This window comes from Pseudomonas sp. FSL W5-0299, from assembly GCF_005930655.1.
Taxonomy (GTDB): domain Bacteria; phylum Pseudomonadota; class Gammaproteobacteria; order Pseudomonadales; family Pseudomonadaceae; genus Aquipseudomonas; species Aquipseudomonas mandelii.
In genome coordinates this window covers 170903-401588 of sequence record NZ_RXHX01000001.1, presented here as the reverse complement: position 1 = coordinate 401588, position 230686 = coordinate 170903, and the positions used below count along the sequence as shown (strand labels likewise).

205 protein-coding genes, 3 pseudogenes and 1 riboswitch (2 of these 209 cut by a window edge) are annotated in these 230686 nt (G+C 60.4%); of the genes and pseudogenes, 104 read left to right on the top strand and 104 right to left on the bottom strand.

Annotated elements, in window-relative coordinates; genetic code table 11:
• From FHL16_RS01945 to rarD, 5 genes are all read left to right on the top strand, one after another.
• Positions 1-699, top strand: the 3' portion of a protein-coding gene (locus tag FHL16_RS01945; protein ID WP_077747294.1) for a ComF family protein. 42 nt of this gene lie to the left of the window's left edge; the window shows 699 of its 741 coding nt (coding positions 43-741); the start codon falls outside the window, past its left edge; its stop codon occupies positions 697-699.
• Positions 700-886: 187 nt separating this feature from the next.
• Positions 887-1651, top strand: a complete 765-nt coding sequence (locus FHL16_RS01940) for a TOBE domain-containing protein (protein ID WP_077747293.1) — start codon at positions 887-889, stop codon at positions 1649-1651.
• A 57-nt stretch (positions 1652-1708) separates the two neighbouring features.
• Positions 1709-3610 carry a PhoX family protein gene (locus tag FHL16_RS01935; RefSeq protein ID WP_077747292.1) on the top strand — a complete coding sequence of 634 codons (1902 nt, stop codon included), beginning with the start codon at positions 1709-1711 and terminating at the stop codon, positions 3608-3610.
• A gap of 182 nt (positions 3611-3792) precedes the next feature.
• Positions 3793-4767, top strand: coding sequence for a serine/threonine protein kinase (locus FHL16_RS01930; protein WP_077747291.1), 975 nt, complete (start codon positions 3793-3795; stop codon positions 4765-4767).
• Between the two features lie 163 nt (positions 4768-4930).
• Positions 4931-5818, top strand: coding sequence for an EamA family transporter RarD (gene rarD / locus FHL16_RS01925; protein ID WP_010467094.1), 888 nt, complete (start codon positions 4931-4933; stop codon positions 5816-5818).
• A 215-nt stretch (positions 5819-6033) separates the two neighbouring features.
• Here the strand turns inward: rarD and FHL16_RS01920 are convergent, their stop codons facing one another.
• Complete coding sequence (locus FHL16_RS01920) at positions 6034-6552, bottom strand: glycine cleavage system protein R (RefSeq protein ID WP_010467092.1); 519 nt, start codon at positions 6550-6552, stop codon at positions 6034-6036.
• 535 nt (positions 6553-7087) lie between these two features.
• Here FHL16_RS01920 and FHL16_RS01915 point away from each other — a divergent pair.
• The gene (locus FHL16_RS01915; RefSeq protein WP_077747290.1) at positions 7088-9265 is read left to right on the top strand and encodes a malate synthase G; all 2178 of its coding nucleotides are present in this window, start codon (positions 7088-7090) and stop codon (positions 9263-9265) included.
• A 58-nt stretch (positions 9266-9323) separates the two neighbouring features.
• On the opposite strand, the gene FHL16_RS01910 is transcribed toward FHL16_RS01915, so the two are convergent.
• Positions 9324-9785: a response regulator gene (locus FHL16_RS01910; protein ID WP_077747289.1), complete on the bottom strand. Its 462-nt coding sequence runs from the start codon at positions 9783-9785 to the stop codon at positions 9324-9326.
• Between the two features lie 252 nt (positions 9786-10037).
• Between FHL16_RS01910 and FHL16_RS01905 the strand changes: the two genes are divergently transcribed.
• From FHL16_RS01905 to FHL16_RS01870, 8 genes are all read left to right on the top strand, one after another.
• Complete coding sequence (locus FHL16_RS01905; RefSeq protein ID WP_077747288.1) at positions 10038-11978, top strand: putative nucleotidyltransferase substrate binding domain-containing protein; 1941 nt, start codon at positions 10038-10040, stop codon at positions 11976-11978.
• A complete protein-coding gene (locus tag FHL16_RS01900; protein WP_010467084.1) occupies positions 11975-12682 on the top strand; it encodes a 3'-5' exonuclease in 708 nt (235 codons plus the stop codon). The genes FHL16_RS01905 and FHL16_RS01900 overlap by 4 nt, the downstream gene beginning before the upstream one ends.
• Before the next feature lie 241 nt (positions 12683-12923).
• Positions 12924-13442: an RNA polymerase sigma factor gene (locus tag FHL16_RS01895; RefSeq protein ID WP_010467082.1), complete on the top strand. Its 519-nt coding sequence runs from the start codon at positions 12924-12926 to the stop codon at positions 13440-13442.
• On the top strand, positions 13439-14410 hold the full coding sequence (locus FHL16_RS01890; protein WP_077747287.1) for a FecR domain-containing protein: 972 nt from the start codon (positions 13439-13441) through the stop codon (positions 14408-14410). The genes FHL16_RS01895 and FHL16_RS01890 overlap by 4 nt, the downstream gene beginning before the upstream one ends.
• Before the next feature lie 247 nt (positions 14411-14657).
• Entirely contained in the window at positions 14658-17084 is a 2427-nt protein-coding gene (locus FHL16_RS01885) for a TonB-dependent siderophore receptor (protein WP_077747286.1), read from the top strand.
• A gap of 71 nt (positions 17085-17155) precedes the next feature.
• Entirely contained in the window at positions 17156-18286 is a 1131-nt protein-coding gene (locus tag FHL16_RS01880) for a PepSY-associated TM helix domain-containing protein (protein WP_077747285.1), read from the top strand.
• Positions 18283-18462 carry a hypothetical protein gene (locus FHL16_RS01875; RefSeq protein ID WP_010467072.1) on the top strand — a complete coding sequence of 60 codons (180 nt, stop codon included), beginning with the start codon at positions 18283-18285 and terminating at the stop codon, positions 18460-18462. Before FHL16_RS01880 ends, FHL16_RS01875 begins: the two co-directional genes overlap by 4 nt.
• A 157-nt stretch (positions 18463-18619) precedes the next feature.
• Positions 18620-19249 (top strand): glutathione S-transferase, encoded by a 630-nt coding sequence (locus tag FHL16_RS01870; RefSeq protein ID WP_077747449.1) that lies wholly within the window; start codon positions 18620-18622, stop codon positions 19247-19249.
• Positions 19250-19459: 210 nt separating this feature from the next.
• Here FHL16_RS01870 and creD read toward each other — a convergent pair whose 3' ends face one another.
• The 4 genes from creD to rloA2 all read right to left on the bottom strand — a co-directional run bounded on the left by creD (position 19460) and on the right by rloA2 (position 23672).
• Positions 19460-20830, bottom strand: a complete 1371-nt coding sequence (gene creD, locus FHL16_RS01860) for a cell envelope integrity protein CreD (RefSeq protein ID WP_077747283.1) — start codon at positions 20828-20830, stop codon at positions 19460-19462.
• A gap of 177 nt (positions 20831-21007) precedes the next feature.
• Complete coding sequence (creC, locus tag FHL16_RS01855; RefSeq protein WP_077747282.1) at positions 21008-22426, bottom strand: two-component system sensor histidine kinase CreC; 1419 nt, start codon at positions 22424-22426, stop codon at positions 21008-21010.
• Complete coding sequence (gene creB / locus FHL16_RS01850; protein ID WP_077747281.1) at positions 22426-23106, bottom strand: two-component system response regulator CreB; 681 nt, start codon at positions 23104-23106, stop codon at positions 22426-22428. The genes creC and creB overlap by 1 nt, the downstream gene beginning before the upstream one ends.
• Positions 23107-23165: 59 nt before the next feature.
• Positions 23166-23672: a retropepsin-like aspartic peptidase RloA2 gene (gene rloA2, locus FHL16_RS01845; protein ID WP_010467060.1), complete on the bottom strand. Its 507-nt coding sequence runs from the start codon at positions 23670-23672 to the stop codon at positions 23166-23168.
• 339 nt (positions 23673-24011) lie between these two features.
• Between rloA2 and FHL16_RS01835 the strand changes: the two genes are divergently transcribed.
• Positions 24012-24899 (top strand): acyltransferase, encoded by an 888-nt coding sequence (locus FHL16_RS01835; protein ID WP_077747280.1) that lies wholly within the window; start codon positions 24012-24014, stop codon positions 24897-24899.
• Position 24900: 1 nt separating this feature from the next.
• On the opposite strand, the gene FHL16_RS01830 is transcribed toward FHL16_RS01835, so the two are convergent.
• Positions 24901-25455 carry a DUF2780 domain-containing protein gene (locus FHL16_RS01830; RefSeq protein WP_077747279.1) on the bottom strand — a complete coding sequence of 185 codons (555 nt, stop codon included), beginning with the start codon at positions 25453-25455 and terminating at the stop codon, positions 24901-24903.
• 321 nt (positions 25456-25776) lie between these two features.
• On the opposite strand from FHL16_RS01830, the gene FHL16_RS01825 reads away from it, so the two are divergent.
• A complete protein-coding gene (locus FHL16_RS01825) occupies positions 25777-25989 on the top strand; it encodes a cold-shock protein (protein WP_010467055.1) in 213 nt (70 codons plus the stop codon).
• A gap of 468 nt (positions 25990-26457) precedes the next feature.
• Positions 26458-26847: a DUF3757 domain-containing protein gene (locus FHL16_RS01815; RefSeq protein WP_077747278.1), complete on the top strand. Its 390-nt coding sequence runs from the start codon at positions 26458-26460 to the stop codon at positions 26845-26847.
• Between the two features lie 65 nt (positions 26848-26912).
• On the opposite strand, the gene fdhA is transcribed toward FHL16_RS01815, so the two are convergent.
• The 8 genes from fdhA to FHL16_RS01775 form a co-directional block, all read right to left on the bottom strand.
• The gene (gene fdhA, locus FHL16_RS01810; RefSeq protein WP_077747277.1) at positions 26913-28112 is read right to left on the bottom strand and encodes a formaldehyde dehydrogenase, glutathione-independent; all 1200 of its coding nucleotides are present in this window, start codon (positions 28110-28112) and stop codon (positions 26913-26915) included.
• Positions 28113-28317: 205 nt separating this feature from the next.
• Positions 28318-29175, bottom strand: a complete 858-nt coding sequence (gene purU / locus FHL16_RS01805; protein WP_010467046.1) for a formyltetrahydrofolate deformylase — start codon at positions 29173-29175, stop codon at positions 28318-28320.
• A gap of 147 nt (positions 29176-29322) precedes the next feature.
• A complete protein-coding gene (locus tag FHL16_RS01800) occupies positions 29323-29955 on the bottom strand; it encodes a sarcosine oxidase subunit gamma (protein WP_077747276.1) in 633 nt (210 codons plus the stop codon).
• Positions 29956-30104: 149 nt separating this feature from the next.
• Positions 30105-33122 (bottom strand): sarcosine oxidase subunit alpha, encoded by a 3018-nt coding sequence (locus FHL16_RS01795; RefSeq protein WP_077747275.1) that lies wholly within the window; start codon positions 33120-33122, stop codon positions 30105-30107.
• Positions 33119-33448 (bottom strand): sarcosine oxidase subunit delta, encoded by a 330-nt coding sequence (locus FHL16_RS01790; RefSeq protein ID WP_010467039.1) that lies wholly within the window; start codon positions 33446-33448, stop codon positions 33119-33121. The genes FHL16_RS01795 and FHL16_RS01790 overlap by 4 nt, the downstream gene beginning before the upstream one ends.
• 14 nt (positions 33449-33462) lie before the next feature.
• Positions 33463-34713, bottom strand: a complete 1251-nt coding sequence (locus FHL16_RS01785) for a sarcosine oxidase subunit beta (protein WP_007947735.1) — start codon at positions 34711-34713, stop codon at positions 33463-33465.
• 23 nt (positions 34714-34736) lie between these two features.
• Positions 34737-35990, bottom strand: coding sequence for a serine hydroxymethyltransferase (gene glyA / locus FHL16_RS01780; protein ID WP_010467035.1), 1254 nt, complete (start codon positions 35988-35990; stop codon positions 34737-34739).
• A gap of 280 nt (positions 35991-36270) precedes the next feature.
• The gene (locus tag FHL16_RS01775) at positions 36271-36987 is read right to left on the bottom strand and encodes a TraX family protein (RefSeq protein WP_077747274.1); all 717 of its coding nucleotides are present in this window, start codon (positions 36985-36987) and stop codon (positions 36271-36273) included.
• A gap of 133 nt (positions 36988-37120) precedes the next feature.
• On the opposite strand from FHL16_RS01775, the gene FHL16_RS01770 reads away from it, so the two are divergent.
• A complete protein-coding gene (locus FHL16_RS01770; RefSeq protein ID WP_077747273.1) occupies positions 37121-38161 on the top strand; it encodes a threonine aldolase family protein in 1041 nt (346 codons plus the stop codon).
• Between the two features lie 255 nt (positions 38162-38416).
• Positions 38417-39241, top strand: coding sequence for an SDR family oxidoreductase (locus FHL16_RS01765; RefSeq protein WP_077747272.1), 825 nt, complete (start codon positions 38417-38419; stop codon positions 39239-39241).
• A 137-nt stretch (positions 39242-39378) separates the two neighbouring features.
• On the opposite strand, the gene gbcB is transcribed toward FHL16_RS01765, so the two are convergent.
• Positions 39379-40479, bottom strand: a complete 1101-nt coding sequence (gbcB, locus tag FHL16_RS01760; protein ID WP_010467027.1) for a glycine-betaine demethylase subunit GbcB — start codon at positions 40477-40479, stop codon at positions 39379-39381.
• A 440-nt stretch (positions 40480-40919) separates the two neighbouring features.
• Here gbcB and gbcA point away from each other — a divergent pair, with 440 nt between their 5' ends.
• Entirely contained in the window at positions 40920-42215 is a 1296-nt protein-coding gene (gene gbcA / locus FHL16_RS01750) for a glycine-betaine demethylase subunit GbcA (RefSeq protein ID WP_010467026.1), read from the top strand.
• A gap of 107 nt (positions 42216-42322) precedes the next feature.
• Here gbcA and FHL16_RS01745 read toward each other — a convergent pair whose 3' ends face one another.
• The 10 genes from FHL16_RS01745 to FHL16_RS01700 all read right to left on the bottom strand — a co-directional run bounded on the left by FHL16_RS01745 (position 42323) and on the right by FHL16_RS01700 (position 58545).
• On the bottom strand, positions 42323-43567 hold the full coding sequence (locus FHL16_RS01745; RefSeq protein ID WP_077747271.1) for a metallophosphoesterase family protein: 1245 nt from the start codon (positions 43565-43567) through the stop codon (positions 42323-42325).
• Positions 43568-43594: 27 nt separating this feature from the next.
• Complete coding sequence (locus FHL16_RS01740; RefSeq protein ID WP_077747270.1) at positions 43595-45463, bottom strand: c-type cytochrome; 1869 nt, start codon at positions 45461-45463, stop codon at positions 43595-43597.
• A 159-nt stretch (positions 45464-45622) separates the two neighbouring features.
• Positions 45623-49075, bottom strand: coding sequence for a GMC family oxidoreductase N-terminal domain-containing protein (locus tag FHL16_RS01735; protein WP_077747269.1), 3453 nt, complete (start codon positions 49073-49075; stop codon positions 45623-45625).
• Positions 49076-50102: 1027 nt separating this feature from the next.
• Positions 50103-50669 carry a GNAT family N-acetyltransferase gene (locus FHL16_RS01730; protein ID WP_077747268.1) on the bottom strand — a complete coding sequence of 189 codons (567 nt, stop codon included), beginning with the start codon at positions 50667-50669 and terminating at the stop codon, positions 50103-50105.
• Between the two features lie 145 nt (positions 50670-50814).
• Complete coding sequence (etfB, locus tag FHL16_RS01725) at positions 50815-51585, bottom strand: electron transfer flavoprotein subunit beta (RefSeq protein WP_010467008.1); 771 nt, start codon at positions 51583-51585, stop codon at positions 50815-50817.
• Positions 51586-51600: 15 nt separating this feature from the next.
• On the bottom strand, positions 51601-52821 hold the full coding sequence (gene etfA / locus FHL16_RS01720) for an electron transfer flavoprotein subunit alpha (protein WP_010467007.1): 1221 nt from the start codon (positions 52819-52821) through the stop codon (positions 51601-51603).
• Positions 52821-54770 (bottom strand): dimethylglycine demethylation protein DgcB, encoded by a 1950-nt coding sequence (gene dgcB, locus FHL16_RS01715; protein WP_010467006.1) that lies wholly within the window; start codon positions 54768-54770, stop codon positions 52821-52823. The genes etfA and dgcB overlap by 1 nt, the downstream gene beginning before the upstream one ends.
• Before the next feature lie 111 nt (positions 54771-54881).
• Positions 54882-56942, bottom strand: coding sequence for a dimethylglycine demethylation protein DgcA (gene dgcA / locus FHL16_RS01710; protein WP_008151900.1), 2061 nt, complete (start codon positions 56940-56942; stop codon positions 54882-54884).
• Between the two features lie 15 nt (positions 56943-56957).
• Complete coding sequence (locus FHL16_RS01705; protein ID WP_008033249.1) at positions 56958-57488, bottom strand: DUF5943 domain-containing protein; 531 nt, start codon at positions 57486-57488, stop codon at positions 56958-56960.
• A 79-nt stretch (positions 57489-57567) separates the two neighbouring features.
• Complete coding sequence (locus FHL16_RS01700; RefSeq protein WP_007907542.1) at positions 57568-58545, bottom strand: dipeptidase; 978 nt, start codon at positions 58543-58545, stop codon at positions 57568-57570.
• A gap of 236 nt (positions 58546-58781) precedes the next feature.
• Here FHL16_RS01700 and FHL16_RS01690 point away from each other — a divergent pair, with 236 nt between their 5' ends.
• The 3 genes and pseudogenes from FHL16_RS01690 to FHL16_RS01680 all read left to right on the top strand — a co-directional run bounded on the left by FHL16_RS01690 (position 58782) and on the right by FHL16_RS01680 (position 59873).
• Complete coding sequence (locus FHL16_RS01690; protein WP_010467005.1) at positions 58782-59183, top strand: lysozyme inhibitor LprI family protein; 402 nt, start codon at positions 58782-58784, stop codon at positions 59181-59183.
• A 10-nt stretch (positions 59184-59193) separates the two neighbouring features.
• Positions 59194-59364, top strand: a pseudogene (locus FHL16_RS01685) (helix-turn-helix domain-containing protein); the annotation flags it as partial.
• A 92-nt stretch (positions 59365-59456) separates the two neighbouring features.
• Positions 59457-59873 carry a DUF3010 family protein gene (locus tag FHL16_RS01680; protein WP_027926650.1) on the top strand — a complete coding sequence of 139 codons (417 nt, stop codon included), beginning with the start codon at positions 59457-59459 and terminating at the stop codon, positions 59871-59873.
• Between the two features lie 139 nt (positions 59874-60012).
• Here the strand turns inward: FHL16_RS01680 and FHL16_RS01670 are convergent, their stop codons facing one another.
• Positions 60013-60972: a GlxA family transcriptional regulator gene (locus FHL16_RS01670; protein ID WP_010467001.1), complete on the bottom strand. Its 960-nt coding sequence runs from the start codon at positions 60970-60972 to the stop codon at positions 60013-60015.
• Positions 60973-61181: 209 nt separating this feature from the next.
• On the opposite strand from FHL16_RS01670, the gene FHL16_RS01665 reads away from it, so the two are divergent.
• The 6 genes from FHL16_RS01665 to FHL16_RS01635 all read left to right on the top strand — a co-directional run bounded on the left by FHL16_RS01665 (position 61182) and on the right by FHL16_RS01635 (position 66617).
• Positions 61182-62126, top strand: a complete 945-nt coding sequence (locus tag FHL16_RS01665) for a choline ABC transporter substrate-binding protein (RefSeq protein WP_010467000.1) — start codon at positions 61182-61184, stop codon at positions 62124-62126.
• A gap of 75 nt (positions 62127-62201) precedes the next feature.
• Positions 62202-63089: a 3-keto-5-aminohexanoate cleavage protein gene (locus FHL16_RS01660; protein WP_008151915.1), complete on the top strand. Its 888-nt coding sequence runs from the start codon at positions 62202-62204 to the stop codon at positions 63087-63089.
• A gap of 141 nt (positions 63090-63230) precedes the next feature.
• Positions 63231-64196, top strand: a complete 966-nt coding sequence (locus tag FHL16_RS01655) for an L-carnitine dehydrogenase (RefSeq protein WP_077747265.1) — start codon at positions 63231-63233, stop codon at positions 64194-64196.
• 134 nt (positions 64197-64330) lie between these two features.
• Positions 64331-64807, top strand: coding sequence for a thioesterase family protein (locus FHL16_RS01650; protein ID WP_010466998.1), 477 nt, complete (start codon positions 64331-64333; stop codon positions 64805-64807).
• Between the two features lie 14 nt (positions 64808-64821).
• Positions 64822-65982, top strand: a complete 1161-nt coding sequence (locus FHL16_RS01645) for a gamma-butyrobetaine dioxygenase (RefSeq protein WP_077747264.1) — start codon at positions 64822-64824, stop codon at positions 65980-65982.
• Positions 65983-66353: 371 nt separating this feature from the next.
• Positions 66354-66617 carry a hypothetical protein gene (locus FHL16_RS01635; protein ID WP_010466994.1) on the top strand — a complete coding sequence of 88 codons (264 nt, stop codon included), beginning with the start codon at positions 66354-66356 and terminating at the stop codon, positions 66615-66617.
• Between the two features lie 131 nt (positions 66618-66748).
• Here FHL16_RS01635 and gbdR read toward each other — a convergent pair whose 3' ends face one another.
• The gene (gene gbdR, locus FHL16_RS01630) at positions 66749-67852 is read right to left on the bottom strand and encodes a choline metabolism transcriptional regulator GbdR (protein ID WP_010466992.1); all 1104 of its coding nucleotides are present in this window, start codon (positions 67850-67852) and stop codon (positions 66749-66751) included.
• A gap of 611 nt (positions 67853-68463) precedes the next feature.
• Positions 68464-69840, bottom strand: a complete 1377-nt coding sequence (locus FHL16_RS01620; RefSeq protein WP_010466990.1) for an L-serine ammonia-lyase — start codon at positions 69838-69840, stop codon at positions 68464-68466.
• A gap of 436 nt (positions 69841-70276) precedes the next feature.
• Between FHL16_RS01620 and FHL16_RS01615 the strand changes: the two genes are divergently transcribed.
• The 3 genes from FHL16_RS01615 (at position 70277) to choV (ending at position 73325) form a co-directional block, all read left to right on the top strand.
• Positions 70277-71227, top strand: a complete 951-nt coding sequence (locus tag FHL16_RS01615; protein WP_010466989.1) for a choline ABC transporter substrate-binding protein — start codon at positions 70277-70279, stop codon at positions 71225-71227.
• Between the two features lie 77 nt (positions 71228-71304).
• Positions 71305-72150 (top strand): choline ABC transporter permease subunit, encoded by an 846-nt coding sequence (choW, locus tag FHL16_RS01610; RefSeq protein WP_010466987.1) that lies wholly within the window; start codon positions 71305-71307, stop codon positions 72148-72150.
• Positions 72147-73325 (top strand): choline ABC transporter ATP-binding protein, encoded by a 1179-nt coding sequence (choV, locus tag FHL16_RS01605; RefSeq protein ID WP_010466986.1) that lies wholly within the window; start codon positions 72147-72149, stop codon positions 73323-73325. Before choW ends, choV begins: the two co-directional genes overlap by 4 nt.
• 254 nt (positions 73326-73579) lie before the next feature.
• Here the strand turns inward: choV and FHL16_RS01600 are convergent, their stop codons facing one another.
• Positions 73580-75529 carry a BCCT family transporter gene (locus FHL16_RS01600; RefSeq protein WP_238706148.1) on the bottom strand — a complete coding sequence of 650 codons (1950 nt, stop codon included), beginning with the start codon at positions 75527-75529 and terminating at the stop codon, positions 73580-73582.
• Between the two features lie 378 nt (positions 75530-75907).
• Between FHL16_RS01600 and betI the strand changes: the two genes are divergently transcribed.
• The 9 genes from betI (at position 75908) to yccS (ending at position 89726) form a co-directional block, all read left to right on the top strand.
• Positions 75908-76501, top strand: coding sequence for a transcriptional regulator BetI (gene betI, locus FHL16_RS01595; RefSeq protein ID WP_010466984.1), 594 nt, complete (start codon positions 75908-75910; stop codon positions 76499-76501).
• A gap of 110 nt (positions 76502-76611) precedes the next feature.
• Positions 76612-78084, top strand: coding sequence for a betaine-aldehyde dehydrogenase (gene betB / locus FHL16_RS01590; RefSeq protein ID WP_010466983.1), 1473 nt, complete (start codon positions 76612-76614; stop codon positions 78082-78084).
• 131 nt (positions 78085-78215) lie between these two features.
• Entirely contained in the window at positions 78216-79919 is a 1704-nt protein-coding gene (gene betA, locus FHL16_RS01585; protein ID WP_077747261.1) for a choline dehydrogenase, read from the top strand.
• Positions 79920-80193: 274 nt separating this feature from the next.
• Positions 80194-81636: a TldD/PmbA family protein gene (locus FHL16_RS01580; RefSeq protein WP_077747260.1), complete on the top strand. Its 1443-nt coding sequence runs from the start codon at positions 80194-80196 to the stop codon at positions 81634-81636.
• On the top strand, positions 81636-82973 hold the full coding sequence (locus FHL16_RS01575) for a TldD/PmbA family protein (protein WP_077747259.1): 1338 nt from the start codon (positions 81636-81638) through the stop codon (positions 82971-82973). Before FHL16_RS01580 ends, FHL16_RS01575 begins: the two co-directional genes overlap by 1 nt.
• A 140-nt stretch (positions 82974-83113) precedes the next feature.
• Entirely contained in the window at positions 83114-84541 is a 1428-nt protein-coding gene (mdtD, locus tag FHL16_RS01570; protein WP_010466979.1) for a multidrug transporter subunit MdtD, read from the top strand.
• 156 nt (positions 84542-84697) lie between these two features.
• A complete protein-coding gene (gene dbpA / locus FHL16_RS01565) occupies positions 84698-86035 on the top strand; it encodes an ATP-dependent RNA helicase DbpA (RefSeq protein WP_229801809.1) in 1338 nt (445 codons plus the stop codon).
• Positions 86036-86194: 159 nt separating this feature from the next.
• Entirely contained in the window at positions 86195-87373 is a 1179-nt protein-coding gene (locus tag FHL16_RS01560; protein WP_077747258.1) for an NAD(P)/FAD-dependent oxidoreductase, read from the top strand.
• Positions 87374-87542: 169 nt separating this feature from the next.
• Entirely contained in the window at positions 87543-89726 is a 2184-nt protein-coding gene (yccS, locus tag FHL16_RS01555; protein ID WP_010466973.1) for a YccS family putative transporter, read from the top strand.
• Positions 89727-89838: 112 nt separating this feature from the next.
• Here the strand turns inward: yccS and FHL16_RS01550 are convergent, their stop codons facing one another.
• Complete coding sequence (locus FHL16_RS01550) at positions 89839-90576, bottom strand: substrate-binding periplasmic protein (RefSeq protein WP_010466971.1); 738 nt, start codon at positions 90574-90576, stop codon at positions 89839-89841.
• Between the two features lie 257 nt (positions 90577-90833).
• Between FHL16_RS01550 and FHL16_RS01545 the strand changes: the two genes are divergently transcribed.
• Positions 90834-91286, top strand: coding sequence for a GNAT family N-acetyltransferase (locus tag FHL16_RS01545; RefSeq protein ID WP_010466969.1), 453 nt, complete (start codon positions 90834-90836; stop codon positions 91284-91286).
• A gap of 96 nt (positions 91287-91382) precedes the next feature.
• Here the strand turns inward: FHL16_RS01545 and FHL16_RS01535 are convergent, their stop codons facing one another.
• From FHL16_RS01535 to FHL16_RS01525, 3 genes are read right to left on the bottom strand one after another with little or no spacing between them, the layout of a single operon-like run.
• Complete coding sequence (locus FHL16_RS01535) at positions 91383-91679, bottom strand: winged helix-turn-helix domain-containing protein (RefSeq protein WP_010466964.1); 297 nt, start codon at positions 91677-91679, stop codon at positions 91383-91385.
• Positions 91680-91692: 13 nt separating this feature from the next.
• Positions 91693-92184: a M48 metallopeptidase family protein gene (locus FHL16_RS01530; protein WP_010466956.1), complete on the bottom strand. Its 492-nt coding sequence runs from the start codon at positions 92182-92184 to the stop codon at positions 91693-91695.
• Positions 92185-92230: 46 nt separating this feature from the next.
• The gene (locus FHL16_RS01525) at positions 92231-94354 is read right to left on the bottom strand and encodes a putative bifunctional diguanylate cyclase/phosphodiesterase (RefSeq protein ID WP_077747257.1); all 2124 of its coding nucleotides are present in this window, start codon (positions 94352-94354) and stop codon (positions 92231-92233) included.
• A 325-nt stretch (positions 94355-94679) separates the two neighbouring features.
• Between FHL16_RS01525 and FHL16_RS01520 the strand changes: the two genes are divergently transcribed.
• Both FHL16_RS01520 and FHL16_RS01515 read left to right on the top strand, forming a co-directional pair.
• Positions 94680-95348, top strand: a complete 669-nt coding sequence (locus tag FHL16_RS01520) for a polysaccharide lyase family 7 protein (protein WP_077747256.1) — start codon at positions 94680-94682, stop codon at positions 95346-95348.
• A gap of 426 nt (positions 95349-95774) precedes the next feature.
• Complete coding sequence (locus FHL16_RS01515; RefSeq protein ID WP_077747255.1) at positions 95775-96068, top strand: fructose-bisphosphate aldolase; 294 nt, start codon at positions 95775-95777, stop codon at positions 96066-96068.
• A gap of 106 nt (positions 96069-96174) precedes the next feature.
• Here FHL16_RS01515 and FHL16_RS01510 read toward each other — a convergent pair whose 3' ends face one another.
• Positions 96175-96420 carry a hypothetical protein gene (locus tag FHL16_RS01510; RefSeq protein ID WP_077747254.1) on the bottom strand — a complete coding sequence of 82 codons (246 nt, stop codon included), beginning with the start codon at positions 96418-96420 and terminating at the stop codon, positions 96175-96177.
• A gap of 293 nt (positions 96421-96713) precedes the next feature.
• Between FHL16_RS01510 and FHL16_RS01505 the strand changes: the two genes are divergently transcribed.
• The gene (locus tag FHL16_RS01505) at positions 96714-97436 is read left to right on the top strand and encodes a transposase (protein ID WP_077747253.1); all 723 of its coding nucleotides are present in this window, start codon (positions 96714-96716) and stop codon (positions 97434-97436) included.
• Positions 97437-97583: 147 nt separating this feature from the next.
• Here the strand turns inward: FHL16_RS01505 and FHL16_RS01500 are convergent, their stop codons facing one another.
• The 7 genes from FHL16_RS01500 to tkt form a co-directional block, all read right to left on the bottom strand.
• Entirely contained in the window at positions 97584-97910 is a 327-nt protein-coding gene (locus FHL16_RS01500) for a hypothetical protein (RefSeq protein WP_077747252.1), read from the bottom strand.
• Between the two features lie 342 nt (positions 97911-98252).
• The gene (fba, locus tag FHL16_RS01495) at positions 98253-99317 is read right to left on the bottom strand and encodes a class II fructose-bisphosphate aldolase (protein ID WP_007913760.1); all 1065 of its coding nucleotides are present in this window, start codon (positions 99315-99317) and stop codon (positions 98253-98255) included.
• A gap of 270 nt (positions 99318-99587) precedes the next feature.
• Positions 99588-99920: an MliC family protein gene (locus tag FHL16_RS01490; RefSeq protein ID WP_077747251.1), complete on the bottom strand. Its 333-nt coding sequence runs from the start codon at positions 99918-99920 to the stop codon at positions 99588-99590.
• A 56-nt stretch (positions 99921-99976) separates the two neighbouring features.
• Positions 99977-100198 (bottom strand): hypothetical protein, encoded by a 222-nt coding sequence (locus FHL16_RS01485; RefSeq protein ID WP_010466937.1) that lies wholly within the window; start codon positions 100196-100198, stop codon positions 99977-99979.
• Between the two features lie 34 nt (positions 100199-100232).
• Positions 100233-101396: a phosphoglycerate kinase gene (locus FHL16_RS01480; RefSeq protein ID WP_077747250.1), complete on the bottom strand. Its 1164-nt coding sequence runs from the start codon at positions 101394-101396 to the stop codon at positions 100233-100235.
• A 17-nt stretch (positions 101397-101413) separates the two neighbouring features.
• A complete protein-coding gene (gene epd, locus FHL16_RS01475; protein ID WP_010466935.1) occupies positions 101414-102466 on the bottom strand; it encodes an erythrose-4-phosphate dehydrogenase in 1053 nt (350 codons plus the stop codon).
• A 160-nt stretch (positions 102467-102626) separates the two neighbouring features.
• Positions 102627-104624 (bottom strand): transketolase, encoded by a 1998-nt coding sequence (gene tkt / locus FHL16_RS01470; protein ID WP_077747249.1) that lies wholly within the window; start codon positions 104622-104624, stop codon positions 102627-102629.
• 273 nt (positions 104625-104897) lie between these two features.
• Here tkt and FHL16_RS01465 point away from each other — a divergent pair, with 273 nt between their 5' ends.
• From FHL16_RS01465 to FHL16_RS01450, 4 genes are all read left to right on the top strand, one after another.
• Positions 104898-105893 carry an ArsR/SmtB family transcription factor gene (locus FHL16_RS01465; RefSeq protein ID WP_010466932.1) on the top strand — a complete coding sequence of 332 codons (996 nt, stop codon included), beginning with the start codon at positions 104898-104900 and terminating at the stop codon, positions 105891-105893.
• Between the two features lie 18 nt (positions 105894-105911).
• Positions 105912-107102, top strand: a complete 1191-nt coding sequence (gene metK / locus FHL16_RS01460; RefSeq protein WP_010466931.1) for a methionine adenosyltransferase — start codon at positions 105912-105914, stop codon at positions 107100-107102.
• A 238-nt stretch (positions 107103-107340) separates the two neighbouring features.
• Positions 107341-109014: an NAD-dependent DNA ligase LigB gene (gene ligB, locus FHL16_RS01455; protein ID WP_077747248.1), complete on the top strand. Its 1674-nt coding sequence runs from the start codon at positions 107341-107343 to the stop codon at positions 109012-109014.
• A 96-nt stretch (positions 109015-109110) separates the two neighbouring features.
• On the top strand, positions 109111-109506 hold the full coding sequence (locus FHL16_RS01450; RefSeq protein ID WP_010466929.1) for a DUF1090 domain-containing protein: 396 nt from the start codon (positions 109111-109113) through the stop codon (positions 109504-109506).
• A gap of 77 nt (positions 109507-109583) precedes the next feature.
• Here FHL16_RS01450 and FHL16_RS01445 read toward each other — a convergent pair whose 3' ends face one another.
• A complete protein-coding gene (locus tag FHL16_RS01445) occupies positions 109584-110033 on the bottom strand; it encodes a c-type cytochrome (RefSeq protein WP_042932506.1) in 450 nt (149 codons plus the stop codon).
• A 128-nt stretch (positions 110034-110161) separates the two neighbouring features.
• Between FHL16_RS01445 and mltA the strand changes: the two genes are divergently transcribed.
• A complete protein-coding gene (gene mltA / locus FHL16_RS01440) occupies positions 110162-111346 on the top strand; it encodes a murein transglycosylase A (RefSeq protein WP_077747247.1) in 1185 nt (394 codons plus the stop codon).
• A 145-nt stretch (positions 111347-111491) separates the two neighbouring features.
• Here mltA and FHL16_RS01435 read toward each other — a convergent pair whose 3' ends face one another.
• Both FHL16_RS01435 and FHL16_RS01430 read right to left on the bottom strand, forming a co-directional pair.
• Positions 111492-111875 carry an MAPEG family protein gene (locus FHL16_RS01435; protein ID WP_010466926.1) on the bottom strand — a complete coding sequence of 128 codons (384 nt, stop codon included), beginning with the start codon at positions 111873-111875 and terminating at the stop codon, positions 111492-111494.
• A 40-nt stretch (positions 111876-111915) separates the two neighbouring features.
• Positions 111916-112749: an EamA family transporter gene (locus FHL16_RS01430; protein WP_077747246.1), complete on the bottom strand. Its 834-nt coding sequence runs from the start codon at positions 112747-112749 to the stop codon at positions 111916-111918.
• A gap of 284 nt (positions 112750-113033) precedes the next feature.
• On the opposite strand from FHL16_RS01430, the gene FHL16_RS01425 reads away from it, so the two are divergent.
• Positions 113034-114203, top strand: coding sequence for an MFS transporter (locus FHL16_RS01425; RefSeq protein WP_077747245.1), 1170 nt, complete (start codon positions 113034-113036; stop codon positions 114201-114203).
• A 173-nt stretch (positions 114204-114376) separates the two neighbouring features.
• Complete coding sequence (locus FHL16_RS01420; protein ID WP_077747244.1) at positions 114377-115642, top strand: cation:proton antiporter; 1266 nt, start codon at positions 114377-114379, stop codon at positions 115640-115642.
• Here FHL16_RS01420 and FHL16_RS01415 read toward each other — a convergent pair whose 3' ends face one another.
• Complete coding sequence (locus FHL16_RS01415; protein WP_077747243.1) at positions 115643-116530, bottom strand: formate/nitrite transporter family protein; 888 nt, start codon at positions 116528-116530, stop codon at positions 115643-115645. It abuts the gene before it with no gap.
• A 182-nt stretch (positions 116531-116712) separates the two neighbouring features.
• Positions 116713-117117 carry an acyl-CoA thioesterase gene (locus FHL16_RS01410; RefSeq protein ID WP_010466921.1) on the bottom strand — a complete coding sequence of 135 codons (405 nt, stop codon included), beginning with the start codon at positions 117115-117117 and terminating at the stop codon, positions 116713-116715.
• 189 nt (positions 117118-117306) lie between these two features.
• Positions 117307-117409, top strand: a riboswitch (S-adenosyl-L-homocysteine riboswitch).
• 23 nt (positions 117410-117432) lie between these two features.
• Here FHL16_RS01410 and ahcY point away from each other — a divergent pair.
• The 4 genes from ahcY to FHL16_RS01390 all read left to right on the top strand — a co-directional run bounded on the left by ahcY (position 117433) and on the right by FHL16_RS01390 (position 122908).
• A complete protein-coding gene (gene ahcY / locus FHL16_RS01405; protein WP_077747242.1) occupies positions 117433-118842 on the top strand; it encodes an adenosylhomocysteinase in 1410 nt (469 codons plus the stop codon).
• 191 nt (positions 118843-119033) lie between these two features.
• Positions 119034-119879 (top strand): methylenetetrahydrofolate reductase [NAD(P)H], encoded by an 846-nt coding sequence (gene metF / locus FHL16_RS01400; protein WP_010466919.1) that lies wholly within the window; start codon positions 119034-119036, stop codon positions 119877-119879.
• Positions 119880-120004: 125 nt separating this feature from the next.
• Positions 120005-120808: a substrate-binding periplasmic protein gene (locus FHL16_RS01395; RefSeq protein WP_010466917.1), complete on the top strand. Its 804-nt coding sequence runs from the start codon at positions 120005-120007 to the stop codon at positions 120806-120808.
• Positions 120809-121030: 222 nt separating this feature from the next.
• Positions 121031-122908 carry a DEAD/DEAH box helicase gene (locus tag FHL16_RS01390; protein WP_010466915.1) on the top strand — a complete coding sequence of 626 codons (1878 nt, stop codon included), beginning with the start codon at positions 121031-121033 and terminating at the stop codon, positions 122906-122908.
• A 246-nt stretch (positions 122909-123154) separates the two neighbouring features.
• Here the strand turns inward: FHL16_RS01390 and FHL16_RS01385 are convergent, their stop codons facing one another.
• From FHL16_RS01385 to FHL16_RS01375, 3 genes are all read right to left on the bottom strand, one after another.
• Positions 123155-123739, bottom strand: coding sequence for a YceI family protein (locus FHL16_RS01385; protein ID WP_077747241.1), 585 nt, complete (start codon positions 123737-123739; stop codon positions 123155-123157).
• Between the two features lie 32 nt (positions 123740-123771).
• The gene (locus FHL16_RS01380) at positions 123772-124323 is read right to left on the bottom strand and encodes a cytochrome b (protein ID WP_010466911.1); all 552 of its coding nucleotides are present in this window, start codon (positions 124321-124323) and stop codon (positions 123772-123774) included.
• Between the two features lie 265 nt (positions 124324-124588).
• Positions 124589-126346 carry a flavin monoamine oxidase family protein gene (locus FHL16_RS01375; RefSeq protein WP_077747240.1) on the bottom strand — a complete coding sequence of 586 codons (1758 nt, stop codon included), beginning with the start codon at positions 126344-126346 and terminating at the stop codon, positions 124589-124591.
• Between the two features lie 222 nt (positions 126347-126568).
• Here FHL16_RS01375 and FHL16_RS01370 point away from each other — a divergent pair, with 222 nt between their 5' ends.
• Positions 126569-127975 (top strand): adenosylmethionine--8-amino-7-oxononanoate transaminase, encoded by a 1407-nt coding sequence (locus FHL16_RS01370; protein ID WP_077747239.1) that lies wholly within the window; start codon positions 126569-126571, stop codon positions 127973-127975.
• Positions 127976-128170: 195 nt separating this feature from the next.
• Positions 128171-128890 carry a 16S rRNA (uracil(1498)-N(3))-methyltransferase gene (locus tag FHL16_RS01365; protein ID WP_010466899.1) on the top strand — a complete coding sequence of 240 codons (720 nt, stop codon included), beginning with the start codon at positions 128171-128173 and terminating at the stop codon, positions 128888-128890.
• A 116-nt stretch (positions 128891-129006) separates the two neighbouring features.
• Here FHL16_RS01365 and FHL16_RS01360 read toward each other — a convergent pair whose 3' ends face one another.
• From FHL16_RS01360 to FHL16_RS01350, 3 genes are read right to left on the bottom strand one after another with little or no spacing between them, the layout of a single operon-like run.
• Positions 129007-129909, bottom strand: a complete 903-nt coding sequence (locus FHL16_RS01360; protein ID WP_017341248.1) for a transporter substrate-binding domain-containing protein — start codon at positions 129907-129909, stop codon at positions 129007-129009.
• A 27-nt stretch (positions 129910-129936) separates the two neighbouring features.
• Positions 129937-130287, bottom strand: a complete 351-nt coding sequence (locus FHL16_RS01355) for a RidA family protein (protein WP_010466895.1) — start codon at positions 130285-130287, stop codon at positions 129937-129939.
• Between the two features lie 18 nt (positions 130288-130305).
• The gene (locus tag FHL16_RS01350; protein WP_077747238.1) at positions 130306-131547 is read right to left on the bottom strand and encodes a D-amino acid dehydrogenase; all 1242 of its coding nucleotides are present in this window, start codon (positions 131545-131547) and stop codon (positions 130306-130308) included.
• A 107-nt stretch (positions 131548-131654) separates the two neighbouring features.
• Here FHL16_RS01350 and FHL16_RS01345 point away from each other — a divergent pair, with 107 nt between their 5' ends.
• Positions 131655-132563: a LysR family transcriptional regulator gene (locus FHL16_RS01345; protein WP_077747237.1), complete on the top strand. Its 909-nt coding sequence runs from the start codon at positions 131655-131657 to the stop codon at positions 132561-132563.
• Between the two features lie 113 nt (positions 132564-132676).
• On the opposite strand, the gene trhA is transcribed toward FHL16_RS01345, so the two are convergent.
• Positions 132677-133294, bottom strand: a complete 618-nt coding sequence (gene trhA, locus FHL16_RS01335) for a PAQR family membrane homeostasis protein TrhA (RefSeq protein ID WP_010466891.1) — start codon at positions 133292-133294, stop codon at positions 132677-132679.
• A gap of 129 nt (positions 133295-133423) precedes the next feature.
• Between trhA and FHL16_RS01330 the strand changes: the two genes are divergently transcribed.
• Positions 133424-134338 (top strand): LysR family transcriptional regulator, encoded by a 915-nt coding sequence (locus FHL16_RS01330; protein ID WP_077747236.1) that lies wholly within the window; start codon positions 133424-133426, stop codon positions 134336-134338.
• 85 nt (positions 134339-134423) lie between these two features.
• Here FHL16_RS01330 and madM read toward each other — a convergent pair whose 3' ends face one another.
• The 10 genes from madM to FHL16_RS01280 form a co-directional block, all read right to left on the bottom strand.
• Complete coding sequence (madM, locus tag FHL16_RS01325; RefSeq protein ID WP_010466889.1) at positions 134424-135188, bottom strand: malonate transporter subunit MadM; 765 nt, start codon at positions 135186-135188, stop codon at positions 134424-134426.
• 5 nt (positions 135189-135193) lie between these two features.
• Positions 135194-135586 carry a malonate transporter subunit MadL gene (gene madL, locus FHL16_RS01320; protein ID WP_010466888.1) on the bottom strand — a complete coding sequence of 131 codons (393 nt, stop codon included), beginning with the start codon at positions 135584-135586 and terminating at the stop codon, positions 135194-135196.
• Between the two features lie 65 nt (positions 135587-135651).
• Positions 135652-136563 carry a malonate decarboxylase subunit epsilon gene (gene mdcH, locus FHL16_RS01315; protein WP_010466887.1) on the bottom strand — a complete coding sequence of 304 codons (912 nt, stop codon included), beginning with the start codon at positions 136561-136563 and terminating at the stop codon, positions 135652-135654.
• Positions 136560-137171 carry a malonate decarboxylase holo-ACP synthase gene (locus FHL16_RS01310; protein ID WP_077747235.1) on the bottom strand — a complete coding sequence of 204 codons (612 nt, stop codon included), beginning with the start codon at positions 137169-137171 and terminating at the stop codon, positions 136560-136562. The genes mdcH and FHL16_RS01310 overlap by 4 nt, the downstream gene beginning before the upstream one ends.
• Complete coding sequence (gene mdcE, locus FHL16_RS01305; RefSeq protein WP_010466885.1) at positions 137165-137968, bottom strand: biotin-independent malonate decarboxylase subunit gamma; 804 nt, start codon at positions 137966-137968, stop codon at positions 137165-137167. Before mdcE ends, FHL16_RS01310 begins: the two co-directional genes overlap by 7 nt.
• Positions 137965-138816, bottom strand: coding sequence for a biotin-independent malonate decarboxylase subunit beta (locus FHL16_RS01300; RefSeq protein ID WP_010466884.1), 852 nt, complete (start codon positions 138814-138816; stop codon positions 137965-137967). The genes mdcE and FHL16_RS01300 overlap by 4 nt, the downstream gene beginning before the upstream one ends.
• Positions 138809-139108 (bottom strand): malonate decarboxylase subunit delta, encoded by a 300-nt coding sequence (locus FHL16_RS01295; RefSeq protein WP_008026217.1) that lies wholly within the window; start codon positions 139106-139108, stop codon positions 138809-138811. Before FHL16_RS01295 ends, FHL16_RS01300 begins: the two co-directional genes overlap by 8 nt.
• Positions 139108-139965 (bottom strand): triphosphoribosyl-dephospho-CoA synthase, encoded by an 858-nt coding sequence (locus tag FHL16_RS01290; RefSeq protein ID WP_010466883.1) that lies wholly within the window; start codon positions 139963-139965, stop codon positions 139108-139110. Before FHL16_RS01290 ends, FHL16_RS01295 begins: the two co-directional genes overlap by 1 nt.
• Complete coding sequence (gene mdcA, locus FHL16_RS01285; protein ID WP_077747234.1) at positions 139965-141635, bottom strand: malonate decarboxylase subunit alpha; 1671 nt, start codon at positions 141633-141635, stop codon at positions 139965-139967. The genes FHL16_RS01290 and mdcA overlap by 1 nt, the downstream gene beginning before the upstream one ends.
• 269 nt (positions 141636-141904) lie before the next feature.
• Positions 141905-142534, bottom strand: coding sequence for a nucleotidyltransferase domain-containing protein (locus FHL16_RS01280; protein ID WP_077747233.1), 630 nt, complete (start codon positions 142532-142534; stop codon positions 141905-141907).
• A 148-nt stretch (positions 142535-142682) separates the two neighbouring features.
• Between FHL16_RS01280 and FHL16_RS34870 the strand changes: the two genes are divergently transcribed.
• Positions 142683-143144, top strand: a complete 462-nt coding sequence (locus tag FHL16_RS34870) for a DUF6124 family protein (protein ID WP_371917138.1) — start codon at positions 142683-142685, stop codon at positions 143142-143144.
• An 82-nt stretch (positions 143145-143226) separates the two neighbouring features.
• On the opposite strand, the gene FHL16_RS01270 is transcribed toward FHL16_RS34870, so the two are convergent.
• From FHL16_RS01270 to pilG, 6 genes are all read right to left on the bottom strand, one after another.
• Positions 143227-143682: a chemotaxis protein CheW gene (locus FHL16_RS01270; protein WP_077747232.1), complete on the bottom strand. Its 456-nt coding sequence runs from the start codon at positions 143680-143682 to the stop codon at positions 143227-143229.
• A complete protein-coding gene (locus tag FHL16_RS01265) occupies positions 143675-149575 on the bottom strand; it encodes an Hpt domain-containing protein (RefSeq protein ID WP_077747231.1) in 5901 nt (1966 codons plus the stop codon). The genes FHL16_RS01270 and FHL16_RS01265 overlap by 8 nt, the downstream gene beginning before the upstream one ends.
• Positions 149576-149628: 53 nt before the next feature.
• Positions 149629-151686: a methyl-accepting chemotaxis protein gene (locus FHL16_RS01260; RefSeq protein WP_010466865.1), complete on the bottom strand. Its 2058-nt coding sequence runs from the start codon at positions 151684-151686 to the stop codon at positions 149629-149631.
• Between the two features lie 147 nt (positions 151687-151833).
• Entirely contained in the window at positions 151834-152373 is a 540-nt protein-coding gene (locus tag FHL16_RS01250; protein WP_010466863.1) for a chemotaxis protein CheW, read from the bottom strand.
• A gap of 10 nt (positions 152374-152383) precedes the next feature.
• Complete coding sequence (pilH, locus tag FHL16_RS01245; protein WP_008068134.1) at positions 152384-152749, bottom strand: twitching motility response regulator PilH; 366 nt, start codon at positions 152747-152749, stop codon at positions 152384-152386.
• 57 nt (positions 152750-152806) lie between these two features.
• Positions 152807-153211 (bottom strand): twitching motility response regulator PilG, encoded by a 405-nt coding sequence (pilG, locus tag FHL16_RS01240; RefSeq protein WP_010466861.1) that lies wholly within the window; start codon positions 153209-153211, stop codon positions 152807-152809.
• A gap of 235 nt (positions 153212-153446) precedes the next feature.
• On the opposite strand from pilG, the gene gshB reads away from it, so the two are divergent.
• The 7 genes from gshB to FHL16_RS01205 all read left to right on the top strand — a co-directional run bounded on the left by gshB (position 153447) and on the right by FHL16_RS01205 (position 159532).
• Positions 153447-154418: a glutathione synthase gene (gene gshB, locus FHL16_RS01235; RefSeq protein ID WP_077747230.1), complete on the top strand. Its 972-nt coding sequence runs from the start codon at positions 153447-153449 to the stop codon at positions 154416-154418.
• 106 nt (positions 154419-154524) lie between these two features.
• Complete coding sequence (locus FHL16_RS01230) at positions 154525-155424, top strand: energy transducer TonB (protein WP_010466858.1); 900 nt, start codon at positions 154525-154527, stop codon at positions 155422-155424.
• Between the two features lie 214 nt (positions 155425-155638).
• Positions 155639-156211 carry a YqgE/AlgH family protein gene (locus FHL16_RS01225; RefSeq protein ID WP_077747229.1) on the top strand — a complete coding sequence of 191 codons (573 nt, stop codon included), beginning with the start codon at positions 155639-155641 and terminating at the stop codon, positions 156209-156211.
• Positions 156211-156648 carry a Holliday junction resolvase RuvX gene (gene ruvX, locus FHL16_RS01220; protein WP_005792259.1) on the top strand — a complete coding sequence of 146 codons (438 nt, stop codon included), beginning with the start codon at positions 156211-156213 and terminating at the stop codon, positions 156646-156648. The genes FHL16_RS01225 and ruvX overlap by 1 nt, the downstream gene beginning before the upstream one ends.
• Before the next feature lie 80 nt (positions 156649-156728).
• Positions 156729-157232 (top strand): bifunctional pyr operon transcriptional regulator/uracil phosphoribosyltransferase PyrR, encoded by a 504-nt coding sequence (gene pyrR, locus FHL16_RS01215; protein WP_077747228.1) that lies wholly within the window; start codon positions 156729-156731, stop codon positions 157230-157232.
• Between the two features lie 27 nt (positions 157233-157259).
• Positions 157260-158264 (top strand): aspartate carbamoyltransferase catalytic subunit, encoded by a 1005-nt coding sequence (locus tag FHL16_RS01210; RefSeq protein WP_007897943.1) that lies wholly within the window; start codon positions 157260-157262, stop codon positions 158262-158264.
• Positions 158261-159532 carry a dihydroorotase gene (locus FHL16_RS01205; RefSeq protein ID WP_010466848.1) on the top strand — a complete coding sequence of 424 codons (1272 nt, stop codon included), beginning with the start codon at positions 158261-158263 and terminating at the stop codon, positions 159530-159532. Before FHL16_RS01210 ends, FHL16_RS01205 begins: the two co-directional genes overlap by 4 nt.
• 94 nt (positions 159533-159626) lie before the next feature.
• Here FHL16_RS01205 and FHL16_RS01200 read toward each other — a convergent pair whose 3' ends face one another.
• Positions 159627-160058 carry an NINE protein gene (locus tag FHL16_RS01200; RefSeq protein WP_077747227.1) on the bottom strand — a complete coding sequence of 144 codons (432 nt, stop codon included), beginning with the start codon at positions 160056-160058 and terminating at the stop codon, positions 159627-159629.
• Between the two features lie 249 nt (positions 160059-160307).
• Here FHL16_RS01200 and FHL16_RS01195 point away from each other — a divergent pair, with 249 nt between their 5' ends.
• On the top strand, positions 160308-160925 hold the full coding sequence (locus FHL16_RS01195) for a C40 family peptidase (protein ID WP_077747226.1): 618 nt from the start codon (positions 160308-160310) through the stop codon (positions 160923-160925).
• Between the two features lie 151 nt (positions 160926-161076).
• Here FHL16_RS01195 and FHL16_RS01190 read toward each other — a convergent pair whose 3' ends face one another.
• Positions 161077-162111: a type IV pilus twitching motility protein PilT gene (locus FHL16_RS01190; RefSeq protein WP_010466841.1), complete on the bottom strand. Its 1035-nt coding sequence runs from the start codon at positions 162109-162111 to the stop codon at positions 161077-161079.
• 57 nt (positions 162112-162168) lie between these two features.
• Here FHL16_RS01190 and FHL16_RS01185 point away from each other — a divergent pair, with 57 nt between their 5' ends.
• The 10 genes from FHL16_RS01185 (at position 162169) to FHL16_RS01140 (ending at position 169168) form a co-directional block, all read left to right on the top strand.
• Entirely contained in the window at positions 162169-162855 is a 687-nt protein-coding gene (locus FHL16_RS01185; RefSeq protein WP_077747225.1) for a YggS family pyridoxal phosphate-dependent enzyme, read from the top strand.
• A 34-nt stretch (positions 162856-162889) separates the two neighbouring features.
• Positions 162890-163708 carry a pyrroline-5-carboxylate reductase gene (proC, locus tag FHL16_RS01180; RefSeq protein ID WP_077747224.1) on the top strand — a complete coding sequence of 273 codons (819 nt, stop codon included), beginning with the start codon at positions 162890-162892 and terminating at the stop codon, positions 163706-163708.
• A 24-nt stretch (positions 163709-163732) separates the two neighbouring features.
• Positions 163733-164320: a YggT family protein gene (locus tag FHL16_RS01175; protein ID WP_010466835.1), complete on the top strand. Its 588-nt coding sequence runs from the start codon at positions 163733-163735 to the stop codon at positions 164318-164320.
• Positions 164320-164616 (top strand): DUF167 domain-containing protein, encoded by a 297-nt coding sequence (locus tag FHL16_RS01170; RefSeq protein WP_008007416.1) that lies wholly within the window; start codon positions 164320-164322, stop codon positions 164614-164616. Before FHL16_RS01175 ends, FHL16_RS01170 begins: the two co-directional genes overlap by 1 nt.
• A 182-nt stretch (positions 164617-164798) precedes the next feature.
• Entirely contained in the window at positions 164799-165938 is a 1140-nt protein-coding gene (gene metX / locus FHL16_RS01165; RefSeq protein WP_010466830.1) for a homoserine O-succinyltransferase MetX, read from the top strand.
• Positions 165939-165945: 7 nt separating this feature from the next.
• Positions 165946-166566 (top strand): methionine biosynthesis protein MetW, encoded by a 621-nt coding sequence (metW, locus tag FHL16_RS01160; protein ID WP_010466828.1) that lies wholly within the window; start codon positions 165946-165948, stop codon positions 166564-166566.
• A 26-nt stretch (positions 166567-166592) separates the two neighbouring features.
• Entirely contained in the window at positions 166593-167027 is a 435-nt protein-coding gene (locus FHL16_RS01155; RefSeq protein ID WP_077747223.1) for a DUF4426 domain-containing protein, read from the top strand.
• Entirely contained in the window at positions 167024-167620 is a 597-nt protein-coding gene (rdgB, locus tag FHL16_RS01150; RefSeq protein ID WP_077747222.1) for an RdgB/HAM1 family non-canonical purine NTP pyrophosphatase, read from the top strand. Before FHL16_RS01155 ends, rdgB begins: the two co-directional genes overlap by 4 nt.
• Positions 167617-168822, top strand: coding sequence for a radical SAM family heme chaperone HemW (gene hemW / locus FHL16_RS01145; RefSeq protein WP_010466823.1), 1206 nt, complete (start codon positions 167617-167619; stop codon positions 168820-168822). Before rdgB ends, hemW begins: the two co-directional genes overlap by 4 nt.
• Positions 168823-168844: 22 nt before the next feature.
• Positions 168845-169168 carry a DUF3392 domain-containing protein gene (locus tag FHL16_RS01140; RefSeq protein ID WP_010466821.1) on the top strand — a complete coding sequence of 108 codons (324 nt, stop codon included), beginning with the start codon at positions 168845-168847 and terminating at the stop codon, positions 169166-169168.
• A 135-nt stretch (positions 169169-169303) separates the two neighbouring features.
• On the opposite strand, the gene FHL16_RS01130 is transcribed toward FHL16_RS01140, so the two are convergent.
• The 5 genes from FHL16_RS01130 to FHL16_RS01105 form a co-directional block, all read right to left on the bottom strand.
• Positions 169304-170095, bottom strand: coding sequence for a hypothetical protein (locus FHL16_RS01130; protein ID WP_010466819.1), 792 nt, complete (start codon positions 170093-170095; stop codon positions 169304-169306).
• A gap of 186 nt (positions 170096-170281) precedes the next feature.
• On the bottom strand, positions 170282-171007 hold the full coding sequence (gene trmB, locus FHL16_RS01120) for a tRNA (guanosine(46)-N7)-methyltransferase TrmB (RefSeq protein ID WP_010466817.1): 726 nt from the start codon (positions 171005-171007) through the stop codon (positions 170282-170284).
• 9 nt (positions 171008-171016) lie between these two features.
• Positions 171017-171811 (bottom strand): thiazole synthase, encoded by a 795-nt coding sequence (locus tag FHL16_RS01115; protein WP_010466815.1) that lies wholly within the window; start codon positions 171809-171811, stop codon positions 171017-171019.
• A 60-nt stretch (positions 171812-171871) separates the two neighbouring features.
• The gene (gene thiS, locus FHL16_RS01110) at positions 171872-172072 is read right to left on the bottom strand and encodes a sulfur carrier protein ThiS (RefSeq protein WP_007897898.1); all 201 of its coding nucleotides are present in this window, start codon (positions 172070-172072) and stop codon (positions 171872-171874) included.
• A 90-nt stretch (positions 172073-172162) separates the two neighbouring features.
• Complete coding sequence (locus tag FHL16_RS01105; protein WP_010466813.1) at positions 172163-172534, bottom strand: DUF423 domain-containing protein; 372 nt, start codon at positions 172532-172534, stop codon at positions 172163-172165.
• A gap of 74 nt (positions 172535-172608) precedes the next feature.
• Here FHL16_RS01105 and mtgA point away from each other — a divergent pair, with 74 nt between their 5' ends.
• The gene (gene mtgA, locus FHL16_RS01100; protein WP_042932499.1) at positions 172609-173331 is read left to right on the top strand and encodes a monofunctional biosynthetic peptidoglycan transglycosylase; all 723 of its coding nucleotides are present in this window, start codon (positions 172609-172611) and stop codon (positions 173329-173331) included.
• A gap of 200 nt (positions 173332-173531) precedes the next feature.
• Here the strand turns inward: mtgA and rpoH are convergent, their stop codons facing one another.
• From rpoH to ftsY, 4 genes are all read right to left on the bottom strand, one after another.
• The gene (rpoH, locus tag FHL16_RS01095) at positions 173532-174386 is read right to left on the bottom strand and encodes an RNA polymerase sigma factor RpoH (RefSeq protein WP_007897890.1); all 855 of its coding nucleotides are present in this window, start codon (positions 174384-174386) and stop codon (positions 173532-173534) included.
• Positions 174387-174499: 113 nt separating this feature from the next.
• Complete coding sequence (gene ftsX / locus FHL16_RS01090) at positions 174500-175522, bottom strand: permease-like cell division protein FtsX (RefSeq protein WP_077747221.1); 1023 nt, start codon at positions 175520-175522, stop codon at positions 174500-174502.
• The gene (gene ftsE, locus FHL16_RS01085) at positions 175519-176190 is read right to left on the bottom strand and encodes a cell division ATP-binding protein FtsE (protein ID WP_010466809.1); all 672 of its coding nucleotides are present in this window, start codon (positions 176188-176190) and stop codon (positions 175519-175521) included. Before ftsE ends, ftsX begins: the two co-directional genes overlap by 4 nt.
• Positions 176187-177692 carry a signal recognition particle-docking protein FtsY gene (gene ftsY / locus FHL16_RS01080; RefSeq protein WP_077747220.1) on the bottom strand — a complete coding sequence of 502 codons (1506 nt, stop codon included), beginning with the start codon at positions 177690-177692 and terminating at the stop codon, positions 176187-176189. The genes ftsE and ftsY overlap by 4 nt, the downstream gene beginning before the upstream one ends.
• A 342-nt stretch (positions 177693-178034) precedes the next feature.
• Here ftsY and FHL16_RS01070 point away from each other — a divergent pair, with 342 nt between their 5' ends.
• The 7 genes and pseudogenes from FHL16_RS01070 (at position 178035) to FHL16_RS01035 (ending at position 186310) form a co-directional block, all read left to right on the top strand.
• On the top strand, positions 178035-179390 hold the full coding sequence (locus FHL16_RS01070) for a M16 family metallopeptidase (RefSeq protein ID WP_010466807.1): 1356 nt from the start codon (positions 178035-178037) through the stop codon (positions 179388-179390).
• Positions 179383-180873: a M16 family metallopeptidase gene (locus FHL16_RS01065; RefSeq protein ID WP_077747219.1), complete on the top strand. Its 1491-nt coding sequence runs from the start codon at positions 179383-179385 to the stop codon at positions 180871-180873. The genes FHL16_RS01070 and FHL16_RS01065 overlap by 8 nt, the downstream gene beginning before the upstream one ends.
• The gene (gene rsmD, locus FHL16_RS01060) at positions 180873-181484 is read left to right on the top strand and encodes a 16S rRNA (guanine(966)-N(2))-methyltransferase RsmD (protein WP_010466805.1); all 612 of its coding nucleotides are present in this window, start codon (positions 180873-180875) and stop codon (positions 181482-181484) included. The genes FHL16_RS01065 and rsmD overlap by 1 nt, the downstream gene beginning before the upstream one ends.
• A 147-nt stretch (positions 181485-181631) precedes the next feature.
• A pseudogene (locus tag FHL16_RS01055) lies at positions 181632-182933 on the top strand (M16 family metallopeptidase); the annotation flags it as partial.
• 33 nt (positions 182934-182966) lie between these two features.
• Positions 182967-184313, top strand: a pseudogene (locus tag FHL16_RS01050) (M16 family metallopeptidase); the annotation flags it as partial.
• 155 nt (positions 184314-184468) lie between these two features.
• Complete coding sequence (locus FHL16_RS01040; RefSeq protein WP_077747218.1) at positions 184469-185467, top strand: hydrolase; 999 nt, start codon at positions 184469-184471, stop codon at positions 185465-185467.
• A gap of 3 nt (positions 185468-185470) precedes the next feature.
• Positions 185471-186310, top strand: coding sequence for an AraC family transcriptional regulator (locus tag FHL16_RS01035; protein ID WP_077747217.1), 840 nt, complete (start codon positions 185471-185473; stop codon positions 186308-186310).
• A gap of 119 nt (positions 186311-186429) precedes the next feature.
• Here the strand turns inward: FHL16_RS01035 and FHL16_RS01030 are convergent, their stop codons facing one another.
• Together FHL16_RS01030 and FHL16_RS01025 are read right to left on the bottom strand one after the other, a co-directional pair.
• Entirely contained in the window at positions 186430-187284 is an 855-nt protein-coding gene (locus tag FHL16_RS01030; protein ID WP_077747216.1) for a sulfurtransferase, read from the bottom strand.
• Positions 187285-187317: 33 nt separating this feature from the next.
• On the bottom strand, positions 187318-187989 hold the full coding sequence (locus FHL16_RS01025; RefSeq protein WP_010466800.1) for a TetR/AcrR family transcriptional regulator: 672 nt from the start codon (positions 187987-187989) through the stop codon (positions 187318-187320).
• A gap of 147 nt (positions 187990-188136) precedes the next feature.
• On the opposite strand from FHL16_RS01025, the gene FHL16_RS01020 reads away from it, so the two are divergent.
• From FHL16_RS01020 to FHL16_RS00995, 5 genes are all read left to right on the top strand, one after another.
• Positions 188137-189567 (top strand): coniferyl aldehyde dehydrogenase, encoded by a 1431-nt coding sequence (locus FHL16_RS01020; RefSeq protein WP_077747215.1) that lies wholly within the window; start codon positions 188137-188139, stop codon positions 189565-189567.
• A gap of 27 nt (positions 189568-189594) precedes the next feature.
• Positions 189595-190140 carry a hypothetical protein gene (locus FHL16_RS01015; RefSeq protein WP_010466797.1) on the top strand — a complete coding sequence of 182 codons (546 nt, stop codon included), beginning with the start codon at positions 189595-189597 and terminating at the stop codon, positions 190138-190140.
• A 136-nt stretch (positions 190141-190276) separates the two neighbouring features.
• Positions 190277-191872, top strand: coding sequence for a GMC family oxidoreductase (locus FHL16_RS01010; RefSeq protein ID WP_077747214.1), 1596 nt, complete (start codon positions 190277-190279; stop codon positions 191870-191872).
• 115 nt (positions 191873-191987) lie between these two features.
• Complete coding sequence (coaD, locus tag FHL16_RS01005; protein WP_007945531.1) at positions 191988-192467, top strand: pantetheine-phosphate adenylyltransferase; 480 nt, start codon at positions 191988-191990, stop codon at positions 192465-192467.
• Between the two features lie 102 nt (positions 192468-192569).
• Positions 192570-192821: a YfhL family 4Fe-4S dicluster ferredoxin gene (locus tag FHL16_RS00995; protein WP_010466792.1), complete on the top strand. Its 252-nt coding sequence runs from the start codon at positions 192570-192572 to the stop codon at positions 192819-192821.
• Positions 192822-192981: 160 nt separating this feature from the next.
• Here FHL16_RS00995 and FHL16_RS00990 read toward each other — a convergent pair whose 3' ends face one another.
• The 3 genes from FHL16_RS00990 to FHL16_RS00980 are packed head-to-tail and all read right to left on the bottom strand — an operon-like array spanning position 192982 to position 195033.
• On the bottom strand, positions 192982-193305 hold the full coding sequence (locus FHL16_RS00990) for a multidrug transporter (protein WP_077747212.1): 324 nt from the start codon (positions 193303-193305) through the stop codon (positions 192982-192984).
• A 54-nt stretch (positions 193306-193359) separates the two neighbouring features.
• The gene (gene mutM, locus FHL16_RS00985) at positions 193360-194172 is read right to left on the bottom strand and encodes a bifunctional DNA-formamidopyrimidine glycosylase/DNA-(apurinic or apyrimidinic site) lyase (protein WP_010466788.1); all 813 of its coding nucleotides are present in this window, start codon (positions 194170-194172) and stop codon (positions 193360-193362) included.
• Positions 194173-194217: 45 nt separating this feature from the next.
• Positions 194218-195033: an HDOD domain-containing protein gene (locus tag FHL16_RS00980; RefSeq protein WP_169857237.1), complete on the bottom strand. Its 816-nt coding sequence runs from the start codon at positions 195031-195033 to the stop codon at positions 194218-194220.
• Between the two features lie 313 nt (positions 195034-195346).
• On the opposite strand from FHL16_RS00980, the gene FHL16_RS00975 reads away from it, so the two are divergent.
• From FHL16_RS00975 to ilvD, 5 genes are all read left to right on the top strand, one after another.
• Positions 195347-196543: a class I SAM-dependent rRNA methyltransferase gene (locus FHL16_RS00975; RefSeq protein WP_003195152.1), complete on the top strand. Its 1197-nt coding sequence runs from the start codon at positions 195347-195349 to the stop codon at positions 196541-196543.
• 426 nt (positions 196544-196969) lie between these two features.
• Positions 196970-198049 (top strand): SagB family peptide dehydrogenase, encoded by a 1080-nt coding sequence (locus FHL16_RS00970; RefSeq protein ID WP_077747210.1) that lies wholly within the window; start codon positions 196970-196972, stop codon positions 198047-198049.
• Positions 198046-199023 (top strand): diiron oxygenase, encoded by a 978-nt coding sequence (locus tag FHL16_RS00965; protein ID WP_077747209.1) that lies wholly within the window; start codon positions 198046-198048, stop codon positions 199021-199023. The genes FHL16_RS00970 and FHL16_RS00965 overlap by 4 nt, the downstream gene beginning before the upstream one ends.
• On the top strand, positions 199016-200221 hold the full coding sequence (locus tag FHL16_RS00960; RefSeq protein WP_077747208.1) for an MFS transporter: 1206 nt from the start codon (positions 199016-199018) through the stop codon (positions 200219-200221). The genes FHL16_RS00965 and FHL16_RS00960 overlap by 8 nt, the downstream gene beginning before the upstream one ends.
• A 258-nt stretch (positions 200222-200479) precedes the next feature.
• Positions 200480-202321, top strand: coding sequence for a dihydroxy-acid dehydratase (gene ilvD, locus FHL16_RS00955; RefSeq protein WP_010466773.1), 1842 nt, complete (start codon positions 200480-200482; stop codon positions 202319-202321).
• A 186-nt stretch (positions 202322-202507) separates the two neighbouring features.
• Here the strand turns inward: ilvD and FHL16_RS00950 are convergent, their stop codons facing one another.
• Positions 202508-203563, bottom strand: a complete 1056-nt coding sequence (locus FHL16_RS00950) for a phosphorylcholine phosphatase (RefSeq protein ID WP_010466771.1) — start codon at positions 203561-203563, stop codon at positions 202508-202510.
• A 242-nt stretch (positions 203564-203805) separates the two neighbouring features.
• Between FHL16_RS00950 and FHL16_RS00945 the strand changes: the two genes are divergently transcribed.
• Entirely contained in the window at positions 203806-205197 is a 1392-nt protein-coding gene (locus tag FHL16_RS00945; protein ID WP_077747207.1) for an L-cystine transporter, read from the top strand.
• 121 nt (positions 205198-205318) lie between these two features.
• Here the strand turns inward: FHL16_RS00945 and FHL16_RS00940 are convergent, their stop codons facing one another.
• Complete coding sequence (locus FHL16_RS00940) at positions 205319-205831, bottom strand: dihydrofolate reductase (RefSeq protein WP_077747206.1); 513 nt, start codon at positions 205829-205831, stop codon at positions 205319-205321.
• 85 nt (positions 205832-205916) lie between these two features.
• On the opposite strand from FHL16_RS00940, the gene FHL16_RS00935 reads away from it, so the two are divergent.
• Positions 205917-207296: a DUF2868 domain-containing protein gene (locus FHL16_RS00935; RefSeq protein ID WP_077747205.1), complete on the top strand. Its 1380-nt coding sequence runs from the start codon at positions 205917-205919 to the stop codon at positions 207294-207296.
• Positions 207289-208665, top strand: coding sequence for a GTPase/DUF3482 domain-containing protein (locus tag FHL16_RS00930; protein ID WP_010466762.1), 1377 nt, complete (start codon positions 207289-207291; stop codon positions 208663-208665). The genes FHL16_RS00935 and FHL16_RS00930 overlap by 8 nt, the downstream gene beginning before the upstream one ends.
• Positions 208666-208784: 119 nt before the next feature.
• Here FHL16_RS00930 and FHL16_RS00925 read toward each other — a convergent pair whose 3' ends face one another.
• From FHL16_RS00925 to FHL16_RS00895, 7 genes are all read right to left on the bottom strand, one after another.
• The gene (locus tag FHL16_RS00925; protein ID WP_077747204.1) at positions 208785-209342 is read right to left on the bottom strand and encodes a phosphonate degradation HD-domain oxygenase; all 558 of its coding nucleotides are present in this window, start codon (positions 209340-209342) and stop codon (positions 208785-208787) included.
• Entirely contained in the window at positions 209342-210475 is a 1134-nt protein-coding gene (locus FHL16_RS00920; protein WP_077747203.1) for a TIGR03364 family FAD-dependent oxidoreductase, read from the bottom strand. Before FHL16_RS00920 ends, FHL16_RS00925 begins: the two co-directional genes overlap by 1 nt.
• Before the next feature lie 134 nt (positions 210476-210609).
• Positions 210610-211635: a putative 2-aminoethylphosphonate ABC transporter substrate-binding protein gene (locus tag FHL16_RS00915; protein ID WP_077747202.1), complete on the bottom strand. Its 1026-nt coding sequence runs from the start codon at positions 211633-211635 to the stop codon at positions 210610-210612.
• 64 nt (positions 211636-211699) lie between these two features.
• Positions 211700-213424, bottom strand: a complete 1725-nt coding sequence (locus FHL16_RS00910; protein ID WP_077747201.1) for a putative 2-aminoethylphosphonate ABC transporter permease subunit — start codon at positions 213422-213424, stop codon at positions 211700-211702.
• Positions 213424-214500, bottom strand: a complete 1077-nt coding sequence (locus FHL16_RS00905; RefSeq protein WP_010466754.1) for a putative 2-aminoethylphosphonate ABC transporter ATP-binding protein — start codon at positions 214498-214500, stop codon at positions 213424-213426. The genes FHL16_RS00910 and FHL16_RS00905 overlap by 1 nt, the downstream gene beginning before the upstream one ends.
• Before the next feature lie 223 nt (positions 214501-214723).
• Positions 214724-215587, bottom strand: a complete 864-nt coding sequence (locus FHL16_RS00900; RefSeq protein ID WP_010466752.1) for a LysR family transcriptional regulator — start codon at positions 215585-215587, stop codon at positions 214724-214726.
• A gap of 16 nt (positions 215588-215603) precedes the next feature.
• Complete coding sequence (locus FHL16_RS00895; RefSeq protein WP_077747200.1) at positions 215604-217883, bottom strand: heavy metal translocating P-type ATPase; 2280 nt, start codon at positions 217881-217883, stop codon at positions 215604-215606.
• An 84-nt stretch (positions 217884-217967) separates the two neighbouring features.
• Here FHL16_RS00895 and cadR point away from each other — a divergent pair, with 84 nt between their 5' ends.
• The gene (cadR, locus tag FHL16_RS00890) at positions 217968-218417 is read left to right on the top strand and encodes a Cd(II)/Pb(II)-responsive transcriptional regulator (protein WP_010466748.1); all 450 of its coding nucleotides are present in this window, start codon (positions 217968-217970) and stop codon (positions 218415-218417) included.
• A gap of 20 nt (positions 218418-218437) precedes the next feature.
• Here cadR and FHL16_RS00885 read toward each other — a convergent pair whose 3' ends face one another.
• The 4 genes from FHL16_RS00885 to FHL16_RS00870 form a co-directional block, all read right to left on the bottom strand.
• Positions 218438-219268, bottom strand: coding sequence for a hypothetical protein (locus FHL16_RS00885; RefSeq protein ID WP_077747199.1), 831 nt, complete (start codon positions 219266-219268; stop codon positions 218438-218440).
• Between the two features lie 150 nt (positions 219269-219418).
• Positions 219419-220390 carry a thymidylate synthase gene (locus tag FHL16_RS00880; protein ID WP_077747198.1) on the bottom strand — a complete coding sequence of 324 codons (972 nt, stop codon included), beginning with the start codon at positions 220388-220390 and terminating at the stop codon, positions 219419-219421.
• Between the two features lie 48 nt (positions 220391-220438).
• Positions 220439-221245, bottom strand: a complete 807-nt coding sequence (lgt, locus tag FHL16_RS00875) for a prolipoprotein diacylglyceryl transferase (protein ID WP_010466741.1) — start codon at positions 221243-221245, stop codon at positions 220439-220441.
• Positions 221246-221321: 76 nt separating this feature from the next.
• Positions 221322-222104: a sulfite exporter TauE/SafE family protein gene (locus tag FHL16_RS00870; RefSeq protein ID WP_077747197.1), complete on the bottom strand. Its 783-nt coding sequence runs from the start codon at positions 222102-222104 to the stop codon at positions 221322-221324.
• A gap of 134 nt (positions 222105-222238) precedes the next feature.
• On the opposite strand from FHL16_RS00870, the gene FHL16_RS00865 reads away from it, so the two are divergent.
• The gene (locus FHL16_RS00865; RefSeq protein ID WP_077747196.1) at positions 222239-222985 is read left to right on the top strand and encodes an NRDE family protein; all 747 of its coding nucleotides are present in this window, start codon (positions 222239-222241) and stop codon (positions 222983-222985) included.
• A gap of 103 nt (positions 222986-223088) precedes the next feature.
• Here the strand turns inward: FHL16_RS00865 and ptsP are convergent, their stop codons facing one another.
• Positions 223089-225368: a phosphoenolpyruvate--protein phosphotransferase gene (gene ptsP, locus FHL16_RS00860; RefSeq protein ID WP_010466735.1), complete on the bottom strand. Its 2280-nt coding sequence runs from the start codon at positions 225366-225368 to the stop codon at positions 223089-223091.
• 22 nt (positions 225369-225390) lie between these two features.
• Positions 225391-225870 carry an RNA pyrophosphohydrolase gene (locus tag FHL16_RS00855; protein ID WP_007945562.1) on the bottom strand — a complete coding sequence of 160 codons (480 nt, stop codon included), beginning with the start codon at positions 225868-225870 and terminating at the stop codon, positions 225391-225393.
• Positions 225871-226013: 143 nt separating this feature from the next.
• On the opposite strand from FHL16_RS00855, the gene FHL16_RS00850 reads away from it, so the two are divergent.
• On the top strand, positions 226014-226670 hold the full coding sequence (locus FHL16_RS00850; RefSeq protein WP_010466731.1) for a histidinol-phosphatase: 657 nt from the start codon (positions 226014-226016) through the stop codon (positions 226668-226670).
• 120 nt (positions 226671-226790) lie between these two features.
• Here the strand turns inward: FHL16_RS00850 and FHL16_RS00845 are convergent, their stop codons facing one another.
• Positions 226791-227216 carry a DUF2269 domain-containing protein gene (locus tag FHL16_RS00845; RefSeq protein ID WP_077747195.1) on the bottom strand — a complete coding sequence of 142 codons (426 nt, stop codon included), beginning with the start codon at positions 227214-227216 and terminating at the stop codon, positions 226791-226793.
• 39 nt (positions 227217-227255) lie between these two features.
• On the bottom strand, positions 227256-228770 hold the full coding sequence (gene ilvA / locus FHL16_RS00840; RefSeq protein WP_010466728.1) for a threonine ammonia-lyase, biosynthetic: 1515 nt from the start codon (positions 228768-228770) through the stop codon (positions 227256-227258).
• 301 nt (positions 228771-229071) lie between these two features.
• Between ilvA and rpiA the strand changes: the two genes are divergently transcribed.
• A complete protein-coding gene (gene rpiA, locus FHL16_RS00835; protein ID WP_010466726.1) occupies positions 229072-229743 on the top strand; it encodes a ribose-5-phosphate isomerase RpiA in 672 nt (223 codons plus the stop codon).
• A 123-nt stretch (positions 229744-229866) separates the two neighbouring features.
• On the opposite strand, the gene FHL16_RS00830 is transcribed toward rpiA, so the two are convergent.
• On the bottom strand, positions 229867-230686 hold the 3' portion of the coding sequence (locus FHL16_RS00830; RefSeq protein WP_010466724.1) for an SdiA-regulated domain-containing protein. 98 nt of this gene lie beyond the right edge of the window; the window shows 820 of its 918 coding nt (coding positions 99-918); its start codon lies beyond the right edge, outside the window; its stop codon occupies positions 229867-229869.

Sequence of the window (230686 nt, the reverse complement as noted above, 5' to 3'; positions counted from 1 at the left end):
TCAAATAACAACCAACACTGTTTGCTCTGCAGTGAAGCCACCGAGGACGTCAGGCCGATCTGCATGGCCTGTGAAACCGACCTGCCCTGGCTGGGCGATCACTGCCAGACCTGCGCGCTGCCCTTGCCTGCGTCAGGCCTGACGTGTGGCCCATGTTTAAAACTGCCGCCGGCTTTCGAGCGGGTCGCCGCGCCCTGGACGTACAGCTTTCCGGTGGACACGTTGATCACGCGCTTCAAGCACAGCGCCAAGTGGCCGTTTGGCCGCCTGCTCGGCGAACTTCTCGCGCAGTTCCTGCAACATCGCTTCGATGAGGACCTTAATCGGCCCGACGTTCTGGTCCCCGTTCCGCTGGCTGCACAACGCCTGCGTCAACGGGGTTTCAACCAGGCTGCGATGCTCGCCCACTGGCTCAGTAGTAGCCTCGACATCCCTTGCGATGAACAGCTGCTGCTGAGGATTAAAGACACCAGCGCGCAACAGGACCTGAATGCCGACGCTCGCAAAAAGAACCTGCGCAATGCGTTTGCCCTGACGGCCGATGCGCCGGTCAAAGGGCGGCACCTGGCAATTGTGGACGACGTGCTGACCACAGGCGCCACGGCTCAGGCCCTGGCTCGCCTGTTGATGGACGCGGGCGCGGCTCGGGTAGATGTTTATTGCCTGGCCCGCACGCCCAAACCCGGCGACGCAGCCTGACGTAACGCCATGCACAAAACCTGTGGGAGAGAGCCTGCTCGCGATGGCGGTGTATCAGACACATCAATGGTGACTGTGATGGCCTCATCGCGAGCAAGCTCGCTCCCACAAGGACGTGGGCTGACTTGACTCCCAGGCTTCCAGCCGCCAACGTCCTCCCCATCGCCACAGCCCAAAGCGCCTTACCATGTCCTTGCCCACCTTGTTGTCCCAGCACATTGTCCGTCGCCCGCAGCGCATCGCGTTGCTGCAACATATTGCCGAACAGGGCTCGATCACCCGCGCCGCGAAAAGCGCGGGACTGAGTTACAAGGCGGCGTGGGACGCTATCGATGAGCTGAACAACCTAGCGCAAAAACCGCTCGTGGAGCGCAGCGTCGGCGGCAAGGGCGGTGGTGGCGCCAAGCTTTCAAGTGAAGGCCAGCGAGTGCTGCGCCTTTATCAAAAACTGCAAGCCTTGCAGGCCCAGGTGTTGGAAGCCGCCGAAGATGCCAGCGACCTGGACCTGCTCGGTCGGCTGATGCTCAGAACCAGCGCGCGCAATCAATTGCACGGCAAGGTCGTGGCGATCGACAACCAGGGGCACAACGATCGGGTCCGTCTTGAACTGGCCGAAGGCTTGACCCTCGATGCGCAGATCACGCACGACAGCACCCTGCGCCTGGAGCTGGAGACCGGCACCGAAGTCGTGGCCCTGATCAAGGCCGGTTGGCTGGAGTTACTGGGCATCGATCAGCAAGCGACACCGGGTAGCAACTTTCTGAATGGCATCATCGAAGAAATACTCGACGCCCCAGACGGCCCCAGCGAAGTGCGCATCGGCCTGCCCAATGGCCAGACACTCTGCGCGCTGGCCGAGCCGCAGCACCTGAGGAGCCAGGGGCTTGCCACCGACAAACCGGTGCGGGTGCACTTCGCGCCGTCCAACGTCTTGCTCGGCACACCGCTCTGAAACAAAAGTTTCATCATTGCTCTTTAAGGTGGCTGCAAAACCAGCAGGGAGCCTGATGTGAGCCTATTAGAAGAAAACCAGTCCACCGACCTCGAGAAAATGGTCGGCCTCAGCCGTCGCGGTTTCATCAGCGCCGGCGCCCTCTGCGGTGCGGCCATGTTCCTCGGTGGCAACCTGCTGAGCCGCAGCGTATTGGCTGCGAGTGTCAGCGCAGGCTCCAGCAAATTGTTGGGTTTTGACAGCATCCCCGCCGCCACCAGCGACGCAATCACCCTGCCGCCGGGCTACAAGTCTTCGGTACTGATCAGCTGGGGCCAGCCATTGCAAAAAAACGGTCCGGCATTTGACCCGAGCGGTAACGGCACCGCCGAGCAACAGGAAGTCCAGTTCGGTGACAACAACGACGGCATGAGCCTGTTCGAATTTCCCGGCGAAAAAGACCGGGCGCTGATGGCAATCAACAACGAATACACCAACTATCGCTACCTCTACCCGCACGGCGGCATGCCGCAATCGGCCGAAGAGGTGCGCAAGGCACTGGCCTGCGAAGGCGTGTCGGTGATCGAAGTGCAACGCAAGAACGGCCAATGGGCGTTCGTCCAGGGCTCGCGCTACAACCGTCGCATTCACGGCAACGCACCGATCAGCCTCAGCGGCCCGGCTGCCGGCCACGCACTGGTGAAAACCAGCGCTGACCCGCAGGGCAAGCATGTCCTCGGCACCTTCCAGAACTGCGCCAACGGCATGACGCCGTGGGGCACATACCTGACCTGCGAAGAGAACTTCACCGATTGCTTCGGCAGCAGCAATGCCGAGCAGAAGTTCGATGCCGCGCAGAAGCGTTATGGCGCAGTGGCGGCCAGCAAAGAGATCAACTGGCATCAACACGATGAGCGGTTCGACCTGGCGAAAAATCCGAACGAGCTCAACCGTCACGGCTGGGTCGTGGAAATCGACCCGTTCGATCCGCAATCGACGCCGGTCAAACGAACTGCGCTGGGCCGCTTCAAACATGAAAACGCTGCGCTGGCTGAAACCCATGACGGTCACGCCGTGGTGTACATGGGCGACGACGAACGCGGCGAGTTCATCTACAAGTTCGTCAGCCGCGACAAAATCAACCACAAGAACCCCAAGGCCAACCGCGACCTGCTGGACCACGGCACCTTGTACGTGGCGCGCTTCGATGCGGGCGACAGCAACGCCGATCATCCGAAAGGCCAGGGCGAATGGATCGAACTGACCCACGGTAAAAACGGGATCGACGCCAGCAGCGGTTTTGCCGATCAGGCCGAAGTGCTCATTCACGCGCGCCTCGCGGCCAGCGTGGTGAAGGCCACGCGCATGGACCGTCCGGAATGGATCGTCGTCAGCCCCAAGGATGGCCAGGTCTATTGCACGTTGACCAACAACGCCAAGCGTGGCGAGGACGGCCAACCGGTGGGCGGGCCGAACCCGCGCGAGAAGAACGTCTACGGGCAGATTCTGCGCTGGCGCACTGATCGTGACGATCACGGTTCCAAAAGCTTTGCCTGGGACCTGTTTGTGGTCGCCGGCAACCCGGGCGTCCACGCTGGCACGCCGAAGGGCGGTTCGTCGAACATCACGCCACAGAACATGTTCAACAGCCCGGATGGCCTGGGCTTCGACAAGGCCGGGCGGTTGTGGATTCTCACCGATGGCGATTCGAGTAATGCAGGCGACTTCGCCGGCATGGGCAACAACCAGATGCTGTGTGCCGATCCGGTGACCGGGGAGATTCGTCGGTTCATGGTCGGGCCGGTTGGTTGCGAGGTCACGGGGATCAGCTTCTCGCCGGATCAGAAGACGCTGTTTGTCGGGATCCAGCACCCTGGAGAGAACGGGGGCTCGACGTTCCCGGAGCATCTGCCGAATGGCAAGCCGCGGTCTTCGGTGATGGCTATCACGCGTGAAGATGGCGGGATCGTCGGCGCCTGATCGGGCCCCATCGCTAGCAGGCTAGCTCCCACACGGGATCTGCGACACACCGCAAATCCCCTGTGGGAGCTAGCCTGCTAGCGATGGCAACACCACTCATCTCAAGCCTTAACACTAAAGACGCCCCGTCTGCGCTACCATGCTTGGCCGGACGCGGCAGCCTGCTGCGCGCAGGAGTCAGCATGGCCCACCCGTTTGCAACCCTCACCCCAGACCTCGTGCTCGATGCCGTCGAAAGCATCGGCTTTCTCAGCGACGCACGCATCCTGGCGCTCAACAGCTACGAGAACCGCGTCTATCAAGTCGGCATCGAAGACTCCGAGCCGCTGATCGCCAAGTTCTACCGCCCACAACGCTGGACCAACGAAGCGATTCTCGAAGAACACCAGTTCACTTTCGAACTCGCCGAGTGCGACGTGCCGGTGGTGGCGCCGATGATTCACAACGGCGTCAGCCTGCATGAACACGCCGGGTTTCGTTTCACCCTGTTCCCCCGCCGTGGTGGCCGTGCGCCGGAGCCGGGCAATCTTGATCAGCTGTATCGACTGGGTCAGTTGCTCGGCAGGCTGCACGCCGTCGGCGCCACCAAGCCGTTCGAACACCGTGAAGCGCTGGGCGTGAAGAACTTTGGTCACGATTCGCTGACCACCCTGCTCGAAGGCAATTTCGTCCCCAAGAGCCTGCTGCCGGCCTACGAGTCCGTGGCCCGCGACCTGCTCAAGCGCGTGGAAGAGGTCTACAAGGCCACCCCGCACAAGAACATCCGCATGCACGGCGATTGCCACCCCGGCAACATGATGTGCCGCGACGAAATGTTCCACATCGTCGACCTCGACGACTGTCGCATGGGCCCGGCGGTACAGGACATCTGGATGATGCTGGCGGGGGATCGCCAGGAATGTCTCGTTCAACTGTCGGAACTGATGGACGGCTACAACGAATTCCACGACTTCGACCCACGGGAACTCGCGCTGATCGAACCGCTGCGCGCCTTGCGCCTGATGCACTACAGCGCCTGGCTCGCCCGCCGCTGGGACGACCCGGCGTTCCCGCACAGTTTTCCGTGGTTTGGCAGCGAGCGGTATTGGGGTGATCAGGTGTTGGCGTTGCGCGAGCAATTATCTGCTCTCAACGAAGAACCGTTGAAGCTCTTCTGACAACCAGATCCCCAGTAGGAGCAAGGCTTGCCCGCGAAGAACGATAACGCGGTATTTCAGGCAGACCGCGATATCGTTCTTCGCGGGCAAGCCTCGCTCCTACAAAAAATACAACACATCTATACAATCCCCTCTTTGTTAGCTGCCTAAGCAAGGATTCTGCATGCAAGCTGCCAACCCGCGTCGCGGGTACATCCTGGGCCTGAGTGCCTACATCATCTGGGGCCTGTTCCCGATCTATTTCAAAGCCATCGCCAGCGTGCCGGCCGTGGAGATCATCATTCACCGTGTACTGTGGTCGGCGCTGTTCGGCGGCTTGTTGCTGATGGTCTGGAAACACCCGGGATGGTGGCAGGAACTGCGGGATAACCCGAAACGCCTGGCGGTCCTGGCCCTGAGCGGCACGCTGATTGCGGCCAACTGGCTGACCTACGTCTGGTCGGTGAACAACGGGCGCATGCTTGAGGCCAGTCTCGGTTACTACATCAACCCTCTGGTCAACGTGCTGCTGGGGATGCTGATCCTCGGCGAGCGGCTGCGGCGGATGCAGTGGATCGCGGTGGGGCTGGCGGCCATCGGCGTGGCGCAGCAGGTGTGGCAAGTCGGCAGCTTGCCGTGGGTGTCGCTGGTGTTGGCGCTGACGTTCGGCTTCTACGGTTTGATCCGCAAGCAGGCACCCGTCAAGGCGCTGCCCGGCCTGGTGGTGGAAACCTGGATGCTGGTGCCGATTGCCATTGCCTGGCTGCTGTTCAATCAGACGGCCACAAGCGCTCAGCCCGAGTTCTGGACCACATCCGAAGCCTGGTGGCTGGTGGCGGCCGGGCCAGTGACGCTGGTGCCGCTGGTGTGTTTCAACGCCGCCGCACGGCATCTGCCCTACACGACGCTGGGTTTCCTCCAGTACCTGGCGCCGACGCTGGTGCTGTTGCAAGCCGTGCTGTTGTTTGGCGAGCATTTGTCTTCCAGCACGCTGGTCGCGTTTATCTTTATCTGGGCAGGTCTGGCGGTTTACAGCGTCGATGCGGTGATCAGTCTTCGCCGCCGCAGCTGATCAAAAAACACACAAACCTCTGCGAGCCACGTCCTTCGTGGCCTGCAGTGATCCTTCCCAAGGTTATCCACAGCGTGATCCCCGCCGTTTGTGCGCAACTTGTTGAAACTGATGGTTTTTTGATCAGATCTAGAAGAAGCCCGGCCGGCGTGGGCTGGCGGGCTGTCTCTACAGGTTATCCACAGGCAGGTGCACGTTTAACTTGGATAACCCGGTCAGGGTTCACTGCGCAGCACCAATTCCACCATCAGATCGTCGGCCAGGGTTTCCAGGCGCGACTGCAAGACATCCAGCGATAAGGTCAGCGGCACCGCCAGGATCGCTTCGGCGTGAAACAACGGCTCGCTGCTCATCGGTGCCGGACGCACTTCGGTCACCAGACGCTCCAGGCTCACCCCTTGCTCACTCAGCAGGCGAGTGATGTCACGGACAATCCCCGGGCGGTCATTGCCCACCAACTCCATGGCAATCGGTTTCCAGGTGCAGGATTGCTCAATGCCGCTTTCGGCGATCAGCACGCGAATACCGTGGGCGGACAACGCCTTCAGGGCATCGACCAGCTCATCGTAAGCCTCGGCCGGCACGCCCACCCGAAGAATCCCGGCGAACTGCCCGGCCATGCGCGACATGCGGCTCTCCAGCCAGTTGCCGCCATGCTCGGCAATGCATTGGGCAATGCGCTCGACCTGCCCTGGCTTGTCCGGAGCGAAAACAGTGAGTACGAGGTGGTCCATGGCGCAGCCCTCTTTTGTTATAGAAAAAGAAGTATAGGCAAGGGTTGTTACGGCGTTGAATCGGCGAATGCCTTCCCGGGCAAGCCTCGCTCCTAGAAGGAGCCGCCCCCTGCAGGAGCGAGGCTTGCCCGCGAAAGGCGCGCCGCGAAGAACATCGCGAACAATAAATCGTGTACAAGTTTTTATATTTAACTGGAACAATCCAATAGTTTTTTGAGAACATCCCGTGCCCCGACGTGACCGCAATGCGTCATGGGGTCGCAGAACGACGTAATTAGTCTAATTTTCACAAGCGCAATTCATCATGTAGTATGCCGCAGCGCGCACTACATAATGTTGGATCGATGTCTGCCACAGGCACACTCGCAGCCCTGATAGCCCTGTCAGCAAGGCCTCAAAGCCGTTGATCGGTTCCATCCCAGCCGCCCGAAATGGCATGTACTGGTGGAAGGGGTTTGTGGTTTAAATAGCCAGAGGCTTCATTGTTAATTTGAAGAGCTGAAAAGCGAAATAGCTGAGCAGAGTGAGGCAAGCAATGACTGAACACGTTCAAGTCGGTGGCCTGCAGGTCGCCAAAGTCCTGTTCGACTTCGTGAACAACGAAGCCATTCCCGGTACCGGCCTCACCGCCGATAAGTTCTGGGCCGGTGCCGACAAGGTCATCCATGACCTGGCGCCGAAGAACAAAGCCCTACTCGCCAAACGCGATGATTTCCAGGCTCGTATCGATGGCTGGCACCAATCCCGTGCCGGTCAACCACACGACGCTGTGGCCTATAAAGCCTTCTTGCAAGACATCGGTTATCTGCTGCCAGAAGCGGCTGATTTCCAGGCAACGACGCAAAACGTCGATGACGAAATCGCCCGCATGGCCGGTCCACAGCTTGTGGTTCCGGTGATGAATGCCCGTTTCGCGCTCAATGCCTCGAACGCCCGTTGGGGTTCGCTGTATGACGCGCTCTACGGCACCGATGCCATCAGCGAAGCTGACGGCGCCGAAAAAGGCAAAGGCTACAACAAGGTTCGCGGCGACAAGGTCATCGCCTTCGCCCGCGCCTTCCTCGACGAAGCCGCGCCCCTGGCGGCCGGCACTCACGTCGATTCCACCGGCTACAAGATCGTTGACGGCAAACTGGTCGTCGCCCTCAAAGGCGGCAGCAACACCGGCCTGCGCAACGATGCACAGCTGATCGGTTTCCACGGCGATACAGCCGCACCGACTGCAATCCTGCTGAAAAACAATGGCCTGCACTTCGAAATCCAGGTCGATGCCAGCACCCCGGTCGGCCAGACCGACGCTGCCGGTATCAAAGACATCCTGATGGAAGCTGCGCTGACCACCATCATGGACTGCGAAGACTCCGTCGCCGCTGTCGATGCCGATGACAAAGTGGTGATCTACCGCAACTGGCTAGGCCTGATGAAGGGCGACCTGTCGGAAGAAGTCTCCAAAGGCGGTCAGACCTTTACCCGCACCATGAACGCTGATCGCACCTACACCGGTGTCGACGGTAAGGAACTGAGCCTGCATGGTCGTTCGCTGTTGTTCGTGCGCAACGTCGGTCACCTGATGACCATCGACGCGATCCTCGACAAGGACGGCAACGAAGTGCCGGAAGGCATTCTCGACGGCCTGATCACCAGCCTGGCAGCGATCCACAGCCTCAACGGCAACAACTCGCGCAAGAACAGCCGCACCGGTTCGGTCTATATCGTGAAGCCGAAAATGCACGGCCCGGAAGAAGCCGCGTTCACCAACGAGCTGTTCGGTCGCATCGAAGATGTCCTCGGTCTGCCGCGCAACACGCTGAAAGTCGGGATCATGGACGAGGAGCGCCGCACAACGGTCAACCTCAAGGCCTGCATCAAAGCTGCGAGCGAGCGCGTGGTGTTCATCAACACCGGTTTCCTCGACCGCACGGGCGACGAAATCCACACCTCCATGGAAGCCGGCCCGATGGTGCGCAAGGCGGACATGAAGGCCGAGAAGTGGATCGGCGCCTACGAAAACTGGAACGTCGATATCGGTTTGAGCACCGGCCTGCAAGGTCGCGCCCAGATCGGTAAAGGCATGTGGGCGATGCCCGACCTGATGGCGGCGATGCTCGAACAGAAAATCGCTCACCCGCTGGCCGGCGCCAACACCGCCTGGGTTCCATCGCCGACTGCCGCTGCGTTGCACGCGCTGCATTACCACAAGGTCGACGTGTTCGCCCGTCAGGCCGAACTGGCCAAACGTGCCCGCGCGTCGGTTGACGACATCCTGACCATCCCGCTGGCGGTGAACCCGCAGTGGACTGCGGAACAGATCAAGAACGAACTGGACAACAACGCCCAGGGCATTCTCGGTTACGTGGTGCGCTGGATCGATCAGGGCGTGGGTTGCTCGAAGGTGCCGGACATCAACGACATCGGCCTGATGGAAGACCGTGCGACGCTGCGGATTTCCAGCCAGCACATCGCCAACTGGCTGCGTCATGGCATCGTCACACATGACCAGGTCATGGAAAGCCTCAAGCGCATGGCGCCGGTGGTTGACCGCCAGAACGCCAACGACGCGCTGTATCGTCCGCTGGCACCGAACTTCGACAGCAACATCGCCTTCCAGGCGGCGGTCGAACTGGTGGTTGAAGGCACGAAGCAGCCAAACGGCTACACCGAGCCGGTCCTGCACCGTCGTCGTCGCGAGTTCAAGGCTGCCAATGGCCTGTAACTGAGCACTGACGCCGGACAAAAAAAGGCCCTGATCGAAAGATCAGGGCCTTTTTTTATCAAGTCGGTGTTTGCTCATCCATTATTCCCAACTCATGTTTGACCAGCTCCAACAACCTGCCGGTATCGACAGGTTTGAGCAGGAAGTCGACCACGCTCAGATGCATTGCGGCGATTGCGTCTTTCACGTCGGCGTCGCCGGAAACGATGATGAACGGCATCGCCGCCCGGACTGACTCTCGCACCTGGCGGATCAGGTCCAGGCCATCGATGTGCCCCATTCGCAAATCAGTGATCACCAGGCCAATCGTTGGTTTTTCGATCACCATTTTGAGTGCAGTTTCTCCACTGGCGGCGGTCATGCAACGAATACCGTCCAACGCAAGAATCTCCGACAACAGCTCACGCGCGTCTTTATCGTCGTCAACGATCAGCACCCGCTGCGCCGGTAAATCGGGTTCGAGCATGACGGCACTCAGCGCCTCGCGCTCGGCATCACTCAAAATATCGTGGTCGGACATGGCTTTCTCTACGTTTTCAATTCAATCCCCTAGCACTTTCGTCAGACATCGCTAAGTAGACCTTCAATGTGCACTTCGTCGGAAACTTTTCCTATAGCCAATGTAGGAGGTTTTTCCTGCATTTGCGTCAGACATTTCCTAACTTCCGAAGCCTGCACGCCCCGACCTAGACTTACGTCCAATGGGCACCCTGCATGTACGAGCCGACCATGGGGGTAGTCATCCGACAACAATTCAAAAAAGACTGCGGTAATGGTTATGAGTAGAGAGGACGCCTTTACACAGGCAGGGAAAACCGCGGTGTTGCAGAACATTCAGGGCACTTTGCAATTCCTTCAGCGATTCCCGCCCTTCAATCAAATGGAACACGCGCACCTGGCGTACCTGGTTGAACAATGTCAGCTGCGTTTTTATGCGCCCGGCGAAAGCATCATCAAACCGGCCGACGGGCCGGTCGAGCATTTCTACATCGTCAAACAAGGACGGGTTGTGGGTGAGCGCCCGCATACGGCCAAGGGCGGCACCGAAACCACCTTCGAAATCACCACCGGCGAGTGTTTCCCCCTCGCCGCGCTGCTGGGCGAACGGGCGACCCGCACCGAACACCTGGCGGCCGAAGACACCTTTTGCCTTCAGCTCAACAAGCTGGCGTTCATCAAGTTGTTCGCCCTTTCCACCACGTTTCGCGACTTCGCCCTGCGCGGTGTCAGCAGCCTGCTGGATCAGGTCAATCAGCAAGTCCAGCAAAAAGCCGTGGAAACCCTCGGTACTCAATATTCGCTGAACACGCGACTGGGCGAATTGGCCATGCGCCATCCGGTGACTTGCAGCCCCGCCACGCCATTGCGTGAAGCCGTGACCCTGATGCATGAGCAACAGGTCGGCAGCATCGTGATTGTCGACGAGCGCAAAGCCCCGCTGGGCATTTTTACCCTGCGCGACCTGCGCCATGTGGTGGCCGACGGCACTGACGACTTCAACGAAGCGATCGAACGCCACATGACCCTGGCGCCGTTTTTCCTGTCGCCGGACCACAGCGCCTTCGATGCGGCGATCGCCATGACCGAACGGCACATCGCCCACGTCTGCCTGGTGAAGGACCATCGTCTGTGCGGCGTGGTGTCCGAGCGCGACCTGTTTTCCCTGCAACGGGTGGACCTCGTCCATTTGGCGCGGACTATTCGCAGCGCCCAGAAAGTGGAAAACCTGGTGGCGCTGCGCGGCGAGATCGGCCAACTGGTCGAACGCATGCTGGCGCACGGTGCCTCCTCGACCCAGATCACCCACATCATCACCTTGCTCAACGATCACACCGTGTGCCGGGTGATCGAACTGACCCTCGCCGAAAAAGGCGACCCTGGGATTCCATTCAGTTGGCTGTGCTTCGGCAGCGAAGGTCGCCGCGAACAGACGCTGCACACCGATCAGGACAACGGCATTCTGTTCGAAGCCCGGGACGCGGCGCATGCCGCCGAAATTCGCGGCAAATTGCTGCCGATTGCCCAGCAGATCAACCAGAGCCTGGCACTCTGCGGCTTCACGCTGTGCAAGGGCAACATCATGGCCGGCAACCCTGAACTGTGTTTGTCCCGGGCCGAATGGGCGCGGCGTTTTGCGGCGTTTATTCGTGAGGCGACGCCGGAGAACCTGCTGGGTTCGAGCATCTATTTCGACCTGCGGGTGGTCTGGGGCGACGAACAAGGTTGCGAGCAGCTGCGTCGGGGGATTCTCGATCAGGTGAATGACAACCGGTTGTTCCAGCGGATGATGGCCGAGAACGCCTTGCGCAACCGCCCTCCGGTCGGGCGTTTCCGTGAGTTCGTGCTGGCGCGCAAGAATGGCGAGAAAGCCACGCTGGATCTGAAGGTCCAGGGGCTGACGCCTTTCGTCGATGGCGCCCGATTGCTGGCCCTGGCCCATGGCATCGAGTCCAACAACACTTTGGAGCGCTTTCGCGAACTGGTGGCCAAAGAGGTCATCGAACGGCTCGACGGCGCTGCGTATGAAGAGGCCTACCACTTCATCCAGCAAACCCGCATGCAGCAACATCAGCTACAGACTCGGGAGAACTTGCCCTACTCCAACCGGGTCGATCCTGACAGCCTCAATCATCTGGACCGACGGATCCTGCGTGAATCCCTGCGCCAGGCTCAACGCCTGCAAAGCAGCCTGGCCCTGCGGTATCAGCTATGAGCCTGTTTTCATGGCTGCGTCCGGCAGGCCCAAGCCTGACCGCTGAACTCCAGCTACGTCTGCAACGCTTACCCTCGGCGGCCGATCTGAGTGAATGCAGTCTGCGCGAGCAGCGCTGGGTGGTGCTCGACCTGGAAACCACCGGGCTGAACCTGAACAAGGACCGGGTGTTGTCCATCGGCGCGGTGGTGATCGAAGACGGAGCGATCGATTTCAGCCAGCAGTTCGAACGCACGCTGCAATGCGCCGATATGAAGGTAGGGCCCAGCGTATTGATTCATGGTCTGGGGCCTAGCGCGATTGCCGCTGGCAGCGATCCGGCTCAGGCACTGGTCGAATTTATGGAGTTCGTCAGAGACAGCCCGGTGCTGGCGTTTCATGCGCCGTTCGATCAACACATGCTGGGGCGTTCGCTGAAAGAGCATCTGGGCTACAAATTGCAGAATACGTTTCTGGATGTGGCGGACATCGCACCGTTGCTGTGTCCTCAGGCTCACATTCGCGATGCCGGGCTCGATGACTGGATCGACTGGTTCAAGCTGGAAGTCTTCGAACGCCACAACGCCAGCGCCGATGCGTTGGCCACCGCGGAGCTGGCGTTGATTCTGTTCAGCCGGGCGCGGCAGCAGCAGATTCATAGCCCGTTGAATTTGCAGCAGCGGGTGAGTCAGTGGAAACGCCGGCAGCGGGCGCCGTCCTTCTAAATCTGCGGCGCCTGTTCTGACGCCTTCGCGGGCAAGCCTCGCGCCTACAGGTATTGTGTCGATCTGTGGAACGACGACATCCTGTAGGAGCGAGGCTTGCCCGCGAAGCACGACAACGCGGTCCACCTGAAGACTCCCCATCAAAAACCACCTGACCAGTGGCCAATTGCTTACCTCCCCCGCCTCTGCCACAATCGCGAACAATTCTCGTTAGTTAACACTTCCCAATCGGTGATGCTGCGTGTCGTCAGTCCAAAGCCCCCAAAGTGAGCTCGTTGGTGCGTTGTATCGCGACCATCGCGGGTGGCTATTGGCCTGGCTGCGACGCAATGTGGCCTGCCCGCAACGAGCCGAAGACCTGAGTCAGGACACCTTCATGCGCCTGCTCGGCCGTGATGAGCTGAAGGAGCCTCGTGAACCACGGGCGTTTCTGGTGGCGATCGCCAAGGGCTTGCTGTTCGATTATTTCCGTCGCGCAGCGCTGGAACAGGCCTACCTCACCGAATTGATGCTGATCCCCGAAGGCGAACAACCGTCGGTGGAAGAACAGCAGCTGATCCTCGAAGACCTGAAAAACATCGACCGCCTGCTTGGCAAGCTTTCCAGCAAGGCCCGGGCGGCGTTTCTCTATAACCGCCTCGACGGCCTCGGCCATGCGCAAATCGCCGAGCGTCTGGGCGTGTCAGTGCCTCGGGTTCGCCAATACCTGGCCCAAGGCATTCGTCAGTGCTACATCGCGCTGTACGGTGAGCCGGTATGAGCCCGGCCAGTTCCAAACCGGTATCAGCCCAAGTGCTGGACGCCGCGATTGCCTGGCAATTGTCCCTGGATTCCGGCAGCCCGGTGGAGCGCGAAGAGTTCACCAAATGGCACGCCGCCCACGAGGAACACGCGCGGGCCTGGCGCCAGCTGGGCATGCTCGACCAGCGTTTCAGCGTCGCCAGCGGCCCGGCGCGCACGGCGTTATTGCAATCGCGCGAAAGCATTCGCCGACGGGTGCGCAAGCTCGGCAGTGGCCTGGCCAGCGTCGTCGCAGTAATCGGCTTGGCGCTGTTCGTCGGTGATCGTCATTTGCCCATCGACTATTGGCTGGCCGACCAGCGCACCGCCACCGGCGAGCAGCGCACCCTGCGCCTGAGCGACGGCACGCTGATCAACCTCAACACCCACAGCGCGGTGGACGTGCGTTTTGACGAGAAGCAGCGGCTGATCATCCTTCAGGAAGGGGAAATTCTCGTCGAAACCGGTCATGGCGACGCTCGACCGTTTATCGTCGAAACCCGTGAAGGCAGCCTGCGCGCGCTGGGTACGCGGTTCCTGGTCAAGCGCGAGGACGACGGCACGCGACTGAGCGTGTTGCAGTCCGCAGTGGCCGCCCATCCGCAGTCGAGCCCTGAAGAGCAGATCCTGTGTGAAGGCCAGCAAGTGCTGATGCGCAGCAATGGCCTGGGCCCAATCGTCGCGCTGAACCTCGGCGCCGATGCCTGGACCCGCGGCATGCTGGTGGTGGACAACACACGACTGGAAGACCTGGTGCACGAACTCGGTCGATATCGACGGGGGCATTTGGGCGTTGCGCCGGAGGTGGCTGACCTGCGGATCACCGGTAGCTTCCCCCTGCACGACACCGACAAGGCGCTGAGCGCGCTGCTGCCGACCTTGCCCGTGCAGATCGAACAGCACACGCCGTGGTGGGTGACGGTGGCGAAGGCCGAAGCCAAGCCCTGAGGGGTGTTGCGTCTAATCGGCCGCCTTCGCGGGCAAGCCTCGCTCCTACAGGATGTCATCGCTCCACAGGTCGACACAAAACCCGTAGGAGCGAGGCTTGCCCGCGAAGAGGCCGTCAACAACAGCACACATCTAGACTCAGCCCCTCACTTACTGAATCGAAATTATTTTCATCCAGCCCTATCACTTTGGGATTCTCATTCGGCACCTAGGCAATTGAGAAATATTTCCATTCAGGAGCCGCTGTATGTCCCGTTCGCTAGACACCTTGTTGCGCCCCAGCTTGCTGGCCATCGCCATTGCCCTTTGCGCCCCGCTGGCCAGCAGTCAGCTGATTGCCGCTGAACAGGCGTCCAGCGTTCGCGCCTACAACCTGCCGGCCGCGCCATTGGCCAGCACGCTGAACCAGATCGCCAGCCAGGCGGGCCTCGCGCTGTCGTTGAACCCTTCGCTGGCCGCGGGCAAGACCTCAGCGCCGGTCAAGGGCCAGTACGACGCCGCCAGCGCCCTGCGTGAAGCCTTGCGCGGCACCGGTCTGCAACTGGAACAAAGCAACGCCGGCACCTACAGCCTGGCCGCCATCCCCGAGGGGACGCTGGCCCTGCCGGAAACCGCCGTCATCGGTGTTCAAAACACTGAAAGCGCCTGGGGCCCGGTGGAAGGCTACGTCGCCACGCGCACCGCCGCCGGCAGCAAGACCGACACCGCGCTGGTCGAAGCGCCGCGCTCGATATCGGTCGCCACTCGCCAGCAAATGGAAGATCGCAATGTGCAGAACCTCGATGACGCCGTGCGCTACATGCCCGGCATCGTCGCCAGCAGCTACGGCAGCGACACCCGTGCCGACTGGCTGCGGGTCCGGGGCTTTGAGCCGACCCAGTTCCTCGATGGCTTGCCTCTGCCGAAAGGCACCTACGCCAACCCGAAACAGGAAACCTGGAACCTCGATCGCCTCGCCCTGCTGCGCGGCCCGGCGTCGTCGGTCTACGGCCAGACCCCGCCGGGTGGCTTGCTGGACATGGTCAGCCGCCGTCCAAGCGCTGAAGACAGCCACGAGATCCAGCTGCAATACGGCAGCGACAACCAGCGCCAGATCAACTTCGCCAGCACCGGCAAAATTGATGACGAAGGCCAGTTCCTCTATAGCCTGAGCGGCGTGGTGCGCGACAGCGGCACGCAGATCGACCACGTCGACAACAAGCGCTACAACATCGCGCCAAGCCTGACCTGGAACATCGACGAAGACACCCGCTTCACCCTGCTCACGCAATTCACCCGCGACGATACCGGCATCACCAGCCAGTTCCTGCCGGTGCAGGGCACCAAGATCGACATGCCGTTCGGCAAGGTTTCCCATCATAAGAATCTCGGCGACCCGGACTGGGAATACTACGACCGCACCTACTACGCTCTGGGCTATGCGTTCGAACATCGCTTGAACGACGTCTGGCAGTTCAAGCAGAACCTGCGTTACACCAAATCCGATCTGTCGTTCCAGGGGCTCACTGTCGGCTCGTATCCGTTCACCCAGGTGGATAACGAAGGCAACGTCGGGCGCACCAGCACCATCGTCGATGAAGACATCAGCCAGTTCGCCGTGGATAACAATTTCCAGGCCGACTTCGCCACCGGTGATGTCCGTCACACCCTGCTGCTGGGTCTCGACCACCAGCGCAGCAACACCAACTACACCTCGATTTTCGGCGACGGGCTGACCACCAACGTCAACAACCCGATCTATGGCCAGCCCATCGTTCGTCCACCGCGCTCCACCGCGTTCTACGACTACAACCAGAAGACCTACCAGACCGGCCTGTACGTGCAGGATCAAATGGCCCTCGACCAATGGCGCCTGACCGTCGGCGGACGTGAGGATTGGGTCCACACCAGCACCGAGTTTTTCAACAAGGGCGATGCCACCAACACCCAGCGCGACAAAGCCTTCAGCGGCAACGCGGCGATCAGCTATGTGTTTGACTCCGGCTTTGTGCCGTATCTGTCTTACGCCGAATCCTTCCAACCCACCACCGGCGCATCAGCCTCCAGCACCGAATCGTTCAAGCCGACCGAAGGCAAGCAGTGGGAATTGGGCATCAAGTACCAGCCACCGGGCAGCAACACCCTGCTCAGCGCAGCGGTGTATGACCTGACCCAGAAAAACGTTTCGGTCACCACCACCGTCGGCGCCACACCGATCACCAGCCAGACTGGCGAAGTGAAGGTCAGGGGCCTGGAGCTGGAAGCGGTGTCCGACGTCACCGAAAACCTGAAAATCATCGCGGCCTACACCTTGGCCAAATCCGAAGTGCAGAAAGGCGACTACAAGGGCAACCGACTGCAACTGATGCCTAATCAACAGGCTTCGCTGTGGGCCGATTACACCTGGCACACCGGCGTGCTGGATGGCTTCGGCATTGGCGCCGGCGCTCGCTACACCGGCAACACCTACGGCGATCAGGGCAACACCTGGCTGGGCAAGGCCGACGCCTACACCGTGTTCGACGCGGCGGTCCATTACGACCTCGGCCGCCTGGACAACAGCCTGAAAGGCGCATCCCTGGCACTGAACGCGACCAACCTGCTGGACAAGGACTACATCTCCACCTGTGACAGTTTCTACTGCTACTACGGCGACCAGCGCAGTGTCGTCGCCAGTGCAACTTACAAGTGGTAAATGCCTGAGCTGAACGCTCCAAGACCAAGCCGTCCTTCGGGGACGGCTTTGGTATTTCTGAAGGCCATCAAATGAAAAGTAAAACAATTCGCCGCTGGTCGTTCATCCACACCTGGACCAGCCTGATCTGCACCGTGTTCCTGCTGATGCTGGCGCTGACCGGCCTGCCGTTGATCTTCCACCACGAGATCGACCACCTGCTGGGCGATGCCGCCGAGTTGAAGCAAATGCCGGCGGACACCCCGCAGCTGAATTTGCAGCAGTTGGTGCAGGCGGCGGAAAAACATCGCCCCGGCGAAGTCATGCAGTATTTCGGCTTCGACGAAGAGGAGCCCAACGCTGCGATCGCCATCATGGCGGCCACCGCCGGTACCGAGCCCAATTCGTCGCACACCTTCATGCTCGACGCCCGCACCGGCGATGCGCTGGAGATGCCGTCGGCCAACGGCGGTTTCATGATGGTGATGCTGCGCCTGCACGTGGACATGTTCGCCGGTCTGCCGGGCAAGTTGTTGCTGGCGTTCATGGGGCTGATGTTTGTCGTGGCCATCATTTCCGGGACGGTGCTGTACCTGCCGTTCATGCGCCGCTTGAAATTCGCCAGCGTGCGCCAGGACAAATCCACTCGCCTGCGCTGGCTCGACCTGCATAACCTGATCGGCGTGGTCACCCTGACCTGGGCACTGGTGGTCGGGGTGACCGGCGTGATCAGTGCCTGCGCCGACCTGCTGATCGCCGCCTGGCGCAACGACGCACTGAGCACGATGATCGCACCCTACCGCGAAGCGCCACCGCTGACGCAATTGGCACCCGCGACCCGTTTGCTCGACATCGCCAAGGAAGTCGCGCCGGGCATGCAACCCGATTTCATCGCCTTCCCCGGCACGCGGTTTTCCAGCGAACACCATTACGCCGTGTTCATGAAAGGCAGCACCCACCTGACTTCGCACCTGCTGACCCCGGTGTTGATTGACGCCAGCACCCTGCAAGTCACGGCAGTGGCGGAACGACCGTGGTACATGGACGCCATGGGCATGTCGCAACCCCTGCACTTTGGTGATTACGGTGGCATGCCGATGAAAATCCTCTGGGCGACTCTGGATGGGCTGACCATCGTCGTGCTGGGCAGCGGGGTTTATCTGTGGGTAGTGCGGCGCAAGGCGGCGAAACCTGCGCTCGAGCAAGCGGAGGCTCAAGCATGAGGCCACGACAGTCGAACTTCTGGAAGGTCTTCGCCACGCCCACCGTGATCGCGCTGCTCAGTGCCGCGGGGTTGTTCGCCGCGTTGCTGGGCGACGGCGTGTGGGATGCCTTGAGCTGGCTTGGCCTGGGCGTCCCTGCCGTCCTGGCCCTGCGCGGCCTGCTGCAACGCCGCTGATCCTTGTGGGAGCGAGCCTGCTCGCGATGGCGGCCTGACATTCAACAGGGGTGCTGAATGTAAACGACCTCTTCGCGAGCAGGCTCGCCCCCACGATCTTGAGCAATCTCTTGAACGCGCTATGCTGCCCAGCACTGCCCAACTCCGAGACGCTGCCATGTCCGCCCCCAGCATGACCCTGTTCCACAATTCGTTATCGCCCTTCGTCCGCAAAGTCATGGTGCTGCTGCACGAAACCGGTCAGACCGACCGCGTGGCGCTGCAAGACTGCGTGCTCACACCGGTAAGCCCGGATCAGGCGCTCAACGAGGACAACCCGCTGGGCAAGATCCCGGCCCTGCGCCTGGCCGACGGCAACGTCATCCATGACAGCCGGGTGATCCTCGATTACCTCGATCATCAACACGTCGGCAACCCGCTGATCCCCCGCGACGGTTCGGCCCGCTGGCGCCGTTTGACCCTGGCCTCGCTGGCCGACGGGATCATGGACGCGTCGGTGGTGGTTCGTTATGAAGTGGTCCTGCGCGCCCCCGAAAAACAGTGGGACGAATGGCTCGATGGCCAGCGCGACAAGATTCGTCGCGCACTGGCGCTGTTGGAGAAGGACGCGATTGCCGAGCTGACCAGCCATTTCGATGTGGCGGCGATCAGCGTGGCGTGTGCGCTGGGTTACCTCGACCTGCGCCATCCGGATCTGCAATGGCGCGAGGCGAATCCCCAGCTGGCGGCCTGGTATTTCGAGGTGAGCCAGCGGCCGTCGATGGTGGCGACGATGCCGAAGGTTTGAATCTTCGCTGACGGTTCCGGCCTCATCGCGAGTAGGCTCGCTCCCACAGTTGATCGGTGGTATGCACGAACCTTGTGTTCACTGCAGATCCCTTGTGGGACCGAGCCTGCTCACGATGGCACCACATCGGGTCAACAGGAAACAAACCGAATATCTGCTTCGCTAACTCTTCCCCCTCCCGCTGATCCTCGCGCAACCCCACCGACCGGCTCATTCCACCGCCCCCAGATCAAACGCCAACGGCTTGGCAGGCTTCTGCCCGATCCCGTACCAATCCAGCTTGCGGGTCAACACCATGAACACGCCGAGCAAGCCGAACAGTAACAACGAGCCCATCAACAGCGCGTAATCCTCGGCACTCAACAAGCCGTAGAGCAAGCCATACAACGCCGCCAACCCCGCCGAAAAGCTCAAGCCGTGACGCACGCTGCGCAGCACATGGCAGACATAGAACCCGATCAGCAACACGCAGCCGCCGGCCGACAACAGATAGGCCAGGGCAAAGCCGATGTGCTCCGACAACGACAGCAGCAACAGGTAGAAGAACGCCAGCGCAACCCCCACCAATGCATATTGCACCGGGTGCACCGCCAGGCTTTTCAGCACTTCGAAGAGGAAGAATCCGGCGAAGGTCAGCACGATGAACAGCAGTGCGTATTTGATCGCCCGATCGCTCTTGAGGTATTGGTCCACCGGATCAATGAAACTCACGCCAAAGCTGCGGCCGCTGTACGCCTCGCACCCACCGCCGGACACACAACTGCTCAGCGCTTCCTGCAGGTTCGTGGAGAAAAACGAGGTCTGCCAGTTGGCGGTAAACCCCTGATCGGTGACTTCACGCTGGGCCGGCAGGTAGTTGCCGATGAAGCTTGGGTGCGGCCAGTTGGCGCTCAGCGACACCTTGCTGGTCTTGCCCACAGGAAGGATCTGCAACTGACCGGTGCCTTGCAGCCGCAGGTCGAAACCGAAGGTCAATTCCGTGGCTTGCCTGGTATCCAGCGCTGGCAATGTCACGTGTACACCTTCGCCTAACCAGCCCACCTGGGTCCCCGGAACAAAGTCCAGCCGCTGGTCATTGAGTTCGAGTTTCAGGGCGTTTTCGATGCCGCGAATGTCGCTGATCCCGACCGCCAGAAACGGCTGGTCGAACTGGTAATCGGCAAAATCTTCCTTGATGCCCAGTTGCGCCGGGACCGAGAAATGCCCGCTGATGCGGTTGTCGGCGTGGAACAGTCGCGCCTCGTAAATGCCTCGGGAGCGCAGTTCGGTCTGCACCTGGCCATCGAGTTCGAAGCGTTCCGGGAGGAAATACAGACGACCGCGCTCCTCACCGACTTCCTGATAACGCTGGTTGGTTTTTTCGTTGAGCTTCCAGGTGCGCACCACTTTGCGATACGGCACCACCATCAGCGGCCCGTTCAGTTGCTGGCTGTAGCTGGAGCTGCGGGCAATGTCTTCAAGCACACCGTCGCGCAATTGCTGGCGGTCCTGGATGACGCCGTTGATCATCAGCAACGGAATCAGCAATAGCAGAATCAGAAGGGCGATTGCCCCGAGTTTTAGGGTCAGGCTGCGGTTCATGGGACTCTCCCTGTTTGGATGGGGAGAGTCTGGAATCGGTGTGTGGGGGATTTATGAGGGGAATATGGAGATTGTGTGGAGTCTGGGCCGGCCCCATCGCGAGCAGGCTCGCTCCCACAGTTGATCTGCGGTCCCCCTGCAGGAGTGAGCCTGCTCGCGATGGGCCGCGACTCGGTCCTAAGCCAGGCGCAACCTGACTTCAACACCACCCTGGACATTGCCGATGCTCAATGCCCCACCATGCAGCTTCACCACTTCTTCCACAAAGTTAAGCCCCAACCCGGTGCTCTTGCGCCCACTGTCCGGGCGCGGCAGCGAGTAGAAACGCTCGCTCAAACGCGGTAACGCATAGTCGGGAATCGCCTCGGCCTGATTGAACAACCTGAACTCGATCTGCTCGCCGACCCTCTCGGCGCTGAACCGCAGCAGCCCCTGAGGCGGGGTGAAATCCAAAGCATTCTCCAGCAGATTCCCCAGCGCCTGCCGCAACAGAAACGGCTCGCCATGCAGGGTCATATCCGGCGCGATACTCTGTTCCACGCGCAACTTTTTCCCTTCGATCCGCGCGGCCTGGGCGTTGAGCAACTCATCCACCAAACCCGCCAACGGCACCGCCACCCGCTCTTCCAGCCCTTGACGCTGTTCGACCTGGGCCAGGTTCAGCAACCGCTCAATCAACTGCTGCATCCGCACACTTTCACTGTCGATGTTGCTGACGAAACGCTGCTGCTGAGCCAACGGCATTTCACCTTGCAGCAACTCAGCTGCACCGCGAATCGCCGCCAATGGGCTTTTCAATTCATGGGTCAGGGTGTGCACATAACGCTCGACGTAGGCTTTGCCTTCCAGCCGGGTTCGCATCTGTTCCACCGCCGTCGCCAGTTGTTCCAGCTCCCCGCCGCGATAATGCGGCACCTCGACGCGCCGGCCCTCACTCACCGCTTGGGCATAGGCGGTCAACCGCCGCAGCGCCGCGCTCAGCCACCATGACAACAGCGCGCCGAACAGCAGGCCCAGGCCGATCAACCCGGCGCCATAAGCGAGCAATCGACGTTCGGTGCGATCCACGTAAGGCTGCAACGAACTGTTGGGCTTGGCCACGGTGACCACGCCGATGATCTGGCCGTTGTCGCGAATTGGCGCGCCGACGTGCATCACCGAAGAGGTCGCATCGTTCGGATCGCTGCGGGTGGAACGTGCGCCGTATTCACCGCGCAACGTCAGGTAGACGTCGTTCCATCGTGAATAGTCCTGCCCCACCGCTGCGCCACTGGAGTCCAGCACCACGAGGCCTTTGGCGTCGGTGACGTAAATCCGGTGGTTGACCTGGTTCTTCGGCAAGCCCCAGATGCTTGCCTTCGGCTGCCGTTCGCCATAGGCCCTGAGCAGCTCGGGCCAGCGGTTCTGGTTGAGGGTGCCGGCCTTGAAATCGTCGCGCAGGATCTCGGCCATCAGGTTGGCGGTGTCGACCAGGGTTTCTTCCGTGGACTGGCGCACCCCTGGGCGGATTTCTTCCATCACGGTGTTGAGCACGAAGTAACCGGTCAGGCCGATAAACAGCACGTAGACCAGGAAAATCCGGATCCCCAACGGCATCAGCTGTGCCCCGGGCTGTAGCTGTAACCGAGGCCGCGATGGGTCTGGATCGGTTCGGCGTCAGCTTTCACCAGACGCAATTTGGCACGCACGCTTTTGATATGGCTGTCGATGCTGCGCTCGTAACCGGCATCGGCGGCCACGCCCAGCGCATCGAGCAATTGCTCGCGACTGAAGACGCGTTCGGGTTGTTCCAGCAGGCATTGCAGCAGACGGAATTCGTGCCGGGTGAGATTCAATGGTTGATTGCGATAGCTGATCTGCACGCGTTGGCAGTCGACCCGAAACAACGCCGATGAGACTTCGGCCACCGGTCGCGGCGCCATGCGCTTGAGAATCGCCCGGACCCGCGCCGCGACTTCCCGGGGGCTGAACGGCTTGACCACGTAGTCGTCGGCGCCGATTTCCAGGCCCACGACGCGGTCGATTTCCGCGTCACGGGCGCTGAGGAAGATTACCGGCACTTCGCTGAAACGCCGCAGTTGCTTGCAGGTCTCGAAGCCGCTGATGTCTGGCAGGCCGATGTCGAGAATGATCAGGTCGGCCGGGGTCTGGCGCTGATGCTCCAGCGCCGCCGCGCCGAGGCTCAACCAGGTCGTGGTGAACCCCTCGCCCTGCAACGCGAATATCAGGGTGTCGGCAATCGCCGCTTCGTCTTCGACAATCAGGATATGAGGCATGGCGTCCGAGCCCGGCAGTTAAGTGGGCGAACGGTGCCCCAAGCCTCTCGTTCCGTCAATCAGCAGTCGGGTTTGTCGGCTGTGAAACGCCGCGCCGGGTTCACCGCCGCACCGAATTCACGCAAGGCCTTGGCACCGATCAACAGCGGATAGTTGAAGCTGCTGCGGTCGGTAAGGTTGACCTCGACGGTGCGCTTGACGTTGCCCAGGCACAGTTCCAGATCGACTACCGGGCGCTTGGTCGGCTCGACGGCTTCCTTGTCATCGTCATCCTCTTCGGAGCGGGTCTTGATCTTGCTGATCCGCGCAACCTTATGCTCGTAGACCTTGTTGCTCGCGTCTTTGGTGGCGAGGCGGAAACGGACCCACTCGTCGCCGTCGCGGGTGAAGGTTTCGATGTCCTTGGCCGACAGCGAGGCCGTCAGGGCGCCGGTGTCCATTTTGGCCTTGAGGACTTCGCCGCCGATTTCCGGCAGCGCAATGTATTCGTAACGCCCGTACAGCGTCGGCTCGGCGGCCAGGACCGGCAGGGCCACGAGAGAAAGCAGTGCAAGGAGGGATTTCACGTAATGGGCATCCTTTGGGAATGGGGGCGCAGTGGCCAAATTCTAGACCGCAAACAACAAAGATAGTTGGACGGCCACCTAGCTTTGTGGCGAGGGAGCTTGCTCCCGTTGGGCGGCGAAGCCGCCGTAAATCCATTCAACTCGGTGTTCCTGACACGCCGCTTCACATTAGCTTTTGGGGCCGCTTCGCAGCCCGGCGGGAGCAAGCTCCCTCGCCACAGGTGATCTCATCAGGCGGCAAGCATAACGATGTAAAGGTGAAACATTCGTCACCGCCGATTTGGCCTGCGGCCCGAAGCTGAATATCATGACGCGCCCAAACGCTTTCAAGAGTTACTTATGCGCCGCCTGCTCACCGGCTGTTTCGTTACCCTGCTGCTGTTGCTCAACACCCTGGTCCTGATCGGGCCGCTGATGGTGTTTGCGCTGCTCAAACTGGTCTTGCCTGGTCGCTATCGCGACTACGCCTCATGGGCGGTGATGTGGATCGCCGAGACCTGGGCCGAGATCGACAAGCTGATCTTCAAGTGGTGCATCCCGACCCAGTGGGACATTCGTGGTGGCGAGGGTCTGCGCGTCGATACCTCATACCTGGTGATCAGCAACCATCAATCCTGGGTCGATATCCCGGCGTTGATCCAGGCCCTGAACCGCCGCACGCCATTCTTCAAGTTCTTCCTCAAGAAGGAACTGATCTGGGTGCCATTCCTGGGGCTGGCGTGGTGGGCCCTGGATTATCCGTTCATGAAGCGCTACACCAAGGCATTCCTGGCCAAGCACCCTGAGCTGGCCGGCAAGGATCTGGAGATCACCAAAGCGGCGTGCGAGTTGTACAAGCGTCAGCCGGTGACCGTGGTCAATTACCTGGAAGGCACCCGATACACCGCAGCGAAAAGCACTCAGCAGCAGTCACCCTTCACTCACCTGCTCAAGCCCAAGGCCGGCGGCGTGGCGTTTGTGCTGGCGGCAATGGGCGAACAGCTGGATGCCGTGCTTGATGTGACGGTGGTGTATCCGCAGCAGCAGATTCCGGGGTTTTGGGACTTGCTCAGCGGCAACGTGCCGAGGGTCATCATTGACATCAAGACCCGAGAGCTCGACCCGGCATTGTGGCAAGGCGATTACGAAAACGATCCGGTGTTTCGCGAAACGGTCCAGAACTGGGTCAACCAGCTCTGGATCGAGAAGGATCAACGCATCGACGCGTTGCGCGCCGAGCGCCGTTGAATCAACTGCCGGTGCCGGCGCCCCAGATCCCGCCCAGGCTTTCCAGCAACGAGCCACCAACGCCCTGCTGACCGAGGTATTGCAACAGCACCGGGGCAAACTGGCCGATCATGCCGCTGTCCATGCCCAACGCGCTAAACGCGTTGTTCAGATCGTTGGTGTTCTTCACGGCACCCAAGGCATTGTCCAGACCGGCCGCCTTGCCGGAAGACCCAAGCAGGCCGGCCAGCGCACCCAGCTCACCGCCGCCGGACAACTTGTCGATGCCCGGAACGCTTTTGGCCAGTTCCGAGTAATCGGTCGAGCTCAACTGATTCTTCGCCAGCCCCAGCATCGCCCCAGTCCCGCCGACGGCCTGTTGAGGTGTCACGTTCAATTCGCTGAGCGCGCTCAACAATCCGGCCGTTTCTGACGTTGGCGCAGCCGCTGCGGCAGCATTACCCCCCTGCATGCTCGAAGCCGCTTTGGTCACATCGTCCAGGCTGAAACCGGCGAAGACCGGGCTGGCCGCGAGGGTCATCAGCGAAGCCAGTGCTAAACCGCGTGAAATCTTCATCCAGACATCCTCTTGCGCCGTGAGAGCCACCCGTGTGTGGGCGGGAAAACTGCCGATTTGACCGGGGTTTGGGGGGTGTTGTTCCTTGCTGGCGCAGGCATTTTTTGCCTTTGGAAGTGCATAGCATGAGATAGACCAGTTAATTGACTGCTATAAGAAACAACCTGACTACATCAAACCGGTATAAAAATCTGTCATATCTGACAGTTGCGACCGTTTCGCAGCACAAACTAAGCTGAGTTTGTAACAACAGCAATCGGGAGTGAGTTATTAAATAGCAGCTCGCACCTCTTCGTTTTCGATCTGGTAGGAAGCATTAATATGGCTGGCAGAGAAACAGGTATAGTTAAATGGTTTAACGATGAAAAGGGCTTTGGATTTATCACTCCAGATAGTGGAGGAGCGGAACTTTTCGTACACTTCAAAGCAATTGAATCAGACGGCTTTAAAACTTTGAAAGAGGGACAAGCAGTATCTTACGTTTCAGAAAAAGGGCAAAAAGGTCAACAGGCTGCGCAGGTACGCACCGAATAAATAAACAATGACCAAAGTCGTTGAAGACTCGACCAGGCCTGCTTCCACCTAGTCGTTAGGGCAGGCCATTCTTATCGGAGACACGGCGATGAGGCGAAAAACAGAAAAGTGCGATACTACAGTCGTTAACGAACCTACTTCGTCGCCATCGAAAAGTTTGGAACATATAGAACTGGAGACTCAGCCAATTATCTTTTGCATCAACCCGGGCGACCGTCATCCAAAGGTCGGCGATAAGGTGACGTATGACCTAGTCCAAGGCGATAACGGACAGTGGTACGCAAAGAACATCATAGTGGTAAGCGACAAAAAGCCTCATTAAATCTATTTGGCTTTGACCGTAAGTCCTGCTTCTCTTGTGCGTACATACCAACTGAAGCTATTGTTTTTCTTCACTTACGGCAATTAGCTGGCAATAGGTATCAACGCGAGTGTTTATTACGGACAAACAAACGGGGGTTAGACACCATGCAGACAAAGATTATTGCCAGCGTTTTAGCAATCCTGACCGTGAGTAACTATACCTACGCAGATACTTGCCCTGAACCCTCATCTATTTACAAAACAAAGAGTGGCTTTGAAGCCAAGGACAAATCCGGCCATATCTGGAAAGGAGAAGATCCGGGACAACCGGTCGATGTTAAGACTCTGGTTTTTGAAGATGCGGCGTATATCACTGAAGACGAAACCGAAAACGGGCCAGTGAAAGTCAGTCAGTTGAGTTGCCGCTACCAAAATCTGGCCTTGTTTCTAGACAATGTAGTCAACTGGAAAGCCGCGGCGCCTGCGAATTGGGACGAATCGAATCGCTGTTATTCTAAACCCCACAATGACTGCTCATTCTCTTTGAGCAATTAGGTGTCACCGGACAGCCATAAAAAAGGGCGACATCACTGTCGCCCTTCTCCCGTCTTGCGTAACGCTTACGCCGCGCTGAACAACTTATGCGGATCAATCACAAACTTCTTCGGCACGCCCGCATCGAACTCGCCATAACCGCGTGGCGCGTCATCAAGGCTGATGACTTCCACGCCAACGATGTCGGCAATGTGAATGCGGTCCCACATGATCGCCTGCATCAGCTGGCGGTTGTACTTCATCACGGGCGTCTGGCCGGTGTGGAAGCTGTGGGATTTGGCCCAGCCCAGGCCGAAGCGGATGCTGAGGCTGCCCATTTTTGCGGCAGCATCGACGGCACCTGGATCTTCGGTCACGTACAGGCCTGGGATACCGATTTTACCCGCCACACGCACCACGCCCATCAGCGAGTTGAGCACGGTGGCCGGGGCCTCGTGTTTCACACCGTCATGGCCGTGGCCGCGCGCTTCGAAGCCTACGGCGTCGACGGCGCAATCCACTTCTGGTTCGCCCAGCAGCGCAGCGATTTGTTCATGCAGCGGGGTGTCCAGGGACAGGTCGGCGATTTCGAAACCCTGGGCCTTGGCGTGTGCCAGGCGGACGGTGTTGACGTCACCAACAATCACCACCGCCGCGCCCAGCAGGCGGGCGGACGCTGCAGCGGCCAGACCGACAGGGCCGGCGCCAGCGATGTACACGGTGCTGCCTGGGCCAACGCCGGCGGTGACTGCACCGTGGTAACCGGTCGGCAGGATGTCGGAGAGGCAGGTCAGGTCGCGGATTTTTTCCATCGCGCGATCACGATCAGGCAGTTTCAGCAGGTTGAAGTCGGCATACGGCACCATCGCGTATTCAGCCTGGCCGCCGGTCCAGTCGCCCATGTCGACATAACCGTAAGCACCGCCCGGACGCGCCGGGTTAACGCTCAGGCAAACACCGGTATGCATTTCCTTGCAGGAACGGCAGCGCCCGCAAGCCACGTTGAACGGTACGGAGACCAGATCGCCGATCTGCAGGTTTTCGACGTCGCTGCCCTTCTCGATCACTTCGCCAGTGATTTCATGGCCCAGCACCAGGCCAGTCTGAGCAGTGGTACGGCCGCGCACCATGTGCTGGTCGGAACCACAGATGTTGGTGGAAACCACACGCAGGATGACGGCGTGGTTAATCTTCCTGCCGCGCGGGTCCTGCATTTTCGGATAGTCGATTTTTTGCACCTCGACCTTGCCATTGCCGAGATACACCACACCACGATTGCCAGACATGCTTTCACCTCGCTGTTGTTTTTATGTAGCGGTCGCGTCGCCATGAAGCGGCGGCGCGTTGATTGCTCTGGTTGTTGCCTGTGTGTCTTGTGTTGCCTGATAGGGCCTCTTCGCGAGCAGGCTCGCTCCCACATTTGATCGGGGGTGTACACACGTCTGTGACCAACACAAAACCGGTGGGAGCGAGCCTGCTCGCGAAAGCGAACTAGAGAACGACCGTGCGATTGGCGTTGAGAAACACTCGTCGTTCAATGTGATACCCGACGGCCCGCGCCAGGGTCAGCCCTTCGATATCCCGACCTTTGGCGATCAAGTCTTCCGGGTAATGACTGTGGTCCACCGCCTCCACGCCCTGGGCGATGATCGGCCCTTCGTCCAGGTCGTTGTTGATGTAGTGCGCCGTGGCGCCGACCAGTTTCACGCCCTTGTTGTAGGCCTGGTGATAAGGCTTGGCGCCCTTGAAACCCGGCAGCAACGAGTGATGGATGTTGATCGCCTTGCCGTCGAGTTTGCGGCACAACTCTGGCGAGAGGACTTGCATGTAGCGGGCAAGAATCACCAGTTCAGCGCCGGACTCTTCGATCACCTGCCACACCTGACGCTCTTGCGACGGCTTGTCGTTCGGGTCCAGCGGGAAGTGGTAGTACGGAATCTGATGCCAGTCGGCCAACGGTTTGAGGTCCGGGTGGTTGGACACCACGGCGGCCACGTCCATCGACAATTGGCCAATGCGTTGGCGGTAGAGCAAATCGTTGAGGCAGTGATCGGCCTTGGAGACCATGATCACCACTTTTGGCCGGTAGTTCGGCGGTGTCAGCTCGAAGACCATGCCGAAGGCTTTGCCACGCTCTTCCAGTCCGGCGCGGAAGGCTTGCTCGTCGAAGCCATCGGGCTGGCGGAATTCCACGCGAATGAAGAAACGGCCCGAGAGCCGATCATCGAAGGAATGGTGCTCGGTGACGTAGCAGCCCTGCTCGAACAGAAAGCGGGTCACCGCGTCCACGGTGCCGAGGACGCTTGGGCAGTCGGCGGTCAGAATCCATGTGTCTGGGGCGCGGCTCATAGTGCGGTGACTCCTGAGAGTTCGGGGAACAAAACATTCTCCTGTGGGAGCGAGCCTGCTCGCGAAGAGGGCGTGTCAGTCGACATCAATGTCGCTGAGATACCGCCTTCGCGAGCAGGCTCGCTCCCACAGGTGATCGCCTCCTGATCAGGCCTGGACGCTCAGGCCGTATTCCGCCGCTGCATCCTGCAACCACAACCACCAGTAATCCGAGAAGCTGCGACGGATCAGCAGTTCCCAGGTGTCTTCGGCGGTGTGGCGGATCACCAGTTGCGACTTGGCAAACACGGTGCCGACAGCCTTGCCCACCGGGAAGCTGTTGGGGTGCACGTCGTAGCTGGTGGATTTCATCAGCACCTGGCGCACGTTCGGGCCGCTCAGTTCGAGGATCTGCTGGCCACCGCTGACGTTGGTGATCGCGATGTGCAGGTCGCCCAGCGCTTCACGCAGTTTTTGCTCGGCGGCGAATTCTTCACCGGTCGGCACAATCAGCAGCCATTCATCCGGCCCCATCCATTGCAGGCTGGTTTCGCCTTTGACGACGACGGTCAGCGCGGCCGGCAGTTCGATCCCGAGGGCCTTGTGCACGCCAGCGGCGAACGCCGCATCGTGGCCATCACCACGAATGGTCAGGTGGCCGAGGAGTTTTTTCTCACGCACGATCACGCCGGCGCTTTTACGGCCCTTGCCCACCAGGCTGGCGAGGCCGGCATGATGCAGCGACGACTCGGCCTTGGCCCCGGTGGTTGGGCGTTGTTGGTACACATTGGCTGCGGTCATAAAGCACCTTTCCTGAATTCTGTTGGTTCCTGTGGTGGCTGCACTGCCGTCATCGCCAGCAGGCTAGCTCCCACATTTGACCGCGATCTCCTGTGGGAGCGAGCCTGCTCGCGAAGGCGGAGGCAGGCACCCCACAGGACCCGAAGCCATTAGATGTTCTGGCGATCACCCTTTGGATCGAAGAACACCGAAGAAACGATTTCCGCCTCGATCACGCTGCCATCGGCCAGCGGTGCGAACACGCGCTCACCGATGCGCTTCAAACCGCCCTTCACCACGCCCATGGCAAACGAATAGCCCAGGGAGTTGTGCAGGTAGCTTGAAGTGACGTGACCGACCATCGTCATCGGGATCGTCTGCTTGGTGTTGAACACCAGTTGCGCACCTTCCGGCAGCCATTTGGTCGGGTCGATCGGCTTCAGGCCCACCAGCTGTTTGCGTTGATCACGCACGCAGTCTTCGCGGTTCATGCCACGCTGGCCAATCCACGAGAACGGTTTGGTGCGACCGACGCACCAGCCCATGTTCAGGTCGTCCGGGGTCATCGAGCCGTCGGTGTCCTGACCGACGATGATGAAGCCTTTCTCGGCCCGCAGGATGTGCATGGTTTCGGTGCCATACGGGGTCAGGTTGTACTGCTTGCCAGCTTCGACGATTTTCTCGAGCACGCCCATCGCATAGTCGGCTTGCACGTTGACTTCGTACGACAGCTCACCGGTAAACGAAATCCGGAAAATCCGCGCCGGCACACCGCCGACCAACGCTTCTTTCCAGGTCATGAACGGGAAGGCTTCGTTGCTCAGATCGGCGTCGGTCACTTCGCTGAGCAGCTTGCGGCTGTTCGGACCGGACAGGGTCATGGTTGCCCAATGATCCGTCACGGACGTGAAGTACACCTTCAGGTCTGGCCATTCGGTCTGGTGGTAGATTTCCAGCCATTGCAGCACGCGTGCAGCGCCGCCGGTGGTGGTGGTCATCACGAAATGGTTGTCGGCCAGGCATGCGGTCACGCCGTCGTCAAACACCATGCCGTCTTCTTTGCACATCAGGCCGTAACGGGCCTTGCCCACGTCGAGCTTGGTCCAGGCGTTGGTGTAGATGCGGTTCAGGAACTCGCGGGTGTCCGGGCCCTGGATGTCGATCTTGCCCAGGGTCGAAGCGTCCAGCAGGCCGACGCTGTCGCGCACGGCTTTGCATTCGCGTTTCACCGCAGCGTGAATGTCTTCACCGTTTTTCGGGAAGTACCAAGGACGCTTCCATTGACCGACGTCTTCAAACTCGGCGCCGTTTTTCACGTGCCAGTGATGCAGCGCGGTGTGACGGACAGGTTCGAAGATGTGCCCACAGTGACGACCGGCCACGGCGCCGAAGGTTACCGGCGTGTAGTTCGGGCGGAACATGGTGGTGCCCATCTGCGGGATGGTCACGTTCAGCGAACGGGCGGCGATGGCCAGGCCGTTGACGTTGCCGAGCTTGCCCTGGTCAGTGCCGAAGCCCAGTGCGGTGTAGCGTTTGACGTGCTCGACCGACTCGAAGCCTTCGCGGGTCGCCAGTTCGATGGCGGCGGCGGTGACGTCGTTTTGCAGGTCGACGAATTGCTTCGGTCCGCGTGAGGTGCCTTTTTCGTGCGGCACCTGGAACAGCGCCAGGGTGGGCTCTTCGAGACGGCTCAGGGCTTTCGGCAACGTGCCTTCGACCACACTGAAACCGGCTTCGCTGGCTGCGCGAGCGCCGCCTTCAAAACCATCGGCCAACGAATCGCCGAGGCCATAGACGCCGTTGATGCCACCGACGCACACGCGTTTCTGCGGTGCTTCGCCCGGTACGAAACCGAGGATGTCTTCACGCCAGATCGGTTTGCCACCCAGGTGAGAAGCCAAGTGAACCACCGGGCTGTAACCACCGGAGCTGGCGATCAAATCGCAATCAAGCCACTCGCCAGGGCTGGTCACAGCGTGTGCTTTGACATCGATCGCGGCAACGCGAGCGGCGGTCACGTGCTTGCTGCCACGGGCCTCGATCACGGCGCTGCCGGTCAGGATGCGAATGCCTTTGGCGCGCGCTTCTTCAACCAATGCACCGCGCGGATTGCTGCGGGCGTCGGCGATGGCCACCACTTGCAGGCTGGCATCGAGCCAATCCAGGGCAACGCGGTAGGCGTGATCGTTGTTGGTCGACAGCACCAGTTTCTTGCCCGGTGCCACGCCGTAACGGCGAACGTAAGTCGAGACAGCGCCGGCCAGCATGTTGCCCGGCACGTCGTTGTTGCCGTAGACCAGTGGGCGCTCGTGAGCGCCGGTCGCCAGCACCACACGTTTGGCGCGAACCCGGTGGATGCGCTGACGCACCTGGCCAATCGGAGCACGGTCGCCGAGGTGATCGGTCAGGCGCTCGTGAATGGTCAGGAAGTTATGGTCGTGGTAACCGTTGACGGTGGCGCGCGGCAACAGCAGCACGTCCGGGGTGTCTTTCAGTTCGGCGATGACGCTGGCGACCCACTCGGCCGCTGGCTTGCCGTCGAGGCTTTCGCGGGAGTCGAGCAGGCTGCCGCCGAACTCTTCCTGTTCATCGGCGAGGATGACACGAGCACCGCTGCGCGCAGCCGCCAGTGCAGCGGCCAGACCTGCGGGGCCACCGCCGACGATCAGCACGTCGCAGTGCTGGTTCATGTAGTCGTAGGTATCCGGATCGTTCTCGGTCGGCGAGCGGCCAAGGCCGGCGGCCTTACGGATGTACTTCTCGTAAGTCATCCAGAACGATTGCGGGTACATGAAGGTTTTGTAGTAGAAGCCCGGCGGCATCAGCTTGCCGCCGACCTTGCCGAGAATCCCCATCATGTCGTTGTTGACGCTTGGCCAGCCGTTGGTGCTGGTGGCGACCAGGCCTTGATACAGCGCTTGTTGCGTGGCACGTACGTTCGGGATCTGCGTGGCTTCGGTCGCGCCGATCTGCAGCACGGCGTTCGGCTCTTCAGCGCCGGCAGCGAAGATGCCGCGCGGACGGGAGTACTTGAAGCTGCGACCGATGATGTCGACACCGTTGGCCAGCAGGGCAGCGGCCAGCGAATCGCCTTCAAAGCCTTTGTAGACCTGACCGTTGAAGGTGAAGCTCAGCACTTTGTTGCGGTCGATCCGTCCGCCGTTGGACAGGCGATTGATCTGGCTCATACCTTCTCTCCCAGAGCCGTCGTGGCCGCTTTCGGGCTATCGGTCTTGTCGGTGAACTGCGGCTTGGCGCCGATCTTGTAGGTCTCGAGAATCTCGTAGGTCACGGTGTCGCGGGTCGCGTTGAAATACTGACGGCAACCGGCGACGTGATCCCACAACTCGTGGTGCAGACCGCGAGGGTTATCGCGGAAGAACATGTAGTCGCCCCACTCCTCGTCGGTGCAGGTGTTCGGATCCAGTGGGCGCGGAATGTGCGCCTGGCCGGATGCGTGGAATTCCTCTTCGGAGCGCAACTCGCCGCAGTGAGGACAGAAGATATGCAACATGGGGATTTCTCCTGTTAGTGGGCAACCGCAGCAGCGCCGTGTTCATCGATCAACGCACCGTTGTGGAAACGGTCGATGGAGAAAGGTGCGGCCAATGGGTGCATTTCACCCTTGGCCAGACTCGCGGCAAACACGTTGCCCGAGCCAGGTGTGGCCTTGAAGCCGCCGGTGCCCCAACCGCAGTTGAAGAACATGTTCGGGACCGGGGTTTTCGAGATGATCGGGCAGGCATCCGGTGTGGTGTCGACGATGCCGCCCCACTGCCGGTTCATGCGCACGCGGGACAACACCGGGAACATCTCGACGATGGCCTGGATGGTGTGCTCGATCACCGGGTAAGAACCACGCTGGCCGTAGCCGTTGTAGCCGTCGATACCGGCGCCGATCACCAGGTCGCCCTTGTCGGACTGGCTGATGTAACCGTGTACGGCGTTGGACATGATCACACTGTCGATAATCGGCTTGATCGGCTCGGACACCAGCGCTTGCAGCGGGTGGGATTCGATCGGCAGGCGGAAACCGGCCAGCTTGGCCATGTGCCCGGAGTTACCGGCGGTCACCACGCCGACGCGCTTGGCGCCGATGAAGCCTTTGTTGGTTTCAACGCCGATGCACACGCCGTTTTCCTTGCGGAAGCCGATCACTTCGGTCTGCTGGATCAGGTCCACGCCCAGTGCGTCAGCGGCACGGGCAAAGCCCCACGCCACGGCATCGTGACGGGCCACGCCGCCGCGGCGCTGAACGGTTGCGCCCATCACCGGGTAGCGGGTGTTCTTGGAGCAGTCGAGGTACGGAATTTCGTCGGCCACTTGCTTGGCATCGAGCAGTTCGCCGTCGACGCCGTTGAGGCGGTTGGCGCTGACCCGACGCTCGGAATCACGGATGTCTTGCAGGGTGTGGCACAGGTTGTAAACGCCGCGCTGGGAGAACATGACGTTGTAGTTCAGATCCTGGGACAGGCCTTCCCACAATTTCATCGCGTGTTCGTACAGGTGCGCCGACTCGTCCCACAGGTAGTTGGAGCGAACGATGGTGGTGTTGCGCGCGGTGTTACCGCCGCCCAGCCAGCCTTTCTCGACCACGGCCACGTTGGTGATGCCGTGCTCTTTGGCCAGGTAGTAAGCCGTGGCGAGACCATGCCCGCCACCGCCGACGATGACCACGTCATAGACCTTTTTAGGGGTCGGCGTGCGCCACATTTTCTGCCAGTTTTCGTGATGGCTGAGGGAGTGTTTGAAGAGGCCGAAGCCCGAGTAGCGTTGCATAGTCATTTACTCCAAAACCGCGCTCAGCGATAAACCGGGAAGTCCGCGCACAGGGCCGACACTTGCTGGGCAACATTCGCTTCCACGTCGGCGTCGCCGAGGTTGTCGAGGATGTCGCAGATCCAGCCGGCCAGTTCCACGCACTGGGTCACCTTGAAGCCGCGCGTGGTCACCGCCGGGGTGCCGATGCGCAGGCCGGAGGTCACGAACGGCGACTGTGGATCGTTCGGGACAGCGTTCTTGTTGACGGTGATGTGGGCGCGACCGAGTGCTGCATCCGCCTCTTTGCCGGTGAGGCCCTGACGGATCAGGCTGACCAGGAACAGGTGGTTATCGGTGCCGCCGGACACTACATCGTAGCCGCGTTTGATAAACACGCCGGCCATGGCCTGGGCGTTATCGATCACTTGTTGCTGGTAAACCTTGAAACCAGGCTCCAGCGCTTCCTTGAAGCACACGGCTTTACCGGCGATGACGTGCATCAGCGGGCCGCCCTGTGCGCCGGGGAATACCGCAGCGTTGAGCTTTTTCTCGATTTCTTCGTTGGACTTGCACAGGATCAGGCCGCCACGCGGACCGCGCAGGGTCTTGTGGGTGGTGGTGGTGACCACGTCGGCGTACGGCAGCGGATTCGGATACAGGCCAGCAGCGACCAGACCGGCCACGTGGGCCATGTCGACGAACAGCAGCGCACCGACCTTGTCGGCGATCTGACGGAAACGTGGGAAGTCGAGGGTCTTGGAGTAAGCCGAGAAGCCGGCAACGATCATCTTCGGTTTGCATTCGACCGCCAGGCGCTCGACTTCGTCGTAGTCGATCAGCCCGGTTTTGGTGTCGATGCCGTACTGCACGGCGTTGTACAGCTTGCCCGAGGACGACACTTTGGCGCCGTGGGTCAGGTGACCACCGTGGGCCAGGCTCATGCCGAGGATGGTGTCGCCCGGCTGGATCAGGGCCAGATACACAGCACTGTTGGCCGAAGAGCCGGAGTGCGGCTGGACGTTGGCATAGTCGGCACCGAACAGTTGCTTGGCGCGTTCGATGGCCAGCGCTTCAACTTTATCGACGTGCTCGCAGCCACCGTAGTAGCGCTTGCCCGGATAGCCTTCGGCGTATTTGTTGGTCAGGCCGCTGCCTTGCGCTTCCATGACGCGTTTGCTGGTGTAGTTCTCTGACGCGATCAGCTCGATGTGATCTTCCTGGCGTTGCTCCTCGGCATTCATCGCCGCCAGCAGTGCATCGTCGTAACCCTGGATCTGGTCTTGCTTGCTGAACATCGCGTCTCTCCCAGCGGCATCTATGCGCCATTCGTCTCGGTAAGGCACCGGTGTTTCGACAGTGCCCTTTGATGCGATGGTATGACCGGCGCAGACAGGCCAAATGCCTACGGACGCCACGCAAAGGTGCGTTTACGACATGGCGGGAAATGGCATGCCGAACACGACCTCCAAACCCCGGTGATCCCTGTGGGAGCGAGCCTGCTCGCGATAGCGGTATATCAGCAACATTGATGTCGTCTGACACTCCGCTATCGCGAGCAGGCTCGCTCCCACAGGGTTATGAGGCGATTTGGCGGACGAGTAACAGAAGCAAAAAATGCAGCGGATACAAGGCATACGCCCAACGCCGCATTGGCGGCGGCTGGAAATGCCGGGTATGTCGCAACAGGAACAACCCGAGCAATGGCGCAATCAGACAAGCGGCAATGCCGAGGAAGGCTGCACGGTTGCCGATCCGCGCGGAGTAAAACAGCACCTCCCATTGATTCGCCGCCAGGCACACCAACCCCGGCAGCAGGCTGAAATACCAGGGCCGGCGGATCACCAGCAACGTCGCCAGCGGCAGCAGCACCCCGAAGAATCCAAACATCAGCCACTGCGGGAACAGCGCCGCCAGCGCCAGCGCGACCACCGCGAGCAGTCGTGATTGCAGGCGTCGATCCTGCCAGCCACGGGCCACCAGCAATCCCAGCGCCAGCGTAGGCAACACGTTCAAGGTGTCGGGATCGGGAATGTACATCCGGTAGGGAATTTCGCTCAGGGCGCTGAACAACAGCAACCAGCCCAGGTAACGCCACTGGCCGTCGGTCGTCGTGGCACCAGTGCGCGCAAGGTTGGCCGCCATCGCCAGGCAGAACCACGGAAACGCCAGCCGTCCCGGCACATACAGCAGATCGACGGAGTAACCGACATATCGCAGGTGATCGAGCACCATGCTCAATAGCGCCAGCCACTTGAGCAGATCCAGTGCCCCATCCCTTTGCGTCATGTGCATAATTGCCCGTCGTCTTTGTAGTGTTCTGTCAGACGCATCCCGTGTGCTCGCCGGATGATCTTCGGTAAAGTGCGCACCATCATTGACCACGAGGCGCTTCACCATAAGCGTCTCGACCACGGAAAGCAGGGCCATGACCGATAAGAGCCAACAATTCGCCAGCGACAACTATTCCGGTATCTGCCCTGAAGCCTGGGCTGCCATGGAACAGGCCAACCACGGCCACCAACGCGCTTACGGCGACGATGAATGGACCGCACGCGCGTCCGATGATTTCCGCAAACTGTTCGAAACCGACTGCGAAGTGTTTTTCGCCTTCAACGGCACCGCGGCCAACTCGCTGGCCCTGTCGTCGCTGTGCCAGAGTTACCACAGCGTGATCTGCTCGGAAACCGCCCACGTCGAAACCGACGAGTGCGGCGCGCCGGAATTCTTCTCCAACGGTTCCAAGTTGCTCATTGCCCGTACTGAAAACGGCAAGCTGACCCCGGAATCGATCCGCGAAGTCGCCCTCAAGCGCCAGGACATCCACTACCCGAAACCCCGCGTCGTGACCCTGACCCAGGCCACCGAAGTCGGCAGCGTCTACACCCCGGAAGAAATCCGCGCCATCAGCGCCACCTGCAAAGAGCTGGGCCTGAACCTGCACATGGACGGCGCGCGCTTCTCCAACGCCTGCGCATTCCTCGGCTGCTCCCCGGCCGACCTGACCTGGAAAGCCGGCGTCGATGTGTTGTGCTTCGGCGGCACGAAAAACGGCATGGCGGTGGGTGAAGCGATTCTGTTCTTCAACCACAAACTGGCCGAAGACTTCGACTACCGCTGCAAACAGGCGGGGCAACTGGCCTCGAAAATGCGTTTCCTGTCGGCACCGTGGGTCGGGATTCTTGAAAACGACGCCTGGCTCAAATACGCCCGCCACGCCAACCATTGCGCGCAGCTTCTTGCAGAACTGGTCAGCGATATTCCCGGCGTGGAACTGATGTTCCCGGTACAGGCCAACGGCGTGTTCCTGCAACTGTCGGAGCCGGCCATCGCTGCACTGACGGCCAAGGGCTGGCGTTTCTACACCTTCATCGGCAACGGCGGCGCACGCTTCATGTGCTCGTGGGATACCGAGGAAGAGCGCGTACTTGAATTGGCGGCGGATATTCGCGAAGTCATGTCCCACTAAGCAGCAACCCGATCCCCTGTGGTGAGGGAGCTTGCTCCCGCTCGACGGCGCAGCCGTCGTAGAACCAGCCAATGCGGTCTGCCTGACAGACCGCATTTTCAGTATTCGGGGCCGCTTCGCAGCCCAGCGGGAGCAAGCTCCCTCGCCACAAAACCCCTTTCCCCCTCCCCTGATCACTCACCCTGAAACTCTTGGTCTACATTGATTGGCGAGCCGCTTCTATCCGCTCAGACAATAATAATCAGGAGCGTACGCATGTCCTTACAAGGCAAAACCCTGTTCATTACCGGTGCCAGCCGTGGGATTGGTCGTGAGATCGCGCTGCGAGCTGCGCGGGATGGGGCCAACATTGTGATTGCCGCCAAAAGCGCCGACCCCCACCCCAAACTGCCCGGCACGATTTTCAGCGTGGCCAAGGAAGTTGAAGACGCGGGTGGCAAGGCGCTGGCCTTGCAGGTGGATGTTCGCGATGAACTCGCGGTACGCGAGGCGCTGGCCCAAGCCCACGAACATTTCGGCGGTATCGATGCATTGATCAACAACGCCGGGGCGATCAAGCTGACCGGCGTTCAACACATCGAGCTCAAGCGCTTCGACCTGATGCACCAGATCAACACCCGCGCCGTGTTGCTGTGCAGCCAGGCTGCGCTGCCGTATCTGAAAAAAACCAAGGGTCATATTCTTAACCTGTCGCCACCGTTGAACCTGGCGACGAAATGGTTCGCCCAATACAGCCCCTACACGGTGACCAAATACGGCATGAGCATGCTGACCCTGGGCATGAGTGAGGAATTTGCCAGTTATGGCATCAGCGTCAATTCGTTGTGGCCGCAGACGATGATTGCGACGGCGGCCATCGAGTTTCAGCTTGGCTCGAGGGAATCCTTCAAACACGCACGAACGCCGGCGATCATGGCCGATGCTGCTTACGCAATTCTGGACAGCAGCGGTCGCAGCATTACCGGGCGGTTGCTGATTGATGAAGAGATTCTGAGTGAGCACGGGGTGACGGATTTTGAACGGTATCGGTTCGCGCCCGACACCACTGACCCGCTGATGCCGGACCTGTTTGTCGACTGAAGAAAACAACCGGTCAGAAAAGATACAAAACCTGTGGGAGCGAGCCTGCTCGCGAAAGCGCCGGATCAGTCAACAACGATGTTGAATGTCCGTATGCCTTCGCGAGCAGGCTCGCTCCCACAAGGGATTGGCGTTGCTTAGAATTCGATGCGCACGTCGCCCTTCGGCACGCTGCAGCACGACAGGATGTAGCCTTCGGCTTCGTCTTCCTCGGTAATCCCGCCGTTGTGGTCCATTTCGACCTCTCCGCCCAGCTTCAATACCTTGCACGTGCCGCAAATGCCCATGCCGCAGGCCTTCGGAATCAGCAAGCCCAGCTTGGCCGCCGCCGCATGCACGGTTTCACCCGGGGCCACGCGAATGCTCTTGCCGGAGGAGATAAATTCGACTTGATGCAGGTCTGCCAGATCAACTTCCGGCGCGTCGGCAGCAATTTCGGCCTGTTCCACCGCATCGGCGCGGGCTTCCGGCGGCGTGGCACCGAAGGATTCCTCGTGGTAACGCGACATGTCGAAACCGGCGGTCTCGAGCATGCGCTTGACCGCGTTCATGTACGGCGTCGGGCCGCAGCAGAACACTTCGCGCTCCATGAAGTCCGGGGCCATCAGTTCGAGCATCTTGTGGTTCAGGTAACCGCGATAACCCGCCCACGGCTCACCCAGACCATGCTTCTCGCAGATCAGGTGAAGGCTGAAGTTATCGATCCGCGACGCCATGTGTTCCAGCTCGCGGTGATAAATGATGTCTTTGGGCGAGCGGGCGCTGTGGATAAACACCATGTCGACGTTGCCGTTGGTGTCGTAGAACCAGCGCGCCATCGACATGACCGGCGTGATGCCGACGCCGCCGCTGAGGTACAACACCTTCGGCGCGGTGAAGTCCATGGCGTTGAACAGCCCGACCGGCCCGTGCACCGCCAGCTCCTGACCTTCATGCAGCGTGTCGTGCAACCAGTTCGAGACTTTGCCGCCCGGTACGCGCTTGATCGTCACCGAAAAGCTGTACGGCACCGATGGCGAGCTGGAAATGGTGTAGGAGCGCATGATCGGCACGCCTTCGATTTCCAGCTCCAGGGTGACGAACTGCCCCGGCTTGAAGAAGAACAGGATCGGCTGGTCGGCCATAAAGCAGAAGGTGCGCACATCCCAGGTTTCCTGGATGACTTTGACGCAACGGACGATGTGTCGACCGTTGGCCCAGGTCTGGGTGGTTACCGGATTCAGGAAGCTGTTGGACATGCTGTTCTCCACCGCCGATGGTCGGCCTTATGTTGGCGATTCTGCGTATAGCGCGAGCCACCCATTTACCTATCTGCGACATTCACATACTTATCGCGACCAGCCCCCAACTACCGGGGGTTGCGCGTCGGGAACAGATTGGGCCATGTCGCCCATGGATAAGGTTCTGCCCAGCGCCGGCCCCACACTCGCTCCATACCAAGACACAATCTTTACACCTTGCGTAGCAAACCGGTGGCCGGTGTAACGGGGTTGGGTGGAGCAGGTCCGGATGCATGAAATTCTGAGCCAAGGCGCCGCGACGACTCATAGCGCGCTATGGGGAGGAGCGGCAACGCAGGATCAGAACTTCATGCGCCGGACCTGCCCGCCCAACCCCGTTACACAGGCCACATAGCCACTTTCGCCGGCCACACAGAATGGCCTTGAGGATCAAATCGATGGACGTCACCGCAAAAATCAGCCTGGGCGATCCGCTGGAACCCGCACGCAAGGCCACCGCGCAGATGCTGCAAGAGCGCGAGCGCACTTTCTCGCTGCCGCAGCCGTTTTACTCTGACGAGCGGCTGTTTGATATCGACATGCAGGAAATCTTCCAGAAAGAGTGGTTGATCGCCGGCATGGCTTGCGAAATCCCGACCAAGGGCAACTACCTGACCCTGCAAGTCGGCAAGAATCCGATCATCGTGATTCGCGGCGCCGAAGGCGTGATCCATGCGTTCCACAACGTCTGTCGTCACCGCGGCTCGCGTCTGTGCACCAGTGAAAAGGGCAAGGTTGCCAAACTGGTCTGCCATTACCACCAGTGGACTTACGAACTGGACGGTCGCCTGCTGTTCGCCGGCACCGAAATGGGCGCCGACTTCGACATGAAGCAGTACGGCCTCAAACCGGTGAACGTGAAGACCGCCGGCGGCTACATCTTCATCAGCCTGTCGGAGAACCCGCCAGCCATTGATGACTTCCTGTCGACGCTGAACCATTACATGGAACCGTATGACATGGAAAACACCAAGGTGGCGATTACCACCACCTTGATGGAAAAGGCCAACTGGAAGCTGGTGCTGGAAAACAACCGCGAGTGCTACCACTGCAACGCGTCGCACCCGGAACTGCTGAAAACCCTGCTGGAATGGGACGACGTCACCGACCCGCGTGCCGACCAGGCCTTCAAGGACCACGTCGCGGCCTCCGCCGCTGCCTGGGAAGCCGAGAAGATCCCTTACGCCCACGCCAGTTTCGGCCTGCGTAACCGCATCGTGCGCATGCCGCTGCTCAAGGGCACCGTGTCGATGACCCTGGACGGCAAACAGGGCTGCGCCAAACTCATGGGCCGCATCAAGAACCCGGACCTGGGCTCGATGCGCATCCTGCACCTGCCGCACTCGTGGAACCACTGCATGGGCGATCACATCATCGTCTTCACCGTGTGGCCGATCAGCGCTCAGGAAACCATGGTCACCACCAAGTGGATCGTCCACAAGGACGCCGTTGAAGGCGTGGACTACGACGTGGAGCGCATGCGCCAGGTCTGGGACGCCACCAACGACCAGGATCGCCGTCTGGCCGAAGAGAACCAGCGCGGGATCAACTCCACGGCGTACCAGCCAGGGCCTTACTCCAAGACCTATGAGTTTGGCGTGGTGAACTTTGTGGACTGGTACAGCGAGCGTCTGTTGAGCAACCTCGGGGCCGAGCCTGCGCCTTACCTCAAGGGCGTTCCGGTTCAGGGCTAACAGCAAAAGCATCGCGAGCTGGCTCGCTCCCACAGGGGATCTTTGGTGCGCTGAAGATCGAATGTGGGAGCGAGCCTGCTCGCGATGACGGCCTCACATTCACCCGATCAACTTGAAGACCACCGCACGCTGCCATCCTCCCCGATAAACGTCTCTTCGATGTGCTCCCCCACCAACCGCACCTTCACATACCCATTCAACACCCGATCCGGGTACGCCTCATCCCGCGCATTCTCGGTTTCCGACCACAACACTCGCGTATGCCCGTCCAGCTCGCTGGCATTGCCATACGGAATCGCCCCATGCCCGGCGCAACGCGCATGCAGTCCTCCCTGGGCCGCATAGCAAATGCCATTGTGCAAATGCCCCCAATACCAGTAATCAGGCTCCCGACCCAACGCATCACAGACCGGCTGATACAACGCCGTCTTGTTGTGCCCGGAAATATCGAACCCCTGATGGTGACTGAGCACCATGATCTTCTTGCGCTGGGGCAGTTCTTTCATCCAGGCGATCTGCTCCTTGTTCAGCGTGCCGTCCATGTACAGATTGATGGCGTCTGACGCATAGGCCGTGTCGAGCCCGACCACCAGCCAATCGTCGTTGTACAACGCGAAATAACTGGTGCCCTGCTGCGCCGGAAAACGCTTGGCCAGTTCCTTGAAATAACCGTGGGCGCCGCTGTACATCTCGTGATTGGAGTTGAGGGTGAACGAGCCGTGCTTGCCCATGGGCCAGCCGACCATGTCGACGTCTTCCTGGGAATGGGTGCCGGCGTAATACACATCCCCCAGGTGAATAGTGAAATCGGCCTGAGCCAGTTGCATCTGGTTGGCCACCGCCACCGCCGGGGCGTGGCTGTCGAACGGACCGGTGCCCCAGTCGCCGGCGATCGCCAGCACCACGTCACTGTCCATCTTCATCAATGCCGGGTTAGTGGCGAACGGCGCGTGATGGCGCAGGTTTTCGATCCACTTGAGCAGCGCTTCGCTCCACAACAGATCCAGCAGTTCCCACTTGCGACAGCCCAGCAGACTGCCGTCCTTGAGCACCCGGGTCTGCAACTGGTCGACCGATTGCGGTAAAGGCGTGGCGTTGCCGATGTGCAGGATCGACAAACCGTGGGACAACTCCCACGGCACGCTCGGCTGATCGACCGGCAGATCGCCGTGTTTGAGCACGTATTGCGCCTGATCGTGGCCACGCTGCAACAGGGCGACGATGGCCTGGAACTCCTCGGGCTCAAGCTCGCTGATGAGCTTTTTCCAGGACATTTCCAATCGCGTGAACAGCCCATGCACGCGAACTTTGACCTTGTCGTATTCATGTTCCCAATGAGTAACTAATGACATGTTGGCATTCCTCCATCCGTAGTGGGATCACAGGGTTTTCATGAACTCGATGAGCGCCCGTTTATCGATGTCCGACAGTTGCGTGCCGTACAGGTGGCCGCTGTTGTGGTTGCCCTCCAGGCGCGTGTCGTATTTGAAGCCTGCCGAGGCCTTGGCCTGCGCCCCGCTCGTGACGAAGCCGACCTTTTCCTGGTCGTACACATCGGAGCCGGTGTAGAACACCGACGGCCGCTGCTCCGGCGTCTGCAGCAGATCCCACAACGTGGGCACCGAACCGTTATGCAGGTAGGGCGCCCGCAGCCAGACACCATCGGTCGGCGTGTTGCTGTAGCTCTGGGTCTTGCGATAGGCGTTGAAGTCGAATGGCGGTTTCTTGAAGGTGTGGAAGGCCTCCACCAACCCCGTGGTGAACGAGTTCAGGCGATGGGGATCGGTGCCCAGTTCGTCGATGTGGGTGGTGACCTGGCCGGTGTCGGTGCGACCGAAGTCGTGACAACCGGCGCAGTTCTGATCCCAGAGCGGTTTGCCCTGGGCGACCTTGGCCTGGTCCAGCGCGAACGGCCAGGCGGGCGGCTTGGTGCCGAGCAGCCAGTTGGTCACGCGGTTGAAGCTTTCCGGCAGCACCGATTCCGGCGTCGCGCCCACGGCCATCGCCGCTGCGTAGTTGCGCTCATGGATATCGTTGTTGTTGCCGTCCCAGTGCAAGTACAGCGACTCCCGGGGTTTCTGGTTCCACACTTGCGGCAGGTCGACGGTGCCGATGGTCGAGTCATCCGGGAAGCCGAACACCACCATTTTCGTCGGGTTAAAGGTGTCGGTGCGCCCCGGCCCCTGTTGCGGGCGCAGCTTCTGCCAGGCGTAGGCCTGTTTCTGTTTGAGCAACGCGCTCTTGGCCATCGGAATGATGAGGTAGCGGTTGTACAAGCGCTCGAAAAACCCGAGTTGGAACTTGCCGTTGATCGCAGTCATCACCGCGTCGGTGGTGAATGTCGGATCGCTGGCGCAATCGTAGGCGAACCACTGAAAGGCTTGCAGTTGAAGGGTATTGGCCGGGGCGGTGGCCACCGGGGTGGCAACGTCGCTGGCATTGGCCCGGTAGGAACCGGTGTGACACAGGGCGCAGTTCGGCTCCACGGTCGGGTAGCCGATTTGCCGCTTGGCCATGCCGATGGGCAGGTCCTTGCCGTTCTCAAAGAGGAAACCGAAGACTTCATAGCCGCCGGGTTTCGGCAGTTTCTCGGGGCACATCTGCGGCAGCACGGCGAACAGGTAATACGGGATGCGTGCTTCGATGCCGAGGCCGATGGCGGCGTACTTGTAGTGGTCTTCGTCGGAGGCGTACTTCTCAGCTGGCACCACCCGCAGCATCTGGTACCAAGTCTCGTAACCGATAAATCCCAGCACCAGGACCACGATCAGCGTGCCGACCTTGAAACTGTGCCGCTGCCAGCGCAGCGCCCAGCCGGCACGCCATTCCCGCCAGCCGTCACAGAGCAACGCCAACGGACGATTGGCCGGCGTGCTGCCCAGGTACAGCAGGATGCCGAGGATCAGGAACATGCTCAGATCGCCCATCAGCATCGGCACGAACACCGATGCCTGGCTGCTGGTGTTGATCAGGTAGATCCAGAACGCCACGGCGATCAGTCGCGACAACACACATAACCAGGAATGCACCACAAACCGCGGCGCATTGAAGCCCGACGGCATGTAGAACACGCTGATACCCACCAGCAGCATGCCGGCGTTTTCAAGCCATGGATCGGAGAGTTGCGGTGGCATGCCGAGCATCGAGGTCAGCAGCGCCGGAGCGAAAAGCGCCGGGATCGCGAAGACCATGTTCATCACGATGCCTAGCCAGATGAAGCGTTGGAACCAGCGGATGTAACTGTCCATATCATCCATTTCCTTCTAATCCTGAACACCGTCCACTGTGGGAGCGAGCCCGCTCGCGAAAGCGGTGTATCAGGCAACGTCAATGTTGACTGTGCCGCCGCTTTCGCGAGCAGGCTCGCTCCCACAGGTTGTGCGACAAATCTCCAGCCTCCGGCGGTGTTAGCCGAGGGCGGTTTTCTCCAGGTGTTGCAGGATGATCGGGTACACATCGACCACCGCGTCCTTGCCGAACATGCAATCGATATGGCCGTACCCCGGCACCACATGCCGGCTGTAACGCTCCGGCCCATGGACCTTGCACACGCGGTCATAAGTCTTGAGCGTGCTTTCCGGCAGGTAGCACTGGTTGTCCGCGCCGCTGATAAAGCAGATCGGCATGCTCAGCCGGTCGAAGTGCGGCATGTAGACGTCGTCACCATTGAAGTCCACCAGATGGCCTTTGCGCACGATCAGCGCCAGGTGCTCGAAGGTGTGCATGTTCGACTCGCCAAACAATTCGTGCAGGTTGTCGTGCAAGGTTTCGTTGAGGGTGTCGTGGCGATACAACGACGCGTACATGAAGGTGATGCGATGGCACACCGGGTTGGTGCAGTAGCCTTGGGCCTCGATCCGGGCGTAGCCGTTGAGCGCCTTGTCGTAGAGCTTGTTGAACCAGTTCTCCTTGTTATCGGCATACGCCGTCAGGGATTTGATGCCGATGGCGTCGAGCATGCCCGGCAGGTGCAAACCGGCCTTGAGCCCGGTTGCCGTGGCGACCACCGTATCCGCCGCGATCTGCGAGCAGACCACCGAGCGCACGCCCTGAAGCCCGGCCAGCAACGACATGAAGAAGGTCGTCGCGCCGTAGCAATGCACCACGCACTGCACGTCCGCCGCCTCGGTTGCCTGGCGGATCTGCGCGATGGCCGCCTTGAAGTCGTACTGGGCGATCTGGTCGCCGTTCCATTCCTTCTTGCTCGCTGGCAGCAGGATGCTCACCCGCAAATCCAGGAGCCAGACGTCGTACTCGTGCTTGCACAAGAACTCCAGCAGGTTGGTCTGGATGGTGTCGGTGGAGAAAATATTCGAGCCTACGCCCAACCCGTGCACCAGCATCACCGGCCCTTTGCTGCCGCCCTGATAACGGGTCAGGCGCAATTCGACGTTGTCTTCGGTCTGGAAGAAATGCACCACTGGCGACGGCGCATCCAGGGGGCGTTTGAGCCGTGGCGGTGCGTCGGGATTGAAGTAGATGTCGCCGGCGAACACGCCGCCATAGCTCTCCCAGAGAATCCCGGCGAAGAACTTGCCGAACCGCGCCAGGCCTTCGATGCGTTCGCGTTCGTTGCGGGCGTTGAGCACCTTCATGGTGGTCATTTGCTTGGCAAAGTCGGTCGGATGGATGTGCATCACCCCGCTGCCGATCACCTCGCCGGTCTTGTCCGGCCCGCGATACAGCGTCACGTAGAGGGTGCTGGTGTCGTGCCAGATGTTCAGCACGCCGTTGTCCTCGGGCACGGTTTTGAAGGCGCTGAAGTAAAAGTCGCTGCCGTCCTCGGCGGTCAGTTTCATGTCGTACTTCATGTGGCGCACGCCGACCTGCTGCTGATACTGCTCGAACAGGTTGAACACGCCGTTGCTGGCGGTCAGCGGCTGCGGCGACAGGCTCGGGGCGTTGACCGTACCGACCAGCGTCGCGGCGTGCTCCGGCTCCTTGATCATGCGATTGAGGTCGTTAGCGGTGATGGTCAGGGTGAAATCGATGGGCGAGTTATCTGCCTCGCCGCGTTTGGCCGCCGCTTCGTAAACCTTCAGGTCAGTACTTTGGGCTGCGGTGAAGGCCCGGGAAAAGTAGCCTTTCATGGTTTCGGTGAATTGCACGCCGAGCGTTGGCGGCGCCACTTGTTTGCGTGGGGCCGAAGGCAGCGTGTAGTCGATCTGCCAGCCGCGATCGGCAGCCAGCAGGCCCATGTTGCGCTCGCTCACCGCCGAAATCGTCAGCAACGGATTGACCGCCAGGGACGTCGGAATTACCGCGCCGTCGGTCACGTACAAACCGGCATACACGTCAGTCCCGCTGGCGCCGCTGAACACCTGGCCCTTGTGGTTGACCACGCCCTGCCCCGCGTCCTCGCCCATGACGCAACCGCCCAGGGGGTGTACCGAGACGATGCTGTGCTTGAGCAATTTGGTCCAGATCGGGTTCTCGACCCAAATGCCGCCCAGCGCCTTGGTGCTCAGGTGCAGCCGTTCATTGCCGATCTTGACGTTTTCCTGCTCGCCAACGCCCGGCCAGTCGATGCGCAGCTGATCCTTGCTGTCCAGCACCATCCGGCCCTTGCCGTCGTCGTGGCTCATGATCAGGTACGTCTGCATGTTGTGCAGCGCGCCGTAATACGGGCCACGGAGGAAGCTTTCGGCTTCGCGTTCCTTGTACTTCAACTTGCCGGTAAAACTGTCGTCGGTGGGCTGACCGATCAGCTCGGCGAACCCGGCCATGCTCGGCACCATCGGCCGACCGAGGGCACCGGGGATCGATCCTTCTTCGATGACCATGCGGCTACGCCAGTCGCCTTCGGTGCGCATGTCGATGACCGAGGTGATGCACGGGCCCACCGGCTGCAATTCCTTCGCCGGATGCGCGCCGAAACCGATGCCATTGATCGGTTGTGCGCAATTGTGACCGAAGCCGAGGATGTCGCCGTTGCCGCTCATGTTCTCGCCGAGCTGGCCGGACATCGACAGGCCTTTATCCCGGGAGCGCAGGAGGATTTCGGTGGAGCCAAGGGTGCCGGCAGACACCACGACGATGTCGGCTTTGACGAACAGCGTCGGCGCCGAGAACTTCTCGCGGCCACTGTCCAGGTACTGGAAGTGCACAATCCAGCCATCGCCGTCGCGTTCCAGATGCCGCACTTGCGCCTGGCAGAAAATCTCCGCGCCATGGTTCCAGGCGTCCGGCAGATAATTCATCAGCGTGGTGTTCTTGGCCTTGTTGTTACAGCCCGAGACGCAGTCGCCGCAATGGTTGCAAGGCAGTTGCTCAACGCCGACATGGTTGAGGTTGTTCGGCAGTTTGTCGAAGGTCACGTTGATCGGCGGCCGGTAAAAATGCGCGCCTTGCTTGAGGTAGTCCGCCGACTTCTTGTTGGCTTCGAGTTTCGGCAACACCGGTGAAGTGCTGGGATACGGATTGGGCTTGAGCATTTCCCGCGCCCGGGCGTAACCGTCCTTGAGCAAGGTGTCGCGATGTTCGCGCACCGCCAATGGCCAGCGCGGATCGTCGAAGACACCGGGCTCCGGTTCGAGGGCGACGTTGGCGTTGATCAGCGACGTACCGCCCAGGCCGCAACCGACCACCACGTTCTGCTGGGCGTTGACGTGCAGATCGAACAACCCGGTGCGCGAACCGATGTGGCCGTCCGGGTCGTGCACCTGCAATTCCTCGGTGGCTGCCAGCATCGTGTTCGGGTATTCGCCGGGTTGTATCTCCCGGCCCCGTTCCAGCAGGCAGACCCGCTTGCCGGCGCGGGACAGGCGCGACGCCGCGATCCCGCCGCCGTAACCCGAGCCGATGACGATCACGTCGTAATGTTCCTTGATGTCGCTGATGGGCGTTGCGATCCGTGTCATGGGACTTTCCTCTATCAGGCAGATAGGGCAACTCTGCGGTTGCCTGCAATCGATGGGCGAACGAGTACTTGGCCACTGAGTGAACTCAACGGCAGCACGCGGGTGTCACTACGAAAGGTCGGGCGCTATAGGCGAGCGCGCTGATTGGCGGCGCGGCGGTGAATGCGTTTGCGCAACAAGACCGCCGGGAGGGGCACGCACGTTGCGAAGAAAATGGGGGCGGGCTGGCTATCCATCACGCGTTCTCCCTGAACCAGATGTGGATAAATGACGGCGGTCCTTGTGACCTGTGAGTGAAGACAGGCGACCGATCGAAGTCAAGCCAGCGGCTTAGAACTGTATGAAATCTGATCTATTCCATTCAAGCCTATGCGGGACGTGGCTTTCAGGGTTTGGCGAACAAGTTATCCACACCTCCACCCACAGCTAATGGGGACAAGTGTGGATAGGCGGGAATCTTTCTCCACAGAAACCGAAGAAAAACCGTGACTTATCCAGAAGGCCGGTTTTCCACAGCGATTGGTTGTTTTTTGATCTAAAGCTTGCAGGGCACGTTATACGTGGCTTGCAGCGGATGGCGAACACCTTATCCACAGAAGCGCCAACAGACTTTGGGGGCAACTTCCGCCGATCTGTGGAAAACCTCTGAAAACCGCAATATATCGGGCTTTGCGGGTGATTAGTCGCGCAAAACCGCTGACTTGGTCGTTTTTTAACCAGCCACCTGACAAGCCCGTTTTATAAGGCCTGTAGCGGACAGCGAACATCTTATCCACAGATGCGCTAACAGAGATTGGGGGCAAGTATTGGCTAGCGGACAAACTTATCCTCTGGAAAAAGCCTGTAAAAACCGCAAGTTAGCCTGGTTGTTTTTTGTACGAAGGTTTGCAGGGCTTGTTTTGTATGGTGTGTAGCGAAGGGCGAACATGTTATCCACAGAAGCGCTAACAGGGATTGTGGGTAACCATGGGTTTTCTGTATGGGATGGAAACGCCAACCTGAATCTGGCGCAACATCGGGTTAATGTTCATGGCCGATACATCAGGTAGGCCTCCCCCGTGACCCGAATCATCGGATGGGGCGTGATCTGGCAGGTGTCGACGATGCGGAAGCCATGACGCTCATAGAACCGACGCGCGCCAGTGTTGGCGGCGTAGTCGATCAGGCTCAAGCCGTTGAGCCCGAGCCGGTTGGCACGGTCGTAGGCGTAGGCAAGGAATTGCTTGCCCAGGCCCAGGTTGCGCCAGCCTTCATGCAACGCCAGGCTGGAGATGTAGAGGGTGTCGGGGATTTCCATCTTCGCGTAGGGCGCCAGGACCGGATCGGTCGTCGGCTCTGCCAGCGGATCGTGACGCATCACGTAACTGTGCAGCATGCCGATGACCTGGCCCTCCGACTCTGCGATAAGGCAGTTCTGCCAGGAGAAATCCACGTCGTCGCGGGCGTAACGAATGGCGCCGACGTCCAGCAGATCCTGACCGGGCTGGGCGAGTTGGCTCCAAATGTAATCGGCAGCCCCCTCCGATGTGATTTGAAACAGACGCGCAATCTCACGCGCATCGGCGCGCACTGCCGAACGAAATTCTACAGCCATTGTTTCCCCATAAATGTCGGTGACACGGACACCCTGTGGGAGTGAGCCTGCTCGCGAAAGCGGTTGATCAGTCGCAAGGATGTTGAGTGACCCACCGCTTTCGCGAGCAGGCTCGCTCCCACATGGGTTCTGTGCTGATTTTCGGTTAGCGGACGACGCCTTCTTCGATCAGCAACTTGAGAATCGCCTCAGCCCCGGCCTGCGCGGTCACGCCTTTGAGCACTTGCCCACCGCCGCCACTGGCCTTGGCCGTCGCAGCTTTCATCCGGTCCGCGCCGCTCTTGGCCTTGATCACCTTCAGACGTTTTGGACGTGGCTTGGCCGGTTGCAGCGTGGCGACGGCCAACAATTCATCATCGATCACTTCGACTTCATCGGCCTGCAACACCCCGCGTCGGGCCGGGCCGTAGGCGCTCTGCCGAGGTTTCGGTGCAGCGTTATCCACAGTTGCGAGAAACGGCAGCCGCACTTTCAACCGACGGCGTTGACCGCGAGGCAAGGCTTGCAGCACCAGCGCTGAATTACCGTCGATGGATTCCACTTGAGCCAGCCCCACCACCAGCGGCCAGCCGAGGCTTTCCGCCAGCAGGAACGGGAGCATGCCCGAGCCTTCGCCGGTTTCCGCCTGACTGCCGGTCAGCACCACTTGCGCCCCGGCGTCCCGCAGGTACGCAGTCAATGCCGGCAGTGCATCGGCGCCTTGCGGTTGTTCGAGCACATGCAGTTGTTCCAGGCCCATGCCCAGATAAGCGCGCAACGCCGGCTCTGCGACATCGCCGGCATGCAGCACGTGCAAGTTATCCCCAGCCAGTTGCAGACCCAGTTCCACCGCCCGCGCATCCTGCTCCGCGCGACGTGGCCGGCCGGAGGTCGGGTGGGCGCCGATGGACACCAGGCTGATGATTTTCGTGCTCATAACCCTTTCCTTTCCTTAAGCCGCATCGCGCTTGGCTTCGTTGCGGTAAGCCTCTACCGCCGCGATCAAGGCTTGAAGAATTTCGGCGCTCTCACCGATCACCGACAGGTCGGCTCGTTTGATCATGTCGCAGCCAGGGTCGAGGTTGATTGCCACCACCTTGTCGCAGGCACCAATGCCTTGCAGGTGCTGGATCGCCCCGGAAATCCCCACCGCCACGTAAACCCGCGCGGTGACCCAGGTACCGGACGCGCCGACTTGGCGATCGCGCGCCATGAAGCCATCGTCCACCGCCACCCGCGACGCGCCTTCGGTGGCGCCAAGGGCTTCAGCGGTCCTGTGGAAAAGTCCCCAGTCCTTGACTCCGTTGCCGCCGGAGAAGATGAATTCGGCTTCGGCCATCGGAATCGCCGCCGGATCCACCGCCACCGCGCCCAAATCTTCAATGCGCGACAAGCTGCGTGCGACGGCTGTGGATAACTCCACGGGCAACGCTTCGTGACGGGTTTCGCTGACCGGTTCTGCGCACTCGACAGCGGCCAGAATCAAGCGTGCGACCGGACGCGCAAGGTCCTGTAAACCGGCACCGGCGCGGCCGATGCATTCCTGATCCTTGACCTGCCAGACCCGCGTGGCCGGGCGTTCGCCCAGTGCGGCGGCAAAGCGCCGACCGAGTTCACCGCCACCGCTGCGGCTGTCCGGCAGCAGCCAGTGACGCGGACTGAACTGGTTATCCACAGCCCGCAGGCCCTGGACCCGTTGCTCCGGTGCATAACCGCTGAATTCATCGCCGTCCAATACCAGCAAGCGATCGACGCCTGCGGTAGTGAAGGCGTTTTCTTTGTGTTCGCCGAAAACCACGGCCAACACCGCGCCTTCCTTGCCGGCCAGTTGATGCGCCAGACCGAGCAAGTCGCGGTCGTGGCTGCTCAAGCGGCCGCCGACCATGTCCGGCACCACGCTGATGTAAAACGCAGGTGCAGGCACTTGATGCAGTGGCAATTGCACTTCCACGGCCGCCGAGCGTTTGGTCGCGCCGCCCTGCTGAGCGCCGCTGCGGTCAATGCGCTTGATGCCGTTGGGACCGATAAAACCGATGCCGTGCAGGTTCTTGCGGATGACGCCGTTAGGGCCCATCCAGCTGTGTTGCGCCGGTTGCATGGCCGCGTGCAGCGGGTGCAGGCGGTTACGGGCAATCCATTCGGCGCGGGGGTCGCGGCGGATAATGTCGCTCATCAGTGGGCCTCCGCAGGTTCACGTTGGGCCGGTTTGGTCGGCTTGCTCGGCGCCGCGTCTTCGAGCAGCGCGTCCGCCACCAATTCGGCGATGTCCTTGATCAGCGGACGCGGTTCGACCACGCCTTCGAGCATCGCGGTGCATTGCGGGCAACCCACGGCCACCAGTTCGGCGCCGGTTTCGCGGATGTCGTCCATGCGCATGTCAGGGATCCGTTGCTTGCCCGGAATGTCGGTGATCGGCGCCCCGCCACCGCCGCCGCAGCAGCGCGAGCGGAAACCGGAGCGTTGCATCTCTTTGACTTCAATGCCGAGGGCGCGCAGCACTTCACGCGGCGCCTCGTATTCGCCGTTGTAGCGGCCGAGGTAGCACGGGTCGTGATACGTCACGCTGCTGCCTTTGTGCTGGCCAAGGTTCAAGGCGCCAGCGCCGATGATTTCGGCCATGTAGGTGCTGTGGTGCTGCACCAGGTAGTTGCCGTCGAAGGCGCCGTACTCGTTTTTCAGCACGTGGAAGCTGTGCGGGTCACAGGTGACGATGCGGTTGAAGCTGTACTTGGCCAGGGTCTGGATGTTGCGTTTGGCCAACAACTGGAAGGTTGCTTCGTCGCCCAGGCGTCGGGCCACGTCACCGCTGTCGCGCTCTTCGAGCCCCAGCACCGCGAAGTCGACCTTGGCTGCTTTCAACACTTTGACGAAAGCGCGCAGGGTGCGCTGGTTGCGCATGTCGAAGGCGCCGTCGCCAACCCAGAACAGCACGTCGACGGATTTCTTCTCGCTCATCAGGTTGAGGTTCAAATCCGCCGCCCAGTTCATCCGCCCGCCCGGCGCGAAACCGCCCGGGTTATCGGTGGCGATCAGGTTTTCCAGGACTTCGGCGCCCTTGTTCGGAGTGGCGCCTTTTTCCAGGGTCAGATGGCGGCGCATGTCGACGATGGCGTCGACGTGCTCGATCATCATCGGACATTCCTCGACACAAGCCCGGCACGTGGTGCAGGACCACAGGGTCTCGGCGTCCACCAAACCGTTGACGATCGGTTGATGCGGGTTGCCGGCGTGCTCGCCGATGGCCTTGCCCGGATACGGGCTGCCAGCGAACTTGGCGTCGGTGCCACCGGCCAGGCCGACGACCATGTCCTGAATCAGTTTTTTCGGGTTCAGCGGCTGGCCGGCGGCGAATGCAGGGCACGCGGCTTCGCATTTACCGCACTGCACGCAGGCGTCGAAGCCGAGCAGTTGGTTCCAGGTGAAATCCTTGGGTTTTTCCACGCCCAACGGTGCGCTCGGGTCGTTCAGGTCCAGCGGTTTCAAACCGGTGGAACGGCCGCCGCCAAAGCGTTCGGCGCGACGGTGCCAAGCCAGGTGCAGGGCCCCGGCGAAGGCGTGCTTCATCGGCCCGCCCCAGGTCATGCCGAAGAACAGTTCACTCACACCCCACAAAACACCGAGGCCGAGGATCGCCGCCACCACCCAACCGCCGAAGTTTTCCGGGAGGATGCCGGCCACCGGCAGGGTCAACAGGAAGAAGCTCGCCGAGAACGCCAACAGGCTTTTCGGCAGGCGCATCCACGGCCCTTTGGACAGGCGCGCCGGTGGGTTGCGACGACGCAGGTACACGAAGATCGCACCGACGAACATCACCACCGTCATCAACAGCAGCGCGTAACCGAGGATGCGGTTATGCAGGCCGAAACCGTGCACCAGAATCGCCAGCACGATGGACGCCACCGCACCACCGGCCGTGGCCACGTGGGTGTTGGCGATGTATTTGTCCCGCGCCACGACGTGGTGCAAGTCGACCATGTAGCGCTTGGGCATGGCGAACAGGCCGCCGATCAGGTCGACCTTGGAGGCACGGCCCCGGCGCCACATAGCCACCCGCCGCAACGCGCCGAGGACGGCAAGGCCCAGGGCAGCGAACAACAGGATTGGAAGAAGGGTGTTCAACATCAGAGTCACCTCTGGCGAGGTGCAAGCTACAAGCTACAAGCTGCAAGAAAAAGCGGCGGTGAGGATGAGCTTTTACTTGTAGCTTGCAGCTTAAGGCTTGCAGCTAAGCCGTCAAAAATCCTTACAGAGCCGGAGTGCGTCATAAATGGCGGCGTGTGTATTGCGCTGCGCCACGCAGTCGCCGATGCGGAACAGCAAGTAGCCGTCGCCCGCCTGGCTCAGCGAAGGTTGCGGCTTGATCGCGAACAGGGCTTCGATGTCCATCTGGCCTTTGTTGCGCGAGCCTTCCTTCATGGCGTAGTAGATTTCTTCGTCCGGACGCACGCCGTTTTCAACGACGACCTGGTCCACCACCCGCTCCTCTTTGGCGCCGGTGTATTCGTTTTCCAGCACCGCCACCAGCTTGTCGCCTTCGCGGTAGACCTTTTCCAGCATCATGTCGCCGGTCATGATCACTTCTTTGGGGTACATGCTGCGGTAGTACGTCGGGAACGACGTACCGCCAATCGCCACGCCCGGCTTGATGTCGTCAGTAACGATCTCGACCTGGCTGCCTTTGTCAGCGAGGAAGTCGGCGGTCGACATGCCGGTGAATTCGCAAATGGTGTCGTAGACCAACACGTTCTTGCCCGGCGCGACCTTGCCGTCGAGGATGTCCCAGCTGCTGACCACCAAGCCTTCAGCCGCGCCCCAGTGTTCGTTTTGTTCCAGGAACGGATGACCGCCAACGGCGAGCACCACCACGTCCGGACGCAGGTCGAGAATGGTTGCCGCATCGGCCGCCACGCCCAGGCGCAGGTCGACTTTCAGACGCGCCAATTCCAGCTGGAACCAGCGAGTGATACCGGCGATCTGGTCCCGTTGCGGGGCTTTCGAAGCGGTAGTGATCTGCCCGCCAATGAATTCTTTCTTCTCGAACAGGGTCACGTCGTGGCCACGTTCGGCCGACACACGCGCCGCTTCCATCCCGGCAGGACCGGCACCGACCACCACAACCTTGCGCTTCACACCGGTCGATTTCTCGATGATGTGCGGCACGCCCATGTACTCACGGGAAGTCGCGGCGTTCTGGATGCACAAGACGTCCAGGCCCTGATACTGACGGTCGATGCAGTAGTTGGCGCCGACGCATTGCTTGATCTGGTCAACCTGACCCATTTTGATCTTGGCGATCAGGTGCGGGTCGGCGATGTGGGCGCGGGTCATGCCGACCATGTCCACGTAGCCGCCTTCCAGAATACGGGTCGCCTGGTTCGGGTCCTTGATGTTCTGCGCATGCAGGACCGGGGCCTTGACCACTTCCTTGATACCGGCCGCCAAATGCAGGAACGGCTCCGGTGGATAACTCATGTTCGGGATAACGTTGGCCAGGGTGTTGTGGGTGTCGCAACCCGAACCCACCACGCCGATGAAGTCGATCATGCCGGTGTCGTCGTAGTACTTGGCGATCTGCTTCATGTCCTCGTGGGACAAGCCGTCCGGGTGGAACTCATCACCGCACAGACGGATGCCGACGCAGAAATCCGGGCCGACTTCAGCCCGCACAGCCTTGATCACTTCCAGGCCGAAACGCATGCGGTTCTCGAAGCTGCCGCCCCATTCGTCGGTACGCTTGTTGACCCGCGGGCTCCAGAACTGGTCGATCATGTGCTGGTGCACGGCGGACAGCTCGACGCCATCCAGGCCACCGGCCTTGGCCCGTGCCGCAGCGCTGGCGTAGTTGCCGATCACCCGCCAGATTTCTTCCGGCTCGATGGTTTTGCAAGTCGCACGGTGCACCGGCTCGCGGATGCCCGACGGCGACAGCAGAGTTGGCCAATGCTCGCCATCCCAGCGGGAACGACGGCCCATGTGGGTAATCTGGATCATGATCTTGGCGCCATGCTTGTGCATGGCATCGGCCAGGTTCTGGAAGTGCGGAATGATCCGGTCGTCGGCCAGGTTGACCGACTTCCACCAGCCTTGCGGGCTGTCGATGGCCACGCTGGAGGAACCGCCGCAAATCGCCAGGCCGATCCCGCCCTTGGCTTTCTCTTCGTAATACTTGACGTACCGGTCGGTGGTCATGCCGCCGTCGGTCGCGTAGACCTCGGCGTGCGCGGTACTGAGCACGCGGTTGCGGATGGTCAGTTTGCCGATCTGGATCGGCTGGAACATTGCTTCGAAAGCCATGGCGGGTTCCTCGACTTACAACGGCTTGACGGTGAACAAACCGTCGTCGTGGCCTTCTTCGGAGCCACCGTAAACCTGTTCGGCAACAGTGCGGATCTTGCTGCCACGGGCTTGCAGAATCTGGTCCATGGCCCCGGCAAACCAACCGGTGAACATGTAGTCGACCTTGCGCCCGACCTTGCCGTACACGTAGACGAACGCCGAGTGTTCGAGCTTGACGCTGGCGGTGCCCTTGTCGAGGTCGATGTCCTGGATCTTGAACAGGCCCCAGCCGCGTTGCGACAGGCGCTTCATGTAGTGCTCGAACACCGCGACGCCTTCCAGGCCGTGGCATTCGGCTTCTTTTTCACACCAGTGCCAGGCGGATTTGTAGCCGGCCTTGTAGAGGATTTCGGCGTAGGCGTCGGCGCCCAGTACTTCCTCGATGCCCATGTGGTTGTTGACGAAGAAGTGACGCGGCACATACAGCATTGGCAGGGCGTCGGAGGTCCAGACACCGGTTTCGCTGTCGACTTCGATTGGCAATTGCGGGGCGATCTTGGCCATGGAAACTTAACTCCAGAAAATTTTGGGTGTTGCCCCCGGCGCGGACGGCCGGGGGAAAGAATTCTTCAGATGCGGCGGCTTATTCGCCCCAAACGTCTTTCAAGACGTTGACCCAGTTCTCGCCCATGATCTTGCGCACCACACGCTCGGAGTGGCCGCGCTTGAGCAGGGTTTCGGTCAGGTTCGGGAACTCGCCGACGGTGCGGATGCCCAGCGGGTTGATGATCTTGCCGAAGCTGGTCAGGCGGCGGGCGTAGCCCTTGTCATGGGTCAGGTACTCGAAGAAGTCCTGGCCATGGCCCTGGGTGAAGTCAGTGCCGATACCGATGGCGTCTTCACCAACGATGTTCATGGTGTATTCGATGGCCTCGGCGTAGTCGTCGATGGTCGAATCGATGCCCTTGGCCAGGAACGGCGCGAACATGGTCACGCCGACAAAACCGCCGTGATCGGCGATGAACTTCAGTTCTTCATCGGACTTGTTGCGCGGATGGACTTTCAGGCCCGACGGCAGGCAGTGTGAGTAGCACACCGGTTTCTTCGATTCGAGAATGACTTCTTCAGACGTCTTGGAGCCGACGTGGGACAGGTCGCACATGACCCCGACGCGGTTCATCTCGGCAACGATTTCACGACCGAATCCCGACAGGCCGCCATCGCGCTCGTAGCAGCCAGTCCCTACCAGGTTCTGGGTGTTGTAGCACATCTGCACGATACCGACGCCGAGCTGCTTGAAGACCTCGACGTAGCCGATCTGGTCTTCAAACGCGTGAGCATTCTGGAAGCCGAACAGGATGCCGGTCTTGCCCTGCTCCTTCGCTTTACGGATGTCGGCGGTAGTGCGAACCGGAATCACCAGGTCGCTGTTCTCGCGGATCAGCTTCTGGCTGGCGGCGATGTTGTTGACGGTGGCCTGGAAGCCCTCCCACACCGACACGGTGCAGTTAGCCGCGGTCAGACCGCCCTTGCGCATGTCTTCGAACAGCTCACGGTTCCACTTGGCAATAATCAGCCCGTCGATAACGATGCTGTCGGCGTGCAATTCGGCTGGGCTCATCAGGCTGTCCCCTATTAGCGATTCATGCGCCGAATCGTGTGCCGGCGCTTTGGGGCCAGCATATGCCTGAGGACCGGGGCAGCCGGGTGCAAAAACGACAGGGGGTTTGCCGAAAGCGTCAATCCGCGACAAAGGGTCGTTGATCGACGCAATCGCCCACCTGTTCAAGGGCCGCTGCTTGGGCCAGAATCCGCTGCATTACTGAATAGGCACTGAAAAATAGGGGCTGCGTCGCAATGAGAACGATCTTCCTGGCTTTGGCACTGATAGCGACCGGCGTACACGCAGCTGAAGAGGCCGACGACAACCCCTGCGACAAGGTCGAAAACGACGTCCAGACCCTGGAATGCTCCGCCTTCAGCAGAACCACCGCCGAAGACCTGCTCAAGGACAATTACCAAAGCCTGACCGAGCGCATGCAAACGGCCTACGGCAAGAACCCGGCGCAACTGAGCGACATCACCGCCAAGCTCAAGGCCGCGCAGCAGCAGTGGCTGAAAACCCGGGATGCGGATTGCGCGGTTGAAGCGTTTCCGGCGACCAGTGGCAGCAAGGCGTTCACCATTGCGCAGAACGATTGCGTGGCGCGGATGAGTGATGAGCGGTCGGAGTTTTTGGAGTCGATTGGGCAGGAGTGAAAACATAAATATGGAGAATGATTTGATCCCTCACGAAGTAGTCAGCCTTATCGTTGATGGCGCGTTACCGGTCAGGGCCTGGCGCGAACACCTGAACCTTACACAGGATGAGGTGGCCAAACGCATGGGCATTTCTCAACCTGCTTTTGCCCAGCAAGAGACTGTAGCGAAGCCTCGCTAGGCCACCCGCGAGAAAATTGCCGCGGCGTTTGGCATCACGGCTAATCAACTTGAGCTGTAGGCTGCACACCACCATTTGTGAAAGGGATCGAAATGAAAATCTGCGGCATCGAAATCAAAGGCAGCGAAGCGATCATTGCCGTCGCGTCCCTGGACGGTCAGACGCTGAGTCACGTAGCCCTGCCCACCAAGAAAATCGCCCTCGACGATGACGACGAAGCCGCGAACGTCAAAGTCTTCGCCGCTCAGGTGGCGTCGTTTGTACGCGAGAACTCCATCGACCGGATCGCGATCAAGAAGCGCAGCAAGAAAGGCGAGTTCGCCGGTGGACCGACCACGTTCAAGATCGAGGGTGTGTTTCAGCTGCTGGAAAATTGCGAGGTGACGCTGCTGTCGCCGCAGACGATCAATGCGCAGAGCAAGAAGCACAACGTGGAACTGCCAGCGACGCTGAACAAGTATCAGCATGAAGCCTACAAAGCAGCCTGCTCGGCCTTAATGAAGAAATAAGATCCACACCAAATCATAACTGTGGGAGCGAGCCTGCTCGCGAAAGCGGTAGGTCAGTCGACATCAATGGCGGCTGACAGATTGCATTCGCGAGCAGCCTCGCTCCCACAGGTTTTTTTGGTGTTGTTGGAATCTGTGCTCAGACCAGCTCTCGCCCATCCCCAAGCCGTCGGCGATCCTCGCGCGGGCACCGCGCAAACTTCGCCCGATAGCTGCGGGTGAAATACGACGGCGATTCAAAACCGCACGCAATGCTCACCTCCAGCACACTCATGTCCGTCTGTCGCAGCAACTGCCGGGCCTTCTCCAGCCGCAAGCGCAGGTAGAAATTGCTCGGCGTGTCGTTCAGGTGCAACCGAAACAGGCGCTCCAACTGGCGCCGCGTCACCTTGATCGATTCGGCTAACTCAAGCGTACTCAGCGGTGGTTCGCTGTGCTGCTCCATCTCCCCAATCACATGCACCAACTTCTTGTTGCTGATGCCATAGCGCGTGGCGACTTCCATGCGCTGGTGGTCTTTGCGCGGGCGGATGCGCCCGAGCACGAATTGTTCGCTGACCTGAATCGCCAGTTCCGGGCCGTGGGCCTGGGCGATCAGGTCGAGCATCAGGTCGATGGAGGCTGTACCGCCGGCTGAGGTGATACGGCGGCGATCGATCTCGAACAGCTCCTGGGTGACGCTGAGCTGTGGATAAGACTCCTTGAACGCGTCGATGGCTTCCCAGTGCAGGGTCAGGCGATGGCCGTCGAGCAGGCCGGCTTCGGCGAGGACGAAACTGCCGGTGTCGATGGCGCCGAGGGTCACGCCCTCGTTGTCCAGACGGCGCAGCCAGTGCTCCAGCGCGGGCGTGGCGAATTTCAGCGGTTCGAAACCGGCGACCACCAACAGGGTTGCACCTTTCTTCAGCGGTTCCAGCGCCGCGTCGGCGTTGACCGACATGCCATTGCTGGCCAATACCGCCCCGCCGTCAGCGCTCAGCACGTGCCAGCGATACAACTCGCCGCGAAAGCGATTGGCGACCCGCAGCGGCTCGATGGCCGAGATAAAACCGATGGCCGAGAAACCCGGCATCAACATGAAGTAGAAGTCCTGGGACATGGAGCGCACTCGACTGGCAGGTAACGAGAGGGCGGGTAGCGTGTGGACGTTGATACGCCACTTGCAACAGGCTTTCAAGAGCGCAGGTCGCTGCAGTGCAAGAGCTGGTCGCCGCAGTGCGCTTTCACGGGGCCTTAGCTGCGTAACTTGGCATCACCGGCGCACAAAGATGCCGGAACCCACAATAACGTCTGCCGAGGAACCCCGACATGAAACGACTGATCAGCAGCTGTGTTCTTGCACTCAGCGGTACCGCCTTCTTGAGCGCCAGCGTCATGGCGGCCGAACCTGCTTCATGCCAGAACGTACGCATGGGCGTCGTGAACTGGACCGACGTGATCGCCACCAGTGCCATGACCCAGGTCTTGCTCGACGGCCTCGGCTACAACACCAAACAAACCAGCGCCTCCCAGCAAATCATCTTCGCCGGGATCCGCGACCAGCGCCTGGACCTGTTCCTGGGTTACTGGAACCCGCTGATGACCCAGACCATCACGCCTTTCGTCGACGCCAATCAGGTCAAGGTGCTTGAAGCGCCTAGCCTCAAAGACGCCCGCGCCACCCTCGCCGTTCCGACTTACCTCGCCGACAAGGGTCTGAAAACCTTCGCCGACATCGCCAAGTTCGAAAAAGAACTGGGCGGCAAGATCTACGGCATCGAGCCTGGCTCGGGCGCTAACACCCAGATCAAGGCAATGATCGCCAAGAACCAGTTTGGCCTCGGCAAATTCCAGCTCGTCGAGTCCAGCGAAGCCGGCATGCTCGCGGCGGTGGATCGCGCCGTGCGCCGCAAAGAAGCCGTGGTGTTCTTCGGCTGGGCGCCGCACCCGATGAACGTCAACGTGCAGATGACTTACCTCACCGGCAGCGAAGACGCTCTCGGCCCGAACGAAGGCATGGCCACGGTCTGGACCGTCACTTCGCCGAACTATGCGCAGCAGTGCCCGAACATCGGCAAATTGCTGAGCAACCTGACCTACACCGCCGAAGACGAGAGCCGGATGATGCAGCCGCTGCTGGATCACAAAGACGCTTTCGAATCGGCCAAACAATGGCTGAAAGATCACCCGCAAGACAAGCAACGCTGGCTCGAAGGCGTCACCACCTTCGATGGCAAACCGGCCGCTGACAATTTGAAACTGACCAGCAAATAAACCCCGATTGAACCACCGACTCGCAGCCCTACGGGGCTGCGAACGGAATCATCACGCCTGCAAGGAACCCGCCTCATGAACCACGACGTCATCATCACCTGCGCACTCACCGGTGCTGGCGACACGACCAGCAAGAGCCCACACGTGCCGGTCACCCCGAAACAAATCGCCGCTGCCGCCGTGGAAGCCGCCAAGGCCGGTGCCACGGTCGTTCACTGCCACGTTCGCAACCCCGAAACCGGCAAATTCAGCCGTGACGTGGCCTTGTACCGCGAAGTGATGGAGCGCATCCGCGAGGCGGACGTCGACATCATCGTCAACCTCACCGCCGGCATGGGCGGCGACCTGGAAATCGGCGCGGGCGAGAACCCGATGGAGTTCGGTCCGAACACCGACCTGGTGGGTCCATTGACCCGTCTGGCCCACGTTGAAGCACTGTTGCCGGAAATCTGCACCCTCGACTGCGGCACCCTGAACTTCGGCGACGGTGACACCATTTACGTGTCCACCCCGGCGCAACTGCGCGCAGGCGCCAAACGCATTCAAGAGCTGGGCGTGAAGGCCGAGCTGGAAATTTTCGACACCGGTCACCTGTGGTTCGCCAAGCAGTTGATCAAGGAAGGCCTGCTCGACGATCCGCTGTTCCAGCTGTGCCTGGGCATTCCGTGGGGCGCGCCGGCCGACACCACCACTATGAAAGCCATGGTCGACAACCTGCCCGCGAACGCGGTGTGGGCCGGCTTCGGCATCGGTCGCATGCAAATGCCGATGGCGGCGCAAGCGGTGCTGCTCGGCGGCAACGTGCGGGTTGGCCTGGAAGACAACATCTGGCTGGACAAGGGTGTGCTGGCGACCAACGGCCAGCTGGTCGAACGCGCCTCGGAAATCCTCAGCCGCCTCGGTGCCCGCGTCCTGACTCCGGCGGAAGGCCGGGCAAAAATGGGCCTGACCAAGCGCGGCTAATCCTCCACGCACATAACCTGTAGGAGCGAGGCTTGCCCGCGAAGGCGGCATTCCTGCGGAAGAGATCCGTCGGATGTACCGGCCTCTTCGCGGGCAAGCCTCTCTCCTACAGAGATCACCGAATTCTTTTAGGACGACGCCATGAGCTTTATCACCGAAATCAAAACCTTCGCAGCCCTGGGCAGCGGTGTCATCGGCAGCGGTTGGGTATCCCGCGCCCTCGCCCACGGCCTCGACGTTGTCGCCTGGGACCCGGCGCCTGGCGCCGAAGCCGCGTTGCGCAAGCGCGTCGCCAATGCCTGGGGTGCGCTGGAGAAACAAGGCTTGGCACCGGGTGCTTCACAGGATCGGCTGCGCTTTGTCGCAACCATTGAGGAATGCGTTCGCGACGCCGACTTCATTCAGGAAAGCGCCCCTGAGCGCCTCGATCTGAAACTGGAACTGCACAGTAAAATCAGCGCGGCGGCCAAGCCCAATGCCTTGATCGGTTCCAGTACTTCCGGTCTGTTGCCGAGCGAGTTCTACGAGAGTTCGACGCACCCGGAACGCTGCGTGGTCGGACACCCCTTCAACCCGGTTTACCTGCTGCCGCTGGTGGAAGTGGTCGGCGGCAAAAACACCGCACCGGAAGCCGTTCAAGCGGCGATGAAAGTCTACGAATCCCTGGGCATGCGTCCGCTGCACGTGCGCAAGGAAGTGCCCGGGTTCATCGCCGACCGTTTGCTCGAAGCGCTGTGGCGGGAGGCGCTGCACCTGGTCAACGACGGTGTGGCGACCACCGGAGAAATCGATGATGCGATTCGCTTTGGCGCGGGTCTGCGCTGGTCATTCATGGGCACGTTCTTGACGTATACCCTGGCGGGTGGCGATGCGGGTATGAGGCACTTCATGGCGCAATTCGGACCGGCGTTGCAGTTACCGTGGACGTATCTGCCGGCACCGGAGCTGACCGACAAGTTGATTGATGATGTGGTGGATGGCACCAGCGATCAGTTAGGCACGCACAGCATTTCCGCGCTGGAGCGCTATCGTGATGATTGCTTGCTGGCGGTGCTGGAAGCGGTGAAGACCACCAAAGAGAAGCATGGGATGGCGTTCGCTGACTAAACACCCCACCCTCTGTAGGAGCGAGGCTTGCCCGCGAAGGCAATTTCCCTGCCGCAAGAGATCCGTCGAATGTACCGGCCTCTTCGCGGGCAAGCCTCGCTCCTGCAGGCCTCAACCATTTCGGATGTGACGACATGCCCGCACTCACCACCTACCAAACCAAAATCATCCCCGACTGGGTCGACTACAACGGCCACCTGCGCGATGCCTTCTACCTGCTGATTTTCAGCTACGCCACCGACGCCCTGATGGATCGCCTGGGCATGGACAGCAACAACCGCGAAGCCAGCGGCAATTCGCTGTTCACCCTCGAACTGCACCTCAATTACCTGCATGAAGTGAAGCTCGACGCTGACGTCGAAGTGCGTACCCAAATCATCGGCCACGACAGCAAACGCCTGCACCTCTATCACAGCCTGCATCTGGTCGGCGACGACAAGGAACTGGCGGGCAACGAACAAATGCTGCTGCACGTGGACCTCGCCGGACCTCGCTCCGCACCGTTCAGCGAAGACACCTTGAGCAAGCTGCAAGCCATCGTCGCCGAGCAAACCGACCTGCCAACCCCCGCCTACATTGGCCGAGTGATCGCATTACCCCCTAAAAAATAACAAGGAGATCGCCATTGAACACCGCCGCTTTTGCCGACTTCCGTACCTACCCGTTGATCAGCGCGTTGTCCGCCGTGCAAACCCTGGCGGATCGAATTCAAGTGCAGTGGGCTGACGGCCGGGTCAGCCCCTTTCATCATCAATGGCTTCGAGATAACTGCCCGTGCCCGCAGTGCGTCTACACCGTGACCCGCGAGCAAGTGCTGGAAATCGTCGACGTCGCAGAGGACCTGGTGCCGACAGCGGCAAACGTCGACGCCGAAGGTTGCCTCAGCGTCGAATGGCAGGACGGCCACCTAAGCCGCCTCGACCCGGGCTGGCTGCGCGCTCACGCCTATGACGACGAGTCCCGTGCCGAACGCCGTGCCGGCAAACCAAAATCCAGGCTGTGGAAAAGCGACTTGCAGCTGCCGGCGTTCGAATACCAGGCGCTGATGAACGACAACGACGCCTTGCTGCAATGGCTGCTGGCGGTGCGCGATATCGGCCTGACTCAAGTGCGCGGCGTACCCACCGAACCCGGCTCACTTAAACTGATCGCCCAGCGGATTTCCTTCATCCGCGAGAGCAATTTCGGCGTGCTGTTCAACGTGCAATCCAAGGCCGATGCCGATAGCAACGCCTACACCGCCTTCAACCTGCCGCTGCATAGCGATTTGCCGACCCGCGAGTTGCAACCGGGGCTGCAATTTCTGCATTGCCTGGTCAATGACGCGGACGGTGGCGAGAGTATTTTTGTCGACGGCTTTGCCATAGCCCAAGCGTTGCGCGAGGAAGATCCCGAGTCGTTTAAAAGCCTCTGCGAAATCCCGGTGGAGTTCCGCAACAAAGATCGCCACAGCGACTACCGCCGTCTCGCGCCGATCATCGCGCTGGATGCCTTTGGGCAGGTGTCGGAAATTCGCATGGCGAACTTTCTACGCGGACCGTTTGATGCCTCGATCGAGGACATGCCCAAGCTGTACCGCGCTTATCGGCGGTTTATTGCAATGACCCGCGAAGCACGATTCCGGGTGATGACGCGGCTCAATCCCGGTGAGCTGTGGTGCTTCGACAACCGCCGCACCCTTCATGCCCGCAATGCGTTTGATCCCGCCAGTGGCGCCCGTCATTTTCAAGGGTGCTATGTTGATCGGGATGAATTGTTGTCGCGGATCCTTGTGTTGCAACGCTAGACCGCGTCATCGTTCTTCGCGGGCAAGCCTCGCTCCTACAGGGGATCGCATATCCCCGTCGGAGTGAGCCTGCTCGCGATGTCGTCAGCCCGGACACCCCATCCCGCCCTGATTCACAGGCAAAAAAAACCCCGATCAAGCCGTGACAGGATCGGAGCTGAGGAGGGTACTGTTGAGGAGCCTTCGCGCGAGGGTGACCAAACCTTCGTGTTGCCAGCTGAATCCAGTGTGCCCACTCTCCCCTTTCGCAAGTTAGCCGAAAACGACCTGTTCATAGGTATCGCGGCCATTGCGACAAAACGTCCTTGCCGCCACCTCTTGCCCCGATGAGAATCGAATCACGACACCGTTCCCTGAAGAAGGATTGCGTCATGATGTACGCCGATTTGATTGACCAGGAAGACCTGTTGGGCCAGCTCAAGGCGTTAGGATTTGCAGTGCCCCCTGGCGCTAACGCCGAGCAGGCCTGCGAGTGCGCGGTACGGGGTTTGAACAACGAACGGGCAACGGATCTGCGAACTATGGTCAAGCAGATGTACACCAGCAGTGCGACCATCCTGCCGGCCGTGCGCCAGGCGATCGACAAGCAATTGCTGCCGGCGCTGGCGGAGTATCAACAAAGCCGTAGCGCCTGAGTAGCGCCTCACCATGATCGTTCCCACGCGCTGCGTGGGAATGCAGCCCGGGACGCTCCGCGTCCCTGCCGAAGCGGACGCAGAGCGTCCATTGAGGCATTCCCACGCAGCGCATGGGAACGATCAGAGCATTAGAGCCTTACGCTGGCAAACGTCGACTCATTACGCGCCTGACTCAGCGCCGACAACGGCCCGGACAGCGGCGACAGCACCAGTGCTTGCGGCAACGGCATCATCGCCACCTGTTGCGTGGTGTTGGAACCTACGCGTTCGTCACGCGGCGGAATGCCGAAGTATTCGCGGTAGCACTTGGAGAAGTGCGGCGTGGACACGAAGCCGCAGACCGACGCCACTTCGATGATCGACATCGGCGTTTGCTTGAGCAGCTGCCGGGCACGGATCAGGCGCAGTTTGAGGTAGTAACGCGACGGCGAGCAGTGCAGGTATTTCTGGAACAGGCGCTCCAGCTGACGACGGGAAACAGCGACATACACCGCCAGTTCGTCGAGGTCGATCGGCTCTTCCAGGTTGGCTTCCATCAGCGCGACGATTTCCTGCAACTTCGGCTGGTTGGTGCCGAGCATGTGCTTGAGCGGCACGCGCTGGTGATCCTGCTCGTTGCGGATGCGTTCGTAGACGAACATTTCCGAGATCGCGGCCGACAGTTCACGACCGTGATCGCGGCTGATCAGGTGCAGCATCATGTCCAGTGGCGCTGTGCCGCCGGAGCTGGTGAAACGGTTACGGTCGAGGGTGAACAGGCGTGTGCTCATGGCTACACGGGGGAACGCTTCCTGCATCGCGGCCAGGCATTCCCAGTGCACGCTGCAATCGAAACCGTCCAGCAGGCCGGCGCACGCCAGGGCCCAGCTGCCGGTGCAGACCGCACCGAGACGGCGGGACTGACGCGCCTGGCTTTGCAGCCACGACACGTGCTCGCGGGTAACGGTGCGCTGGATGCCGATGCCGCCGCAGACAATGATCGTGTCCAGTGGGGGCGCTTTGTGCATGGAGCAGTCGGGGGTGATCTGCAGACCGTCACTGGCCCAGACCTGACCACCGTCGACGGTGAGCGTGGTCCAGCGATACAGCTCGCGGCCGGACAATTGGTTGGCCATGCGCAGAGGTTCTACTGCGGAGGCCAGAGAAATAAGCGTGAAATTGTCCAGCAGCAGAAAGCCGATGGATTGAGGCGCACGGTTCTGGGGTTGAGCCCCGGAGTTGAACGTCGTCATCGCGGTATCTCCTCACACAAAGCGGGTGATGGCCTCAGGCGGAGGCTCTTGTTATTGCCATCGTTCTCGCGTGGGAGACGGGCTTTGTAATGACAGAGCAATTGCCATGCCTAAAGTTGAATGGTCATTCAATAACTCCTGAAAACGACGTCGCGGTGTGTCTAAATAAGCCTTGCCGCGAGTGGGGGTTATAAGTGCCATTATCGGCGGGAGGCGCTCTGCCCCGTCGGGCTTGAGCAAATCGGTAGCACTTGTGGGAACAGGGCTACGGCGACTTATTGGAGAGTGTCACCACAAGCACAGGTGACAGGCGGTAATGGCCAGGTTGGATCCCTGTCCTGGGTGAAGCCGCTTATCTGTAAGCGACGCGCCAAAACGTGGCGCGTTTTAATTCCGGTGTTCACTTAGCGCGCAGTTTTGACTGCTCTTCTCTCGCAGATGACTTTTCTGTGGAGAGGGCGCTTGCTCCCGCTGGGGCGCGAAGCGGCCCTGAAAACTGCAAACGCGAACTTTCAGATATACCCGGTCGCGGGCTATTCGGCTGCTGCGCAGCCGAGCGGGAGCACGCTCCCTCGCCACAGATACTCATTTCACCAGAGAGTTAAGCGTTATCAGCACTCAACCGCGCTCACCGCCAACCCTCCCCGCGAAGTCTCTTTGTATTTGTCATGCATATCGGCCCCGGTATCACGCATGGTGCGGATCACCCGATCCAGCGAGATAAAGTGCTGACCATCCCCGCGCAGCGCCATCTGCGCCGCGTTGATGGCTTTCACCGCGGCAATCGCATTGCGCTCGATGCACGGCACTTGAACCAGCCCGCCCACCGGGTCGCAGGTCAGGCCGAGGTTGTGTTCCAGGCCGATTTCCGCCGCGTTGCACAACTGCTCCGGGGTCGCGCCAAGGATCTCTGCCAACCCGGCCGCAGCCATCGCGCAGGCTGAACCGACTTCGCCCTGACAACCGACCTCGGCGCCGGATATCGAAGCGTTCTTCTTGCACAGAATTCCCACTGCCGCAGCACTGAGGAAATAGTCGACCACGTTGGCGTCCGTCACCGCCTCGCTGAACTTCATAAAGTAGTGCAACACCGCCGGAATGATTCCCGCCGCACCGTTAGTCGGTGCCGTCACCATGCGCCCACCGGCAGCGTTCTCTTCGTTGACCGCCAGGGCGAACAGGTTGACCCATTCCATGGCGCTCAAGGTCGAGCCGATGACGTTGGGTTTGCCCAGCTCTTGCAGGCTGCGATGCAACTTGGCCGCACGACGGCGCACATTCAGGCCGCCGGGCAAGATGCCTTCGTGCTTGAGGCCCTGATCGACGCAATCCTGCATGGCGCGCCAGAGCTTCATCAGACCGCTGCGAATCTCTTCCTCGCTGCGCCAGACCTTCTCGTTAGCCATCATCAATTCGGCGACGCGCAGGTTGTGCTTCTGGCACAGACTGAGCAGTTCGACAGCGCTGGAGAAATCGTAGGGCAACACGGTGCGATCCAGATCGACCACGCCGCTGGAAGCCTGCGCTTCATCCACGACAAAACCACCGCCGATGGAATAGTAGGTGTCGCGATGCAACTCACCGTGTTCGCCTTCAACGATCAGGGTCATGGCGTTGGGGTGGAACGGCAGGTTTTCGTCGATCAGGCGCATGTCGCGGGCCCAGATAAACGGCACCGACAAGCGACCGTCGAGCAACAGGGTGTGGGTCTCGCGCAAGGTTTCGATACGGATGCCGATTTGCGACGGATCAATCGCGTCCGGCCACTCGCCCATCAGGCCCATGATCACAGCGTTGTCGCTGCCGTGACCGATGCCGGTGGCCGATAACGAACCATAAAGCTGAACTTCAACGCGCCGCACTTGTTCCAAAAGACCCTGCTCACGCAAACCTTGCACGAACAGCGCGGCGGCCCGCATAGGTCCCACGGTGTGCGAACTGGAAGGGCCGATGCCGATTTTGAACAGGTCGAAAACACTGATAGCCATTACTGCCGAACTCCTGGATGTGCCAACTCCAGACGCAAAAGCGCCCAGTGACGGAGCTGCTACGCTCAAGCTGCAATCCGCCGAGATTGGCCGCATCATCAGGCTTTTTCCGTGTCGTTCGACGTCTCACACCGACGCACTCATGCTCACTAACGCCGCAGGCGTTTTACGCTTCGTTTTCGCCGTTTTTTTGCGGATCAGGGAGGCAAAGGGGGCTGAAAAAAGCTGTAAACGACGTCACCGACACTGGATGCGACCATCCCTGTACTGGTTACGACGCACCCTGTAGGCGTCAGATTTTCACTGGTACATGATCGTATCGACTCGATTGCAAGGCGCCGTGGTAGAGCTGTCTCCAAAACGCCATCCAACCGCAACCTATAAGTGCGGTGGTCCAGTCGGAACACTGCCAAAAAAAACACCAAGGAGTCCATCCATGAAAGGTTCCCCGTCGTTGTTGTTGGCCGCCATGCTGAGTCTGCCGTTACTGGCTCAAGCTGCAGAACCCGCTCAGTGCAGCACCGTAAACTTCTCCGATGTCGGCTGGACTGACATTACCGTCACCACCGCCACCACCAGCGTCGTTCTCGATGCCCTGGGCTACAAGACCAAAACCACGATGATTTCCGTTCCGGTGACCTACAAGTCCCTGGCCGACGGCAAGAACATGGACGTGTTCCTGGGCAACTGGATGCCGACCATGGAAAACGACATCAAGGCTTACCGTGATGCCGGTACCGTGGAGACCCTGCGCGCCAACCTCGAGAACGCAAAATACACCCTCGCCGTGCCCGAAGAGTTGTATAACAAGGGTCTGAAAGATTTTGCCGACATCGCCAAGTTCAAGAAAGAACTCGACGGCAAGATCTACGGCATCGAACCGGGCAACGACGGCAACCGCCTGATTCAGAGCATGATCGACAAGAACGCCTTCGGCCTGAAAGACGCCGGCTTCAAGGTGGTCGAGTCCAGCGAGGCAGGCATGCTCTCGCAAGTCGATCGCGCCCAGCGCCGCAACACCGCCGTGGTGTTCCTGGGCTGGGAACCGCACCCGATGAACACACGTTTCAAGATGAAGTACCTGACCGGCGGCGACGACTTCTTCGGCCCGAACTTCGGTCAGGCGACCATCTTCACCAACACCCGCAAGGGCTACGCGCAGGAATGCAGCAACGTCGGTCAGTTGCTGAAAAACCTGGTGTTCACCCTCGACATGGAAAGCACGCTGATGGGCAACGTCCTGGACGACAAAATGAAGCCTGACGCGGCCGCCAAGGCCTGGCTGAAAAAGAATCCACAGGTGCTCGATACCTGGCTCGCTGGCGTAACCACCATTGACGGTAAACCTGGCCTGGAAGCCGTGAAAGCCAAGCTCGCGCAGCCTTGATTTAGGAAGCATCGCTTACGCCGGGCGGGTTCGCTCGCCCGGGCTGTTTATTTCCTTGCATGCGGACGTTCACTACCATGCTGATTGATCAGAAAATACCTCTAGGCCAGTACATCGCGGGCTTCGTTGAATGGTTGACGCAACACGGCGCCAACACCTTCGACGCCATCGCCGTGTCACTGGAAACGATGATCCACGGCGTGACTTTCGCGCTGACCTGGTTCAACCCGCTGGCATTGATCGGCCTCATCGCACTACTGGCTCACTTCATTCAACGAAAGTGGGGGCTGACCGTTTTCGTCATTGCCTCCTTTCTGCTGATCCTCAACCTGGGGTACTGGCAGGAAACCATGGAAACCCTCGCCCAGGTGCTCTTCGCGACCCTGGTCTGCGTGGTCATCGGCGTACCGTTGGGTATCGTCGCCGCGCACAAACCGATGTTCTACACACTGATGCGGCCGGTGCTCGATCTGATGCAGACCGTACCGACGTTTGTGTACCTCATTCCTACCCTGACCCTCTTCGGGCTGGGCGTGGTCCCGGGTCTGATCTCCACGGTAGTGTTCGCGATTGCCGCGCCTATCCGCCTGACCTACCTGGGCATCCGTGATGTTCCCGCAGAACTGATGGACGCCGGCAAAGCCTTCGGCTGCTCGCGCCGCCAGTTACTCGCACGCATCGAACTGCCTTACGCCATGCCAAGCATCGCGGCCGGTATCACCCAGTGCATCATGCTGTCATTGTCGATGGTGGTGATTGCGGCTCTGGTGGGCGCCGACGGCTTGGGCAAACCTGTGGTCAACGCACTGAACACTGCTGATATCGCCCTGGGCTTCGAAGCCGGCCTGGCGATCGTACTGCTGGCGATCATGCTCGACCGTATCTGCAAACAACCCGACGCTAAAGCAGGGGGTGACGCATGAGCATTATTCGCTTCGAAGACGTCGACGTAATCTTCTCCAAAGATCCACGCGAGGCGCTCAAGCTCCTCGACCAAGGCATGACCCGCGACCAGATCCTGAAAAAAACCGGGCAGATCGTCGGCGTTGAAAAAGCCAGCCTGGACGTGGAAAAAGGCGAAATCTGCGTGCTGATGGGCCTGTCGGGCTCCGGCAAATCCAGCCTGCTGCGTTGCATCAACGGCCTCAACACTGTGAGCCGTGGCAAGTTGTTCGTCGAGCACGAAGGCAAGCAGATCGATATCGCTTCCTGTACCCCGGCAGAACTGAAAATGATGCGCACCAAGCGCATCGCGATGGTGTTCCAGAAATTCGCCCTGATGCCGTGGCTGACGGTGCGCGAGAACATCAGTTTCGGTCTGGAAATGCAGGGTCGCCCGGAGAAAGAACGCCGCAAACTGGTGGACGACAAGCTTGAGCTGGTGGGCCTGACCCAGTGGCGCAACAAGAAGCCTGACGAACTCTCCGGCGGTATGCAGCAACGCGTGGGCCTGGCCCGTGCGCTGGCGATGGATGCGGACATTCTGCTGATGGACGAACCGTTCTCGGCGCTCGACCCGCTGATCCGCCAAGGTCTGCAGGACGAATTGCTGGAACTGCAAAGCAAGCTGAGCAAAACCATTGTGTTCGTGAGCCACGACCTCGATGAAGCCCTGAAACTCGGCAGCCGTATCGCAATCATGAAAGACGGCCGAATCATCCAGTACAGCGTGCCGGAAGAAATCGTGCTCAACCCGGCGGACGACTACGTGCGGACCTTCGTCGCGCACACCAACCCGCTGAACGTGCTGTGCGGTCGCAGCCTGATGCGCACCCTGGACAACTGCAAACGCATCAACGGTTCGGTGTGCCTCGATCCGGGCGGCGATTCATGGCTGGACCTGGCCGAAGGCAACACCATCAAAGGCGCCCGCCAGAACGGCGCGAGCCTGGATCTGCAGAACTGGATTCCAGGGCAAGCGGTTGAAGGCCTGGGTCGACGGCCAACGCTGGTGGACTCGAACATCGGCATGCGCGATGCGCTGCAGATTCGTTATCAGACCGGCAACAAACTGGTGCTGCACGACAACAACAAAGTGGTCGGGATTCTGGGCGACAGCGAGCTGTATCACGCACTGCTCGGCAAGAACCTGGGTTAAGGCAACAGACACAAAAACGCCGCGAGAGGATCGCGGCGTTTTTGTTAGTGCAGATATTTGGCTTGGAATGCTGATAACTGTGGCGAGGGAGCTTGCTCCCGCTGGGTTGCGCAGCAACCCCAAAACAAGACACCACGGTCATTCAGAAAGACCGCGTTATCGTTAAATGCGACTGCTACGCAGTCGAGCGGGAGCAAGCTCCCTCGCCACAATGGATCTGCGGTGCAGCAACTTGCACCGCATGACCTCAAGTTTCAGCTATAGACACGGCCAAGGAGCTGCCGATGGCTTTCGAACTGATCGAGCACGTCACGGGTGATCTGTTCCTGAGTGAAGCCCATCAAGTCGTAATCCTGGCTGCCGTTGTGCAGGTAAACCTCGGCGCGGTAATAGCGCGCACGCGGTTCGTCAGCGCTTTCGGCCGACACCGTTTCACTCGCCGCCGCCAGATAGCCATCCAGGCTCACTTCGTAGACAAAAGGGTTGCCCTCTTCCATCTCGATGCGCACACCCATGCAACGCTTGGACTTGCCCAGCAACGTTTGCACGTCCAGACCCTGGGCACGCAATTGCACGGCCGCATCTTCCAGCGCCGGGCTGACTTGCTTGTCCATGAAACGCTGAACGATCGACTGATTCGGTTGCAGGTCCAGCTGCGTCAAACGCTCGCTGAAACCACGGCGACCGCGTGCTGCGAGCTCCGCTTGCTCCTGTTCGATCTGCACGTCCTGGCGCATCGCCTTGTGCAGGCCAAACATGAAGAACACCAACACCACCGAGAACGGCAGACCGGCCAACACCACCATGGTTTGCATCGCTTCGAAGTTACCGGCGAACAGCAGGCCGATGGTCACCAGGGTGATCACCGCCGACCAGAAGATCCGCAACCAGTGCGGCGCATCTTCATCGACGTTGCCGCCCTTGCAGGAAAGGTTGGCCATCATCACCGCGCCGGAATCCGCCGGGGTCAGGAACAGCACGAAACCGACGAAGATCGACACGCCGATCACAATCTTCGATGCCGGGTAATGCTCAAGCAATTGGTAGATCGCCATCGACGGCTGTTCGAGCGCCGTCTTTCCGAGCTCCACCGCCCCATGGTTCATCACCAGGTCCAGGGCCGAGTTACCGAAGATCGACAGCCACGCCAGGGTGAACCCCAGCGGGATCAGCAGCACGCCGGCCACCAGTTCACGCACCGTGCGACCACGGGAAATACGCGCGATGAACATGCCGACGAATGGGGCCCAGGAAATCCACCAGGCCCAGTAGAACAGGGTCCACAGGCCCAGCCAGCGGTCGGACTTCTCACTGTCGCCTTCGTAGACGTAGAGGTCGAAAGTCTTCAGCACCACGCCGTTCAGGTAGTCGCCGACGTTCTGCACGAAGCCGTTCAACAGGTGCAAGGTCGGGCCGAACAGCAGCACGAAAATCAGCAGACCGCTGAACAGTACGATGTTCAGGTTCGACAGACGGCGAATGCCGTTTTCCACACCCGACACAGCCGCGATGGTCGCCACGGTGCTCATCACGATGATCACGATCAGCAGGTTGGTGTTGCTGTGTTCCATGCCGAACAGGTTTTCAAGGCCCGACGACACTTGCAGCGAACCAATCCCCAGGTTCGTCACCAGCCCCAGCAGGGTCACGAACATGCCGAAACCGTCCACCGCGTGACCGGCCGCGCCTTTGACCCAACGCTCGCCCACCAGCGGATACAGCGCCGAACGCAGTGCCAGTGGCTGGTTATGACGGTAGGCAAAGTACGCCACGGCCAGGCCGACCAAGGCGTAGATCGCCCAGCCATGCAGGCCCCAATGCAGGAATGTCAGCTGCACAGCCTGACGGGCGGCCATGTTGCTGGCAGCCACGCCTTCCGGCGGGTTGAAGTAATGGTCCAGCGGCTCGGAAGCACCGAAGTACAGCAGCGAAATGCCGATACCCGACGAGAACAGCATCCCCGCCCACGCGCCGTAGCTGAAGTCCGGGGTGTCATCCTTGCTGCCCAGCTTGAGCTTGCCGTAGGACGAAAACGCCAGGCCGACGACAAATACCAGGTAGGCGGCGATCACCACCATGTAGTACCAGCCGAAGCTGCGGGACAACCAGGCCTGGGCGATGCCGAGCAATCTGCCGGCCTCTTGCGGGGCGATGATCAGAATGGCGGTCAACAACAGAATCAGCGCGGTAGAGGTGTAGAACACCCAACCGTTGACCGTCACCTTCTCGGGCGGGGTCTTTATTAGAGAGGCAGAACTCATGGCACAGATGCTCCAGGCAGTGCGAGAGAAGAACACAAGGCAACGCGGTACCCGACCAATCGGTTAGTTGGCAGCCGACCGACGGGTGATATAAAGACACCCCGAAAAAAGCCCGAAGCCCGGAACGCCAGTGCGTAGGGGTTTCGAGCCGTTTTGGATGTCGGTTTATCGTCATTTACACGTAGGAAAAATCTGTAAGCAGCGACGAATTGTCGCAGATCTTATTCTTTGTTGATTGAACGTTCAATCAAAACAAAATAGACTGGCCCTCAATCCGATAGACGTTTTACGTCCGCCGGAAGGCCTAAGGAGATGTGCAAGATGCCCAAGGTCGGTATGCAACCCATCCGCCGCCAGCAATTGATCGAAGCCACATTGCAGGCGGTCGATCAGGTCGGAATGGGGGACGCCAGCATTGCGCTGATCGCCCGTTTGGCCGGTGTCTCGAATGGCATCATCAGTCACTATTTTCAGGACAAGAACGGCCTGATTGCTGCCACGGCGCAGTACCTGATGAGTGTCCTGAGCGAGAACGTCACCGCGCGCCGTCAGGCGCTGGAGGACAGCAGCCCGCGGGCGCACCTCCAGGTGATCATCGAAGGCAACTTCGACGCCAGCCAGGTCAATGGCCCGGCAATGAAAACCTGGCTGGCCTTCTGGGCCACCAGCATGCACCACCCGTCTTTGCACAGGTTGCAGCGGATCAACGATCACCGCCTGTATTCCAACCTGTGCTGCCAGTTCCGCCGCGTATTGCCGCTCGATGACGCGCGCAGTGCAGCCCGTGGCCTGGCAGCCCTCATTGACGGTTTGTGGTTGCGCGGCGCGCTGTCGGGAGATGCTTTCGACACCGAGCAGGCGCACCGGATCGCTTACGAATACATGGACTTTCAACTGGCCAAGCAGGTGAGTTAGAGCACACATAAATCGCTCAACCCCTGAACTGCTGCTGATCGGTGTTGCCACAACCCTATGGCTTCACTCCAGTGGCCTACGCCAACCACTTATGCACTTGCGAGGACACTATGGCCCGTTTCGAACTGCAAAAACTTTATATCGATGGCGGTTACTCCGACGCCAGCAGCGACGCCACCTTCGAAGCCATCAACCCGGCTAACGGTGAAGTCCTCGCAACCGTACAGCGTGCGACCAAGGAAGACGTTGAGCGCGCCGTCGTCAGCGCCGAAAAGGGCCAGAAAATCTGGGCCGCAATGACCGCCATGGAGCGTTCGCGCATCCTGCGTCGTGCCGTTGACATCCTGCGCGAGCGCAACGATGAGCTGGCCGCCCTGGAAACCCTGGACACCGGCAAGTCGTTCTCCGAAACCAAGTATGTCGACATCGTCACCGGTGCCGACGTGCTGGAATACTATGCAGGCCTGGTGCCCGCCATCGAAGGCGAGCAGATCCCGCTGCGTACCACGTCGTTCGTCTACACCCGTCGCGAGCCGCTGGGTGTCGTGGCCGGTATCGGCGCGTGGAACTACCCGATCCAGATCGCCCTGTGGAAATCCGCGCCAGCCCTGGCGGCCGGTAACGCGATGATCTTCAAGCCAAGCGAAGTCACTTCCCTGACCACGCTGAAACTGGCCGAGATCTACACCGAGGCAGGCCTGCCAGCCGGCGTGTTCAACGTGTTGACCGGCAGCGGCCGTGAAGTCGGCACCTGGTTGACCGAGCACCCACGCATCGAAAAAATCTCCTTCACCGGCGGCACCGACACCGGCAAGAAGGTCATGGCCAGCGCTTCCGCTTCGTCGCTGAAAGACGTGACCATGGAACTGGGCGGCAAATCCCCGCTGATCATCTTCGACGACGCCGACCTCGATCGCGCCGCCGACACCGCGATGATGGCCAACTTCTACAGTTCCGGTCAGGTCTGCACCAACGGCACTCGCGTGTTCGTGCCGACTCACCTGAAAGCCGCTTTCGAAGCGAAGATCGCTGAGCGCGTTGCGCGCATCCGCATCGGCAACCCGGAAGACGAGAACACCAACTTCGGCCCGCTGGTCAGCTTCGCCCACATGGAAAGCGTGCTGGGTTACATCGCCAAAGGTAAGGAAGAAGGTGCTCGCGTGCTGTGCGGCGGCAATCGTCTGACCGAAGGCGAATTCGCCAAAGGCGCGTTCGTGGCCCCGACCGTGTTCACCGACTGCACCGACGAGATGACCATCGTTCGCGAAGAAATCTTCGGCCCGGTGATGGCGATCCTGACCTACGACACCGAAGAAGAAGTGATCCGTCGTGCCAACGACACCGACTTCGGCCTGGCCGCCGGCATCGTCACCAAGGACCTGAACCGCGCTCACCGCGTGATTCATCAACTGGAAGCCGGTATCTGCTGGATCAACGCCTGGGGCGAGTCCGACGCGAAGATGCCGGTCGGCGGCTACAAGCAGTCCGGTGTTGGTCGTGAAAACGGGATCAGCTCTCTCAATAACTTCACGCGCATCAAGTCCGTGCAAGTCGAACTGGGTGAGTACGTTTCGGTATTTTGATTAGCTGATCCAGCGACAAGCGGCAAGCTTCAAGCTGCAAGTAAAAGCAGTTTGGTTTGCCGCTCCATCTCAACACCGCTCGCTGCTCTCTTGCAGCTTGAAGCTTGAAGCTTGAAACTCCCGGAGGGCCTATGTCCCAAGAATTCGATTACATCATCATCGGTGCCGGCTCGGCCGGTAACACCCTGGCGACCCGTCTGACTGAAGACGAAGGCGTCACCGTCCTGCTGCTCGAAGCAGGCGGCCCGGACTACCGTCTGGATTTCCGCACGCAAATGCCGGCCGCCCTGGCGTTTCCGCTGCAAGGCCGTCGCTACAACTGGGCCTACGAAACCGATCCAGAGCCACACATGGACGGTCGCAAGATGGAATGCGGTCGCGGCAAGGGCCTCGGCGGTTCCTCGCTGATCAACGGCATGTGCTACATCCGCGGCAACGCGATGGACTACGACAACTGGGCCAAGCTTCCAGGTCTTGAAGACTGGGACTACCTGAACTGCCTGCCGTACTTCCGCAAGGCTGAAACCCGCGACATCGGCCCGAACGACTACCACGGTGGCGACGGTCCGGTCAGCGTGACCACGCCGAAAGCCGGCAACAACCCGCTGTTCCACGCGATGGTTGAAGCAGGCGTACAGGCCGGTTACCCGCGCACCGAAGATCTCAACGGGTACCAGCAAGAAGGCTTCGGCCCGATGGACCGCACCGTGACGCCGAACGGCCGCCGCGCCAGCACCGCTCGCGGTTACCTGGACATCGCCAAGAAGCGTTCGACCCTGACCATCGTCACCCACGCCCTGACCGACAAGATCCTGTTCGAAGGCAAGCGTGCCGTTGGCGTGCGTTACCTGATCGGGGCCGCTGAAGAGCGCGTTGAGGCCCGTGCCCGCAAAGAAGTGCTGCTGTGCTCCGGCGCCATCGCGTCGCCGCAGATTCTGCAACGCTCCGGCGTCGGCCCGGCTGAACTGCTGAACAAGCTCGACATCCCTGTGGTCCATGACCTGCCCGGCGTCGGCGAAAACCTGCAGGATCACCTCGAGTTGTACCTGCAATACGCCTGCACCCAACCGGTCTCGCTGTACCCGTCGCTGCTCTGGTACAACCAGCCGGCCATCGGTGCCGAATGGCTGTTCAACGGCACCGGCATCGGCGCCAGCAACCAGTTCGAAGCGGGCGGTTTCATCCGTACCCGCGAAGAATTCGATTGGCCGAACATCCAGTACCACTTCCTGCCGGTCGCGATTAACTACAACGGCAGCAACGGTGTGAAAGAGCACGGTTTCCAGGCGCACATGGGTTCCATGCGTTCGCCGAGTCGTGGTCGCATCCAGGCCAAGTCCAAGGATCCGCGCGAGTACCCGAGCATCCTGTTCAACTACATGGCCACCGAGCAGGACTGGCAGGAATTCCGCGACGGCATTCGCCTGACCCGTGAAATCATGCAACAGCCCGCACTGGACGCTTTCCGTGGTCGCGAAATCAGCCCGGGCATCGACGTGCAAACCGATGAGCAGCTCGACAAGTTCATCCGCGAACACGCCGAAACCGCGTTCCATCCTTCCTGCTCGTGCAAGATGGGCACCGACGAGATGGCCGTGGTCGATGGCGAAGGTCGAGTGCATGGTCTGCAAGCCCTGCGTGTGGTCGATGCCTCGATCATGCCGATCATCACCACCGGCAACCTGAACGCACCAACGATCATGATCGCCGAGAAAATCGCCGACAAGATCCGTGGTCGCCAGCCGTTGCCGCGCAGCAAGGCCGATTACTACGTGGCCGGCGATGCGCCTGTGCGTGGCAAGCCGTTGCGGGAAGTGAGCCTTACCGCTCAGTAAGACTTAATACCGAGGTGCGCCCTTCGCGGGCAAGTCGAATCGTCGCACCGCTCGCTCCTACAAGAGAACGCGATTACTTGTAGGAGCGAGGCTTGCCCGCGAAGGCGCCCGACCAAGCAACACATCTCTAACTGACACATACCGGTAATCCCTTCCTACACCGCTCCACCCTTGATCCTACCCCCCGCCCAGGCCTAATCTAGCGCCACGCAAACGTTTCACCCCCCCTTCGCAACACCGCTGCACCGCCACTCCAGACCAAGGAGGTTCCCGAATGTTCGATTTCCACCCCCAGCTCAAGCAGCGCTTCGCTGCCTTGCGCACGGGCGCTGAATTCTTTTCGCTGCGTTATGTACGCGAGTCCGGCCAGTACCTGTCGGTGCGCAAGAATGTCGCCGAACCTCCGAGCCTGAGCCGTGACGAAGGCGCGATGCTGACCGTGCGTGTCAACGGCGTCGAAGCCTACGCCGCGACCAACGACCTGTCGCAACAAGGCCTGCAAGCCGCACTGGAGAAGGCCGAGCAACAAGCCCGCCGACTCAAGCCCCACGCCCTGCTCGATCTGAGCGCACAGGTGGTCTCCAGCGACCGCGCCGACTACTTTTCGCCGAACCTCGACCAGCCCTTCCCTTCCCTGAGCGATTGCTACCAACTGCTCGGCGCCGAATCCGCATCCGTGCCCAAGGACGAGCGACTGGTGAACTGGGAAGTGAGCATCGGCATCACCCATGTCGAACAGATCTACCTCAGCAACGCCGGTGCCGAACTGCGCCAGGCCCAGCGGTTCGTCTACCCGAGCCTGGAAGTCACGGCCTACGACGGCAACGACAGCCAGACCCGAACCCTGGGCCGCGAGAACTTCGGTCAACAGGGCGGTTTTGATGTGATCAGCCGCTGCGGCCTGGTCGGTGCCGGTCCGAAAATCGCCGATCAGGCGCTTCAATTGCTGCTGGCGCCGAACACCCCGAAAGGCCCGCGTGACCTGTTGCTGATGCCGGACCAGATGATGCTGCAAATCCACGAATCGATTGGCCACCCATTGGAACTGGACCGCATCCTCGGTGACGAGCGCAATTACGCCGGCACCAGTTTCGTCAAGGCAGAAGACTTCGGCAGCCTGCAGTACGGCTCGAAACTGCTGAACGTGACCTTCGACCCGGAGATTCCCGAACAGCTGGCCAGCTATGGCCATGACGACGACGGCACTGCTGCCAGCAAACAATTCCTGATTAAAGAAGGCTTGCTGCTGCGCCCATTGGGCGGCGCGCTGTCGCAGTTTCGCGCGGGCATGGATGGCGTGGCCAACAGCCGCGCCTGCAGCTGGAACCGTCCGCCGATCGATCGCATGGCCAACCTGAACATCGAGGCCGGCGATCAACCGCTGGAGCAGATGATCGGCAACATCAAGCACGGCATCTTGATGAGCACCAACCGGTCCTGGTCCATCGACGATGCCCGCAACAAATTCCAGTTCGGCTGTGAATGGGGCCAACTGATCGAAAACGGCGAACTCAAAGGCGTGGTCAAGAACCCGAACTACCGGGCGATTTCCGCGCAATTCTGGAAAAACCTCAGCGCCGTTGGCGATGCCAACTCCGTCAAGGTCCTGGGCACACCGAACTGCGGCAAGGGCGAACCGAACCAGGTGATCCGCGTCGGCCATGCCTCGCCGGCCTGTGTGTTCAGCAACGTTGATGTGTTTGGGGGGGATGCCTGATGAGTACTTCAAAAAGTCAGGCCGATGCGTTCAAGGCCTTGGTCAATTGGCTGCGTGATGCGATTCGCGAGCCGGAACAGTTCACTCTAAGTTACGCCGCCGAATCCTCGGCCTTCGTGCGCTTCAACCACGCCAAGGTGCGTCAGGCCGGCCAGGTGCAGCAGGCGAGCGTCGGTTTCAAGCTGATCAACGAGGGTCGGCATGCTGACCTCAACATCACGCTGGCCGGCGATCAGGAGGTCGATCTTCAGCGCCTGGCCGAAGGTCTGCAACAGTTGCGCGAAACCTTGCCGCTGCTGCCGCAGGATCCCTACCTGCTGCTCAACCACAACGGTTGGCAGAGCAAGAACGTGCAGGAGCATCCGCTGCCGGACACCGAGCAGGTCGTGGCCGAAATCACCCAGGCCGCCGAGGGGCTGGATCTGGTCGGCTTCTACGCCGCCGGCCCGATCAGTCGTGGTTTCGCCAGTTCTTCGGGGGCGCTTGGCTGGCATCAGGCCAACAGCTTCAACTTTGATTTCAGTCTGGTCCATGAAAACGGCCAAGCGGTGAAAGCCAGTTACGCCGGGCACTACTGGAACAGCGAAGGTTTTGCCAAGCGCTTTGCGCAGGCGCGTGAGCAGTTGGCATTCCTCGGCAGACCGCAACGCACCCTGGCGCCCGGTCAGTACCGCGCCTATCTGGCACCGGCAGCCTTGGGAGAAATAATGGACATGCTGGGCTGGGGCGGTTTCTCGGCACAGTCGATTGCCACCAAAAGCAGCCCGTTGCAGAAGCTGTATGCGGGCGACAGTGCGTTCAGCCCATTGGTGTCGGTTGATGAAAAGGTCAGCGGTTCGTTGAGCCCGGCGTTCTCGGGCGAAGGTTATCCGCGCAGCGATCTTGGCTTGATCGTCGAAGGCAAGGCGGGCGCGCAGATGGTCAGTTCACGCAGTGCCGCCGAATACGGTCTGACCGCCAATGGCGCCAGCGGCGGTGAAATGCCGAGTGCTGTGAACATGGCCGCCGGTACGCTGCCCGATGCAGAGATTCTCAAGCAACTGGGCACCGGTCTGTACATCAGCAACCTCTGGTACCTGAACTACTCGGACCAACCGGCGGCACGCCTGACCGGCATGACGCGATTCGCGACGTTCTGGGTCGAGAACGGCGAGATTCAGGCGCCGGTGAGCACCATGCGCTTTGATGACAGTGCTTACAGTCTGCTTGGTTCCCAACTGGAAGCGTTGACCGTGGAGCGTGAGCTTATGTTGTCGGCCAGCACCTACAGCCAGCGGGCCACAGCCTCGGCGTTGTTGCCGGGGGCGCTGATCAGCAAGCTGACCTTGACCCTCTGACACCGATCGTGACCACGCTCTGCGTGGGAATGCCTCAATGGACGCTCCGCGTCCGCTTCGGCAGGGACGCGGACCGTCCCGGACTGCATTCCCACGCGGAGCGTGGGAACGATCATTAACTCCGACTCACACGAGGTCCCATGCCCAACCGTCCGCCTCTCGACGCTGTCACCGCCCGCTGGGTGCCGTGGGTCGTCGCCATCGCCTTCTTCATGCAGTCCCTCGACGGGACCATCCTCAACACCGCCCTGCCTGCCATGGCCCGGGATCTGGCCGAAGATCCGCTGCGCATGCAGGGCGTGATCATTGCCTACATGCTCACCGTCGCGCTGCTGATCCCCGCCTCGGGCTGGATCGCCGACCGCTTCGGCACCAAGAAAATCTTCTTCGGCGCAATCCTGCTGTTCAGCCTCGGCTCATTGCTCTGCGCCTTGTCGAGCACCCTGAGCATGCTGATCGGTGCCCGAGTGATACAAGGCCTGGGCGGTGCATTGATGCTGCCGGTCGGGCGGCTGGTGGTGCTGCGCGCCTATCCGCGCTCGGAGCTGGTGCGGATCATGGGCTTCATCACCATTCCCGGCCTGCTCGGCCCGTTGATCGGCCCGACCATGGGCGGCTGGATGGTCGAATACCTGACCTGGCACTGGATCTTCCTGATCAACCTGCCGGTGGGCGCCATCGGCTGCTACGCCGTGTGGAAGTTCATTCCCGACCTGCGCGGCACTGAACGCACGCGTTTCGACAGCCTGGGCTTTTTGCTGTTCGGCGCGGCGATGATTCTGATCACCATCGCCATGGAAGGCCTCGGTGAACTGCACCTGCCGCACTTGCGGGTGATGTTGCTGCTGTTCGGCGGCATGGCGTGTCTGGCGGCGTATTGGCTGCGCGCCGGGCACATCGATAATCCGCTGTTCGCGCCGTCGCTGTTCAAGACCCGGACGTTTGCCGTGGGCATCCTCGGCAACCTGTTCGCCCGCCTGGGCAGCGGCGCCCTGCCGTTCCTCGTGCCGTTGTTGCTGCAAGTGGCGCTGGGTTATTCGCCGTCACAAGCCGGGATGAGCATGTTGCCGCTGGCCGCTGCGGCGATGGTCGCCAAATCGGTGGCGCGTCCGCTGATTGAGCGCCTGGGCTATCGCATCGTGCTCACCGGCAACACCCTGGCGCTGGGGCTGATGCTGGCGAGCATGGGCCTGGTCAGCGAGCAGACGCCGTACTGGCTGCTGCTGGGGATGCTGGCGATTCTCGGCGCGATCAACTCCTTGCAGTTCACCGCGATGAACACCGTGACCCTGATCGACCTCGACGACGCCAGCGCCAGCAGCGGCAACAGCCTGCTGTCGGTGGTCGCGCAATTGTCCCTGAGCCTTGGCGTTGCCTGTGCCGGCGCGTTGCTCGGCGGCTTTACCGCAGAGATCGGCAACGATGGCGTGGACACGGTGCTGGGTGCGTTCCAGCTGACGTTTGTGACGGTCGGAATCATGGCGATGCTGGCCGCGACGATCTTCTCCCAGCTCTCAAAGGAAGACGGACGGCGCGTCAGAAGCCCGGAAGAACACATAGAGCCTTAGTTTCCAGACGATAAGTGCCTGCGCTCGGCGACTTCTCGTCTGGAAACTACGGGCGAATGGCCATGGGACTGATACACTGCGCGACATTTTGTTTTGCAGGCCAGTCCCGTGACCACCATTGCCACCGCTTTTAATACTTTGCCGCTATCCGCCGCCATGCTGGCTAACCTCGACTCTTTGGGTTATGCCGAGATGACGCCGATCCAGGCGCAAAGCTTGCCGGTGATCCTCAAGGGGATGGACCTGATCGCCCAGGCCAAGACCGGTAGCGGCAAGACCGCCGCCTTCGGTGTCGGCCTGCTGAACCCGATCAATCCGCGCTTCTTCGGTTGCCAGGCGCTGGTCATCTGCCCGACTCGCGAGTTGGCCGACCAGGTCGCCAAGGAAATCCGTCGCCTGGCCCGCGCCGAAGACAACATCAAGGTCCTGACCCTGTGCGGCGGCGTGGCTTTCGGCCCACAGATCGGCTCGCTGGAGCACGGTGCGCACATCATCGTCGGCACTCCTGGTCGGATTCAGCAGCACCTGCGCAAGGGTTCGCTGATTCTCCATGGCCTGAACACGCTGATCCTCGATGAAGCCGACCGCATGCTCGACATGGGTTTCTACGATTCCATCGAAGAAATCATCGCCCAGAGCCCTGAACGTCGCCAGACCCTGCTGTTCTCCGCCACCTATCCGACGGGCATCAAGCAATTGGCGGCGAAATTCATGCGTAACCCGCAGATCGTGAAGGCCGAAGCGTTCCACGACGACACGCAGATTGAGCAGCGTTTCTACGAAATCTCCCCGGAAGAGCGCATGGACGCGGTGGTCAAAGTCCTCGCGCATCACCGTCCGGCGTCCTGCGTCGCCTTCTGCTTCACCAAGCAGCAGGTTCAGGAAACCGTCGATCACCTGACCTCCAAAGGCATCTCCGCCGTCGGCCTGCACGGCGATCTGGAACAGCGTGACCGTGACCAGGTGCTGGCCATGTTCGCCAACCGCAGTACTTCGGTACTGGTCGCCACCGACGTCGCCGCTCGTGGCCTGGACATCGATGCGCTGGACATGGTGATCAACGTCGAGCTGGCCCGCGACTCGGAAATCCACATTCACCGTGTCGGCCGTACCGGTCGTGCTGGCGAGAAAGGCATTGCGATCAGCTTGGTCGCGCCGTCCGAAGCGCACCGCGCCCAGGCCATCGAGCTCCTGCAGAAGTCGCCGTTGAGCTGGGATCAGCTGGACAACCTCAAATCCCAGGGTGGCGCACCGCTGCTGCCGGTGATGAGCACGCTGGTCATCGGCGCAGGCCGTAAAGACAAAGTGCGTCCGGGCGACATTCTGGGTGCACTGACGGGCGATGCCGGTATTCCGGGCGCTCAGGTCGGCAAGATCGCGATTTTCGACTTCCAGGCATATGTGGCTGTTGAACGCGGGATCGCCAAGCAAGCCTTGCAGCGTCTGAACGACGGCAAGATCAAAGGCCGTTCGTTGCGCGTTCGTATCCTCTAAGAACGCCGCAACTCCCCCCTGCCTGATCGTTCCCACGCTCCGCGTGGGAATGCATCCCGTGACGCTCCGCGTCACAGAGCGGACGCAGAGCGTCCATGGCGGCATTCCCCCGCAGAGCGTGGGAACGATCAATATAAGCTCCTGTGTGAGGACACCGTTTTGCGCTCTACCGAAGTCGTGATCATTGGCGCTGGCGCCGCAGGGTTGATGTGTGCGCTGACCGCCGCCGGGCGTGGGCGCAAGGTGATGTTGCTCGACCATGCGAACAAGGCCGGCAAGAAAATCCTGATGTCGGGCGGTGGCCGCTGCAATTTCACCAACATGTACACAGAACCGGGCAATTTCCTCTCGCAAAACGAACACTTCTGCAAATCCGCATTGGCGCGCTACACCCAGTGGGATTTCATCGGCATGGTCGCCAAGCACGGCGTGCCGTATCACGAGAAGAAACTCGGCCAACTGTTCTGCGATAACAAATCCAGCGACATCCTTGAGATGCTCCTCACCGAATGCGATCAGGTCGGCGTCAGCCTGCACCTGGACACCTCGATCCAGACCATCGAGAAGCTCGAAAGCGGTTACTTGCTCGACACGACGCTCGGTCAACTGACCTGTGAATCCCTGGTCATCGCCACGGGTGGTCTGTCGATTCCGACCCTGGGCGCCACCGGTTTCGGTTATCAGGTCGCCAAGCAGTTCGGTCACGACCTGCTACCGACCCGTGCCGGCCTGGTGCCGTTCACCATCACCGATCAGCTCAAGGAACTGTGCACCGAGCTGTCCGGCACATCGGTGGATTGCCTGGTGAGCTGCAACGACCAGAGCTTTCGCGAGAACATCCTGTTCACCCATCGCGGCCTCAGTGGCCCGGCGATTTTGCAGATTTCCTCGTTCTGGGAATCCGGCGACACGGTCGAGATCAACTTGATGCCGGACCACGACGTGCCGAGCTGGCTGCAACAGCAGCAAGCCGAACGCCCGAACAGCGAGTTGAAAACCCTGCTTGGCGAAATCTTCACCAAGAAGATGGCCAACTTGCTGGCGGACAACTGGTTCGTCTCCAAACCGATGAAGCAATACACCCACGCGGAAATCGCCGACATCGCCGAAAAACTGGCGAGCTGGAAAGTGGTTCCTGCCGGCACCGAGGGCTATCGCACTGCGGAAGTGACTTTGGGCGGTGTCGACACTCATGAAGTGTCATCCAAGACCATGGAATCGCTGAAAAGCCCTGGCCTGTATTTCATCGGTGAAGTGCTCGACGTCACCGGACACCTGGGCGGCTTCAACTTCCAATGGGCCTGGGCCTCGGGTTATGCCGCCGCGCAGTACGTCTGATATACCGCGTCATCGTTCTTCGCGGGCAAGTCGGATCGCGAAGGCGTCCGAACAGACAACACTGAACAATCAAGGAACAGATTTTGCTGTCAGATGTGATCGGCGCCATTGCGTCGGCGTCATTACTGGCTCAATTTAGCGGCATTGCCTCGGAAGGCCTTCGCACTTCATGTCATCGACCTCATTTCGTCAGTCGCTGCGCCGTCTCTGGGCGCTGGATAAATTCAGCTACAGCGTGCGGGTGTTCATCGCCCTGACCGGCAGCATGGCCGTCTGTTGGTATCAGGATGAAATGGGGCTTCTGATCCCTTTGTTCCTGGGGATCATCGCCAGCGCCCTGGCCGAGACCGACGACAGTTGGCAGGGCCGCCTCAACGCGCTGGCCGTGACGCTGGTGTGCTTCAGCGTCGCCGCCCTCTCCGTCGAATTGCTGTTCCCCTACCCCATCGTTTTTGTCATCGCCCTGGCCCTCGCCAGTTTCGGCCTGACCATGCTCGGCGCCCTCGGCGAACGCTATGGCGCGATTGCCTCGGCGACGTTGATTCTGTCGGTCTACACCATGATCGGCGTGGATCAGCGCGGCGGCGCGGTCACCGATTTCTGGCACGAACCGGTGCTGCTGGTGGCCGGCGCCGCCTGGTACGGCTTGCTCTCGGTGCTGTGGCAGGCGATGTTTTCCAACCAGCCGGTGCAGCAGAGCCTGGCTCGGTTGTTCCGTGAACTGGGCTTTTACTTGAAGCTGAAATCGTCGCTGTTCGAGCCGATTCGGCAGATGGACGTGGAAGCACGCCGACTGGAACTGGCGCAGCAAAACGGTCGAGTTGTCGCGGCGCTCAACGCTGCCAAGGAAATTATCCTGCACCGGGTCGGCAATGGACGACCGGGTTCGAAAGTCAGCCGCTACCTCAAGCTGTACTTCCTCGCTCAGGACATCCACGAGCGCGCCAGTTCTTCGCACTACCCTTACAACGCGCTGGCCGAGGCGTTCTTTCACAGCGACGTGCTGTTCCGTTGCCAGCGTCTGCTACGCCAGCAAGGCAAAGCCTGCCGGGCGCTGGCAGAATCGATCCAGATGCGCCAGCCGTTCATCTATGACGCCAGCTTCGCCGAAGCGTTGAGCGACCTGCACGCCTCCATCGAACACCTGCGCATCCAGAGCAACCCGGCCTGGCGCGGTCTGTTGCGCTCTTTGCGGGCATTGGCCGCCAACCTCGGCACCCTCGACCGTTTGCTCAGCGACGCCAGCAACCCCGACGCCCTGGCCGACGCCACCGACAGCAGCCTGCTTGACCGCTCGCCGCGCAACCTCAAGGATGTATGGATTCGCTTGCGCACGCAGCTGACGCCGACCTCGCTGCTGTTCCGCCATGCACTGCGCCTGCCCCTGGCCTTGAGCATCGGCTACGGCATGGTGCACTTGATTCACCCCTCGCAAGGTTACTGGATCATCCTCACCACGCTGTTTGTCTGCCAGCCAAACTACGGCGCCACTCGACGCAAACTGGGCCAACGGATCATCGGCACCGCGATTGGCCTGACGGTGGCTTGGGCGCTGTTCGATCTGTTCCCCAATCCGCTGGTCCAGTCGTGCTTCGCGATCGCAGCCGGAGTGGTGTTCTTTATCAACCGCACCACGCGCTACACGTTGGCAACCGCCGCGATTACCTTGATGGTGCTGTTCTGCTTCAATCAGGTCGGTGATGGTTACGGGCTGTTCCTGCCGCGGCTGTTCGACACCTTGCTCGGCAGCTTGATCGCCGGGCTCGCGGTGTTCCTGTTCCTGCCGGACTGGCAGGGCCGACGCCTGAACAAAGTGCTGGCCAATACCCTGACCTGCAACAGCATTTACCTGCGCCAGATCATGCAGCAATACGCCGCCGGCAAAAGCGACGACCTGGCCTATCGCCTGGCGCGACGCAATGCGCACAACGCTGATGCGGCATTGTCGACGACGCTGGCCAACATGCTCATGGAGCCAGGGCATTTCCGTAAGGAAGCGGATGTCGGGTTTCGCTTCCTGGTGCTGTCGCACACGTTGCTCAGCTACTTGTCGGGATTGGGTGCGCACCGTGAAACCCAGTTACCAGCGGATGTTCGCGAGCATTTGATCGACGGCGCGGGCGTGAGCCTGGCGGCCAGCATCGACGAGATCGCCCAAGGGTTGGCGAGCAAACAGCCAATTGCAATTCAGAGCGATGCCGAAGAGGCGCTGGCCAATGAGCTGGAGCAAATGCCGGATGAGATCGATGAAGGGCAGCGGCTGGTACAGACGCAGTTGGCGTTGATCTGCCGGCAGTTGGGGCCGTTGCGGACGTTGGCGGCGCATCTGATCAAGGACACCAGCGAAGCCTGAGATCTGTAGTGACTGGGCGAGCCCCATTGCGAGCAGGCTCGCTCCCACAGATTCGGTGCAAATCCTGTGGGAGCGAGCCTGCTCGCAATAGGGCCATCAGCCACACCGAAGCTTACATCCCATGCTGCTTCATCAACCGCTCATAACTGCCATCAGCCTTCATCTCCGCAATCTCGCGATCGAAACCGGCGACGATCTGTTCATGCTGCGGATTTTTCAGGCTGACCAATATGTGCAAGCTGTTCTCGCTCAATGCCTTGGGCAGGAACTCCACGGCATTGCGCACCTTGGATGATTCCCGAGCCAGGTAATAACGGGCGACGTATTCGTCTTCCAGCGTCAACTTGACCCGGTCTGCCGCGACCATGCGCACGGCCATGGCGAAGTTATGCACGGGGACTTTCTGCAACGACACGTCCTCATCGAATTCCGGTGAATAGGCATAACCGCGCACCACTGCAATCGGGTAAGTGTGCAATTGCTGCAAGTTGTTGTATTCGATGGGCGCGTCTTTACGCTTGAGAAAACGCACGCGGTTGAGCAGGTATTCGCCGGAAAACTGGCCCAGCTTGGTGCGCTCGTCGGTGTACCAGGCGTTGACCAGCACGTCGTAACGGCCTTCACCGACGCCGAGCAACGCTCGCGCCCAGGGCACCTGCTCGAAATCACTGGCGTAACCGGCCCGTGCCAGCGCAGTGCTGACAATGTCAGTGGCCAAGCCACCGTTGACCAGCGTGGCGTCGGTAAACGGTGGCCAGGCGTCGGCGACCAGACGCAGCTTCTCCGCTGCCGCGCTCTGTGTCAGCAACAGCAGCACGATCAAAGCAAACGCTCGATGCAATCGCGGCATGCTAGAAAATCCTTAGCGGGCGGGCTGCCCGACGCATTTTTCTGCCAAAACTCCAAGACACATGTATCAGCACCCAAGTACTCAACATTAGCTCATTGAAGCCACTGCACTGCGCTCAATCGCAGATTACACAAAGAAGACAGTGCCGCGAGAAATGAATGATGGCATTTTGGCCTTCGTCACAGATTGCTCCGTCATAAAGACATATATCGCCGGGACGCTTAGTATCCGAAGGACGTTGCTCAAGGAAAGTGAAGATGACAATCGATTGGGTCTGCAAACACCACAGCGATCTGGGGAAAGAGCAGCTGTACGCCATTCTCCAGTTGCGCGCAGAAGTGTTCGTCGTCGAACAGAAATGCGCTTATCAGGATGTCGATGGCCAGGATCTGGAAGGGGACACCTGCCATTTGATGGCGTGGGACGGGGATCGGCTGGTGGCCTATCTGCGCTTGCTCGACCCGGAAACGCAGGGCGGCGACGTGGTGATCGGGCGGGTGATTATCGCGCCTGGCGCCCGTGGCACCGGGCTGGGGCACGAGTTGATGGCCCAGGCGTTGAAGCAGGCCGCGAAACGCTGGCCTGAGGTGCCGATCTATCTTTCGGCCCAGGCGCATTTGCAGGGGTATTACGGGCGGTACGGGTTTGTGGTGTCGGGTGAGGAGTTTCTGGAGGATGACATTCCGCATATCGGGATGCGTCGCCCCTAAGGGGCTCTTCGCGGGCAAGCCTCGCTCCTGCAGGGATTTCACCGCACCTGCAGGAGCGAGGCTTGCCCGCGAAGGCGTCATCGGCAACGCCACAAATCACGGGTATTCCAGCACCGCTTTAATCTGCCGCAGATTCCGCTCGATCCACCCCCGATCAATCGCCCCCCACTCGCGAATCCGATAGCGCCCCGCATGATTGCGCGCGCCCTCTTCCTGCTCGAACTCGCAAATGATGTCCAGGTCCGCCAATGCGGCAATTGTGTCCTGCGCCGTGCGCCGGGGCATGCCGGTTGCTTCGGTCAGCGCCGGGACGCTGCTGGCCAACCCGCTGTCGATCAGGTAGGCCACGTACAACCGGCGATAAAAGCTGCTCTTGGTCTTGCTTACATCCATTCAAACACTCCCTTTACTGCATATCCCGCCACGTCAGGTACACCCGCAGATCAAATTCCACCTGGTGATACCCCGGCAACATGTGTTCGCAGAGCTTGTAGAACGCCTTGTTGTGATCCGACTCTTTAAAGTGCGCCAGCTCATGCACGACGATCATTTTCAGAAACTCGGAGGGTGCTTCCTTGAACAACGAGGCCACCCGGATTTCCTTCTTGGACTTGAGCTTGCCGCCCTGCACCCGCGAGATTGTCGTGTGCAGGCCAAGGGCGCGATGGGTCAGGTCGAGGCGGTTGTCGAACAGCACCTTGTCGATGGCCGGCGCGTTGCGCAGGTATTCCTGCTTGAGGTCCAGCGCGAAGGTGTACAGCGCCTTGTCGCTCTGCACCGCGTGTTTTTCCGGGTAGCGCTTGCTCAGGTAGTCGCCCAGCCGACCTTCGGTGATCAGCTGGCGCACCTGGTCCTGCAACGCAGCGGGATAGGCCTGGAGGTACTTCAACGCGGTCATCAGGGTCGGCAACACGAATCACGAAAAGGTCGCCAGTGTAGCGAATTCAGCGGATCAGCGCGCTCCAGTCAAACGGCGTCACAAAGTCGCCGGCATCCTCGGCCATCATCGGCCGCCCCACCAGAAAACCTTGCACGTACTGGCAGCCGTTGGCTTGCAGCCACTCATATTGCGCGATGGTTTCCACCCCTTCGGCAATCACCAGCATCCCGTATTGCTTACACAGGTCGATCACATTGCGCACCAGCGCCGCGTCCCGTTCTGACGCCGGCAATCGGGCGATCAAATGCCGATCAAACTTGAGCGTGTCCAGTTCCAGATCGCGCAGATGCGCTAGTGAGCAAGGTCCGGAGCCGAAGTCATCCAGCGCCACCCGCACTCCAAGATTGCGCAGCAAGCGCAGGGTCTTGCGGGTTTCTTCGGGGTTTTGCATCAACGCTTCTTCCGTCACTTCGACTTCCAGATAACGCGGCTGCAAGCCGTGACGCTCCAGCACCTGGCGCAATTCAGTGACCAGGTTGGGCATGCCGAACTGGGTGCTGCTCAAACTGACGCCCAGCACCAGGTCTTCGGCAAACAAGGTTTCCCACGCTTTGCGCTGGCCGGCCCCGCGATGGTAAATCCAGCTGCCCAGACGACTGATCAGCCGCGCCTCTTCCAGCAACGGCAAAAACAGCCCCGGCGGCACGTCACCGACGCTCGGGTGCTGCCAACGCAGCAGCGCTTCGAAACCACGAATCTGCCCGCTGTCTATCGCCACCTGCGGCTGATACACGAGGTTGAAATCACGGTTCTCAATGGCGGTGCGCACGCTATCTTCGAGCATCAGCCGCGAGCGCGCCCGGCCATTCATGTCGTGATCGTAGAAACGGTATTGCTGACGGCCGGCCCGTTTGGCTTCGTACATGGCAATGTCCGACGCACGCAGCAAGCCGTCGAGGTTCGAACCGCAATCCGGGTACGTGGCGATGCCGATGCTGGCGCCCAAGGCGATATCCAGACCATCAATCTGCTGACAGATCGACACCCGCTCAATAAGTTTCTCGGCGATCTTCGCCGCTTGCTCCGGGAACTCCAGATCCAGCAGCGCCGTGAACTCATCGCCGCCCATGCGCGCCAGAATGTCAAAGGGCCGCAGACAGGCTTTCAATTGCTCGGACACCCAGCGCAGCACCCGGTCGCCGGCATCGTGTCCGAGGGAATCGTTGACGCGCTTGAAGCCGTCGAGGTCCAGGTACAGCAGCACCCAGGCGCTGTCGGACCGTTCACCGCGCAACAGCAGATTCTCCACCGTCTGGTAGAAACCGCGACGATTGAGCAGCCCGGTCAGCGGATCCGTCACCGCCTGGAATTCCAGTTGCTGATGCAGATGGCGCACCACCGACATATCCAGCACCGTCACCACCATCGCATGTTGTTCGCTAGGCAATGGCGCACAAGACAGCGCCACCGGCACTTGCTGGCCGGGCGCCGTTCGCAGCAACGCGTCGTGCAGGCGCAGGGTTTCGCCGCGCCGGTAACCGGTATAAAAGTCAGAGTCCGCCCAGACCGGGATGTGCGGCTTTTGCAGGAAATCCAGAAACTCTTTGCCTTGCAGGTCTTGCACCGTGGCATTGAGCAACCGGGACATCGCCGGGTTGGCAAAGCGGATCACACCGTCCTCACCCACCACCAGGATGCCTTCGGCGGCGTTGTCCAGCACCGAGGCATTAAACGCGCGAGCGACCTCCAGATCGTGGCTCAGGCGCTGCAAGGCACGGCGATTGCGTTGATGCTCGAGCAACGCCTGAACTTTGGGCTTGAGAATTTGCGGGTCGAACGGCTTGAACAGGTAATCCACCGCACCACTGGCATAGCCCTTGATCACGGCGTCCTGGGACTGTTCGTTAGCGGTCAGGAAAATAATCGGTGTGAGTCGGGTTCGCTGACTGCCGCGCATCAGGCGCGCCACTTCAAAACCATCCATGCCCGGCATCTGCACATCCAGCAGCACCAGGTCGACATCGTGTTCGAGCAACAGACTGAGCGCTTCGAAACCGGAAGCTGCGGTAATGACCTGCCAATCCTGGCGCTGGAGCAACGCGCGCAAGCTGATCAGGTTTTCAGGGTAATCATCGACGATTAAAAGGATCGAGCTGCCTTCAGCTGGCGTGGGGTGCGCGCATTCCATGCTGCTTCTCTTATTTCGGGGCGTCAGGCCAGTCTCTCGTGAAAACCGGCCAAATACTGAGCCTTCACTCTAGACCGGGATCCGCAAAAGCAGAAGCTGCCAGTGCGCCATCATTTAACCATCACGTACATTTGCCGACTAACGGTCGCTTCTACAGCCCCCTGAAACCGGGGAAGATGGCCTTTTGACAGGATTTTGACGCCATCCATCTGTCATTTTCGCATTAACAAATTGAACTTCTACGCTTATAAGGATGGCCCCCAAGGCCCGCGCCAGAGCTTCTGGCACGGGCGTGCAGCAAAAAAAATCGTGGAAGCTTTTGACTATGATCGATCTCGCAACCTGGAACCTTAGTGTTCCTGTCGGCAGTCCGCCGTACACCGTTGACACCCCCAAACTGGTGAACGGCTTCAAGGATCAATACTTCCACTCCGACACCGGCACCCTGTTTTTCTGGTCCCCGGTCACCGGCTCCAAAACTGCAAATGCAAAATACCCCCGCACCGAACTGCGCGAAACCTACAGCAACGGCACCCTGAAAAACTGGCTTTACCCGGACGCCGACAACTCCCTGCGCGCCACCCTCGCAGTCAACCAGGTACCGAGCACTGGCAAAATCGTCATCGGCCAGATCCACGCCTATGAAAGCCAGAAACCCATGGTGAAGCTCGAGTATCAGTACAAGACCAGCACGCAATCGGGCAACATCGTCGCCAAGGTGCGCATGCGCCCGGATGACGACGAAGGCCGGATCATCACCATCGCCACCGGGGTGAAACTTGACCGGGAGTTCTCCTACCTCATCCACCTGAGCCCGGGCGGCGCGCTGGGCATCAGTGCGGCGGGGTATCAGTGGGACACCGACATCAGCGCGACGTGGCGGGACAAGCCGCTGTATTTCAAGGCCGGGGTCTATGTGCAAGACCACACCGGGTACACCAGCGAAGGTGGGAAAGTGACGTTCAGCAAGTTGGATATTGATCACGATAAGTAAGAACACCTCTGCCCCTGTAGCAGTTGTCGAGCAACGCGAGGCTGCGTTCGAGGATGAAGTCCTCTCAATCTCGACAGCTGCTACATCGTCCGAAAAACGCGTAGGACGCCTCTGACTGTGGCGAGGGAGCTTGCTCCCGCTGGGCTACGAAGTAGCCCCAAATCCTGCCACCTGATTCCCACAGACACACCACGCCACCGATTCACGGCGCCCACGTCGCCGAATGGGAACGAGTGCCCTTGCCACAATGACCGCATACACGTCCTACAGTCCGGTTGCGGGTACCCGAATCGCTGTCTTCTAAAGTTGGCCTGTCGCTGACATTGTTAGCGATAGGGTTTCGCAGCCCTGACGATACGTGTAGTAACCTAGCGCCTCGAAAAAAGGGGCACGTAAACGCTCGCCCTCCTTTGTTATGGTGGCTGTGTGTGGGAGACCTTCGGGTCTGCCGGGTTCCTCGTATCCTCGGTCTGCGAACCCGACTACCCCGTGCTGCTCATCGACAACGACGCCCCATTACGCGAACTCCACAACTGCGTCAGCGAACGCCTCAACGCCGTCCTCAAATATTTGAATCTGATGGCGTGCACCAGCCTGCCGGACTACGCCGAGAACGACATCAACACCGTCACCAACATTGCCCGGATCATGGTTCAGGACGTCGCCGACGTTTTTGGGGTCATTGAACAGCGCGGATTTGATACACCTAAGCAGCAGTAAAAATCAGGCAATAAAAACCCGCACCACTGCGGGTTTTTACTTAAATCAAGATAAAAATCATGGCGGACCGAAATACTCACAGCCGGCCCGCAGCGCGCCCTGACTTTCATCTCGCTTTTGCTGTTATCTGCGGAACACGCAGGTCCTTTATAGTTCCTCCTAAGATCTCTTTATCATGACCAGTGCCAACCAACGTCAACTTCAGCTTATTATCTTCATACGAAACAAAAACACCTGACAATGTGGTGCCATCTTTCAGAGTTACATCAATCCGCTCCCCGCCATTCAGCAAACTCAATCGAGCCGGAATAGAAAGTTGAGTATTACTCCCGCCAAATTTACTATTTTCCATGACCCTGCTCTCCTTCAATAATAGTAAAAAGAAACCGACCAGCCTTATGTTTCAAAGAAAGGGGGCAGATTTATTTAACACCTCCCTTCCTTTTCTCTCGGTTACGCATTAAACAATAGGCGGCAGCCAGCATTAAATCACCTGTAATAAATGACAGTTTTTTATACATTTTTGCGATAACGGAGTTAACTAAAAAGCAAGCGACAACTCGAAGCAAACAAAGGGGACAGATTTATTTAATCGATTATTTGCTGCTATGCTTCACCCATCACTACAAGGACGTAGGAGGCTATATGCCCAGAATGGGACGAGTTGTTTTACCCAATTATCCGCATCATGTCGTGCAACGAGGCCACAATAGGCAGGTAGTGTTTGCCGAGCCGGGCGACTTCCAACGCTATCTCGACGACCTCCGAGAGCTCAAAACGCTATACGACGTTAAAGTCTATGCCTTCTGCTTGATGACCAATCATGTCCATCTACTACTCGCACCAGGTAACTCCGTTGCGAGTCTCGGACAATTGATGAAAGGCCTGGCAGGCCGCATGACGCGCTATCGCAACAAGCTGGAAGGACGCTCCGGAACCTTGTGGGAGAGCCGATACAAATCCAGCGTGGTTCAGACCGACACCTATTTGCTGGCTTGTAGTCGATACATCGAGCTAAATCCGGCGCGAGCGCAAATGGTACAGCGTGCACAGGATTACCCTTGGTCGAGTCTGCACCTTCGCCTCAACGAAGCAGCCGGAAATCATTGGCTTGATGAAGATCTTTGCTTTACCGAACTGGGCAACACTCACGCCGAGCGCCTTGCCCGCTATACCTCATTTATGGAACAAACGATTCCTTCCACAGAGTTGCAGTTGATCAGAGGCGCCCTTCAGCGCGGACAGCTGACGGGCAATCCCCGATTCACAGATGAGATTGAAAAAATCACCGGTTTGCGAATCTCACATCGAGTTCAAGGCAGACCTGCAAAACGACTCGAACAGAAGAACGCCGGTGACGATTATTAAATAAATCTGTCCCCTTTAAGTTACATCGACTCTCATATGATTCTCCGCAACATTATCCTAACAAAGGTAACAAAAGAGAAAAATTTATTTGATAAAATCAAACAAAGGGGACAGATCCAAAATCTGTCCCATTTTTACTCTTCCTTCTTATGCTGTCTTACCAAGACTTGCACTAAATACGGCGGCACCGCCGCCGAAATACGAAACGGTACCTTGCAGCAGTGAATAAGTTTTATCGGGGGACATTAACTTCATTTCAAAATCTGGAGAGCCATCACGGGATGCCAATGTCAGGTTAATAACAACCTTCGTGTTTGGCTGACTCATATAATAAAAATTACCCCTAACGTCATAGACCCTCCCCCCATACTCATATGTTCCGACATTTATAATATCGCGATTGGCATCGGAGTCTGTGATCTTCAAAATAGCTTTGGTATCACCACCACCGCCTTCATATGTTCCATTCAACATTATATTAATCTCCATAATTGCAAATCAGTAGAGCAACTGCATGGGTTTACCCATATCGCTCGCTCCTCGGATACGGCATATGAAAGATATGGCAAAAACAGCCTGCGGATCACCTGTAAAAAATTACAGTTTTTTATACGATTTCGAAATAACAAATAGCACAAAACATATACCATCGCGCAAATGCCAAGATCAACGCGCCTATTTAAAAACCATTACAAAGTCAATATTGCACCAGATGAAAATTATCGAGATCAGGAAAATCGAATTAGACGAGTTACTTACAAACAAAAAACCCGCCTCTCGGCGGGTTTTTTATTAATGCTATTCAAACACTCAGGGTTAGTTAACCTTAGCGTTCAACTCACCCTTCAAATAACGCTGGTACATCGCTTCCAGCGAGATCGGCTTGATCTTCGAAGCGTTGCCAGCGGTACCGAATGCTTCGTAACGAGCGATACAAACGTCGCGCATCGCAGTCACAGTCGCGCCAAAGAACTTACGCGGATCAAACTCGCTAGGATTGGTAGCCATCAAACGACGCATCGCACCCGTCGAAGCCAGACGCAAGTCAGTATCAATGTTGACCTTACGCACACCGTACTTGATGCCTTCAACAATCTCTTCAACCGGCACGCCGTAGGTTTCTTTGATGTCGCCGCCGTACTGGTTGATGATCGCCAGCCACTCTTGCGGAACCGAAGAAGAACCGTGCATCACCAAGTGGGTGTTCGGGATGCGCTTGTGGATTTCTTTGATGCGGTCGATGGCCAGCACGTCGCCGGTAGGTGGCTTGGTGAATTTGTACGCGCCGTGGCTGGTGCCGATGGCGATGGCCAGGGCGTCGACCTGGGTGCGCTTGACGAAGTCAGCGGCTTCTTCCGGGTCGGTCAGCATCTGGCTGTGATCCAGAACGCCTTCGGCGCCGATGCCGTCTTCTTCACCGGCCATGCCGGTTTCCAGCGAACCCAGGCAGCCCAGCTCGCCTTCTACCGAGACGCCGCAGGCATGAGCCATGGCCACGGTTTGTTGGGTGACACGGACGTTGTAGTCGTAGTCAGTCGGGGTCTTGCCGTCTTCGCCCAGGGAACCGTCCATCATTACCGAGCTGAAGCCCAGCTGGATGGAGCGCTGGCAGACGTCAGGGCTGGTGCCGTGGTCCTGGTGCATGCACACCGGGATGTGCGGGAATTCTTCGATGGCGGCCAGGATCAGGTGACGCAGGAACGGTGCGCCGGCGTATTTGCGAGCACCGGCCGAGGCCTGGACGATCACCGGGGAGTCAGTCTTGTCAGCGGCTTCCATGATGGCGCGCATCTGCTCAAGGTTGTTGACGTTGAAGGCTGGAACGCCGTAGCCGAACTCGGCTGCGTGGTCCAGCATCTGGCGCATGCTGATAAGTGCCATTGTGTGTGTCTCTCCCGGTTTGGGTCGTTAATCGTGCCAGCCTGCCGGAGCGGCGGCGGCTATTCAAGTTATTGCAGATCGGGGGTTGGCCCGGGCTGCGAATTCGGTGTTGCTCAAATCTTGAGAACCTGTACAGATCCACTGTGGGAGCGAGCCTGCTCGCGAATGCGGTTTCACATTCAATCTTGATGCAAGCTGATCCACCGCTTTCGCGAGCAGGCTCGCTCCCACATTTGGATCTGCTCCCACATTGGATCTGTGGTGTGTCAATTACTGCGCTTTACAACCGCGGCCAATCAAATCATTGGTGGCGACCCAGTACACCAGGCCTTCCTCACCTTTTACGTGAAACGCCAGCATGTCGTTGCTGTACAGCGAACCTTCGGCGCCCGGTTCAAGCTTCAAGCGGTAGACCTGATCGGCCCCGCCGAGGCGCACGTCGACTTCCTTGCGGCTGTCGTCGGTGTAGCGCCAGAGCACTTTGGCCTGGCTGTCGCAGGTCCAGGTGGTCCAGTTGTCCGTCGATTCGGCAGGCTTGAACAGGTTGAAATTCGAGCAACCGGCCAGCAATGCCAACGCCGTAACGGCGATAAAACCTTTCATCCATGTTCCTCGACTGACGGCGCACGCCGCCAGCCCTGAGTAAAGTGTCTGACCCGTCAAGGGCAACCATGTTCCTTGGCCGGGGTCTGGGTCTCGTATTTCTCCAGGCCATCAGGCCCGGAACGCTTGTTGATCACCGGGTTGGTTTCCGCTTGCCAGTCGGCCTGGTAGCAGCCTTTTTCCACTGACTGCGGCGCAGGTTCCGGCTTGGCTTTCGGGTTACTCCCGCAAGCCACCAGCATACCCGCGGCGATCAACAGCGCTAATGGCTTGACCATGAGAACACTCCTTTGCGTGGCCAAATGAATGACCTCAGCCCTTGGCCCGGCTTTCCAGGACTTCAACGGCAGGCAAGACCTTGCCTTCCACGAACTCGAGGAACGCGCCGCCGCCGGTAGAAATGTAGGAGATCTGGTCGGCAACGCCATATTTATCGATGGCAGCCAGGGTGTCGCCGCCGCCAGCGATGGAGAACGCCGAGCTTTCCGCGATGGCCTGGGCCAGCACTTTGGTGCCGTTACCGAACTGGTCAAATTCGAACACGCCCACCGGGCCGTTCCACAGGATGGTCTTGGACGACTTCAGCAGCTCGGCGAAATTCGCCGCGGTCTGCGGGCCGATATCCAGGATCATGTCGTCGGCGGCCACGTCAGCAATCAGCTTGACGGTGGCGGTCGCGCTTTCAGCGAATTCCTTGGCCACCACGACATCGACCGGCAGCGGCACGCTGACCTTGGCGGCGATGGCGCGAGCGGTGTCCAGCAGGTCCGGCTCGTACAGCGACTTGCCGACCGGGTGACCGGCAGCGGCCAGGAAGGTGTTGGCGATACCGCCGCCGACAATCAGCTGGTTGCAGATCTGGCTCAGGCTGTTCAGGACGTCGAGTTTGGTCGAGACCTTGGAACCGGCAACGATGGCAGCCATCGGCTGGGCCGGGGCGCCAAGGGCTTTGCCCAGTGCGTCCAGCTCAGCTGCCAGCAGCGGGCCAGCGGCGGCGACTTTGGCGAACTTGGCCACGCCATGGGTCGAACCCTCGGCGCGGTGAGCGGTGCCGAAGGCGTCCATCACGAACACATCGCACAGGGCGGCGTATTGCTGGGCCAGTTCGTCAGCGTTCTTTTTCTCGCCTTTGTTGAAGCGCACGTTTTCGAACAGCACGATGTCGCCCGCTTTCACGTCAACGCCGCCCAGGTAATCGGCGACCAGCGGCACTTCGCGGCCCAGGGCCTTGCTCAGGTAGTCAGCGACTGGCTTGAGGCTGTTCTCGGCCGAGAATTCGCCTTCGGTCGGACGACCCAGGTGCGAGCAGACCATCACGGCCGCGCCTTTTTCCAGGGCCAGCTTGATGGTCGGCAGCGAAGCCAGGATTCGCGCATCGCTGGTGACAACACCGTCCTTGACTGGGACGTTGAGGTCTTCGCGGATCAGTACGCGCTTACCTTGCAGATCGAGGTCGGTCATCTTCAACACGGTCATGGGTCGCAATTCCTGGGTTACTGTTTTTTGGAAATAGCTGTTTGCAGATAGTGTTCTGCAACGTCCAGCATTCGGTTGGCAAAACCCCATTCGTTGTCGAACCAGGCCAGGATGTTCACCAGCCGTGGGCCGGAAACTCGGGTCTGACTGGCATCGACGATGGCCGAATGTGGGTCATGGTTGAAATCACAGCTTGCATGGGGAAGCTCGGTGTAGGCCAGAAGGCCTTTGAGCGGGCCGCTGGTGGCAGCCTCGCGCAGAATCCGGTTGACCTCGGTGGCGTCGGTGTCGCTGACGGTCTGCATCGTTATGTCGAGGCAAGACACGTTAACCGTCGGCACCCGCACGGCTTTGGCCTGAATTCGCCCGGCAAGTTCCGGCAGCAGGCGTTCGATGCCACGTGCCAGACCAGTGGACACCGGAATCACCGACTGGAACGCCGAACGCGTGCGGCGCAGGTCTTCGTGATGATAGGCGTCGATGACCGGCTGATCGTTCATTGCCGAGTGAATGGTGGTGATCGACACGTATTCCAGACCAATGGCCTGATCCAGCAGGCGCAACAGCGGAACGCCGCAGTTGGTGGTGCAGGACGCGTTGGACACCAGCAGCTCGTCGCCGGTCAGGCAATCCTGGTTTACGCCGTAGACGATGGTGGCGTCGACATCCGCCTCACTGGCCATCGGCTGGGAAAACAGTACGCGGGGTGCGCCGGCGTCGAGGAAACGCTGGCCATCGGCACGCGTGTGGTAAGCGCCGGAGCACTCCAGCACCAGATCGACGCCCAGGGACGCCCAATCGATGCCTTCGGGGGTGGCACTGCGCAGGACTTTCACGCAGTCACCATTAATATGCAGACAATCGCCCTCCACTCGCACTTCGCCGGGAAAGCGCCCGTGAGTGGAGTCGAAGCGTGTCAGGTATTCGATGCTGGCCATGTCAGCCAGATCGTTGATCGCAACAATTTCAAACCCGGCCGCCGAGCCTCGCTCAAACAACGCACGCAAGACGCAACGACCAATCCGGCCGTAGCCGTTGAGTGCAACTTTGTAAGGACGCGGTTGAGGCATGGGGTTCTCGATGACGCTTGGGAATGAGGTTGCCAGGACTGCCGCCTTCGCGGGCAAGCCTCGCTCCTACAGGTCTTCGGTTGTCTTGAAAACAACGCGATCCCTTGTAGGAGCGAGGCTTGCCCGCGAAGACTTCAGCCCCGATAACGCTACTTCTGGATCAGTCTTCCAGCAGCTCTTCAGCCTGACCCAGGATGTTTTCCAGGGTAAAGCCGAACTCTTCGAACAAGGCAGGCGCAGGCGCCGACTCGCCGTAGGTGGTCATGCCGATCACGCGGCCTTCCAGGCCCACGTACTTGTACCAGTAGTCCGCGTGCGCGGCTTCGATGGCGATACGGGCGCTGACTTGCAACGGCAGAACCGCTTGCTTGTAGCCGGCGTCCTGGGCATCGAACACGCTGGTGCACGGCATCGAAACAACACGCACCTTGCGACCTTGCTCGGTCAGCTTGTCGTAAGCCTGAACCGCCAGACCGACTTCCGAACCGGTGGAGATCAGGATCAGCTCAGGCTCGCCTGCACAGTCCTTCAACACGTAACCGCCACGGGCGATATCAACGATCTGCAGCGCGCTGCGTTCCTGATGCTGCAGGTTCTGACGCGAGAAGATCAGCGCCGAAGGGCCGTCCTTGCGCTCGATGGCCTGTTTCCAGCAAACGGCCGATTCAACGGCATCGGCTGGACGCCAGGTGTCGAGGTTCGGTGTGCTGCGCAGGCTGGTCAGTTGCTCGATCGGCTGGTGAGTCGGGCCGTCTTCGCCCAGGCCGATGGAGTCGTGGGTGTAGACGAACACCACGCGCTTCTTCATCAGCGACGCCATGCGCACGGCGTTGCGGGCGTATTCCATGAACATCAGGAAGGTGGCGCCGTAAGGCACCAGACCGCCGTGCAGGGCCACGCCGTTCATGATCGCGCTCATGCCGAATTCGCGAACGCCGTAGTACATGTAATTGCCGCTGGCGTCTTCAGCCGAAACACCTTTGCAACCTTTCCACAGGGTCAGGTTGGAACCGGCCAGGTCAGCGGAGCCGCCGAGCAGTTCAGGCAACAGCGGGCCGTAGGCATTCAGTGCGTTCTGGCTGGCTTTACGGCTGGCGATGGTCTCGCCCTTGGCCGCAACTTCGGCGATGTAAGCCGAGGCTTTTTCCGCGAAGTCTTCTGGCAGATCGCCGCCCAGGCGACGGACCAGTTCGTTGGCCAGCTCAGGGAAAGCCGCAGAGTAGGCAGCGAAACGCTGATCCCACTCGGCTTCGGCCGCGCGGCCAGCTTCCTTGGCGTCCCACTCGGCATAGATGTCAGCCGGGATTTCGAACGGACCGTGGTTCCATTTCAGCGCGGCACGGGTCAAGGCGATTTCCGCGTCACCCAATGGGGCGCCGTGGCAGTCTTCTTTACCTTGCTTGTTCGGCGAACCGAAACCGATGGTGGTCTTGCAGCAGATCAGGGTTGGCTGATCGCTTTTACGCGCGGTTTCGATCGCGGTCTTGATCTCTTCCGGATCATGACCGTCGACGTTGCGGATCACCTGCCAGTTGTAGGCTTCGAAACGCTTAGGCGTGTCGTCGGTGAACCAGCCTTCGACTTCGCCATCGATGGAGATGCCGTTGTCGTCGTAGAAAGCGATCAGCTTGCCCAGGCCCAATGTACCGGCCAGGGAACCAACTTCGTGGGAAATGCCTTCCATCATGCAGCCATCACCCAGGAACACGTAGGTGTGATGATCGACAACATTGTGGCCAGGACGGTTGAACTGCGCCGCCAGGACTTTTTCAGCCAGGGCGAAACCGACGGCGTTGGCCAGGCCTTGGCCCAGAGGACCGGTGGTGGTTTCAACGCCCGGGGTGTAGCCGAATTCCGGGTGACCCGGGGTGCGGCTGTGCAGTTGGCGGAAATTTTTCAGGTCATCGATCGACAGGTCGTAGCCGGTCAGGTGCAGCAGCGAGTAGATCAACATCGAGCCGTGACCGTTGGACAGCACGAAGCGGTCACGGTCGGCGAACGATGGATTGCTCGGGTTGTGCTTCAGGTAGTCACGCCAAAGTACTTCGGCGATATCCGCCATACCCATCGGGGCACCGGGATGGCCGCTGTTGGCTTTTTGCACGGCATCCATGCTGAGGGCACGAATGGCGTTGGCACGCTCACGACGGCTGGGCATCGCTGTTCTCCTGCGGGTTCTGTATCGAGAGTGAATAAAACGAAACGGAAAAAAGGCGAGCATTTTCCCTCACCCACCCGCCTCGGGGCAATGACAGATAGTCATCTGGAGGCGTTTTTCCAATTGTTAACAGCGGTTTCGACTGATGAAACCTTTCTGCAGTTCGTTTGTTGACTGAACCTAACGTCTGGAAGTGCCATCTATCGACCAATATCAAAACTTTTTGATATTGCCCTTGCGGTGATTTCTGAGCGTCACTAGACTGCTGGCCTTATGAATTTACGCGTGCCTTCCATTCAACATGACGATTGCGATGAGCTGGCGGCCCTGTGCAAGGCCGGCGGTGATCCTCTGCGGCTGAATGTATTGCGCGCGCTGGCCAACGATTCGTTTGGCGTACTGGAACTGGCGCAGATCTTCGGTATCGGTCAGTCCGGCATGAGCCACCACCTCAAGGTCCTGGCCCAGGCCGACCTGGTGGCGACCCGCCGTGAAGGCAACGCGATTTTCTACCGTCGCGCCCTGCCCCACACCGACCTGCTGGGCGGCAAGCTGCACGCCGCCTTGCTCGAAGAAGTGGACAACCTGACGTTGCCGGCCGATGTGCAGTCGCGGATCGCTCAGGTCCATGGACAACGAGCGGCGGCCAGCCAGGACTTTTTCTCACGGGTGGCGGAGAAGTTTCGTGCCCAGCAAGACTTGATCGCCGGCCTGCCGCAATACCGCGAAAGCGTGGTGGCGCTGCTCGACAAGCTGAGTTTCAGAGACGGCGCGACGGCCATTGAAGTCGGCCCCGGCGACGGTGAGTTTCTGCCGGAACTGGCGCGCCGCTTCACCGAGGTCACGGCGCTGGACAACAGCCCGGCGATGCTCGAACTGGCGCGCCAGGTCTGCGAACGTGAAACGCTGGCTAACGTCAGCCTGCAACTGGCCGATGCATTGAATGGCGTGAGCCTCAAGGCCGATTGCGTTGTACTGAACATGGTGCTGCACCATTTCGCCGCGCCGGCCGAAGCGCTCAAGCACATGGCCGACTTGCTGCAACCGGGCGGTAGCCTGCTCGTGACAGAGTTATGTAGCCACAACCAGAGTTGGGCCAGGGAGGCCTGCGGTGATCTGTGGTTGGGGTTTGAACAGGACGATTTGGCCCGTTGGGCCACCGCTGCGGGACTCGTTCCCGGGGAAAGCCTCTATGTAGGCTTACGTAATGGTTTCCAGATCCAGGTCCGCCATTTTCAGCGACCGGCTGGCGACACTCACCATCGGTAAATTCAGGAAAAAATCGAGATGAGCGAATACTCCCTCTTCACCTCCGAGTCCGTGTCCGAAGGGCACCCGGACAAAATCGCCGACCAGATTTCCGATGCGGTGCTGGACGCCATCATTGCTGAAGACAAGTTCGCCCGCGTAGCGTGCGAAACCCTGGTTAAAACCGGCGTGGCAATCATCGCAGGTGAAGTCACCACGTCGGCCTGGGTCGACCTGGAAGAGATCGTGCGTAACGTCATTCTGGACATCGGCTACAACAGCTCCGATGTCGGCTTCGACGGTGCCACTTGCGGCGTGATGAACATCATCGGCAAACAGTCCCCTGACATCAACCAGGGTGTCGACCGTGCCAAGCCTGAAGATCAGGGCGCTGGCGACCAGGGCCTGATGTTCGGCTACGCCAGCAACGAAACCGACGTGCTGATGCCAGCACCGATCACCTTCTCGCACCAGCTTGTGCAGCGCCAGGCCGAAGCCCGTAAATCCGGCCTGCTGCCTTGGCTGCGCCCGGACGCCAAGTCGCAAGTGACTTGCCGTTACGAAGGCGGCAAGGTCGTCGGTATCGACGCCGTTGTTCTGTCGACCCAGCACAACCCTGAAGTGTCGTACAAAGACCTGCGCGAAGGCGTGATGGAGCTGATCGTCAAGCACGTGTTGCCTGCCGAACTGCTGACCAAAGACACCCAGTTCCACATCAACCCGACTGGCCAGTTCATCATTGGCGGCCCGGTGGGTGACTGCGGCCTGACCGGTCGCAAGATCATCGTCGACAGCTACGGCGGCATGGCCCGTCACGGCGGCGGCGCGTTCTCCGGCAAGGATCCATCGAAGGTTGACCGTTCGGCAGCCTACGCCGGTCGTTACGTGGCCAAGAACATCGTTGCGGCCGGCCTGGCCGAGCGTTGCGAGATTCAGGTTTCCTACGCGATCGGTGTTGCCCAGCCGACTTCGATCTCGTTGAACACCTTCGGCACCGGCAAGATCAGCGACGACAAGATCGTCAAACTGGTCCGCGAAATCTTCGACCTGCGTCCATACGCGATCACCACCATGCTCGACCTGCTGCACCCGATGTACCAGGAAACCGCTGCGTACGGCCACTTCGGTCGCACCCCGGCAACCAAGACTGTGGGCGAAGACACCTTCACCACGTTCACCTGGGAAAAGACCGACCGCGCCGACGACCTGCGTACTGCAGCCGGCCTGTAAGACTTTCCTGGCGGTACCAAAAGCCCCGCACGGTTCGCCGTGCGGGGCTTTTTATTGGTTTCGCTTTACACCGGATCGCCCCCATCGCGAGCAGGCTCGCTCCCACATTAGTCCTGTCATGCGCCAGCTTTGCCCTCACTGAAGATCCAGCCCGGAAACACCAGGCAAAACACCCACTCCTTCCTAAAAAAAATACTGACTAACCTTCAAGCATCCCCCCTGAGCAAGGACGCTCACGATGCTTCTGCGCCTGTTTTCCGCTTTGTTCCTGACCCTGCTTTGCCTGAGCTCGAACGCTGCCGACTGCCCCGACTGGTCACCCGCCCGCGCCCTGGACGAAATCACTGCCCTGCAAAAACAGATCGATTTCTGGGATGACAACTATCACCGCCATGGACGCTCGCTGGTCGCCGATGAAATCTATGATCAATCCCGCGCGCGATTGAGCGAATGGCGTGAGTGCTTTGATTTGAGTCTGGCGCCCGACCCCTTGCGCACGGCGGGCGGCAAGATGGCCCACCCCATCGCTCACACCGGCCTGGAAAAACTGCGTGATGGCGGAGCTGTCGAGCATTGGCTACGCGAGCGCAATGACATCTGGATACAACCCAAGGTCGACGGCGTGGCCGTGACGCTGATCTATCGCAACGGCTCGCTGCATCAGGCGATCAGCCGCGGTGACGGCGTCAATGGCCAGGACTGGACCGCCTCGGCCCGACAGATTGCGGCCATTCCCCGGCATCTGCCGCAACCATTGGATGTGCTGGTGCAAGGCGAACTCTACTGGCGCCTGACCGACCATGTGCAAGCCAAGGCAGGCAGCCTCAACGCCCGCTCCACGGTGGCCGGGTTGATGGCCCGCAAAGAGCTGACCGCCGAGCAGGCAGGTGGTATCGGGTTGTTTGTCTGGGATTGGCCGCAAGGTCCGGCAAGCCTGCCGGCGCGCGTGGCGGCTCTCGATGAAATGGGTTTTCCGGGCACGGCGCCCTACAGTCAGCCGATCAAGGTGTTCGCCGACGCTGAACGATGGCGCGATCACTGGTATCGCACGCCACTGCCCTTCGCCAGTGACGGCGTCGTTTTGCGCCAGAGCCAGCGACCACCGGCAGAACGCTGGCAGGCGCGCCCCTCCTTCTGGAGCGTTGCCTGGAAGTATCCGTTCGCCCAGGCACTGGCCGAAGTGCGCAAGGTCCACTTCAAGATTGGTCGCACGGGGCGGATTACTCCGGTGCTGGACCTGACGCCGGTGAAGCTGGATGACCGACAGATCAAACGGGTAAGCGTCAGCTCCCTGCGACGCTGGGAAGAGCTGGATGTCCGCCCTGGGGATCAGGTGTCCATCAGCCTGGCGGGACTGACCATTCCAAGGCTCGATGGCGTCGTGCTGCGCAGTACCGAACGCACTGAATTAAACGTGCCATCGGCAGCAGACTTTCATCATTTAAGTTGCTGGCAACCGACATCAGGCTGCGAGAGCCAATTCCTCGCGCGACTGACCTGGCTCAGCGGCAAGCAAGGACTGGCTTTGCCCCATCTCGGCCCTGGCACCTGGGAGAAACTTTTCGAAACAGGCCGCGTCGACAGCCTGTTGGATTGGTTGACCCTCGATGCTCAAGAGCTTGCTAACATTGATGGCTTCGGCGAACGCAGCGCGGCTCGTCTTCTAAACAGCTTCAATAGCGCCCGGCAACGCCCTTTCGCTCGCTGGCTCAAAGCCTTGGGGTTGCCGCCGACCGGCCAGGCACGGCTTGCCGATTCATGGCAGGAACTGGCGAATAGAAACACCGAACAATGGCAGGCAGAAGCAGGTATCGGCCCGGGACGCGCAGCGCAATTGAGCGCCTTTTTCCGCGACCCGCACGTCCTGGCACTGAGTCAAACATTACGTATGGCGGGGATTGACGGCTTTTAAACACCGAGCCCCCGGCAGCCCGGGAACCCAAAGGGGCCGACGGGCTCAAACGCCCATCGCCACATCGACCCGATTGTCTTCGCACTTGGAGCTTTTATGAAATTTCTTTCACCACTCGCCTTGCTGACCCTTTGCAGCGTGATGGCCGCTCCCCTGATGGCCGCCGAAGAAGCCCCGGGGCTGACCGGCTGCGCCGCCAAGAAACAGGGGATCATCAATCAGATCGAACTGGCCAAATCCCACGGCAATGCTGAACAGCAGGCTGGCCTCGAAACGGCCCTGAGCGAAGTCACCACCCATTGCACCGACGCCTCGCTGAAGAAAGAACGGGAAAACAAGGTGCTCGACGCCAAGCATGAAGTCAGCCAGCGCCAGGCCGATCTGGACAAGGCCATGAAGAAAGGCGATCCGGACAAGATCAACAAGCGCAAAGACAAACTTGCCGAGTCCCGAAAGGAATTGCAGAACGCGCTCGACGAGTTGGACAAGTAACCCCCGAATTGTGCGAGGGAGCTTTTGTGACGAGGGGCTTGTCGGAACGCCCCCTCGCCACAGGAATGCATTGCCAATCAATGATCCCGAAACTCTTTATGGCAGGCACTACAGGCATCTTCGACTTTCTGCACCGCCGGGCCCAGGTTACTGGCCTTGTAAGGCTGAACCTTGCTGGCAATCACCAATTCACCGGTGGCGGCTTCAAGGGTGCGGGCCATGTCCTGGAAGCGTGCCTGCTGCTGCCACACATTGTCCTTGGCGCTGCTGTGATCTTCTTCACGCACTTGCGGGAAATGTTTCCAAGGCTCACGGGACAAGGTGTCGAGTTTCACGGCGCCTTCGGCAAATTTCGGACCGTCGAACGGGATACGACCACGCAACATACCGCCCAGGTCTTCACCGGTCTTGAGCATCTGTTTGAAGATCGCCTTGCGTTGTCCCAGCGGCGAATTCGGATCAACGCCACCGCAGGCAGACAAGGTCAGGCAGGCCAGCAATACAACAGAAAGTCTTTTAAGAGTCATGGTGGCTTCAGGTCACGGGAAACGGCGGCCAGTATCCTCGTGTCATCGGCAAAGACCAATAGCCCTATTATCAATACGGGTTGTTTGAGCGCATGGAGCACTCAGGCAACCGACAAAGGAATTACTCCATGAACAGCCGTTTCAAGGCATGGCGTCACCACCTCGTGTGGACTCTTCCAATGGTGGCCGTGCTCGCCGGCTGCACCGGCGGCGATAAAGACACCCCTAAAACCCACGCCCTGGCGACCTACTCCAGTACCAGCTGGGAAGCATTGCCGGCGGTGTCCGACAATGACCTGGTCGCCGGCTTCGGCTCGTGGCGCAGCGCCTGCACCCGACTCAAGGCCGACCCGGTCTGGGGATCGACCTGCGCGGCTTCCGCCAATGTGCCGCAGACCGCCAGCGACATTCGCGGCTTCCTCAAGCAGAACCTCGACGTCTACGGCCTGCGCGCCGCCAATGACAATCCCAACGGTTTGATCACCGGCTATTACGAGCCGGTCTACCCGGGCAGCCTGACCCAGACCGAAGTGGCGAACATTCCGGTGTACGGCGTGCCCGAGGACATGATCATTGTCTCGCTGGACAGCATCTACCCGGAACTCAAAGGCAAACGCCTGCGCGGACGCCTCGAAGGTCGCGTGCTCAAGCCTTACGACGATGCGGCAACGATTGAAACCAATGGAGTAAAGGCGCCAGTGGTTGCGTGGCTGACCGACCCGATGAACCTGCAATTCCTGCAAATCCAGGGTTCGGGTCGCATCCAGCTCGACGACGGCCGCCAACTGCGCATTGCCTATGCTGACCAGAACGGCCATCCCTATCGCCCCATCGGGCGCTGGCTGGTGGAGCAAGGCGAGTTGAAGAAAGAAGACGTGACCATGGGCGCCATCAGCACGTGGGCAAAAGCCAATCCGTCGCGCATTCCAGAACTGCTGGGCAGCAACCCCAGTTACGTGTTCTTCACTCGCAACCCGGACAGCAACGAAGGGCCACGCGGCTCGCTGAACGTTCCGCTGACGGCCGGTTACAGCGCGGCAGTGGACCGCAAAGTCATTCCGCTGGGCAGCCTGTTGTGGTTATCCACGACAAAACCGGACGGTACTGCACTGATACGGCCCGTGGCGGCGCAAGACACTGGCGGCGCGATTGCCGGCGAAGTGCGTGCGGATCTGTTCTGGGGCACTGGCGAGGCGGCCGGGCAATTGGCCGGGGACATGAAACAGCAAGGGCAGATCTGGATGCTCTGGCCTAAAGGCGCGGCGTTGCCGCAAGTGCCGCAGGTTGCCGATGCGGCGAAGGCCAACCCGTAAGCCTTGTATTTGCAGTTAGATAGTCATCGCGAGCAGGCTCGTTCCCACAGTGGATCTCGGTTGTACACAGCGTTTGTGTTCACTGAAGATCAACTATGGAAGCGAGCCTGCTCGCGATGAGGCCAGACAAATCACCGCAATATTTTCAGACCGACACCACAAAGAAACTGGCAATCAACCCCATCCCCACAAACCACACCAGCGACCGCAATATCGCCCAGTCCGCCAGGTAGCAAATGATGTACAGCAGCCGACTGGTGATAAACAGCACCGCCAGCACGTTGACCGTCACCAACTGCGCCGTGCCCACCAGGTGCGCAACAATCACCGCGATCGCAAACGCCGGGGTCACTTCAAAGCTGTTCAGTTGCGCCGCATGCGCGCGCCTGCCCAGACCATTGAGCGACTCGAGAAAGTCCCGGGGGTCATGGTTGTCTTGCAGCCTGAACCTGCCACTGACCTTGGCGATGACCGTGCAGAGATAGGGCAGGAAAATCGCGATCAAAACGCACCACAGAGCAACCGTCATAAAGCAGTCCTTTCTTCAGTTTTGGAATGTTGAGTGCCCGTTAGAACTTCATGACCAAAATACCGATCAGTACGAGCCCACAGGCTAAGAGCCTTGGCCTGCCGAAAGGTTCTTTCAGGTAACGCATGCCGAACAGCACCACCAGAATCACGCTGATCTCGCGCAACGCCGCCGCTTCGGCAATCGACCCCAGTTGCATTGCCCACAGCACCAAAGCGTAGCTGAACAACACGCAGAACCCGACCGCCAGCCCCAGTCGCCACTGTTCACGCCAGAACAGCATGAACGCCGTGCGCTTGCTTACCAGCGCCAGCAACGGGAACGGCCAAGCGCTGAGCAACGTGACCCAGACCAGATAGTCCAGAGGGTGCGACCAGCGCCGTAACGCCTGGCCATCGATGAAGGTGTAGCAGCCGATGCACAGGCCGATCAGCGCCACCACCGGCAACATCGTCCACGGCAGACGCGCACCACCACCGCCCTGCCAGAGCAGGCACAGCATGCCAAACGGAATCAACAGGATTCCGAAAATCTGCTGATTTGTCAGGACTTCGCCAGCGAAGATCAGCGTCAGTGCCAGCACCACCAGCGGCGACAGCCCACGCATCAACGGATAGACCAACCCGAGGTCGCCGACCCGATACGCCTGGATCAGCAGATAGCGATAGAGCAGTTCGAACGCCGCCGACGCCAGAATCCATGGCCAGATTTCAATCGGTGGCAGCGCCACGAACGGCAGCATCAGGGCGACAAACAGCATCGCGACGCTATCCATGCAGGCCACCACCAGCAGCCGTTCGGCGCTGAATTTGATCAGGGTATTCCACGCCGCGTGCAACAGCGCCGCCACCAACACCAAAGCCGTCGCAAGCACGGCACGCTCCTTTTATTGACCACCGCGCCCCTGTCGGAGCCAGGCTTGCCGGCGAAGGCAATCTCAAGGACGCCTTCGCCGGCAAGCCTGGCTCCTACAGGACACGCGTGGATAATTGATTCGCCATATGTCAGCAGCTGTTTATACTGCAAGCGACCACGCCGCACTCAGTTGCGCACAGACTAATTCCAATAATTTCTGCCCCTGCCCGCGCTCATCGAGAACGGTCATCGGCATGCGTATGCCTGATCAAAGCGTCAAGACTACCGACAGAGACCTTGCGCATGCCACTCGCCTTGCTCGCCCTCGCTGTTGCCGCGTTCGGCATCGGCACCACTGAATTCGTCATCATGGGTTTGCTGCCCGACGTCGCCCGCGACCTCGCCGTGAGCATTCCCCACGCCGGCCTGCTGATCACCGGCTACGCCCTGGGCGTGGTGTTCGGCGCGCCGATTCTTGCGATCGGCACCGCCAACATGCCGCGCAAAGCCACGCTGCTGGGCATGACGCTGATGTTCATCCTCGGCAACGTGCTGTGCGCATTGGCACCGAACTATGCCACGTTGATGGCCGCGCGAGTGGTCACCGCGCTGTGCCACGGTGCGTTCTTCGGCATTGGCTCGGTAGTCGCGGCGGGCCTGGTTGCACCGAACAAAAGGGCGCAGGCCATTGCCATGATGTTCACCGGCCTGACGCTGGCCAACGTGCTCGGCGTGCCGTTGGGCACCGCGCTCGGGCAATACGCCGGTTGGCGTTCGACGTTCTGGGCGGTCTCGGTGATCGGGGTGATTGCAGCCCTCGCGCAGTGGCTCTGGCTGCCGAAGGACATCGCGATGGACAAGGCCAACCTCGCCAGCGAGTTCAAAGTGCTGGGCAAGGTCAATGTGTTGTTGGCATTGGGCATGAGCGTGCTGGCGTCGACCAGTCTGTTCAGCGTGTTCACCTACATCGCGCCGATTCTGCAGGACATCACCGGTGTCAGCCCCCATGGCGTGACGATTATGCTGTTGTTGTTTGGCGTCGGCCTGACGGCGGGCAGCATGCTGGGTGGTCGCCTGGCGGACAGCCGATTGCTGCCTTCATTGGTGGGCATGGCGCTGGCCGTGGCGGTGGTATTGGCTGCCTTTAGCCAGACCAGTCACTCGGTGATTCCGGCGGCGATCACACTGGTGCTGTGGGGGATTTTCGCGTTTGCCCTGTGCCCGATTCTGCAACTGCTGATCATCGATCAGGCGCATGAAGCGCCGAATCTTGGCTCGACGCTGAACCAGAGCGCCTTCAATCTTGGCAACGCAGCAGGTGCGTGGATCGGCGGGCTGGTGGTTGCCAGCGGTGCGGACCTGGCGGATCTGCCGTGGACCGGTGCGCTGGTCAGTGGCCTGACGGTGCTGACCGCGCTGTTCTACATCTATCTGCAACGCCGCGGTGCGACTGCGGTCAATGTGTCCGGCTGAATCATTGCGTCGCTGCTGACACCGCTATCGCGAGCAGGCTCGCTCCCACAGTGGATCTCCAGTGCACACAGATTCTGTGTACGACCGAATTCCATGTGGGAGCGAGCCTGCTCGCGAAGAAACTGACTCGGTGCAACTGCCTTAAACCCCACCCCCCCATCCAAGGACCCCGGATGCTCGAACTTGTCGCTGCCTTTATCTGCCTGACCACACTCCTCACCTACGTGAATTTCCGCTTCATCGGCCTGCCTCCGACCATCGGGGTCATGGTCACCGCGCTGATGTTTTCCCTGCTGCTGCAAGGCCTGAGCTTGCTCGGCTACCCCGGCCTCGAAGAGCGCATTCAGCAACTGATCAGCCAGATCGACTTTGGCGATCTGCTGATGAACTGGATGCTTTCCTTCCTGCTGTTCGCCGGCGCCCTGCACGTCAACCTCAATGACCTGCGCAGCTACCGCTGGCCCATCGGGCTGCTGGCGACCTTCGGCGTATTGATCGCCACGGCGGTGATCGGCAGCCTCGCCTATTACATTTTTGCCCTGTTCGGCTGGCACGTGAGCTTCCTTTATTGCCTGCTGTTCGGTGCGCTGGTTTCCCCCACCGACCCGATCGCGGTCCTCGGCGTGCTACGGACTGCCAATGCGTCCAAGCCTCTGAAAACCACCATCGTCGGCGAGTCGCTGTTCAACGACGGCACGGCCGTGGTGGTGTTCACCGTGTTGCTGGGCATTGCGCAACTCGGCGAGACCCCGACCGTCGGCGCCACAGCGATGCTGTTCGCCCATGAGGCGATTGGCGGCGTGCTGTTCGGTGGGCTGATCGGTTATCTGGTGTACCTGATGATCAAGAGCATCGAGCAGCATCAGATCGAGGTCATGCTGACCCTGGCGCTGGTGATCGGCGGCTCGGCCATGGCGTCGGAGCTGCATGTGTCCGCCCCCATCGCGATGGTCGTCGCGGGTCTGATCATCGGTAACCTGGGCCGCAACCTGGCGATGAACGACATGACGCGCAAGTACCTGGACGGCTTCTGGGAATTGCTCGATGACATGCTCAACGCCCTGCTGTTCGCTCTGATCGGCATGGAGCTGTTGCTGCTACCGTTCAATTGGCTGCACGTGCTGGCGGCGAGTTTGCTGGCGCTGGCGATTCTGCTTTCGCGCCTGCTGACGGTCGCGCCGGCCATCATGCTGCTGCGGCGCTGGCGCACCGTGCCGCGCGGGACAATCCGGATTCTGACCTGGGGTGGTTTGCGCGGCGGTGTTTCGGTGGCCCTGGCCCTGGCCCTGCCGCTGGGCCCGGAGCGCGACTTGCTGCTGAGCATCACCTACATCGTGGTGCTGTCGTCGATCCTGCTGCAGGGTTTGAGCATCGGCAAACTGGTCAAGCACGTGACCCGGGATGAGCCTGCGCCAGCGGCACAGGCCGAGCATCACTGATTACTTTTTGCTCTTCTGCGGATCAGGCTCCGACGCCTGATCCGCCGTCTTCTTCGGCGGACCGCTCTCGCTACGGATCTGCGCGTGGCTGATCAGCGCGAAGATGAAGCTGCCGCCGATGATGTTCCCCGCCAGCGTCGGCCCGGCGAACACCAGCCAGAAATCCTTCCACGGCAATTCGCCGGCAAACACCAGGTACGAGACCTCGGCCGAACCGACCACGATGTGGGTGAAATCCCCCAGCGCCATCAGGTAAGTGATGAGGATGATGATCCACATCTTGGCGCTCTCCATGGACGGGATCATCCAGACCATGGTGGCAATCATCCAGCCCGACACGATGCCTTTGGCGAACATCTGGCTGGCGTCGTTTTCCATGATCTTGCGCCCGATATCGAGGAAGGCCAGGTCGGTCTTGCTGTCGAAAATCGGCAGATGGAGCATCACGTAGGCCACGAGCAGCGTGCCGCAGAGGTTGCCGACCAGCACCACCGACCACAGGCGTAGCAATCGCCCGAAATTGTTCAGTGTGGGTTTGGTCATGATCGGCAGCACGGCCGTCAGGGTGTTCTCGGTGAACAACTGCTGACGGGCGAGGATTACCGCAAGAAAGCCAGCGCAATAGCCGAAACTGGCGATCACCTTGAAGCCTTCACCGTCCGGCAGTCGGGAATTGAGCAGTCCCATGGCCATCAACGACAGGCCCATGGTCAGGCCGGCGGCGAGTGCCGACCACCACAAGGCGGCGACGCTGCGTTCGAGCTCCTGATCGCCCTGGGTGCGGATGATTTCATGCAGCACCGCAGCCCGCGGTGGCTGGTTTTTGTCGACGTCGTGCTGTTCTTCCGGCGACAGGTTGGGGGTCTTGCCGTCTTGCTTGATGTCCATAGCGCTCCGGAACAGGTGATGTGTCATGTAGGTACGACACGCGCGGCCCGGAGCTGTTCACTGACCGTCCAACGAAACTGGCTCTGTAGGAGCGAGGCTTTCCAGCGAAGGGTTCACCTCGGTATTGGTGGTGACACAAATGACGCCTTCGCGAGCAAGCTTCGCTCCTACGGGGGCTCGCATTACTCGCTGGCGACGTCGTCCTTGAACTGGTCTTTGACGTACTTGATCTCGGTCTGGCCGTGCGGCGCGGGCAAGCCGTCTTCACCCAGGTTGACGAAGACAATCTTATCCACCGTCAGGATGCTTTTGCGGGTGATCTTGTTGCGTACTTCGCATTTCAGGGTTATCGAGGTACGACCGAACTCGGTGGCAGTGATGCCCAGTTCGATGATGTCGCCCTGGCGCGAGGCGCTGACGAAGTTGATCTCGGAAATGTACTTGGTGACCACTCGCTGATTGCCCAGCTGGACGATGGCGTAGATCGCCGCTTCTTCGTCGAGCCAGCGCAACAGGCTACCGCCGAACAGTGTGCCGTTGGGGTTGAGGTCTTCGGGTTTTACCCATTTGCGGGTGTGGAAATTCATAGGGGGCTCCAGGATTGAGGCGTTTGAGCGATAGGGTTCTGCCCCCAGCTTCAAGTTTTAAGCGCCAAGCTGCAAGTAAATGCAGATTCGCTGTTGCTTGCCGCTTGTAGCTTGTCACTTGCCACTAGCCGGACAAAGGAAGCTATAATCGCCACCGATTTAAAACGGCTACTACCGTTTTCCCGCCACCTGTCCGAGGGGCGCTGCAGCAGGTTCGACCTGTCAGGCTCGGATGGGGCGTTGACTGGCCATGATCGGCCGGACACTAAACGCACAACGGCGCCCATTCGCATACATTACGAATGGAGGCTCATCATGAGCGCTGTTATCACGCCTGCAGATTTTAACGATTACAAAGTGGCCGACATGTCCCTGGCTGCCTGGGGCCGTCGCGAAACCATCATCGCCGAATCCGAAATGCCAGCCCTGATGGGTCTGCGCCGCAAGTACGCCGGTGAGCAGCCACTCAAAGGCGCCAAGATCCTTGGCTGCATCCACATGACCATTCAGACTGCCGTGCTGATCGAAACCCTGGTTGCCCTGGGTGCCGAAGTGCGTTGGTCGTCCTGCAACATTTTCTCGACTCAAGACCAGGCCGCTGCCGCTATCGCTGCTGCCGGTATCGCGGTTTATGCCTGGAAAGGCGAAACCGAAGAAGAGTACGAGTGGTGCCTGGAGCAAACCATCCTCAAAGATGGCGCGCCTTGGGATGCCAACATGATCCTCGACGACGGCGGCGACCTGACCGAGCTGCTGCACAAGAAATACCCGGCGATCCTGGATCGCGTCCACGGCGTCACCGAAGAAACCACCACTGGCGTTCACCGCCTGCTGGACATGCTGGCCAAGGGCGAGCTGAAAATCCCGGCCATCAACGTCAACGACTCGGTGACCAAGAGCAAGAACGACAACAAGTACGGCTGCCGTCACAGCCTGAACGATGCGATCAAGCGTGGTACTGACCACCTGCTGTCCGGCAAGCAAGCGCTGGTCATCGGTTACGGTGACGTGGGCAAGGGCTCCGCTCAGTCCCTGCGTCAGGAAGGCATGATCGTCAAGGTCTCCGAAGTCGACCCGATCTGCGCCATGCAAGCCTGCATGGACGGCTACGAGCTGGTTTCGCCGTTCATCGACGGTATCAACAACGGTACTGAAGCCAGCATCGACAAAGCCCTGCTGGGCAAGATCGACCTGATCGTGACCACCACCGGCAACGTCAATGTTTGCGATGCAAACATGCTCAAAGCCCTGAAGAAGCGCGCTGTTGTCTGCAACATCGGCCACTTCGACAACGAAATCGACACCGCTTTCATGCGCAAGAACTGGGCATGGGAAGAAGTGAAGCCGCAGGTTCACAAAATTCACCGTACCGGCCCTGGCGCATTCGATGCCCAGAACGACGACTACCTGATCCTGCTGGCCGAAGGCCGTCTGGTTAACCTGGGTAACGCTACCGGTCACCCAAGCCGCATCATGGACGGTTCGTTCGCCAACCAGGTTCTGGCGCAGATCTTCCTGTTCGGCCAGAAGTACGCCGACCTGTCGCCAGCCCAGAAAGCCGAGCGCCTGACCGTTGAAGTACTGCCGAAGAAACTCGACGAAGAAGTGGCCCTGGAAATGGTCCGCGGTTTCGGCGGCGTTGTGACTCAACTGACCAAGACCCAGGCCGACTACATCGGCGTGACCGTCGAAGGTCCGTTCAAGCCGCACGCTTACCGCTACTAAGACAAAGCAGCTGCGAGCTTTAAGCTTCAAGCGGCAAGCAAGGTCAAAAGCCGAACTTGCCGCGCGAAGCTCGAGAGCTCTGCCCCTATTCCAAAACAGTTTCAGGCAGCAGGCTCCAGGCACAAGAGATCAGCGCACCTCCGCTTCTCTTGCAGCTCGCAGCTTGCAGCTTGTAGCTGGAGGTTCCCTCCATGTCCCAAGACCGTCGCTACAGCTTCGAGTTCTTCCCTACGAAGACCGACGCTGGGCATGAAAAGCTACTCGCCACTGCCCGTCAGCTGGCCACGTACAACCCCGATTTCTTCTCCTGCACTTATGGCGCTGGCGGTTCGACCCGTGATCGCACGCTCAACACCGTGTTGCAGCTCGAAAGCGAAGTCAAAGTCCCGGCTGCGCCGCATCTGTCTTGCGTTGGCGACAGCAAGGACGACCTGCGCGGCCTGCTGGCTCAATACAAGGCAGCCGGCATCAAGCGTATCGTTGCCCTGCGCGGTGACCTGCCATCCGGCATGGGCATGGCCAGCGGCGAAATGCGCCACGCCAATGACCTGGTTGAGTTCATTCGTGAAGAAACCGGCGATCACTTCCACATCGAAGTCGCCGCCTACCCGGAGATGCATCCGCAAGCGCGCAATTTCGAAGACGATCTGAACAACTTCGTGCGCAAGGCTAACGCTGGCGCCGACAGTGCGATCACCCAGTACTTCTTCAACGCCGACAGCTACTTCTACTTCGTCGAGCGTGTACGGGCGATGGGCGTGAACATCCCGATCGTGCCGGGGATCATGCCGATCACCAACTACAGCAAGCTCGCGCGTTTCTCCGACGCTTGCGGTGCGGAAATCCCGCGCTGGATCCGCAAACAGCTGGAAGCCTACGGCGACGACACCCAGAGCATTCAAGGCTTTGGTGAGCAAGTCATCACCGAAATGTGCGAACGCCTGCTGCAAGGTGGCGCACCGGGGCTACACTTCTACACACTGAACCAGGCTGAAGCGAGCCTGGCGGTGTGGAACAACCTGAAGCTGCCGCGCTGAAACAGTGCAGCACTCCAATGAAGGCTCTGGCGCAATCCAGGGCCTTTTTTATGGATTGCGCCTCGGGCCAGAGCTTCTGGATCCGATTTCTGGCTCTTTATGACTTCTCGTCGTAATCTCAAGCCATGCCTCTGATCGCACAGTTACTCACCGTGTTTCTATTCTCTTGCCTGAGCTTTGCCGCCCGGGGCGAGAAGTTGCGCATTGTCACCGAGCCGTGGGCGCCTTATGTCTATGAGGAAAACGGCAAATCCCTGGGCCTGGATTACGAAACCACGGCGATCGTGTTCAAACGCCTGGGGATCGAAGTGGACTGGCAGTTCCTGCCATGGAAACGCTGCCTGTCGATGCTTGAAACAGGCCAGGCGGATGGAGCGCTGGACATTTTTCACAGCGATGAACGCGACGCTACCTTGCTCTACCCCAGCGAACCGCTGTCGGAAGTCGAGTTCGTGATGTTCTACGCTAATGAGCGGCCCCATCCGTTCCGCACCCTCGACGACCTGAAAGGCCTGACCGTCGGCACCTCGCCGGGCTACCTCTATAGCAAGGATTTCAGCGAGTCGACTTTGTTCACCCGGGAGCCGGCGCCAACCCATGAAGCCAACTTCGGCAAACTGGTGCGCGGGCGGATCGACCTGCTGATCACTGATCGCCGGGTCGGGCAGCACTTGCTCGACGAATTGGGCATCCGCGACAAGATCACCGAAAACCCCACCGTCATCAGCCGCCAGAGCCAGTTTTTGGCGGTACGCCGTAACGCCGGCATGGATTTGCTGGTGCAGCGTTTCGGTGCCGAACTCAAGCGCTTCAAGCGCGAGCCCGCCTACGCTGAGCTCAGCGCCCGTTATGGCGCAGGCCCGGGGGTGCAAGCCGCCGCCACCACCACCGAAAAAACCGTTGAGCAGCAGGAAAGCGGCGCGCAGTGATTGCTCTGTTATACTCCGGCCTTCCCGCCAGGCTCACGCCCGGACGCTCGGACTTGTTCAAGGCATCTCGATCCGCTACAGCGCAGCTTTTCAGCCCGCGCGAGCGCTCCAGACGAGCTTTCAAGGCCCAGCAGGACCGGACGGGATTGCGTTCCTCTTAAACGCCATTCGCGCCAGGCAAGACTCCCATTGGGCCAAGCCCTAACTAAAACAGGATTACTCATGTCCTTTGCTTCCCTCGGTCTCTCCGAGGCTTTAGTCCGCGCCATCGAGGCAGCGGGCTATACCGAGCCTACTCCGGTGCAACAGCGGGCTATCCCCGCCGTGTTGCAAGGTCGCGACCTGATGGTCGCGGCTCAGACAGGTACTGGTAAAACCGGCGGCTTCGCCCTTCCGATTCTGGAGCGGTTGTTCCCCAACGGTCACCCGGACAAATCCCAGCGTCACGGCCCGCGCCAACCGCGCGTACTGGTCCTGACCCCTACCCGCGAACTCGCGGCTCAAGTACACGAGAGCTTCAAGGTTTATGCCCGTGACCTGAAGTTCGTCAGCGCCTGCATCTTCGGCGGCGTCGGCATGAACCCGCAGGTTCAGGCCATGTCCCGTGGTGTCGACGTGCTGGTGGCCTGCCCTGGCCGCCTGCTCGACCTCGCCGGCCAAGGCAGCGTCGATTTGTCCCACGTGGAAATCCTCGTGCTGGACGAAGCCGACCGCATGCTCGACATGGGCTTTGTCCATGACGTGAAGAAGGTCCTGGCTCGCCTGCCGAGCAAACGTCAGAACCTGCTGTTCTCGGCGACCTTCTCCAAAGACATCACCGACCTTGCCGGCAAGCTGCTGCACAACCCGGAACGCATCGAAGTTACGCCGCCGAACACCACGGTCGAGCGCATCGAGCAACGCGTCTTCCGCCTGCCAGCCAACCACAAGCGTTCGCTGTTGGCGCACCTGATCACCGCTGGCGCCTGGGAACAGGTCCTGGTGTTCACCCGCACCAAGCACGGCGCCAACCGTCTGGCCGAGTACCTGGACAAACACGGCCTCAGCGCCGTCGCGATCCACGGCAACAAGAGCCAGAACGCCCGCACCAAAGCCTTGGCCGACTTCAAGGCCGGTGAAGTGCGCATTCTGGTCGCCACCGACATCGCCGCTCGCGGCCTCGACATCGACCAGTTGCCACACGTGGTCAACTTCGAGCTGCCGAACGTCGACGAAGATTACGTTCACCGTATCGGCCGTACCGGCCGTGCCGGTCGTTCGGGCGAGGCGATCTCGCTGGTCGCCCCGGACGAAGAAAAGCTGCTGAAAAGCATCGAGCGCATGACCAAGCAGAAGATTGCCGATGGCAACCTGATGGGCTTCGACTCCAGCGCTGTAGAAGCCGAGAAACCGGAAGTTCGCGAGCGTCCGGATGTGCGTAACCCACGTAACCCACGTGGCCCGCGCGGCGACGGCCCGAACGGCACCGGCGGTGGCGGCGGTCGTAAAGACAAGGGCAAGGACAAGGGCGGCAAGGAAAAAGCGCCTGCCACTGGCCGTGGCGATCGCCCGGCCCGTGAACACAAGCCACGCGAAGGCACCCCGGCTCGCGAGCAACAGCGTCCGGCTCCTCGTGCTGCCGTTGATCGTGCGCCGGACGAGTTCCTGGACGACGATGTGGATAACTTCGGTAACCGCGTTGACTACGTGCCTCAAGCCAAACCGGCTCAGGGCCGTGGCCGCCGTCCGGGTGCTCCGGCACCAGGCGCGGCAGCCGGCGCAGGTGCTCCACGCACCGGCGGCAAGCCTCAGGGTCGCCAAAGCGGTCCGCGCAGCAGCGACGGCGCCACCACCGGCACGCCGCCGGCCAAGCGCAGTGGCCCACGTAACGGCGCTCCACGTGACGGCCAGGCCCGTCGTGAAGAGTCCCGCAACCGTCGTCCGGCTCGCACCGACGACCAGCCACGTTCGGAACCGGCCGTGCAAAACCCGCGCGGCCCGGCACCGAAGATCATTCACAAGGAGTCGAAAACCGATCGTTTCCCGACTCCAGAGCAACTTGATCAACTGCCAGGCCGTCCACGCGGTGAGAAGCCAGCGTTGCTGACCCGCAATCGCTGATTTAGCACTGCCATAAAAAATGCCCCGGCTCTCACGACCCGGGGCATTTTTTTGGCCTGACGCAACCCCCTGTAGGAGCGAGGCTTGCCCGCGAAGGGGTCAACCGGATTTCTGTGGAGAGGCCGCTGGCGCTTTCGCGGGCAAGCCTCGCTCCTACAGGATTTTGGGTGCGACGCAGATTATGTTCGGCCATAAAAAACGCCCCCGATCGCGAGATCGGGGGCGTTTTCGTGTCAGGGGCGAAAATTACTTCGCCTTCACACCTTCAAACGAAACGTACAACTCGACGGCATCGGACGCTGGGCCCAGGTCTTTCTGCTTGCCGAAGTCGGAACGCTTGATGCTGGTGGTGCCTTCGAAGCCGGCACGGTAGCCGCCCCATGGATCCTTGCCTTCGCCCAGGAAGGTAGCCTTGACCACGACTGGCTTGGTCACGCCAAGGATGGTCAGGTCGCCGGTCACGTCGGCAGTGTCTTTGCCAGCGGCGTTTTTGCCGGTGGATTTAACGCTGGTGGAGACGAACTTGGCTTTAGACCCGTCCAGGAAGTCTTTGCTGGCGATGTGCTTGTCGCGCTCGGCATGGTTGGTGAACACACTGGCGGTGTTGACGTTGAACTCGATCTTGCTCGCTTCCGGCTTGGCCGCATCGAAGCTGAACTTGCCGTCGATGTCCTTGAAGGTACCGGTGATGTAGCTGTATCCCAAGTGGCTGATCTTGAAGTCAACGAAGGCGTGCTGGCCTTCTTTGTCGACGACGTAGTCAGCCGCCATCACGTTAGCGGACAGCAGAGCCGAACCGATTGCCAGAGCAGCGAGTGTTTTTTTCAACATGCTTTCTATTCCTTTGGAGTCGAGGTTGAACTTCAGGCTTTGCGGCCCAGCATTCGATTGAGGGTCGCATCACGATCGATAAAGTGGTGCTTCAATGCTGCCAACGCGTGGAGACCGGAAAAAATTACCAGCGCCCACGCCAGATACAGATGAATCACACCGGCGGTGTCTGCCTGGTCCGGTAGTCCGGAAACCAGCGCAGGAATTTCAAACAGGCCAAACACCGAAATCCCGACACCGTCTGCGGTGGAAATCAGGTATCCGGCAATCATCACAGCAAACAGGCTGAAGTACAGGAACGAATGACCGAACTTGGCGCCGAGACGCGTCATGCGGCTATATGTCTCCAGTGTCGGCGGTGGCGGGCTGATAAAGCGCCACAACACCCGCAGGACCATGACAGCCAACAACACCAGGCCAATGCTCTTGTGCAATTCCGGCGCGTCTTTGCGCCAGGTGCTGTAGTAGTCGAGACCGACCATCCACAAGCCCAGCGCGAACAAACCGAAGACCGCCAGCGCCACGCCCCAGTGCATGAAGACGCTGACCCAACCGTAGCGGGAAGAAGAGTTACGTAGCTGCATTGCCCAAATCCTGTGAGAACTGCGACCAAGACTATCGAGTTATCTATCGAATTAAAGCGGAAAATTTCGCTTTGAAATATCGAGAAATACGATCAAGAGTCTGAAATAGAGTCGTTAAGGAAAGATTAAAGACCAATGTGTAATAAAAAATGAAGTCCAGCCATGGAACACCTGCGCCACAAGATTTATTCGATTCTTGTGATTGGTTTCTTTCAGGCATAAAAAAACGCGGCATGTCTGCCGCGTTTCTTTGAGTGCCAAAAGCTTACTGCGCTTTGGTTTCCGTCGCCGGGGTCGTAGAAGTTTTTGCCGCTGGTTTCTTCGCGGTTTCAGCCTTCTTCGCCGGGGCTTTGGCCGGCGCTTTTTTGGCTTCGGTCTTGGCAGCAGGCTTTTTCACCGGGGCTTTCTTGGCCGGCTCGGCTTTCACCGGGACCACAGGCTTCGGCGCTTCAACCGGTACAGGTGCTGGAGTCGGTGCCGGCGTTGGAGCAGGTGTCGGCGCCACTGGCTCTGGTGCCTTGACCGGTTCCGGCTTCTTGTCGTCATCGGACGAACCACCGAACAGGTTGGTGAAGAAGTTGCCTTTCTTCGCCGCCACCGCGCCGGCCGCTACAGCGGTCGCTGCCGGCACAACCTTCGCAGGCTCAAACGACTTGCCCGCCGCCAGGTCTTCAACCTGACTGGCTGCACGTTGACCGGTGCGCAATGCGCCTTCCAGCGTGCCTGGGTACAAGGTGTCGGTGTGTTCGCCAGCGAACGCTACGCGTTGCAGCGGACGTTCCCACAGGCGCCAGTATTTGCTGATCTGGCCCGGGCCGAAGGCCAGGTAAGCGCCGCCCATCGACGGGTCGGTGCTGTAGCGGCGGATTTCATAACCGGTGAACGAACCGCGCGCCTGTGGATAAAACGCATGCAGACGAATCAGCACCTGGTCGACCATCTGCTTGTCGCCGAACGCCTGCATCACCCGTGCGTTGTCGCCGGACAGGTTGATCACCACGTTGGCGCCACCCTTCAGCGCCGGCTCGACCCACAACATGCCCAGGCCGGTGTTGCTGTAGATCTCGCCGGACATGCGCGCCTTGCTTTCCCACACTGGCGTCTTGAACTTCAGCATAATCTGGTCACGCCAGCCGTAGTTGGTGCCCTTGATAGCACCCAGGTGCTGGGCGTCCAGCGCCGGGATCATCTGAATCTTGTTCAGGGCGCGCAACGGCACGGCCACCACCACGTAGTCAGCCTGATAGCCAACGCTGCCGACTTTGACGGTCACACCGTCCTTGTCCTGGTTGATGGACGACACCGGAGAGCTGGTCTTGATGGTTTTCAGCTGTTTGACGAAGGCCTGGGCCAGTACCGGGCTACCACCGAGCAGGCGCGAAGCGCGCAGGTCACGGTCGGAGACGCCACGGTAAACACGGCTCTGCTGTGCGAAATACAGCAACGACAGGCGCGAAGGTTCGTCGTAACGGGTACGAATCTGCTGGTTCACCAACTGACGTGCCGTGGCTGGCAGGCTCAGACGGTCGAGCCAGTTGGAAACGTTGATCTGATCCAGAGCGTGCAGCGTACTGTTGGCCGCCGGGTTCTGTGGATCTTCGATCGAACGCGCCAGATCGTCCAAGGTCTTTTCGTAGCGCTTGAGGGCTTCGGCGGTGGCCGGTTCCTTGGTGGCCAGGTCGGCGGCGGTGTAATACACGCCATCGATCAGGTAGCTCGGGGTCCGCACGAATTCAGGAGCTGGCGTGGTGCTCAGCTTGAAGGTCGATACGTATTTGTTCAGCACCGGTTGGGTCTTGTCGTTGCCGATCCACTCACTGGTGGCCATACCGGAGCGACCGCCCAGGCTCGGCTTGGCTTCCAGCAGGGTCACCTGCCAGCCTTTGTTCTGCAGTTCATAAGCGGCAGTAAGGCCCGAGAGCCCGCCGCCGATCACGATCGCCGTTTTATCCTTGGCCAGCGCAGACACGCTGAACAGCCCCAACATCACCAGCGCACAGGCGCGCAGCCAACCAGCAGACATTCAGCGAACTCCGGAAATACACGAGGAAATAGCGGTTTTACGAGTCAGACGACTCAAAGAACCGCGAAGAATACGTCAGCCATCAAAAGGCCGCCAGCGACGTCTATCGACCTATACAAAGTAGCTCAATCGACACAATGGGTTGTCCCCGTGCGATGCATTGCATAGGCTTGCGCGATTGTTTGCCCGCGAAACCAGCGAGCCGCCTCGAGGAGACTGAACATGGGCCTGAATAATCAGTGGATGCAACGCGATCTTGCGGTGTTGTGGCATCCCTGCACCCAGATGAAAGACCACGAACAGCTGCCACTGATCCCGATCAAGCGCGGTGAAGGCGTATGGCTGGAAGACTTCGAAGGCAAACGCTACCTCGACGCCGTCAGCTCCTGGTGGGTCAACGTATTTGGCCACGCCAACCCGCGCATCAACCAGCGCATCAAGGATCAGGTCGATCAGCTGGAGCACGTGATTCTGGCCGGTTTCAGCCATCAGCCGGTGATCGAGCTGTCGGAGCGTCTGGTGAAGATGACGCCGGAAGGCCTGACGCGGTGCTTCTACGCCGATAACGGTTCGTCCTGCATCGAAGTCGCGCTGAAAATGAGCTTTCACTACTGGCTCAACCGCGGCCAGCCGAACAAGAAGCGCTTTGTCACCCTGACCAACAGCTACCACGGCGAAACCATGGCGGCGATGTCGGTGGGCGATGTGCCGCTGTTCACCGAAACCTACAAGGCGTTGCTGCTGGACACCATCAAGGTACCGAGCCCCGATTGCTACTTGCGCCCCGAAGGCATGAGCTGGGAAGAACACTCGCGGAACATGTTCGCGGCCATGGAACAGACGTTGGCCGAGAACCACGACACCGTTGCGGCGGTGATTGTCGAGCCGTTGATCCAGGGTGCCGGCGGCATGCGCATGTATCACCCGGTGTACCTCAAACTGCTGCGCGAAGCCTGTGATCGCTATGGCGTACACCTGATCCACGACGAAATCGCCGTCGGCTTCGGCCGCACCGGGACGATGTTCGCCTGTGAACAGGCCGGCATCCGCCCGGACTTCCTCTGCCTGTCCAAGGCCCTGACCGGCGGCTACCTGCCGCTGGCGGCCTGCGTGACGACCGAGGATGTCTACAGCGCGTTCTACGACGACTACCCGACCCTGCGCGCCTTCCTGCATTCGCACAGCTACACCGGCAACCCGCTGGCGTGCGCGGCGGCTTTGGCGACGCTGGATATCTTCGAAGAAGACAACGTCATCGAGAACAACAAGGCATTGGCGCAGCGCATGGCCAGCGCGACCGCGCACCTGGCCGATCACCCGAACGTTTCGGAAGTGCGCCAGACCGGCATGGTGCTGGCCATCGAGATGGTCAAGGACAAGGCAACAAAAGAAGCTTATCCGTGGCAAGAGCGTCGCGGTTTGAAGGTGTTCCAGCACGCGCTGGAGCGCGGTGCTTTACTTCGACCGTTGGGCAGCGTGGTGTATTTCCTGCCGCCGTATGTGATTACACCGGAGCAGATCGATTTTCTGGCCGAAGTGGCCAGTGAAGGGATCGACATCGCGACCCGTGAGGGCATCAGCGTGTCGGTGCCGAAGGACTTCCACCCCGGCTTCCGCGATCCGGGCTGAGTCACCGAAAAACCCTGTGGCGAGGGAGCTTGCTCCCGCTCGGCTGCGAAGCAGTCGTACTCCGGCTTGCGCGTTTTAACTGACAAATCGCGGTCGCCGGGTTTGGGGCTGCTTCGCAACCCAGCGGGAGCTAGCTCCCTCGCCACAAAAGCTGATTGAGCACGCTGCTATATTCGACTTTTACAGAGATCCAAGATGAGACTGTCCCGCTTCTTTATCGACGCCCCCTTGAGCACCGGCGAACACGAATTGCCCGAGGCCCAGGCCCATTACATCAGCCGCGTCCTGCGGATGGCCGAGGGTGATGCGCTGCAATTGTTCGACGGCTCAGGCCATGAGTTTCGGGCCACGCTGGTGGAGGTCGGCAAGAAGCGCGTCGTCGTGCAGATCGATGAAAGCTTCGCCGGGCAAATCGAGTCGCCCTTGCAGATCCACCTCGGCCAGGGCTTGTCCCGAGGCGAGCGCATGGATTGGGCGATTCAGAAAGCCACTGAACTGGGCGTCACCGAAATCACCCCGATCTTCAGCGACCGCTGTGAAGTCCGCCTGAAGGATGAACGCGCCGACAAACGCCTGATGCACTGGCGCCAGGTGGCGATCAGCGCGTGCGAGCAATGCGGGCGTTCACGGGTGCCGGTGATTCATCCGCCGCTGTTGCTGGCGGACTGGTTGAAGCAGACCGAGGCTGAGTTGAAACTGGTGCTGCATCCGGTGGCTGAGCCGTTGGTGAGTCATGCCAAACCGACAACCTTGGCGTTTCTGATCGGGCCTGAGGGCGGGTTGTCCGATGCGGAAGTCGAGCAGGCCAAGGCTGGCGGTTTTCACGCCGCCCGCCTCGGTCCTCGCGTATTGCGCACCGAAACCGCACCCGTCGTGGCATTAGCGGTGGCGCAACAACTGTGGGGCGACTTCTAGGTTCTGATCGTTCCCACGCTCCGCGTGGGAATGCAGCCCGTGACGCTCCGCGTCACTGGACGCAGAGCGTCCCTAGAGGCATTCCCACGCAGAGCGTGGGAACGATCTGTCCGCAACTACTGCACCGGATCACTCACCGGTTTGGCGATGATGGCTTTCAGCTCGCTGGTCATCGGGAATTCCAGGTTCAAGCCTTTGGGCGGGATCGGCTGTTGGAACCAGCGGTTGTAGATGCCGTTGATTTCGCCCGAGCTGTACAGGTCGGCCAGCGTGGAGTTGACCAGTGCCAGGAACTGCGGATCATCCTTGCGCACCATGCAGCTGTAGATTTCCCGCGACTGCTCCTCACCCACCACCACCCACTTATGCGGATCGCGGGCCTTCGCTCGTTCACCATAGAGCAGCGCGTCGTCCATATAGAACGCCGCCGCCCGACCCGACTGCAGCATCTGGAAAGCCTCGCCATGGTCCTTGGCGCTGATCACGAACATATCGATCTTGTGATCGACGTTGTAACTCTTCAGAAACCGTTCATTCGTTGTGCCCGCGGTGGTCACGACGTTCTTGCCGCGCAGGTCAGCGAAACTCTTGATGCCGCTGTCCTTCGCCGTGAGCAACTGACCCTTCACGTAGATAAACCCGTAGGAAAACGCCACTTGCTGCATGCGCTCGGCGGTCACGCCGGTGGAGCCGCACTCAAGGTCGACCGTGCCGTTCTGCACCAGCGGAATGCGCGTTTGCGAGGTCACCAGGTTGTACTTCACCTGCAGATCCGGCAGTTCAAGCTTTTGCTTGATGCGCTCGACAATCTTGCTCGCCAGGTCCACCGAATAGCCCATCGGCTGCCCCGTGTGATCACCCACGTAGGAGAACGGCACCGACGCGTCGCGATAGCCCAGCGTGATGCTCTTGGCATTGGCAACCTTGTTCAGCGTACCGGTCAGTGGCGTTTCGTTGGCCTGGACCTGACTGGCGAGCAGCAGACCGAGGGTGCAGCCGATCAACGTGATTTTTTGCATTGTTATTCTCCGTTGTGGGTTGAGCGATTAGCGGCGCGCTGCGATCACGGTGATTTCCACCAGGACCTCGGGACGGGCCAGTTGCGCCTGCAAAGTAGTGCGGGTTGGCGCTTTGCCCGGTGACAGCCACTGCGACCAGACCTCATTCATGGCGGCAAAGTCGCGGCCAATGTCGTTCAGGTAAATGGTCGCGTTGAGCAGATGATCCTTGTCGCTGTCAGCTTCGGCCAGCAACGCATCGATCTTCGCCAGCACCTCGGCGGTTTGGCCGGTGACGTCGAGGCTGTCACCCGGAACCTGTCCCGAGAGAAACACCAGATCGCCAAAGGTCACCGCGCCAGAGAGCCGGCTGTTGCTGTTGATACGGTTGATGCTCATCGGTTTTTCCTTTTCAAGTCAGGCGACGCGGGGGGCGAGGCCCTGCATTTCAATCGAGGGTGCGCGCCGGGCGATCAACTCGCTGAGCAACCGGGCGCTGCCGCAAGCCAGGGTAAAACCCAGGGCGCCATGGCCCAGGTTGAGCCACAGGTTGCGGTACGCCGTGGCCCCGATCAACGGCACGCCGCTGGGGGTGGCCGGGCGCATGCCGGCCCATTCGATGGCGGCGGTGTAATCGGCGGCATTGGGTAAGGTTTCCTGCGCCTGGCGCTTGATCAGCGCCAGACGTTTGGGGTCGAGCGCCGGGTCGAAACCGACGATGTCGACCATCGCCGCCACGCGCAGTTGATCACCGATGCGGGCATAAACGATCTTGCGGTTGTAATCGGTGATGCTCAGCTCCGGCGCGCGATGTTCGGTGCGCACGGGCAAGGTCAGGCTGTAGCCCTTGAGCGGATACAGCGGCAGGTGCATGCCGGGCAGCGCCAGCGCCGGACTGCGATGACCGGCGGCGATCACCAGTTGCTCGACCGGCAGCACGTGCGAACCCATTTCTACAGCCTGCACCGCGCCATCCGCGTGGCGAATGCCGGTGACCTTGCGTCCCAGCAAAAACTCGCAACGCCCCGACGCCTGGAGCCGAGCCAGCAGTTGCTGGCAGAAAGCATGGCAATCGGCGACTTCTTCATCAGGCGTATAAATCGCGCCCACAAACGGCGCCTCGGCAAGCGCAGGCTCCAACTGTGCGCATTCGGCACGCGACAGCACGTGCTGCTGTTGCGGATCGGCCAGGCCATGGCGCGCATGCTCAAAACTCGCGGCTTCACGAAACGTCACCAGTTTGCCGTTGCGCCGCCAGGCGAAGCCGTCGAGACGGTCTTCGTCCCGCCAGCCTTGCAGCGTGGACTGGCTCAGCAGCGCCAGACGCAGCAGGTGCGCGCCGTTGCGCTGATTCACAGAACGACGGCACGCCGCCAGGAAGGACCCCATCCAGCGCCATTGCGCCGGGTCCAGGCGCGGACGCAACTTCAGCGGAGAGTCACCGCGCAGCATCCAGCCAAGCGCCTGCAACGGCACGCCGGCATCGGCCAGAGGCGCGACGTAACGGTAGGACAACTGGCCGCCGTTGGCGAAACTGGTCTCGCTGCCCAGCGAATCCCGGGCCTCGATCAGCGTCACGTCGATGCCGTCGCGAACCAGTGCGTAAGCCGTCGTCAGGCCGATGACGCCGCCACCGATGATGCAAACCCGCTGAGCCATGTCTGTCCTTAACCGTTGTTGAAACAGGCTTCAGGTTAGGACCAGGTGACAGACCTTGAACAATGCATAAAGATGCCTGACCCATAAACAAAGGTTATGGACTTGCCATGCGACTGCGACACATCGAGATTTTCCAGGCCATTCGCCAGACCGGTTCGGTCAGCGGCGCCGCGCAGTTGCTGCACGTGTCGCAGCCGGCGGTGAGCAAAGTGCTGCAACACGCCGAGCAGCAACTGGGCTTCCCGTTATTTCTGCGGGTGCGCGGTAAATTGCAGGCCACGCCCGAAGCGCTGGAGCTTGAGCGCGAGGTCGACAAGGTCACCGAAAGCCTGCAAGGCGTGCGACGTCTGGCCCAGAGCCTGCGCCGCGAGCCGGGTCACAGCGTGAGGATCGGCGCGATCCCGGCGCTGGCCTTGTCGCTGCTGCCGCCGGCCATCAACGAGTGGACGCAACGCTACCCGGACATTGTCTGCGAGCTGTCCAGCGCCCACAGCCGTGAGTTGATGCAGAATTTGTTGATGCGCGAAGTGGATGTCGCGCTGACCTTGCAACCGCCGGATCATCCGGGCCTGAAGGCGCAGCCCCTGGCCTGCGGGGTGTTGGTGGCGCTGGCGCCGTTGGGCTATTGGACCGACGACGCCTTGGGCCAGCCATTACCCTTGATCGAACTGGCCGGCGCGCCGCTGATCGGCCTGTCCAGCGCCGATCCGCTGGCGGCCAGGCTCGACAGCTACCTTGAGGCGGTCGAGCCGCCACCACGGGTTCGGATCGCCGTGCAGACCTATTCGCTGGCGCGGGCGATGGTTGAATCCGGTGCCGGGTTGGCGGTGATCGATCCGTTTACTGCGCTTGGCGCATCCCCCGCCACCACGGCGATTCGACCTCTGGCGCCAGCGTTACCGATCACGTTGTATGCGGTCACCCGCGCCGACGAACCGCCGCCCCATACCTTGAGCGACTTGTTGCAGGTGTTCAGCCGACGGGCGCAGGCACAACTGGATCGCCTGTGTTCCTGAGGGAGCATGCCTGCTCGCGAATGCGGTGGATCAGTCAGCGATGATGTCGACTGACCTGGCGCTTTCGCGAGCAGGCTCGCTCCCACAGGTTTTTCATATAGCTGCGGTGCGATCTACAAGACATAAAACATAATCGCCACGAAGTGCAGCAGACTCCCGGCGATCACGAACAGATGCCAGATCCCGTGGGCATGACGCAAACGACTGTCCAGCGCAAAAAAGACAATGCCCACGGTGTACAACACGCCGCCCGATGCCAGCCAGGCAAAACCTGTGCTGCCCAGCGCCGCCAGCAACGGCTTGACCGCCACCAGCACGATCCAGCCCATCACCGCGTAGATCACGATCGACAGAATCCGCGCTTCCGAACGCGGTTTGATCTCTTGCAGGATGCCGATCAGCGCCAATCCCCAGACAATTCCGAACAAGGTCCAGCCCCACGGCCCGCGTAGCGTCACAAGACAGAATGGCGTGTAACTGCCGGCAATCAGCAGGTAGATCGAAAAGTGATCGACCTTCTGCATGATCGCTTTCTTGCGCCCGCGCACGCTGTGGTAAACGGTCGATGCGCTGTAAAGCACCATCAAGGTAAATCCGTAAATCGCCACGCTGACAATCTTCCACGGGCTGCCGTCCATGCTGGCAATCACCAGCATCCACACCACCCCGACCATCGCCGCCACCGCACCGACCAAATGCGTCCAGGCGTTCAATCGTTCCCCGTGATACATGTGTCGCCCACCTCAATATTCGTTACAACATCGCGCAAGGCTCAGCCCTTGAGCTTAAAAGCGCAATGTTTCAGATCACAAATCCGCGCATACGTGCACAATCGAGCCATTCGACCAAGAGTCACGCCCATGCTGATCGACGAAGAGTTGACCCTGAAAAAACTCGAGGTGTTCCTCGCCTTCATGCGCACCGGCAACCTGGCCCGGGCCGCCGCCGAGTTGCAGACCAGCAACGTCAGCGTGCACCGCGCCATTCACTCGCTGGAAAGCGCCTTGCGCTGCCCGTTGTTCAAGCATGAAGGCCGCAACCTGACACCGCTGGAAAGCGCTTATGTGCTGGAAGAACGCGCCCAGAAGCTGATTCAGGACGTGGTCGAAACCGTGCGCCTGACCCGCGAAGCGGCCGGGTTCTCCGCCGAACGCTTCAAGCTCGGCTCGTTGTATTCGCTGACGGTGAAGACGGTGCCGCAGCTGATCATGGGCCTGAAAATACGTCGCAGCGAGCTCAACATCGACTTGATCCTCGGCTCGAATTTCGACCTGCTGTACAAGCTCAAGAACATGGAGGTCGACGCGATCCTGGTGTCCCTGGACGACAGCGTCAACGACCCGGACTGCGAGCAGATTCCACTGTTCTCCGATGACATCTTCCTGGCCACGCCAGCGGATTCGAAGTTTGCCCAACGGGCGGAAGTCGACCTGGCCGAAGTGCGCGACGAAACTTTCATCACCCTCACTCAGGGGTTTGCCACGCATCAGGACGGCAACCGGGTGTTCAAGCAGGCGGGGTTCGAGCCGAAGGTGGCGATGCAGGTCAACGACATCTTCACCCTGCTGAGCATGGTCAGCTCGGGGGTGGGTTATGCGTTGCTGCCGGGGCGGATTGCGGCGGTGTATGAGAACCGTGTGAAGCTGATTCCGTTGCAGGAAAAGTATCGGTTGCAGCAGCACATTGGCGTGGTGTTTCTGAAGGCCAAGGAGCGCGATCCGAATCTGCTGGCGTTGTTGGCGGAGTGTCGGATGTATGCCAATCGCCAGGCCTGAGACCCTGTCGCGCCCTTCGCGGGCAAGCCTCGCTCCTACAGGCATTGCGCAGATCCTGTGGGCGCGTGGCTTACCCTCTAACGCATCAGCCCATTAATCCGCGCATGATCAGAAACAGCAACGAAGGCCCGAGTAAACAGCCCAATGCCGTGTAGAACGCGGCGGTCAGGCAACCATAAGGCACCAGTTTCGGATCCGTGGCCGCCAAACCGCCCGCCACACCGCTGGATGTCCCCATCAAGCCCCCGAAGATCACCGCACTGCGTGGGTTGTTCAGACCAATCATCGGCGCCACGAACGGCGTCATGACCATCACCAGAATGGCTTTGATCAACCCTGCGGCAATCGACAGCGCCATGACCTCGGAACTGGCACCGATGGCAGCCCCGGTCACCGGACCGACGATATATGTCACAGCCCCGGCACCAATGGTGGTCAGGCTGACCGCATCGGTGTATCCGAAGGCCATGGCCACGGCGACACCCGCGATGAACGACGTCCCGACGCCGACGAATAACGCCAGTACTCCAACAAAACCGGCACGTTTGAGCTCATCGACACTGACGCCAAACGCCGTGGCCACAATGGCGAAATCGCGCAACATGGCACCGCCCAGCAGGCCGATCCCGGACAGCAACGGGATGTCCACCACGCCTTTCTGGCCACCGGTCAACGCACCACCGACATACGACAACAACAGGCCGAGCAAAATGGCGATGGCCGAGCCGTGCAAGCGGCCTTTGGTGAACGTATTGGAAATCCAGTAGGACACCCACATGGTCACGCCGACAATCAGAAAGCCACTGATCAGGCCGTAACCGGTAATTACCTTCATCATCGATTCGTACATGGCGATCACCCTACCGTCTTCGGAGGAATGACAGAGGCGGGTTCCTTGTTGCCGATGCGTACCAGCACCGGCACCAAGGCAAAGGCGATAACCACCGCTGCCGTCCCCGCCAGAATCGCCATCGGCCCACCCTTGAGTGCGCCATAGACGTTTTGTTGCGCCGCCATGGCGACGACGATCGGAATATAAATTGCGCTCCAGAACTCCACGCCCTGCTCTGTCTTGCCTTTGAACCAACCACTTTTATTCAGGTAACTGCCGAGGCCGATCAACAGCAGCATCGCAATACCCACACCGCCAACGTTGGCCGGTACGCCAATCAGCTTGCCGAGCAGTTCACCGACAAAAATACCCACCAGGGTACAAAAAGCGAGAAACGCCACACCATAAATAATCATTGTTGTTGTCCTCAAAGTGCATCGTCGAATGTTGTTTTTGTTGTTCGAAGGCTTGAGTCGGTGGTCTAGGGTTGGCGGCTTCCCTCCTCACGCAACAGCGCCTGCAAGGTATCGAGGCGAGCACCGTCGAAGGCAATGACGGTGCCCTGCTCGAACACCCGGCGCGCCAGCCCGGTCAGCACCGCACCGGGCGGCAGTTCGATCTGTAGACGTACGCCACGCTCGTAAGCGCTTTGCACCGTGCCGCGCCAATCCACCACGCGGCACATGTTGAAAGCCAGGTCATCGCGCAAGGCTTCGGTGTTGATGACGGGCCGGGCGCGACTGCCGCTCAGGTAACTCAATGTCGGTGTTTTCAGTTGCACATTGGCGAAGGCTTCGGCCAGGGTTTTCGCCGGAGCTTCCAGCAGCGGGCAATGGGAAGGCACGCTGACGGCCAATCGTTTTGCCAGACCTGCCCCGCGACCTCGGGCCAGTTCGGCGACAGCTTTCATCGCCGCATCGCTGCCGGCAATGACCACTTGGTTATCGGCATTGATATTGGCCAGGTAAACCGGGGTATCGACGCGGTGAACCTGCGCCAGCAACTCTTCCACTGTCGCCAGATCCAGACCGATGATCGCGGTCATGCCGTAGCCCTGAGGATAAGCCTGCTGCATCAGCTCACCACGCAGGCTGACCAGATGCAGCGCATCGCTGAAGCTCAGGGCGCCCGCCACCACCGCTGCCGGGTAGGCACCGATGGACAATCCCGCCACGTAATCCGCTGCCATTGATAACTGGCGTGAAGCCGCGACGCCGGCAATCAACAGGCAAAGCTGAACGGCCCTTGTCGATTTCAACGCCTCGGCGCAATCCAGCCGCAATACGTCTTCGCCCAGCACTTCACTGGCCTCATTCACCGTTTCGAGAGGCAAACGGTGGAGCATGCCCGGTTGCTGCGCGCCCTGGCCTGGGAACACCAGCAAACTGCTCACGCTGCTTGCTCCCAAGGATCAATCACCAGGCAGGCTTCACGGGCGTTTTTCAGCAAAACCCGGCGGGCAGCACCAGCCCATTCGCGCAGGGCGACGGCGCCGAAAGGCGTCTGCAACTGCATGTCTACCTGGCACGCAGCCGTGTCCAGAATCTTCACCAGCGCCTGCGCTTTCAATCGATCCAACGGTTGCGGGGTGCGCAGGATCAAGTCGAGATCACTGCCCTCGTGCAACGCCTGAACACCGCTGGCCAATTCAAACCCGGCGCTGCCGCTGACGCCCCACGCCCAACCGAAGTCATCGAGCATCGGCCGCAAATCATTGAGGGCGCGTACTGCTGGCAGATCCCGCTCGATCAAGGCATGACAAAGGTCTTCCGGTCTGACGCGACGAGCAATCGCAGCGATCGACATCACCGTTGCAAAGCGCTGCTCACGCAACCGCCCACGCACCCCGACCGCGATGTAATCCGGCGCACTCAACGCACGCCGAACCACCACCGGCTGACCTGCGCTGACCGACTCGATCGCCCATGCAGGCGCGTCCACCGGCAGCTGCTCCGGGGTCATGCCCCAAAGCAGGTCGTGGGCCAGAAACGTATTCACCACTGCGCTCTCAGCAATTGGCGAACGGTGCTTGATGCCGCACGGTTGGTCGCGCCCAAGCGGCTGCTCAGATCACGTCCGCTGGTGGCGACATCGCCAATGGCAAGGTTCAGGCATTCAGTCACCCGCGCCAGATCCGCCGCTGTCGGCTGCTCGATCTGCTCTACCGACAAGGTTTCCCAAAGCAATCCCAGACTCGCATAGCTGTCGATGTCATAAGCCATCGGCGGCACGCTGGAAGCCAGGGCTTCGAGTTCTTCGACGCTGCGCAACGTCACCCGCGCTGCCGATGCCTTGCCCATCGCATGGACCATCACGCCCGGATCACGCAAGGCAATCAAGCGATTGGCCTGATACCCATGGGCCAGAAACGCCCCGGACATCGCCTTGCCCACCAGCAAGCCAATCACCGCATGACCGGCCAACCGGGCGCGGGCATAGCTGTCTGCCGCACCCGCCAGGGCCTGATGAATGCCGAGCGCTTCTTCGCGCCGACCGTAAGCCTGGCTCGGCACATCGACGACGGCGACCAAGGCGCGTTTGTGCGGTTTATCCGTGTCTTCGGCGATGACGTCATCCACCGCCTTGGCCAGGCCCCAACCTTCCAGCAGACCGACCTCGCCATTGCGGGCGCGGACGAAACGGTTGTCGGGATCAGCCACCACCGCGATAAACCGTACAGACTGATCACCCAATACACCGTCGGCGACCTTCAACGAAGCGGGCAAACCTTCGACCGGTTTCGCGCCCGCACTCAAGGCGTTGAACCAGTTCAAACCTCTCAGGGAATACGAACTCATGAGCGCTCTCCTTGATACAGATCGCGAACCACTGACGGCTCGATTTGCGGTTCGGCGTCCAGACGGGCCAGCCGTTGCAGGAACAGATCGGCCTGACGGCTGCGTTGCTGTGCCGGCAAACCTTGCTTGAGTAACTCACCGACCTGCTGCTGAATCTGCGCCACGTCGTCGGCGACATAACGGTCCACCAAACCGCTGGCAAAACGCTGCTCGCCACCGGTCAGGCTCCAGATGAAAGGACGGTCGCGGGAGTCGTACTCCTCAAGCCCGGCTTCCTGTTCGATCACTTGCGGACCGTTGAGGCCAAGCCGCGCTTCCTGAGTCACCAGCAAATAGCTGCACAACCCGGCGGCAATCGACATCCCGCCAAAGCAACCCACGCTGCCGGCGACCACACCGATAACCGGCTGGTACTGGCGCAGGTCGACAATCGCCGCATGAATATCGGCAATCGCCGCCAGCCCAAGATTGGCTTCCTGCAAACGCACGCCGCCGGTTTCCAGCAGCAACACGGCGCGAGTGGGAATGCCATTGCGGTTGTCTTCGGCGGCGAGTTCCAGCGCACCGGCAATCTTCGCCCCGCCGACCTCACCGAGGCTGCCGCCCTGAAATGCACCTTCGATGGCGGCGATCACCACCGGCAATCCACCGATGCTGCCCTTGGCGATCACCACGCCGTCATCGGCTTGCGGCACCACGCCCTGGCGCGACAGCCACGGCGACATGACGCGTTGAAACGGGTCGAGCAATTCGCGGAAGGTGCCAGGGTCGAGCAAGGCTTTCGCCCGTTGCCGGGCGCCGAGTTCGACGAAGCTGTGCTTGTGTAGGAGTTCTTTACTGTCAGTCATGACCGATCTCCTCAAAGCCTTGTTCCAGACGCAAGCGCACCACGCCGGGGGTCGCGCCGAAATCGTGGATATCAATGGCCATCGCTGGCGGTGTCTGGCCGTCGAACATCCGTGCAAACAGGTGCTGCCAGCGTTGTTCGGCGCCATTGACCGAGGTCTGCACCTTGATCGTCAATTTGCCGGCCTGACCCGGTTCGATCAGCACTTCCAGATCGCCCGAACCGACACAGCCCACCAGCGTGCGGCCCCGTGGCGGCTGCCCGGCGGGGAATTCAAAGGATAAGGTTTCCATCAGAAAGCTCCCGACTCGATGCGGTCGATAAACAGGCAGGCGGCGAGCAAATCCGCGGCACCGCCGGGCGACGCATTCAATGCGATTAATTGTTCGTCCAATTCGTGCAGGCGGCGGCGACCGGCGAGGCTGGCACTGCCGCCCGCATCGAGTACCGCTTGGGCACCAAGCTGCATGGTTTGCAGGCCGTGTTCGCCGGCGCGGTAGAGCACGCAGGTGTCGGCCAGGTTCGTCATGATTGCGAGTAAGGCGTCGAGCCGGGCGTTCTGCTCGCCATGGCCCAAGGCGCGGCTGCGTTTGAGTTGTGGCAGTGCGCGTTGCAGAACCGAAGGAAAGCCGAGTTGGGCTTCTTCACGGGCACCGCGAGCGCCGTAGCGTTGGGCAACCTGGGCGCCATGGCTGAGTGGACGTGGTGCGTAACGGTCGTCGATTAACGCGAGTCGGGCAGCACGCAAAGCAATCGGGCCTGCGGCACTGGATTCAGGCTCAAGCGCGCAGGCGGTGACCAAAAGACCCAAGGCCCAGATCGCCCCGCGATGGGTGTTCACGCCAGCCGTCGTGGCGAGCATCGCTTGCTCCCCTTCCCGACCGATCCGTCCAACGGCTTCACGCAGCGGCACACCAACTTCGCCAGATTCAATGGCCGCTTGCGCCATTTCCTTGAATGCAGGCCACAGCGAGAGCGCCGAGGCGTGCATCAGCCCGAGGTGCAAATCGGTATGAGCGCCATTGCCACGACGGTCGACCAACGCCGGTTTCGGCGACAGGTCCGCTTCGTCGATCAATGCGTCCACCGCCAGGTCCGCCAGCCGTTCAGCCAGGGAAAGCGTTTTCGGTTGCAGGTTGAATGCGTGCATTACCAGCTCCTGAACTTGGCGGGCGGGTTGTAGAGGCCACCGGACCACTCGACCAGATCAGCCACGCTCTTGGCCGCGAGCAATTCGCGGGTGGCGTCGGTGCGGCGGATGCCGAGGTCTTCCGGCAAGGCGATCAAGCCTTCACGGCGCATGCGTGCGGTGTCTTTCGGGTTGTGGCGCAGGCCGATGGCGGTCACTCCGGCGACGGCGGCGATCATCGCCTGGCGCTCTTCAAGGGAGCGGGCCTTGTACAAATAGGCGATGCCTTCTTCAGTCAGCAGGTGGGTGACGTCGTCGCCGTAGACCATGATCGGCGCCAGCGGCATGCCGCTTTTCTTCGCGACTTCTATTGCATCGAGGGTTTCGACGAAGGTCGGTTTGCCGCCCTCCTGGAAGGTCTCGACCATTTGCACCACGAGTTTTTTGCCGCGTTCGAGCAAGGCTTCGGGCGCGTCGTCATGGCGCATGTCGAGCCAGGCCGGCGTGCTATGACGGCGACCGCGCGGGTCGTGGCCCATGTTCGGCGCGCCGCCGAAACCGGCCAGGCGCCCACGGGTCACGGTGGAAGAATGACCGTCGCCATCGACTTGCAGGGTTGCGCCGATGAACAGGTCCACCGCGTATTGCCCGGCGAGTTGGCAGAACATCCGATTGGATCGCAGAGAGCCGTCGCGCCCGGTGAAGAACACGTCCGGCCGCGCAGCAATGTAGTTTTCCATGCCCAATTCAGTGCCGAAGCAATGCACGCTTTCGACCCAGCCGCTTTCAATCGCCGGGATCAGCGTCGGGTGCGGATTGAGCGTCCAGTTGCGGCAGATCTTGCCCTTCAGGCCTAGGGATTCGCCGTAGGTCGGCAGGATCAATTCGATGGCGGCGGTGTTGAAACCGATGCCGTGGTTCAGCGACTGAACGTTGTGTTTTTCGTAGATCCCACGGATCGCCATCATCGCCATCAGCACGTGCACAGGTTTGATGTGCCGTGGGTCGCGGGTGAACAGCGGTTCGATGTAGAACGGCTTGTCCGCCACCACCACGAAATCGACCCAGGACGCGGGAATGTCGACGCGTGGCAGGTCGCTGACATCGTCCACCAGTTGGTTGACCTGGACGATGACAATGCCGTCGCTGAAGGCGGCCGGCTCGATCAAGGCGGGGGTGTCTTCGGTGCTCGGGCCGGTGTAGATGTTGCCAGCGCGGTCGGCCATGAAACCGGCCGAGAGCACGACGTTGGGAATCAGGTCGACCACCAGCCGCGCATAGAGCTCGATGTAGGTGTGGATCGCACCGATTTCCAGCAGGCCGTCTTCCAGCAATTGGCTGATGCGCAGGCTCTGGGTGCCGGCGAAGGAGAAGTCGAGCTTGCGGGCGATGCCGCGCTCAAACAGGTCCAGGTGCTCGGAGCGGCCGACGCTGGGCATGATCATGTGCAAGTCATGCAACTTGGCGGGATCGGCCTTGGCCAGGGAGCGAGACAGGAAATCCGCCTGCTTCTGGTTATTGCCTTCCAGCACCACGCGATCGCCGGGCAGGATCAGAGCTTCCAGTGCCGCGACGATGTTGTCGGTGGGCAGGACCACACCGTCGGCAAGATCCTTTACCAACGCCAGACGCCGCTGCTTTTCGCTGCGCCGCCGCGTCCATCGCGAGTCGGGGGATATTGTTGTTGTCATGACCACTCCACGGGTTCGCTGTCGTGGGAGTCACCTTAGGAGGGTTGGGTGGGGAGCATCAATCAAGCACAGAGATGGATCGTTACGGTCAGGGTAATGGTTGACCATGCCGACGCCATCGCGAGCAGGCTCGCTCCCACAGGAGAGCGCATTTCAATGTGGGAGCGAGCCTGCTCGCGAAGAGGCCAGAACGATCACCGCAGTTTTCAACGAGTAATAATTACAGCCCAGCCATCTGCTGCTGCACACGAATGGCTTTCAGCCCACCGCTACGTAACAGGTTTTCCAGATTCTCGTTGCTGCCCATCCTTGGACTCCAAAGGGTTTTCCCCCATCAGGTTGATCTTGTCCTGCTGCGCTACCCGCACGACGAAGCTGTTTTCAGCCGCCAGTTTTGCGGCCCAGTCTTCGGGGGTGTAGAGCGTCGGATTAAGGACGCGGCCTAATTGCTCCTCCAGAGGCATAAGCCGCTCCATCACTTCACTGTAGTGCAGGCCTTCACCGATCAGCATGAGATCAATGTCACTGGATGCGTTTGCCGAGTCCTTGGCGATTGAACCGTACACAAATGCCCAGGTGATCTGTTCGGCAAAGGGTTGAAGCGCCTGACGCAGAGGCTCGGCAATGCCAAAAGTCTTGCGGGCGATGCCCAACAGCTCAGCATAAATCGGGCACTGCGGATTGGCCTGATAGTGGGTCTGGTTGCCTTGGCGGCTCAGGGTCAACACGCCTGCCTGTTGCAACCGATCCAGCTCTCGCATGAGGCTGCCTTTACCCACTTGAGCCCAGCGGGCGATTTCGTTGGCGTAAAAACTTCGATTGGGTTTGCCGAACAACAAGCCCAGCACTTTTTGCTGAGTGGTCGTGAACAAGGCTTCGCTCAGGGAAAGGTTTTTCACAGTGGCAACCGATGAGTCCCAAAAAGGGAACGATAGGTCCCTTTTTGGGAATCTTCAACCTGTCGCGAGCCGAATAGGGATTTGTGTTTAAACATTTGTCCGCAGGAACGGTGCGAGGCTACACAGTCTGGCGTCGCCGCCTACAGCAATGCCGGAAGCCGCTGACTGGTGGGGTTTTGCGCTGATCGTTATTGTTTATGGGTCGCTGCCAATCAGCGATCGGGTCTGGAACCCCCGAAAAGACGGAGAAAAAGCGCCATTCATTTCGAATGGACCAACGCCAATCTGTAATCGGAAACTCATTATGTCCAAGGTAAAGACCAACCCAGCAGATAACTCTGACATCGATTCCCAAGCGTCCCTTGAAGCCGATAAACTTAAAGAAGCTGCCGACCGCGTCTTCTCCTATTACTTCCCCCCTGCTCACGAAAAAACGTCGAGGCGCCGTAATAGGTCCCGGCTCTTCACTGTATGCCCCGACATCGACACCGAAGCCTTGCTGGCCAATGCTTCCGAAGACTTGCTGTCCATCAGCGCCATTGCTGCCGATCTGGCGGACGATGTGGAAGGCTCGGGCCGGGGTTTAGCCGTGAAGTATTCGGTAAGGTGAAGGCCGCCTTCGCGGGCAAGCCTCGCTCCTACAAGGACTGCGCCAAACCTGTAGGAGCGAGGCTTGCCCGCGAAGGGGTCCGTCAGACTAGCCCGGCACTCACCAACAACTCCTCCAGCGCCAGCAAATCAGGCACCTTGGCCACTTGCTCCCCCACCTGCACCGCCGCCTGCTCCAGCGGACACAACGGCACATCGACGTAACTCAACTGACTGTCGAGCTTGTACGACCGCGGAATCCCCTGAACCAACAGCGCAATGAACTTCAACTCTGGCCGCCCACCCAGTGCATTGAGAATCACGATGCGCGCGCGCTCGCCGATGACGGTTTTATTGCCGCACGCCGACTCGAAACTCAGCAACGGAATCTGCCGGTCCCGCCACTTGACTAACCCCAGGTACCACGGCGGTGTGTCCAGATCGAACGCCCCCGGTTGATAGTCAATCAACTCCGCCACCGCCACGTTGGGCAGAATCAGGTTGCGGTCAGCCAGGGGCAGCAGCAGGCCGGTGAGATTGCTGGTGCGATGCTCAAGCATGGGTTTTGCTCCACAACGCGATGCTGTCGAGCAGCACCGATTCCTGGTACGGCTTGCCGAGGTAGTCGTTGACGCCGATGGCCATGGCGCGGTCGCGGTGTTTCTGGCCGGTGCGGGAGGTGATCATGATGATCGGTAAATGCTGCAAACGTTCGTCGCTGCGCACCTGGGTCGCCACTTCGAAGCCGTCCATGCGCGGCATTTCGATGTCGAGCAGCATCACGTCGGGCATATGTTCTTCGAGCAGCAGCATGGCGTCGACCCCATCCTTGGCAGTCAGCACGTTCATGCCGTGACGTTCGAGCAGGCGGCTGGTGACCTTGCGCACGGTGACCGAATCGTCGACCACCAGCACCAGCAGCGGTTTATGCGGCTCGACCTCAACGTCCTGTGTCGCCGACTGTTGCGGCACTCGGGCCTGCATGGCGCGGATCGGCGCCAGCAAATCGAGAATCAGCACCACCCGGCCATCGCCCAGAATCGTCGCCCCGGATAACCCCTGCACCGACGCAAATTGCGGGCCGAGGCTTTTGACCACGATCTCCCGCGTGCCAGCCGTGGAATCCACCTGCACGGCGATGTGCCGCTCGTTGCATTGCACCAGCAAGACCGGCAGCGGCAGGCTCTGGCCCAACAGTTTCGGGCGGGTGCTGGTTTTCAGCAGCTCGCCCAGATAACACAGTTCATAACGCTGCCCGGCGTATTCATAAGTCGGCGGATCGAGCCGGTAATGCCCTTCGAGCTCGTTGGGCAGCACGCGAACGATGCCGTCGATGGTGTTCAACGGGATCGCGTATTGATCCTCCAGACACTGCACCATCAGCGCGCGGTTGACCGACACGGTGAACGGGAGGCGAATCCGAAAGTGCACGCCCTGCCCCGGTGTCGAGTCGATGACCATGGTGCCACCGAGCTGCCGGACTTCTTCGTGAACCACGTCCATGCCCACGCCACGCCCGGAAATCTGAGTGATTTTCTCGGCGGTGGAGAACCCCGGTTGCAGGATGAATTGCAGCACATCGCGGTCGCTGACCTCGGCGTCCGGGGCCAGCAAGCCGCGCTTGATCGCCTTGCGCCGCACCGCGTCCAGCGGCACGCCTGCGCCGTCGTCGCGGATGTCGAAAATCATGTCGCCGCCCTCGCGTGACAGGTCGAGGGTGATTCGTCCCTGGGCCGGTTTGCCGGCCGCAATACGCACCTCGGCCGATTCCAGGCCGTGGTCCACGGCGTTGCGCAGCATGTGTTCCAGCGGTGCCGCCATGCGTTCAAGCACGTTGCGATCCATCTCGCCTTCGGCGTTGCCGACCACGAACTCAACGTCTTTACCCAGTTCACTGGAGACCTGGCGGACGATGCGCCTCAAGCGCGGCAGCATGCGCTCGAACGGCACCATGCGCGTGCGCATCAGGCCTTCCTGCAATTCGGTGTTGATGCGGCCCTGCTGTTGCAGCAGGTTTTCCGCATCCTGATTGCGTCGATCGAGGGTTTCCTTGAGGTCGAGCAGGTCGGAGGCGGATTCGAACAGCGCCCGCGACAACTGCTGCAACTGCGAGTGACGGTCCATTTCCAGCGGATCAAACTCCTCGTAGCCCAGACGTTCCGCTTCGACTTGCTGGCGGCTGAGAATCCGTCCCTGGGTTTCGGTGTCGAGCCGTCGCAACTGATCGCGCATCCGCTCGATGGTGGTTTCCATCTCGCTCAGGGCCACCCGCGCATCGTTGACCTGTTGCTCGATACGGCCACGGAAGATCGAGGTTTCACCGGCCAGGTTGACCAGATCGTCGAGCAGTTCTGCCGAGACCTTGACCATGTCTACGCCCACTTCGGCTTGCGCCACCGGGGCGTCGGGTTTCGGCGTGGCGGGCACGATCACCGGCGTATCAAGAACAGCGGGATGGCTGAAGTTCTTGATCGCGTCGATCAACCGATCAGCCGGCGGCAAGGGCTGGCCGGCGCGGGCGGCGTCGAGCATTTGCGCCAGTCGGTCATGACTGCTTTGCAGCAGGGCGAACAGCGCCGGGGTTGGTTGCAGCACGCCAGCGGACAGACCTTCGTAGAGAAATTCCAGCTCATGGGCGAGGTCGCCGATGGGGGCAATTTCCACCATCCGCGCACCACCCTTGAGCGTGTGCAGGTCGCGCAGCAGGGTTTCCACTTCCTGACGGTTCGACGGTTCGGCTTGCCAGCGCACCAGCGCCGCGCCGGAGTTTTCGATGATGTCGAAACCTTCCTCAAGGAAGATCTCCAGCAGCTCGGGGTCATGCCCCGGCGAGTCATTGGCCGGCGCAGGTTCCGCCACTTCGGCGGTGTTGGCATTGCCTTGACGGAACTCGCGAATCGCCTCGATCAGCTCGCTCGGGGCACCCAGGGTGTGCTGGTTTTTCAGCTGTTCGAGCAACACCGCGAGCCGGTCATGGCTCTGTTGCAGCAACTGCGCAAGGGTTTCGCTGTAGCTGTAACGGTGGTCCACCAGGCCTTCGTAAAGACTTTCCAATTCATGGGCCAGGTCGCCGACCGGCTCGACCTCGGCCATCCGCGCGCCGCCCTTGAGAGTATGCAAGTCCCGCTGCAAGGACGACAGCGGCGCGGCGTTGTCCGGGTCGTTCAGCCAGCGCTGCAAGGCCTGGCCAGCACTCTCGAGAATATCCACCGCTTCTTCGAGAAAGATCGAAACGATCTCATCGTCCAGCTCGACCTGAGTCGCGGTCTGTTCCAGTTCTGCGGTGGCGCTGCCCAGTTCGCGGATGCTCAGGGTGCGGCTGCCATCGCTGCGGATCAGGCCCATGGACGACGGATCAAGGCTTTCGTCGAGCAAGCTGCGCAAGGCCCGGATGCGTTCCGGTTGCGGGCTGACTTCCTGGCCGGCGGCCAGTTCGTCGAGCATGTTGATCAGCGCTTCATGGGCACTTTGCGCCTCGTGGAAAAACCGGTCGCTGACCGCCAGGCTGCTCTCTTCCACCGCGCCGTACAGGTCGAGCAACGCTTCGCACAATTCATCCACCGGGTGCAGATCGGCTAGGTGCGCGCCTTCGCCCAAGGTGGTCAATTCGTCCAGCAACGCGCTGAGTTCCTGGCGCTCGCCGGGGTGCTGCTGCCAGCGCTGCAACAGGCTTTCGGCGTCCAGCAGGATGTCCATGCCCTGGGCCAGGAAGTTGTTGATCAGTTGCGGATCACGCTTGATTCGCAGCGCGGTGTTCGGCGCTTTCAACAGCGCATCCAGACGCTCAGCGAGCAGCGCCTTGGTGCGCTCGATCAGCAAATCGGCATCCGGTATTTCGGCCAGCGGATCAGTCTTGAGTTGCCGCAGCCCGAGACGGAACAGACCTTCGGCTTCCAGCAGCAGTTCGACTTCGTCGAGGTCGAGGGCGATCAGGTGCGCTTTGTATTCGCGGGCCAGTTGATCCAGCGGCGTCGCCAGCTCGGCGATCGGCAATACGCCAGCCATCGAGGCGCTGCCCTTCAAGGTATGCAACGCCCGCTGCAACTCGTCGCTGGCTTGCAGCGGCACGTGCTCGGCGGCTTGATCGAGGAAACGGTTGAGGCTGGCGAGATGGGTCTCGGCTTCCTTGCGGAAGATCTCCAGCAACAGCGGATCGAGGGCCGCGACGTCCTGGGTGTCCTCATCGCTGGCGGGCGTATCGCCCTTGGCGAGGGCATGGGCGCGAGCGGCCAGTTGGTCGACCTGGTTGTTCTGGCGCTGGGCATTGGCGGTAAACTCGGCCACCAGTTGCGGCAGCAGCTCCAGTGTATCGAGGAGCAATTGTTGCACTGCCGCCCCAGGCGCAACGCTGCGCTCCAGCACGCGGTTGAGCAGGTTTTCCACCGCCCACGCCAGCTCGCCCAGCACCAGCGCACGGACCATCCGGCCACTGCCTTTCAAGGTGTGGAAAGCCCGGCGCAATTCACTCAACGCGGCGTTATCGTCCGGGTTGGCCGTCCAGCGCGGCAAGTACTCCCGGAGGATTTCCAGGACTTCATCGGTTTCTTCGAGGAAGACTTCCCGCAGCTCTTCGTCCACCGGTTCTTCGCCGGCGGGCGGTGGCAGCAGGCTGCCCGGGATGGTCAGCGCCGGCGGATTGACCGAAGACACCGGGCTGGCCAGGACATCGGCCAGCGACTGCACGGTATCGGGGTCATCGAGTTCTTGCAGGTCCTGCATCACCTGAGCTTCACTCGGGCTCAGCACATCCTCAAGCATCGGCACCTGTTGTTCACTGGGGAAAAACCCAAGGGACGCCAGGCTCTTTTCCGCCACGTCGAGCAGTTGTTCACCGGGTGCCTCGGGGTCGTCGCTGAGACGCTCCAGGTAATACTCGATGCTGGTGATGACGTCGGCCAGGCTGTCCAGCTCCTGCCAGCCGGGCTGGCCCGGGTCCAGCAGCAGATGCTCGCGAATGAAGTGGTTGCAAGCTTCGATCAGGCTCGCCGCACGACCCAACGGAATCATCGACAGCGCACCGCGTACCTGGGTCAGCAACGCCGGCAAGGCCTGCAAATGCTGGCGATCCCAGTCGGCGTCGATGTAGTCGACGATCATGTCCTTGGCCTGTTGCAGGCAGATGCGCGCTTCCTTGATCACGATCTGATGGATCTGCGTCAGATCGGTGGTCGGCAGGTGGCTCTCTTCCTGGCTCTCCGGCTCTACGGTGCCGACCATGCCGGCCAGCGTTGCTTCGACGTAGAGCAAGGCCCCGGCAACGTCCATGAGAATGGCGTCGTTGGGTTCACGCTGGCCCTGGGCGAGGCTCAGCACCACCGCCAGTTGATCGATGATGACTTTGCGCGGCTGGCCGAAACCCAACACCGCCAGGGTGTCGGCGATTTGCCGCAACGGCGCCAGCAGGGTTTCGAGGTCCGAGGTGTGCTGGCGGTCGCTGCGCACAAACAGGTCCAGGCGTTCCTTGACCCGCACCAGCTCTTCACACAGCGCGGCCAGCACCGAGCGCATGGCGTCACGGTCCGGTCCGGCCAGGCGGGCGCGTTCTTCGTCGACCATTGCGCTGTCAGGCAGCGCGTCGTCCAGTGAGTAACGATCTTTCATGGTCAGCATCTGCCCGGTGGGATGTTCGGCCTTGGCAATGTAGAACAGCAAACTCTTGAGCAACTCCGGCGGCGCCGGCTGATTGATGCCGCGTATGCCCTGTTCGAGCAAGCGCTTGAGTTCTTTGTCGGCGTCCTTGAACAGGCTGCGCAGCGCCGGGCTGTTGGCAATCGAGCCGCCGCGCATGCCTTCGACCAGCGCCGAGGCGACTTGCCACAACGGGCTCAAAGGCGCGTTGCCGCACAGTCCTTCCAGGCGTGAAAAAACCTTGGTCAGATAGCCAAGGTTAGTCTCGTCATCCTGCTCGCGCAGCAACCCGACCAACGCCATTTGCAGCATCTGCCGCAACTTGCGCAGCACATTGGCAAAATCCGCCGGTTCCAGCAGGGCCAGCGATTCTTCGTCCAACACCGGCAGGTCGAGCAATTGCGGGCTGAACAGGCTGGTTTCCGACAACAGGCTTTCGCCCCGGGCACTGCGTAAATCGTTGATCAGCGGCAGCACCACCAAGGGCAGGTCACGGCGCGCGCCTTGCACCCGGTCGAGGTAGATCGGCAGTTGCCCGAGGGCTTGCAACAGCAGATGAAGCGCCTCGTCGCGATGGTTGATGCGGTCTTGCTGCAAGGCGGTGGCCAGGTGTTCCATTTCTTCGGCGAGCAGGGCCGCGCCGTAGAATTCGACCATCTGCAAACTGCCGTGGACCTGATGGATGCACGCCAGGCAATCGCTCAGGGCGTGCGTCGCCTGGGGATCATCAAGCAGGGTTTCGATCGCTTGATGAGCCACTTTCAGCGTTTCGGCAATCTCGCCTTTGACCCACTCGAGGGCCACATAGTCGTGCCGATCACCCATAACCACTCCAAATCACTGCTCTACTCAAAAAAAACCGAACGCCTGCGGGCGCTTCACACTTTATCCGCCGCCTGCGCCTTGGCCGCCGGCAAGGTGAAACCGGACACCGAGCGCCGCAGCTGACTGGCCATTTTCGCCAGGTTGCCAATGCTCTCGGCGGTGGCGGTCGAGCCCGACGAAGTCTGCGTGGTGATCTGCTGGATCACGTTCATGGTCAGGGAAATCTGACCGGCTGAAGACGTCTGCTGCTGCGCAGCGTTGGAAATACTCTGGATCAACGCCGCCAGGGTCTTCGACACGCCTTCGATTTCTTCCAGCGCCACACCGGCATCCTGCGCCAGACGCGCGCCGCGCACCACTTCGGTGGTGGTCTGTTCCATGGAAATCACGGCTTCGTTGGTGTCGGTCTGGATCGCTCGCACCAGGGTTTCGATCTGCCGGGTAGCGGCGGACGAACGCTCGGCCAGACGCTGCACTTCATCGGCCACCACTGCAAAACCGCGCCCGGCATCACCGGCCATCGAGGCCTGGATCGCCGCGTTGAGCGCAAGGATGTTGGTCTGATCGGCAATGTCATCGATCAGGCTGACAATGTCGCCGATTTCCTGAGAGGACTCGCCCAGACGCTTGATGCGCTTGGCGGTGTCCTGGATCTGCTCGCGAATGTTGTCCATGCCGTGGATCGTGTTGTGCACCACCTCGTTGCCCTTGTTGGCGATTTCCACCGAACGTTCCGCCACCGCCGAGGACTCGGCAGCGTTGGCGGAGACCTGGTCGATGGACTGGGCCATGTCGTTGATCGCGGTGGAGGCTTCGCTGATCTGTTGCGCCTGATGTTCCGATGCCTGGGCCAGGTGCATCGCCGTGGCCTGGGTTTCCTGCACGGCGGCGGCGACCTGGCCAGCGGTGAGGTTGATGGTCGCCACCAGGTCGCGCAGTTGATCAACGGAATAGTTGATCGAGTCGGCGATGGTCCCGGTGAAGTCTTCGGTTACCGAGGCGGTCACGGTGAGGTCGCCGTCGGCGAGGTCTTCGATCTCGTCGAGCAGGCGCATGATCGCGGTCTGGTTGCGCTCGTTCTTCTCGGCGGTTTCGCGCAGCTGGCGGTTGGTTTCGCGCACCATCACCAGGCCGATAAGGATGATCGACATCAGCGCCAACAGGCCCAGCACGTAGCCGCCAATGGTGTCGGTGTCGCGCCCGCCGGCAAGGTTTTCGAACCCGCTGGCCAGGTGCGAGGCTTCGTCGAGCAGGGTCTGCGACAAGGTGAAGATGTTGGTCGCCGATTCGCGAACCTTGAACAGCTCCGGCGAGGTTTCGAGGATTTCATCCACAGAGCCGGAGACAAACTCGAACAGCTCGGAAATCTCGGTCAAGCGGGCACGCGCATCGCGGTCTTCGACCTGGCTGACTCGCAGCGACGTATTGCCCTGGAGCATGCCATTGAGTACCTGGCCGAATCGGGCAGCGTCGCGACCGAACGCGTCGGCGGCCTGTTGTGAATTTTCATCGCCGGACAGCACGGTGTTCACCGCGCCCAGGATGCGTTCGGCCAGCAGCGACTGACGCTGGGCCATGGCCACCTGAGCGGCCGGCGCGCCGCGCTGCAAGAGAATTTCGACGACTTTTTCGTATTCGACCTGCAACTGCGGCACGGTTTCGGCCAGCGTCGCGGCGACCTGATGCAGCGAGAGTACGGTCTGCTCGCTGGAGAGGATGGCGTCGGTGTTTTTCAGCAGCCGTTCCCAGTCCAGCTGAACGGCGCGCATTTCCGGGCGCACGGCGGACGGCGCTGGCGGCAGGCCGGTGGCCGGGTCGCCCTTCTTCAAGTAACCCCAGCGTTGGGCGAAGTCGTTGCGTGCATCGCTCAGCAGCTTGAACGCCGCCGCCTTGCCGGCAGCGGCTTCGGTGGCGTTTTTGGCGATGCGTTGGGACAGCACGCGCAGTTCGCCGGCGTGGCCGATGTACTGTTTGTCATACGTGGCTTGCGTGTTGAGGTAAGCGAAGTTGGCAAACAGCAGCATGATGAAGATGATCAGCGCGATGAACAGCACGATGATCTGCGAGCGGCTGCGCGATCCTTCTGGCTTGCCTGTTTTTGTTTTTATCATCGGTCCTCGCCTGTACTGCCTGATTCAACGACGCCCTTGCAAGAGCGAGGCTTGCCCGCGAAGCAGGCGCTACGGTCTTACGGGAACACCGCGTTTCCGTTCTTCGCGGGCAAGCCTCGCTCCTGCAGGATTGGGGCGTCGCCTTGATTACAGCGCTACATGCATAAAGCTTTGCGACTGCGCCAGCGTAAACGGGCTGAATATTTGCCACGTCTGCTCACGCTGAAACCGGCCCTGGACGAACGCGGCAATCGGCCCGTGCAGATCGGCCATCGACACCGGTTCCAGACTGTCCTGGGCAAAGTGTTGCAAGCCGAAGACTTCGTCGACCATCAACCCGGCAAACACTTCACCGTGCTCCACCACCAACACCCGCCGCTGTTTGCGCAGGGTCGACTGCTCATGTCCGAAGAAGCTGCACAAATCCATGATCGGCAGCAATCGTCCGCGCAAGTTGGCCACACCCTTGACCCAGGGTTTGACGCCCGGCAATTGGGTGAAACGCGGTTCGTGCAGGACCTCGCTGACTTCGCCCATGGGCGCGACGTACCAGTTTTCGCCCAAGCGAAAGCCGATGCCGCTCCAGCGGTCCTGTCGGGTTGGCTGGGATGGCAGATCCGCCGCCAGCAGACGACAGCGCTGGTCAATCTGCAGCAGCAGTTCGAAAGCCGTCAGCGACTCGGTCATGGCCGGACGATCAACCGGCCAGCACGTTGTTCAGGGTTTTGATCAGGGTCTCTTCGTCGACCGGTTTGGTCAGGTAATCCTTGGCGCCCTGGCGTGTGCCCCAGACTTTGTCGGTTTCCTGATCCTTGGTGGTGATGATGATCACCGGGATGTGCCCGGTTTCCGGGTCTTTGGTCAACTGGCGGGTCGCCTGGAAACCGTTGAGGCCGGGCATGACGATGTCCATGAGCACCGCGTCGGGTTTTTCCTGACGGGCCAGGGCCACGCCGTCGGCGCCGTTTTCGGCTTTCAACACTTCATGACCGTGCTTTTCCAGCATGCCGGTCAGTTTGTACATTTCGGTCGGCGAATCATCGACGATCAGAATACGTGCCATGGTCTTCCCCATTCTTGTCAACGCCGGGCCCGCTGGCCGAGCGTCACTGTGCGTGTCCTACTGCGGCAAAACGGCGGCGAAGCCCGGTACATGGGCCTGGATCGCGTTCAGCAGTTCTTCCTTGCTGAAAGGCTTGGTCAAAAACTGGTCGGAGCCGACGATGCGCCCCTTGGCCTTGTCGAACAGCCCGTCCTTGGACGACAGCATAATCACTGGCGTGGACTTGAACGCACTGTGGTTCTTGATCAACGCGCAGGTCTGATAGCCATCCAGGCGCGGCATCATGATGTCGACAAAGATGATGCCGGGATGGTTATCGGCAATCTTGGCCAGGGCATCGAAACCATCGATGGCCGTGATGACTTCACAACCCACGTTTTTCAACAGCGTTTCGGCGGTACGACGAATCGTCTTCGAATCGTCGATCACCATGACCTTCAAGGCGCTGGAATGCTGTTCCATAAATGCTCTACCGTCGCCTTTGCGAATCAAATTGTCCGTTTACGGACCTTCGGTGGCTCGAAACCCTTGATGTTCAAGGGCCAGCACGACATGGCAGCCTTTTTAGCACAGTCTCCAACACCAATCTATCGGGCGACTGACACGGTGGTTTTTCCTTGACCGGGAACACACTGGGCGCCAATCTGACGCCACTTTTTCGTGTCCATCCGGACCACCCCAATTCGAGGAAAAACCCATGAGCGTTCGCGTCGGGATTGTCATGGACCCTATTGCCAGCATCTCCTATAAAAAGGATAGCTCGCTGGCCATGCTGCTGGCCGCACAGAAGCGCGGCTGGGAACTGTTCTATATGGAACAGAGCGATTTGTACCAGGCCGAAGGTGAAGCCCGAGCGCGGATGCGTCCGCTGAAAGTCTTCGCCAACCCGGAAAAATGGTTCGAACTGGAAGCCGAGACCGACGCGCTGCTGAGCGATCTTGACGTGATCCTGATGCGCAAGGATCCGCCATTCGACATGGAGTTCGTCTACTCCACGTACCTGCTGGAGCAAGCCGAGCGCGCTGGCGTGCTGGTGGTCAACAAGCCGCAAAGCCTGCGTGACTGCAACGAAAAGCTGTTCGCCACGCTGTTCCCGCAGTGCACGCCGCCGACCATCGTCAGCCGTCGCCCGGACGTGCTGCGCGAGTTCGCCGATCACCACGGCGATGTGATCCTCAAGCCGCTGGACGGCATGGGCGGTTCGTCGATCTTCCGTCACACCGTCGGCCACCCGAACCTGTCGGTGATCCTCGAAACCCTGACCTTGCATGGCAAGCAGCAGATCATGATCCAGGGTTACTTGCCGGCAATCATCGATGGCGACAAACGCATCCTGATGATCGACGGCGAACCGGTGGATTACTGCCTGGCACGCATCCCGGCCGCCGGTGAAACCCGTGGCAACCTGGCGGCCGGCGGTCGTGGCGAAGCCCGCCCGTTGACCGACAAGGATCGCTGGATCGCTGCTCAGGTCGGCCCGACCCTGCGTGAGAAAGGCCTGCTGTTCGTGGGTCTGGACGTGATTGGTGAGCACCTCACCGAAATCAACGTCACCAGCCCGACCTGCATTCGCGAGATTGATAATGCGTTTGGCACCGACATCGGCGGCATGCTGATGGATGCCATAGAGAAGCAGCTGCAAGCTTCAAGCCGCAAGCTGCAAGCTTGAAGCTGACGCCCTACAGCTTGTCGCTTGATACTTGTAGCTTGAAGCTAAAAACCAACATTGCGTTATCATGCCGAGCCCGTAAAAACGCGATGTTGGTTTTTTTGTCATGACACTTCCGTCCGATCTGCCCCCTGAACTCGCCCATCGTGGCGTGCGCCCGGCCGATCGCCTCGGATTTACCCTGTTTCTAGCGGCGCTGATTCACCTGGCCTTGCTGTTGGGCGTCGGGTTCACGATGGTCGAACCCAAGCAGATCAGCAAAACCCTGGAAATCACCCTCGCCACCTTCAAAAGCGAAAAGAAGCCTGCGAAAGCTGATTTCCTTGCCCAGGAAAATCAGGAAGGCAGCGGCACCCTGGATAAAAAGGCGATTCCCAAGACCACCGAGGTCGCGCCCTTCCAGGACACCAAGGTGCAGAAAGTCACGCCACCGCCGGCCGCCAAGCCGCCAGTGCCGGAAGCCGCGCCCAAGGCTGCCGTGACCACGGTCGCGCCGAAGCCGAAAAAAGCCCCGGCCAAGAACGAAGAGATCAAGCCGATAACCAAGCCTGCGGTGGCGGCGCCGACGTTCGACACTGAACAGCTGTCCAGCGACATCGCCAGCCTGGAAGCGGAACTGGCCAACGAACAACAGCTGTACGCCAAGCGCCCGCGCATCCACCGCCTGAGCGCTGCTTCGACCATGAAAGACAAGGGCGCCTGGTATAAGGACGAATGGCGCAAGAAGGTCGAGCGCATCGGCAACCTGAATTACCCCGACGAAGCGCGGCGCAAGCAGATCTACGGCAATTTGCGCCTGATGGTTTCGATCAACCGCGATGGCTCGCTGTATGAAGTGCTGGTGCTGGAATCCTCCGGGCAACCGTTGCTGGATCAGGCGGCGCAGCGGATTGTGCGGCTGGCGGCACCGTTTTCACCGTTTACCGGGGATTTGTCGGACATTGATCGGCTGGAGATCATCCGCACGTGGAAATTCGCCCGTGGGGACCGGTTGTCCAGTAATTGATCAATTGATTTGGGTGATTGAGCCGGCGCCTTCGCGTGCAAGCCTCGCGTCTACAGGTCATGCGCCACTTTTGCGGTATATACCGAACCTGTAGGAGCGAGGCTTGCCCGCGAAGAGGCCCTCAAGCAAAACCCGGATCAAAAGACACCCGCCCAGGCATTTCCTGTGCATCCCCAGCTTGTCAGTTCGCCCCTCCAACGCCACACTAGCGCTCATGAAGAACGTCAGCCCCAGCTACCTCAAGCATCACTTCCTGATCGCCATGCCTCACATGGCCGACCCGAACTTTGCGCACACCTTGACCTACATCGTCGAGCACACGGCCAATGGTGCCATGGGGCTGGTGGTCAACCGCCCGCAAGACCTGAATCTGGCCGATATCCTCGAGCAATTGCGCCCCGACATCGAACCGCCAGTGCTCTGCCAGCATGTGCCGATTTTCATCGGCGGCCCGGTGCAGACCGACCGTGGTTTTGTCCTGCACCCTTCGGGCAAGACCTTCCAGGCGACCGTTGATCTGGAAGGCGACCTTTCCTTGTCCACTTCCCAGGACGTGCTGTTCGCCATCGCTGACGGCGTCGGCCCGGCCAAAAGCGTCATTGCCCTCGGTTACGCTGGCTGGGAAGCCGGACAGCTTGAAGCCGAACTGGCGCAGAACGCCTGGCTGACCTGTCCGTTTGACGCCGACATCCTGTTCAACACCAGCAGCGAACTGCGCCTGGATGCAGCGGCCAAGCACCTCGGGGTCAATCTCAGCCTGCTGACCAGCCAGGCGGGCCACGCCTGATGGCCCTGCGACTGATTCTGGGTTTTGACTACGGCACCAAACAGATCGGCGTTGCGGTCGGCCAGGTGATTACCGGTCAGGCCCGCGAGCTGTGCACCTTGAAGGCGCAAAACGGTATTCCCGACTGGAACCAGGTCGAAGCCCTCATTAAAGAGTGGAAGCCCGACGCCGTGGTCGTCGGCCTGCCCCTGAACATGGACGGCACGCCGAGCGACATGTGCCTGCGCGCGGAGAAATTCGCCCGACGCCTCAATGGCCGCTACAACCTGCCCTTCTATACGCACGACGAACGCCTGACCACCTTCGAAGCCAAAGGCGAGCGGCGTGATCGCGGCGGGCAAAAAGGCAGTTACCGCGACAACCCGGTCGACGCCATCGCCGCCGCCCTGCTGTTGCAAGGCTGGCTCGACGAAAACACCGCACTGTTCGAATCCTGAAGCGCCGTCACAGCGTCTCTCTTAGCTAGAACCCGAGCCAAACCCCGCACGCACCGGCTCGGGCCCAAGAAGGAGCAACCATGAGCCTGCCCAATCCCGCCGAACTGATCAGCCAGATGGCGATCCGTCTCAAGGCACATCTGGAACACCGTGGCATCAGCGAACCGCGTTACATCGGCATTCGTACCGGCGGCGTCTGGGTCGCCCAGGCGTTGCTCGATGAACTGGGCAGCGATTCGCCCCTCGGCACCCTGGACGTGTCCTTCTACCGCGACGATTTCAGCCAGAACGGCCTGCACCCGCAAGTGCGCCCGTCCGCCCTGCCGTTCGAAATCGAAGGCCAGCATCTGGTGCTGATCGACGACGTATTGATGAGCGGTCGAACCATCCGCGCCGCCATGAATGAACTGTTCGACTACGGCCGCCCGGCCAGCGTGACGCTGGTGTGCCTGCTGGACCTGGACGCCGGCGAGTTGCCGATCCGCCCGAACGTGGTCGGTGCGACGCTGACGCTTGCGGCCCACGAGCGGGTAAAGCTGTCCGGCCCGGAGCTCAAGCTCGAACTGCAAGACCTCGCCCTTTAATCCGCCCTATTGAGAGTCCCCCTCGCGATGACGCCTCTAGAAACCAAGCGCCCGCTGCAGCTCAATGATCAGGGCCAGCTGCGCCACTTCCTCTCGCTCGACGGTTTGCGCCGCGAGTTGCTGACGGAAATCCTCGACACCGCCGACTCGTTCCTCGAAGTCGGCGCCCGGGCGGTGAAGAAAGTCCCGTTGCTGCGCGGCAAGACCGTGTGCAACGTGTTCTTCGAGAACTCCACCCGCACCCGCACCACCTTCGAGCTGGCGGCCCAACGGCTATCGGCCGACGTCATCACGCTGAACGTGTCGACCTCGTCGGCGAGCAAGGGCGAAACCCTGCTCGACACCCTGCGCAACCTGGAAGCCATGGCCGCCGACATGTTCGTCGTGCGTCACGGTGATTCCGGTGCGGCGCACTTCATTGCCGAACATGTCTGCCCGCAAGTGGCGATCATCAACGGCGGCGACGGCCGTCATGCGCACCCGACCCAGGGCATGCTCGACATGCTGACGATCCGCCGGCACAAGGGCGGCTTTGAAAACCTCTCCGTGGCCATCGTCGGCGACATCCTGCACTCGCGGGTGGCGCGCTCGAACATGCTGGCGCTGAAAACCCTCGGCTGCCCGGACATCCGTGTGATCGCGCCGAAAACCCTGCTGCCGATCGGCATCGAGCAATACGGCGTGAAGGTGTACACCGACATGACCGAAGGCCTGAAAGACGTCGATGTAGTGATCATGCTGCGCCTGCAACGTGAACGCATGACCGGCGGCCTGCTACCGAGCGAGGGCGAGTTCTACCGCCTGTTCGGCCTGACCACTGCGCGCCTGGCCGGGGCCAAGCCGGACTGCATCGTCATGCACCCGGGGCCGATCAACCGTGGGGTGGAGATTGAGTCGGCGGTGGCCGACGGTCCGCACTCGGTGATCCTCAACCAGGTCACCTACGGCATCGCGATTCGTATGGCCGTGTTGTCCATGGCCATGAGCGGGCAGACTGCGCAACGTCAATTCGAGCAGGAGAACGCCCAGTGAAGCTCAGCATTCTCGGCGCACGTGTCATCGATCCGGCCACAGGCCTGGATCAAGTTACCGATATTCATATTGAAGCCTGCAAAGTCGTTGCCCTCGGCGCCGCACCCGCCGGTTTTGTGCCCGTCGACACCATTGACGCCAAAGGCCTGGTGGCCGCCCCTGGCCTGGTTGACCTGAACGTCGCCCTGCGCGAGCCGGGCTACAGCCGCAAAGGCTCGATCATCAGCGAAACCCGCGCCGCCGCGGCCGGTGGCGTGACCAGCCTGTGCTGCCCGCCGAAAACCAAACCGGTGCTCGATACTTCGGCCGTGGCCGAACTGATCCTCGACCGCGCCCGCGAGGCCGGCAACACCAAAGTCTTCCCGATCGGCGCCCTGAGCAAAGGCCTGGACGGCGAACAGCTGGCCGAACTGGTCGCTTTGCGCGATGCCGGCTGCGTGGCCTTCGGCAACGGTCTGGAGAGCTTCCGCAACACCCGCACGTTGTGCCGGGCGCTGGAATACGCGGCGACCTTCGACCTGACGGTGATTTTCAACTCTCAGGATCATGATCTGGCCGAAGGTGGTTTGGCCCACGAAGGCCCGACCGCCAGTTTCCTCGGCTTGCCGGGCATTCCGGAAACCGCCGAGACCGTGGCCCTGGCCCGGGACCTGCTGCTGGTCGAGCAAAGCGGCGTGCGTGCGCACTTCAGCCAGCTCACCAGCGCTCGCGGCGTGGCGCTGATCGCTCAGGCCCAGGCCCGTGGCCTGCCGGTGACCGCCGATGTGGCGTTGTATCAACTGATCCTGACCGACGAAGCGCTGATCGACTTCAGCAGCCTCTATCACGTCCAGCCGCCGCTGCGCACCCGCGCCGACCGCGATGGCTTGCGTGCAGCGGTGAAGTCGGGCGTGGTTTCGGCCATCTCCAGCCATCACCAGCCCCACGAACGGGATGCCAAACTGGCACCGTTTGGCGCGACCGAGCCGGGCATCAGCAGCGTTGAACTGCTGCTGCCGCTGGCGATGACACTGGTGGAGGATGGGTTGCTGGATCTGCCAACGTTGTTGGCGCGCCTCAGCACCGGGCCTGCCGAGGCGTTGCGCTTGCCGGCGGGCAAGTTAGCCGTAGGCGGGCCGGCGGACATCGTGCTGTTTGATCCGGCGGCTTCGACCGTGGCCGGTGAGACCTGGCTGTCCAAGGGTGAGAACTGCCCGTTCATTGGGCATAGCCTGCCAGGCGTCGTGCGCTACACCCTGGTGGATGGACGGATCAGCCACCAGTCTTGAGACTGAGCTGTCCCAATCGCTAGCAGGGCTAGCTCCCACGCAGGATCTGTGAACAACACAAATCCCCTGTGGGAGCTAGCCTGCCGGCGATGGCTTACTGGAAAGTGCCGCGATTCTGCGCGTTACGCACGGACACCTGGTCATTCAGCGTCCAGAAGTCATACAGCACCCCCAGAAAGAACAACCCGCCCGTCACCAGGTACAGCAATCCGCTGATCCACTTCCCCTGATACATCCGGTGTACGCCGAAGACACCGAGAAACGTCAGCAGAATCCACGCCACGTTGTACTCGATGGGTCCGGCGGTAAAACGCAGGTCCGCTTCACGGTCCATGGCCGGGATCAGAAAGATGTCGATCAGCCAGCCAATACCCAGCAAACCGAAGGTGAAAAACCAGATCGTCCCGGTCACCGGCTTGCCGTAATAGAAGCGGTGAGCCCCGGTAAAACCAAAAATCCACAGCAGGTAGCCGATCACTTTGCTGTGTGTATCTTGCTGCTGGCCAGCCTGTTGATAGGTGTTCATGAAGGACCTCGATTCACACGATAGATAAATATTCTTGAATTCTTTGTGACTTTTTTACAGGTTGCCGACGTATGGCACATGCTACCTTCGGTTGCGTCAAAGCCTTATACCACCTGACTTCTGTCCGACAATTGCGTCCATTTGCCGCTTATTTGGTTCCGTTGACCACAAGTTGAATCGACCAACGGCCTCGGAAGGGCAAAAAAAGCTGTTATAAAGTTGCGCGCTAACCCATATGAGCCTTGCCTAATGCGTCCATTTTTCAAGACATGGCTAACCATTTGCCTTTTGATGCCACTGGCCGCCCACGCCACCAATCGTGAGCAACGTCTTCCAAACGTTAATGGTTACACCCAAAAATCCCATGTTTCTGCTCCTTCGAGCAAAAACAAGAAAACCGAAAAACGTGCTCCACAGCTGGCTAGTAAAAGCAGCCTTGTTCCGCCGATGGCGACCAAGGAAAGCAGCAACGTGCTGAGTCGCGCCGTCAACGTCCTCGGTACACCTTACCGTTGGGGCGGCAGCAGCCCAAGTAAAGGGTTCGATTGCAGCGGCCTGGTGAAATACGCGTTCAACGACGCCACGTTCGACCTGCCACGCACGTCCAATGCCATGGCCAGCGGTCATGGCGAGAAAGTCGATCGCAAGGATCTGAAGCCGGGCGACCTGATTTTCTTCAACATCAAGAGCCGTCGGGTCAATCACGTTGCCATCTACCTGGGCAACGACCGTTTTATCCACGCACCGCGCCGTGGCAAGTCGGTGACCATCGACACCTTGAAGAAACCGTACTGGGAAAGCCACTACGTGGTTGCCAAGCGGGTTCTGCCGAAAGAGAAGAACACACTTCAGGTTGTTCAGCGCTGATCTGAAGTCCCGGGGTCAGACCCGGCACTTGCTTCGGTCATGACGCCCTCTTCGCGGGCAAGCCTCGCTCCTACAGGTCACGTGCCATTTTTTGCGGCACATGCCTGACCTGTAGGAGCGAGGCTTGCCCGCGAAGGCGTTTCTGGCCTCCTCAGAAATTATCCGGCGTCCGCGCCTTCTCCCGGGCATGCTCCCGGCTGATCAAGCCCTTGGTCACCAAATCCTTTAAGCACATGTCCAGCGTCTGCATCCCCAGGCTGCCCCCGGTCTGAATCGACGAGTACATCTGCGCCACCTTGTCTTCGCGGATCAGGTTACGGATCGCCGACGTGCCGAGCATGATTTCGTGCGCCGCAATGCGCCCACCGCCGATCTTCTTGATCAGGGTCTGCGACACCACCGCCAGTAACGACTCGGACAGCATCGACCGCACCATCGACTTCTCGTCCCCCGGAAACACGTCCACCACCCGGTCGATGGTCTTCGCCGCTGACGTGGTGTGCAGCGTGCCGAACACCAGGTGACCGGTCTCGGCGGCGGTCAATGCCAGGCGAATGGTCTCCAGGTCACGCATTTCCCCCACCAGAATCACGTCCGGGTCTTCCCGCAGCGCCGAGCGCAGGGCCGTGGCGAAGCTACGGGTATCACGGTGGACTTCGCGCTGGTTGATCAGGCATTTACGCGATTCATGGACGAATTCGATGGGGTCTTCGATGGTGAGGATGTGGTGATGGCGATGGTTGTTCAGGTAATCGATCATCGCCGCCAGGGTGGTGGACTTGCCGGAACCGGTGGGGCCGGTCACCAGCACCAGGCCCCGCGGGGCCTCGGTGATCTTGCGAAACACCTCGCCCATGCCGAGGTCGTCCATGCTCAGGACTTTCGACGGGATGGTCCGGAATACCGCACCCGCACCCCGGTTCTGGTTGAAAGCGTTGACCCGGAAACGCGCCACGCCGGGCACTTCGAAGGAAAAATCAGTCTCCAGGTGTTTCTCGAAGTCCACCCGCTGGGTGTCGTTCATGATGTCGTAGATCAGCTCATGCACCTGTTTGTGGTCCAGGGCCGGCAGGTTGATGCGCCGCACGTCGCCGTCGACGCGAATCATCGGTGGCAGGCCGGCAGACAGGTGCAGGTCGGACGCGCCCTGTTTAGCGCTGAAGGCCAGCAGCTCAGTGATATCCATAGCGCTCCTCAATTCCAGTAGAATGCCGCCAACCTTCAAACCGCCGGCGCCTCTTTGATGTCCACGATAGCAGACAACATTCTTCAGGTTAGTTCGCGCATCCGCGCCGCCGCCCTTGCCGCCCACCGCGACGAGCACAGCGTTCAACTGCTGGCGGTGAGCAAGACCAAGCCTGCCGAGGCCGTGCGCGAGGCGTATGCCGCAGGCGTGAGCGATTTTGGCGAGAATTACTTGCAGGAAGCCTTGGGCAAACAGCTCGAATTGGCCGACCTGCCCTTGATCTGGCACTTCATCGGCCCCATTCAATCGAACAAGACTCGCGCTATCGCCGAGCACTTCGCCTGGGTGCATTCCGTGGATCGCTTGAAAATCGCACAACGCCTGTCCGAACAACGCCCTGCCGATCTGCCGCCCCTGAATATCTGTATACAGGTCAATGTCAGCGGTGAAGCCAGCAAATCCGGCTGCACCCCGGCCGACCTGCCGGCCCTGGCCAAGTCCATCAGCGAATTGCCGCGCATCAAGTTGCGAGGGTTGATGGCGATCCCTGAGCCGACTGAAGATCGCGCCGCCCAGGATGCCGCTTTTGCTGCCGTGCAACGCCTGCAAGCCAGCCTGAATTCGCCGCTAGACACACTTTCCATGGGCATGAGCCACGACCTCGAGTCGGCCATCGCCCAGGGTGCCACTTGGGTCCGCATCGGTACGGCCCTGTTTGGCGCCCGCGACTACGGTCAACCATGACAATGGCTGACGCCTCTCTTGATAAGGACCTGACATGAGCAAGACTCGTATTGCCTTTATCGGTGCCGGAAACATGGCCGCCAGCCTCATCGGTGGTCTTCGCGCCAAAGGCCTGGACGCCGCACAGATCCGCGCCAGCGATCCGGGCGCCGAAACCCGCGCCAAGGTGCAGGCTGAACATGGCGTTGAAGTATTCGCCGACAATGCCGATGCCATTCAAGACGCTGACGTGGTAGTGCTGGCGGTCAAGCCGCAGGCCATGAAAGCCGTGTGCGAAGCGATTCGCCCAAGCCTGAAACCGAATCAACTGGTGGTTTCGATTGCGGCCGGCATCACCTGCGCCAGCATGAACAACTGGCTCGGCGCCCAGCCGATCGTGCGCTGCATGCCCAACACCCCGGCGCTGCTGCGTCAGGGCGTAAGCGGTTTGTTTGCCACGGCCGAAGTAAACGCTGAGCAACGTCAGCAAGCCGAAGAGCTGTTGTCGGCCGTCGGCATTGCCCTGTGGCTGAACGAAGAGCAGCAACTGGACGCGGTCACCGCCGTTTCCGGCTCGGGTCCGGCGTACTTCTTCCTGCTGATCGAAGCCATGACCGCCGCTGGCGTGAAACTCGGCCTGCCAGCGGACATCGCCGCACAATTGACGGTACAAACCGCGTTGGGTGCCGCACACATGGCGGTTGCCAGTGATGTCGACGCTGCTGAATTACGCCGTCGCGTGACGTCCCCTGCGGGCACCACGGAAGCGGCAATCAAATCGTTCCAGGCCGGCGGCTTTGAAGCGCTGGTCGAAAAAGCACTCGGCGTCGCTGCGCACCGTTCGGCCGAGATGGCTGAGCAACTTGGCCGCTAATCAGCTCTTACAAAGGAATTAATGATGCTTGGACTCAATGACGCTGCCATTTTCATAATTAAAACCCTGGGCAGCCTGTACCTGCTGATCGTACTGATGCGCTTCATTCTGCAATTGGTCCGGGCGAACTTCTACAACCCGCTCTGCCAGTTCATCGTTAAGGCCACCCAACCGCTGCTCAAGCCGCTGCGCCGGGTCATCCCGAGCATGTTCGGGCTGGACATGTCGTCACTGGTATTGGCGCTGATCATTCAAATGCTGCTGATCGCGGTGATCCTGCTGCTCAAAGGCTTCATGGTCGACTGGCTGTTCCTGGTGCCATGGGCCCTGATCGCCCTCTTCTCTCTGTTCTTGAACATTATTTTCTGGGCGATGATCATCAGCGTGATTCTGTCCTGGGTCGCCCCAGGCAGCCACAACCCAGGTGCAGAACTGGTCGCGCAGATCACTGAACCAGTACTCGCCCCGTTCCGTCGGATCATTCCGAACCTGGGTGGCCTCGACATCTCGCCGATCTTCGCGTTTATCGTGATCCAGTTGCTGCAAAGCTGGCTGATCCCGCGCCTTGCGAACTTCGCCCTGATGCCGATGGGGCTGCTCGGCCTGATCTGATGAGCTACTTTCGCTGGGACGGTGACGATCTGATTCTGGAATGTCACCTGCAACCGGCAGCCCGCAGCGATGACTTCTGCGGGCTGCACGGGGATCGGCTGAAGATTCGCCTGACCGCACCGCCGGTCGAAGGCAAGGCCAACGCGTATCTGATGGCGTTTCTGGCCAAGGCGTTTGGGGTGTCCAAGAGTCAGGTCAGTTTGATCAGCGGGGAGTTGAACCGGCAGAAGCGGGTGAGGATCTGTTCGCCGAAGAAGCTGCCGGATTTGCCGGATCTGCTGCGTCCGGCAGGTTAACCGCGTCATCGTTCTGCGCGGGCAAGCCTCGCGCCTGCAAGATGACGCAATCCCTGTAGGAGCGAGGCTTGCCCGCGAATGCCGCGTCTCGGTCCAGCTGAATGAAATCAGGCCCGCCCTTTGCTTGCCGCTGACCCCACCGGTCTTTAGACTTACGCCTCATTTCAACGAGAGCAGGGTCGATGCCAACTGCCTTTCCCGCCGATTCTGTTGGTCTGGTGACGCCGCAAGTGGCGCACTTCAGTGAACCCCTGGCCCTGGCCTGTGGCCGTTCGCTCCCAGCTTATGACCTCATTTACGAAACCTACGGCACGCTGAACGCCACGGCGAGCAACGCCGTGCTGATCTGCCACGCCTTGTCGGGTCACCATCACGCTGCCGGCTTCCACAGCCCCGACGACCGCAAACCCGGTTGGTGGGACAGTTGCATCGGCCCCGGCAAGCCGATCGACACCAACAAATTCTTCGTGGTCAGCCTGAACAACCTCGGCGGCTGCAACGGCTCCACCGGCCCCAGCAGCATCAATCCGGAGACCGGCAAGCCGTTTGGCGCTGACTTCCCGGTCCTGACCGTGGAAGACTGGGTGCACAGCCAGGCGCGCCTGGCCGACCTGCTCGGCATTCGCCAATGGGCCGCCGTAATCGGCGGCAGCCTCGGCGGCATGCAGGCGATGCAGTGGAGCATCACCTACCCCGACCGCATTCGTCATTGTCTGGCCATCGCCTCGGCCCCCAAGTTGTCGGCGCAGAACATCGCCTTCAACGAAGTGGCGCGCCAGGCGATCCTCACCGACCCCGATTTCCACGGCGGTTCATTCCAGGAGGCCGGGGTGATCCCCAAGCGCGGTTTGATGCTGGCGCGGATGGTCGGGCACATCACCTACCTGTCGGATGACTCGATGGGCGAGAAATTCGGTCGTGGCCTCAAGAGCGAAAAGCTCAACTACGACTTCCACAGCGTCGAGTTCCAGGTTGAAAGCTACCTGCGTTATCAGGGCGAAGAGTTCTCCGGGCGTTTCGACGCTAACACGTACCTGCTGATGACCAAGGCGCTGGACTACTTCGACCCGGCAGCCAACTTCGACGATGACCTGGCGAAAACCTTCGCCAATGCCCAGGCCAAGTTCTGCGTGATGTCTTTCACCACCGACTGGCGCTTCTCCCCTGCCCGCTCGCGGGAACTGGTGAACGCACTGATGGCGGCCAAGAAGGACGTTTGCTACCTCGAGATCGACGCTCCGCAAGGCCACGACGCCTTCCTGATTCCGATCCCGCGTTACTTGCAGGCCTTCAGCAATTACATGAACCGCATTACGTTGTGAGAAAGCCATGAGAGCTGATCTGGAAATCATCCAGGAATGGATCCCCGCTGGCAGCCGCGTGCTCGACCTCGGTTGCGGCGACGGCGAACTGCTGACCTGGCTGCGCGATAACAAACAAGTGACGGGCTATGGCCTGGAAAACGATCCGGACAACATCGCCGAATGCGTGGCCAAGGGCATCAACGTGATCGAGCAGGACCTGGACAAGGGCCTCGGCAACTTCGCCAGCAACAGCTTCGACGTCGTGGTCATGACCCAGGCGCTGCAAGCCGTGCATTACCCGGACAGGATCCTCGACGAAATGCTGCGGGTCGGCCGCCAGTGCATCATCACCTTCCCCAACTTCGGTCACTGGCGCTGCCGCTGGTACCTGGCGAGCAAGGGCCGGATGCCGGTGTCGGAGTTTCTGCCATACACCTGGTACAACACGCCGAACATCCACTTCTGCACCTTCGAAGACTTTGAAGCGTTGTGTCGCGAACGTGAAGCCAAGGTCATTGATCGGCTGGCCGTGGATCAACAACACCGCCACGGGTGGGCCAGTAAGCTATGGCCTAATCTATTAGGTGAAATCGGTATTTACCGCGTCAGCAGCCCAGGGTTGCAGGATCACAAAATCGCGGTCTGAACCACGACATTCCAAGGAGAACGATCATGGGTCGTCTAGCGCTGTTTGTACTTACTGCCTGCCTGAGCGTCACGGCCATGGCCGCCGACGTCATCAAAGGTGATCGTCAGGAGAAGTTTGGTGATGTGACGGTGCATTACAACACCTTCAACTCGACCTTTCTGACCCCTGATATCGCTAAAGCCGCGGAGCTCACCCGTAGCAAGAATCAAGGCGTGATCAACGTTTCGGTAATCAAGGAAGGCAAACCCCAGATGGCTCAGGTCAGCGGGACGGTCAAAGACCTGACCAGCCAAAGTGTGCCGCTGAAATTCAAACAGATCACCGAACAGGGCGCGATCTACTACATCGCCCAGTTCCCGGTGGATCAGCAGGAAGTCCGCACCTTCGAGATCAAGGTGCAGAACGGCGATAAAATCAACACCATCAATTTCAACCAAGAGCTTTTCCCCGGCGAATGATGAACTTCACGCAACTCGTACTGGCCAGCCATAACGCCGGCAAACTCAAGGAACTCCAGGCCATGCTCGGCGAGTCGGTGCAACTGCGCTCGATCGGCGAGTTCAGCAGCGTCGAGCCTGAAGAAACCGGCCTGTCGTTCGTCGAGAATGCCATCCTCAAGGCCCGCAACGCCGCGCGCATCTCCGGTTTGCCGGCGCTGGCCGACGATTCCGGGCTAGCGGTGGATTTCCTTGGCGGTGCGCCGGGTATCTATTCGGCTCGTTACGCGGATGGCCAGGGTGATGCGGCGAACAACGCCAAACTGCTCGATGCGTTGAAGGATGTGCCGGAATCTGAGCGCGGCGCACAGTTCGTCTGCGTGCTGGCGCTGGTGCGACATGCCGACGATCCGCTGCCGATCCTCTGCGAAGGCCTGTGGCACGGGCGCATCTTGACGGCGGCCAGCGGTGAACACGGGTTTGGCTACGACCCGCTGTTCTGGGTGCCGTCGCGCGATTGCTCCAGCGCCGAGCTGAGCCCGAGCGAGAAGAACCTCATCAGCCACCGCGCCCGTGCAATGGATCTGCTGCGCCAGCGTCTAGGCCTGATATGACCCACGACTCATCCGCGTCACCGCTGATTTTCGGCGGTGCCGCCCCCTCGCCTCGGGCCGCGCTCCCCGTGCTGCCGCCCCTTGCGTTGTACATCCACATTCCGTGGTGTGTGCGCAAATGCCCTTATTGCGACTTCAACTCCCACACTGCCAGCCCGGTGCTGCCGGAAGAAGAGTACGTCGACGCGTTGCTGGCCGACCTCGATCAGGACCTGCATGCGGTTTACGGTCGTGAGCTGAGCTCGATTTTCTTCGGTGGCGGCACGCCGAGCCTGTTCAGCGCCGAAGCCCTGGGTCGTTTGCTCAAAGGCGTCGAGCAGCGGATTGCGTTCGCCAGCGACATCGAAATCACCCTGGAAGCCAATCCGGGAACGTTCGAGCAAGAGAAATTCGTCGCCTACCGCGCGCTGGGCATCAATCGCCTGTCGATCGGTATCCAGAGTTTCCAGGAAGAAAAGCTCAAGGCCTTGGGGCGGATTCACAACGGTGACGAAGCGGTGCGAGCCGCCGGCATGGCGCGTCAGGCCGGGTTCGATAACTTCAATCTGGACTTGATGCACGGCTTGCCGGATCAGTCGCTGGACGATGCGTTGAGCGACCTGCGCCAGGCCATCGCCCTGAAGCCGACACATTTGTCCTGGTATCAACTGACGCTGGAGCCGAACACGGTGTTCTGGAACCAGCCGCCGACGCTGCCGGAAGACGACACGCTGTGGGACATTCAGGAAGCCGGTCAGGCGCTGCTTGCCGAACACGGTTACGCGCAATACGAAGTCTCGGCTTATGCTCAGCCTGGTCGCCCGGCGCGGCATAACCTCAATTACTGGAGTTTCGGCGACTTCATCGGCATCGGCGCCGGTGCCCACGGCAAGCTGAGCCATCCGGACGGGCGCATCGTGCGCACCTGGAAAACGCGCCTGCCGAAGGATTACCTGAACCCGGCGAAAAGCTTCAAGGCCGGCGAGAAAGCGCTGACCAATGACGAGCTGCCGTTCGACTTCCTGATGAACGCCCTGCGCCTGACGGAAGGCGTGGAATCGCGCCTGTATTCGGAGCGCACCGGACTGCCGCTGGAAAGCCTCGCCGAAGGCCGGCGGGAAGCCGAACAAAGCGGCCTGTTGCAGGTCGAACCGTCACGTCTGGCGGCGACTGATCGCGGACAGCTGTTTCTCAATGACTTGCTGCAAACATTTCTGAGCTGATTTCAGCCTTAGGGGAAAACGAATGGATTTGATACTCGACCTGCTCGCCACCGTCTCCCGCTGGAGCCGCAGCAACCTGTCGGAAATCTCTCTGGCGCTGGTGGGCTGTCTGCTGGTGTTGTTTGGCGCCGATATCAAAGGCTGGGTCGACCAACGCCTGGGCAGCATCGCCGGCGCCTTGCGCGTCCCGCTGATGGCATTGGTGTGCATGGTCGGCAGCGGCGTCGCGTTGATCTACGCCACCCCGTGGATCATCAAAGGCCTGAGCCAGTTCAACAACTACAGCCTGGCGCCGGTGTTGTTGGTGGTGCTGGTACTGATCGGCGTCGTCGCCGACCGCCGCTGACCTTTGACTACACCCAAAACAACTGTGGGAGCGAGCCTGCTCGCGATGACGTCATAACATTCAACATCTTCGTTGACTGTCAGACCGCCATCGCTGGCAAGCCCGCTCCCACATTTTTTGTATTGCGAATGCCCTTTATGGCTTGCCCACGGACTTGGCTTCGCTTCGGATCCTGGCACTGATCCCCATAAAGTCGTGGCAGCCCAGCGCTTCGGCCTTGTCCAGATACACAACATTCTGACGGTCGAGCCTGCCACTCTCATTGACTCGGCTCATTGCCAGAATGTAATTGGCCTCGGCCCGGTACTGATCTTCGGTCAGCATCAATGCGACAGCACGCGCCTGCAAGGACCCTATCACTCGTTCTTTTGACAAGCCTGGCTGCAAGTCCTGAAAGCACAGGGCGCGCTTGGCCGGCATCGGATAAAAATCAGCAAAAATATCTGGCTCCTGAAGCAGCTCCTCAAGCGTCTGCAGATATTTCAAGTGTCCGGCATCGCGTCGATCAGACTTCATCGAGTCCTGATCGCACCGATGGAAGTAGGCGACGGCTGCCGCCAAAAAGCCTTGATCCATGGCTTTTTCATAAAGCTCACAGGTTTCCCTGCGCTGTTGTTCGGTAGGGCCCGGTTTGCTCAGGGTATTAGCCAGCAAATAGCTCGCGATGGGATGCCCACCGTCAGACGCCATCTTCAAATTGTATTTGAAGGCCTCCAGATCACCTTCCATGTTGCCTATTTGCTCGGGCTTGTTCTTGAAATCCAGCTCCCCGCTTGCTTCCAGCCTGACCAACTCATCCGCGTTACGTTTGATTTGATCAGCTGCATCCTGGGCACGTTGAAAGTAGTCGTCGATCGTCAGCGTCTGTCCGTGAGCCATTGAAGGCAGGGCGATGAACAACAGGATGCAGACGAGGATGAATTTCAAAACCTTGTCTTCCTTTACAATTGGGGGCATAGAGCTTTCGGCGGCCAGACGCCGATCTTGAACACGGCATAAAGCAAATGTGGGAGCGAGCCTGCTCGCGAAGGCGTCGTCACATTCAACATTATCGTTGACTGTCAGATCGCTTTCGCGAGCAGGCTCGCTCCCACAGTTTGTAGTGCGTAGGGCTCAGGACTGTTTTTCGAACTTCAGGTCCCAAACGCCATGCCCAAGACGTTCGCCGCGGCGTTCGAACTTGGTGATCGGGCGTTCAGCCGGGCGCGGAACGCATTTGCCGTCTTCGGCCAGGTTGCGATAACCCGGGGCGACGTTCATCACTTCCAGCATGTACTCGGCGTAGGGTTCCCAGTCGGTGGCCATGTGCAGAATGCCACCGACCTTCAACTTGCTGCGCACCAACTCAGCGAACGACGCCTGAACGATACGGCGTTTGTGGTGACGGCTCTTGTGCCATGGATCCGGGAAAAACAGCATCAGGCGATCGAGGCTGTTGTCGGCCACGCAACGGTTGAGCACTTCGATTGCATCGCAATCGTAGACCCGCAGGTTGGTCAGGCCCTGCGTCAGAACGCCATTGAGCAGCGCGCCGACACCCGGACGGTGCACTTCCACGCCAATGAAATCCTGTTCTGGCGAGGCCGCGGCCATTTCCAGCAGCGAATGGCCCATGCCGAAACCGATTTCCAGCGAGCGCGGCGCCGAGCGACCGAACACTTGGTCGAAGTCTACCGGTGCGTCGGCCAATGGCAGCACGAACAGCGGCGTGCCCTGGTCCAGACCGCGTTGCTGGCCTTCGGTCATGCGCCCGGCGCGCATCACGAAACTCTTGATGCGGCGGTGTTGGCGCTCGTCGCCTTCTTCCGTCTGGATTGGCGTGTCGTTTGATTCAGTCATCAATGGCTCTTACTTGATCAGACCATCCAGCGGCGAGGAGGCGCTGGCATAGAGTTTTTTCGGCATGCGACCGGCGAGGTAGGCCAGGCGGCCCGCGACGATGGCGTGTTTCATGGCTTCAGCCATCATGATCGGCTGCTGGGCGTGGGCGATGGCCGAGTTCATCAGCACGGCTTCGCAACCCAGTTCCATGGCGATGGTGGCGTCGGAAGCGGTACCGACACCGGCATCCACCAGCACGGGAATCTTGGCTTCTTCGAGGATGATCTGCAGGTTGTACGGGTTGCAGATCCCCAGGCCCGAACCGATCAGACCGGCGAGCGGCATGACCGCGATGCAGCCGATTTCCGCCAATTGACGGGCGATGATCGGGTCATCGCTGGTATAGACCATCACGTCGAAGCCTTCCTTGACCAGCGTTTCGGCGGCCTTGAGGGTTTCGATCACGTTGGGGAACAGGGTTTTCTGGTCGGCCAGCACTTCCAGCTTCACCAGATTGTGCCCATCGAGCAGCTCACGGGCCAGGCGGCAGGTGCGCACGGCTTCGATGGCGTCGTAGCAGCCCGCGGTGTTCGGCAGGAAGGTGTAGCGATCCGGCGACAGCACTTCGAGCAGGTTCGGCTCGCCTTCGATCTGGCCCAGATTGGTACGGCGCACGGCGAAGGTGACGATCTCGGCACCCGAAGCTTCGATGGCCAGGCGGGTTTCTTCCATGTCGCGGTACTTGCCGGTGCCTACCAGCAAACGCGACTGGTAAGTACGACCGGCCAGGACGAAGGGCTTGTCGCTACGAACGATGCTCATGGGAAATCCTCTGTAGGGGTGAGGTTCTTGCAGAATTCTGTGCCCTTGCGGGCCGGGCGACTAGCCGCCGCCGATGGCGTGGACCACTTCGACGGAATCGCCATCATTGAGCGTGGTTTCTGCATGCTGGCTGCGCGGGACGATATCCAGATTGAGTTCGACCGCCACCCGGCGTCCGGTCAGCTCCAGACGGGTCAGCAGGGCCGCAACGGTTTCACCGTCGGGCAGTTCAAGGGATTCGCCGTTCAACTGAATGCGCATACCGAATGCCGCCATCATTTTTAGGGGCTGGCATTCTAGCCCGATCAGTCTTGGCGACCCAAGCCATTCGTCATGAAATGGACTGCCCGGTCAGCTCAACCGCCAGGCGGCAAGCCCCAGGCAGAACCAGCCGACCAGGAATGCCAGGCCGCCGAAGGGGGTGACGATCCCCAGCTTGCTGACGCCGGTCAGGGTCAGCAAGTACAGGCTGCCGGAAAACAGCAGGATGCCGATGGCAAACGAGGCGCCGGCCCAAGTGATCAAGCGTCCCGGAATCTGCGTGGCCAGCAGCGCCACACCCAGCAACGCCAGGGTGTGCACCAGTTGGTAGGTGACGCCGGTATGGAAAATCGCCAGGTACTCGGGAGTCAGACGGTTTTTCAGGCCGTGGGCGGCGAACGCGCCAAGGGCAACGCCGGTGAAGCCGAAGAAAGCGGCCAGCATCAGAAAGCCACGCAGCATGAAGAACTCCAGTCAGACTCGATCCACAGGGTCTGTATAATGGCCCGCTCAACGGGTTCGGCCAAGTCATCTCTATGCTGCGTTTATTTTTAAGACGATTTACCAAGGCCGTGCTCTGGTTCGCGGCCGGCAGCGTGCTGCTGGTGCTGATCTTTCGCGTGGTCCCGCCACCGGGAACGGCATTGATGGTCGAGCGCAAGGTCGAATCCTGGTTCGACGGCGAGCCCATTGACTTGCAGCGCACCTGGAAGCCCTGGGATGAAATCTCTGACGACCTGAAAGTCGCGGTGATCGCGGGCGAGGATCAGAAATTCCCGGAGCACTGGGGTTTTGACTTTGGTGCGATCCAGAAAGCCCTGGCCCATAACGAGCTCGGTGGTTCGATTCGCGGTGCCAGCACTCTGAGCCAGCAAGTCTCGAAGAATCTGTTTTTGTGGTCCGGCCGCAGTTGGCTGCGTAAAGGCCTGGAGGCGTGGTTCACCGGGTTGATCGAGGTGCTCTGGCCCAAGCAGCGGATTCTTGAGGTGTACCTGAACAGCGTCGAGTGGGATGACGGGGTGTTTGGCGCGGAAGCGGCGGCCCGGCATCACTTTGGTGTGAGCGCTAAAGGTCTTAGTCGCCAGCAATCGAGCTTGCTCGCGGCGGTGCTGCCAAACCCGCGGGTGTGGAGTGCAAGCCATCCGACCAACTATGTTGCGCGTCGGGCCGGGTGGATTCGGCAGCAGATGAGCCAGTTGGGTGGCGATAGCTATCTGGTTGGCATTAATGATTCACGCCGGGCACCTTGGTCCCAATAACGAGTCCGAGACGACGCAAATCACCCGTAGGAGCGAGGCTTGCCCGCGAAGGCGGTATGTCAGCCAACCCCTTCATCGACTGATACACCGCCTTCGTGAGCAAGGCTCGCTCCTACAGGAGGCGGCTTGTTACTAGTAGGCACACACAAAAACGCCCCGATCATCACTGATCGGGGCGTTTTTTATTGCCGCTTCGCAGGTCAGGCGGCGATCGACAACTTGAGCTTGTTCATCGCGCTCTTCTCAAGCTGACGAATACGCTCGGCCGACACGTTGTACTTCTGCGCCAGGTCATGCAGCGTGGCTTTCTCTTCCGCCAGCCAGCGCTGGTAGAGGATGTCACGGCTGCGGTCGTCCAGCACTTCGAGCGCTTCGTGCAGGTTGTGATTGGAGTTGTCGCTCCAGTCGGCATCTTCCAGTTGACGCGCCGGGTCGTACCGGTGGTCTTCCAGGTAGTTGGCCGGCGACTGGAAAGCGCTGTCGTCGTCCGCTTCCGCGGCCGGGTCGAAGGCCATGTCATGGCCGGTCAGGCGACTTTCCATCTCGCGCACTTCCCGCGGCTCTACGCCGAGGCTTTCCGCCACACGGTGGACTTCCTCGTTGTTCAGCCACGCCAGACGTTTCTTCTGGCTGCGCAGGTTGAAGAACAGCTTGCGCTGGGCCTTGGTGGTCGCGACTTTCACAATGCGCCAGTTGCGCAGGATGAACTCGTGAATTTCCGCCTTGATCCAGTGCACTGCGAACGAAACCAGACGCACACCCATTTCCGGGTTGAAGCGCTTCACCGCCTTCATCAGACCGACGTTACCTTCCTGGATCAGGTCAGCCTGAGCCAGGCCGTAGCCGGAATAGCTACGGGCGATATGTACAACAAAACGCAGGTGGGCGAGCACCATCTGCCGAGCCGCCCCCAAATCCTGCTCATAATAGAGACTCTCGGCCAGTTCACGCTCCTGCTCCGGAGTCAGCAATGGAATGCTGTTCACGGTGTGCACATAGGCCTCCAGGTTCGCACCCGGGACCAGAGCATATGCAGGTTGCAAAGAATTGGTCATACGAAAAAACCTCCGACTTACATAACTCGTGCAGTTCAGCACTGCGAAAATTGACCGGAAACCGAAAGACAAGTTCCCATAAACGCTGAAAGGTCAATACGAGCAAAATGATACTACTTAGGCGCAAGCTCCCTCAGGTGGCGTGCGACTGCAATCCATGCACCGATATACCCCAACAGCACCGCGCCAAGCAAGAGAGACAGACCGTCGGCAACTGGCACTCCGGCCAGCGCAAAATCACTGCCATACAAACCGGCCAGCCCGACAACTGCGTCGTTCAGCCAATCAAGGCCAAACGCCAATACACCCCAGGAAAGAATCCCCGCACCGAAGCCATAAAGCGCACCCATGTACAGAAAGGGCCTGCGCACATAGCTGTCCGTGCCGCCGACGAGTTTAATCACTTCTATCTCTGTGCGGCGGTTTTCAATATGAAGACGAATGGTATTGCCTATCACCAAAAGTAATGCAGAAACCAGAAGCACGGTCAGACCGAAGACAAAACGGTCACCCAGCTTGAGGATCGCTGCCAGACGCTCGACCCAGACTAGATCAAGTTGAGCCTGTTGTACCTTGGGCAGCTCGGAAAGTTTTTGTCGTAATGCTTCAAGCGCGGGCTTGTCGACTTCGTTCGGGGTCACCAGCACCACGCCTGGCAGTGGGTTTTCCGGCAGTTCCTTAAGCGCCTCGCCCAAGCCGGACTGCTGCTGGAACTCTTCCAGCGCCTGATCTCGGCCGATATATTCAGCATCGGCTACGCCAGGCATGCCTTTGATCTGCTCGCGCAACGACTCGCCTTCAGCCGGGCTGGCCTCGAGTTGCAGGTACAGGGAAATCTGCGCCGCTCGCTGCCAGGAACCGCCGAGACGCTCGACGTTACTCAGCAAAAGTGACAGGCCCATCGGCAAGCTCAGGGCGACCGCCATCACCATGCAGGTGAAAAAGCTGCCGATTGGCTGTTTACCCAACCGACGCAAGCTGTCCAGCAGACTGGCGCGATGGCTTTCAACCCAGGCACGAAACAACGTGGCGAAATCCGGGCCGTCGTCATCGTTGCGCTTTTTCTTCTGCGGTTGCAGATCGGCGGCTTTCGGCGCCACGCGCTCGGAAACCTTGGGGCTGCGTGTCGCACTCATACGCCCGCCTCCCCGTCGCCGATCAATCGGCCGCGTTGCAGGGTCAGCATCCGATGACGCATGCGGGCGATCAAGGCCAGGTCGTGACTAGCGATCAGCACGCTGGTGCCCAGGCGGTTGATGTCTTCGAACACGCCCATGATCTCGGCCGCCAGACGCGGATCGAGGTTACCGGTGGGTTCGTCCGCCAGCAGCAAGGCCGGACGGTGGACGATGGCGCGAGCGATGCCGACGCGCTGTTGCTGCCCGGTGGACAGGTCGCCGGGGTACAGATCGGTTTTATCCGACAGCGCGACACGCTCAAGCGCCGAATCCACACGTTTGACGATCTCGGCTTTGGACAGCCCAAGAATCTGTAACGGCAGAGCGACGTTGTTGAACACCGTGCGATCAAATAGCAGTTGGTGGTTCTGGAACACCACGCCAATCTGCCGGCGCAAGTACGGAATCTGCGCATTGCTGATGGTGGCGAGGTCCTGGCCGGCCAGCAGCAATTTGCCGGTGGTCGGACGTTCCATCGCCAGCAGCAGCCGCAACAAGGTGCTTTTACCGGCGCCGGAATGGCCGGTTACAAACAAGAATTCGCCCCGACGGACTCGAAAGCTCAGCTCATGCAAGCCGACGTGACCGTTCGGGTAGCGTTTACCGACCTGTTCGAAACGAATCATGAACGCTCCCGCTCGGCAAACAGTGCCTGGACAAAGGGTTCTGCTTCAAAAGTACGCAAGTCATCGATGCCTTCACCGACGCCGATGTAGCGAATCGGCAAACCAAATTGCTTGGCCAGGGCGAAAATCACCCCGCCCTTGGCGGTGCCATCGAGCTTGGTCAGCGCCAGGCCGGTCAGTTCGACGGTCTGGTTGAATTGCTTGGCTTGGCTGATTGCGTTCTGGCCAGTACCGGCGTCGAGCACCAAGAGCACTTCGTGCGGCGCGTCAGCGTCGAGTTTGCTGATAACCCGGCGAACCTTTTTCAGCTCTTCCATCAAATTGTCTTTGGTGTGCAGGCGACCGGCGGTGTCGGCGATCAGCACATCAATGCCACGGGCCTTGGCGGCCTGTACGGCGTCGAAGATAACCGAAGCGGAGTCGGCACCGGTGTGCTGGGCGATGACCGGGATCTTGTTGCGCTCGCCCCAGACCTGCAATTGCTCAACGGCGGCGGCGCGGAAGGTGTCACCGGCCGCGAGCATGACTTTCTTGCCTTCGAGTTGCAGCTTCTTCGCCAGTTTGCCAATGGTGGTGGTTTTGCCGGCACCGTTGACGCCGACCACCAGAATCACGAAAGGCTTGTTCTGCGAGGTGATTTTCAGCGGCTGCTCGACAGGCTTGAGCATCGCGGCGAGTTCAGCCTGCAGGGATTTGTACAGCGCGTCGGCATCGGCCAGCTCCTTGCGCGCAACCTTTTGGGTCAGGCGCTGGATGATGACCGAGGTCGCCTCGACCCCGACGTCGGCGGTCAGCAGACGGGTTTCGATGTCTTCGAGCAGTTCGTCATCGATGATTTTCTTGCCCAGGAACAGGCTGGCCATGCCTTCGCCAATGCTGGCGCTGGTCTTGGACAGGCCTTGCTTGAGGCGGGCGAAGAAACCGGCTTTGGTTTCTTCGCTACGCGGCGGCTCGGCCGGGACTTCGGCGGGAACTGCGGGCGCGGCGACTACCGGAGCAATGACAGGAGCAGGCGCAGGCGCAGGTGCTTCAACCACAGGAGCGACGAACGCAGGAATCACAGACTCTGGAACAACCGGCTCAGGCTCAGTCACGATAACCGGCGCGACAACCGGCTCAACCACCGGCACCTGAACGGGCTCGGGGGCAAACGCGGTCGGTGCAGGAATCGTCGGCGTCACATGCGGCGCCAGCTCATCTTCGACCAAGGCCACCGGCTCTTCCGCCACTGGCAACGTCAGCCACGGCTCTGGAGCGGGTGCCAGAGGATGCTCGGCAATGACTTCGGGTTCAGCCTCGGCGACCGGCTGCAGCACCGGCTCGGCCATCGGCAAGACAACCGGCACCGGTGCTTCTTCTATTACCGGCGCGGGTGTTGGCTCAGGAATTGGCTGTGGCTGTTCGACGACGGGTTCCTGCGGCTTTTTGCGCAGCCATCCGAACAGGCTTTTCTTCTCGCCAGCCGCAGCTGGGGTCTTCTTGTCGTCGTTGGAACCAAACATGGAGGACGGCTATCTCACGGTAGCGACGCGCCAAAGGGCGCCCCGGCAAATAAATATTCGATGCAGAACAGACTGCGATTGACCCAGCTTGTTCACGCGCAACATTTTGTCGAGGTGCAAACAGCACCTCAAAGGTTGACTAATACGAAGGACTGGTACGGCATCTTCTGCGAAAACGCAGAGTTTAGCTGACAAAACCAAGGTTCCGCAGGTAACCCATGCAACCGTCCGGCCGATCAAAGGCCTGATAGACGTGGCCGCCAGTAAAACGGACCAGTATCCTAGCACCCTCTCGCCCGCCGACGCTAAGCCAAGCGGGCAGCTCAACAGGTTTAAAAACGAATGAATGCTTTAGCCCGCCGCGCTGCAGGCCTGCTGCTCAGCACAGTTTGTCTGCCCCTCTCGGCCCTGGCTGCCGATCCACAACCCACCCACGAATTCACTCTGGATAACGGCCTGAAGGTCGTTGTGCGCGAAGACCATCGTGCGCCCGTGGTGGTTTCCCAAGTCTGGTACAAGGTCGGCTCGAGTTACGAGACGCCGGGCCAGACCGGTTTGTCCCACGCCCTCGAACACATGATGTTCAAGGGCAGCGAGAAAGTCGGCCCCGGCGAAGCGTCGCTGATCCTGCGCGACCTCGGTGCCGAAGAGAACGCGTTCACCAGCGATGACTTCACCGCGTATTACCAAGTGCTGGCCCGCGACCGCCTGGGCGTGGCCTTCGAGCTGGAAGCCGACCGCATGGCCACCCTGCGCCTGCCGGCCGACGAGTTCGCCCGCGAGATCGAAGTCATCAAGGAAGAACGTCGCCTGCGCACCGACGATAAACCTATGTCCAAGGCCTACGAACGCTTCAAGGCCATGGCTTTCCCGGCCAGCGGTTACCACACGCCGACCATCGGCTGGATGGCTGACCTGGACCGCATGAAAGTCGAAGAGCTGCGCCACTGGTACCAATCCTGGTACGTGCCGAACAACGCCACGCTGGTGGTGGTCGGCGACGTGACCCCGGACGAAGTCAAAACCCTGGCCCAGCGCTATTTCGGCCCGATCGCCAAACGCGATGTGCCAGCGGCGAAAATCCCGCTGGAACTGGCCGAGCCTGGCGAACGCCAGATCACCCTTCACGTACAGACCCAGTTGCCGAGCCTGATGCTGGGCTTCAACGTGCCGAGCATCGCCACCGCCGAAGACAAGCGCTCGGTGAATGCCTTGCGCCTGATCTCGGCCCTGCTCGACGGCGGCTACAGCGGACGCATCCCGACGCAACTGGAGCGCGGCGAAGAACTGGTGTCCGGTGGTTCGTCGAGTTACGACGCTTACACTCGCGGCGACAGTCTGTTTACCCTGTCGGCCACGCCGAACACCCAGAAAAAGAAAACCATGGCCCAGGTCGAAGCGGGCCTGTGGAAGCTGCTCGATCAGCTGAAAACCACTGCGCCGTCCGCCGAAGAACTGGAACGCGTCCGCGCCCAGGTCATCGCCGGCCTGGTCTACGAGCGTGATTCGATCACCAGTCAGGCCACCTCCATCGGCCAATTGGAAACCGTCGGCCTGTCCTGGAAACTCATGGACACCGAACTCGCCGACCTGGAAAGCGTGACACCGCAAGACATCCAGAAAGCCGCCAAGCTGTATTTCACCCGCGAACGTCTCAGCGTCGCCCATGTACTGCCACTGGAGACGACTCATGAGTGAGCGTAAAAAATCCCGTCTGGTCCTGATCGGACTGATCGCTGTCGCCCTGATCGGCTCTGCTGCGTTCTATTTGTCGAAAAGCGAAGACTCCACGGCCAGCGAAGCCCTCGACAAGGCCAAGTCCAGCCAGAAACTGCAATCGCTGAGTGAACTCGACGGCAAGGCGCCGAGCCACCGTTCGCTCGACGTACAGACCTGGAACACCGCCGAGGGCGCCAAGGTGATGTTCGTCGAAGCCCGCGAGCTGCCGATGTTCGACCTGCGCCTGATTTTCGCCGCCGGCAGCAGCCAGGACGGCAACGCGCCCGGTCTGGCACTGCTGACCAACGCGATGCTCAACGAAGGTGTGGCCGGAAAAGATGTCGGCGCCATCGCTCAAGGCTTCGAAGGCCTGGGCGCAGACTTTGGCAACGGCGCCTTTAAAGACATGGCACTGGCATCCCTGCGCAGCCTCAGCGCCGCAGACAAGCGCGAACCGGCGCTGAAACTGTTCTCCGACGTCGTCGGCAAACCAACCTTCCCTGCCGACTCCTTTGCGCGCATCAAGAACCAGATGCTTGCCGGTTTCGAATACCAGAAGCAGAACCCGGGCAAACTGGCGAGCCTGGAGCTGATGAACCGCTTGTACGGCGATCACCCCTACGCGCATTCCAGCGATGGCACGGCGAAAACCGTCCCGGCGATTACCGTGGCGCAACTCAAGGCGTTCCACGAGAAAGCCTACGCGGCCGGCAACGTGGTGATTGCGCTGGTGGGTGATTTGTCCCGCGCAGAAGCCGAGGCGATTGCCGCGCAAGTCTCCAGCGCGTTGCCGAAAGGCCCGGCACTGGCGAAAATTGCGCAGCCTGAAGAACCGAAAGCCAGCATCGGCCACATCGAGTTCCCGTCCAAGCAGACCAACCTGATGCTTGCGCAACTGGGCATCGACCGTGACGATCCGGACTACGCCGCACTGTCCCTGGGCAACCAGATCCTCGGCGGCGGTGGTTTCGGCACCCGATTGATGAGTGAAGTGCGCGAGAAACGTGGCCTGGCCTACGGCGTCTATTCGGGCTTCACCCCGATGCAGGCACGCGGCCCGTTCATGATCAACTTGCAAACCCGCGCCGAGATGAGTGAAGGCACGTTGAAACTGGTGCAGGACGTGCTCGCCGACTACCTTAAAACCGGCCCGACCCAGAAAGAACTCGACGACGCCAAGCGTGAACTGGCCGGCAGCTTCCCGCTGTCCACGGCCAGCAACGCCGACATCGTCGGCCAGCTCGGCGCCATGGGTTTCTACAACCTGCCGCTGAGTTATCTGAATGACTTCATGCGTGAGTCGCAGAGCCTGACTGTCGAACAGGTCAAAGCCGCACTGAACAAACACTTGAGCACGGACAAAATGGTCATCGTCAGCGCTGGCCCGACCGTGCCGCAAAAGCCGTTACCGGCCCCAACTGATAAACCTGCCGAGCAGCCGCTCGGGGTTCCGGAGCATTGATGGCCACTCGTCCTAAGAAACCTGTTCACAACGTCCACAACGGCGTGAACCAATTGCGCATCATCGGCGGCGAATGGGGCAGCCGGAAGCTGAGCTTCCCCGACGCCCCGGGCCTGCGCCCAACCCCGGACCGGGTGCGTGAAACCCTGTTCAACTGGCTCGCGCCTTACATCGCGGGCGCCAAGGTACTTGATCCATTCGCCGGCAGCGGCGCGTTGTTCCTTGAGGCGCTGTCCCGTGGCGCGGCGATGGGCCAGGCACTGGACGCCAGCAACATCGCGGTCTCAAGCATCAAGGAACATCTGGGCACCCTGCGCTGCACCACCGGCCAGATTCAGACGGCCGATGCCTTGCGCTATCTGGAGACCCAGACCGCGACCGCCTACGACGTGGTGTTCCTCGACCCACCGTTCAATCAGAACCTGTTGCCGGCCGTTTGCACGCTGCTGGAAGAGCGCCAATGGCTGGCGGACGATGCGTGGGTGTACACCGAAAGCGAAACAGCACCCTCGACGCTCGGCCTGCCGGCCAACTGGCGCCTGCACCGTGAGCAGAAATCCGGGCGCGTCTACTATTCGTTGTGGCAGCGAAGCACTGAAATATCTTCTTAAAAGAGTAACCTGGACAGGTGAACCGCCTGTCCAGGGTGCCCTCCCGTTTTTTCAAACTGCAACATAACCAGTTTGCTTAGCTCTTTTCCTTTCGTTCACTGTGAACCTGCGAAACAACTCGCATGGACGCAAAGGACTGTTAACGGAATGAAAGCATCAGCTAACGAGACAACTTCCAGTTCAACTACCGAGTTCACACTCGACAATGGCCTCAAGGTCATCGTGCGCGAGGATCATCGGGCACCGGTGGTAGCTTCCCAGGTCTGGTACAAGGTCGGCGCCAGCTACGAGCCTCCGGGTCAGACCGGCTTGTCCCACGCTCTGGAACACATGATGTTCATGGGCAGCAAAAAAGTCGGCCCAGGCAAAATCTTGCCGCTCCTGCGCCAGCTCGGTATCCAATTCAACGCCTTCACCAGCAACGACTCCACCGCGTACTACCAGACGCTGGCTCGAGATCGTCTGAGCGTGGCCTTCGAACTGGAAGCGGACCGCATGGCCAATCTGCTCCTGCCGGTCGACGAGTTCGTCCGGGAGATTGAAGTCATTAAAGAAGAACGTCGCCTGACCACTGATGACAAACCAATGGACAATGCCTACGAACGCTTCAAAGCGATGGCCTACCCGTCCAGCGGTTATCACACGCCGACCATCGGCTGGATGGCGGACCTCGACCGGATGAAGATCGAAGAGCTGCGCCACTGGTATCAATCCTGGTATGCGCCGAACAACGCCACGCTGGTGGTGGTCGGCGACGTGACCCCGCACGAAGTCAAAGCCCAGGCCCAGCGCTACTTCGGCGCGATCGCCAGACGCGATGTGCCGGCCGCGAAAAGACCGCTGGAACTGGCCAAGCCCGGCCAACGCCAAATCACTCTGCACGTGAAGACCCCACTGCCCAGCTTGATGCTGGCCTTCAACGTGCCGAGCATCGCCACCGCCGAAGACAAACGCTCAGTGAATGCCTTGCGTATGATTTCCGCCCTGCTCGGCAACGGCCACAGCTCACGCATCCCAATGCAACTGCAACGCGTTGAAGAGCTGGTGTCCGACGGTTCGTCGAGTTATAGCGCTTACACCCGGGGTGACAGCCTGTTCCTCCTGTCGGCAACACCCAACAGCCGTAAAAACAAAACCATCGCCCAGGCCGAAGCCGGTTTGTGGAGGCTGCTCGAGCAGCTGAAAATCACTGCGCCGTCCACTGAAGAACTGGGACGCGTACGCGCGCAGGTCATCGCCGGGCTGGTTTACGAGCGCGACTCAATCACCCGCCAGGCCACCGCTATCGGTCGACTGGAAACCTTCGGCCTGTCGTGGAAACTGATGGACACCGAACTGGCCGAACTGGAAAGCGTAACGCCAGAAGACATCCAGAAAGCCGCCAAGCTGTATTTCACCCGCGAGCGGCTCAGCGTCGCCCATGTACTGCCGATGGAGGTGAACAAAGAGGATGGGGATGAGTCCGGCGCCGGCAAAGTACCAGACAAGGAAAACTCCGACCAAGGGCTGCAATCGCTGGCTGAGCTCGACGGTCAGGCGCCAAGTCCCCGCACGCTTGATATTCAGGCTTGGAATACTGCCGAAGGCGCCAAAGTGTTGTTCGCCGAAGCCCGAGGGTTACCGATGTTCGACATGCGCCTGACCTTCGCAGCCGGCAGCAGCCAGGATGGAGGCACTCCGGGTCTGGCCATGCTGACAAACTTGATGCTCAACGAAGGTGTCGCCGGCAGGGATGCCAACGCTATTGCCCAAGATTTCGAAAGCCTGGGCGCACAGTATGCCCCCAGCACTGGTCTGGATACGGCGCAGGTATCCCTGCGCTGCCTCAGCGCCAAGGATAAACGCGATCCGGCATTGACACTCTTCGCCGAAGTCGCAGGCAAGCCGACCTTCCCTGGCGATTCGTATGCCCGCCTTCGCAATCAGACCCTCGCCGCTTTCGTAGATAAGCAGCATGACCCGAGCAAACTGGCGAGCCTTGAGTTGATGAACCGTCTGTATGGCGATCATCCTTACGCGCACGCCAGCGATGGCATGGCGCAAGCCATTCAGTCCGTCACCCCGACACAGCTGCGCGCGTTCCACGAAAAAACCTACGCGGCCGGCAACGTGGTGATCGCGTTGGTGGGCGACTTGTCCCGTGCCGAAGCTGAAGCCATTGCCGCGCAGGTATCCGCTACCCTGCCCCAAGGCCCGGCCCTGGCGAAAATCCCGCAACCGATCGAACCCAACGCCAGCATCAGCCACATCGAATTCCCATCGAAACAGACCATTCTGATGCTCGCGCAACTGGGCATCGACCGTGACAATCCAGACTACGCGGCACTGTCCATGGGCAATCAGATCCTTGGCGGCGGCTTTGGCACTCGACTGATGAGCGAAGTGCGCGAGAAACGTGGCCTGACTTACGGCGTGGTTTCGACCTTCACCCCGATGCAGGCGCGCGGTCCGTTCATGATCAAGTTGCAGACCCGCTCCGAAATGAGCGAAGGCACTCTGAAACTGGTACAGGACGTGCTCGCCGACTACCTTAAAACCGGCCCGACCGAAAAAGAACTTGATGATGCCAAGCGCGAGTTGGCTGGCAGCTTCCCGCAGTCCACTGCCAGCAACGCACAAATCGTCTCGAAACTGGCGTCCATCGGCTTTTATAACCTGCCGTTGAATCACTTGGACGACTTCATGCAGCAGTCCCAGCGCCTAACCGTAGAGCAAGTCAAAAGCGCATTGAACAAACACCTGAGCATGGACAAATTAGTCATCATCAGCACAGGACCGACCGTCCCGCAAAAGCCATTGCCGGAGCCTACTGGCAAACCTTCCAGGTAATCGCTCAAACTGTCAGGAAACCTGCACCGCATCGGAAAGCAGAAATCCGGGCAGGTGTATTACGCGTTGTGGCAACGTATGGCAGAGATCGCCGGTTAACCGACCGGCCTGAAAAAGGTGCGCACCGGTTGCGCACCGCTGCATCGAGAGCAATCGTGTCCTTTCCGTCAGAACGCTTCACCCCCGCCTTCGGCCTCGGCAACCCGCACCTGCAAACCTTGTGGGGACCGCTGTGGCGCAAAACCACGCACATCGAACGCGAGCGCGAACGCTTGTGGCTTGAGGATGGCGACTTTCTCGATATGGACTGGCACGGCCCGCACACTGCCGATGCGCCGCTGGTGCTGGTGCTGCACGGGCTGACCGGCTCTTCGAATTCGCCCTACGTGGCCGGTGTGCAAAAGGCGTTCGCTGCCCAGGGCTGGGCCAGCGTCGCGTTGAACTGGCGCGGTTGCTCCGGCGAGCCGAATCTGTTGCCACGCAGCTACCATTCCGGTGCCAGTGAAGACCTGGCCGAAGCCATCAGGCACCTGCGGGCCAAGCGCCCTCTCGCACCGCTGTATGCGGTCGGCTATTCCCTGGGCGGCAATGTCTTGCTCAAGCATTTGGGCGAGACCGGCAGTGACAGCGGCGTGTCAGGCGCGGTGGCGGTGTCGGTGCCGTTTCGTCTCGATCAATGCGCTGATCGCATCGGGCAAGGTTTCTCGAAGGTCTATCAGGCGCATTTCATGCGCGAGATGGTGGCCTACATCAAAAACAAGCAGCGCCAGTTTCAACATGACGGGCGCGAGGATGGACTGGCGGCGTTGGCGGCACTGGGCTCGCTGGAGAACATGCGCACCTTCTGGGATTTCGACGGCCGGGTCACGGCGCCGCTGAACGGTTTCGTCGATGCCGAGGATTACTATCGCCGCGCTTCGAGCCGGTATTTCCTTGGAGAAATTCGCACACCGACCCTGATTATTCAGGCGGCCGACGACCCCTTCGTGTTCCCCCATAGCCTGCCGCAGGCGATGGAGCTGTCCGCCTCCACTCAATTCGAGTTGCAAGCCAAGGGTGGGCATGTCGGTTTTGTCGATGGCTCGTTCCGCCAGCCAGGTTATTACCTGGAACGCCGCATTCCGCAGTGGCTGAGCGCCGTGGGTCGCGGGTAAGCCATGGATGCCGACCAAGGCGAGTCGATCCGATTCTGGCAAACGGCGCCATTGGCCGGCGTCGAGTTATTGTCCGCGCGCTACATCGAACATCGCTTCGCGCCCCACGTGCATGACGGTTATGTGATCGGCATGATCATGGCCGGCGCCCAGCGCTACCGCTATCGCGGCGCCGAGCACCTGGCCGGCAGCGGCACGCTGGTGTTGATCAATCCTGATGAACTGCACACCGGCCACAAAGGGACCGAGGATGGCTGGTTGTACCGGGCGTTTTATCCGGACAGCGGGCAGATTCTCTCGCTGCTGGACGAACTTGAGCTGCCGACCAACAACCTGCCGGGGTTTGGCGCGACGTTGTATCGCGACCCGGACCTGGTGAAGGGTTTCTGCCAACTGCATCGCTTGCTGGAAAGTCCGTCCACCGCCTTGCAACAGCAAATGGTCTGGCGCGAGATGATGCTGTTGCTACTACAACGTCACGCCGCCGTGCCGATCGCCGGCAAACCCGGCAAGGAGCACCGGGCAGTCACGCTGGCCAAGGATGTGCTGCATGCACAATTGGCGGCGCCGCCTTCGCTGGAAGAACTGGCGGCACTGGTCAACCTTTCACCGTTCCACTTCGCCCGGGTCTTTCGCCGCGCCACGGGCATGCCGCCGCATACCTGGCTGATGCAGCAACGCATCGCGCAGGCAAGGGCGCTGTTACAGAACGGATGTTTGCCGCTGGAGGTCGCGATGCAATTGGGGTTTGCCGACCAGAGTCATCTGAGTCGGCAGTTCAAGCAGGTTTACGGGGTTGGGCCGGGGGCGTATCGCAGCGCCCGGCAATTATCAGGAAGTTGAGCTCGACACAGGTCCAAAAGTGGGAGCGAGCCTGCTCGCGATAGCGGCGGGTCAGTCAGCAATGATGTTGACTGACCCGCCGCTATCGCGAGCAGGCTCGCTCCTACAGGGGATCAGTGTTATTCGCCGATGGCGATGCCGTGCGCAGGATCGTTGATCCACTCGCTCCACGACCCGGCATACAACGAGCCCAACGGATAACCCGCCAGGCACAGCGCGAACAGGTTATGGCACGCCGTCACGCCGGATCCGCAATACGCCACCAGATCGGTCGGCGCACGATCGCCGAGTTTCGCGGCAAAGCGCTGCTTGAGCTGATCGGCCGGCAGGAAACGTCCGTCACTGCCCAGGTTCTCGGTGAAGGCTGCGCATTGCGCACCGGGGATGTGCCCGGCAACCGGGTCGATCGGTTCGACTTCGCCCTTGAAACGCGGCAAGGCGCGAGCATCGAGCAAGGTCAGCATGGGTTGGCCGAGACGTTTTTGAAGCTGTTCGGCGCTCAAGATCAGCGCGTCGTCCGGCGTCCCGGTAAAGGTGCCGCGCGGGGTGTCGCACGCATCCAGGCTCAGCGGCAACCCGGCGGCGTGCCAGGCCTTGAGCCCGCCATCGAGAATAAACACGCCGTCACGCTTGCCCAGCCAGACCAGCAACCACCAGGCCCGCGCCGCGTAGGCACCGGGGCCGTCATCGTACAAAACCACTTCGCTGTCGGCGTTGATGCCCCAGGCTTGCAGACGCTCGATCAACTCTTCAGGCTCAGGCAACGGATGGCGCCCGGTCACACCCTTGACCACTGTCCCGCTCAAATCACGCTCAAGATCGGCAAAACTCGACCCGGCGATATGCCCTTCGGCATAACTACGCTGGCCGTAATCCGGGTCTTCGAGGGCAAAACGACAATCCAGAATCACCAGCCCAGGTGCATCCTTTTTCAGGTCCAACGCTTGCGGGCTGATCAGTTGCGCAATGGGCATAACGGGCTCCTGTGATTAAGTCGGTCTTGAATCCTACTGCACTTCTTCCAGCGCCTGGGCCAGTGGCACGTAAAACTCTTCGTACAGCGCGTTGACTGCGTCGCGAGACTGTTCCGTGACGAAACCGGCCTCAAGCACCAGCACCTGATACACCCCACGTTTAATCGCCTGCTCACTCAAGTGATTGGAGTTTTCCCGCGTGGTGCACAGAAAACGCACCCAGGACGTCAGGATGATCCAGGCATTGAGCGTCAGGGATTCGATCTGGACTTTGTCCATTTTCAGGATGCCGGCGTCGACGAAGGCGGCGTAGATGTGGGTGCCATGGATCAGGCAGCGCTGGGAGAAACGCCGATAACGGGCAGCCAGTTCGGGATCGCTGTCTAGCAAATGCTCAAGATCGCGATGCAAAAACCGATAGCGCCACATCGCCGCCAGCAGTTCCTGAAGGTAGAAGCGTTTGTCTTCCACCGTGGACGCTCGGCCCTGGGGCGGGCGCAGGAAGCTGTCCACCAGGCTTTCGTACTCACTGAACAGCACGGCGATGATCGCCTGCTTGTTGGGGAAGTGGTAGTACAGGTTGCCCGGAGAAATCTCCATGTGGGCAGCAATGTGGTTGGTGCTGATGCTGCGCTCGCCCTGTTGATTAAACAGCTCCAGGCTGTTCTGCACGATGCGCTCGCTGGTTTTGATCCGAGGGGCCATGGCTTGAGCTTTAATTCAGAGTGCGTTGGCAGGCATCTTACGACCTATCGGCGAGTGGATAAAACAATGCTGCGCCAGGATGCCATTTGACTTTATAGAGCTTAGACTCTAAAAAGTGCCTCATTACAACAAAAACCGGAGCCGATCATGACCGCCGACATCGCTTATCTGCAGAACCTGCAACAGCCGCTGGACGAGCTTCAGGCCCTGTTCGATGCGCAGCGTGCGGCGTATGCGGCCAACCCGATGCCACCGGCCGCCCAGCGCCAGCAATGGCTCAAAGCCCTGCGTGATCTGCTGAGCAACGAACGCCAGTCCTTGATCGATGCGATCAGCCAGGATTTCAGCCACCGCAGCGCCGATGAAACCCTGCTCGCCGAACTGATGCCGAGCCTGCACGGCATTCACTACGCCAGTCAGCACCTCAAAGGCTGGATGAAGCACTCGCGGCGCAAGGTCGGTATCGCGTTTCAGCCGGCTTCGGCGAAAGTGGTTTACCAGCCGCTGGGCGTGATCGGCGTGATCGTGCCGTGGAACTACCCGCTTTATCTGGCTATCGGGCCGCTGGTGGGTGCGTTGTCGGCGGGCAATCGGGTGATGCTCAAACTCAGTGAGTCGACCCCCGCCACCGGCTTGCTGCTCAAGGAACTGCTGGGCCGGATCTTCCCGCAAGACCTGGTCTGCGTGGTGCTGGGCGAAGCCGATATCGGTGTCGCGTTCTCCCGACTGCGTTTCGATCACCTGCTGTTTACCGGCGCCACCAGCATCGGCAAGCACGTGATGCGCGCGGCAGCCGAGAACCTGACGCCGGTGACCCTTGAGCTGGGTGGCAAGTCCCCGGCCATTGTGTCCCTCGACGTGCCGCTCAAGGACGCCGCCGAACGCATCGCGTTCGGCAAGACGCTCAATGCCGGGCAAACCTGCGTGGCCCCGGACTACGTGCTGGTGCCGGAAGATCGTATCGGCGCTTTCGTCGAAGCCTATCGCCACGCGGTTCGCGGGTTTTATCCGACACTGGCCGACAACCCGGACTACACGGCAATCATCAATGACCGGCAACTGGCGCGACTCAATAACTACGTCAGCGACGCCACCAGCAAGGGCGCGCTGCTGATTCCGCTGTTTGATCAGGGCCAGGGCCGGCGCATGGGTCATAGCGTGCTGCTCAACGTCAGCGACGACATGACCGTGATGCAGGATGAAATCTTCGGCCCGCTGCTTCCGATCGTGCCGTACAAGACGCTTGATCAGGCGTTTGCCTACATCAATCAACGACCTCGTCCGCTGGCGCTGTATTACTTCGGCTACGACAAGCACGAACAAAATCGTGTACTCCACGAAACCCATTCCGGCGGTGTTTGCCTCAACGACACCTTGCTGCACGTGGCGCAGGACGATATGCCGTTCGGTGGTATCGGCGCCTCGGGCATGGGCCATTACCACGGCCACGAAGGTTTCCTGACCTTCAGCAAGGCCAAAGGCGTGCTGATCAAGCAGCGCTTCAACGCGGCGAAACTGATTTACCCGCCTTATGGAAAATCCATTCAGAAACTGATTCAGAAGCTGTTTATCCGCTAACAATCGCACCCTCGGGTAATAACAATAATGAGCCCAAGCCTGTCCGATACACCCGCGCTGTCGCGGCGCGGCCTGCTTAAATTCAGCCTCGGCGCGAGTGCTTTCCTGGCCACGGCCGGATTGGGCGCGAGCCTCAGCGGCTGCTCATCGAGCATCCCGGCTAACGGTTTCGCGACCCTGCGCAGCGGCGATCTGTTGTTTCTGCGGGCATTGGTCCCGGTAATGCTCGAAGGCGCCGTGGCCGCCGAAAAAATGCCGGCCGCCGTCGATGGCACCCTGAAAACCCTGGATAACGGCCTGAATCACCTGTCGCCGGAAATGCTCAAGCTCACTCGGCAATTGTTCGACGTGCTGGGGATGGCGGTGACCCGCGGGCCGCTGACCGGGATCTGGGGCAGCTGGGAAAACGCCAGTACCGATGAGATCCGGCACTTTCTCGATCGCTGGGAAAACAGCTCGTTGAACCTGTTGCGCATGGGGCACAGCTCGTTGCTGCAACTGGTGATGATGGCGTGGTACAGCCGCGCGGAATCGTGGGTGCATTGCGGGTATCCGGGGCCGCCTGCCGTTTAAGACCGGGTCGCCCCCTTCGCGGGCAAGCCTCGCTCCTACAAGGGCTTACGCGGTTCTGTAGGAGCGAGGCTTGCCCGCGAAGGCATCCTCATGAACACCACTGCATCCAAAACCATAACAACTAGAGAACCCGAAGATGCCCGTACCCGACCCGTTCCGCGAAGGCATGGCCCGTGGCTGGAAAACCTACAACGGCTCGCAACTGACCCAGGACCTGACCCTGGACGCGGACGTGGCGATCATCGGCAGCGGCGCGGGCGGCGGGACCACCGCGGAAATTCTCAGCGCCGCCGGCTACAAGGTGTTGCTGATCGAAGAAGGCCCGCTCAAGACCAGCAGCGACTTCAAGATGCTCGAAGACCAGGCCTACACCAGCCTCTATCAGGAAGGCATCGGCCGCATGAGCAAGGACGGCGCGATCACCATCCTCCAGGGCCGCGCGGTGGGCGGCACTACGCTGATCAACTGGACATCGAGCTTTCGCACGCCCGACCCGACGCTTGAGCATTGGGCCAGGGAACACAACGTCAAAGGCCACAGCCCGGCCGAGATGGCGCCTTGGTTCGAGAAAATGGAACAGCGCCTGGGCGTTGCGCCCTGGATGGTGCCGCCCAACGCCAACAACGACGTGATCCGCAAAGGCTGTGAGCAGCTCGGCTACACCTGGCATGTGATCCCGCGCAACGTGCGCGGGTGCTGGAACCTTGGCTATTGCGGCATGGGCTGCCCGACCAACGCCAAGCAGTCGATGATGGTCACGACCATCCCCGCGACCCTGGAAAAAGGCGGCGAGCTGCTGTATCTGGCCCGCGCCGAAACGCTCTCGATCAAGGACGGCAAGGTCACGGGCCTGCAATGTGTGGCGATGGACGACCGTTGCGTCGCACCTACCGGACGCACAATCACGGTCAAGGCGCGGCATTACGTGCTGGCGGGCGGCGGGATCAACAGCCCGGCGCTGCTCCTGCGCTCGGAGGCGCCCGATCCGCACCAGCGGCTGGGCAAACGCACATTCCTGCACCTGGTGAACATGTCCGCCGGGCTGTTCGATGAGGTGATCAACCCGTTCTACGGTGCGCCGCAGTCGATCTATTCCGACCACTTCCAATGGCAGGACGGCACCACCGGCAAGATGTCCTACAAACTGGAGGTGCCGCCACTGCACCCGGCGCTGGCCTCCACCCTGCTCGGCGGTTTTGGCAAGGAAAACGCCGGGCACATGGAAAATCTGCCCCACACCCACGCGATGCTGGCGCTGTTGCGCGATGGTTTCCACCCGGACAGCCCCGGCGGCAGTGTCGAATTGCGCGGCGACAACACGCCGGTGCTCGACTATCAAGTTTCACCCTACGCCTGGGACGGCTTGCGCCGAGCCTTTCACAGCATGGCCGAGATCCAGTTCGCCGGCGGCGCCAACGCGGTCATGCCGATGCACGCCGACGCGCGCTACGTGAAAACCCTGGCCGAAGCGCGCACGTTGATCGACGGTTTGAGCCTTGAGTTGTATCGCACCCGCCTGGGCAGCGCTCATGTGATGGGCGGTTGTGCCATGGGTGAAGACCCGAAAAACGCCGTGACCGACAGCCTTGGCCGGCATCACCAGATCAGCAATCTGTCGATCCACGATGGCTCGCTGTTCCCCACCAGCATTGGCGCAAACCCGCAATTGTCGGTCTACGGATTGACGGCGCAACTGGCGACTTCGCTGGCCGAACGTTTGAAAAACCCATGAAAACGGAGAATATTCCAATCGTCTATAGTGCTTTCTTACCCAACAGGCGACTTGGCCGACCGGGAAGGCTGCGATACCATCCGACTCCCCAACGGACTCCCGCCAGGACGACGCGATGAACCGAGTGTTGTACCCAGGTACCTTCGACCCTATTACCAAGGGCCATGGCGACTTGGTCGAACGCGCCGCGCGCCTGTTCGATCATGTGATCATCGCCGTCGCTGCCAGCCCGAAGAAAAACCCGTTGTTTCCCCTGGAACAACGTGTGGAGCTGGCCCGCGAGGTCACTAAACATCTGCCCAACGTTGAAGTCGTCGGCTTCTCGACGCTGTTGGCGCATTTCGCCAAAGAGAAGAACGCCAATGTGTTCCTGCGTGGTTTGCGCGCGGTGTCGGACTTCGAATACGAATTCCAGCTGGCCAACATGAACCGCCAACTGGCGCCGGATGTGGAAAGTCTGTTTCTCACACCGTCCGAGCGTTATTCGTTCATTTCCTCGACGCTGGTCCGTGAAATCGCAGCGTTGGGCGGCGATATCACCAAGTTCGTCCACCCTGCGGTGGCGGACGCCCTCACCGAACGCTTCAAGAAGTAACGACCGCTCAAGCGGCGCCCGCGTGCACTGCGGGCGCCAATGCGGCACAATTGCGCGCATTGGTTTATTGCGCCCGGGCCGTCCGCCCTGGCTGGAGTTAGCATGTCCCTGATCATCACCGACGATTGCATCAACTGCGACGTCTGCGAACCCGAGTGCCCGAACGCCGCTATTTCCCAAGGCGAAGAGATCTACGTGATCGACCCGAACCTGTGCACGCAGTGCGTCGGCCACTACGACGAACCTCAGTGCCAGCAAGTGTGCCCGGTGGATTGCATTCCGCTGGATGAAGCGCATCCGGAGACTGAAGAGCAGTTGATGGCGAAGTATCGGATTATTACCGGGAAGGCTTGAGGCAGGCATTTTTGTAGTGCCTGTGCCGGCCTCATCGCGAGCAGGCTCGCTCCCACAGTGGGTTTGTGGTGCTCACATCATTTGATTCACAACACAAATCAACTGTGGGAGTGAGCCTGCTCGCGATGAAGCCATCAGGTACACCGAACATGTAACTGATTCACTCCCGCTGCTCAACCCCCTCCCCGATACACCCCAGGCACCGCACAAATGCGGCTTTCGCCGGATCAACCACCAGCGCCTGTCCCGCATCGCCGATGCCGCCGCCCAAGGCCGTGAACGGCAACGACACCACAAACGCCCCGGCACCGATCACCGTCGCCACCACCAGCAACGGTCTGGCGATCAGCAAGTCGCCGAGCATGGCGTAGGCCGGGGGATTCTGGATGGTGTAACGCGGATCACCGCTGCCGCTGCTAGCCGCCAGCGCGGGCGCACCGACGCTCAGCAGCAGCGCAACAACAAGGGTTCGAAACGAATTCATGGCACGGTCCTTCGGCTAGGCAGTGAGAACACTGACTATAGACCGTCGCACGTATCAGCTCTGGCAGCGTGGGCAAAAGACGCTGGCGCGCTGCCCCAGTTTCACTTCGCGTAGTTCAGTGCCACAGACTTTGCAGGGCTCACTGCCCCGGCCGTAGACAAACAATTCCTGCTGGAAATACCCCGGCTGACCGTCGCCGCCGATAAAGTCCCGCAGCGTCGTACCGCCCCGCTCAATGGCCGCGGCCAGAATGCGTTTGATCTCGATCGCCAGCTTCAAATAGCGCGCCCGGGAAATGCTCTTGGCCTCGCGACGCGGGTCGATGCCGGCGGCGAACAGGGCTTCGGTCGCGTAGATGTTGCCGACGCCGACCACCACCGCGTTATCCATGATGAACGGCTTGACCGCCATGGATCGTCCGCGGGACTGCTGAAACAAGCGATCGCCATCAAACAGGTCGGTCAACGGCTCCGGCCCCAGGCGAATCAACAGTTCGTGGTTGAGCGGATCGAGACTCCAGAGCATCGCACCAAACCGACGCGGGTCGGTATAGCGCAGGGCCAGGCCGGACTCGAGTTCGATGTCCACATGCTCATGCTTCGCCGCCGGCATACCGACTTCAACCAATCGCAGGTTGCCCGACATACCCAAGTGACTGATCAGCGTGCCCACTTCAGCATTGATCAGCAGGTACTTGGCGCGGCGCTCCACCAGCACGATGCGCTGGCCGGACAGGCGCACATCGAGGTCTTCAGGAATCGGCCAGCGCAATCGGCGGTCACGCACGATCACCCGGCTGACGCGCTGGCCTTCCAGGTGCGGCGCAATCCCGCGGCGGGTGGTTTCGACTTCCGGCAGTTCAGGCATGGTGTTCTCGAATCAGGGCGCTCGAATAAATGCAGCAGCCGATGTTCAGCGGTGGGCGCCGAGGTCACGAATCGTTTGCTTGAGGGTCTCGAAGTCGTAGTCCGAGAGGCCGACATAATCGAGCACCAGATGCCCGATGCTGTTCCACTCATGGTCTTCGGTCTGATTACCCAGCACCCGGTAGGACGCACAAATGTGCTCGGCCATTTTCAGGATCGCCAGCAGGTTCTTGAGCTGAGCGTTGCGCGAAGATTCGTCGCTGAAGATCGCCAAGGCGTTGTGGTGATTGGCGATCGCGGCGGTGACATGCTCCGGCAGGCGCCAGGACTTGGCCGTGTAATAACCGACCACCGCGTGGTTGGTGTTGAACACCCGGTTCTCGGTGTCGACCACCCGGCATTCGGCACTGGCGTTGGCGTAGGCCTCTTCCAGAACAGTCATATAGTTGGGGAACCGTTGCAGCATCAGCGGCACGCCGCAGTCGTGGAACAGCCCCAGTGCATACGCTTCGTCGCCGGCCTGGGCGCCGATGCGCTTGGCCAGCGTCAGGCAGGTCATCGCCACGTCCTGAGCCGTATCCCAGAACCGGTTCAGGGTGACGATGGTGTCGTCGTTCATCTCGCCCTTGATCGACTGCGCGTTGATCAGGTTGATGATCGAACGGCTGCCCAGCAGGTTCACCGCACGCTGGATCGAGGCGATCTTGTTGCTCAAGCCGTAATACGGCGAGTTGACGATCTTCAGCAAGGCACCAGAGAGCCCTGGGTCCTGGGAGATCAGCTTCGCGATCACTTCCAGGTCCGGGTCGGGCATGTACTGCTCCATCTGCAAATCCACCATGATTTGCGGCTGGGCAGGCACACTGATGCCTTGCAGGGACTGTTGAATCTGTTCGGAAGTCAGCTCTTGGGACATAAGTACACACTCTGGGCCAGGGGGCGATTCTAACCTTTATAAAGTTGGATCCGACACACCGGCCGACACATTGGCGAAATGTTTCATTTCTGCATAGCCATCGACATCGCTTTCGTGGGCAAGCCTCGCGCCTGCAGATTTACACGATCCAGCAGGAGCGAGGCTTGCCCGCGAGGAGTCCATCAGCGTTTCATCGCCCGCCCGGCCCGCCGCAAGCCTCAACACGCTATACTCCCGCTCTTTTTTCCGGAGCGACGTCATGTCCCTGCCTAGCCTGCGCCTCAAAGCCAACGCCGACCGTCGCCTGCGAAACGGCCACTTGTGGGTCTATAGCAACGAAATCGATGTAGCGGCGACCCCTTTGCACGGTTTTCAAGCCGGCGACCAGGCGATCCTCGAAGCCGCCGGCGGCAAGACGCTGGGCATCGTGGCCATGAGCCCGAACAACCTGATCTGCGCCCGTCTGCTGTCGCGCGACATCAAGTTGCCGCTGGACAAGTCGCTACTGGTCCATCGCCTGAACGTTGCCCTGTCCCTGCGTGATCGCCTGTTCGACAAGCCGTTCTATCGCCTGGTCTACGGCGACTCCGATTTGCTGCCAGGCCTGGTGGTCGACCGCTTCGGCGACATCCTGGTGGTGCAGATCGCTTCGGCGACCATGGAAGCCCATAAAGAAGACGTGATCGCGGCGCTGACCCAAGTGCTCAAGCCAAGCGGCATTCTGTTCAAGAATGACTCCGCTGCCCGTGACGCCGAAGGCCTTAACCGTTATGTCGAAACCGTGTTCGGCCTGGTGCCGGAGTGGGTCGCGCTGGAAGAAAACGGCGTGAAGTTCGAAGCACCGGTCATCCAGGGCCAGAAAACCGGCTGGTTCTACGACCACCGCATGAACCGCGCACGCCTGGCGCCTTATGCCAAAGGCAAACGCGTGCTGGACCTGTACAGCTACATCGGCGGCTGGGGTGTGCAAGCGGCCGCGTTCGGCGCCAGTGAAGTGTTCTGCGTCGACGCGTCGGCCTTCGCCCTCGACGGCGTCGAGCGCAACGCCGCGCTGAACGGTTTCGCCGAAAAAATGACCTGCATCGAAGGCGACGTGTTCGAAGCCTTGAAAGAGCTGAAAGCCAGCGAAGAACGCTTCGACGTGATCGTTGCCGATCCACCCGCCTTCATCAAGCGCAAGAAAGACATGAAGAACGGTGAAGGCGCCTACCGCCGCCTGAACGAGCAAGCCATGCGCCTGCTCAGCAAGGACGGCATCCTGGTCAGCGCGTCGTGCTCGATGCACCTGCCGGAAGACGATCTGCAGAACATCCTGCTGACCAGCGCCCGCCACCTGGACCGCAACATCCAGATGCTTGAGCGCGGCGGTCAGGGCCCGGACCACCCGGTCCACCCGGCCATCGCCGAAACCCGCTACATCAAGAGCATCACCTGCCGGTTGCTGCCAAACAGCTGATGACACCGGTTTGACAGGGAGCCAGAGGGCTCCCCGTTTTATTATCTGTTATTGAATTCCGTTCAAACTTCCTACACTTGCGATCCTACGGACTTGCAGGACGTTTCCCTGCGCCTTTCACTATTCAGCATTCAACTGACAAAACTTGTTCATGCCCAAGATCGATCCGACGAAATTACTGGAAGTTTCCTACCCAATATCGCCTTGATAAGCGCTCATTACACTCTATGATTGAGAGCGTCACCATGAAGTGACTCTTACTTTCAATTACAAGGAGTTCCAAATGAAAGCAATTACTCTGGAAGCTAACAGCATCGCCAACCTGGCTTTCCTGGTCGCCCCTAAAGCCCGCTAAGTAAATGAGACGCTGGGGAGTGCCGGCTACCCAGCGTTTTCTATGGCATTGCCCAGAGCGAACCGCCCATCATGCAGATCAGTCCTCATTTATTCATACTTCCACGCACGCCCGGTCAAATAGTCTGGGATTACAAGAATCACAAACAGTTTGAACTGAACCTGAAGTACTCAACCCGACTGGCAGAACTTATCGACAACCCCGAAAAGTTCAACGAACGCAATACAATTGACACCCAGCTACTTGACGCTGGAATACTGACAACTGCAATAACAGATACTACAGACTGGGGCTGGGACGAACTGTCGAAGATATTCCATATCGGCACCAAGAACATTCCGTGCGAACACGTTCCGCAAAATATCAATGAATGGTCAAAACAATACCTTGATCATTGCAGCGACGTCCTGAGCACGCCCTCGCCGAAAGCCAGGCGCTCGGAACGCCTGGGATGCGAGCTGATTACCCTGCCAAAACCTTCCTGCCTGCCGGAAGATTCCCTGGCAAACGCCCTGGTCAATCGGAAAACCTGCCGCACCTTCACGGGTGAAGCCGTTTCCCTCGAAGCCGTCAGTACATTGCTGTACCTGTCCCTCGGCTATCTGCATGAGCGCGAAAACGACGTCGACGAAAGCATCGTCGAAGGTCTCGGCGCCCGGCGCAGCAGCCCGTCCGGAGGCGGACTGAATGCCTGCGAAGGCTTTCTGCTGGTGCAAAACGTCAGCGGCCTGCCACCCGGGGTCTACGCCTATCACCCCACCGGGCACGCGCTGAGTCTGGTTAATCCGCTGCCTCCCCAACCTTTAGGGCAACTGATGTGCGGACAACACTTCATCAACAACCTGCCCGCAGGCCTGTTCATCACCAGCCGATTCGACAAGCTGTGGTGGAAATATGAACACTCGCGGGCCTACCGAATGGCCTACGTCGAGGCCGGTCATATTTCCCAGACCTTTCAACTGGCGGCCACCGCGCTGGGATTGAACACTTGGCTGACCGGTGCATTGACGGACGACCAGGTCGAAGCGCTGCTGGGACTTGAGAACAGCGCAGAGCAACCGCTGTTCTTTGTCGGCTGCGGCCAGAGCGACGGGCAAGTGATGTGCAAGGAATTGAAAGCCCTGCTGAGCAGTCGGGGGGCGGAACAATGACCGAGCCCCTCATCGACCCCGCGTCAGCCTCTGCCTCATGGGCCCATCGCTTCACCCTTGGAGACTGGAACACCCGAGCCTCGGTGCGGATCAGCGAACACACCTACCAATTGCCGCCGGACCTGAAACGGCAACTGGAAACCCGCCACTGGTTTGCGCCGGAATTTCTGCCCTACCTGAATCATCCGGCAATCAAAGCAGCAGGCAGAGCAATCACTCATCGCCTGTCCGCCAACCATCTGGTGTATTTCCTCGACTACACCACCCTGCTGGAACACCGCATCGTCAACCGTTCCGTGGAAACCATCGTCCACAACGAACTGGGGGTATCCATCCCCCCACGGATGAAAACCGCCGCGCTGCAGCTCTATACGGATGAGGCTTATCACGCACTGTTTTCCAACAGCCTCGCCGAGCAGATTGCCGATATTTACGACATGACAGATCGCCCGGTCGTGCCCCACCGGATAGCCCGGCTGAACGCCCTGCTCGATCGCACACCGGACAAGCACAAGGCACTGGCGTGGTTTCTCGTCGGCTTCGTCTCGGAAACGATTATCGCCAAGGAACTGCTCGACGTTTGCCGTGACACGCTGGTGAGCAGCGTTCAGGAAATGCTCAGGGATCACCTGGCCGACGAAGCGCGTCACAGTCGCTACTTTTGCGAAGTATTCCACCATCTGTGGGTGCAATTGAACTGCGGCCAACGCACGTTCACCGCCAGGTCGCTCGCGGAAATCCTGCTGATTTTCTTTGAGATAGATGAACGCTGGCTTGGGGAAAGCCTGCGCAGCGCCGGCCTGAGTGAAGCGTCTGTCGCGCAGATCCTTGGGGATCTGACCGGCTCGCAAGCACAGCGCCTGCGCGTCCGATCGAGTGCTGGTGCCACGCTCAATGCAATGAAAAAAGCCGGGTTCTTCGATCTGCCTGCCAATCGCCAACTTTTCTCCAGGGCAGGGCTGTTCGATGAATGACGGAAAACAGGTAGCCCAGGGCGAACAACGTGCCATGGTCATTCTGTTGATGACCATGACGCTGCTCGGCGTCTTTCCCCTGGATGTGGTGCTCCCCTCCTTTCCCGATCTTTCTGACTACTTTCGGACCTCACCGTCCGACATCGCCCTGTCGGTGAGCGTGTTCGCCATTGGCCTGGCGTTGTCCGTGGTGTTGGTCGGACCATTGTCGGATTTGTGGGGACGCAAGAAACTCCTGCTGGCCGGTATCGCAATTGCGGTGGTGGGAGCGACAGGGTGTGTGGTATCCAGCGAATACAGCTGGTTTTTGTTCTTCCGGGTGATCCAGGCCGTTGGTTGCGGGTCATTCGTCCTGTCACAGGCGTTGGTTCAGGATCTGTTCGTCGGCAAGGAACAGGAGCGAATCAGAATCTGGATGGTGACCGGCGGCGGGGTATTCATTTCGATTTCGCCGCTGCTGGGGACGTGGTTGCAATTGCAGCTAGGCTGGCAGGGCAGCTTTTATGTGTTTATCAGCCTGGCCGTCATTGTCTGGCTTAAAGCCTTCTTTCTGCTCAGGGAAAACCCTCACCTTCATACCACGGCACCTGAACGTTTTTTCAGCGCCTATTGGCGGCTGTGTTCGGATTTTCGCTTCATGGGGTATTGGTTGATTTCAGCCTTGGCTTTTGCCTGCCATTTCTCGTTCATCGTCATTTCACCGATCATTTTCATGGAGCGGCTGGCGCTGTCGCCTTACGCATTTGCCTGGGCGTTGCTGCTGTATGGCGTGGCTTATGTGTTTGGCGGGATTGTCGCCAGCGCGCTGCATCGGTACCTGCAGGCCAACACACAAATAGTCATTGGCCTGGGGCTGATCGCTTTGTCAGGGCTGGTCATGCTGTGGTTGGCGGAACAGTTCGGGCTCTCTGCGGCAGCGGTGCTGATACCCATGTTGATTTGTACGGCAGGCACCACCATTGCCCGGCCCATCGCCAACTCCAAAGCCATGAGTCTCTACCCCCGGAATGCCGGAACCTCGACCTCGGTAGGCGGCGTGCTGATTTTCATGTGCGGCGGTGTGATCAGCGTGGTGATCAACCTTGCCTCCGAAGACCTGACCACAGCACTAGCCCTGTGCTTCCTGAGCTTGAGTGCTACGGGCCTTGGCCTGAATGTCTTGATTACACGACGGCATCTGGCGCTGAAGGCGGGCTGAAACCTGCCAGTCGTCATCCCGCACGTTGTGTCAGCGCCGGATCAACGCTTCCCGGCATTCCCTCCTGACGCCAGCCGTGTAGAATCGCGACATTCATCGCCAGTCATCCCCCGGCGGGTTTATGAGCTCAAGCTGAAGCGCGCGGCGATCCCGCAAAGTTATCGGCAACTTCCGGACACACGGCCATTTCTGGGTGTTCCAGACGTCAATAGAAGCTCACTTCCCTTTTGATACCTGATTAGCCGCCCGGAGTGCTTCATGCCTGATTACCGCTCGAAAACATCCACCCACGGCCGCAACATGGCCGGCGCCCGCGCACTGTGGCGCGCCACGGGGATGAAAGATGACGACTTCAAAAAGCCGATCATCGCCATTGCCAACTCGTTCACCCAGTTCGTACCGGGCCACGTCCACCTCAAGGACCTGGGCCAGCTGGTCGCCCGCGAAATCGAACGCGCTGGCGGTGTGGCAAAAGAATTCAACACCATCGCCGTGGATGACGGCATCGCCATGGGCCACGACGGCATGCTCTATTCGCTGCCGAGCCGCGAGATCATCGCCGACTCCGTCGAATACATGGTCAACGCCCACTGCGCCGACGCCATCGTCTGCATCTCCAACTGCGACAAGATCACCCCTGGCATGCTGATGGCCGCCCTGCGCCTGAACATCCCGGTGATCTTCGTTTCCGGCGGCCCGATGGAAGCCGGCAAGACCAAACTGGCCTCCCACGGCCTCGACCTGGTAGACGCCATGGTGATCGCCGCCGACTCCAGCGCTTCTGACGAGAAAGTCGCTGAGTACGAGCGCAGCGCCTGCCCGACCTGCGGCTCGTGCTCCGGCATGTTCACCGCCAACTCGATGAACTGCCTGGTCGAAGCCCTGGGCCTGGCATTGCCGGGCAACGGTTCGACCCTGGCCACCCACAGCGATCGCGAACAGCTGTTCCTGCAGGCCGGCCGTACCATCGTCGAGCTGTGCAAGCGTTACTACGGCGAGAACGATGAGTCGGTATTGCCGCGCAACATCGCCAACTTCAAGGCGTTCGAAAACGCCATGACCTTGGACATCGCCATGGGCGGCTCCACCAACACCATCCTGCACTTGCTGGCCGCTGCCCAGGAAGCCGAGATGGAGTTCGACCTGCGCGACATCGACCGCCTGTCCCGATTCGTGCCGCAACTGTGCAAAGTCGCTCCGAATATCCAGAAATACCATATGGAAGACGTGCACCGCGCTGGCGGGATCTTCAGCATCCTCGGCTCGCTGGCCCGTGGCGGCCTGCTGCACACCGACCTGCCGACCGTGCACAGCAAGACCCTGGCCGAAGGCATCGCCAAGTGGGACATCACCCAGACCGACGATGAAGCCGTGCATCACTTCTTCAAAGCCGGCCCGGCGGGCATCCCGACGCAAACCGCATTCAGCCAGTCGACCCGTTGGGAAACCCTGGACGATGACCGTGAGAACGGCTGCATCCGCAGTGTCGAGCACGCCTACTCGAAAGAAGGCGGCCTGGCCGTTCTCTACGGCAACATTGCACTGGACGGCTGTGTGGTGAAAACCGCCGGCGTCGACGAATCGATCCACGTCTTCGAAGGCAACGCGAAGATCTTCGAAAGCCAGGACAGCGCCGTTCGCGGCATCCTCGCCGACGAAGTGAAGGCCGGCGACATCGTGATCATCCGTTACGAAGGTCCGAAAGGCGGCCCGGGCATGCAGGAAATGCTCTATCCGACGTCGTACCTGAAATCCAAAGGCCTGGGCAAAGCCTGCGCCCTGCTCACCGACGGCCGCTTCTCCGGCGGCACCTCGGGCCTGTCCATCGGCCATGCTTCGCCGGAAGCCGCTGCAGGCGGCGCGATTGGTCTGGTGCAGGACGGTGACAAGGTGCTGATCGACATTCCGAACCGCTCGATCAATCTGTTGATCAGCGACGAAGAAATGGCCGGCCGTCGTGCCGAGCAGGATCAGAAAGGCTGGAAGCCTGTGGAAAAACGTCCACGCAAGGTGACCACTGCCCTGAAGGCCTACGCCCTGCTGGCGACCAGCGCCGACAAGGGTGCCGTGCGTAACAAGGCAATGCTCGACGGGCTGTAAGGCTTAACCGTCGAACAAAAAATGCCCCGCCAAGTGCGGGGCATTTTTTTGACCACGATCCCCCAAACACTGGAGATCAACTGTAGGAGTGAGCCTGCTCGCGATAGCGTTATGTCTGTCACCATTGATGTCGTCTGACACTGCGCTATCGCGAGCAGGCTCACTCCTACATTGGATTTTTGGTGCTTACTGGATTTCCTCCGGTTTCACGATCACCCAGTTCTTGTCCGCCGTCACCGGCAACCCTTCCTTGGCCTGGGCCGCTGCGTGCTTGGCCATCATGCCGTTAATCTGGGTCATGTATTTGTCCTTGCGGTTGATCCACAAGTGAATGCCGCCCTTGGCCACGTCGACGCTGTGGAACAGCATGAAACCGTCGCTGGTCGGGGTGTCGCCGCCGACGAGCACCGGTTTTTTCCATTCATCGATGTAGGTCAGGATCGCCGCTTGCTTACCCGCCATCCAGGTCGCCGGGGTCCACAGGTACGGGGTCAGTTCGAGGCCAAGGTTGGCCTTCTCGTCATACTTGCCCGCAGTGATTTGCTTACGCGCCGTGGTCAATTCGCCGGACTTCGGGTCCTTGAGCAGCAGGCTCACGCCAATGACGTTTTGCGGTTTGACGTTGTAGCCGTACTTCGGATCGGAAGCGACCATGCGCACCAGCTCTTCCGAGGCGGCGGTCATCACGTAGACCTCGATGCCGTTCTCCATCAGCTTGTTGTAGAGCTCTTTCTGACCGGTGAAGATTTTCGGCGGGTTGACGTCGAGGTTCTTGACCACATCGCCTTCGTAATAGGTCGCCGGCACTGGCTTGTCCAAGGCCATCAGCTCATCGACGTAGCCTTTGAGTTCCTGGAGGGTGAAACCGGAGAACACTTGCGCGACCCATGGATAGCACACCATGTCGTCGAGTTCGCAGAGGCGATAGTAGTAGCTGAACAGGCTTTCCTTATGGTCGGCGGTGTCCTTGAACGGGATCAGTTTCAGGGAGGGGTCGAGTTTCTCGCGGGTGATCAGGCCTTTGCTTTCCATGTACGGCAGCAACGACTCTTCGAGGTCGTAGCGGTAACTGGTGTTGTCCATGTCGAACACCGCGTAGTTACCTTTGTTCGCGTTGGCTGCAATCATCGCGTCCAGCGCCTTGGCCTGATCGGCTGGCCAGTGCTTCAAATCCGTGGCGAAGACCTGGCCGGCGAGGCCAAGACAGAGTACTGCTGCGAGAAATTTTGGTGCGAGCTTCATCGGCGGTTTCTCCCTGATCCAAAGATATCGACGCTAACAAATAAGTGTGACAACTCTCGTCCACTAGCGACCGCACACGTCCCTTTCGCGTCAAGTGCATCCCCGACAGCGACACCGGCTTATTCCAAAAACGACAGTTATCAGACTTTTTTGGTATTAATTCTTTGTAAATCAAGCTGTTAGGCTTGCCGGTTCGCAGCTGCCCCGGAAGGCGGCTGGCACAAGTCACTTTCGGAGTTCTCATGAATCTGCCGCTGATCCTCAATCTGCTGGTGTTCCTCGCGTTACTGTTTGGCCTCGCGCAAACCCGCCACACGACCTGGAGCCTGGCGAAAAAAGTCCTGCTCGCGTTGGTATTGGGCGTGGTCTTCGGTGTCGCCTTGCACACGATTTACGGTGCCGGCAACCCGGTGCTGAAAGCCTCGATCAGCTGGTTCGATCTGGTGGGCAACGGGTACGTTCAGTTGCTGCAAATGATCGTCATCCCGCTGGTGTTCGCCTCGATCCTCAGCGCCGTGGCCCGTCTGCACAACGCCTCGTCGCTGGGCAAGATCAGCTTCCTGACCATCGGCACGCTGCTGTTCACCACGGCCATTGCGGCGCTGATCGGTATCGGCTTGACCAACCTGTTCGGCCTGACCGCCGAAGGCCTGGTCGCCGGCACCCAGGAAATGGCTCGCCTGCAAACCATCCAGACCGACTATGCCGGCAAGGTTGCCGACCTGAATGTGCCGCAGCTGCTGCTGTCGTTCATTCCGCAAAACCCGTTCGCCGACCTCGCTCGCGCCAAGCCGACGTCGATCATCAGCGTGGTGATCTTCGCCGCGTTCCTCGGTGTCGCGGCGCTGCAACTGCTCAAGGATGACGTCGAGAAAGGTCAGAAAGTGATCAACGCCATCGACACCCTGCAAGCCTGGGTGATGCGTCTGGTGCGTCTGGTGATGAAGCTGACCCCCTACGGCGTATTGGCGCTGATGACCAAAGTGGTCGCCGGTTCCAACCTGCAAGACATCATCAAGCTCGGCAGTTTCGTGGTGGTTTCCTACATCGGCCTGGGCCTGATGTTTGTGGTCCATGGCCTGTTGGTGTCGGCGGCCGGGATCAACCCGCTGCGGTTCTTCCGCAAGATCTGGCCGGTGCTGACGTTCGCGTTCACTAGCCGCTCCAGCGCCGCGACGATTCCACTGAGCATCGAAGCGCAGACCAGCCGCCTGGGCATCCCGCAATCCATCGCCAGTTTCGCCGCGTCGTTCGGCGCGACCATTGGCCAGAATGGCTGTGCCGGTCTGTACCCGGCGATGTTGGCGGTGATGGTGGCGCCGACTGTCGGCATCAACCCGCTGGACCCGCTGTGGATCGCAACACTGGTGGCGATTGTGACCTTGAGTTCAGCCGGTGTGGCGGGCGTGGGCGGCGGTGCGACGTTTGCCGCGCTGATCGTGCTGCCGGCGATGGGTTTGCCGGTGTCATTGGTGGCGTTGCTGATTTCGGTTGAGCCGCTGATCGATATGGGCCGCACGGCGTTGAACGTGAGTGGTTCGATCACGGCCGGGGCGATTACCAGCCAGATCATGCAGCAGACGGATAAAGCACTGCTGGATGCCGATGAGCATGCGGAGTTGTCGCACGCTTAAGTTTTTTAGCGTCTGAGCTGGCCTCTTCGCGGGCAAGCCTCGCTCCTACCAGAATTTGTGTCGTACGCAATTTTCGCGATCGACACAAATCCTGTAGGAGCGAGGCTTGCCCGCGAAGCTTTTAGACTTTCTCCCAGACTTCAAAGTTGTACGCTGGTTTGTCGCCTTCAGCCGGATTCTGGGTGTTGGACACCAATGTCCACTGCCCCAAATCAAACTCCGGAAACCACGCATCCCCTTCCGGGCTCAACGCCACTCGGGTCAGATACAACCGATCCGCCTGCGCCATCCCCTGCGCATACAATTGCGCGCCGCCAATCAGCATCAGCTCATCGACGCCCTGCTCGTTCGCCCATTCCTGCGCGCGAGCCACGGCCGCCTCCAGCGACGGATAAACCTCCGCGCCTTCCAACACCAGATCCGCCTGACGGCTGACCACAATGTTCAATCGGCCCGGCAGCGGCCGGCCGAGGGAATCCCAGGTCTTGCGACCCATGATGATCGGTTTGCCGAGAGTGGTGGCCTTGAAGTATTTGAAGTCCCCCGGCAAGTGCCAGGGCATGCTGTTGTCGACGCCGATCACACGGTTTTCACCGAGGGCTGCGATCAGGCTGAGGGGGAGTGATTTAGTCATGCCGGCGAGGATACCAGAGCCTCCCGTACCCCGATAAGCGCCACAGCGGTTATGCTCACAGCTCATTTGAGCGACGGGATGCCGCGTGACTGAACTGACTCCACTGCAAAACCTCTGGCTGACCGAGACGGTGCGCCTGCGTGAAGAACACGCCGGCCCCCTGGAGGATCTGGAAGCCAACCGGCTGGCCCGCAGCGCCGGCGGCGACTTGCCGACGCGAATTCAGCGCCGTGCCGTGTGGCTGGCCGAGCGCGACGGTTTGTCCGACGCCCTCAAGCATTGGCTGCAAGGCGCGCGACTGGCGCTGATCGTCATGGCGGTGCTGGCCATCGTCAGCGGTGCTGGCCTGGCGTTTGCCGCACTGGGTGATGGCCAGACCCCGGTAAATGTGTTCTGGGCCCTGGGCAGTCTGCTTGGGCTCAATCTGATTCTGCTGCTGAGCTGGGCGTTGGGCCTGGTGTTTGCCGGTGAGCACGGCGCCAGCCTTGGACGCTTGTGGCTGTGGCTCAGCGAAAAACTCGCTCGTGATGCCAAAGCCGCGCAACTGGCACCCGCCCTGCTGCTGTTATTGCAGCGACGCAAACTCAATCGCTGGGCGATCGGCGTGCTGGTCAACGGCTTGTGGTTGCTGGCGTTGCTCAGTGCGCTGGTTATCGTGCTGATGCTGATGGCGACCCGGCGCTACGGCTTTGTCTGGGAAACCACCATTCTGCGCGGTGACACCTTCGTCGCCATGACCCAGGCTCTCGGCGCCCTGCCGGCCTTGCTCGGTTTCAGCGTGCCCAGCGTGGAGATGATCCGCGCCAGTGGCGATGCCGCGCTGAACATCGAAAGCGCTCGTCAGGCCTGGGCCGCTTGGCTGGTGGGCGTGTTGCTGGTCTACGGGGTGTTGCCGCGTTTGTTGCTGATGCTGTTCTGCCGCTGGCGCTGGACCTCCGGCCAAGCCGCTTTGCGCCTGGATTTGAACCTGCCCGGTTACGCCCAATTGCGCGAACGGCTGATGCCCACCAGCGAACGCCTCGGCATCAGTGATGCCGCGCCTGCGCAACTGCATCGTGTCGAAAGCGGCGTCAGTGAGCAGCAAAGCGACGGCGCGTTGCTGGTGGCCATCGAGCTGGACGATCAACGCCCGTGGCCGCCGCAACTGCCGAAAACCGTGAACAACGCCGGCATCCTCGACAGTCGCGAATCGCGCAACAAACTGCTCGAACAGTTGAGTCGTTTCCCTCCGGCACGCCTGGCGATTGCCTGCGATCCGCGACGTTCGCCCGACCGTGGCAGCCTGGCCCTGATCGCCGAACTGGCGCGCAATGCCGCTGCCACCCGTGTCTGGCTGCTGCAAGCGCCGCCCGGCGAAGCACTGGATGCCGAACGTCTCGGCGACTGGCACGTAGCGCTGCAACAGCTGGACCTGCCGTTCGCCGATTGCGCGCCCGTGAACTGGCTGGAGACCGGCCATGACTAATGCCTGGAAAGCGCCCTTGAAGCTGGCCGTGGTCGGCCACACCAACGTCGGCAAAACCTCGTTGCTGCGCACGCTCACCCGGGACGTCGGTTTCGGTGACGTGTCCCATCGCCCCAGCACCACCCGCCATGTCGAAGGCGCGCGGTTGTCGGTGGACGGCGAGCCGTTGCTCGATCTCTACGACACGCCCGGCCTCGAAGACGCCATCGCCCTGCTCGACTACCTCGAGCGCCTGGAACGTCCCGGCGAACGCCTCGACGGCCCGGCACGGTTGGCCCGATTCCTCGACGGCAGCGAAGCCCGGCAGCGCTTTGAACAGGAAGCCAAAGTACTGCGCCAATTGCTCGCCTCGGACGCCGGCCTCTATGTGATCGACGCCCGGGAGCCGGTCCTGGCCAAGTACCGCGACGAACTGGAAGTGTTGGCCAGTTGCGGCAAACCGCTGCTGCCGGTGCTGAATTTCGTCAGCAGCGCCAACCATCGCGAGCCGGATTGGCGTGAAGCCCTGGCACGCTTGGGCCTGCATGCCCTGGTGCGTTTCGACAGCGTTGCACCGCCCGAAGATGGCGAACGTCGACTCTATGAAAGCCTCGCCTTGCTGCTGGAAAACTCCCGCGAACAATTGGAGCGCCTGATCGCCGATCAACAGGCTCAACGCCTGGCTCGCCAACAGAGTGCGGCGCGATTGATTGCCGAGTTGCTGATCGATTGCGCCGCGTGCCGGCGTAGCGTGGTCAGCGACGCGGAGCAGGAACAACAGGCGATCAGCGAACTGCGCAAAGCCGTTCGCCAACGGGAACAGCGCTGCGTTGAAGGTTTGCTCAAACTCTATGCCTTCCGCCCACAGGACGCTGCGGCCAGTGAGCTGCCGCTGCTCGATGGCCGCTGGGGCGATGATTTGTTCAACCCGGAAACCCTCAAGCAATTGGGCGTGCGGGTCGGCGGTGGCATCGCGGCCGGCGCGGCGGCCGGTGCCGGGGTTGATTTACTGGTGGGCGGCCTGACCCTCGGCGCGGCGGCACTGGCCGGCGCCATTGCCGGCGGCGCCCTGCAAACCGCCCGCAGTTATGGCAGCCGTTTAATGGGCAAGATCAGAGGTCAGCGAGAATTGACGGTCGACGACAGCGTGTTGAGGCTGTTGGCCTTGCGTCAGCGCCAATTGCTGCAAGCGCTGAATGCCCGTGGTCATGCGGCAATGGACAGCATCCAGGTGGCCACGCCACAGGACAAGACCTGGCGCGAAGGCAAACTGCCCGAAGCCCTGAACAAGGCCCGGGCGCATCCGCAGTGGTCGTCGCTGAATCCGCAGGCGAAGTTGAGTCAGGCGGAGCGGCAAGAGCAGGTTGAGGTGTTGGCGCAGCAGTTGTAAACCTTGGTTATTGGGGTGTCCGGGCTGGCCCCTTCGCGAGCAGGCTCGCTCCCACATTGGAATGCGTTCCCCTGTGGGGGCGAGCCTGCTCGCGATGGCAGCGACCCGGTTTCGAGCTATTACGCAGCCAACAGCCGCAACGCCTTATCCTTCAACACCCCCAGATCCATCACCGGCACGCCCATGTCCTTGGCCTGTTCATCCCACTGGCGCATCCGCAAACTGGCCTTGCATAACGGATCCTTCTCGAAGGCTTCAGCCTCTTCCGCGGTCATCACCCCACCCTGGTATTCCAGGGTCCGGCGGCTGGCTTCGCTCAATCGCTCGTAGTACCCGGGCTCTTTAAGCGTCAGATAACGCTTGGCCTGAACGTGGTACTCCACCAGCCGCGCCAGGCGCTCGCTGAAACCGGCCCGACGCAAGTAATCGGCGCCCAGACGTTCGTGGCTGACCACACCAAAACCACCCATGTTCTCGGCGCTCCCGCCACAGATATGCCCGATGTCATGGAAGAACGCGGCCAGCACCACTTCGTCATCAAAGCTCTCGGCCATGGCCAGTTCGGCGGCCTGGGACATGTGTTCGATCTGCGACACCGGCTCGCCGATGTAATCGCTGTCGCCAAAGCGTTCGTACAGCCCAAACACCTCGGCGATCACTTGCTCATTGCTGTCCATCAATGCTCTCCCAATAAGGTGGCGACGTTACGTTCGGCCAGCGCCGGGCCGACGCTCATGCCGACACCGGTGTGCATCAGCGCCACGCTCACACCCGGCATCGGGAGCAGGAACGAGAACGGCCCCGGCCCCCGTGAACCATAGACGCCCTGCCAGCGCTCGACCACCTGCACCTTGCACCCCAGGGTTTGTTCAGCGAGTCCGATCATCCAGTCATCGACCTGCTCGGCATTGAACGGCGATGGATCGCGGCCGTAATGGTGGGAGTCGCCGATGATCAACTCACCGTAAGGCGTCGGGCTGATCAGCAGGTGAATGCCGTTTTCATGCAAGTGTGGCTCCTCGCGCAGAATCTGCGCCTGCACCGCCGCCGCTTCCGGCAGATCGGCGAAGGCGCCGTAATGCACGCAACTCAAACCGGTGAGCAATGCGTGTTGCAGGTTGAGGTTGATCTGCGGCCGGGCGCGGAGCATTTGCAGGCGGCAGATTTGCGGGTTGAGCGCGGCGATCGGCTCGGCCAGCAAGGTCTGATAATCGTGGCCGGAGCAGACGATGATCTGATCGGCGCTGAACGTGCCGGCCGTGCTGCGCAGGCGACCCGGCTCGATATCGCGCACCAGGGTAGAGAAGTGAAACGCGACGCCGAGCTCGCGGCGCAAGTAGTCGATCAACGCCGGAATCGCTTCACGGGAATACAGTTGCTGATCGTCCAGGCCGTGCAACGCCGCGCGGTGATGGCGGAACTGACCGCCGTAGAGATCGCGCAAGGCAGCACCGCGCAGCAGGTCGACGTGGTAACCGTATTCCACGGCGCGGCCGGTGCAGAAGGCTTCGAGCAGGTGTTCTTCGGCTTCGCTGCGAGCGAACAAATACGAGCCGTTGCGCTTGAGTTGCAACCCGGCCAGTTGTGCCCATTGGCCCCAGATCTCGCGGCTGGCCCTCGCCAGTTCGAGCATCGGGCCCGGGGGTTGGCCGGTGACGAGGGCCTGGCCGAAGTTGCGGACCGAGGCGCCCAAGGGGGTTTCGCTGCGTTCGAAAACCGTGACCTTCAGACCGCGTCTGGCGGCGGCGTAGGCGTGGGACAGGCCGAGAATGCCGGCGCCGACGATCAGCATGTCGTTGTGGTGTGTCATCAAGTGATGTCCTGAATTTTAAGCCGCCTTCGCGGGCAAGCCTCGCTCCTGCAGGGTTGCGCGTTATCACAAACGACACCAACCCTGTAGGAGCGAGGCTTGCCCGCGAAGAGGCTCTTCAGCCGATAGAGATCTTACTTGGCAGCCACTTTCTCGGACTTGCCGTCATACCGCTTGCGCCACTCGGTCAGGATTTCGTCGCGATTCTTCGACGCCCAGGCAAAGTCGTTCTTGATCAAACGCTGCTCATAGTCCGCTGGCAATTCGGTCTGCGGCTTGGCAATCCCCGGTTGCGCGAGCACCGCGAAGTTCTCTTTATAAAGCTCCATCGCCGCCGGGCTGGCCGAGAAGTCAGCCAGTTTCTTCGCCGCCTCTTCGTGTGGTGTGCCCTTGATCACAGCGGTCGCTTCGATCTCCCAGCCCAGGCCTTCCTTCGGCAGGATGATGTCCAGCGGTGCGCCCTGACGCTTCAGCTGAACCGCCGGGTATTCAAAGGAAATGCCGATCGGGAATTCACCCGAAGCCGCCAGCTTACAAGGCTTGGAACCGGAGTGAACGTACTGGCCGATGTTCTGGTGCAGGTCGTCCATGTACTGCCAGCCCTGCTTCTCGCCGAAGGTTTGCAGCCAGGCGCTGACGTCGAGGAAACCGGTGCCGGACGAGGCCGGGTTGGGCATCACGATCTTGCCTTTGTACTCAGGCTTGGTCAGGTCCTGCCAGCTGACCGGCTTGGTCAAACCCTGCTTTTCGGCTTCGACGGTGTTGAAGCAAATGGTCGCCGCCCAGACGTCCATGCCGACCCACGCGGGTGGATTGGCGGCATCGCGGTAGTTGCCGCCGATCTTGCCCAGGTCCTTCGGCGCGTAGCTTTGCAGCATGCCTTGCTGATCGAGGATCGCCAGGCTCGACGCCGCCAGGCCCCAGACCGCATCAGCCTGTGGGCGGGCTTTTTCGGCCAGCAGTTTGGCAGTGATAATCCCGGTGGAATCGCGTACCCACTTGATCTCGACGTCCGGGTTAGCCTTTTCGAAGGCTTCTTTGTAAGTCTTCAGTTGCTCGGCTTCGAGGGCGGTGTACACCGTCAACTCGGTTGGCGCCGCGAAGGCGTTCAGGCTGAAAGCGGTGAGGACAGCAGCGGCCAGGGCCATAGGCTTGAACATGATCTTTTCCTGTTTGAGTTGAGGGTTTGGTCTTTTATGGGGACGGTCTTTTATGGGGACAGATTTATTTACCAGGAGCGGTCTGCCGCCAGGCCTGGGAACGGCGCAGCAAGCCGCGCGAGGCCCAGGCCAGCAGCAGGGACACGCCTGCCGAAGTGAACAGAATCAGGGTCGACATCGCCGCCGCGCCGCCGACGTTGCCGGCGTCGTCCATGTTCAGCACCGCCACCGCCGCGAGGATGGTGTCGGGGCTGTAGAGGAAGATTGCGGCTGAAACGGTGGTCATGGCCGAGACGAACAGGTAGCGCACGATGTCCAGCAGCGCCGGCAGGCAGATCGGCACGGTGACCCGCAGGTAGTGCCGATACAGCGGCGCCTTGAGTGACAACGCGGCGGCCTCGAACTCGGCGTCGAGTTGGCGTAGCGCCGTGGTCGCGGTCATTTGTGCGGTGGTCAAATAGTGAGCAATGGTGCAGACCACCAGCAGCGTCATGGTCCCGTAGAGCACATGCAGCGGGTTGCCGCTGAGGTTGAAGAAGAAAACGTAACCCAGGCCCAGCACCAGACCCGGCACCGCCATCGGCACGAAACTGAGCATGCGCAAGGTCAGGTTCAGTCCGCGCTGGCCTTTGGTTTTCTCCATCAGGTAGGCGCCGGTGAAGATCAGCACGCTGCCGATCAACGCCGTGCACAAAGCCATTTTTACGCTGTTGCCGTAGGCCAGCCAGCCGCCGCCCGCGGTGTCGCTGAACTGGTAATGGTTGAGCGACAGCGACAGGTTGTACGGCCAGAATTTCACCAGCGAGGAGAACACCGCCATGCCGAACACCAGCAGCAACACCGCGCAGATCAGCAGCACGATGGCCAGATAACAACCGTCCCGCCGCTTCGACGGCGCGGGTTTGAAGACTTGGGCGCGGCCGCTCATGGCGTCGCCGTGACGTCGACGCAACCAGGCATCGACTGCAAAACTGAAGAGTGCCGGCAGCAGCAGGACCATGCCGATCAACGCGCCGCGACCGAATTGCTGCTGACCGACCACGGCCTTGTAGGCTTCCAGTGCCAGCACTTGATAGTCGCCACCGACCACCACGGGCACGCCGAAGTCAGTGATGGTCAAGGTGAACACCAGGCAGAACGCCGCGAACACGGCCTGACGGGTCGCTGGCCAGGTGATGCTGCGAAAGGCTTTCGCCGGACTGGCGCCCATGCTGGAGGCGGCATCGAAGAGTCGCGCATCCGCCAGGGAAAGCGCCGACAGAAGAATCATCAATGCGTGTGGGAAGGTGTAAATGACCTCGCCCAGAACAATGCCCCAGAAACCGTAGATATTGTCCGAGAGCAAGCCGCGCAACATGCCCTGATTGCCGAACAGATAAACCAGCGCAATCCCCGGCAGCATCGACGGCGCCATCAGCGGCAACAACGAAATTGCGCGCCAGATGCCTTTGCCGGGAATCAACGTGCGTTGCAATGCGTAGGCAAACAGGTAGGCCAGCGGTACGACAATCGCCGCCACACTGAGGGAAACTTTCAGGCTATTGCCGAGCAACCAGTGGAAGTTCGCACTGGTCACCAATTCACGCGCAGCCACCAGGCCTCCGCCCTGCCCGGCCTCCGAACTGAAACCGCGCCAGAAGATCGCCAGCAACGGCATCAACACCGCGAGGCCGAGTAACACCAATAAAAGGACTTTGCCGCCGACCACGAACACCCGGTCGCCGATCTCGGCACGGGAGGTCTGCCGAACCTGCTTGTGCGGTATCGGCAGCGCGATGTTCGCGCTCATCAGGCAAACACCTGCAGGCTGCGAGGGGGCAAGGCGACCATGATCTGCTGCGCACCAAGGCGCGGCATGGCTTCCGGTGCCAGTTCGGCCAGCAATGCGTGGCCGGGCAGTTGATCGAGTTCGAAGCTCATGCGGCAGCGGTTACCGAGAAAGGTGATCTCGCGAACCTTGGCCGGGAACAGGTTTTCTTCATGCACCGGCGGGTTGACGTTGATCGCTTCCGGTCGGCAAAAAAGACGGCCCGACGTGGTTTTAGCGCTGCCATCCGCCAGGCGCATGCTCATCCCGCCGACCTGGGCGTGGCTGTCACTGCTGCGGCTGAATGGCAGCCAGTTGCCCTGGCCGACAAACTCCGCCACAAACGGCGTGGCCGGGCGGTCGTAGATGTCCTGCGGCGTGGCGTACTGCTCGACCTTGCCGTTGTTCATCACGGCGATGCGGTCGGCCATCAGCATGGCCTCGTCCTGATTGTGCGTGACCATCAGGGTGGTGACGCCGAGGTTGCGCTGCAGTTGGCGCAGTTCGGTGCACAAATGCTCGCGAACCCGGGCGTCGAGGGCCGACATCGGTTCGTCCAGCAGCAACAACGATGGCGCCGGCGCCAATGCCCGAGCCAGCGCGACACGTTGCTGTTGGCCGCCGGACAACTGGCCGGGGTACTTTTTCTCGCTGCCGGTCAGGCCGACCAGTTCCAGCATCTGGCCGACACGTTTGCGCACTTCATCGCGACCACTGCCGGCGAGGCCGTAGGCAATGTTCGCTTCGACGGTGAGGTTGGGAAACAGCGCGTAGGACTGAAAGAGAATGCCGTAGTCCCGGGCCTGGGGTGCCAGGTGGGAAACGTCGCGATCGCCGAGGTACAACTCGCCGCTGTCCTGTTTCTCCAGGCCGGCGATGCAACGCAGCAACGTGGTTTTGCCACAGCCGGACGGGCCCAGCAGGCACACCAGTTCACCGGCCGCCACGTCGAGGGAAACATTGTCCAGCGCGGTGAAGGCGCCAAAGCGTTTCTGCACACCGCGCACTTTCATCGGGGCGCCGGGGTTGGTCAGGGCAGTTGCGATCGAGTGGTTCATGGACAGGCCTCATCAAGCAGATGAAGCCCATCCTAGGTTTGTAATGCGTCCGTCATGTGGCAGTGAGGCAAAATCGGCTGATAGTGGTATTCAAGAATTTGGGTTGGATACGTTGGCACACTGACGGACGCCTTCGCGGGCAAGCCTCGCTCCTACAGGGGAATGCGATCACCTGTAGGAGCGAGGCTTGCCCGCGAAGGGGCCCTCACATTCAACACAAATCTCACGCGGGGGCCATTTCCTGCGCCAAACCCAGGAACGCCGCCGGCAACCGCGCGCCTTTGCGCTCCTTGAGGCAGTACAGATACTCCGGAATCTGCGGCGCATTCTCAATCGTCAGCACGCGCAATTGCGGGTCATGCGGCACTTCCTGTCGGGCAATGATGCTGATGCCGATGTTGCGCAGCACCGCCTCGCGAATCGATTCACGGCTGCCAATTTCCAGCAACGGCCCGAAACTCACCCCCGCGCTGGCCAGTAATTCTTCGGTCAGGCGTCGAGTGGTCGAGCCTGATTCACGCATCAACAAGGTATGTCCGGCCAACGCGCTGAGCGGCACATGATCGTGCGCCGCCAGCGGATGGTTGCGATGCACCGCCAAAACCAGCGGATCGCTGCCGAGCACCCGCCGAATCAGCCGCGCGTCATCGAGCAATTGTGACGACGCCGCGACATCCACCCGGTAATCCTCCAGCGCTTCCAGCACCTGCTGGGAGTTGCCGATTTCCACCGACACTTCCACTTGCGGCAAGCGCTCGCGGAAAGTCTTCACCAGGTCGAGGATGTAATACGGCGCAGTAGCAGCAATGCGCAATGTGCCCTGGACCTGGCCACTGTTGCGCAGGAAAAACTCGATGTCGGCTTCCTGCTGCAACAGCGCCTTGACCATCGGCAACAGCCGCGCGCCTTCATCGCTGACGCTGAGGCGGCGGCCGCCACGGTAGAACAGCTCAACCGAATACTGGCTTTCCAGATGGCGGATCTGCGTGGTCACCGTGGGTTGGCTCAGGCCGAGCTTTTTCGCCGCCAGGGTAATGCTGCCCAGGCGGGCAACCATGTAAAACGCCTTCAGCTCGGCACTCAGCACACCCGTCCCTCATCGCTTACTTGCGCAGCAGGCGCAAACCGTTGAACACCACCAACAGGCTGACGCCCATGTCGGCGAACACCGCCATCCACATGGTGGCGATCCCGGCGAAGGTTACCCCAAGAAAGATCACCTTGATGACCAAAGCGAGGGCGATGTTCTGTTTGAGAATGGTCGAGGTTCGACGCGACAGGCGGATGAACGCAGGGATCTTGCGCAGATCGTCGTCCATCAGGGCGACATCGGCGGTCTCGATGGCGGTATCGGTGCCGGCGGCGGCCATTGCGAAACCAATCTGGGCGCGGGCCAGCGCCGGCGCATCGTTTATGCCGTCGCCGACCATGCCAACACGATGGCCCTGTGCATAAAGTGCCTCGATGGCTTGCAGCTTGTCGTTGGGCAGCAGATCGCCCTTGGCCTCGTCGATGCCGACTTGCACGGCAATCGCCTGGGCGGTGTGGACATTGTCGCCGGTCAGCATCAGGGTTTTGATGCCCAGATCGTGCAGTTGCTGGATCGCTTCGCGGCTGGACTCTTTCACCGTGTCGGCCACGGCAAACAGCGCCAACGGACCGGACTTGTCAAGCAACAGCACCACCGATTTGCCCTGTTTTTCCAGGGCAAACAGCTTCTCTTCCAGCGCAGGTGAACACAGGCCCAAATCTTCCACCAGGCGATGGTTACCCAAGTGGTAGACCTGACCGTTGATTTCCCCGCGTACACCGCGACCGCCCAGGGCTTCGAAGTTATCCACAACGAGCGGCGCGAATTGTTTATCCACCGCCGCATTGGCGATGGCCAACGACACCGGGTGGTCCGAACGACCGGCCAGCGCTGCGGCAATCGCCGGGGCAGTGGCGTCTGCGGTGGGATCAAGCGACACATAATCGGTCTGCACCGGTTTGCCGTGGGTCAGGGTGCCGGTCTTGTCCAGGGCCAGGTAATCGAGTTTGTGGCCACCTTCCAGATAAACACCGCCCTTCACCAGGATGCCTTTGCGTGCCGCCGCGGCGAGGCCGCTGACGATGGTCACCGGAGTGGAAATCACCAACGCGCATGGGCAAGCGACCACCAGCAAGACCAACGCGCGGTAGATCCAGTCAAACCAGACGGCGCCCATGAACAGCGGCGGAATCACCGCCACGGCCAAGGCCAGCAGGAACACCGCCGGGGTATAGATTTTCGAGAACTGATCGACGAAGCGCTGGGTCGGCGCCCGTGCGCCTTGGGCCTGTTCAACGGCGTGGATGATCCGCGCCAGTGTGGAATTGTTCGCCGCTGCAGTGACGGAATACTCCAGCGAGCCTGCCTGGTTGATGGTGCCGGCGAAGACCTTATCGCCCACCGTCTTCTCGATCGGCAGACTTTCGCCGGTGATCGGCGCCTGATCGATGGTCGAACTGCCCGAGACGACTTCGCCGTCCAGGCCAATCCGCTCGCCGGGACGCACCCGCACTCGCGCACCGAGTTCGATGGTTTTGACCTCTTGTGTGACCCAGCTGCCGTCGGCTTGCTGCACCGTCGCCTGTTCCGGGGTCATCTGCATCAAGCCGCCAATGGCATTACGCGCCCGGTCCAGCGACTTGGCTTCGATCAACTCGGCCACGGTGAACAGGAACATCACCATCGCCGCTTCCGGCCATTGCCCGATCAGGATCGCGCCGGTGACTGCGATGCTCATCAACGCGTTGATGTTCAGGTTGAGGTTCTTGAGCGCGATCCAGCCCTTCTTGTAAGTGGTGAGGCCGCCACTGAGGATCGAAATCAGCGCGATGATCGCCACCACCCAGTACGGCGCGGCGCTAGTGAAGTGGATCACTTCTGCCGCCAGCGCACCCACGCCGGACAGTGCCAGAGGCCACCAGTGCTTTTTCTCGGGGGTCGGCGCTGGCGCATCAGTGCCCTGTTCCATCGGTTCAGCCACCATGCCCAGCGACTTGATCGCCTCGATGATCGGCGCAGTGCTCGGCAGGTCATGGGTCACGCCCAGGACCCGATTGATCAGGTTGAATTCCAGTTGCTGGACCCCCGCAAGCTTGCCCAGTTTGTTCTGGATCAGCGTCTGCTCGGTCGGGCAGTCCATGGCGTCGATGCGGAAGCTGCTCAGCCGCGCGCCGTCGGTCGGCGTGTCGCTCAACTTGATCAGCGAAGGCGCTGCCGCCTTGGAGGAACAGCAGGAGTCGCCGTGTCCGCCATGGTCATGCTTCTGCACAGGCTGCAGCTTGTGGCTGTGATCGTGATCGTGATCGTGATCGTGATCAGCCTCGGGTTTGTGGGTGTGAAGGGAATCGCTCATTGGTTGCGTCCATGAAGGTGCCTGTTGCCAAGTAAAGACCCTGTAGCCACTATAGGGTCAAGCACCCTTTTGGAGATTGCTGTCATGAAGATTGGAGAACTGGCGAAGCTCACCGACTGCGCCGTCGAAACCATCCGCTACTACGAGCGCGAAAACCTGCTGCCGGAGCCCGCCCGCAGCGACGGCAACTACCGGGTCTACACTCAGGCCCACGCCGAACGCCTGACCTTCATCCGCAACTGCCGCACGCTCGACATGACCCTGGAAGAGATCCGCAGCCTGCTGGCCCTGCGCGACAGTCCGCAGGATCAGTGCGAAAGCGTGAACGCGTTGATCGACGAGCACATTCATCACGTGAAAGCGCGGATCGACGGATTGATGGCGTTACAGACGCAACTGCTCGACCTGCGCCAACGCTGTGGCGAGGGCCCGGACATTGATCAGTGCGGGATTTTGCAGCGGCTGGAAGTGAGTGGCGGGGTGGTGGCGACGGAAGTTGAGCATTCCCATGTCGGCAGGAGTCATGGGCATTAGCCCCATCGCCACATCAGCGACTAGATCAACTTGAATTCCAATATGCCTCGATGCCCCATGCCGTAACCGATGCCCGGGACCATGCCCGAGCCCAGAAAAAGACTGCAGCGCAGGTGAACGGTCTCACCCCGGTGCTTTTGATAGACAGAGGGCTCAATCCGAAACTTGAGGGGTGAATCGGGATTGACCGTCAACTTGCGCTGATAGTCTCTCCAGGCTCCGCCCTGCCCGCCATTCGCGCTACTTATCCAGAGCATTTCAATGGCGTTGTTTGTTCGCAGGTTTTCAATCCGCGGAATGGTCAGAACGACGCCATCGGGATGTGGGTCAATCTCCAGAACGCCTTCAGATACACCCTCAATAGAGACCGGACCGGTTTGCATCAGTGCCGGGGCGAAGGTCATCAGCAACGATGCAGAAGGTATAGCGCCCCCGCCTCTTTCGATGACAAAAATGACCTCGACCCGGTCTCCTTCAAACTGCCTTGCCGTGTCGTCGGGCACAACAAAATGCAACGGCATAAAACTCTGTACGGACTGCGGCTGCGACTGATAATTGCCCCCCGAACCGCCAAACGCCGCCCATTGCACTCGAACCTGATCGCCGATCTGAAATTCTCTATCGTTTACCGCCACGACCACTCGAAGTGAATCGACGAAGATCGGTGCGCCGGTGAAAACCTCCATGGGCACCACGCATCCCCATGGATCGAGGCCCGGAATGAAATGAAAGAGCCCCGACTGGCTTTCACAGCCAACGAACGGTGCTCCTGTCAATCCGCTCCTTAGAGGGTTTGTACCGAAATGTCGCTCCGAAAAGCCGTCCGTTCCACCGGCCGCAGTGTTATTCATGACAAGGCTCCTGAAATAAAAAGAGGGTGTTGCTGACCACGGCCTGATGGCCTCGTGATCAGTCAAACACCCTCTCATTTATTCGCCTACTGGCAGAAATGACAGTCAGGTAGAACCTTTTCTAATAAAACAGCCCTGCCCGTCAAACAATCAGACGGCCATCGGTGCCGTCATCGGCGCGTGATGCTGATACCCCTCAAGCGAGAAATCGCTCGGCTCGATCAACTCCAGCCACTCCGGCTGATACAAGCCGGTCTTGGCAAACTCCGGCACACGGTCACTGATCACCAGTTTCGGCATAGGGAACGGCTCGCGCTTGAGCTGTTCGTTGAGCATGTCCAAATGGTTTTCGTAAACGTGGGCATCACCGATGAAATAGGTGAACCAGCGCGGTGTGTAGCCGGTCAGTCGGCCGATCAGGCTCAGCAACGCGGCGCCTTCGGTGAGGTTGAACGGCGTGCCCAGGCCCAGGTCGTTGGAGCGGATGTAGAGCGTCAGGGAGATTTCCCTGGTCTCGACATTCGGGTGGAACTGGTACAGCAGGTGGCACGGCGGCAAAGCCATTTCATCGAGTTGGGCGACGTTCCAGCCGTGGAACAGAATGCGGCGGCTGCCCGGGTCCTTGATGATGGTGTCGACGCACTGGCGGATCTGGTCGATCGCCTTGTACAGAACGACATAGGCCTGACCGTCTTCCTCGCCTTCGGCGATCTGACGATAACCCTGGCTCAGGGTCTGTTCGATAGCGGCCTGATTGCTGACCGGAATCTGCTTGTACGCCGGCCATTTGCGCCATTGCACGCCGTAGATTTCGCCAAGGTCGTCTTCACCCTGACGGAACGGATTGGCCAGCCACTGCGCGTTTTCGTTGGCGTTCTGATCCCAGACCTTGCAGCCCAGCGCGCGGAATTCGGCGGCGTTGTTCACGCCACGCAGGAAACCACACATCTCGCCGATGGCCGATTTGAAGGCCATCTTGCGCGTGGTGATCGCCGGGAAACCTTCTTTCAGGTCATAACGCAGCATCGCGCCCGGAAAGCTGATGGTGTTCACGCCGGTGCGGTTGGCTTGCTTGGTGCCGTTCTTGATGACGTGGGCGACCAGTTCGAGATATTGCTTCATGAATTACCTGTGTCCTTGAACCCGGGGCCGTCACCCCGGGATTCGAATTTATACGGCAGCCGCTGGAGTCGCCGGGGCGCGGTGATACGCCAGCCAGATCAGGAACAGCCCGCCAACGATCATCGGTACGCAGAGCACTTGGCCCATAGTCAGCCAGTTCCAGGCCAGATAGCCCAGTTGCGCGTCCGGTACGCGGACAAACTCCACGATGAAACGGAAGATGCCGTAGAACAGGGCAAACATCCCGGACACCGCCATGGTCGGCCGCGGCTTGCGCGAGAACAGCCAGAGAATGGCAAACAGAGCCACGCCTTCGAGCGCGAACTGGTACAGCTGCGACGGGTGACGCGCCAGTTGCGCCGGATCGGTCGGGAAGATCATCGCCCACGGCACGTCGGTCGCCTTACCCCACAACTCGGCGTTGATGAAGTTACCGATGCGCCCGGCACCCAGGCCGATCGGCACCATCGGCGCGACGAAATCCATCAGCTGGAAGAACGACTTGTTGTTCTTCTTGCCGAACCACAACGCGGCCAACATCACGCCGATGAAGCCGCCATGGAACGACATGCCGCCCTTCCACACTTCGAAAATCAGTGTCGGGTTGGCCAGATAAGCGTTCAGATCGTAGAACAGCACATAGCCCAGGCGGCCGCCGACGATAACGCCCATCGACATCCAGAAGACCATGTCGGAAAGCTTTTCCTTGGTCCAGGTCGGGTCGAAACGGTTGAGCCGGCGCGATGCCAGCAGCCAGGCGCCGCCGATGCCGATCAGGTACATCAGACCGTACCAGTGGATTTTCAGCGGACCGATGGCCAGGGCCACCGGGTCGATCTGCGGGTAAGGCAGCATTGCGACTCCTTGTTGAAAGTTGAAACCAGAATTCCCGGGCGACGCTGCCACCTCAGGATTAAGCCAGCATTGCGAGCTAGAGCAGGAAGCTCAGGCCTACGCAGAACAGCAAAGCCGCGAACAGCCTTTTCAGCAACTTTGGCGACAGCCTGTGGGCCAGTCGCGCACCGAGACGGGCGAACACCATGCTGGTCAGGGCAATCCCCAGCAGCGCCGGCAAATAGATAAAACCGAGACTATGGGCCGGCAGCAAGGGATCGTGCCAGCCCAGAATCATGAAACTTGATGCACTGGCCAAGGCGATGGGCAGGCCGCAAGCCGACGAAGTCGCCACGGCTTGCTGCATCGGCACGCTGCGCCAGGTCAGGAACGGCACGGTCAACGAGCCGCCGCCAATGCCGAAAATCGCCGAGGCCCAGCCAATCACACTGCCGGCCACGGTGAGACCGAGTTTGCCGGGCACCGTTCGACTGGCCTTGGGTTTGACGTCCAGCGCCAGTTGCGCGGCGATGATCAGCGCAAACACACCGATGATTTTCTGCAGATTCGGGCCGGAGATCGCTTCGGCCGTCAGCGCCCCGAAACCGGCACCCATCAGAATTCCGACGGTCATCCACACGAATATCGGCCAACGCACGGCGCCACGACGATGATGTTCGCGGACGGCATTGACCGACGTAAAGATGATCGTTGCCAGGGACGTGCCGACCGCCAGGTGGGTCAGGATCGAGGCGTCGAAGCCCTGCAAGGTGAAACTGAACACCAGCACCGGGACGATGATGATCCCGCCACCTACCCCGAACAGCCCGGCCAGCACGCCTGCGCAGGCGCCCAGCGCCAGATAGAGCAGAAATTCCATGGACGATCCCAATGCTTAGGCAAAACCGGAGCGGCATGGTAACGGATGCGTGGCCTCGGGCTCCACTGCGGATGGCAATGGAACGACAGGCGACGACTGCGTAGAGTGAGCAAAAAACACACAAGGACCACCTTATGTGCCTGATTGTTTTTGCCTGGCGACCGGGTCACGCCCAGCCGCTGATCGTGGCGGCCAACCGCGACGAGTTCTATGCCCGGCCCAGCCAGCCCCTGGCGCAATGGCCGCACGCACCGCATGTCTACGCGGGTCTCGACCTCGAAGCCGGCGGCACCTGGCTCGGTATTGGTGCCAATGGGCGTTTTGCTGCGCTGACCAATATTCGTGATCCGAATCAGTCGCCATCGCGAAAATCCCGAGGTGAGTTGGTGGCGGGTTTTCTCTTGGGCAATATGCCAATTAATGATTACTTAAGCGACGTTGTCGGACGTTCGCTGGAATATGCCGGATTTAATCTGCTGATCGGCAATGCCAACGAGCTGTGGCACTTCAATGCGCGGGAGTCTGAGGCGGTGATGCTGGCGCCTGGGGTTTATGGGCTGTCGAATGCCGGGCTGGATACGCCGTGGCCGAAATTGCTCAAGGCACGGGCGGCGCTGGAGGAAGTGCTGGAGGATCCGCAGCCAGAGGCGTTACTGGCGTTGCTGAATGATCCGCAGACCGCACCCTTCGCCGAGTTGCCGGATACCGGGGTGGGGTTGGCGACCGAGACGTTGCTGTCGAGTGTGTTTATTGCCAGTCCGACTTATGGGACGCGTGCGAGTACGGCGTTGATTGTTCAGGCGGATGGGACGCGGCGGATGGTCGAACGGAGTTTCGGGCCGTATGGGGGGCATTGGGGGGAAGTGGAGATCTGGGTTTAGATTTTTGGAGTGTTCGAGGACGTCTTCGCGGGCAAGCCTCGCTCCTACAAGGGTCAGGTAATCCCTGTAAGCGAGGCTTGCCCGCGAAGGGGCCATCAGCCTTTTAGAGAGCCTTGACCACAGCCGGATTGACCATTCGCGCCAACCCAAGGTTTTTCAGCGCCAATTGCAGCGAGCTGTGGATCACTTGCGGGTTGTCGATGGTCATCAGTTCGGCCAGCAATTCCTGGGCCTTGCTCAGGTTGATCTGACGCAGCATCCACTTCACTTTCGGCAGGTTGGTGGCGTTCATCGACAGGCTGTCGAAGCCCATCGCCATCAACAGCACCGCCGCCGCCGGGTCACCGGCCATCTCGCCGCAAATGCTCACAGGCTTGCCTTCGGCGTGGGCATCACGCACCACGTTCTGCAACGCTTGCAGCACCGCCGGGTGCAGATAGTCGTAAAGGTCGGCTACACGCGGGTTGTTCCGGTCCACCGCGAGCAGGTATTGAGTCAGGTCGTTGGAGCCGACCGACAGGAAGTCCACCTGCCGCGCCAGTTCCTTGGTCTGATACACCGCCGCCGGAATCTCGATCATCACGCCAATCGGCGGCATTGGCACGTCGGTGCCTTCGTCGCGGACTTCGCCCCATGCCCGGTGAATCAGGTGCAGGGCTTCTTCGAGTTCATGGGTGCCGGAGATCATTGGCAGCAGAATCCGCAGGTTGTTCAAGCCTTCGCTGGCCTTGAGCATGGCGCGGGTCTGCACCAGGAAGATTTCCGGGTGGTCGAGGGTAACGCGAATGCCGCGCCAGCCGAGGAACGGGTTGTCTTCCTTGATCGGGAAGTACGACAGCGACTTGTCGCCGCCGATGTCCAGGCTACGCATGGTGACCGGTTGCGGATGGAACGCGGCGAGTTGCTCGCGGTAGATCGCCAGCTGCTCCTTTTCGCTCGGGAACCTTTGGTTGATCATGAACGGCACTTCGGTGCGGTACAGACCGACCCCTTCGGCACCACGCTTCTGCGCTCGCGCCACGTCCGCCAGCAGACCGGTGTTGACCCACAGCGGCATGCGGTGGCCATCGAGGGTCACGCACGGCAAGTCGCGCAAAGAGTCGAGACCCAGCGCCAGCTGTTTCTCTTCTTCCACCACTTCGGCGAACTGCTTGCGCAGCACGTCGCTGGGGTTGGTGTAGACCTCGCCACGATTACCATCGACGATCAATTCGATGCCGTCGACCTTGGCATAGGGCAGGTCGACCAGGCCCATCACCGTCGGGATGCCCATCGCCCGGGCGAGGATCGCGACGTGGGAGTTACCCGAACCGAGGACCGAGACCAGACCGACCAGCGTGCCTTCCGGCACCTCGCCGAGCATGGCCGGCGTCAGTTCTTCACTGACCAGAATGGTTTTTTCCGGATAGACCAGATTCTGCTGACGCTCTTCCTGCAAGTAGGCGAGCAAACGGCGGCCAAGGTCCTTGACGTCCGAGGCGCGCTCACGCAGGTACGCGTCGTCCATCAATTCGAAACGGTTGACGTGCTCGGTGACCACCTGACGCAACGCACCCTGGGCCCACTGACCGGTCTTGATCACCGTGGTCACTTCGTTGCCCAGCGCTTCGTCGGCGAGCATCATCAGGTAGACGTCGAACAAGGCCCGCTCTTCGGGGCGCAGCTGCGAGGCCAATTTGGCGGACAAGGCACGCATGTCGGCGCGAACGCCTTCGATGGCGGTCTTGAACAGCCCGAGTTCGGCGGCGATATCGGAGATGGTCTTGTCGGGCACCACGTCCAGGTCGGCCGGCGGCAGCATGACCACCGCGGTCCCGACCGCCGCACCCGGCGAACCCGGTACACCGACGAACTTGGCTTCCTGGATGCCTTTGCCCTGACGACCCAGGCCACGGATCGAACCGGTGGCTTCGGCGTGGGCGATAACGCCGGCGAGCTGCGCGCTCATGGTCACGAGGAAGGCTTCTTCACCTTCATCGAACTGGCGGCGTTCTTTTTGCTGAATGACCAACACGCCGACGACGCGGCGGTGGTGAATGATCGGCGCCCCGAGGAAGGAGGCGTAGCGCTCCTCGCCCGTCTCGGCGAAGTAGCGGTAGCGCGGGTGATCCGCGGCGTTTTCGAGGTTCAGGGGTTCTTCACGCGTGCCGACCAGGCCAACCAGACCTTCGTTGGGTGCCATGCTGACTTTGCCGATCGAGCGCTTGTTCAAGCCCTCGGTCGCCATCAGCACGAAGCGGTTGGTCTCGGGGTCAAGCAGGTAGACCGAGCAGACCTGGCTGCCCATGGCCTCTTTGACGCGCAACACAATAATCCCCAACGCCGCCTTGAGATCCTTGGCGGAGTTAACTTCCTGGACGATCTTGCGCAGCGTATTGAGCATGGCTCGGGGTCGAACTCCGTCGTCAGTCGCGCGTTAAAAGGCGCGGGGCAAGCTCTTTGAGAGCGCGTCGATACACCTCGCGCTTGAATGTCACCACCTGGCCCAACGGATACCAATAACTGACCCAGCGCCAGCCATCGAACTCCGGTTTACCGGTCAAATCCATCCGCACCCGCTGCTCGTTGGAGATCAGGCGCAGGAGAAACCATTTCTGTTTCTGGCCGATGCACAGCGGTTGGCTGTGTGTTCTGACCAGACGTTGCGGCAAACGATAGCGCAACCAGCCCCGGGTGCAGGCGAGAATTTCAACATCTTCGCGCTCAAGACCCACTTCTTCGTTCAACTCGCGGTACAAGGCGTCTTCCGGCGTCTCCTGGGGGTTGATCCCGCCCTGTGGAAACTGCCAGGCATCTTGATTGATACGGCGAGCCCATAGCACCTGTCCGGCATCATTCGTGAGAATGATCCCGACATTGGGGCGGAAACCATCGGGGTCGATCACGGCAACAACCTCGCAAACGCATGTCGCCGCATTGTTCCACAAAGGTTGTGAAGGCAGCAACGAGCCGACCTACCTTATGTGCACTCTTGTGAAAAGTCCGTATTCTGGACGCCTTTCTACAGACTTTTCAGCGAGTAACTGCAATGCGGCTGGCTTTATTCGACTTGGACAACACGCTTTTGGGCGGCGACAGTGACCACGCCTGGGGCGATTACCTGTGCGAGCGCGGCTTCCTCGATGCCGTCGCCTACAAGGCACGCAACGACGAGTTCTACCAGGATTACCTGGCCGGCAAGCTGGATAACGATGCTTATCTGAACTTTTGCCTGGAAGTCCTCGGCCGCACCGAGATGGCCACATTGGATCAATGGCACCTGGATTACATGCGCGATTGCATTGAGCCGATTGTGCTGCCCAAGGCTATCGATTTGCTGGCCAAGCACCGCGAGGCTGGCGACAAATTGGTGATCATCACCGCGACTAACCGCTTCGTCACCGGGCCGATTGCCCAGCGTCTGGGGGTTGAAACCCTGATCGCCACGGAATGCGAGATGGTTGATGGCCGTTATACCGGGCGCAGCACCGATGTTCCGTGCTTCCGCGAAGGCAAGGTCACGCGGTTGAATCGTTGGCTGGAAGAGACCGGGCATTCGCTGGAAGACAGCTATTTCTACAGCGACTCGATGAATGATTTTGCGTTGCTGGAGCAAGTGGCGAATCCGGTGGCGGTCGATCCTGATCCGAATTTGCGCGCCGAGGCCGAGCAGCGTGGCTGGCCGGTAATTTCGTTGCGCGACTGAAATTGCTTTCGCGGGCAAGCCTCGCTCCTACAGGATTTGTGGTGGTAGCCGACTACAGACTCGACACATCACCTGTAGGAGCGAGGCTTGCCCGCGAAGGGATCGCCTCGGTTTCAAGCCTTAAACCGGCTTGGCGCCCATCAACCCCGCGATGGCGATAAAGCAGACAAAGCTGAACAGCGCGAGAGCAAAGGTGAACTTGCCGCTGCCGCCCGGCGCAGTACGCAGCTTGTTCAGCCGCACCAACAACCAGAACCACCCCAACGCTGCCAGGGTGTAAAGCACACTCGACGCGAGCAACCACGTCTGCCCCAACGGCCAGCCCACCAGATGCACCATCCACCAGCCGGTGAATGGCATGCTCAGCAGCGCCAGGCCCATCAACAGCCAAACGAACACCCGAGGCCGTTGCAACGTGCGCGCTGCAGCAGTCGCATCACCCCGACGCCGCGTTTGCCAAAACCATATCCCCAAGCCCAGCGCACAGCCCAACAATATTGCCGTCGCCGCGGTGTGCGCCATTTTCAGGGCGGTTAACGTTTCCATTGTTCGACTTCCTTAGAGACTGCCCATCAGCGTAGCCGCTCAGCCGAGAAACAGCTGATAGGCCGGATTGTCGCTTTCATCCCAGTACGGGTAACCGATTTCCTCAAGCGCCGCAGGAACCAGATGACGTTCGTCGTGAGGCACTTGCAAGCCCGCGACCACACGGCCATCCGCCGCGCCGTGGTTGCGGTAGTGGAACATCGAGATGTTCCAGCGCCCGCCGAGCTTGTTGAGGAAGTTGAACAGCGCACCCGGACGTTCCGGGAATTCAAAGCGCAGCACCACTTCATCGACGACCTGGGCCGCGCGGCCACCGACCATGTGACGTATGTGCAACTTGGCCAGTTCGTTATCGGTCAGGTCCAGCACCGGGAAACCCTGCTCGCTGAGGCTGGCGATCAGCGCACTGCGCGGGTCGGTTTCCGGATGCGTCTGCACGCCGACGAAGATATGCGCTTCGCTGCCAGTGTTGTAGCGGTAGTTGAATTCGGTGATCTGGCGCTTGCCGATGGCTTCGCAGAACGCCTTGAAGCTGCCCGGTTTCTCGGGAATGGTCACGGCGATGATGGCTTCGCGGCCCTCGCCCAGCTCGGCGCGCTCGGCAACGTGGCGCAAGCGGTCGAAGTTGACGTTGGCGCCGGAATCGATGGCGACAAAGGTGTGCCCGGTGACACCGCGTTGCTCGACGTACTTCTTGATCCCGGCCACGCCCAAGGCGCCGGCAGGTTCGGTGATCGAGCGGGTATCGTCGTAGATGTCCTTGATCGCCGCGCAGATTTCGTCGGTGCTGACGGTGATCACTTCATCGACGTAGTCTTTGCAGATATCGAAGGTGTGCTGACCGATCTGCGCCACCGCGACACCATCGGCGAACAGGCCCACGGTCGGCAGCACCACGCGCTCGCCGGCCGCCATGGCCGCTTGCAGGCAGTTGGAATCGTCCGGTTCGACGCCGATGATTTTGATTTCAGGGCGCAGGTATTTCACATACGCCGCGATCCCGGCGATCAACCCGCCGCCGCCCACCGGAACGAAGATCGCATCCAGACGCCCGGGGTGCTGGCGCAGAATCTCCATCGCCACGGTGCCCTGCCCGGCAATAGTGTGGGGATCGTCGTAAGGGTGAATGTAGACGTAGCCTTTTTCGTCGACCAGTTTGAGCGAGTAGGCCAGGGCTTCCGGGAACGAATCGCCGTGCAGCACGACTTTGCCGCCACGGGAGCGTACGCCTTCGACCTTGATTTCCGGGGTGGTCTTGGGCATGACGATGGTGGCTTTCACGCCCAGCACTTTTGCCGCCAGGGCCAGGCCCTGCGCGTGGTTGCCCGCCGAGGCGGTGACCACACCGCGAGCGCGCTCTTCATCGCTCAACTGCGTCAACTTGTTGTAGGCGCCGCGAATCTTGAACGAGAACACCGGCTGCAAGTCTTCACGCTTGAGCCAAATGGAATTGCCCAGGCGCTCGGAGAGCTGGCGAGCAGTCTGCAACGGGGTTTCTACGGCAACGTCATAAACGCGCGAGGTGAGGATCTTTTTGACGTACTGTTCGAGCATCGGAAAGCATCACTGAGCGGGTTGGGCAGGGCCAAGGAGTCTAACCCGGCTTTCGGCCGGACGACCACACTAAACAGGTGGTTTTACCGTCCATGGAAGGGATCATGAACCTGTGGGAGCAAGGCTTGCCCGCGAAGAGGCCGTCACATCCAACATAAATGTTGGCGGTACGATCGCTTTCGCGGGCAAGCCTCGCTCCTACAGGTAAAGGTCGGGGCCTGCCAATCGGGCAATGACCTTCCCTGCCCCGAGGCCTATAATGCTGGCCTTTCGTTCCCTCCTTCGGCACCTCGGAGCCCGCATGACCCAGGATCAACTCAAACAGGCAGTGGCTCAGGCCGCCGTCGACTTCATCCTCCCGAAACTCGACGACAAGAGCATTGTCGGGGTCGGCACCGGCTCCACCGCCAACTGCTTCATCGACGCCCTGGCCAAGCACAAAGGCGCGTTTGACGGCGCGGTCGCCAGCTCCGAAGCCACCGCCGCTCGCCTCAAGGGCCACGGCATTCCGGTGTATGAGCTGAACACCGTCAGCGACCTGGAGTTTTATGTCGACGGCGCCGATGAAAGCGACGAGCACCTGAACTTGATCAAGGGCGGCGGCGCGGCCCTGACTCGCGAGAAAATTGTCGCGGCCGTGGCCAAGACCTTCATCTGCATCGCCGACGCCAGCAAACTGGTGCCGGTGCTCGGCGCGTTCCCGCTGCCGGTCGAAGTGATCCCGATGGCCCGCAGCCATGTGGCCCGCGAGCTGGTGAAGCTCGGCGGCGACCCGGTCTACCGTGAAGGCGTGTTGACCGACAACGGCAACATCATCCTCGACGTGTTCAACATGCAGATCACCAACCCGGTGGAGCTGGAGGCGCAGATCAACGCCATTGTGGGCGTGGTCACCAATGGTTTGTTCGCGGCGCGTCCGGCGGATTTGTTGCTGCTGGGCACTAGCGAAGGCGTGAAAACCCTCAAGGCCTGACCCCGCACTCCCAGTAGGAGCGAAGCTTGCTCGCGAAGAGGCCGTCACATTCAACATCTCTGTCGATTGTTACGGCCTCTTCGCGAGCAAGCTTCGCTCCTACAATAGGTTTTGCGGTGTTTGTTAGTTCTGCGCTGGTTTTTTGAAGACGTAGAACAGGTTCGGCTCGCTCACCAGGTACATCGTGCCATCGTCATCCATGGCGATGCCTTCCGCTTGCGGCACGGTCTTCTGCAACCCCTGTCGCCCCTTGCTCAGCGACATGGTGCTCAGCGGTCGCCCGTCCACATCCAGTTCCAGAATCAGCCGCGACTCGTCGGACAGCGCCAGCAAATGGCCGCTGCGCTCGTCGTATTGCAGGCTCGACAGGTCTCGCACGAACATCCCGGCATCGCGCTTGGGGTTGTTGACCACGTGCACCGCGTAGGATTTCTCCGGGTTGTAATGCGGGAAGCCCTGCACTTCGTAGATCAGCATCGGGTCGCGCTCCTTGGCGACGAACAGGCGCTTGCCCACCGAATCGTAAGCCAGGCCTTCGAAACCCTTGTTGCCGCTCATGTGCACGCCGAGAGTCATCTGCTCGGCGTCCGCCGCGTCGAGGAACGTCGTGTCCTTATCCAGATGAATCTTGATCAGCCGCTGCTGGCGTTCATCGGTGATCACGTATGTGTCGGCGCTGATGAACTCCACCGCCTCCGGATCACCGAAGCCGACCAGCGAAATGCGTCGGACGATCCGCCCGTCCAGCGACAGCTCGATCAGCTCGGCGTTTTTGTTGGTGACGGTAAACAGGCTTTTGCGCACCGGATCGAAGGTCAGCGCCGACACGTCGTCGTTCAGCCCGTCAATGACCCGGGCTTCGATCTCCACCCGGTATTGATCCAGGCCGATGGACTCGCTGCTTAAAGGTTGCCAGAGGGTGTGCAGGTTGAACCAGGCGCGC

Excerpts from the sequence above, each read along its gene's own strand:
- FHL16_RS00885 (WP_077747199.1), bottom strand. The coding sequence starts at position 219,268 with ATGAATAACACTGCGGCCGGTGGAACGGACGGCTTTTCGGAGCGACAT.
- ilvA (WP_010466728.1), bottom strand. The coding sequence starts at position 228,770 with ATGCTCGAACAGTACGTCAAAAAGATCCTCACCTCGCGCGTTTATGAC.
- FHL16_RS01500 (WP_077747252.1), bottom strand. The coding sequence starts at position 97,910 with ATGTTGAATGGAACATATGAAGGCGGTGGTGGTGATACCAAAGCTATT.
- FHL16_RS01770 (WP_077747273.1), top strand. The coding sequence starts at position 37,121 with ATGACCGATAAGAGCCAACAATTCGCCAGCGACAACTATTCCGGTATC.
- ftsX (WP_077747221.1), bottom strand. The coding sequence starts at position 175,522 with ATGAGTGCGACACGCAGCCCCAAGGTTTCCGAGCGCGTGGCGCCGAAA.
- ftsY (WP_077747220.1), bottom strand. The coding sequence starts at position 177,692 with ATGTTTGGTTCCAACGACGACAAGAAGACCCCAGCTGCGGCTGGCGAG.
- FHL16_RS01190 (WP_010466841.1), bottom strand. The coding sequence starts at position 162,111 with ATGGATATCACTGAGCTGCTGGCCTTCAGCGCTAAACAGGGCGCGTCC.
- fba (WP_007913760.1), bottom strand. The coding sequence starts at position 99,317 with ATGGCACTTATCAGCATGCGCCAGATGCTGGACCACGCAGCCGAGTTC.
- FHL16_RS00870 (WP_077747197.1), bottom strand. The coding sequence starts at position 222,104 with ATGGAATTTCTGCTCTATCTGGCGCTGGGCGCCTGCGCAGGCGTGCTG.
- FHL16_RS00910 (WP_077747201.1), bottom strand. The coding sequence starts at position 213,424 with ATGAGCGCGAACATCGCGCTGCCGATACCGCACAAGCAGGTTCGGCAG.
- FHL16_RS01505 (WP_077747253.1), top strand. The coding sequence starts at position 96,714 with ATGCCCAGAATGGGACGAGTTGTTTTACCCAATTATCCGCATCATGTC.
- metX (WP_010466830.1), top strand. The coding sequence starts at position 164,799 with ATGCCAACTGCCTTTCCCGCCGATTCTGTTGGTCTGGTGACGCCGCAA.
- lgt (WP_010466741.1), bottom strand. The coding sequence starts at position 221,245 with ATGCTGCCTTACCCGCAGATCGACCCGGTGGCCCTGGCCATCGGTCCG.
- FHL16_RS01260 (WP_010466865.1), bottom strand. The coding sequence starts at position 151,686 with ATGATAAAAACAAAAACAGGCAAGCCAGAAGGATCGCGCAGCCGCTCG.
- dbpA (WP_229801809.1), top strand. The coding sequence starts at position 84,698 with ATGCTGGCTAACCTCGACTCTTTGGGTTATGCCGAGATGACGCCGATC.
- mltA (WP_077747247.1), top strand. The coding sequence starts at position 110,162 with ATGAACAGCCGTTTCAAGGCATGGCGTCACCACCTCGTGTGGACTCTT.
- madL (WP_010466888.1), bottom strand. The coding sequence starts at position 135,586 with ATGATTATTTATGGTGTGGCGTTTCTCGCTTTTTGTACCCTGGTGGGT.
- FHL16_RS01800 (WP_077747276.1), bottom strand. The coding sequence starts at position 29,955 with ATGACCGCAGCCAATGTGTACCAACAACGCCCAACCACCGGGGCCAAG.
- FHL16_RS01530 (WP_010466956.1), bottom strand. The coding sequence starts at position 92,184 with ATGACCGCGTTGAAGTACCTCCAGGCCTATCCCGCTGCGTTGCAGGAC.
- FHL16_RS00920 (WP_077747203.1), bottom strand. The coding sequence starts at position 210,475 with ATGACACACCACAACGACATGCTGATCGTCGGCGCCGGCATTCTCGGC.
- FHL16_RS01345 (WP_077747237.1), top strand. The coding sequence starts at position 131,655 with ATGCGACTGCGACACATCGAGATTTTCCAGGCCATTCGCCAGACCGGT.
- betB (WP_010466983.1), top strand. The coding sequence starts at position 76,612 with ATGGCCCGTTTCGAACTGCAAAAACTTTATATCGATGGCGGTTACTCC.
- FHL16_RS01230 (WP_010466858.1), top strand. The coding sequence starts at position 154,525 with ATGACACTTCCGTCCGATCTGCCCCCTGAACTCGCCCATCGTGGCGTG.
- pilG (WP_010466861.1), bottom strand. The coding sequence starts at position 153,211 with ATGGAACAGCATTCCAGCGCCTTGAAGGTCATGGTGATCGACGATTCG.
- dgcA (WP_008151900.1), bottom strand. The coding sequence starts at position 56,942 with ATGGCTTTCGAAGCAATGTTCCAGCCGATCCAGATCGGCAAACTGACC.
- FHL16_RS01025 (WP_010466800.1), bottom strand. The coding sequence starts at position 187,989 with ATGGCCCCTCGGATCAAAACCAGCGAGCGCATCGTGCAGAACAGCCTG.
- FHL16_RS01365 (WP_010466899.1), top strand. The coding sequence starts at position 128,171 with ATGAGACTGTCCCGCTTCTTTATCGACGCCCCCTTGAGCACCGGCGAA.
- FHL16_RS01350 (WP_077747238.1), bottom strand. The coding sequence starts at position 131,547 with ATGGCTCAGCGGGTTTGCATCATCGGTGGCGGCGTCATCGGCCTGACG.
- FHL16_RS00880 (WP_077747198.1), bottom strand. The coding sequence starts at position 220,390 with ATGAAGCAATATCTCGAACTGGTCGCCCACGTCATCAAGAACGGCACC.
- betA (WP_077747261.1), top strand. The coding sequence starts at position 78,216 with ATGTCCCAAGAATTCGATTACATCATCATCGGTGCCGGCTCGGCCGGT.
- FHL16_RS01740 (WP_077747270.1), bottom strand. The coding sequence starts at position 45,463 with ATGGACAGTTACATCCGCTGGTTCCAACGCTTCATCTGGCTAGGCATC.
- FHL16_RS01510 (WP_077747254.1), bottom strand. The coding sequence starts at position 96,420 with ATGGAAAATAGTAAATTTGGCGGGAGTAATACTCAACTTTCTATTCCG.
- FHL16_RS01815 (WP_077747278.1), top strand. The coding sequence starts at position 26,458 with ATGCAGACAAAGATTATTGCCAGCGTTTTAGCAATCCTGACCGTGAGT.
- FHL16_RS34870 (WP_371917138.1), top strand. The coding sequence starts at position 142,683 with ATGCCGGAAGCCGCTGACTGGTGGGGTTTTGCGCTGATCGTTATTGTT.
- mdcE (WP_010466885.1), bottom strand. The coding sequence starts at position 137,968 with ATGAGTTCGTATTCCCTGAGAGGTTTGAACTGGTTCAACGCCTTGAGT.
- FHL16_RS01015 (WP_010466797.1), top strand. The coding sequence starts at position 189,595 with ATGAGCCCAAGCCTGTCCGATACACCCGCGCTGTCGCGGCGCGGCCTG.
- FHL16_RS01465 (WP_010466932.1), top strand. The coding sequence starts at position 104,898 with ATGAATTTACGCGTGCCTTCCATTCAACATGACGATTGCGATGAGCTG.
- FHL16_RS01575 (WP_077747259.1), top strand. The coding sequence starts at position 81,636 with ATGAGTACTTCAAAAAGTCAGGCCGATGCGTTCAAGGCCTTGGTCAAT.
- FHL16_RS00930 (WP_010466762.1), top strand. The coding sequence starts at position 207,289 with ATGACTAATGCCTGGAAAGCGCCCTTGAAGCTGGCCGTGGTCGGCCAC.
- FHL16_RS01785 (WP_007947735.1), bottom strand. The coding sequence starts at position 34,713 with ATGCAACGCTACTCGGGCTTCGGCCTCTTCAAACACTCCCTCAGCCAT.
- FHL16_RS01250 (WP_010466863.1), bottom strand. The coding sequence starts at position 152,373 with ATGACCGAGTCGCTGACGGCTTTCGAACTGCTGCTGCAGATTGACCAG.
- ilvD (WP_010466773.1), top strand. The coding sequence starts at position 200,480 with ATGCCTGATTACCGCTCGAAAACATCCACCCACGGCCGCAACATGGCC.
- FHL16_RS01620 (WP_010466990.1), bottom strand. The coding sequence starts at position 69,840 with ATGGCTATCAGTGTTTTCGACCTGTTCAAAATCGGCATCGGCCCTTCC.
- metW (WP_010466828.1), top strand. The coding sequence starts at position 165,946 with ATGAGAGCTGATCTGGAAATCATCCAGGAATGGATCCCCGCTGGCAGC.
- betI (WP_010466984.1), top strand. The coding sequence starts at position 75,908 with ATGCCCAAGGTCGGTATGCAACCCATCCGCCGCCAGCAATTGATCGAA.
- FHL16_RS01035 (WP_077747217.1), top strand. The coding sequence starts at position 185,471 with ATGGATGCCGACCAAGGCGAGTCGATCCGATTCTGGCAAACGGCGCCA.
- trmB (WP_010466817.1), bottom strand. The coding sequence starts at position 171,007 with ATGACTGAATCAAACGACACGCCAATCCAGACGGAAGAAGGCGACGAG.
- FHL16_RS00970 (WP_077747210.1), top strand. The coding sequence starts at position 196,970 with ATGCAGATCAGTCCTCATTTATTCATACTTCCACGCACGCCCGGTCAA.
- FHL16_RS01900 (WP_010467084.1), top strand. The coding sequence starts at position 11,975 with ATGAGCCTGTTTTCATGGCTGCGTCCGGCAGGCCCAAGCCTGACCGCT.
- rpiA (WP_010466726.1), top strand. The coding sequence starts at position 229,072 with ATGACCCAGGATCAACTCAAACAGGCAGTGGCTCAGGCCGCCGTCGAC.
- mtgA (WP_042932499.1), top strand. The coding sequence starts at position 172,609 with ATGCTGCGTTTATTTTTAAGACGATTTACCAAGGCCGTGCTCTGGTTC.
- FHL16_RS01765 (WP_077747272.1), top strand. The coding sequence starts at position 38,417 with ATGTCCTTACAAGGCAAAACCCTGTTCATTACCGGTGCCAGCCGTGGG.
- pyrR (WP_077747228.1), top strand. The coding sequence starts at position 156,729 with ATGAGCCTGCCCAATCCCGCCGAACTGATCAGCCAGATGGCGATCCGT.
- FHL16_RS01445 (WP_042932506.1), bottom strand. The coding sequence starts at position 110,033 with ATGACTCTTAAAAGACTTTCTGTTGTATTGCTGGCCTGCCTGACCTTG.
- epd (WP_010466935.1), bottom strand. The coding sequence starts at position 102,466 with ATGCCTCAACCGCGTCCTTACAAAGTTGCACTCAACGGCTACGGCCGG.
- hemW (WP_010466823.1), top strand. The coding sequence starts at position 167,617 with ATGACCCACGACTCATCCGCGTCACCGCTGATTTTCGGCGGTGCCGCC.
- FHL16_RS00975 (WP_003195152.1), top strand. The coding sequence starts at position 195,347 with ATGTCCCTGCCTAGCCTGCGCCTCAAAGCCAACGCCGACCGTCGCCTG.
- FHL16_RS01875 (WP_010467072.1), top strand. The coding sequence starts at position 18,283 with ATGAGGCCACGACAGTCGAACTTCTGGAAGGTCTTCGCCACGCCCACC.
- FHL16_RS01210 (WP_007897943.1), top strand. The coding sequence starts at position 157,260 with ATGACGCCTCTAGAAACCAAGCGCCCGCTGCAGCTCAATGATCAGGGC.
- FHL16_RS01790 (WP_010467039.1), bottom strand. The coding sequence starts at position 33,448 with ATGTTGCATATCTTCTGTCCTCACTGCGGCGAGTTGCGCTCCGAAGAG.
- FHL16_RS01825 (WP_010467055.1), top strand. The coding sequence starts at position 25,777 with ATGGCTGGCAGAGAAACAGGTATAGTTAAATGGTTTAACGATGAAAAG.
- FHL16_RS00850 (WP_010466731.1), top strand. The coding sequence starts at position 226,014 with ATGCGGCTGGCTTTATTCGACTTGGACAACACGCTTTTGGGCGGCGAC.
- FHL16_RS01435 (WP_010466926.1), bottom strand. The coding sequence starts at position 111,875 with ATGACGGTTGCTCTGTGGTGCGTTTTGATCGCGATTTTCCTGCCCTAT.
- FHL16_RS01380 (WP_010466911.1), bottom strand. The coding sequence starts at position 124,323 with ATGCAGCTACGTAACTCTTCTTCCCGCTACGGTTGGGTCAGCGTCTTC.
- FHL16_RS01580 (WP_077747260.1), top strand. The coding sequence starts at position 80,194 with ATGTTCGATTTCCACCCCCAGCTCAAGCAGCGCTTCGCTGCCTTGCGC.
- FHL16_RS00945 (WP_077747207.1), top strand. The coding sequence starts at position 203,806 with ATGAATCTGCCGCTGATCCTCAATCTGCTGGTGTTCCTCGCGTTACTG.
- gshB (WP_077747230.1), top strand. The coding sequence starts at position 153,447 with ATGAGCGTTCGCGTCGGGATTGTCATGGACCCTATTGCCAGCATCTCC.
- FHL16_RS00845 (WP_077747195.1), bottom strand. The coding sequence starts at position 227,216 with ATGGAAACGTTAACCGCCCTGAAAATGGCGCACACCGCGGCGACGGCA.
- choV (WP_010466986.1), top strand. The coding sequence starts at position 72,147 with ATGAGCATTATTCGCTTCGAAGACGTCGACGTAATCTTCTCCAAAGAT.
- FHL16_RS01170 (WP_008007416.1), top strand. The coding sequence starts at position 164,320 with ATGAGCTACTTTCGCTGGGACGGTGACGATCTGATTCTGGAATGTCAC.
- FHL16_RS01225 (WP_077747229.1), top strand. The coding sequence starts at position 155,639 with ATGAAGAACGTCAGCCCCAGCTACCTCAAGCATCACTTCCTGATCGCC.
- FHL16_RS00925 (WP_077747204.1), bottom strand. The coding sequence starts at position 209,342 with ATGGACAGCAATGAGCAAGTGATCGCCGAGGTGTTTGGGCTGTACGAA.
- rsmD (WP_010466805.1), top strand. The coding sequence starts at position 180,873 with ATGGCCACTCGTCCTAAGAAACCTGTTCACAACGTCCACAACGGCGTG.
- ptsP (WP_010466735.1), bottom strand. The coding sequence starts at position 225,368 with ATGCTCAATACGCTGCGCAAGATCGTCCAGGAAGTTAACTCCGCCAAG.
- FHL16_RS01915 (WP_077747290.1), top strand. The coding sequence starts at position 7,088 with ATGACTGAACACGTTCAAGTCGGTGGCCTGCAGGTCGCCAAAGTCCTG.
- FHL16_RS01660 (WP_008151915.1), top strand. The coding sequence starts at position 62,202 with ATGAACCACGACGTCATCATCACCTGCGCACTCACCGGTGCTGGCGAC.
- creD (WP_077747283.1), bottom strand. The coding sequence starts at position 20,830 with ATGAACCGCAGCCTGACCCTAAAACTCGGGGCAATCGCCCTTCTGATT.
- proC (WP_077747224.1), top strand. The coding sequence starts at position 162,890 with ATGAGCAAGACTCGTATTGCCTTTATCGGTGCCGGAAACATGGCCGCC.
- FHL16_RS01545 (WP_010466969.1), top strand. The coding sequence starts at position 90,834 with ATGACAATCGATTGGGTCTGCAAACACCACAGCGATCTGGGGAAAGAG.
- FHL16_RS01330 (WP_077747236.1), top strand. The coding sequence starts at position 133,424 with ATGCTGATCGACGAAGAGTTGACCCTGAAAAAACTCGAGGTGTTCCTC.
- etfB (WP_010467008.1), bottom strand. The coding sequence starts at position 51,585 with ATGAGCACGAAAATCATCAGCCTGGTGTCCATCGGCGCCCACCCGACC.
- creB (WP_077747281.1), bottom strand. The coding sequence starts at position 23,106 with ATGCCTCATATCCTGATTGTCGAAGACGAAGCGGCGATTGCCGACACC.
- FHL16_RS01655 (WP_077747265.1), top strand. The coding sequence starts at position 63,231 with ATGAGCTTTATCACCGAAATCAAAACCTTCGCAGCCCTGGGCAGCGGT.
- FHL16_RS00895 (WP_077747200.1), bottom strand. The coding sequence starts at position 217,883 with ATGAGCGATTCCCTTCACACCCACAAACCCGAGGCTGATCACGATCAC.
- FHL16_RS01360 (WP_017341248.1), bottom strand. The coding sequence starts at position 129,909 with ATGCAAAAAATCACGTTGATCGGCTGCACCCTCGGTCTGCTGCTCGCC.
- FHL16_RS01370 (WP_077747239.1), top strand. The coding sequence starts at position 126,569 with ATGGGCCTGAATAATCAGTGGATGCAACGCGATCTTGCGGTGTTGTGG.
- FHL16_RS01490 (WP_077747251.1), bottom strand. The coding sequence starts at position 99,920 with ATGAAAGGTTTTATCGCCGTTACGGCGTTGGCATTGCTGGCCGGTTGC.
- FHL16_RS01195 (WP_077747226.1), top strand. The coding sequence starts at position 160,308 with ATGCGTCCATTTTTCAAGACATGGCTAACCATTTGCCTTTTGATGCCA.
- FHL16_RS01690 (WP_010467005.1), top strand. The coding sequence starts at position 58,782 with ATGAGAACGATCTTCCTGGCTTTGGCACTGATAGCGACCGGCGTACAC.
- FHL16_RS01425 (WP_077747245.1), top strand. The coding sequence starts at position 113,034 with ATGCCACTCGCCTTGCTCGCCCTCGCTGTTGCCGCGTTCGGCATCGGC.
- FHL16_RS01410 (WP_010466921.1), bottom strand. The coding sequence starts at position 117,117 with ATGAATTTCCACACCCGCAAATGGGTAAAACCCGAAGACCTCAACCCC.
- ftsE (WP_010466809.1), bottom strand. The coding sequence starts at position 176,190 with ATGATTCGTTTCGAACAGGTCGGTAAACGCTACCCGAACGGTCACGTC.
- FHL16_RS01185 (WP_077747225.1), top strand. The coding sequence starts at position 162,169 with ATGTCCACGATAGCAGACAACATTCTTCAGGTTAGTTCGCGCATCCGC.
- FHL16_RS01550 (WP_010466971.1), bottom strand. The coding sequence starts at position 90,576 with ATGCCGCGATTGCATCGAGCGTTTGCTTTGATCGTGCTGCTGTTGCTG.
- ligB (WP_077747248.1), top strand. The coding sequence starts at position 107,341 with ATGCTTCTGCGCCTGTTTTCCGCTTTGTTCCTGACCCTGCTTTGCCTG.
- FHL16_RS00950 (WP_010466771.1), bottom strand. The coding sequence starts at position 203,563 with ATGAAGCTCGCACCAAAATTTCTCGCAGCAGTACTCTGTCTTGGCCTC.
- FHL16_RS01070 (WP_010466807.1), top strand. The coding sequence starts at position 178,035 with ATGAATGCTTTAGCCCGCCGCGCTGCAGGCCTGCTGCTCAGCACAGTT.
- thiS (WP_007897898.1), bottom strand. The coding sequence starts at position 172,072 with ATGCGCATTCAGTTGAACGGCGAATCCCTTGAACTGCCCGACGGTGAA.
- FHL16_RS01450 (WP_010466929.1), top strand. The coding sequence starts at position 109,111 with ATGAAATTTCTTTCACCACTCGCCTTGCTGACCCTTTGCAGCGTGATG.
- FHL16_RS01930 (WP_077747291.1), top strand. The coding sequence starts at position 3,793 with ATGGCCCACCCGTTTGCAACCCTCACCCCAGACCTCGTGCTCGATGCC.
- ruvX (WP_005792259.1), top strand. The coding sequence starts at position 156,211 with ATGGCCCTGCGACTGATTCTGGGTTTTGACTACGGCACCAAACAGATC.
- FHL16_RS01415 (WP_077747243.1), bottom strand. The coding sequence starts at position 116,530 with ATGGACATCAAGCAAGACGGCAAGACCCCCAACCTGTCGCCGGAAGAA.
- pilH (WP_008068134.1), bottom strand. The coding sequence starts at position 152,749 with ATGGCACGTATTCTGATCGTCGATGATTCGCCGACCGAAATGTACAAA.
- glyA (WP_010467035.1), bottom strand. The coding sequence starts at position 35,990 with ATGTTCAGCAAGCAAGACCAGATCCAGGGTTACGACGATGCACTGCTG.
- FHL16_RS01735 (WP_077747269.1), bottom strand. The coding sequence starts at position 49,075 with ATGACACGGATCGCAACGCCCATCAGCGACATCAAGGAACATTACGAC.
- FHL16_RS01155 (WP_077747223.1), top strand. The coding sequence starts at position 166,593 with ATGGGTCGTCTAGCGCTGTTTGTACTTACTGCCTGCCTGAGCGTCACG.
- FHL16_RS01140 (WP_010466821.1), top strand. The coding sequence starts at position 168,845 with ATGGATTTGATACTCGACCTGCTCGCCACCGTCTCCCGCTGGAGCCGC.
- coaD (WP_007945531.1), top strand. The coding sequence starts at position 191,988 with ATGAACCGAGTGTTGTACCCAGGTACCTTCGACCCTATTACCAAGGGC.
- purU (WP_010467046.1), bottom strand. The coding sequence starts at position 29,175 with ATGAGCCGCGCCCCAGACACATGGATTCTGACCGCCGACTGCCCAAGC.
- FHL16_RS01295 (WP_008026217.1), bottom strand. The coding sequence starts at position 139,108 with ATGGAAACCTTATCCTTTGAATTCCCCGCCGGGCAGCCGCCACGGGGC.
- FHL16_RS01480 (WP_077747250.1), bottom strand. The coding sequence starts at position 101,396 with ATGACCGTGTTGAAGATGACCGACCTCGATCTGCAAGGTAAGCGCGTA.
- FHL16_RS00990 (WP_077747212.1), bottom strand. The coding sequence starts at position 193,305 with ATGAATTCGTTTCGAACCCTTGTTGTTGCGCTGCTGCTGAGCGTCGGT.
- FHL16_RS01665 (WP_010467000.1), top strand. The coding sequence starts at position 61,182 with ATGAAACGACTGATCAGCAGCTGTGTTCTTGCACTCAGCGGTACCGCC.
- creC (WP_077747282.1), bottom strand. The coding sequence starts at position 22,426 with ATGCCGTTGGGGATCCGGATTTTCCTGGTCTACGTGCTGTTTATCGGC.
- FHL16_RS01390 (WP_010466915.1), top strand. The coding sequence starts at position 121,031 with ATGTCCTTTGCTTCCCTCGGTCTCTCCGAGGCTTTAGTCCGCGCCATC.
- FHL16_RS01265 (WP_077747231.1), bottom strand. The coding sequence starts at position 149,575 with ATGGGTGATCGGCACGACTATGTGGCCCTCGAGTGGGTCAAAGGCGAG.
- FHL16_RS01615 (WP_010466989.1), top strand. The coding sequence starts at position 70,277 with ATGAAAGGTTCCCCGTCGTTGTTGTTGGCCGCCATGCTGAGTCTGCCG.
- FHL16_RS00905 (WP_010466754.1), bottom strand. The coding sequence starts at position 214,500 with ATGAACCACTCGATCGCAACTGCCCTGACCAACCCCGGCGCCCCGATG.
- metK (WP_010466931.1), top strand. The coding sequence starts at position 105,912 with ATGAGCGAATACTCCCTCTTCACCTCCGAGTCCGTGTCCGAAGGGCAC.
- FHL16_RS01940 (WP_077747293.1), top strand. The coding sequence starts at position 887 with ATGTCCTTGCCCACCTTGTTGTCCCAGCACATTGTCCGTCGCCCGCAG.
- FHL16_RS01890 (WP_077747287.1), top strand. The coding sequence starts at position 13,439 with ATGAGCCCGGCCAGTTCCAAACCGGTATCAGCCCAAGTGCTGGACGCC.
- FHL16_RS01020 (WP_077747215.1), top strand. The coding sequence starts at position 188,137 with ATGACCGCCGACATCGCTTATCTGCAGAACCTGCAACAGCCGCTGGAC.
- FHL16_RS01385 (WP_077747241.1), bottom strand. The coding sequence starts at position 123,739 with ATGTTGAAAAAAACACTCGCTGCTCTGGCAATCGGTTCGGCTCTGCTG.
- FHL16_RS01635 (WP_010466994.1), top strand. The coding sequence starts at position 66,354 with ATGATGTACGCCGATTTGATTGACCAGGAAGACCTGTTGGGCCAGCTC.
- mdcA (WP_077747234.1), bottom strand. The coding sequence starts at position 141,635 with ATGACAACAACAATATCCCCCGACTCGCGATGGACGCGGCGGCGCAGC.
- FHL16_RS00995 (WP_010466792.1), top strand. The coding sequence starts at position 192,570 with ATGTCCCTGATCATCACCGACGATTGCATCAACTGCGACGTCTGCGAA.
- FHL16_RS01730 (WP_077747268.1), bottom strand. The coding sequence starts at position 50,669 with ATGGCTGTAGAATTTCGTTCGGCAGTGCGCGCCGATGCGCGTGAGATT.
- choW (WP_010466987.1), top strand. The coding sequence starts at position 71,305 with ATGCTGATTGATCAGAAAATACCTCTAGGCCAGTACATCGCGGGCTTC.
- FHL16_RS01010 (WP_077747214.1), top strand. The coding sequence starts at position 190,277 with ATGCCCGTACCCGACCCGTTCCGCGAAGGCATGGCCCGTGGCTGGAAA.
- FHL16_RS01795 (WP_077747275.1), bottom strand. The coding sequence starts at position 33,122 with ATGAGCCAGATCAATCGCCTGTCCAACGGCGGACGGATCGACCGCAAC.
- FHL16_RS01745 (WP_077747271.1), bottom strand. The coding sequence starts at position 43,567 with ATGTCATTAGTTACTCATTGGGAACATGAATACGACAAGGTCAAAGTT.
- FHL16_RS01420 (WP_077747244.1), top strand. The coding sequence starts at position 114,377 with ATGCTCGAACTTGTCGCTGCCTTTATCTGCCTGACCACACTCCTCACC.
- FHL16_RS01395 (WP_010466917.1), top strand. The coding sequence starts at position 120,005 with ATGCCTCTGATCGCACAGTTACTCACCGTGTTTCTATTCTCTTGCCTG.
- FHL16_RS01525 (WP_077747257.1), bottom strand. The coding sequence starts at position 94,354 with ATGGAATGCGCGCACCCCACGCCAGCTGAAGGCAGCTCGATCCTTTTA.
- FHL16_RS01680 (WP_027926650.1), top strand. The coding sequence starts at position 59,457 with ATGAAAATCTGCGGCATCGAAATCAAAGGCAGCGAAGCGATCATTGCC.
- FHL16_RS01700 (WP_007907542.1), bottom strand. The coding sequence starts at position 58,545 with ATGAGCCCAGCCGAATTGCACGCCGACAGCATCGTTATCGACGGGCTG.
- FHL16_RS01670 (WP_010467001.1), bottom strand. The coding sequence starts at position 60,972 with ATGTCCCAGGACTTCTACTTCATGTTGATGCCGGGTTTCTCGGCCATC.
- rarD (WP_010467094.1), top strand. The coding sequence starts at position 4,931 with ATGCAAGCTGCCAACCCGCGTCGCGGGTACATCCTGGGCCTGAGTGCC.
- cadR (WP_010466748.1), top strand. The coding sequence starts at position 217,968 with ATGAAGATTGGAGAACTGGCGAAGCTCACCGACTGCGCCGTCGAAACC.
- FHL16_RS01705 (WP_008033249.1), bottom strand. The coding sequence starts at position 57,488 with ATGGCCAAGATCGCCCCGCAATTGCCAATCGAAGTCGACAGCGAAACC.
- FHL16_RS01910 (WP_077747289.1), bottom strand. The coding sequence starts at position 9,785 with ATGTCCGACCACGATATTTTGAGTGATGCCGAGCGCGAGGCGCTGAGT.
- FHL16_RS01290 (WP_010466883.1), bottom strand. The coding sequence starts at position 139,965 with ATGCACGCATTCAACCTGCAACCGAAAACGCTTTCCCTGGCTGAACGG.
- FHL16_RS01105 (WP_010466813.1), bottom strand. The coding sequence starts at position 172,534 with ATGCTGCGTGGCTTTCTGATGCTGGCCGCTTTCTTCGGCTTCACCGGC.
- tkt (WP_077747249.1), bottom strand. The coding sequence starts at position 104,624 with ATGCCCAGCCGTCGTGAGCGTGCCAACGCCATTCGTGCCCTCAGCATG.
- metF (WP_010466919.1), top strand. The coding sequence starts at position 119,034 with ATGTCCCAAGACCGTCGCTACAGCTTCGAGTTCTTCCCTACGAAGACC.
- mdtD (WP_010466979.1), top strand. The coding sequence starts at position 83,114 with ATGCCCAACCGTCCGCCTCTCGACGCTGTCACCGCCCGCTGGGTGCCG.
- FHL16_RS01355 (WP_010466895.1), bottom strand. The coding sequence starts at position 130,287 with ATGAGCATCAACCGTATCAACAGCAACAGCCGGCTCTCTGGCGCGGTG.
- FHL16_RS00940 (WP_077747206.1), bottom strand. The coding sequence starts at position 205,831 with ATGACTAAATCACTCCCCCTCAGCCTGATCGCAGCCCTCGGTGAAAAC.
- FHL16_RS01270 (WP_077747232.1), bottom strand. The coding sequence starts at position 143,682 with ATGCTTGAGCATCGCACCAGCAATCTCACCGGCCTGCTGCTGCCCCTG.
- FHL16_RS01115 (WP_010466815.1), bottom strand. The coding sequence starts at position 171,811 with ATGAGCATCGTTCGTAGCGACAAGCCCTTCGTCCTGGCCGGTCGTACT.
- FHL16_RS01905 (WP_077747288.1), top strand. The coding sequence starts at position 10,038 with ATGGTTATGAGTAGAGAGGACGCCTTTACACAGGCAGGGAAAACCGCG.
- rpoH (WP_007897890.1), bottom strand. The coding sequence starts at position 174,386 with ATGACCAATTCTTTGCAACCTGCATATGCTCTGGTCCCGGGTGCGAAC.
- FHL16_RS01920 (WP_010467092.1), bottom strand. The coding sequence starts at position 6,552 with ATGGACCACCTCGTACTCACTGTTTTCGCTCCGGACAAGCCAGGGCAG.
- FHL16_RS01880 (WP_077747285.1), top strand. The coding sequence starts at position 17,156 with ATGAAAAGTAAAACAATTCGCCGCTGGTCGTTCATCCACACCTGGACC.
- yccS (WP_010466973.1), top strand. The coding sequence starts at position 87,543 with ATGTCATCGACCTCATTTCGTCAGTCGCTGCGCCGTCTCTGGGCGCTG.
- madM (WP_010466889.1), bottom strand. The coding sequence starts at position 135,188 with ATGTACGAATCGATGATGAAGGTAATTACCGGTTACGGCCTGATCAGT.
- etfA (WP_010467007.1), bottom strand. The coding sequence starts at position 52,821 with ATGAGCGACATTATCCGCCGCGACCCCCGCGCCGAATGGATTGCCCGT.
- FHL16_RS01520 (WP_077747256.1), top strand. The coding sequence starts at position 94,680 with ATGATCGATCTCGCAACCTGGAACCTTAGTGTTCCTGTCGGCAGTCCG.
- FHL16_RS01870 (WP_077747449.1), top strand. The coding sequence starts at position 18,620 with ATGTCCGCCCCCAGCATGACCCTGTTCCACAATTCGTTATCGCCCTTC.
- FHL16_RS01200 (WP_077747227.1), bottom strand. The coding sequence starts at position 160,058 with ATGAACACCTATCAACAGGCTGGCCAGCAGCAAGATACACACAGCAAA.
- gbcA (WP_010467026.1), top strand. The coding sequence starts at position 40,920 with ATGGACGTCACCGCAAAAATCAGCCTGGGCGATCCGCTGGAACCCGCA.
- FHL16_RS00915 (WP_077747202.1), bottom strand. The coding sequence starts at position 211,635 with ATGTTCAAGCCTATGGCCCTGGCCGCTGCTGTCCTCACCGCTTTCAGC.
- FHL16_RS01775 (WP_077747274.1), bottom strand. The coding sequence starts at position 36,987 with ATGCACATGACGCAAAGGGATGGGGCACTGGATCTGCTCAAGTGGCTG.
- FHL16_RS01835 (WP_077747280.1), top strand. The coding sequence starts at position 24,012 with ATGCGCCGCCTGCTCACCGGCTGTTTCGTTACCCTGCTGCTGTTGCTC.
- FHL16_RS01885 (WP_077747286.1), top strand. The coding sequence starts at position 14,658 with ATGTCCCGTTCGCTAGACACCTTGTTGCGCCCCAGCTTGCTGGCCATC.
- FHL16_RS01650 (WP_010466998.1), top strand. The coding sequence starts at position 64,331 with ATGCCCGCACTCACCACCTACCAAACCAAAATCATCCCCGACTGGGTC.
- trhA (WP_010466891.1), bottom strand. The coding sequence starts at position 133,294 with ATGTATCACGGGGAACGATTGAACGCCTGGACGCATTTGGTCGGTGCG.
- FHL16_RS00865 (WP_077747196.1), top strand. The coding sequence starts at position 222,239 with ATGTGCCTGATTGTTTTTGCCTGGCGACCGGGTCACGCCCAGCCGCTG.
- FHL16_RS00960 (WP_077747208.1), top strand. The coding sequence starts at position 199,016 with ATGAATGACGGAAAACAGGTAGCCCAGGGCGAACAACGTGCCATGGTC.
- rdgB (WP_077747222.1), top strand. The coding sequence starts at position 167,024 with ATGATGAACTTCACGCAACTCGTACTGGCCAGCCATAACGCCGGCAAA.
- FHL16_RS01065 (WP_077747219.1), top strand. The coding sequence starts at position 179,383 with ATGAGTGAGCGTAAAAAATCCCGTCTGGTCCTGATCGGACTGATCGCT.
- FHL16_RS01030 (WP_077747216.1), bottom strand. The coding sequence starts at position 187,284 with ATGCCCATTGCGCAACTGATCAGCCCGCAAGCGTTGGACCTGAAAAAG.
- FHL16_RS01830 (WP_077747279.1), bottom strand. The coding sequence starts at position 25,455 with ATGAAGATTTCACGCGGTTTAGCACTGGCTTCGCTGATGACCCTCGCG.
- FHL16_RS01375 (WP_077747240.1), bottom strand. The coding sequence starts at position 126,346 with ATGTCTGCTGGTTGGCTGCGCGCCTGTGCGCTGGTGATGTTGGGGCTG.
- FHL16_RS01485 (WP_010466937.1), bottom strand. The coding sequence starts at position 100,198 with ATGGTCAAGCCATTAGCGCTGTTGATCGCCGCGGGTATGCTGGTGGCT.
- FHL16_RS01535 (WP_010466964.1), bottom strand. The coding sequence starts at position 91,679 with ATGGATGTAAGCAAGACCAAGAGCAGCTTTTATCGCCGGTTGTACGTG.
- ahcY (WP_077747242.1), top strand. The coding sequence starts at position 117,433 with ATGAGCGCTGTTATCACGCCTGCAGATTTTAACGATTACAAAGTGGCC.
- mutM (WP_010466788.1), bottom strand. The coding sequence starts at position 194,172 with ATGCCTGAACTGCCGGAAGTCGAAACCACCCGCCGCGGGATTGCGCCG.
- gbdR (WP_010466992.1), bottom strand. The coding sequence starts at position 67,852 with ATGACGACGTTCAACTCCGGGGCTCAACCCCAGAACCGTGCGCCTCAA.
- gbcB (WP_010467027.1), bottom strand. The coding sequence starts at position 40,479 with ATGTCCAACAGCTTCCTGAATCCGGTAACCACCCAGACCTGGGCCAAC.
- fdhA (WP_077747277.1), bottom strand. The coding sequence starts at position 28,112 with ATGTCTGGCAATCGTGGTGTGGTGTATCTCGGCAATGGCAAGGTCGAG.
- FHL16_RS01300 (WP_010466884.1), bottom strand. The coding sequence starts at position 138,816 with ATGACTGACAGTAAAGAACTCCTACACAAGCACAGCTTCGTCGAACTC.
- FHL16_RS00965 (WP_077747209.1), top strand. The coding sequence starts at position 198,046 with ATGACCGAGCCCCTCATCGACCCCGCGTCAGCCTCTGCCTCATGGGCC.
- FHL16_RS01175 (WP_010466835.1), top strand. The coding sequence starts at position 163,733 with ATGCTTGGACTCAATGACGCTGCCATTTTCATAATTAAAACCCTGGGC.
- dgcB (WP_010467006.1), bottom strand. The coding sequence starts at position 54,770 with ATGTTGAACACCCTTCTTCCAATCCTGTTGTTCGCTGCCCTGGGCCTT.